This window comes from Vibrio atlanticus (assembly GCF_024347315.1).
Taxonomy (GTDB): domain Bacteria; phylum Pseudomonadota; class Gammaproteobacteria; order Enterobacterales; family Vibrionaceae; genus Vibrio; species Vibrio atlanticus.
Genome location: NZ_AP025460.1, coordinates 2,882,736 through 3,113,421, shown reverse-complemented (window position 1 = coordinate 3,113,421; position 230,686 = coordinate 2,882,736). Strand labels below are relative to the sequence as shown.

Annotated in this window: 225 protein-coding genes, 27 tRNA genes, 7 rRNA genes, 1 other RNA gene and 2 riboswitches (2 of these 262 only partly in view); of the genes, 147 read left to right on the top strand and 113 right to left on the bottom strand. The window is 44.6% G+C overall.

What is annotated here, in order from left to right; genetic code table 11:
• From kefB to OCV30_RS14070, 4 genes are all read left to right on the top strand, one after another.
• On the top strand, positions 1–1,270 hold the 3' portion of the coding sequence (gene kefB / locus OCV30_RS14085) for a glutathione-regulated potassium-efflux system protein KefB (RefSeq protein WP_029225383.1). Its footprint begins 527 nt before the window's first position; the window shows 1,270 of its 1,797 coding nt (coding positions 528–1,797); its start codon lies off the left edge, out of view; the stop codon is at positions 1,268–1,270.
• 146 nt (positions 1,271–1,416) lie between these two features.
• On the top strand, positions 1,417–1,617 hold the full coding sequence (locus OCV30_RS14080) for a YheV family putative zinc ribbon protein (RefSeq protein WP_020477226.1): 201 nt from the start codon (positions 1,417–1,419) through the stop codon (positions 1,615–1,617).
• A 94-nt stretch (positions 1,618–1,711) separates the two neighbouring features.
• Positions 1,712–2,302: a peptidylprolyl isomerase gene (slyD, locus tag OCV30_RS14075; protein ID WP_009848928.1), complete on the top strand. Its 591-nt coding sequence runs from the start codon at positions 1,712–1,714 to the stop codon at positions 2,300–2,302.
• Positions 2,303–2,537: 235 nt separating this feature from the next.
• Complete coding sequence (locus OCV30_RS14070; protein ID WP_065679719.1) at positions 2,538–3,503, top strand: isoaspartyl peptidase/L-asparaginase family protein; 966 nt, start codon at positions 2,538–2,540, stop codon at positions 3,501–3,503.
• Between the two features lie 183 nt (positions 3,504–3,686).
• Here the strand turns inward: OCV30_RS14070 and OCV30_RS14065 are convergent, their stop codons facing one another.
• Both OCV30_RS14065 and OCV30_RS14060 read right to left on the bottom strand, forming a co-directional pair.
• Entirely contained in the window at positions 3,687–3,914 is a 228-nt protein-coding gene (locus tag OCV30_RS14065; RefSeq protein WP_009848930.1) for a SlyX family protein, read from the bottom strand.
• 5 nt (positions 3,915–3,919) lie between these two features.
• Positions 3,920–4,897, bottom strand: a complete 978-nt coding sequence (locus tag OCV30_RS14060) for a WD40 repeat domain-containing protein (RefSeq protein ID WP_009848931.1) — start codon at positions 4,895–4,897, stop codon at positions 3,920–3,922.
• Between the two features lie 131 nt (positions 4,898–5,028).
• On the opposite strand from OCV30_RS14060, the gene fkpA reads away from it, so the two are divergent.
• The 37 genes from fkpA (at position 5,029) to rplQ (ending at position 26,617) form a co-directional block, all read left to right on the top strand.
• The gene (fkpA, locus tag OCV30_RS14055; protein WP_009848932.1) at positions 5,029–5,805 is read left to right on the top strand and encodes an FKBP-type peptidyl-prolyl cis-trans isomerase; all 777 of its coding nucleotides are present in this window, start codon (positions 5,029–5,031) and stop codon (positions 5,803–5,805) included.
• Positions 5,806–6,010: 205 nt separating this feature from the next.
• Positions 6,011–6,736 carry a helix-turn-helix transcriptional regulator gene (locus OCV30_RS14050; protein ID WP_012604921.1) on the top strand — a complete coding sequence of 242 codons (726 nt, stop codon included), beginning with the start codon at positions 6,011–6,013 and terminating at the stop codon, positions 6,734–6,736.
• On the top strand, positions 6,730–7,119 hold the full coding sequence (gene tusD / locus OCV30_RS14045) for a sulfurtransferase complex subunit TusD (RefSeq protein ID WP_017103600.1): 390 nt from the start codon (positions 6,730–6,732) through the stop codon (positions 7,117–7,119). The genes OCV30_RS14050 and tusD overlap by 7 nt, the downstream gene beginning before the upstream one ends.
• Positions 7,116–7,472: a sulfurtransferase complex subunit TusC gene (tusC, locus tag OCV30_RS14040; protein ID WP_065679718.1), complete on the top strand. Its 357-nt coding sequence runs from the start codon at positions 7,116–7,118 to the stop codon at positions 7,470–7,472. The genes tusD and tusC overlap by 4 nt, the downstream gene beginning before the upstream one ends.
• An 8-nt stretch (positions 7,473–7,480) precedes the next feature.
• Positions 7,481–7,756 carry a sulfurtransferase complex subunit TusB gene (gene tusB, locus OCV30_RS14035; RefSeq protein WP_065679717.1) on the top strand — a complete coding sequence of 92 codons (276 nt, stop codon included), beginning with the start codon at positions 7,481–7,483 and terminating at the stop codon, positions 7,754–7,756.
• A 181-nt stretch (positions 7,757–7,937) separates the two neighbouring features.
• On the top strand, positions 7,938–8,312 hold the full coding sequence (gene rpsL, locus OCV30_RS14030) for a 30S ribosomal protein S12 (RefSeq protein ID WP_012604917.1): 375 nt from the start codon (positions 7,938–7,940) through the stop codon (positions 8,310–8,312).
• A 103-nt stretch (positions 8,313–8,415) separates the two neighbouring features.
• Positions 8,416–8,886 carry a 30S ribosomal protein S7 gene (rpsG, locus tag OCV30_RS14025; protein WP_012604916.1) on the top strand — a complete coding sequence of 157 codons (471 nt, stop codon included), beginning with the start codon at positions 8,416–8,418 and terminating at the stop codon, positions 8,884–8,886.
• 166 nt (positions 8,887–9,052) lie between these two features.
• A complete protein-coding gene (gene fusA, locus OCV30_RS14020) occupies positions 9,053–11,149 on the top strand; it encodes an elongation factor G (protein WP_012604915.1) in 2,097 nt (698 codons plus the stop codon).
• A gap of 146 nt (positions 11,150–11,295) precedes the next feature.
• Positions 11,296–12,480: an elongation factor Tu gene (tuf, locus tag OCV30_RS14015; protein ID WP_012604914.1), complete on the top strand. Its 1,185-nt coding sequence runs from the start codon at positions 11,296–11,298 to the stop codon at positions 12,478–12,480.
• 485 nt (positions 12,481–12,965) lie between these two features.
• The gene (rpsJ, locus tag OCV30_RS14010) at positions 12,966–13,277 is read left to right on the top strand and encodes a 30S ribosomal protein S10 (protein WP_004736761.1); all 312 of its coding nucleotides are present in this window, start codon (positions 12,966–12,968) and stop codon (positions 13,275–13,277) included.
• A gap of 14 nt (positions 13,278–13,291) precedes the next feature.
• Complete coding sequence (gene rplC / locus OCV30_RS14005) at positions 13,292–13,921, top strand: 50S ribosomal protein L3 (RefSeq protein WP_004736763.1); 630 nt, start codon at positions 13,292–13,294, stop codon at positions 13,919–13,921.
• Positions 13,922–13,937: 16 nt separating this feature from the next.
• Positions 13,938–14,540: a 50S ribosomal protein L4 gene (gene rplD, locus OCV30_RS14000; RefSeq protein WP_004736764.1), complete on the top strand. Its 603-nt coding sequence runs from the start codon at positions 13,938–13,940 to the stop codon at positions 14,538–14,540.
• The gene (gene rplW, locus OCV30_RS13995) at positions 14,537–14,839 is read left to right on the top strand and encodes a 50S ribosomal protein L23 (RefSeq protein WP_004736765.1); all 303 of its coding nucleotides are present in this window, start codon (positions 14,537–14,539) and stop codon (positions 14,837–14,839) included. Before rplD ends, rplW begins: the two co-directional genes overlap by 4 nt.
• Before the next feature lie 14 nt (positions 14,840–14,853).
• Complete coding sequence (gene rplB, locus OCV30_RS13990) at positions 14,854–15,678, top strand: 50S ribosomal protein L2 (protein ID WP_012604912.1); 825 nt, start codon at positions 14,854–14,856, stop codon at positions 15,676–15,678.
• Between the two features lie 19 nt (positions 15,679–15,697).
• On the top strand, positions 15,698–15,976 hold the full coding sequence (rpsS, locus tag OCV30_RS13985) for a 30S ribosomal protein S19 (RefSeq protein ID WP_004736729.1): 279 nt from the start codon (positions 15,698–15,700) through the stop codon (positions 15,974–15,976).
• A 10-nt stretch (positions 15,977–15,986) separates the two neighbouring features.
• Positions 15,987–16,319, top strand: a complete 333-nt coding sequence (gene rplV, locus OCV30_RS13980; protein WP_004736732.1) for a 50S ribosomal protein L22 — start codon at positions 15,987–15,989, stop codon at positions 16,317–16,319.
• Between the two features lie 18 nt (positions 16,320–16,337).
• Complete coding sequence (gene rpsC / locus OCV30_RS13975) at positions 16,338–17,036, top strand: 30S ribosomal protein S3 (RefSeq protein WP_004736734.1); 699 nt, start codon at positions 16,338–16,340, stop codon at positions 17,034–17,036.
• 11 nt (positions 17,037–17,047) lie between these two features.
• Complete coding sequence (rplP, locus tag OCV30_RS13970) at positions 17,048–17,458, top strand: 50S ribosomal protein L16 (protein ID WP_004736736.1); 411 nt, start codon at positions 17,048–17,050, stop codon at positions 17,456–17,458.
• Positions 17,458–17,649, top strand: coding sequence for a 50S ribosomal protein L29 (gene rpmC, locus OCV30_RS13965; RefSeq protein ID WP_004736737.1), 192 nt, complete (start codon positions 17,458–17,460; stop codon positions 17,647–17,649). The genes rplP and rpmC overlap by 1 nt, the downstream gene beginning before the upstream one ends.
• On the top strand, positions 17,649–17,903 hold the full coding sequence (rpsQ, locus tag OCV30_RS13960; RefSeq protein WP_004736739.1) for a 30S ribosomal protein S17: 255 nt from the start codon (positions 17,649–17,651) through the stop codon (positions 17,901–17,903). Before rpmC ends, rpsQ begins: the two co-directional genes overlap by 1 nt.
• A 162-nt stretch (positions 17,904–18,065) precedes the next feature.
• Positions 18,066–18,437, top strand: coding sequence for a 50S ribosomal protein L14 (gene rplN, locus OCV30_RS13955; RefSeq protein WP_004736740.1), 372 nt, complete (start codon positions 18,066–18,068; stop codon positions 18,435–18,437).
• 11 nt (positions 18,438–18,448) lie between these two features.
• Positions 18,449–18,766 (top strand): 50S ribosomal protein L24, encoded by a 318-nt coding sequence (rplX, locus tag OCV30_RS13950; RefSeq protein ID WP_004736742.1) that lies wholly within the window; start codon positions 18,449–18,451, stop codon positions 18,764–18,766.
• A 24-nt stretch (positions 18,767–18,790) separates the two neighbouring features.
• Complete coding sequence (rplE, locus tag OCV30_RS13945) at positions 18,791–19,330, top strand: 50S ribosomal protein L5 (protein ID WP_004736744.1); 540 nt, start codon at positions 18,791–18,793, stop codon at positions 19,328–19,330.
• A gap of 16 nt (positions 19,331–19,346) precedes the next feature.
• On the top strand, positions 19,347–19,652 hold the full coding sequence (rpsN, locus tag OCV30_RS13940; RefSeq protein ID WP_004736747.1) for a 30S ribosomal protein S14: 306 nt from the start codon (positions 19,347–19,349) through the stop codon (positions 19,650–19,652).
• Positions 19,653–19,681: 29 nt separating this feature from the next.
• The gene (gene rpsH / locus OCV30_RS13935; RefSeq protein WP_009847785.1) at positions 19,682–20,074 is read left to right on the top strand and encodes a 30S ribosomal protein S8; all 393 of its coding nucleotides are present in this window, start codon (positions 19,682–19,684) and stop codon (positions 20,072–20,074) included.
• A gap of 10 nt (positions 20,075–20,084) precedes the next feature.
• Complete coding sequence (rplF, locus tag OCV30_RS13930; RefSeq protein WP_009847784.1) at positions 20,085–20,618, top strand: 50S ribosomal protein L6; 534 nt, start codon at positions 20,085–20,087, stop codon at positions 20,616–20,618.
• A gap of 9 nt (positions 20,619–20,627) precedes the next feature.
• Positions 20,628–20,981, top strand: a complete 354-nt coding sequence (gene rplR, locus OCV30_RS13925) for a 50S ribosomal protein L18 (protein WP_009847783.1) — start codon at positions 20,628–20,630, stop codon at positions 20,979–20,981.
• A 14-nt stretch (positions 20,982–20,995) separates the two neighbouring features.
• Entirely contained in the window at positions 20,996–21,496 is a 501-nt protein-coding gene (gene rpsE / locus OCV30_RS13920) for a 30S ribosomal protein S5 (RefSeq protein ID WP_004736754.1), read from the top strand.
• Positions 21,497–21,503: 7 nt separating this feature from the next.
• Positions 21,504–21,680, top strand: coding sequence for a 50S ribosomal protein L30 (gene rpmD / locus OCV30_RS13915; RefSeq protein ID WP_004736756.1), 177 nt, complete (start codon positions 21,504–21,506; stop codon positions 21,678–21,680).
• Positions 21,681–21,685: 5 nt separating this feature from the next.
• Positions 21,686–22,120, top strand: coding sequence for a 50S ribosomal protein L15 (rplO, locus tag OCV30_RS13910; protein ID WP_004736758.1), 435 nt, complete (start codon positions 21,686–21,688; stop codon positions 22,118–22,120).
• A gap of 20 nt (positions 22,121–22,140) precedes the next feature.
• Positions 22,141–23,475 (top strand): preprotein translocase subunit SecY, encoded by a 1,335-nt coding sequence (gene secY / locus OCV30_RS13905; protein WP_004736759.1) that lies wholly within the window; start codon positions 22,141–22,143, stop codon positions 23,473–23,475.
• A 41-nt stretch (positions 23,476–23,516) separates the two neighbouring features.
• Positions 23,517–23,630, top strand: coding sequence for a 50S ribosomal protein L36 (gene rpmJ, locus OCV30_RS13900; RefSeq protein WP_000868186.1), 114 nt, complete (start codon positions 23,517–23,519; stop codon positions 23,628–23,630).
• A 149-nt stretch (positions 23,631–23,779) separates the two neighbouring features.
• Positions 23,780–24,136 carry a 30S ribosomal protein S13 gene (gene rpsM, locus OCV30_RS13895; RefSeq protein ID WP_004738779.1) on the top strand — a complete coding sequence of 119 codons (357 nt, stop codon included), beginning with the start codon at positions 23,780–23,782 and terminating at the stop codon, positions 24,134–24,136.
• A 19-nt stretch (positions 24,137–24,155) separates the two neighbouring features.
• Positions 24,156–24,545, top strand: coding sequence for a 30S ribosomal protein S11 (gene rpsK, locus OCV30_RS13890; protein ID WP_004738778.1), 390 nt, complete (start codon positions 24,156–24,158; stop codon positions 24,543–24,545).
• Between the two features lie 31 nt (positions 24,546–24,576).
• On the top strand, positions 24,577–25,197 hold the full coding sequence (gene rpsD / locus OCV30_RS13885; protein WP_004738777.1) for a 30S ribosomal protein S4: 621 nt from the start codon (positions 24,577–24,579) through the stop codon (positions 25,195–25,197).
• Between the two features lie 22 nt (positions 25,198–25,219).
• Positions 25,220–26,212, top strand: coding sequence for a DNA-directed RNA polymerase subunit alpha (locus tag OCV30_RS13880; protein WP_004729813.1), 993 nt, complete (start codon positions 25,220–25,222; stop codon positions 26,210–26,212).
• Positions 26,213–26,236: 24 nt separating this feature from the next.
• Positions 26,237–26,617, top strand: coding sequence for a 50S ribosomal protein L17 (gene rplQ / locus OCV30_RS13875; protein ID WP_004729812.1), 381 nt, complete (start codon positions 26,237–26,239; stop codon positions 26,615–26,617).
• Between the two features lie 264 nt (positions 26,618–26,881).
• Here rplQ and OCV30_RS13870 read toward each other — a convergent pair whose 3' ends face one another.
• Both OCV30_RS13870 and OCV30_RS13865 read right to left on the bottom strand, forming a co-directional pair.
• A complete protein-coding gene (locus tag OCV30_RS13870) occupies positions 26,882–27,388 on the bottom strand; it encodes a DUF2780 domain-containing protein (RefSeq protein WP_065679716.1) in 507 nt (168 codons plus the stop codon).
• Between the two features lie 133 nt (positions 27,389–27,521).
• Positions 27,522–28,142 (bottom strand): BamJ family beta-barrel-assembly machinery protein, encoded by a 621-nt coding sequence (locus tag OCV30_RS13865; RefSeq protein WP_008220519.1) that lies wholly within the window; start codon positions 28,140–28,142, stop codon positions 27,522–27,524.
• A gap of 213 nt (positions 28,143–28,355) precedes the next feature.
• On the opposite strand from OCV30_RS13865, the gene OCV30_RS13860 reads away from it, so the two are divergent.
• Positions 28,356–28,934: a LysM-like peptidoglycan-binding domain-containing protein gene (locus tag OCV30_RS13860; protein ID WP_041472926.1), complete on the top strand. Its 579-nt coding sequence runs from the start codon at positions 28,356–28,358 to the stop codon at positions 28,932–28,934.
• Between the two features lie 59 nt (positions 28,935–28,993).
• Here OCV30_RS13860 and OCV30_RS13855 read toward each other — a convergent pair whose 3' ends face one another.
• The 11 genes from OCV30_RS13855 to OCV30_RS13805 form a co-directional block, all read right to left on the bottom strand.
• A complete protein-coding gene (locus tag OCV30_RS13855; protein ID WP_065679715.1) occupies positions 28,994–29,842 on the bottom strand; it encodes a DMT family transporter in 849 nt (282 codons plus the stop codon).
• The gene (locus OCV30_RS13850) at positions 29,842–30,294 is read right to left on the bottom strand and encodes a GNAT family N-acetyltransferase (RefSeq protein ID WP_017110595.1); all 453 of its coding nucleotides are present in this window, start codon (positions 30,292–30,294) and stop codon (positions 29,842–29,844) included. The genes OCV30_RS13855 and OCV30_RS13850 overlap by 1 nt, the downstream gene beginning before the upstream one ends.
• 57 nt (positions 30,295–30,351) lie before the next feature.
• Positions 30,352–30,918, bottom strand: a complete 567-nt coding sequence (locus OCV30_RS13845) for a Crp/Fnr family transcriptional regulator (protein ID WP_061039609.1) — start codon at positions 30,916–30,918, stop codon at positions 30,352–30,354.
• A gap of 71 nt (positions 30,919–30,989) precedes the next feature.
• Positions 30,990–32,744, bottom strand: a complete 1,755-nt coding sequence (locus OCV30_RS13840; RefSeq protein WP_065679714.1) for a lysophospholipid acyltransferase family protein — start codon at positions 32,742–32,744, stop codon at positions 30,990–30,992.
• Positions 32,745–32,756: 12 nt separating this feature from the next.
• Positions 32,757–33,200: a hypothetical protein gene (locus tag OCV30_RS13835; RefSeq protein ID WP_065679713.1), complete on the bottom strand. Its 444-nt coding sequence runs from the start codon at positions 33,198–33,200 to the stop codon at positions 32,757–32,759.
• A gap of 10 nt (positions 33,201–33,210) precedes the next feature.
• Positions 33,211–33,648, bottom strand: coding sequence for a YHS domain-containing (seleno)protein (locus tag OCV30_RS13830; protein WP_012604897.1), 438 nt, complete (start codon positions 33,646–33,648; stop codon positions 33,211–33,213).
• Between the two features lie 12 nt (positions 33,649–33,660).
• Complete coding sequence (locus OCV30_RS13825) at positions 33,661–34,410, bottom strand: NRDE family protein (protein ID WP_065679712.1); 750 nt, start codon at positions 34,408–34,410, stop codon at positions 33,661–33,663.
• Positions 34,411–34,412: 2 nt separating this feature from the next.
• Positions 34,413–34,955, bottom strand: a complete 543-nt coding sequence (locus tag OCV30_RS13820) for a hypothetical protein (protein WP_017107738.1) — start codon at positions 34,953–34,955, stop codon at positions 34,413–34,415.
• A gap of 19 nt (positions 34,956–34,974) precedes the next feature.
• Positions 34,975–36,108: an ATP-grasp domain-containing protein gene (locus OCV30_RS13815; protein ID WP_065679711.1), complete on the bottom strand. Its 1,134-nt coding sequence runs from the start codon at positions 36,106–36,108 to the stop codon at positions 34,975–34,977.
• On the bottom strand, positions 36,105–36,692 hold the full coding sequence (locus OCV30_RS13810; protein ID WP_065679710.1) for a DedA family protein: 588 nt from the start codon (positions 36,690–36,692) through the stop codon (positions 36,105–36,107). Before OCV30_RS13810 ends, OCV30_RS13815 begins: the two co-directional genes overlap by 4 nt.
• A 284-nt stretch (positions 36,693–36,976) precedes the next feature.
• Positions 36,977–38,953, bottom strand: a complete 1,977-nt coding sequence (locus OCV30_RS13805) for a bifunctional 2',3'-cyclic-nucleotide 2'-phosphodiesterase/3'-nucleotidase (RefSeq protein ID WP_017096578.1) — start codon at positions 38,951–38,953, stop codon at positions 36,977–36,979.
• Positions 38,954–39,404: 451 nt separating this feature from the next.
• On the opposite strand from OCV30_RS13805, the gene cysD reads away from it, so the two are divergent.
• From cysD to cysC, 4 genes are all read left to right on the top strand, one after another.
• Positions 39,405–40,313 (top strand): sulfate adenylyltransferase subunit CysD, encoded by a 909-nt coding sequence (cysD, locus tag OCV30_RS13800; protein ID WP_004735271.1) that lies wholly within the window; start codon positions 39,405–39,407, stop codon positions 40,311–40,313.
• 18 nt (positions 40,314–40,331) lie between these two features.
• Complete coding sequence (gene cysN / locus OCV30_RS13795; protein ID WP_017083766.1) at positions 40,332–41,762, top strand: sulfate adenylyltransferase subunit CysN; 1,431 nt, start codon at positions 40,332–40,334, stop codon at positions 41,760–41,762.
• A 64-nt stretch (positions 41,763–41,826) separates the two neighbouring features.
• Positions 41,827–43,551 carry an SLC13 family permease gene (locus OCV30_RS13790; RefSeq protein WP_009847766.1) on the top strand — a complete coding sequence of 575 codons (1,725 nt, stop codon included), beginning with the start codon at positions 41,827–41,829 and terminating at the stop codon, positions 43,549–43,551.
• Positions 43,552–43,575: 24 nt separating this feature from the next.
• Positions 43,576–44,196 (top strand): adenylyl-sulfate kinase, encoded by a 621-nt coding sequence (gene cysC, locus OCV30_RS13785; RefSeq protein ID WP_012604889.1) that lies wholly within the window; start codon positions 43,576–43,578, stop codon positions 44,194–44,196.
• Between the two features lie 167 nt (positions 44,197–44,363).
• On the opposite strand, the gene OCV30_RS13780 is transcribed toward cysC, so the two are convergent.
• From OCV30_RS13780 to OCV30_RS13750, 7 genes are all read right to left on the bottom strand, one after another.
• The gene (locus tag OCV30_RS13780; protein ID WP_065679709.1) at positions 44,364–45,272 is read right to left on the bottom strand and encodes a TIGR03899 family protein; all 909 of its coding nucleotides are present in this window, start codon (positions 45,270–45,272) and stop codon (positions 44,364–44,366) included.
• Positions 45,273–45,799: 527 nt separating this feature from the next.
• Positions 45,800–46,315: a DUF3299 domain-containing protein gene (locus tag OCV30_RS13775; protein ID WP_004735277.1), complete on the bottom strand. Its 516-nt coding sequence runs from the start codon at positions 46,313–46,315 to the stop codon at positions 45,800–45,802.
• A gap of 14 nt (positions 46,316–46,329) precedes the next feature.
• The gene (locus tag OCV30_RS13770) at positions 46,330–47,589 is read right to left on the bottom strand and encodes an ABC transporter permease (protein WP_065679708.1); all 1,260 of its coding nucleotides are present in this window, start codon (positions 47,587–47,589) and stop codon (positions 46,330–46,332) included.
• A complete protein-coding gene (locus OCV30_RS13765; protein ID WP_004735279.1) occupies positions 47,586–48,302 on the bottom strand; it encodes an ABC transporter ATP-binding protein in 717 nt (238 codons plus the stop codon). The genes OCV30_RS13770 and OCV30_RS13765 overlap by 4 nt, the downstream gene beginning before the upstream one ends.
• 139 nt (positions 48,303–48,441) lie before the next feature.
• Entirely contained in the window at positions 48,442–49,257 is an 816-nt protein-coding gene (gene zrgA / locus OCV30_RS13760) for a zinc uptake protein ZrgA (RefSeq protein ID WP_261879031.1), read from the bottom strand.
• A 41-nt stretch (positions 49,258–49,298) separates the two neighbouring features.
• Positions 49,299–49,589: a DUF2607 domain-containing protein gene (locus tag OCV30_RS13755; protein WP_012604884.1), complete on the bottom strand. Its 291-nt coding sequence runs from the start codon at positions 49,587–49,589 to the stop codon at positions 49,299–49,301.
• Positions 49,590–49,680: 91 nt separating this feature from the next.
• On the bottom strand, positions 49,681–50,232 hold the full coding sequence (locus tag OCV30_RS13750; RefSeq protein WP_065679707.1) for a YtfJ family protein: 552 nt from the start codon (positions 50,230–50,232) through the stop codon (positions 49,681–49,683).
• Positions 50,233–50,484: 252 nt separating this feature from the next.
• Between OCV30_RS13750 and OCV30_RS13745 the strand changes: the two genes are divergently transcribed.
• On the top strand, positions 50,485–50,685 hold the full coding sequence (locus tag OCV30_RS13745) for a DUF1107 family protein (protein WP_004735283.1): 201 nt from the start codon (positions 50,485–50,487) through the stop codon (positions 50,683–50,685).
• 271 nt (positions 50,686–50,956) lie between these two features.
• Here OCV30_RS13745 and msrA read toward each other — a convergent pair whose 3' ends face one another.
• On the bottom strand, positions 50,957–51,586 hold the full coding sequence (gene msrA / locus OCV30_RS13740) for a peptide-methionine (S)-S-oxide reductase MsrA (RefSeq protein WP_065679706.1): 630 nt from the start codon (positions 51,584–51,586) through the stop codon (positions 50,957–50,959).
• Between the two features lie 212 nt (positions 51,587–51,798).
• On the opposite strand from msrA, the gene tamA reads away from it, so the two are divergent.
• From tamA to OCV30_RS13725, 3 genes are read left to right on the top strand one after another with little or no spacing between them, the layout of a single operon-like run.
• The gene (gene tamA / locus OCV30_RS13735) at positions 51,799–53,511 is read left to right on the top strand and encodes an autotransporter assembly complex protein TamA (RefSeq protein WP_065679705.1); all 1,713 of its coding nucleotides are present in this window, start codon (positions 51,799–51,801) and stop codon (positions 53,509–53,511) included.
• Positions 53,508–57,266 (top strand): autotransporter assembly complex protein TamB, encoded by a 3,759-nt coding sequence (tamB, locus tag OCV30_RS13730; RefSeq protein WP_065679704.1) that lies wholly within the window; start codon positions 53,508–53,510, stop codon positions 57,264–57,266. The genes tamA and tamB overlap by 4 nt, the downstream gene beginning before the upstream one ends.
• A 48-nt stretch (positions 57,267–57,314) precedes the next feature.
• Positions 57,315–57,668, top strand: coding sequence for a gamma-glutamylcyclotransferase family protein (locus OCV30_RS13725; protein ID WP_065679703.1), 354 nt, complete (start codon positions 57,315–57,317; stop codon positions 57,666–57,668).
• A gap of 89 nt (positions 57,669–57,757) precedes the next feature.
• Here OCV30_RS13725 and fbp read toward each other — a convergent pair whose 3' ends face one another.
• The gene (gene fbp / locus OCV30_RS13720; protein ID WP_009847754.1) at positions 57,758–58,768 is read right to left on the bottom strand and encodes a class 1 fructose-bisphosphatase; all 1,011 of its coding nucleotides are present in this window, start codon (positions 58,766–58,768) and stop codon (positions 57,758–57,760) included.
• A gap of 268 nt (positions 58,769–59,036) precedes the next feature.
• Here fbp and mpl point away from each other — a divergent pair, with 268 nt between their 5' ends.
• From mpl to thiQ, 5 genes are all read left to right on the top strand, one after another.
• A complete protein-coding gene (mpl, locus tag OCV30_RS13715; protein ID WP_065679702.1) occupies positions 59,037–60,395 on the top strand; it encodes a UDP-N-acetylmuramate:L-alanyl-gamma-D-glutamyl-meso-diaminopimelate ligase in 1,359 nt (452 codons plus the stop codon).
• A gap of 37 nt (positions 60,396–60,432) precedes the next feature.
• Positions 60,433–61,056, top strand: a complete 624-nt coding sequence (locus OCV30_RS13710) for a flavin prenyltransferase UbiX (RefSeq protein ID WP_009847752.1) — start codon at positions 60,433–60,435, stop codon at positions 61,054–61,056.
• Positions 61,057–61,099: 43 nt separating this feature from the next.
• A riboswitch (TPP riboswitch) is annotated at positions 61,100–61,219 on the top strand.
• A gap of 53 nt (positions 61,220–61,272) precedes the next feature.
• Complete coding sequence (gene thiB, locus OCV30_RS13705) at positions 61,273–62,265, top strand: thiamine ABC transporter substrate binding subunit (protein WP_009847751.1); 993 nt, start codon at positions 61,273–61,275, stop codon at positions 62,263–62,265.
• Between the two features lie 125 nt (positions 62,266–62,390).
• Entirely contained in the window at positions 62,391–64,004 is a 1,614-nt protein-coding gene (gene thiP / locus OCV30_RS13700) for a thiamine/thiamine pyrophosphate ABC transporter permease ThiP (RefSeq protein ID WP_065679701.1), read from the top strand.
• Positions 64,004–64,708, top strand: a complete 705-nt coding sequence (gene thiQ / locus OCV30_RS13695; protein ID WP_065679700.1) for a thiamine ABC transporter ATP-binding protein — start codon at positions 64,004–64,006, stop codon at positions 64,706–64,708. The genes thiP and thiQ overlap by 1 nt, the downstream gene beginning before the upstream one ends.
• Before the next feature lie 142 nt (positions 64,709–64,850).
• Here the strand turns inward: thiQ and yjgA are convergent, their stop codons facing one another.
• Complete coding sequence (yjgA, locus tag OCV30_RS13690; protein ID WP_017097545.1) at positions 64,851–65,375, bottom strand: ribosome biogenesis factor YjgA; 525 nt, start codon at positions 65,373–65,375, stop codon at positions 64,851–64,853.
• Between the two features lie 118 nt (positions 65,376–65,493).
• Between yjgA and pmbA the strand changes: the two genes are divergently transcribed.
• Positions 65,494–66,837, top strand: coding sequence for a metalloprotease PmbA (gene pmbA / locus OCV30_RS13685; RefSeq protein ID WP_017058910.1), 1,344 nt, complete (start codon positions 65,494–65,496; stop codon positions 66,835–66,837).
• A gap of 97 nt (positions 66,838–66,934) precedes the next feature.
• Here pmbA and mgtE read toward each other — a convergent pair whose 3' ends face one another.
• From mgtE to OCV30_RS13625, 12 genes are all read right to left on the bottom strand, one after another.
• Positions 66,935–68,290 carry a magnesium transporter gene (gene mgtE / locus OCV30_RS13680; protein WP_012604872.1) on the bottom strand — a complete coding sequence of 452 codons (1,356 nt, stop codon included), beginning with the start codon at positions 68,288–68,290 and terminating at the stop codon, positions 66,935–66,937.
• 148 nt (positions 68,291–68,438) lie between these two features.
• Positions 68,439–68,714 (bottom strand): HPr family phosphocarrier protein, encoded by a 276-nt coding sequence (locus OCV30_RS13675; protein WP_009847745.1) that lies wholly within the window; start codon positions 68,712–68,714, stop codon positions 68,439–68,441.
• A 2-nt stretch (positions 68,715–68,716) separates the two neighbouring features.
• Positions 68,717–69,586, bottom strand: coding sequence for an RNase adapter RapZ (gene rapZ, locus OCV30_RS13670; RefSeq protein WP_065679699.1), 870 nt, complete (start codon positions 69,584–69,586; stop codon positions 68,717–68,719).
• Positions 69,587–69,590: 4 nt separating this feature from the next.
• Complete coding sequence (gene ptsN / locus OCV30_RS13665; protein WP_009847743.1) at positions 69,591–70,049, bottom strand: PTS IIA-like nitrogen regulatory protein PtsN; 459 nt, start codon at positions 70,047–70,049, stop codon at positions 69,591–69,593.
• Position 70,050: 1 nt separating this feature from the next.
• Positions 70,051–70,338 (bottom strand): ribosome hibernation promoting factor, encoded by a 288-nt coding sequence (gene hpf, locus OCV30_RS13660; protein ID WP_009847742.1) that lies wholly within the window; start codon positions 70,336–70,338, stop codon positions 70,051–70,053.
• Between the two features lie 90 nt (positions 70,339–70,428).
• Positions 70,429–71,889 (bottom strand): RNA polymerase factor sigma-54, encoded by a 1,461-nt coding sequence (locus tag OCV30_RS13655; RefSeq protein ID WP_009847741.1) that lies wholly within the window; start codon positions 71,887–71,889, stop codon positions 70,429–70,431.
• Between the two features lie 54 nt (positions 71,890–71,943).
• The gene (lptB, locus tag OCV30_RS13650; RefSeq protein WP_009847740.1) at positions 71,944–72,669 is read right to left on the bottom strand and encodes an LPS export ABC transporter ATP-binding protein; all 726 of its coding nucleotides are present in this window, start codon (positions 72,667–72,669) and stop codon (positions 71,944–71,946) included.
• A 2-nt stretch (positions 72,670–72,671) separates the two neighbouring features.
• Entirely contained in the window at positions 72,672–73,166 is a 495-nt protein-coding gene (gene lptA / locus OCV30_RS13645; protein ID WP_009847739.1) for a lipopolysaccharide transport periplasmic protein LptA, read from the bottom strand.
• Positions 73,147–73,710 (bottom strand): LPS export ABC transporter periplasmic protein LptC, encoded by a 564-nt coding sequence (gene lptC, locus OCV30_RS13640; protein ID WP_065679698.1) that lies wholly within the window; start codon positions 73,708–73,710, stop codon positions 73,147–73,149. The genes lptA and lptC overlap by 20 nt, the downstream gene beginning before the upstream one ends.
• Entirely contained in the window at positions 73,707–74,264 is a 558-nt protein-coding gene (kdsC, locus tag OCV30_RS13635) for a 3-deoxy-manno-octulosonate-8-phosphatase KdsC (protein ID WP_009847737.1), read from the bottom strand. Before kdsC ends, lptC begins: the two co-directional genes overlap by 4 nt.
• The gene (gene kdsD, locus OCV30_RS13630) at positions 74,264–75,235 is read right to left on the bottom strand and encodes an arabinose-5-phosphate isomerase KdsD (protein WP_065679697.1); all 972 of its coding nucleotides are present in this window, start codon (positions 75,233–75,235) and stop codon (positions 74,264–74,266) included. The genes kdsC and kdsD overlap by 1 nt, the downstream gene beginning before the upstream one ends.
• Positions 75,236–75,269: 34 nt before the next feature.
• Positions 75,270–76,235 (bottom strand): calcium/sodium antiporter, encoded by a 966-nt coding sequence (locus OCV30_RS13625; RefSeq protein WP_009847735.1) that lies wholly within the window; start codon positions 76,233–76,235, stop codon positions 75,270–75,272.
• A gap of 263 nt (positions 76,236–76,498) precedes the next feature.
• Here OCV30_RS13625 and mlaF point away from each other — a divergent pair, with 263 nt between their 5' ends.
• The 8 genes from mlaF (at position 76,499) to OCV30_RS13585 (ending at position 81,960) form a co-directional block, all read left to right on the top strand.
• Positions 76,499–77,305, top strand: a complete 807-nt coding sequence (mlaF, locus tag OCV30_RS13620; protein ID WP_009847734.1) for a phospholipid ABC transporter ATP-binding protein MlaF — start codon at positions 76,499–76,501, stop codon at positions 77,303–77,305.
• Entirely contained in the window at positions 77,295–78,074 is a 780-nt protein-coding gene (gene mlaE, locus OCV30_RS13615; RefSeq protein WP_009847733.1) for a lipid asymmetry maintenance ABC transporter permease subunit MlaE, read from the top strand. The genes mlaF and mlaE overlap by 11 nt, the downstream gene beginning before the upstream one ends.
• Positions 78,075–78,076: 2 nt before the next feature.
• Complete coding sequence (gene mlaD, locus OCV30_RS13610; protein ID WP_009847732.1) at positions 78,077–78,568, top strand: outer membrane lipid asymmetry maintenance protein MlaD; 492 nt, start codon at positions 78,077–78,079, stop codon at positions 78,566–78,568.
• Between the two features lie 4 nt (positions 78,569–78,572).
• Positions 78,573–79,232, top strand: a complete 660-nt coding sequence (locus tag OCV30_RS13605) for an MlaC/ttg2D family ABC transporter substrate-binding protein (RefSeq protein WP_065679696.1) — start codon at positions 78,573–78,575, stop codon at positions 79,230–79,232.
• The gene (locus tag OCV30_RS13600) at positions 79,232–79,540 is read left to right on the top strand and encodes an STAS domain-containing protein (protein WP_004735315.1); all 309 of its coding nucleotides are present in this window, start codon (positions 79,232–79,234) and stop codon (positions 79,538–79,540) included. Before OCV30_RS13605 ends, OCV30_RS13600 begins: the two co-directional genes overlap by 1 nt.
• Positions 79,541–79,553: 13 nt before the next feature.
• On the top strand, positions 79,554–79,808 hold the full coding sequence (ibaG, locus tag OCV30_RS13595) for a BolA family iron metabolism protein IbaG (RefSeq protein WP_004738686.1): 255 nt from the start codon (positions 79,554–79,556) through the stop codon (positions 79,806–79,808).
• A gap of 8 nt (positions 79,809–79,816) precedes the next feature.
• A complete protein-coding gene (gene murA / locus OCV30_RS13590) occupies positions 79,817–81,082 on the top strand; it encodes a UDP-N-acetylglucosamine 1-carboxyvinyltransferase (protein ID WP_065679695.1) in 1,266 nt (421 codons plus the stop codon).
• A gap of 152 nt (positions 81,083–81,234) precedes the next feature.
• Positions 81,235–81,960 (top strand): 1-acylglycerol-3-phosphate O-acyltransferase, encoded by a 726-nt coding sequence (locus tag OCV30_RS13585; RefSeq protein ID WP_048659263.1) that lies wholly within the window; start codon positions 81,235–81,237, stop codon positions 81,958–81,960.
• A gap of 123 nt (positions 81,961–82,083) precedes the next feature.
• On the opposite strand, the gene OCV30_RS13580 is transcribed toward OCV30_RS13585, so the two are convergent.
• The 5 genes from OCV30_RS13580 to arcA form a co-directional block, all read right to left on the bottom strand.
• Positions 82,084–82,473, bottom strand: a complete 390-nt coding sequence (locus OCV30_RS13580) for a RidA family protein (RefSeq protein WP_009847729.1) — start codon at positions 82,471–82,473, stop codon at positions 82,084–82,086.
• 136 nt (positions 82,474–82,609) lie between these two features.
• Positions 82,610–83,071, bottom strand: coding sequence for an aspartate carbamoyltransferase regulatory subunit (pyrI, locus tag OCV30_RS13575; protein ID WP_004735320.1), 462 nt, complete (start codon positions 83,069–83,071; stop codon positions 82,610–82,612).
• Positions 83,072–83,083: 12 nt separating this feature from the next.
• Positions 83,084–84,013, bottom strand: a complete 930-nt coding sequence (gene pyrB, locus OCV30_RS13570) for an aspartate carbamoyltransferase (RefSeq protein ID WP_009847728.1) — start codon at positions 84,011–84,013, stop codon at positions 83,084–83,086.
• A gap of 287 nt (positions 84,014–84,300) precedes the next feature.
• A complete protein-coding gene (locus tag OCV30_RS13565) occupies positions 84,301–85,305 on the bottom strand; it encodes an ornithine carbamoyltransferase (protein ID WP_065679694.1) in 1,005 nt (334 codons plus the stop codon).
• Between the two features lie 156 nt (positions 85,306–85,461).
• On the bottom strand, positions 85,462–86,682 hold the full coding sequence (gene arcA, locus OCV30_RS13560; protein WP_009847726.1) for an arginine deiminase: 1,221 nt from the start codon (positions 86,680–86,682) through the stop codon (positions 85,462–85,464).
• Between the two features lie 577 nt (positions 86,683–87,259).
• Between arcA and rraB the strand changes: the two genes are divergently transcribed.
• Positions 87,260–87,676, top strand: a complete 417-nt coding sequence (gene rraB / locus OCV30_RS13555; RefSeq protein ID WP_004735324.1) for a ribonuclease E inhibitor RraB — start codon at positions 87,260–87,262, stop codon at positions 87,674–87,676.
• 124 nt (positions 87,677–87,800) lie between these two features.
• Positions 87,801–88,598 carry a glycosyl hydrolase 2 galactose-binding domain-containing protein gene (locus tag OCV30_RS13550; RefSeq protein ID WP_065679693.1) on the top strand — a complete coding sequence of 266 codons (798 nt, stop codon included), beginning with the start codon at positions 87,801–87,803 and terminating at the stop codon, positions 88,596–88,598.
• Between the two features lie 94 nt (positions 88,599–88,692).
• Here OCV30_RS13550 and OCV30_RS13545 read toward each other — a convergent pair whose 3' ends face one another.
• The 5 genes from OCV30_RS13545 to pepA all read right to left on the bottom strand — a co-directional run bounded on the left by OCV30_RS13545 (position 88,693) and on the right by pepA (position 94,922).
• Entirely contained in the window at positions 88,693–89,187 is a 495-nt protein-coding gene (locus tag OCV30_RS13545; RefSeq protein ID WP_065679692.1) for a GNAT family N-acetyltransferase, read from the bottom strand.
• Between the two features lie 48 nt (positions 89,188–89,235).
• The gene (locus tag OCV30_RS13540) at positions 89,236–89,640 is read right to left on the bottom strand and encodes a DUF2061 domain-containing protein (protein ID WP_065679691.1); all 405 of its coding nucleotides are present in this window, start codon (positions 89,638–89,640) and stop codon (positions 89,236–89,238) included.
• A gap of 220 nt (positions 89,641–89,860) precedes the next feature.
• Positions 89,861–92,749 carry a valine--tRNA ligase gene (locus OCV30_RS13535; RefSeq protein ID WP_065679690.1) on the bottom strand — a complete coding sequence of 963 codons (2,889 nt, stop codon included), beginning with the start codon at positions 92,747–92,749 and terminating at the stop codon, positions 89,861–89,863.
• Between the two features lie 103 nt (positions 92,750–92,852).
• On the bottom strand, positions 92,853–93,302 hold the full coding sequence (locus OCV30_RS13530; RefSeq protein ID WP_065679689.1) for a DNA polymerase III subunit chi: 450 nt from the start codon (positions 93,300–93,302) through the stop codon (positions 92,853–92,855).
• A gap of 99 nt (positions 93,303–93,401) precedes the next feature.
• Positions 93,402–94,922, bottom strand: a complete 1,521-nt coding sequence (pepA, locus tag OCV30_RS13525) for a leucyl aminopeptidase (protein ID WP_017097529.1) — start codon at positions 94,920–94,922, stop codon at positions 93,402–93,404.
• Positions 94,923–95,113: 191 nt separating this feature from the next.
• Here pepA and lptF point away from each other — a divergent pair, with 191 nt between their 5' ends.
• Positions 95,114–96,214, top strand: a complete 1,101-nt coding sequence (lptF, locus tag OCV30_RS13520) for an LPS export ABC transporter permease LptF (RefSeq protein WP_009847716.1) — start codon at positions 95,114–95,116, stop codon at positions 96,212–96,214.
• A gap of 3 nt (positions 96,215–96,217) precedes the next feature.
• On the top strand, positions 96,218–97,288 hold the full coding sequence (lptG, locus tag OCV30_RS13515; protein ID WP_012604850.1) for an LPS export ABC transporter permease LptG: 1,071 nt from the start codon (positions 96,218–96,220) through the stop codon (positions 97,286–97,288).
• Positions 97,289–97,350: 62 nt separating this feature from the next.
• On the opposite strand, the gene OCV30_RS13510 is transcribed toward lptG, so the two are convergent.
• Entirely contained in the window at positions 97,351–97,827 is a 477-nt protein-coding gene (locus OCV30_RS13510; RefSeq protein WP_017083738.1) for an RDD family protein, read from the bottom strand.
• 195 nt (positions 97,828–98,022) lie between these two features.
• Between OCV30_RS13510 and OCV30_RS13505 the strand changes: the two genes are divergently transcribed.
• The 15 genes from OCV30_RS13505 (at position 98,023) to OCV30_RS13435 (ending at position 113,480) form a co-directional block, all read left to right on the top strand.
• A tRNA-Leu gene (locus OCV30_RS13505) sits at positions 98,023–98,107 on the top strand.
• Between the two features lie 357 nt (positions 98,108–98,464).
• The gene (locus OCV30_RS13500; protein ID WP_065679688.1) at positions 98,465–98,872 is read left to right on the top strand and encodes a VOC family protein; all 408 of its coding nucleotides are present in this window, start codon (positions 98,465–98,467) and stop codon (positions 98,870–98,872) included.
• A gap of 81 nt (positions 98,873–98,953) precedes the next feature.
• Positions 98,954–100,207, top strand: a complete 1,254-nt coding sequence (locus OCV30_RS13495; RefSeq protein WP_065679687.1) for a cyclic di-GMP phosphodiesterase — start codon at positions 98,954–98,956, stop codon at positions 100,205–100,207.
• A gap of 614 nt (positions 100,208–100,821) precedes the next feature.
• A 16S ribosomal RNA gene (locus tag OCV30_RS13490) occupies positions 100,822–102,376 on the top strand.
• A gap of 354 nt (positions 102,377–102,730) precedes the next feature.
• Positions 102,731–105,623, top strand: a 23S ribosomal RNA gene (locus tag OCV30_RS13485).
• Positions 105,624–105,716: 93 nt separating this feature from the next.
• Positions 105,717–105,832, top strand: a 5S ribosomal RNA gene (gene rrf, locus OCV30_RS13480).
• A gap of 458 nt (positions 105,833–106,290) precedes the next feature.
• Positions 106,291–107,845 (top strand): 16S ribosomal RNA (locus OCV30_RS13475).
• 67 nt (positions 107,846–107,912) lie between these two features.
• Positions 107,913–107,989, top strand: a tRNA-Ile gene (locus OCV30_RS13470).
• Positions 107,990–108,010: 21 nt separating this feature from the next.
• Positions 108,011–108,086, top strand: a tRNA-Ala gene (locus OCV30_RS13465).
• A 326-nt stretch (positions 108,087–108,412) separates the two neighbouring features.
• Positions 108,413–111,305 (top strand): 23S ribosomal RNA (locus tag OCV30_RS13460).
• Between the two features lie 131 nt (positions 111,306–111,436).
• A 5S ribosomal RNA gene (gene rrf / locus OCV30_RS13455) occupies positions 111,437–111,552 on the top strand.
• A gap of 39 nt (positions 111,553–111,591) precedes the next feature.
• A tRNA-Thr gene (locus OCV30_RS13450) sits at positions 111,592–111,668 on the top strand.
• Positions 111,669–111,710: 42 nt separating this feature from the next.
• Positions 111,711–111,826, top strand: a 5S ribosomal RNA gene (gene rrf, locus OCV30_RS13445).
• Together the 16S, 23S and 5S rRNA genes with 4 tRNA genes alongside form the textbook arrangement of a ribosomal RNA operon.
• Before the next feature lie 30 nt (positions 111,827–111,856).
• A tRNA-Asp gene (locus OCV30_RS13440) sits at positions 111,857–111,933 on the top strand.
• Positions 111,934–113,084: 1,151 nt separating this feature from the next.
• The gene (locus OCV30_RS13435; RefSeq protein ID WP_009847710.1) at positions 113,085–113,480 is read left to right on the top strand and encodes a DUF2391 family protein; all 396 of its coding nucleotides are present in this window, start codon (positions 113,085–113,087) and stop codon (positions 113,478–113,480) included.
• A 276-nt stretch (positions 113,481–113,756) separates the two neighbouring features.
• Here the strand turns inward: OCV30_RS13435 and OCV30_RS13430 are convergent.
• The 16 genes from OCV30_RS13430 to mutY all read right to left on the bottom strand — a co-directional run bounded on the left by OCV30_RS13430 (position 113,757) and on the right by mutY (position 119,929).
• A tRNA-Asn gene (locus OCV30_RS13430) sits at positions 113,757–113,832 on the bottom strand.
• 29 nt (positions 113,833–113,861) lie between these two features.
• A tRNA-Thr gene (locus tag OCV30_RS13425) sits at positions 113,862–113,937 on the bottom strand.
• A 36-nt stretch (positions 113,938–113,973) separates the two neighbouring features.
• Positions 113,974–114,049 (bottom strand) — tRNA-Asn (locus tag OCV30_RS13420).
• 24 nt (positions 114,050–114,073) lie between these two features.
• Positions 114,074–114,149 (bottom strand) — tRNA-Thr (locus tag OCV30_RS13415).
• A 56-nt stretch (positions 114,150–114,205) separates the two neighbouring features.
• Positions 114,206–114,281, bottom strand: a tRNA-Phe gene (locus OCV30_RS13410).
• Between the two features lie 235 nt (positions 114,282–114,516).
• A complete protein-coding gene (locus tag OCV30_RS13405; protein WP_017101452.1) occupies positions 114,517–116,142 on the bottom strand; it encodes a methyl-accepting chemotaxis protein in 1,626 nt (541 codons plus the stop codon).
• A gap of 318 nt (positions 116,143–116,460) precedes the next feature.
• A tRNA-Asn gene (locus tag OCV30_RS13400) sits at positions 116,461–116,536 on the bottom strand.
• Positions 116,537–116,592: 56 nt separating this feature from the next.
• Positions 116,593–116,668 (bottom strand) — tRNA-Phe (locus tag OCV30_RS13395).
• A gap of 7 nt (positions 116,669–116,675) precedes the next feature.
• Positions 116,676–116,751, bottom strand: a tRNA-Thr gene (locus tag OCV30_RS13390).
• A gap of 71 nt (positions 116,752–116,822) precedes the next feature.
• Positions 116,823–116,898: transfer RNA gene (locus OCV30_RS13385), tRNA-Asn, on the bottom strand.
• A gap of 56 nt (positions 116,899–116,954) precedes the next feature.
• A tRNA-Phe gene (locus OCV30_RS13380) sits at positions 116,955–117,030 on the bottom strand.
• Positions 117,031–117,037: 7 nt separating this feature from the next.
• Positions 117,038–117,113: transfer RNA gene (locus OCV30_RS13375), tRNA-Thr, on the bottom strand.
• A gap of 74 nt (positions 117,114–117,187) precedes the next feature.
• Positions 117,188–117,263: transfer RNA gene (locus OCV30_RS13370), tRNA-Phe, on the bottom strand.
• 103 nt (positions 117,264–117,366) lie between these two features.
• Positions 117,367–118,500 (bottom strand): membrane-bound lytic murein transglycosylase MltC, encoded by a 1,134-nt coding sequence (mltC, locus tag OCV30_RS13365; RefSeq protein WP_065679498.1) that lies wholly within the window; start codon positions 118,498–118,500, stop codon positions 117,367–117,369.
• 69 nt (positions 118,501–118,569) lie between these two features.
• Positions 118,570–118,842, bottom strand: coding sequence for an oxidative damage protection protein (locus OCV30_RS13360; RefSeq protein WP_010435637.1), 273 nt, complete (start codon positions 118,840–118,842; stop codon positions 118,570–118,572).
• Between the two features lie 28 nt (positions 118,843–118,870).
• Positions 118,871–119,929: an A/G-specific adenine glycosylase gene (gene mutY / locus OCV30_RS13355; protein ID WP_065679497.1), complete on the bottom strand. Its 1,059-nt coding sequence runs from the start codon at positions 119,927–119,929 to the stop codon at positions 118,871–118,873.
• A 165-nt stretch (positions 119,930–120,094) separates the two neighbouring features.
• On the opposite strand from mutY, the gene trmB reads away from it, so the two are divergent.
• Positions 120,095–120,814: a tRNA (guanosine(46)-N7)-methyltransferase TrmB gene (gene trmB / locus OCV30_RS13350; RefSeq protein WP_029222028.1), complete on the top strand. Its 720-nt coding sequence runs from the start codon at positions 120,095–120,097 to the stop codon at positions 120,812–120,814.
• A 185-nt stretch (positions 120,815–120,999) separates the two neighbouring features.
• A complete protein-coding gene (gene glsB, locus OCV30_RS13345) occupies positions 121,000–121,920 on the top strand; it encodes a glutaminase B (RefSeq protein WP_004735469.1) in 921 nt (306 codons plus the stop codon).
• Positions 121,921–121,995: 75 nt separating this feature from the next.
• On the opposite strand, the gene hemW is transcribed toward glsB, so the two are convergent.
• From hemW to OCV30_RS13310, 7 genes are all read right to left on the bottom strand, one after another.
• On the bottom strand, positions 121,996–123,183 hold the full coding sequence (gene hemW, locus OCV30_RS13340; protein ID WP_065679496.1) for a radical SAM family heme chaperone HemW: 1,188 nt from the start codon (positions 123,181–123,183) through the stop codon (positions 121,996–121,998).
• The gene (locus OCV30_RS13335; RefSeq protein ID WP_065679495.1) at positions 123,183–123,782 is read right to left on the bottom strand and encodes an XTP/dITP diphosphatase; all 600 of its coding nucleotides are present in this window, start codon (positions 123,780–123,782) and stop codon (positions 123,183–123,185) included. The genes hemW and OCV30_RS13335 overlap by 1 nt, the downstream gene beginning before the upstream one ends.
• A 48-nt stretch (positions 123,783–123,830) precedes the next feature.
• Positions 123,831–124,262: a DUF4426 domain-containing protein gene (locus tag OCV30_RS13330; RefSeq protein WP_017101446.1), complete on the bottom strand. Its 432-nt coding sequence runs from the start codon at positions 124,260–124,262 to the stop codon at positions 123,831–123,833.
• Positions 124,263–124,290: 28 nt separating this feature from the next.
• Positions 124,291–124,581 (bottom strand): DUF167 family protein YggU, encoded by a 291-nt coding sequence (yggU, locus tag OCV30_RS13325; protein WP_017101445.1) that lies wholly within the window; start codon positions 124,579–124,581, stop codon positions 124,291–124,293.
• 29 nt (positions 124,582–124,610) lie between these two features.
• Complete coding sequence (locus tag OCV30_RS13320) at positions 124,611–125,168, bottom strand: YggT family protein (RefSeq protein ID WP_012604836.1); 558 nt, start codon at positions 125,166–125,168, stop codon at positions 124,611–124,613.
• Positions 125,169–125,260: 92 nt separating this feature from the next.
• Complete coding sequence (gene proC / locus OCV30_RS13315) at positions 125,261–126,079, bottom strand: pyrroline-5-carboxylate reductase (protein ID WP_065679494.1); 819 nt, start codon at positions 126,077–126,079, stop codon at positions 125,261–125,263.
• Between the two features lie 63 nt (positions 126,080–126,142).
• On the bottom strand, positions 126,143–126,859 hold the full coding sequence (locus OCV30_RS13310; RefSeq protein WP_065679493.1) for a YggS family pyridoxal phosphate-dependent enzyme: 717 nt from the start codon (positions 126,857–126,859) through the stop codon (positions 126,143–126,145).
• Between the two features lie 26 nt (positions 126,860–126,885).
• Here OCV30_RS13310 and OCV30_RS13305 point away from each other — a divergent pair, with 26 nt between their 5' ends.
• Positions 126,886–127,923, top strand: a complete 1,038-nt coding sequence (locus OCV30_RS13305; protein ID WP_004735478.1) for a type IV pilus twitching motility protein PilT — start codon at positions 126,886–126,888, stop codon at positions 127,921–127,923.
• Positions 127,924–127,937: 14 nt separating this feature from the next.
• On the top strand, positions 127,938–129,047 hold the full coding sequence (locus OCV30_RS13300) for a PilT/PilU family type 4a pilus ATPase (RefSeq protein WP_041472921.1): 1,110 nt from the start codon (positions 127,938–127,940) through the stop codon (positions 129,045–129,047).
• Between the two features lie 337 nt (positions 129,048–129,384).
• On the opposite strand, the gene ruvX is transcribed toward OCV30_RS13300, so the two are convergent.
• The 23 genes from ruvX to metK all read right to left on the bottom strand — a co-directional run bounded on the left by ruvX (position 129,385) and on the right by metK (position 151,444).
• The gene (gene ruvX / locus OCV30_RS13295) at positions 129,385–129,807 is read right to left on the bottom strand and encodes a Holliday junction resolvase RuvX (RefSeq protein WP_009847698.1); all 423 of its coding nucleotides are present in this window, start codon (positions 129,805–129,807) and stop codon (positions 129,385–129,387) included.
• Positions 129,808–129,867: 60 nt separating this feature from the next.
• A complete protein-coding gene (locus OCV30_RS13290) occupies positions 129,868–130,431 on the bottom strand; it encodes a YqgE/AlgH family protein (RefSeq protein ID WP_065679492.1) in 564 nt (187 codons plus the stop codon).
• 108 nt (positions 130,432–130,539) lie between these two features.
• Complete coding sequence (gene gshB / locus OCV30_RS13285; protein WP_004735482.1) at positions 130,540–131,490, bottom strand: glutathione synthase; 951 nt, start codon at positions 131,488–131,490, stop codon at positions 130,540–130,542.
• A gap of 9 nt (positions 131,491–131,499) precedes the next feature.
• Positions 131,500–132,231 carry a 16S rRNA (uracil(1498)-N(3))-methyltransferase gene (rsmE, locus tag OCV30_RS13280; RefSeq protein ID WP_065679491.1) on the bottom strand — a complete coding sequence of 244 codons (732 nt, stop codon included), beginning with the start codon at positions 132,229–132,231 and terminating at the stop codon, positions 131,500–131,502.
• 159 nt (positions 132,232–132,390) lie between these two features.
• Complete coding sequence (locus OCV30_RS13275) at positions 132,391–133,122, bottom strand: endonuclease (protein WP_065679490.1); 732 nt, start codon at positions 133,120–133,122, stop codon at positions 132,391–132,393.
• 97 nt (positions 133,123–133,219) lie between these two features.
• Positions 133,220–133,720 carry a SprT family zinc-dependent metalloprotease gene (locus OCV30_RS13270; protein ID WP_065679489.1) on the bottom strand — a complete coding sequence of 167 codons (501 nt, stop codon included), beginning with the start codon at positions 133,718–133,720 and terminating at the stop codon, positions 133,220–133,222.
• A gap of 78 nt (positions 133,721–133,798) precedes the next feature.
• Positions 133,799–134,596 carry a DUF2189 domain-containing protein gene (locus tag OCV30_RS13265; protein ID WP_065679488.1) on the bottom strand — a complete coding sequence of 266 codons (798 nt, stop codon included), beginning with the start codon at positions 134,594–134,596 and terminating at the stop codon, positions 133,799–133,801.
• Between the two features lie 240 nt (positions 134,597–134,836).
• Positions 134,837–136,141 carry a cobyrinic acid a,c-diamide synthase CobB gene (locus OCV30_RS13260; protein WP_065679487.1) on the bottom strand — a complete coding sequence of 435 codons (1,305 nt, stop codon included), beginning with the start codon at positions 136,139–136,141 and terminating at the stop codon, positions 134,837–134,839.
• 2 nt (positions 136,142–136,143) lie between these two features.
• Entirely contained in the window at positions 136,144–137,214 is a 1,071-nt protein-coding gene (locus OCV30_RS13255) for a threonine-phosphate decarboxylase (RefSeq protein ID WP_065679486.1), read from the bottom strand.
• 37 nt (positions 137,215–137,251) lie between these two features.
• Positions 137,252–138,214, bottom strand: coding sequence for an adenosylcobinamide-phosphate synthase CbiB (gene cbiB / locus OCV30_RS13250; protein ID WP_244499042.1), 963 nt, complete (start codon positions 138,212–138,214; stop codon positions 137,252–137,254).
• 79 nt (positions 138,215–138,293) lie between these two features.
• Positions 138,294–139,106: a precorrin-4 C(11)-methyltransferase gene (gene cobM, locus OCV30_RS13245; RefSeq protein WP_065679485.1), complete on the bottom strand. Its 813-nt coding sequence runs from the start codon at positions 139,104–139,106 to the stop codon at positions 138,294–138,296.
• 1 nt (position 139,107) lies between these two features.
• Complete coding sequence (cobJ, locus tag OCV30_RS13240; RefSeq protein ID WP_009847687.1) at positions 139,108–139,947, bottom strand: precorrin-3B C(17)-methyltransferase; 840 nt, start codon at positions 139,945–139,947, stop codon at positions 139,108–139,110.
• Positions 139,948–139,949: 2 nt separating this feature from the next.
• Positions 139,950–140,792 carry a sirohydrochlorin cobaltochelatase gene (locus tag OCV30_RS13235; RefSeq protein ID WP_065679484.1) on the bottom strand — a complete coding sequence of 281 codons (843 nt, stop codon included), beginning with the start codon at positions 140,790–140,792 and terminating at the stop codon, positions 139,950–139,952.
• 143 nt (positions 140,793–140,935) lie between these two features.
• A complete protein-coding gene (locus tag OCV30_RS13230) occupies positions 140,936–142,540 on the bottom strand; it encodes a cobalamin biosynthesis protein (RefSeq protein WP_065679483.1) in 1,605 nt (534 codons plus the stop codon).
• Positions 142,540–143,370 carry a precorrin-2 C(20)-methyltransferase gene (gene cobI / locus OCV30_RS13225; protein WP_065679482.1) on the bottom strand — a complete coding sequence of 277 codons (831 nt, stop codon included), beginning with the start codon at positions 143,368–143,370 and terminating at the stop codon, positions 142,540–142,542. The genes OCV30_RS13230 and cobI overlap by 1 nt, the downstream gene beginning before the upstream one ends.
• Before the next feature lie 66 nt (positions 143,371–143,436).
• Complete coding sequence (locus OCV30_RS13220) at positions 143,437–144,753, bottom strand: bifunctional cobalt-precorrin-7 (C(5))-methyltransferase/cobalt-precorrin-6B (C(15))-methyltransferase (protein WP_065679481.1); 1,317 nt, start codon at positions 144,751–144,753, stop codon at positions 143,437–143,439.
• Positions 144,750–145,409 carry a precorrin-8X methylmutase gene (locus OCV30_RS13215; RefSeq protein WP_065679480.1) on the bottom strand — a complete coding sequence of 220 codons (660 nt, stop codon included), beginning with the start codon at positions 145,407–145,409 and terminating at the stop codon, positions 144,750–144,752. Before OCV30_RS13215 ends, OCV30_RS13220 begins: the two co-directional genes overlap by 4 nt.
• Positions 145,410–145,429: 20 nt before the next feature.
• Complete coding sequence (locus OCV30_RS13210; RefSeq protein WP_065679479.1) at positions 145,430–146,614, bottom strand: cobalt-precorrin-5B (C(1))-methyltransferase; 1,185 nt, start codon at positions 146,612–146,614, stop codon at positions 145,430–145,432.
• Between the two features lie 93 nt (positions 146,615–146,707).
• Positions 146,708–146,838, bottom strand: a riboswitch (cobalamin riboswitch).
• 9 nt (positions 146,839–146,847) lie between these two features.
• Entirely contained in the window at positions 146,848–147,312 is a 465-nt protein-coding gene (locus OCV30_RS13205; protein WP_065679478.1) for a phosphoglycerate mutase family protein, read from the bottom strand.
• Entirely contained in the window at positions 147,302–148,327 is a 1,026-nt protein-coding gene (locus tag OCV30_RS13200) for a FecCD family ABC transporter permease (RefSeq protein ID WP_065679477.1), read from the bottom strand. The genes OCV30_RS13205 and OCV30_RS13200 overlap by 11 nt, the downstream gene beginning before the upstream one ends.
• Positions 148,314–149,258: an ABC transporter substrate-binding protein gene (locus OCV30_RS13195; RefSeq protein ID WP_017097280.1), complete on the bottom strand. Its 945-nt coding sequence runs from the start codon at positions 149,256–149,258 to the stop codon at positions 148,314–148,316. The genes OCV30_RS13200 and OCV30_RS13195 overlap by 14 nt, the downstream gene beginning before the upstream one ends.
• Complete coding sequence (locus OCV30_RS13190; RefSeq protein WP_065679476.1) at positions 149,255–150,013, bottom strand: ABC transporter ATP-binding protein; 759 nt, start codon at positions 150,011–150,013, stop codon at positions 149,255–149,257. Before OCV30_RS13190 ends, OCV30_RS13195 begins: the two co-directional genes overlap by 4 nt.
• Before the next feature lie 279 nt (positions 150,014–150,292).
• Entirely contained in the window at positions 150,293–151,444 is a 1,152-nt protein-coding gene (gene metK / locus OCV30_RS13185) for a methionine adenosyltransferase (protein WP_009847676.1), read from the bottom strand.
• Between the two features lie 377 nt (positions 151,445–151,821).
• On the opposite strand from metK, the gene tkt reads away from it, so the two are divergent.
• Positions 151,822–153,816: a transketolase gene (gene tkt, locus OCV30_RS13180; protein WP_065679475.1), complete on the top strand. Its 1,995-nt coding sequence runs from the start codon at positions 151,822–151,824 to the stop codon at positions 153,814–153,816.
• 74 nt (positions 153,817–153,890) lie between these two features.
• Here tkt and OCV30_RS13175 read toward each other — a convergent pair whose 3' ends face one another.
• Positions 153,891–154,127: a hypothetical protein gene (locus OCV30_RS13175; RefSeq protein WP_012604808.1), complete on the bottom strand. Its 237-nt coding sequence runs from the start codon at positions 154,125–154,127 to the stop codon at positions 153,891–153,893.
• Between the two features lie 200 nt (positions 154,128–154,327).
• On the opposite strand from OCV30_RS13175, the gene epd reads away from it, so the two are divergent.
• The 4 genes from epd (at position 154,328) to mscS (ending at position 159,181) form a co-directional block, all read left to right on the top strand.
• Complete coding sequence (gene epd, locus OCV30_RS13170; RefSeq protein WP_065679474.1) at positions 154,328–155,377, top strand: erythrose-4-phosphate dehydrogenase; 1,050 nt, start codon at positions 154,328–154,330, stop codon at positions 155,375–155,377.
• Positions 155,378–155,543: 166 nt separating this feature from the next.
• A complete protein-coding gene (locus tag OCV30_RS13165) occupies positions 155,544–156,707 on the top strand; it encodes a phosphoglycerate kinase (protein ID WP_009847672.1) in 1,164 nt (387 codons plus the stop codon).
• A 155-nt stretch (positions 156,708–156,862) separates the two neighbouring features.
• On the top strand, positions 156,863–157,939 hold the full coding sequence (gene fbaA / locus OCV30_RS13160) for a class II fructose-bisphosphate aldolase (RefSeq protein ID WP_009847671.1): 1,077 nt from the start codon (positions 156,863–156,865) through the stop codon (positions 157,937–157,939).
• A gap of 375 nt (positions 157,940–158,314) precedes the next feature.
• A complete protein-coding gene (gene mscS / locus OCV30_RS13155; protein WP_029405993.1) occupies positions 158,315–159,181 on the top strand; it encodes a small-conductance mechanosensitive channel MscS in 867 nt (288 codons plus the stop codon).
• Between the two features lie 111 nt (positions 159,182–159,292).
• Here mscS and OCV30_RS13150 read toward each other — a convergent pair whose 3' ends face one another.
• A complete protein-coding gene (locus OCV30_RS13150; protein ID WP_065679473.1) occupies positions 159,293–159,922 on the bottom strand; it encodes a LysE/ArgO family amino acid transporter in 630 nt (209 codons plus the stop codon).
• Positions 159,923–160,064: 142 nt separating this feature from the next.
• On the opposite strand from OCV30_RS13150, the gene OCV30_RS13145 reads away from it, so the two are divergent.
• The 3 genes from OCV30_RS13145 (at position 160,065) to OCV30_RS13135 (ending at position 163,346) form a co-directional block, all read left to right on the top strand.
• Positions 160,065–160,961: a LysR family transcriptional regulator ArgP gene (locus OCV30_RS13145; protein WP_009847668.1), complete on the top strand. Its 897-nt coding sequence runs from the start codon at positions 160,065–160,067 to the stop codon at positions 160,959–160,961.
• Between the two features lie 110 nt (positions 160,962–161,071).
• A complete protein-coding gene (locus tag OCV30_RS13140) occupies positions 161,072–161,785 on the top strand; it encodes an oxidative stress defense protein (protein ID WP_065679472.1) in 714 nt (237 codons plus the stop codon).
• Between the two features lie 184 nt (positions 161,786–161,969).
• On the top strand, positions 161,970–163,346 hold the full coding sequence (locus OCV30_RS13135) for an IS4 family transposase (RefSeq protein WP_102305277.1): 1,377 nt from the start codon (positions 161,970–161,972) through the stop codon (positions 163,344–163,346).
• 70 nt (positions 163,347–163,416) lie between these two features.
• Here OCV30_RS13135 and serA read toward each other — a convergent pair whose 3' ends face one another.
• The 5 genes from serA to zapA all read right to left on the bottom strand — a co-directional run bounded on the left by serA (position 163,417) and on the right by zapA (position 166,797).
• Positions 163,417–164,646: a phosphoglycerate dehydrogenase gene (gene serA / locus OCV30_RS13130; protein ID WP_017097288.1), complete on the bottom strand. Its 1,230-nt coding sequence runs from the start codon at positions 164,644–164,646 to the stop codon at positions 163,417–163,419.
• A 261-nt stretch (positions 164,647–164,907) separates the two neighbouring features.
• Positions 164,908–165,564 (bottom strand): ribose-5-phosphate isomerase RpiA, encoded by a 657-nt coding sequence (rpiA, locus tag OCV30_RS13125; protein WP_009847664.1) that lies wholly within the window; start codon positions 165,562–165,564, stop codon positions 164,908–164,910.
• A 124-nt stretch (positions 165,565–165,688) separates the two neighbouring features.
• Positions 165,689–166,288 carry a 5-formyltetrahydrofolate cyclo-ligase gene (locus OCV30_RS13120; RefSeq protein ID WP_065678035.1) on the bottom strand — a complete coding sequence of 200 codons (600 nt, stop codon included), beginning with the start codon at positions 166,286–166,288 and terminating at the stop codon, positions 165,689–165,691.
• 6 nt (positions 166,289–166,294) lie between these two features.
• Positions 166,295–166,477, bottom strand: a non-coding RNA gene (gene ssrS, locus OCV30_RS13115) — 6S RNA.
• An 11-nt stretch (positions 166,478–166,488) separates the two neighbouring features.
• On the bottom strand, positions 166,489–166,797 hold the full coding sequence (gene zapA / locus OCV30_RS13110) for a cell division protein ZapA (RefSeq protein ID WP_004735366.1): 309 nt from the start codon (positions 166,795–166,797) through the stop codon (positions 166,489–166,491).
• Positions 166,798–167,104: 307 nt separating this feature from the next.
• Here zapA and OCV30_RS13105 point away from each other — a divergent pair, with 307 nt between their 5' ends.
• The 3 genes from OCV30_RS13105 to OCV30_RS13095 are packed head-to-tail and all read left to right on the top strand — an operon-like array spanning position 167,105 to position 170,118.
• Positions 167,105–167,680: a YecA/YgfB family protein gene (locus OCV30_RS13105; RefSeq protein ID WP_004735367.1), complete on the top strand. Its 576-nt coding sequence runs from the start codon at positions 167,105–167,107 to the stop codon at positions 167,678–167,680.
• Between the two features lie 24 nt (positions 167,681–167,704).
• Complete coding sequence (ubiH, locus tag OCV30_RS13100) at positions 167,705–168,883, top strand: 2-octaprenyl-6-methoxyphenyl hydroxylase (protein ID WP_065678036.1); 1,179 nt, start codon at positions 167,705–167,707, stop codon at positions 168,881–168,883.
• Positions 168,884–168,894: 11 nt separating this feature from the next.
• Positions 168,895–170,118, top strand: a complete 1,224-nt coding sequence (locus tag OCV30_RS13095) for an FAD-dependent 2-octaprenylphenol hydroxylase (protein ID WP_065678037.1) — start codon at positions 168,895–168,897, stop codon at positions 170,116–170,118.
• Between the two features lie 127 nt (positions 170,119–170,245).
• Here the strand turns inward: OCV30_RS13095 and OCV30_RS13090 are convergent, their stop codons facing one another.
• The 3 genes from OCV30_RS13090 to ygfZ all read right to left on the bottom strand — a co-directional run bounded on the left by OCV30_RS13090 (position 170,246) and on the right by ygfZ (position 172,452).
• Positions 170,246–170,452 (bottom strand): DUF1107 domain-containing protein, encoded by a 207-nt coding sequence (locus tag OCV30_RS13090; protein ID WP_009847660.1) that lies wholly within the window; start codon positions 170,450–170,452, stop codon positions 170,246–170,248.
• A gap of 562 nt (positions 170,453–171,014) precedes the next feature.
• Complete coding sequence (locus OCV30_RS13085) at positions 171,015–171,476, bottom strand: aminoacyl-tRNA deacylase (RefSeq protein WP_009847659.1); 462 nt, start codon at positions 171,474–171,476, stop codon at positions 171,015–171,017.
• Positions 171,477–171,480: 4 nt separating this feature from the next.
• Positions 171,481–172,452, bottom strand: coding sequence for a tRNA-modifying protein YgfZ (gene ygfZ, locus OCV30_RS13080; RefSeq protein WP_065678038.1), 972 nt, complete (start codon positions 172,450–172,452; stop codon positions 171,481–171,483).
• Positions 172,453–172,619: 167 nt separating this feature from the next.
• Here ygfZ and OCV30_RS13075 point away from each other — a divergent pair, with 167 nt between their 5' ends.
• Positions 172,620–172,880 carry an FAD assembly factor SdhE gene (locus OCV30_RS13075; protein ID WP_004735374.1) on the top strand — a complete coding sequence of 87 codons (261 nt, stop codon included), beginning with the start codon at positions 172,620–172,622 and terminating at the stop codon, positions 172,878–172,880.
• Positions 172,828–173,268 carry a protein YgfX gene (locus OCV30_RS13070; RefSeq protein WP_012604792.1) on the top strand — a complete coding sequence of 147 codons (441 nt, stop codon included), beginning with the start codon at positions 172,828–172,830 and terminating at the stop codon, positions 173,266–173,268. Before OCV30_RS13075 ends, OCV30_RS13070 begins: the two co-directional genes overlap by 53 nt.
• Before the next feature lie 65 nt (positions 173,269–173,333).
• On the opposite strand, the gene nadB is transcribed toward OCV30_RS13070, so the two are convergent.
• The gene (gene nadB / locus OCV30_RS13065; protein ID WP_065678039.1) at positions 173,334–174,950 is read right to left on the bottom strand and encodes an L-aspartate oxidase; all 1,617 of its coding nucleotides are present in this window, start codon (positions 174,948–174,950) and stop codon (positions 173,334–173,336) included.
• Positions 174,951–175,339: 389 nt separating this feature from the next.
• On the opposite strand from nadB, the gene rpoE reads away from it, so the two are divergent.
• From rpoE to acpS, 11 genes are all read left to right on the top strand, one after another.
• Positions 175,340–175,918, top strand: coding sequence for an RNA polymerase sigma factor RpoE (gene rpoE / locus OCV30_RS13060; RefSeq protein ID WP_004735377.1), 579 nt, complete (start codon positions 175,340–175,342; stop codon positions 175,916–175,918).
• Between the two features lie 26 nt (positions 175,919–175,944).
• Positions 175,945–176,568 (top strand): sigma-E factor negative regulatory protein, encoded by a 624-nt coding sequence (locus tag OCV30_RS13055; RefSeq protein ID WP_029223850.1) that lies wholly within the window; start codon positions 175,945–175,947, stop codon positions 176,566–176,568.
• Positions 176,565–177,527, top strand: coding sequence for a sigma-E factor regulatory protein RseB (gene rseB, locus OCV30_RS13050; RefSeq protein ID WP_009847655.1), 963 nt, complete (start codon positions 176,565–176,567; stop codon positions 177,525–177,527). Before OCV30_RS13055 ends, rseB begins: the two co-directional genes overlap by 4 nt.
• Positions 177,524–177,994, top strand: coding sequence for a SoxR reducing system RseC family protein (locus OCV30_RS13045; protein ID WP_009847654.1), 471 nt, complete (start codon positions 177,524–177,526; stop codon positions 177,992–177,994). Before rseB ends, OCV30_RS13045 begins: the two co-directional genes overlap by 4 nt.
• Positions 177,995–178,131: 137 nt before the next feature.
• Complete coding sequence (lepA, locus tag OCV30_RS13040) at positions 178,132–179,925, top strand: translation elongation factor 4 (RefSeq protein ID WP_009847653.1); 1,794 nt, start codon at positions 178,132–178,134, stop codon at positions 179,923–179,925.
• Between the two features lie 245 nt (positions 179,926–180,170).
• A complete protein-coding gene (lepB, locus tag OCV30_RS13035; protein WP_065678040.1) occupies positions 180,171–181,067 on the top strand; it encodes a signal peptidase I in 897 nt (298 codons plus the stop codon).
• A 26-nt stretch (positions 181,068–181,093) separates the two neighbouring features.
• On the top strand, positions 181,094–181,771 hold the full coding sequence (gene rnc, locus OCV30_RS13030) for a ribonuclease III (RefSeq protein ID WP_004735383.1): 678 nt from the start codon (positions 181,094–181,096) through the stop codon (positions 181,769–181,771).
• Entirely contained in the window at positions 181,764–182,735 is a 972-nt protein-coding gene (era, locus tag OCV30_RS13025) for a GTPase Era (protein ID WP_004735384.1), read from the top strand. The genes rnc and era overlap by 8 nt, the downstream gene beginning before the upstream one ends.
• Before the next feature lie 102 nt (positions 182,736–182,837).
• Positions 182,838–183,566 carry a DNA repair protein RecO gene (gene recO, locus OCV30_RS13020; protein ID WP_012604785.1) on the top strand — a complete coding sequence of 243 codons (729 nt, stop codon included), beginning with the start codon at positions 182,838–182,840 and terminating at the stop codon, positions 183,564–183,566.
• Entirely contained in the window at positions 183,563–184,300 is a 738-nt protein-coding gene (pdxJ, locus tag OCV30_RS13015; RefSeq protein ID WP_009847651.1) for a pyridoxine 5'-phosphate synthase, read from the top strand. Before recO ends, pdxJ begins: the two co-directional genes overlap by 4 nt.
• Positions 184,301–184,393: 93 nt before the next feature.
• Positions 184,394–184,774 (top strand): holo-ACP synthase, encoded by a 381-nt coding sequence (gene acpS, locus OCV30_RS13010; protein ID WP_009847650.1) that lies wholly within the window; start codon positions 184,394–184,396, stop codon positions 184,772–184,774.
• 292 nt (positions 184,775–185,066) lie between these two features.
• Here the strand turns inward: acpS and barA are convergent, their stop codons facing one another.
• Complete coding sequence (gene barA, locus OCV30_RS13005) at positions 185,067–187,880, bottom strand: two-component sensor histidine kinase BarA (protein ID WP_065678041.1); 2,814 nt, start codon at positions 187,878–187,880, stop codon at positions 185,067–185,069.
• Between the two features lie 165 nt (positions 187,881–188,045).
• Between barA and rlmD the strand changes: the two genes are divergently transcribed.
• From rlmD to rpoS, 13 genes are all read left to right on the top strand, one after another.
• A complete protein-coding gene (gene rlmD / locus OCV30_RS13000) occupies positions 188,046–189,365 on the top strand; it encodes a 23S rRNA (uracil(1939)-C(5))-methyltransferase RlmD (protein ID WP_065678042.1) in 1,320 nt (439 codons plus the stop codon).
• Positions 189,366–189,501: 136 nt separating this feature from the next.
• On the top strand, positions 189,502–191,727 hold the full coding sequence (gene relA, locus OCV30_RS12995; RefSeq protein WP_065678043.1) for a GTP diphosphokinase: 2,226 nt from the start codon (positions 189,502–189,504) through the stop codon (positions 191,725–191,727).
• Between the two features lie 331 nt (positions 191,728–192,058).
• Positions 192,059–192,874 carry a nucleoside triphosphate pyrophosphohydrolase gene (gene mazG / locus OCV30_RS12990; RefSeq protein WP_029223900.1) on the top strand — a complete coding sequence of 272 codons (816 nt, stop codon included), beginning with the start codon at positions 192,059–192,061 and terminating at the stop codon, positions 192,872–192,874.
• 132 nt (positions 192,875–193,006) lie between these two features.
• Positions 193,007–194,647, top strand: coding sequence for a CTP synthase (locus OCV30_RS12985; RefSeq protein ID WP_012604779.1), 1,641 nt, complete (start codon positions 193,007–193,009; stop codon positions 194,645–194,647).
• Positions 194,648–194,728: 81 nt separating this feature from the next.
• Positions 194,729–196,027 carry a phosphopyruvate hydratase gene (gene eno / locus OCV30_RS12980; protein ID WP_009847644.1) on the top strand — a complete coding sequence of 433 codons (1,299 nt, stop codon included), beginning with the start codon at positions 194,729–194,731 and terminating at the stop codon, positions 196,025–196,027.
• A gap of 464 nt (positions 196,028–196,491) precedes the next feature.
• The gene (gene ftsB, locus OCV30_RS12975; RefSeq protein WP_012604777.1) at positions 196,492–196,773 is read left to right on the top strand and encodes a cell division protein FtsB; all 282 of its coding nucleotides are present in this window, start codon (positions 196,492–196,494) and stop codon (positions 196,771–196,773) included.
• A complete protein-coding gene (gene ispD, locus OCV30_RS12970; protein WP_009847642.1) occupies positions 196,773–197,474 on the top strand; it encodes a 2-C-methyl-D-erythritol 4-phosphate cytidylyltransferase in 702 nt (233 codons plus the stop codon). The genes ftsB and ispD overlap by 1 nt, the downstream gene beginning before the upstream one ends.
• A 2-nt stretch (positions 197,475–197,476) precedes the next feature.
• Entirely contained in the window at positions 197,477–197,956 is a 480-nt protein-coding gene (gene ispF, locus OCV30_RS12965; protein ID WP_029223073.1) for a 2-C-methyl-D-erythritol 2,4-cyclodiphosphate synthase, read from the top strand.
• 22 nt (positions 197,957–197,978) lie between these two features.
• Entirely contained in the window at positions 197,979–199,025 is a 1,047-nt protein-coding gene (truD, locus tag OCV30_RS12960; RefSeq protein ID WP_029223074.1) for a tRNA pseudouridine(13) synthase TruD, read from the top strand.
• A gap of 98 nt (positions 199,026–199,123) precedes the next feature.
• Positions 199,124–199,867: a 5'/3'-nucleotidase SurE gene (gene surE / locus OCV30_RS12955; RefSeq protein ID WP_065678044.1), complete on the top strand. Its 744-nt coding sequence runs from the start codon at positions 199,124–199,126 to the stop codon at positions 199,865–199,867.
• Complete coding sequence (locus OCV30_RS12950) at positions 199,868–200,494, top strand: protein-L-isoaspartate(D-aspartate) O-methyltransferase (RefSeq protein WP_009847638.1); 627 nt, start codon at positions 199,868–199,870, stop codon at positions 200,492–200,494.
• 35 nt (positions 200,495–200,529) lie between these two features.
• Positions 200,530–201,444 (top strand): murein hydrolase activator NlpD, encoded by a 915-nt coding sequence (gene nlpD, locus OCV30_RS12945; protein WP_029225456.1) that lies wholly within the window; start codon positions 200,530–200,532, stop codon positions 201,442–201,444.
• 98 nt (positions 201,445–201,542) lie between these two features.
• On the top strand, positions 201,543–202,523 hold the full coding sequence (gene rpoS / locus OCV30_RS12940; protein WP_065678045.1) for an RNA polymerase sigma factor RpoS: 981 nt from the start codon (positions 201,543–201,545) through the stop codon (positions 202,521–202,523).
• A gap of 139 nt (positions 202,524–202,662) precedes the next feature.
• Here rpoS and mutS read toward each other — a convergent pair whose 3' ends face one another.
• Positions 202,663–205,224 carry a DNA mismatch repair protein MutS gene (gene mutS / locus OCV30_RS12935; RefSeq protein ID WP_065678046.1) on the bottom strand — a complete coding sequence of 854 codons (2,562 nt, stop codon included), beginning with the start codon at positions 205,222–205,224 and terminating at the stop codon, positions 202,663–202,665.
• A 124-nt stretch (positions 205,225–205,348) separates the two neighbouring features.
• On the opposite strand from mutS, the gene OCV30_RS12930 reads away from it, so the two are divergent.
• On the top strand, positions 205,349–205,843 hold the full coding sequence (locus OCV30_RS12930; protein WP_029225457.1) for a CinA family protein: 495 nt from the start codon (positions 205,349–205,351) through the stop codon (positions 205,841–205,843).
• A gap of 139 nt (positions 205,844–205,982) precedes the next feature.
• Complete coding sequence (gene recA / locus OCV30_RS12925; protein ID WP_009847633.1) at positions 205,983–207,023, top strand: recombinase RecA; 1,041 nt, start codon at positions 205,983–205,985, stop codon at positions 207,021–207,023.
• Positions 207,024–207,318: 295 nt separating this feature from the next.
• On the opposite strand, the gene OCV30_RS12920 is transcribed toward recA, so the two are convergent.
• From OCV30_RS12920 to OCV30_RS12895, 6 genes are all read right to left on the bottom strand, one after another.
• The gene (locus OCV30_RS12920) at positions 207,319–208,119 is read right to left on the bottom strand and encodes a TrmB family transcriptional regulator (RefSeq protein ID WP_009847632.1); all 801 of its coding nucleotides are present in this window, start codon (positions 208,117–208,119) and stop codon (positions 207,319–207,321) included.
• A gap of 54 nt (positions 208,120–208,173) precedes the next feature.
• Positions 208,174–209,235, bottom strand: coding sequence for an ROK family protein (locus OCV30_RS12915; protein ID WP_240798326.1), 1,062 nt, complete (start codon positions 209,233–209,235; stop codon positions 208,174–208,176).
• The gene (locus OCV30_RS12910; protein WP_065678047.1) at positions 209,219–211,057 is read right to left on the bottom strand and encodes a glycoside hydrolase family 13 protein; all 1,839 of its coding nucleotides are present in this window, start codon (positions 211,055–211,057) and stop codon (positions 209,219–209,221) included. Before OCV30_RS12910 ends, OCV30_RS12915 begins: the two co-directional genes overlap by 17 nt.
• Positions 211,058–211,066: 9 nt before the next feature.
• The gene (locus OCV30_RS12905; RefSeq protein WP_065678115.1) at positions 211,067–211,900 is read right to left on the bottom strand and encodes a sugar ABC transporter permease; all 834 of its coding nucleotides are present in this window, start codon (positions 211,898–211,900) and stop codon (positions 211,067–211,069) included.
• A gap of 37 nt (positions 211,901–211,937) precedes the next feature.
• A complete protein-coding gene (locus tag OCV30_RS12900; protein ID WP_065678048.1) occupies positions 211,938–213,221 on the bottom strand; it encodes a carbohydrate ABC transporter permease in 1,284 nt (427 codons plus the stop codon).
• A 127-nt stretch (positions 213,222–213,348) separates the two neighbouring features.
• Positions 213,349–214,593 carry a sugar ABC transporter substrate-binding protein gene (locus tag OCV30_RS12895; protein WP_065678049.1) on the bottom strand — a complete coding sequence of 415 codons (1,245 nt, stop codon included), beginning with the start codon at positions 214,591–214,593 and terminating at the stop codon, positions 213,349–213,351.
• Positions 214,594–215,094: 501 nt separating this feature from the next.
• Here OCV30_RS12895 and OCV30_RS12890 point away from each other — a divergent pair.
• The 21 genes from OCV30_RS12890 to OCV30_RS12790 all read left to right on the top strand — a co-directional run.
• Entirely contained in the window at positions 215,095–216,126 is a 1,032-nt protein-coding gene (locus OCV30_RS12890) for a porin (RefSeq protein WP_083994555.1), read from the top strand.
• 37 nt (positions 216,127–216,163) lie between these two features.
• The gene (lpxD, locus tag OCV30_RS12885; protein WP_065678051.1) at positions 216,164–217,204 is read left to right on the top strand and encodes a UDP-3-O-(3-hydroxymyristoyl)glucosamine N-acyltransferase; all 1,041 of its coding nucleotides are present in this window, start codon (positions 216,164–216,166) and stop codon (positions 217,202–217,204) included.
• A 97-nt stretch (positions 217,205–217,301) separates the two neighbouring features.
• Positions 217,302–217,784, top strand: a complete 483-nt coding sequence (locus tag OCV30_RS12880) for a glycosidase (protein ID WP_029223079.1) — start codon at positions 217,302–217,304, stop codon at positions 217,782–217,784.
• Between the two features lie 258 nt (positions 217,785–218,042).
• The gene (locus OCV30_RS12875) at positions 218,043–219,164 is read left to right on the top strand and encodes an ABC transporter ATP-binding protein (RefSeq protein ID WP_012604763.1); all 1,122 of its coding nucleotides are present in this window, start codon (positions 218,043–218,045) and stop codon (positions 219,162–219,164) included.
• A 310-nt stretch (positions 219,165–219,474) separates the two neighbouring features.
• Positions 219,475–221,346 (top strand): alpha-amylase family glycosyl hydrolase, encoded by a 1,872-nt coding sequence (locus tag OCV30_RS12870; protein WP_065678052.1) that lies wholly within the window; start codon positions 219,475–219,477, stop codon positions 221,344–221,346.
• 249 nt (positions 221,347–221,595) lie between these two features.
• Positions 221,596–224,178 (top strand): alanine--tRNA ligase, encoded by a 2,583-nt coding sequence (gene alaS / locus OCV30_RS12865; protein ID WP_065678053.1) that lies wholly within the window; start codon positions 221,596–221,598, stop codon positions 224,176–224,178.
• 220 nt (positions 224,179–224,398) lie between these two features.
• Positions 224,399–225,580, top strand: coding sequence for an aspartate kinase (locus OCV30_RS12860; RefSeq protein WP_083994556.1), 1,182 nt, complete (start codon positions 224,399–224,401; stop codon positions 225,578–225,580).
• 92 nt (positions 225,581–225,672) lie between these two features.
• Positions 225,673–225,870: a carbon storage regulator CsrA gene (gene csrA, locus OCV30_RS12855; RefSeq protein ID WP_009847619.1), complete on the top strand. Its 198-nt coding sequence runs from the start codon at positions 225,673–225,675 to the stop codon at positions 225,868–225,870.
• 474 nt (positions 225,871–226,344) lie between these two features.
• A tRNA-Ser gene (locus tag OCV30_RS12850) sits at positions 226,345–226,437 on the top strand.
• A 46-nt stretch (positions 226,438–226,483) separates the two neighbouring features.
• A tRNA-Arg gene (locus tag OCV30_RS12845) sits at positions 226,484–226,560 on the top strand.
• Positions 226,561–226,604: 44 nt separating this feature from the next.
• Positions 226,605–226,697, top strand: a tRNA-Ser gene (locus tag OCV30_RS12840).
• 84 nt (positions 226,698–226,781) lie between these two features.
• Positions 226,782–226,858: transfer RNA gene (locus OCV30_RS12835), tRNA-Arg, on the top strand.
• 88 nt (positions 226,859–226,946) lie between these two features.
• A tRNA-Arg gene (locus OCV30_RS12830) sits at positions 226,947–227,023 on the top strand.
• A gap of 71 nt (positions 227,024–227,094) precedes the next feature.
• Positions 227,095–227,171 (top strand) — tRNA-Arg (locus OCV30_RS12825).
• A gap of 71 nt (positions 227,172–227,242) precedes the next feature.
• Positions 227,243–227,319 (top strand) — tRNA-Arg (locus OCV30_RS12820).
• Between the two features lie 71 nt (positions 227,320–227,390).
• Positions 227,391–227,467: transfer RNA gene (locus tag OCV30_RS12815), tRNA-Arg, on the top strand.
• Positions 227,468–227,538: 71 nt separating this feature from the next.
• Positions 227,539–227,615 (top strand) — tRNA-Arg (locus OCV30_RS12810).
• Between the two features lie 88 nt (positions 227,616–227,703).
• Positions 227,704–227,780 (top strand) — tRNA-Arg (locus tag OCV30_RS12805).
• Positions 227,781–228,155: 375 nt separating this feature from the next.
• Positions 228,156–228,413 (top strand): oxaloacetate decarboxylase subunit gamma, encoded by a 258-nt coding sequence (locus OCV30_RS12800; protein WP_004741884.1) that lies wholly within the window; start codon positions 228,156–228,158, stop codon positions 228,411–228,413.
• 31 nt (positions 228,414–228,444) lie between these two features.
• Complete coding sequence (oadA, locus tag OCV30_RS12795; RefSeq protein ID WP_065678055.1) at positions 228,445–230,229, top strand: sodium-extruding oxaloacetate decarboxylase subunit alpha; 1,785 nt, start codon at positions 228,445–228,447, stop codon at positions 230,227–230,229.
• Between the two features lie 9 nt (positions 230,230–230,238).
• Positions 230,239–230,686 carry the 5' portion of a sodium ion-translocating decarboxylase subunit beta gene (locus OCV30_RS12790; protein ID WP_009847617.1) on the top strand. Its footprint extends 683 nt past the window's final position, so the window shows 448 of its 1,131 coding nt (coding positions 1–448); its start codon is at positions 230,239–230,241; the stop codon falls past the right edge of the window.

Here is a 230,686-nt window from a genome sequence, read left to right as displayed (position 1 = left end):
CGGCAGTTGGGCTGACATGTTGTGGATGCTAGGCGGTGTGATTGGCTTGCTTGTCGGTGGTCACTTCTTGTTGAGACCACTATTCCGATATGTAGTCATGAGCGGTGTGCGTGAGTTGTTCACGGTAGCAGCGCTATTATTGGTGATTGGTATTGCCGTCATCATGCAGCAGATTGGTTTGTCGATGGCATTAGGTACTTTCTTGGCGGGCGTACTTCTGGCTGAAAGTGAATATCGACACGAGCTTGAAATCGCGATTGACCCATTCAAAGGGTTACTGCTTGGCTTGTTCTTTATTTCGGTTGGTATGGCGGTGAACTTAGGTTTACTGGCAGAAAGCCCATTCGCAATACTTATCGCAGTGTCGTCTCTGGTCGTATTGAAAGGTTTGGTGCTGTATGCGCTGGCTCGTATCTTCGGCACTCAAGCTAAAGCGCGCAGCCGAATGGCGATGATCCTTAGCCAAGGTGGTGAGTTCGCCTTCGTTATTTTTACCGCGGCGAGCGCACAAGGCATCTTAAGCGGCGACCAAGTGTCGTTCTTACTGGTTGTTGTGAGCCTGTCTATGGTGACCACACCATTGATGCTTAAGCTGCAAGACCGATTTTTTGCTCGCCAACTTAATCAAATCAGTGAAAGCGCGATGTCTTCGGATGTGGTTGATCGTAGCCCTCGAGTGATCATTGCAGGCTTTGGTCGTTTCGGTCAGATCATTGGTCGCTTGATGTACGCCAATAAGATTCGTATCACCGTCCTTGAAAGTGATGCCAGCCAAATACACATCCTTAGAAAGTTCGGCTACAAGGTGTTCTACGGTGACTCGACTCATCTTGAATTATTACGCGCAGCCGGAGCTGATAAAGCGGAAGCGATCGTGTTGTGTACCGACTCTCCAGACGAAATCATGAAAACTGTCGACTTGTGTAAGCAGCATTTCCCACAGTTAAAGATTTTAGCGCGCGCTCGAAGCCGTGTTGAAGCGTATCAATTACTTAACCATGGTGTGAGTAACTACTCGCGTGAAACCTTCCTTGGGGCATTAGATTTAGGTCGTCAAACATTGACCGAACTTGGCATGCATCCATATAAAGCGAAGCGAGCAGAAGCACACTTTAGGAAATTGGATAATGGTATGCTGAAAGAGTTACTTCCTCAGCATAACGAAGATGCCGAGTTAGCCCAGCGAGCGAAAGAGGCTCGTAAAGAGCTTGAAGAGATTTTTGGACACGAGATGGAAAACGATCACCAGTCTCGAAATTATTGGCAATAGTCTGGAGTGAATTGCTCTTCAGAACTTATAACCAAGATTTTATAACTAACAACAATACACCCTAATAATAAACGCGGTCTCTACAGAGCCTTTAACTCAGAGATGAATAGAAGAACTGCGAATCCAGAGTAGTAAAGGATATGAACGTGAAACAGAAAAAACGCTTTATCGCTGGGGCGAGCTGCCCAAGCTGTAGTACTCAAGACACACTCCGCTGGTGGGTTGAAAATAATATCGAGCTGGTGGAATGCGTCGATTGTGACTTCACCGAGCAGCGTAAACCGAAAACTGTAGAGAAATCTGAACACGCAAATCAAGAAATGATCGGTATTTTTAAGCCTGAATGATTGAGTTTCGTCAATTGATCCCCATAATATCCGGGTACAGAATTTTTCCTAAGCTCAACTGTTCGAGCTTAGTCCAAACCTCCTTGGAGCTCTCATGAAAATTGAAAAGAACGTAGTAGTTAGTGTTGCATATCAAGTGAAACTTGAAGATGGCGTAGTAGTTGACCAATCAACTGCAGAAGCTCCACTAGATTACCTTCACGGTCACAACAACCTAATTACAGGTCTTGAAAAAGAGCTTGAAGGCAAAGTCGCTGGCGACAAGTTCTCAGCAACTGTTACTCCAGAAGACGCTTACGGCGAGCACAACGATGACCTAGTTCAACGTGTTCCTGCTGACGTGTTCCAAGGTGTTGAGCAAATCGAAGTTGGCATGCGTTTCCTAGCGGATACTGACCAAGGTCCAATCCCAGTTGAAGTTACTGAAGTAGATGGCGACGAAGTTGTTGTTGACGGCAACCACATGCTAGCTGGCCAAACTCTAACGTTTGACGTTGAAGTTGTAGCGGTTCGTGAAGCGACTGAAGAAGAAGTTCAACACGGTCACGTACACCAAGAAGGCGGCTGTGGCGGTCACGACCACGATCATGATCACGAAGGTGGCTGCTGTGGTGGCGAAGGCCATGACCATGCTGAAGAGAAAAAAGACGGCTGCTGCGGCGGCGGTAGCTGTGGTTCTCACTAATATCGAATTAACGGTTTAGTTTAAGAATATTGAAAGCCTCCCTTGTGGAGGTTTTTTTCGTTTAGGGTGCTAGCTTTTTGAGTTGGCTTTTCGTCTACCAAACTAAATGTCAGTAAATCTTAGTGTCCGCAAATCTAAGCGTTCGTAAATAGTTTGGTTTTCGCTATCAGACATCAAACCATGGATGTGGTATTGATAGCACAACATTATAAGACGACGTCAGTGGAGAGTTCGCATGTCACAGCCTTTTTCAATTGCCATTCATGGTGGTGCAGGCACCATCTTACGAGAGCAAATGAGCGATGAATTAAAAACGGGTATTACCGAGGCTTTGGAAAAGTCTGTTTTAGCCGGCTATCAAGTGTTGCAATCGGGTGGTGACGCTCTGGATGCAGTGGTTGCATCGGTTAAAGTGATGGAAGACAGTCCGCATTTTAATGCAGGTAAAGGTTCGGTTCTGACTCATGATGAATTTGTTGAGATGGATGCTTCTGTGATGCACGGTCGTGAAATGGATGCGGGTGCTATTGCCGGTGTTCGTCATATCAAAAACCCGGTAGAGCTGGCTCGTGATGTGATGCTTAAAAGCGACCACGTACTGCTGATTGGTGAAGGCGCAGAGAGGTTTGCGTTTGAGCATGAGTATACCTTCACCGAGCAAGACTACTTCTTTACTGAGCGTCGTTATGATCAACTTCAGTCGATGAAAGAGAAAGGCATCTTTGCTTTGTCTGAAGCAAAATACGATGAAGAGCAAGCTCAAAAATACCCCGACGATAAAAAGTACGGCACAGTTGGTGCGGTGGCGTTAGATCAAGCAGGTAATTTGGCTGCCGCAACCAGCACTGGTGGCGTAACCAATAAAAAATACGGTCGTGTGGGAGATTCTCCAATCATCGGTGCAGGCACTGTTGCTGAGAATGGCAACGTGGCCGTTTCAACAACAGGCATGGGTGAATTCTTCCTTAGAAAGATGGTCGCCAGCGATGTGGCGGCAAGAATGCGTTATCTCAAGGAAGATGTGCATACGGCTTGTGAACACATCATTCAAGGTGAACTGAAAACCATCGGTGGCGAAGGCGGCTTGATTGCTATCGATAGCCAAGGTGATATTCACTTCGCCATGAACAGTTCAGGAATGTATCGCGCGAGTGTTGATACGAAAGGCTGCGTGGAAGTGAAGATTTATGCCGATGACTAAGCTTGTATTGGCTTAACTGGCTTTGGTTAAATTAGCGCAGATTAAACAAACAAAAAGGGCGACAGATAAGCATCTGTCGCCCTTTTAGTTTTCTATGTCCCGTCCTGAAATGTGTTTACACATTGAGGACGAGAAACTAACGATATGCGTCGCTAGAATTAATTCGTTATCTTTAAACCGCACTTAATAGTGTGGGGGTGGCGTCTCTTCTGATGCGTCAGCGAGGTTTGAGCCATCCATATTTTTTACTTTGCCAACCACGAACTTCATCTGGTCTTGCATTCTCGTGATCAACATCTGTTGTTGGCTAAGCGCTTCATTAAGTTCTTCAATGGTTTGCTCTTGGAAAGCCAACTGACATTCTAGGTCATTCACGCGGCTTTCTAATTGTTCAACTCGCTTTTCTGTCATCGTTCTTAATCCACATTCCAAGCTTGGGCAATGCCCGCAGAGGTGCCCGATATCACACGGTTCTTATCATCAAAGGCTGCATCATACACTACCGCACGAGGAGGGCGAGCATCTTTTAATGGCTCGGCGTCGTGGCGAGAAATGCGTTTACCATCTTGAGTATTCCACACGCTCACTTGGCTAGATGGCGTACCTGTTACCAACATACTGCCGTCATCAGAAAAGCGAGCACTGGAGAAAATTAGCTGTCGAGACCAGCTCTGCAATTGAGCTTGAGGTTCACCTGTCTCAAGATCCCAGATCATCGCTTGATTCCCTCCATCGGAGGTAAAAGCTAGCTCTCCATCTCGTTGTAAGGCAACTCGTACGACTCTTTGTTCATGCTCGAATGTACGCAATACCAAGCCTGATTCGGTATCCCAAAGGTAAGCTTTATAGTCGTTACCGCCTGATAATGCGTAGCGCCCATTCGAAGATAGGGAGACGGAATTAACTTTTTCTCGGTGAGCGAGGAACTCCAGACGGCGTCCGGTGACTAAGTCCACATAGATAGCTTTGCCATTAGATAGGCCCAGCAGGACTTTTTCACCGTTGCTAGAGATATCAACATCGCGAATTAAGCCATCGGAAATCGACCATAGCCCTTCAGCTTGTGTCCAAGATAAGTCCCAAACGGCGAAATTCATCTGACTGGCGGTAATGGCAAAGCGACCATTGTCAGAGATGCGAATACGCGATACTTGATTTTCGGATTGATCTTGTGGACCAAGTTGAGCCAGTTCTTTGTTTTGGGCAAGATCCCAAAGGAGCAGCTGTTTTTGCTGCGAGTAGAGCAGCGCGAAGCGACCATCTCTACTTAGGGCAAAGCTGGTGGCGCCGTTGGGTTCAATTTCCCAGCGTTGGTCATCATCTTGGAAGAAAAAGCAGCCATTTAACAAGGTGATGACAATCGTACATAGCAATGAGTGGAAAAATATTCGCATCACATCCAATAATCCGGTTTGTGTCGAAAGACATATGACTAGTATATTGTTATAACTAACGTATTCACACCAATCTAATCATTAGATTTGTGCACAATAACCAATGGCTTGGCCATTAATTGGAGAATTCAATGAAATCAGTTTTAAAAGTATCACTGCTTGCCGCAACGGTTATGCTAGCAGTTGGTTGTCAGAAAGAAGAACCAAAGGCAGAAGCTCCACAGGTAGAAGAAGTTAAAGTTGCAGCAGTAAACTTTAAAACAGAAGATGACAAAGCGGCATACGCAATCGGTGTATCTTTCGCTAACTACTTAAGCACAAGCATTGATAAGCCAAGCGAGCTAGGTATTAACCTAGACAAAGCGATGGTTCTTCAAGGTATCGAAGACGTATTCGCAGAGAAGACGGCACTTAACGAAGAAGAGACTCGTGCAGCTCTTGAAGCTCTAGACAAGCGTGTTGCTGAAACGATGCAAGCACAAGCGGCAGAAAAGTCTGCAGAAGTGAAGAAAGCGGGTGATGACTTCCGCGCTGAGTTCGCTAAAACTGAAGGCGTTAAGCAAACTGAATCTGGTCTACTTTACCAAGTAATGACGGCTGGTGAAGGCGCTTCTCCAAAAGATACTGATACGGTTCAAGTACACTACAAAGGTACGCTAACAGACGGCACTCAGTTCGACAGCTCTTACGATCGTGGCGAACCAGCAACATTCCCACTAAACCGCGTAATCCCAGGCTGGACTGAAGGCGTACAATTGATGCAAGTGGGTTCTAAGTACAAGTTCGTTATCCCGCCAGAGCTAGCATACGGTGAGCAAGATACACCGACTATCCCAGCTAACTCAACGCTAGTATTCGAAGTAGAACTACTAAATATCGATAACGCTGAAGCAGCTCCTGCACAATAATATCGGTTAAAAGCCTCGTACTAAAATACGTTGATTGAATAAAAAGCCTAACTTTAAGTTAGGCTTTTTTTATGACTTGAATATGAGTATTTGATTTTTAAACTTGTTCTAAATCACTAGTTGCAATGTTAGCTAGGTGTGCAATTAAAATTTTCTGATAAACTTACATAAATTTGTTGATTTTTCACACGAAGGTAAGGAATAAGTGACTACTACAGAAACAGTCAATGCGGACATGTTACTCGAAATGGAATCAGTCCATGTCATGCCATTCAGTGAACACGATAAAATTATCTTAAGATCTTACGAGGCCGTAGTTGATGGTATTGCGAGTCTGATCGGTCCGTTTTGTGAAATCGTTTTACACTCTTTAGAAGACCTCAATACTTCAGCGATTAAAATTGCCAATGGTGAAAATACAGGCCGTCAGGTTGGTTCGCCAATCACCGATCTTGCATTGAAGATGCTGAAAGATATTGAAGGTTCTAAGCGTAACTTCTCTCGTTCATATTTTACTCGCGCTAAAGGCGGGGTACTAATGAAGTCGATCACGGTTGCTATCCGCAATGGTGAAGACCGAGTGATTGGCTTATTGTGTATTAACGTGAACTTAGATGCGCCATTCTCACAAGTTCTGCAATCTTTCATGCCTACGCAAGACGCGGACGAAGCAGCGTCATCTGTTAACTTTGCTAGTGACGTTGAAGAACTTGTCGACCAAACGGTTGAACGCACGATTGAAGAAATCAATGCAGACAAATCTGTATCGAACAACACCAAAAATCGCCAAATCGTGATGGAGCTATACGACAAAGGTATTTTCGACATCAAAGACGCGATTAACCGCGTTGCTGAGCGATTGAATATCTCTAAGCACACAGTGTACTTGTACATCCGTCAACGTAAAACAGAGGATGAAGAGGGTTGTTAAGCTATACACTCTTAGTTAATGGACCCGTTTACGGCTCACAATCCGCAAGAAGTGCTTATCAGTTTGCTGTGGCTCTATTGAAACAGGGCCACAAACTTCACAGTGTGTTCTTCTATCAAGACGGCGTCAGTAATGGCTCTGGCATTACTGTGCCTGCTAATGATGAATTTGATTTAGCTGCCGCTTGGCAAAAACTGGCGGACGAGCACAATGTTAGCTTAGAGACATGTGTTGCTGCTGCGCTAAGGCGTGGAGTTATCAGCACGGAAGAAGCGGCGCAACATCAATTAAGTGCATCTAACTTGGCGACAGGGTTTACCCAAGCTGGCTTAGGGAGTTTATCTGAAGCACTTCTGACGCAAGATAGGGTTGTCCAGTTTTGAGCACATTAGCATTTATATTTAACAGCTTTCCTCATACAACGGCTGCAGGTAGGGAAGGGCTAGACGCATTGTTAGCGGCTTCAGCTTACAGTGAAGACATCAGCGTATTCTTTGTCGGTGATGGCGTTACACAGCTTCTCAAAGCGCAACAGCCTGATGAATCCTTATCACGCGACTATATTTCCGCATTCAAGCTTATGGACCTTTACGACATCGAGCAGGTTTACGTGTGTCAACATAGCCTCAATCAGTTTGGTCTCTCGACTGATAGCTTACTGATCGATGTGACTGCGCTAGAAGTGAATGAGTTGACGCAGAAGTTAGCTCAGAGCAAAAAAATACTGACTTTCTAGGGAACGTTATGCTTCATATTGTAAAATCAGTAGACAAACTCAAGCTTGCATTAGCGTACTCGCAACAACAGGATTACATCCTTTTGGTTGAAGATGCGGTGTATGTTTGCCTTCCAAATCATGAGTTATTCAATCAAATCTCAACCGTTAAACATGTGTCGGTATTAAAAACAGATCTTTATAGTCGAGGTCTACAACAACTTGCTTCAAGCTCTCTGGATCAAGTGGACTTCGATGGATTCGTAAAACTGACTGTTTTGAACGACAAATCAGTCACTTGGTAGCGGTATTTTATCAGTGTGGTTAAAAAAAGACCATCCTGAGCTCTAGACGGCTAAAAAAGATCTGTATATTTCTTGACACACATCCCACTGCTGAATAGAATTTTGCGTCCCTATTTACACTATGTGTAATAGGGCTAGATTTTTCATCAAGCTTACTTTCAAGTAAATCAGGAGCTAGTTAATGGCAACTATTAACCAGTTGGTACGTACTCCTCGTGTAAAGCAGGTTGTTAAAAGCAACGTGCCTGCACTAGAAGCGTGCCCACAAAAACGTGGTGTATGTACTCGCGTATATACTACTACTCCAAAAAAACCGAACTCAGCACTACGTAAAGTATGTCGTGTTCGTCTAACTAACGGCTTTGAAGTTACTTCATACATCGGCGGCGAAGGTCATAACCTTCAAGAACACAGTGTTGTTCTTATCCGTGGTGGTCGTGTTAAAGATTTACCAGGTGTGCGTTACCACACTGTTCGCGGTGCACTTGACTGTGCAGGCGTTAACGACCGTAAGAAAGGTCGTTCTAAGTATGGTGTGAAACGTCCTAAGTCTTAATGCGTCTTTTTTTAAAAGAAAGCGTTAAGTAAGGCCAAACACTATTTATTTATTATTCTGAAAAGTTTTGGAAAAAACCTGAAGAAGACAACGGAGAAATTCCATGCCACGTCGTCGCGTAATAGGCCAGCGTAAGATCCTTCCAGATCCTAAGTTCAAATCTGAGCTGCTGGCAAAATTCGTTAACATCCTTATGGTTGACGGAAAAAAATCTACTGCAGAGAAGATTGTTTACACTGCACTAGAAGTTATGGCTGAGAAATCTGGTAAAGATCACTTAGCTGTATTTGAAGAAGCTCTTGAAAATGTTCGTCCAGCGGTAGAAGTTAAATCTCGCCGTGTGGGTGGTTCAACTTACCAAGTACCTGTAGAAGTTCGTCCGGTTCGCCGTAACGCTCTTGCTATGCGTTGGGTAGTTGAAGCTGCGCGTAAGCGTGGTGAAAAATCTATGGCTCAACGCCTAGCTGCTGAAATGCTAGACGCGTCTGAGAACAAAGGTACTTCGGTTAAGAAACGTGAAGACGTTCACCGTATGGCTGACGCAAACAAAGCGTTCGCACATTACCGCTGGTAATACCTTTTTAGTGCTGCAAGTTTCCTTGCAGCACTTCTTTAGTTCCTATGCTTATGCTAGGAACTATTGCTATTTCTAGGGCAAGCACTTTTTAGCGAAGTATCGCTTTTAACGCATAATCTAGACATAGCAATAGTCCCTAAGTCTCTAATAAGAGGATTCAACCGTGGCTCGTAAAACTCCTATTGAGCAATACCGTAATATCGGTATCGTTGCTCACGTAGATGCAGGTAAAACAACCACAAGTGAACGTATTCTGTTCTATACCGGTCTTTCTCACAAAATCGGCGAAGTTCACGATGGTGCAGCAACCATGGATTGGATGGAGCAAGAGCAAGAGCGCGGTATTACGATCACTTCAGCAGCAACTACTACGTTTTGGCGTGGTATGGAAGCTCAGTACTCTGACCACCGTATTAATATCATCGACACTCCGGGGCACGTTGACTTCACAATCGAAGTAGAACGTTCTCTGCGTGTGCTTGATGGTGCAGTTGTTGTGTTCTGTGGCTCATCTGGTGTTGAACCTCAGTCAGAGACTGTATGGCGTCAAGCTGATAAGTACCAAGTTCCACGTATGGTTTTCGTTAATAAAATGGACCGTACAGGCGCAGACTTCTTGCGTGTAGTTGAACAGATCAAGGATCGCCTAGGCGCAACTCCTGTTCCAATTCAACTGAACATTGGTGCTGAAGAAAACTTCCAAGGCGTTGTCGATCTTATCAAGATGAAGGCGATTAACTGGAACGAAGCTGACCAAGGCATGACTTTCACGTACGAAGATATTCCTGCAGACATGCAAGAAATGGCTGAAGAATATCGTACAGAACTTGTTGAAGCTGCTGCAGAAGCAAATGAAGAGCTGATGGATAAGTACCTTGAAGAAGGTGAACTAACAGAAGCTGAAATCAAACAAGGTCTTCGTACTCGTACCCTTAATAATGAAATCGTACTTGCTACATGTGGTAGTGCATTCAAAAACAAAGGTGTACAAGCTGTTCTAGATGCAGTTGTTGACTTCCTTCCTTCTCCTGTCGATGTACCTGCAATTAAAGGTATCGATGAAGACGAGAACGAAGCAGAGCGTCATGCAGACGACAAAGAACCGTTCTCAGCGCTAGCATTTAAAATTGCAACAGACCCATTTGTTGGTACTTTAACTTTCATCCGTGTTTACTCTGGTGTTGTTGAAAGCGGTAAAACAGCTTACAACTCTGTGAAGAAACAACGTGAACGTTTAGGGCGCATTGTTCAAATGCACTCAAACAAGCGTGAAGAAGTAAAAGAAGTACGAGCAGGTGACATCGCAGCCATTATCGGCCTTAAAGATGTTACTACTGGTGAAACTCTATGTGATCAGAACCATAAAATTGTTCTTGAACGTATGGAATTCCCAGATCCAGTTATTCAGATCGTTGTAGAGCCTCGCTCTCAAGCTGATCAAGATAAAATGACTATCGCGTTAGGTAAGCTAGCGGCAGAAGATCCATCGTTCCGTGTTGAAACGGATGACGAGACTGGCCAGACACTAATCTCTGGTATGGGTGAACTGCACTTAGATATCATCGTTGACCGCATGAAGCGTGAATTCAGCGTGAACTGCAACGTTGGTAATCCGCAAGTTGCTTATCGTGAAACCATTCGTGGTACAGCGAAAGCTGAAGGTAAATTTATCCGCGAACATGGTGGTAAAGGACAGTACGGTCACGTGTGGCTGAAACTGGAACCATCAGAAGCCGGTGAAGGCTTTGTCTTCGTAGATGAAATTGCCAATGGTATCGTACCAAAAGAGTTCATTACCTCTGTCGCTAAAGGCGTTGAAGAGCAAATGAACAATGGTGTATTAGCGGGCTATCCAGTTTTGGATATCAAAGCTACACTATATGATGGTTCTTACCATGAAGTAGATTCAAGTGAGATGGCGTTTACAATCGCTGCCTCTATGGCTTTCAGAACGGGTGCACTAGAAGCGCAACCAGTTTTGCTTGAGCCTATGATGAAAGTTGAAGTAACTACTCCAGAAGACTGGATGGGTGACGTTGTTGGCGATATTAACCGTCGTCGCGGCATCATCGAAGGTATGGACGAGGGGACAGCTGGCCTGAAGATAATTCGTGCACAAGTTCCGTTGTCTGTCATGTTCGGTTACGCAACTGATTTACGTTCTGCGACACAAGGTCGTGCTTCTTACTCTATGGAGTTTAGTGAGTACGCTGAAGTGCCAAAAAATGTTGCTAATGCAATCATTGCAGAGCGTGGTTAAACAAAAGGGACGCATTTTTTTCATTTTTTGAAAGAACAATGCGTCCAAATATTGCGCTAACGAGAGTTGGCGCATAAAATAGCAATTTCTGGCGCGTCTCGCTCAATAATGAACGTGGCGAATCATAACTAGGAAGGAACACGATTGTGTCTAAAGAAAAATTTGAACGTACGAAACCGCACGTAAACGTTGGTACTATCGGCCACGTTGACCACGGTAAAACAACTCTAACTGCTGCTATCTGTACTACACTTGCAAAAGTGTACGGCGGTGTTGCTAAAGATTTCGCATCTATCGATAACGCTCCAGAAGAGCGCGAGCGCGGTATCACAATCGCAACTTCTCACGTTGAGTACGATACTCCTGAACGTCACTACGCACACGTAGACTGTCCTGGACACGCCGATTATGTTAAAAACATGATCACTGGTGCTGCTCAAATGGACGGCGGTATCCTAGTTGTTGCTGCTACAGATGGCCCTATGCCACAAACTCGTGAGCACATCCTACTTGGTCGTCAAGTTGGTATCCCTTACATCATCGTATTCATGAACAAATGTGACATGGTTGATGACGAAGAGCTACTTGAGCTAGTAGAAATGGAAGTTCGTGAACTTCTTTCTGAGTACGAGTACCCAGGAGACGACCTACCAGTAATTCAAGGTTCTGCACTTGGCGCTCTAAACGGCGAAAAGCAGTGGGAAGACAAGATCGTTGAGCTTGCAGAAGCACTAGATTCTTACATTCCACTTCCAGAGCGTGCTGTTGATCTACCGTTCCTACTTCCTATTGAAGATGTATTCTCAATCCAAGGTCGTGGTACTGTAGTTACTGGTCGTATCGAGCGCGGTATCCTACGTGTAGGTGACGAAGTAGAAATCGTTGGTATCAAAGAGACTACTCTTACTACTTGTACTGGTGTTGAAATGTTCCGTAAACTGCTTGACGAAGGTCGTGCAGGTGAGAACGTTGGTGCACTTCTACGTGGTACTAAGCGTGATGACGTTGAACGTGGCCAAGTACTTTCTGCTAAAGGTTCAATCAACCCACACACTAAGTTTGAGTCTGAAGTATACGTACTTTCTAAAGACGAAGGCGGCCGTCACACTCCTTTCTTCAAGGGTTACCGTCCACAGTTCTACTTCCGTACAACTGACGTAACAGGCGATATCACTCTACCTGAAGGCGTAGAAATGGTAATGCCAGGTGACAACGTTCAAATGACTGTTGAGCTAATCGCTCCAATCGCAATGGACGAAGGTCTACGTTTCGCAATCCGCGAAGGTGGCCGTACAGTTGGTGCTGGTGTTGTAGCTAAAATCTTCGCTTAATAGCATTTAGATTTTTGCACACTCTTCATTAGAAGAACTGCATAAGAAAAGGGAGGCTTCGGCTTCCCTTTTATTTTTCCACTTTCCCACCACTTCTTTTTGCTTTCCCTTAGTATCATCCCCGTTCCTTGTCGTTCTACTTTTGTCACACACTTTTCTTCGAATGCTCTGCACAAATATATTCCGATTATTTTTCCAACACCACTTGCATACTAAAACGTGATCTGTATAATGCATCGCACTGGCTAACGCCGGTTTGTGAACCAATGAGCACTGAGGAGTAGGTCTTACCTAGTAATGTATACTCAGCTTATGTTCGCGGTTAATAAAAATAGTAAACCTTGTGTTTACTTCAAAAGTTAACTGACAATGCGTCCTAATCTTGGATGCTACGGTTTCACATAAATCAATCGGCATTCTCTCGTTCTTTCGAGCTTGAGTGGCGATATTGTTTGTGTAATTTTTAATAATTGGAGCTCTGTCTCATGCAGAACCAACGTATTCGTATCCGCCTTAAAGCGTTTGATTACAAGCTAATCGATGCTTCAACTGCGGAAATCGTTGAAACAGCAAAACGTACTGGCGCACAGGTTCGTGGTCCTATTCCACTTCCTACTCGTAAAGAGCGTTTCACTGTTCTTACCTCTCCACACGTCAACAAAGATGCACGTGATCAGTACGAAATTCGTACTCACAAGCGTTTGATCGACATCGTTGAGCCAACAGATAAAACTGTTGATGCTCTAATGCGTCTTGATCTTGCAGCTGGCGTTGATGTTCAAATCAGCCTAGGTTAAGGGAGATAAGAATAATGATTGGTCTAGTCGGACGTAAAGTGGGTATGACCCGCGTATTTACTGAAGAAGGCGTTTCTATCCCAGTAACTGTTGTTGAGGTTGAAGCGAACCGTATTTCTCAAGTTAAAACTCTTGAGACAGACGGCTACGCAGCAATCCAAGTAACTACTGGTGCTAAGAAAGCTAACCGTGTAACTAAACCTGAAGCTGGTCACTTCGCGAAAGCGGGTGTTGAAGCAGGTCGCGGTCTTTGGGAATTCCGTTTAGAAAACGGCGAAGAGTTTGAAGTTGGCGCTGAGCTAAACGTAGAACTTTTCAACGAAATTAAAAAAGTAGACGTTACTGGTACATCTAAAGGTAAAGGCTTCCAAGGCGCTATCAAGCGTTGGAACTTCTCTACTCAAGATATGACTCACGGTAACTCTTTGTCTCACCGCGCACCGGGTTCAATTGGCCAATGTCAAACTCCAGGCCGCGTGTTTAAAGGCAAGAAAATGGCAGGTCACATGGGTGCTGAGCGTGTAACGACTCAAAACCTAGAGATCGTACGTGTTGACGCTGAGCGCAATCTACTCCTTATTAAAGGTGCAGTACCAGGCTCAACAGGCGGTAACGTGATCGTAAAACCTGCTGTTAAAGCATAACGTCTAGGAGTAAGTAATGGAATTGATGGTTAAAGGTGCTGATGCACTAACTGTTTCCGAGACTACTTTCGGACGTGACTTTAACGAAGCTCTAGTACACCAAGTAGTTGTTGCGTATGCAGCAGGTGCTCGTCAAGGTACTCGTGCTCAAAAGACTCGTTCTGAAGTATCAGGCGGCGGTGCTAAGCCATGGCGCCAAAAAGGTACTGGCCGTGCACGTGCTGGTACAATTCGTAGCCCAATCTGGCGTACAGGTGGTGTTACTTTTGCTGCGAAACCACAAGATCACAGCCAAAAAGTTAACAAGAAAATGTACCGCGGTGCTATGAAAAGCATTCTTTCTGAGTTGATTCGTCAAGAGCGTCTAATCGTTGTTGATAACTTCTCTGTAGAAGCACCAAAAACAAAAGAACTTGTAGCTAAGCTTAAAGAGCTTGAGCTAAACGACGTTCTGATTGTGACTGGCGAAGTAGATGAAAATCTATTCTTAGCTGCTCGTAACCTATACAAAGTAGATGCACGTGATGTTGCTGGTGTTGATCCAGTATCACTAATCGCTTTCGACAAGGTTCTGATGACTGCTGACGCAGTTAAGCAAGTTGAGGAGATGCTAGCATGATCACTGAAGAGCGTATCTTAAAAGTTCTACGTGCTCCGCACATCTCTGAAAAAGCAACTATGGCAGCTGAGAAAGCGAACACTATCGTTTTCAAAGTAGCTAAAGATGCAACTAAGAAAGAGATCAAAGCAGCTGTAGAAAAGCTATTTGAAGTTGAAGTTAAGTCTGTAAATACTCTTGTATTAAAGGGTAAGACCAAACGTCAAGGTATGCGTGAAGGCCGTCGTTCAGACGTTAAGAAAGCCTACGTTACTTTGAAAGAAGGTCAAGATCTTGACTTCGTTGGCGGCGCGGAATAACAGGAGTAGTAAAAATGGCTATTGTTAAATGTAAGCCGACTTCCCCTGGTCGTCGTCACGTCGTTAAAGTTGTTAACGCTGACCTGCACAAGGGTAAGCCATACGCACCACTTCTAGAGAAAAACTCTAAGAACGGTGGTCGTAACAACAACGGTCGTATTACAGTACGTCACATCGGTGGTGGTCATAAACACCATTACCGTCTGGTTGACTTCAAACGTACTAAAGATGGCATCCCAGCGAAAGTTGAGCGTCTAGAATACGATCCAAACCGTAGTGCTAACATCGCTCTAGTTCTGTACGCAGACGGTGAGCGTCGTTACATCATTGCACCTAAAGGTGTTAACGCAGGCGACCAGATTCAATCTGGCGTAGATGCTGCAATCAAAGCAGGTAACACTCTGCCGATGCGCAACATCCCAGTAGGTTCTACTGTACACTGTGTTGAACTTAAGCCTGGTAAAGGTGCTCAACTAGCTCGTTCGGCTGGTGCTTATGCTCAAATCATCGCTCGCGATGGTGCATACGTAACTATCCGTCTACGTTCTGGTGAAATGCGCAAAGTTCTTTCTGAAGGTCGTGCAACGATCGGTGAAGTTGGTAACTCTGAGCATATGCTACGTGAACTTGGTAAAGCTGGTGCTTCACGCTGGCGCGGCGTACGTCCAACCGTACGTGGTGTAGTAATGAACCCGGTGGATCACCCACATGGTGGTGGTGAAGGCCGCACATCTGGTGGTCGTCACCCAGTATCTCCTTGGGGCGTTCCTACTAAGGGCTTCAAGACTCGTAAGAATAAGCGCACTGACAAGTACATCGTACGTCGTCGCACTAAATAATTTATAAAGAGGAATCGCCATGCCACGTTCTCTCAAGAAAGGTCCTTTTATTGACCTACACTTGCTGAAGAAGGTAGAGAAAGCGGTGGAAAGCGGAGACAAAAAGCCTATTAAGACTTGGTCCCGTCGCTCAATGATCATCCCAACAATGATTGGTTTGACCATCGCTGTCCATAATGGTCGTCAGCACGTCCCAGTTTTCGTTACCGAAGAAATGATCGGTCACAAACTAGGCGAATTTGCACCAACTCGTACTTATCGCGGTCATGCTGCAGATAAGAAAGCTAAGAAGAAATAAGGAGTAGATGATGGAAGCTTTAGCTAAACATAACTTTGCTCGTATTTCTCCACAGAAAGCTCGCTTAGTTGCAGACCAAATTCGCGGTAAGTCGGTAGACCAGGCTCTAGAAATTCTAACTTTCAGCAACAAAAAAGCTGCTGTTTTAGTTAAGAAAGTTCTTGAGTCAGCTATCGCTAACGCGGAACATAACGAAGGTGCAGATATCGACGATCTAAATGTCGCTAAAATCTTCGTAGATGAGGGCCCTATCATGAAGCGTATTATGCCTCGTGCTAAAGGTCGTGCGGATCGTATCTTGAAGCGTTCAAGCCACATCACTATTGTTGTAGCAGATCGCTAAAGACTAGGAGAGTAAGCAATGGGTCAGAAAGTACATCCTAATGGTATTCGTCTTGGCATCGTCAAGCCTTGGAATGCTACATGGTTTGCTAATACCAACGAATTCGCTGACAACCTAGACGGCGACTTCAAGGTACGTCAGTTCCTTACCAAGGAACTACAAAAAGCATCATTATCTCGTATCGTTATCGAGCGTCCAGCGAAGAGCATCCGTGTGACTATTCACACAGCTCGTCCTGGCGTTGTTATCGGTAAGAAAGGTGAAGACGTAGAGAAGCTACGCGCAGCTGTAGCTAAAATCGCAGGTGTACCAGCGCAAATTAACATCGCTGAAGTACGTAAGCCTGAGCTAGATGGTCAGCTTGTAGCTGATAGCATCGCGTCTCAACTAGAGCGTCGTGTTATGTTCCGTCGTGCAATGAAGCGTGCGGTACAAAATGCTATGCGTCTAGGCGCTAAAGGCATCAAAGTACAAGTAGGCGGCCGTCTTGGCGGTGCTGAAATCGCACGTTCAGAGTGGTACCGTGAAGGCCGAGTGCCTCTACACACTCTACGTGCAGACATTGATTACGCAACTTCTTCGGCTCACACTCAATACGGTGTGATCGGCATTAAAGTTTGGATCTTCAAAGGTGAGATTCTAGGCGGTATGCCAGCTGCTAACGCAGTAGAGCCAAAAGGCGATAAGCCTAAGAAGCAGCGTAAAGGCCGTAAGTAAGGAGTCGAACGATGCTACAACCAAAACGTACTAAGTTCCGCAAGGTTATGACTGGTCGTAACCGTGGTCTAGCTAAAGGTACTGAAGTAAGCTTCGGCGAATTCGGTCTTAAAGCTGTTGGCCGTGGTCGCCTGACTGCACGTCAAATCGAAGCGGCACGTCGTGCTATGACACGTCACATTAAGCGTCAAGGTCAAATCTGGATCCGTGTGTTCCCAGACAAACCTATTACTGAAAAGCCTCTTGAAGTTCGTCAAGGTAAAGGTAAAGGTTCAGTTGCGTACTGGGTTGCTCAAATCCAACCAGGCAAAGTTATGTACGAGATGAATGGCGTACCTGAAGAGTTGGCACGTGAAGCGTTCCGCCTAGCGGCACGTAAACTGCCTGTTAAAACTACTTTTGTAACTAAGCAGGTGATGTGATGAAAGCACAAGATCTACGCGAAAAGAACGTTGAAGAGCTTAACGCTGAGCTATTGAATTTGCTACGTGAACAGTTCAACTTGCGCATGCAAGCTGCAACTGGTCAACTACAGCAAACTCATACTCTAAAAGCTGTACGCCGTGACATCGCACGTGTGAAAACTGTTTTGACTGAAAAGGCAGGCGCATAATGAGCGAAACTAACCGCATCCAGCAAGGCCGTGTAGTAAGTGACAAGATGGACAAGTCTATCGTTGTTGCTATTGAGCGTACTGTAAAACACCCGATTTACGGTAAGTTCATCAAACGCACGACTAAAGTACACGCACACGACGAAGACAACACTTGTGGCCTAGGCGACAAAGTTGAAATCGCTGAGTGTCGTCCTCTGTCTAAGACTAAGTCTTGGACATTGGTTAAAGTTCTAGAAAAAGCGAAGATTTAATCTTTGTAATTCTATAACTTATAAGCGGCTCCAAATAATTTTTTGGAGCCGCTTGTTTTTTGTCTACCCAATTTAAAAAAAGGGTGGTACAATTCGCGTCCCTTTTAAAGAGGCAGCCCGACCCGAGAGGGTCTAGTTTTAATATTTAGCGGAGCACTAACAATGATCCAGATGCAAAGTACACTTGACGCAGCAGATAACTCTGGCGCGCGCAAGGTAATGTGTATTAAGGTTCTGGGTGGCTCTCACCGCCGTTATGCACATATCGGTGACGTCATCAAGGTTACAGTGAAGGAAGCGATTCCTCGCGGTAAAGTAAAGAAAGGTGATGTTCTGAAGGCGGTAGTAGTGCGCACCCGTAAAGGCGTTCGTCGCCCAGACGGTTCTGTCATTCGCTTCGACAGTAATGCTTGTGTATTGTTAAATGACACTACTGAGCAACCAGTCGGCACACGTATCTTTGGTCCTGTGACTCGTGAACTTCGTAACGCGAAATTCATGAAGATTGTATCACTTGCACCTGAAGTTCTGTAAGGAGCGGCAACATGGCAGCTAAAATCCGTCGTAATGACGAAGTAATCATTCTTGCTGGTAAAGATAAAGGCAAGAAAGGTAAAGTAACTAAGGTTCTGACAACTGGTAAAGTTGTTGTTGAAGGCATCAATCTTGTTAAAAAACACCAAAAGCCGGTTCCGGCTCTAGGTCAACAAGGTGGCATCGTTGAACAAGAAGCAGCTATTGATGCTTCTAACGTTGCAGTCTTTAACGCGGCTACTGGTAAAGCAGACCGTATCGGTTTCCGTATCGAAGATGGCAAGAAAGTTCGTTTCTTCAAATCTAACGGCGAAACTGTTTCTAACTAATTAGAAGTAATTTGGAGTTCTACTATGGCGAAACTGCATGATTACTACAAGTCGTCTGTAGTCGCTGAGCTTACCAAAGAGTTCAGCTACACAAGCGTCATGCAAGTCCCTAGGATTGAGAAAATCACCCTAAACATGGGCGTTGGTGAAGCAATCAACGATAAGAAACTGCTAGAAAACGCAGCATCTGATATGGCAACGATCTCTGGTCAAAAGCCTCTTATCACGAAAGCGCGTAAATCTGTAGCTGGTTTCAAAATTCGTGAAGGCTACCCAATTGGTTGTAAAGTAACCTTGCGTGGTGAGCGCATGTGGGAATTTTTAGAGCGTTTAATCTCTATCGCACTTCCACGTGTACGTGATTTCCGTGGTGTTAGCGCTAAGTCTTTTGACGGACGCGGTAACTACAGCATGGGCGTTCGCGAGCAAATCATCTTTCCGGAAATCGACTACGATAAAGTCGATCGTGTCCGCGGTCTTGATATTACTATCACGACATCTGCGGGATCCGATGAGGAAGGCCGAGCTCTGCTGGCTGCCTTTAACTTCCCATTCCGTAAGTAAGGGTAGGGTTACTGTTATGGCTAAACAATCAATGAAAGCACGTGAAGCTAAACGTGCAAAACTAGTAGTTAAGTTCGCTGAAAAGCGTTCTGCGCTAAAAGTTATCATTAGCGATGTAAACGCATCTGAAGAAGATCGTTGGAATGCGGTTCTTAAACTGCAATCTCTTCCACGTGATTCAAGTGCATCACGTCAGCGCAACCGTTGCAACCAAACTGGTCGTCCACACGGTTACCTACGTAAATTCGGTCTAAGCCGTATTAAGGTTCGCGAAGCTTGCATGAAAGGCGAGATTCCGGGTCTTCGTAAGGCTAGCTGGTAATTGCCACTTAATCATTTGGAGTAAATCTTATGAGCATGCAAGATCCGATTTCGGATATGCTGACCCGCGTTCGTAACGGTCAGGCAGCAAATAAAGTTGCTGTAAAAATGCCTTCTTCAAAGCTTAAAGTTGCAATTGCTGCATTACTTAAAGCTGAAGGTTACATCGTAGACTTCGCTGTTGACAGCGAAGCAAAACCTGAGCTAGAAGTTACTCTTAAGTACTTCCAAGCTAAACCTGTAATCGAGCAAATCAAGCGCGTATCACGTCCTGGTCTAAGAGTTTATAAAAATAAAGACTCTTTACCTACAGTGATGGGTGGTCTTGGTATTGCAGTTGTTTCTACTTCCAAGGGTCTGATGTCTGACCGTGCTGCTCGTAAAGCAGGTCTTGGCGGTGAAATCATCTGTTACGTAGCTTAAGGAGTAGATTATGTCTCGTGTTGCTAAAGCACCTGTCGCTATTCCAGCTGGCGTAGAGGTGAAACTAAACGGCCAAGAAGTTACTGTAAAAGGTAGCAAAGGTGAGCTTACTCGCGTTCTTAACAGCGCCGTAGTTATTGCACAGGAAGAAAACAACCTAACTTTCGGTCCGAAAGAAGGTGTTACTAACGCATGGGCACAAGCTGGTACAGCTCGCGCTCTAGTTAATAACATGGTTGTGGGTGTTACTGAGGGCTTCACTAAGAAGCTAACTCTTAAGGGTGTTGGTTACCGTGCTGCTATGAAAGGCAACGCTGTAGGTCTAACTCTTGGTTTTTCTCACCCAGTAGAGCACGCTCTACCTGAAGGTATTAAAGCTGAGTGCCCTAGCCAAACTGAGATCGTTATTACTGGTTGCGATAAGCAAGTAGTAGGTCAAGTTGCGGCTGACATTCGTTCTTACCGTGCTCCTGAGCCTTACAAAGGCAAAGGTGTTCGTTACGCAGATGAAAATGTGCGTACTAAAGAAGCTAAGAAGAAGTAAGGTATCACTATGGATAAGAAAGCATCTCGCATCCGTCGTGCTACACGTGCACGTCGTAAGATTGCAGAACTTGGTGCAACTCGCCTGGTAGTACATCGTACTCCTCGCCATGTTTACGCTCAAGTTATCTCGGCAAACGGCTCTGAGGTTATCGCAGCTGCTTCTACTGTAGAAAAAGCGATCCGTGAGCAAGTTAAGAACACTGGTAACGTCGATGCAGCTAAAGCAGTTGGTAAAGCTGTTGCTGAGCGCGCTCTTGAAAAAGGCGTAGCTTCAGTTGCATTTGACCGTTCTGGTTTCCAATACCACGGTCGAGTAGCGGCGCTAGCAGAATCTGCTCGCGAAGCTGGTCTGAAATTCTAAGGTAGGGTTGGAAGATGGCTAAAGAACAACAACAAGCTAATGATTTGCAAGAAAAGCTGATCGCTGTTAACCGTGTATCTAAGACGGTTAAAGGTGGTCGAATCATGAGCTTCACTGCACTAACAGTAGTTGGTGACGGTAATGGTCGCGTAGGTTTCGGTTACGGCAAAGCTCGTGAAGTACCTGCAGCGATTCAAAAAGCAATGGAAAAAGCGCGTCGTAACATGGTTACTGTTGCGCTTAACGAAGGCACTCTTCACCACCCGGTGAAAGGTCGTCATTCGGGCTCTAAAGTTTACATGCAGCCAGCTGCTGAAGGTACAGGTGTTATTGCCGGTGGTGCAATGCGTGCCGTACTTGAAGTTGCAGGCGTACATAACGTTCTTTCTAAAGCATACGGTTCAACGAACCCAATCAACGTTGTTCGCGCAACGATTGGTGCTCTAGTAGACGTTAAGTCACCAGAAATGGTTGCTGCTAAACGTGGTCTAACTGTTGAATCTATTTCGGAGTAAGCACACGATGGCAACTATTAAAGTAACTCAAACTAAAAGCTCAATTGGTCGCCTACCTAAGCACAAAGCGTGTCTTAAAGGTCTAGGTCTTCGTCGCATCAACCATACAGTAGAACTTGAAGATACTCCGTGCGTACGCGGTATGATCAACAAGGTTTACTACATGGTTAAGATTGAGGAGTAATCAGAATGCGTTTGAATACTCTATCACCGGCTGCTGGCTCTAAACCTTCTAAGAAGCGTGTAGGTCGTGGTATCGGTTCTGGCCTTGGTAAAACAGGTGGCCGCGGTCACAAAGGTCAAAAGTCACGTTCTGGCGGCTCTGTTCGTCCAGGTTTTGAAGGCGGTCAAATGCCTCTAAAACAACGTCTACCTAAATTCGGTTTCACTTCTCGTAAGAGCCTAGTGTCTGCTGAAGTTCGTCTAGCTGAGCTAGCGAAAGTAACAGGTGACGTAGTTGATCTTAACAGCCTTAAAGCTGCTAACGTTATCACTAAGAACATCGAGTTTGTTAAGATCGTTCTTTCTGGTGACCTAAGCAAAGCTGTGACTGTTAAAGGTCTACGCGTGACTAAAGGCGCTAAAGCTGCAATCGAAGCTGCAGGCGGTAAAATCGAGGAATAATCTCGAGGAACGAGGTACAGATGGCTAAGAAACCAGGAAAAGATTTTCGTAGTGCTCAGAGCGGCTTAAGTGAACTAAAGTCGCGCTTATTATTCGTAATTGGTGCACTTTTAGTATTCCGAGCCGGCTCTTTTGTGCCGATCCCTGGTATTGACGCAGCTGTACTTGCCGATTTGTTCGATCAGCAAAAAGGTACCATCGTAGAAATGTTTAACATGTTCTCCGGTGGTGCTCTTGAGCGTGCATCTATATTAGCATTGGGTATCATGCCGTACATTTCGGCATCGATCGTAGTCCAATTGCTAACTGTAGTTCATCCAGCGTTAGCGGAACTCAAAAAAGAGGGTGAAGCAGGCCGTCGTAAGATAAGCCAATATACACGCTACGGCACGCTTGTACTTGCAACATTCCAAGCTATTGGTATCGCAACAGGCTTACCAAACATGGTCGACAATCTGGTTGTTATCAACCAAACCATGTTTACGCTTATTGCTACCGTGAGTTTAGTAACTGGTACCATGTTTTTGATGTGGTTAGGTGAACAAATCACTGAGCGAGGAATCGGTAATGGTATTTCCATTCTGATTTTTGCAGGTATTGTTGCTGGATTGCCTTCTGCAATCGGTCAAACAATCGAGCAAGCGCGTCAAGGTGAATTGCATGTGCTTCTTCTGTTGTTTATCGCGGTATTGTCTTTTGCTGTAATTTACTTCGTAGTTTTCATGGAACGTGGTCAACGTCGTATCGTCGTTAACTATGCGAAGCGTCAACAAGGTCGTAAAGTTTTTGCAGCTCAAAGCTCTCACTTGCCTCTTAAGATTAATATGGCAGGTGTTATTCCAGCGATTTTTGCATCAAGTATTATTTTGTTCCCAGGAACATTAGCACAATGGTTTGGTCAAAATGGTGAAAGCAGCGCGTTCGGTTGGTTAACTGACGTGTCATTAGCTCTTAGCCCTGGTCAACCTTTGTATGTAATGCTTTATGCAGCAGCTATAATCTTCTTCTGTTTCTTCTATACAGCGTTGGTGTTTAACCCGCGTGAAACAGCTGATAATTTGAAGAAGTCTGGTGCATTCGTACCCGGTATCCGCCCAGGTGAGCAGACAGCGAAATATATCGATAAAGTGATGACTAGACTAACCCTTGCGGGCGCTCTATACATTACTTTTATATGTCTGATTCCTGAATTCATGATGGTCGCGTGGAACGTTCGTTTCTACTTCGGCGGCACATCACTACTAATCGTAGTGGTAGTTATCATGGATTTCATGGCACAGGTACAGACTCATCTGATGTCACAACAGTATGATTCTGTGTTAAAGAAAGCGAATCTGAAAGGTTACGGCCGTTAATTCGGTAGTAATTATTTCGATTCCATTTACGGAGTTTAGCAATGAAAGTTCGTGCTTCCGTTAAAAAAATCTGCCGTAACTGTAAAGTTATCAAGCGTAACGGTGTCGTTCGCGTGATTTGCAGTGAGCCAAAGCATAAGCAACGCCAAGGCTAATCAGCAGAAATTTTTACTTGAAATACTAGGTAGAGTCGAGTATATTCCTCGGCCTACCTTTTGCGTGCAAAAGAAGTAGTATGCCGCAGCGTATCCATAACGGGCTTTGCTGCGGATAATTCTTTTATGAACCCCCTTAGGAGTGAATAATGGCCCGTATAGCCGGCATTAACATTCCTGATCATAAGCATTCTGTAATTGCACTTACTGCAATCTACGGTATTGGCAAAACTCGCTCTCAAGCTATTCTAGCTGAAGTGGGTATTGCTGAAGATGCTAAGATCAGTGAACTAACTGAAGAGCAGATCGATCAACTGCGTGATGGTGTAGCTAAATACACTGTAGAAGGTGATCTACGTCGTGAAGTATCGATGAACATCAAGCGTCTTATGGACCTTGGCTGTTACCGCGGTCTTCGTCATCGTCGCAGTCTACCACTACGTGGACAGCGTACTAAAACCAACGCTCGCACCCGTAAGGGTCCGCGCAAGCCGATCAAGAAATAGTCGGATAAGGTAGAGTACAATGGCAAAACAACCAACTCGCGCGCGTAAGCGCGTACGCAAGCAAGTAGCTGATGGCGTAGCGCACATTCATGCTTCTTTCAACAACACAATCGTAACTATCACTGACCGTCAAGGCAACGCTCTTGCATGGGCTACAGCAGGTGGTTCAGGTTTCCGTGGTTCTCGTAAATCTACTCCGTTCGCAGCACAAGTTGCAGCTGAGCGTTGTGGTGAAATGGCTAAAGAATATGGCCTAAAGAACTTGGAAGTTATGGTTAAGGGTCCAGGTCCAGGTCGCGAATCTACTGTTCGTGCACTGAACGCTGCTGGTTTCCGTATCACTAACATTGTTGATGCGACACCAATCCCTCATAACGGTTGTCGTCCACCTAAGAAACGTCGCGTTTAAGTTTCGTTTCTAGGAATATTGGAGAAAGATCATGGCAAGATATTTGGGTCCTAAGCTGAAGCTTAGCCGTCGCGAAGGTACTGACTTATTCCTTAAGTCTGGTGTCCGTGCGATCGATACCAAGTGTAAAATTGATAACGCACCAGGTGTACACGGCGCTCGTCGCGGTCGTCTATCTGAGTATGGCGTTCAGCTTCGTGAGAAGCAAAAAGTTCGTCGTATTTACGGCGTTCTAGAAAAACAATTCCGCAACTACTACAAAGAAGCTGCACGTCTTAAAGGCAACACAGGTGCAAACCTGCTTCAGCTTCTTGAAGGTCGTCTTGATAACGTAGTTTACCGTATGGGCTTTGGCGCTACTCGTGCTGAATCTCGTCAACTAGTTAGCCACAAGTCTATTCTAGTTAACGGTAAAGTTGTAAACGTTCCTTCTTTCAAAGTAGCGGCAAACGACGTTGTTTCTATCCGCGAGAAAGCTAAACAGCAATCTCGTATTAAAGCGGCTCTAGAAGTTGCTGAACAACGTGAAAAGCCAACTTGGATTGAAGTAGATGCTGGCAAAATGGAAGGTACATTCAAGCGTATGCCTGAGCGTTCTGACCTATCAGCTGACATCAATGAACACTTGATCGTCGAACTTTACTCTAAGTAAGGTTAAAAAAAGAGAGGACACAATGCAGGGTTCTGTAACAGAATTTCTTAAGCCGCGTCTTGTTGACATTGAACAGATCAATACGACACACGCGAAAGTAACTCTTGAGCCATTAGAGCGCGGTTTCGGCCATACTCTAGGTAATGCTCTTCGCCGCATTCTTCTATCTTCTATGCCGGGTTGTGCCGTAACAGAAGTTGAAATCGAAGGTGTGCTACACGAATACAGCACTAAAGAAGGCGTTCAGGAAGATATCCTGGAAATCCTTCTAAACCTTAAAGGTTTAGCTGTACGCGTTGCTGAAGGCAAAGATGAAGTGTTTATTACACTGAACAAATCAGGCTCAGGCCCTGTTGTTGCAGGTGACATCACCCACGATGGTGATGTAGAGATCGCTAACCCTGAGCACGTAATTTGTCACCTAACGGATGACAACGCTGAGATCGCTATGCGTATCAAAGTAGAACGTGGTCGTGGTTACGTTCCAGCTTCAGCTCGTATCCATACTGAAGAAGATGAGCGTCCAATCGGTCGTCTACTTGTTGACGCTACTTACAGCCCGGTCGATAAAATCGCCTATGCTGTTGAAGCGGCACGTGTAGAACAACGTACTGACTTAGACAAGCTTGTTATCGATATGGAAACGAACGGTACTCTAGAACCTGAGGAAGCAATCCGTCGTGCAGCTACTATTTTAGCTGAACAACTGGATGCGTTCGTAGATCTTCGTGATGTACGTGTACCTGAGGAGAAGGAAGAGAAGCCAGAATTCGATCCTATCCTACTACGTCCTGTAGACGATCTTGAACTAACAGTTCGCTCTGCTAACTGTTTGAAAGCAGAAGCGATTCACTACATCGGTGATCTTGTACAGCGCACTGAGGTTGAGCTACTTAAAACGCCAAACCTTGGTAAGAAATCTCTTACAGAGATTAAAGATGTGCTTGCTTCACGTGGTCTTTCTCTAGGCATGCGCCTAGAAAACTGGCCACCAGCGTCAATCGCTGAAGATTAATCGAAAAGTTAGAAGGATTAGGTCATGCGCCATCGTAAAAGTGGTCGTCAACTCAACCGCAACAGCAGTCATCGCAAAGCGATGTTCAGCAACATGGCTAGCTCTCTTGTTCGTCACGAAGTTATTAAAACTACCGTGCCTAAAGCAAAAGAACTACGTCGCGTAATTGAGCCATTGATTACCCTAGCTAAGACAGACAGTGTTGCTAACCGTCGTCTTGCATTTGCTCGCACTCGTGATAACGAAGTTGTGGCAAAACTATTTAATGAACTAGGCCCGCGTTTCGCGGCTCGCCAAGGTGGTTACACTCGCATTCTTAAATGTGGTTTCCGTACTGGTGATAAAGCTCCAATGGCTTACATTGAGCTTGTAGACCGCCCAGCTGCTGAAGAAGCTGCTGAGTAATCTATACTAGATTCTTAATACAAAAGCCGAGCATTAGCTCGGCTTTTTTGTATCTGTAGAGTTAGGAGACCGACATAAGAATTGCACCACGATATTTGGCACTTTTCTTTACCTTCTCTGCTCCATTTCTCAATAATATCTCGTATCTCGTATCTCGTATCTCGTATCTCGTATCTCGTATCTCGTATCTCTTTTGTTCAGCGCACAAAAAAGAGCACCGAAGCGCCCTTTAAGTATTTTAAATCAATTATTAATCACTGGTTATTACAACCAAATAGCTTCGAGTGAATCAACGAGACCGCTTGTTGCGCCTTGTGACTCTAGCCCTTGAATAATGATTGGTGCAAACGCCGCAACCATTGATGAATCCATACCTAATCCTGAAAATGCATTTTCAACAGATGTTTTTGAGTCCAATACTGACGTTAAACCGGTAGAATCAAGCGTCGACATTCCAGGGAAAAGCATTTCGAGCTCTTGGTTGTCAAAGTTATCAAGGGTATTTTGGGCAAGAGCTAGCATGGAGCCTACTCCACCTATAGCTTGCTCATTTGTTACAGATGCTTTGTCACTTAGGGAATTAGCAAGGGTGCTCGTAAATGGTGTTGCTTCATTTTTTTGAGACCACATGTCTACAGCGGTCATAAGGGCTGTTTGTGATAGTTGGGAATAGTTAATATCAGAAGTTGAACTAACTTGTTCTGACTCGCTAGTACTAGCGCAAGATACCACAGCAAGGCTGCTTAAAACGGTGATGAGTACTTTCTTCATTATTCGTCCTTAAGTAATAAAGTAATTTACTCTTTCACTATAAACGAAAAACGGCGATGTAGTCACATCGCCGTTGAGCTAATTCAGTCTAATTTACCTATAGTTTTTTGTTTTACTAAGGTTTTTATAGAAATTAAAGAATTGCTAGAAGTTCTACTTCGAATACTAGAGCAGCAAATGGTGGGATTGCAGCACCTGCGCCACGCTCACCGTATGCTAGATCTTGAGGGATGTATAGCTTCCACTTAGAGCCAACAGGCATCATTTGTAGAGCTTGTACCCAACCTTGAATTACGCCAGTTACTGGGAATTCAGCAGGTTGACCGCGAGATACAGAGCTATCGAAAACTGTACCGTCAGTTAGCTCGCCGTGGTAGTGAACGCGTACTTGCTTGTCTGCAGTTGGGATTTCACCAGTACCTTCAGTTAGTACTTCGTACTGAAGACCAGACTCAAGAACTGTAACTTCTGAACGAAGAGCGTTGTCAGCTAGGAAAGCTTCGCCGTCAGCAGCAGCAGCTTTAGCTAGTTCTTGACGTGCAGCTTCACCACGAGTGTGTAGCTCTTGTAGTGCGTTGTTGATTTCGTCAACTTCGATAGCTGGCATGTCGCCAACTAGAGCTGTTGCGATACCAGCAGCGATTGCATCAACGTTTAGGCCTTCAAGACCAGAACCAGCAAGTTGTTGGCCCATTTGTAGACCGATACCGTAGCTAGCTTTTTGCTCTACAGTTTCAAATTTTACTTCAGACATGAAAAGTCACTCTTTTTGTCAGTACGAAAAGGGTAAGAATACCAGTATTAGCAGCCTGAATAAACGGCTAGCCTCTGATCACTTACGCTTTACCGTGTCCAAATCACAGCTATGTCAATTTTCTTGCTTTGCTCTCTGTTGTCGCGGAAAGATCTATACTGTTGGTACTTTGGTTTTTATACTGTAGTTATTCAATGTATAGGACGCAGTGGCATGAATCGTCGTCAAAAGAAAAAACAGAAAGTAGACCACTTAGCAGAGTTCAAGGACCGACTGAATCAGGTCAAAGAGAAACTAAGCTCGATCGATCTAAAGAAAATGAAAACCTCATCAGTGCAAACTTGGGGATCATTGCCGAAATTACACCAGAAATTATTGATGGTGATTTCGCCGATCATATTAATCTTATTGTTTGCACCGCTACCAGAGCCTAAAGTAGACAACGCACCAGCAACATCTCGTGTTGAGCTTGAGATAAATACTGTTGGCTTAAGCGAGCAGAAAAATGCTAAAAGTAATTCTTCTGAGCCAACCAGTTGGCAAGAGTATCTTGTTAAGCAAGGAGATACGTTAGCTCAAGTGTTCCGAAATAATGATCTACCGCTGTCTGATCTTAACGCTTTGGTTCGTATTGAAGGTGCAGACAAGCCGCTTAGCCAGATTCGTAAAGGCCAACTGGTTCGATTCAAACTAGCCGAGACAGGGCAACTAGATATTCTTCAGCTTGAGAAAGGCAATACTTCGGTGATGTTTTTCCGTTTATCAGATGGTGGCTTTGGTCGCAGTAAATAGATGAATAGTGAACCTGAGTCAAAGCACTTCACCAGACACATATAAACGATAGAAAAGAGCTAAGCATTAGCTCTTTTTTTTGGTCGCTTGAAAGGGGCGAGTGGCAAGATGATGAGCATAATACCGATAAAGGTTAACGTATCTGGTATCTCATCAAACCATATTGCACCTATTAACGCGACAAACACCAGTCCTGAATACTCAGCCAAGGCAATTTGGCTAGAGTGTGCTTTTTGGTAGGCAGTAACCGCAAAGCCGTTATAGCTCAAGATGAGTGTTGCGCTGAGTGCTATGTATCCTAAGTGCTCGATAGATACCGGTTGCCAGTATAGGAAGCACAATATCAATGAAGCCGGAATTGAGAATAACGTTGTCCACCACAGTGTAGTGACCACCGATTGCTCACTAGGGAGCTTTCGCACCAAAACATTGAACAATGCGAGCGTCAGCGCCGTGCCTAATGCAAACAATGCAGCCCAATGGAATTGTGATGGCCTCAAGACAATCAGTACGCCAATGAAGCCGATGGTTGTTGCAATCACCTTACCCAGTGCGGGTTGCTCTTTGAGTAGAAACATAGATAGAGGTAACATCAACAGGGGTGCTACGTAAAATACAGCGTTAGCGGTGGCCAAAGATAGATGGGTAATTGCGACGACCATACATCCACTGCCAATTAATATCAGCTGTCCGCGTATGATGGTCACTTTGGCTTGCTGTAAGCGTCGTTGTTCCTTTTTCTGCTGTAGCCACAAAGGGGTGATGATGAGTAGAGATATCAACTGTCGGAAAAAAATATACTGAAGAGGTGGCACTTCGCCATTCAACAGTTTTACCGCTACGTCGGAAAGCGAGGCAAACAAGTTACCTGCAATCAACAATAGGATACCGACAGTGATATTCGACATTACTTCTCTAATCTCATATCGACGTGCGGAATATCGTCTTCCAAGTACATCTCAGAGATCGTTTTGAAGCCGTGGCTCGCATAGAAGTTTTCTAGGTGTTGTTGCGCACCAATATCGATAGTTGTGCTCGGCCAAAGAGCCTCACAGCATGTTAACGCTTCTGTTATCAATTGATGGCCTAAACCATCACCTCTTGCCGATTGCTTAGTCGCCACTCGGCCGATGCTTGTGTTGTCGTAAGAAGTTCCTGGTGGTAACAAGCGTGCACACGCTACTAACTCTTCATCAGCATAGCCAAGCAAGTGTTCAACACCTGCGAGTGTATCTTTACCATCGAGCTCTGGATAAGGGCAATTTTGCTCAACGACGAACACATCTACTCGTAATTTAAGTAGTTGATAAAGCTGTTGTGTTGAAAGTTCAGAGAAGGGGATTGAGTGCCAAGTGATCATGTTTACATCCAGAGGTTATCGATGCCCTGAATGTACTATGTGCGATGATTGTTGGCATTAACTATTGTTAATTCGACCTTTAATTCTGCTCAGACTGATCGCGGTTATTCCTAGGTAAGCGGCAATCTGGTTGTCGTTCAAGCGCTGCTCAAGGTCGGGATAATGTTCGCAGAAAAGTTGATAGCGTTGCTCTGGAGTATAGAGCAACATAAAGCGTTCTTTGTTTTCTTTATGCATTAGCTGAGTTTCTAACAACTTTAAATACAAAGGGTTGTTTGATGCGCGCCACTCGATAACCGCGTTCATAGGCAGTTCTAACATTGTGATGGGTGTGAGTGTTTCTAACAGGTAAGGGGACGCTTGGCTTTTTATCAAACTCTCAAAGCCGATGATCCAATCTTGTTCCCAGTAGAACTCTTTGCTGTATTGCTTACCGTCATTAGTGAGATAACAAGCGTGGCACAAGCCTTCAAGTACAAAATAGATTGAACTCGCCATCTCACCTTGATTGATCAGGATGTGTCTGGTTGGTAGCTCAAGCGGTTTCGCGACGGCTAATAGAGATTCAATCTGACTTTCAGAGAAGTCGAAGCTTTGTAGTTGTTCGATAAAAGAGGTGTGCATGGAAATAACCTAACCCAAATAAGTGTCGAAATCATCGCACTTATTTGAGTATAGGTACAGAGCAGGCTAAATCAGCGTCGAGCGTGCTGTTCTAGATAATCTTGAGCAAGTTCTCTACCCATGTATTTACCAAGAGTTTTCAGTGGTACTTTCTTAAGGTTAACCACAATCAAGCCATCCAGAGCATCATTAAATGATGGGTCGACGTTAAAGCACACCAACTTACCGTTCATCCCTAGATACTGGCGCAGTAGTACTGGTAGGCCTTTTCCTTGCTCCATACGTGCTAACACTTTAGAGAGCAGAGGAACACTCGCCAATGACGATAACAGGTGGTTTTGCCAGAACACGTGATTACTGGTATTGAGTGGTGACGAAGGAGAAACTAGATTCGCCTTTTCCTCATCGTAGTGGTGAATCGATAAGGTTGTCGCAATCAACAGGCGCGCATTATGGCTGTAATCATTACTGATACTGACTGGGCCGAATAGGTGGGTGTATTTAGGGTGACGATACACGAAGGCCGCGATACCTTTCCACAATAGTAATAGTGAGTTAAGGCTCTTTTGATAAGGTTTACTCACTACAGAACGCCCAAGCTCGATACTGTTGTCTAAGGTATCGATGAATTCTTGATTGTAGTTAAACAGACTGCGGGAATAGAGTTGATCAAGCCCGTGCTCAGCGATTAACTTGTCGACCATACCAAGTCTGTATGCACCCACTAATTCAGCCTTGGTTTTATTCCAAACAAACAGTTGGTGGTAGTAAAGGTCATACTCATCTAAATCACAGGCAAGCCCGCAGCCTTCTCCGACTTCTCGGAAACTCTCTTCTCTAACTCGACCAATTTCGCGCATTAAGTTAGGAATAGATTGGCTTGGCGTACAGTAGACCTCGAAGTCCCCTTGCTCAAGTAACTTCATCTCTTCAGGAAGAGAATCGACCTCTATTGCCAACACTTCTGGTGGAATAGGCGCAATCACTTGAGTGTCAAAAGAGGGCGCGTGGATTGGCGTATTCGGGCTATCTTGTTGACTCATTAGGTAGGTATTGAGTCGTAGGTAGTTGACGATATCCATCTCTTTTTCAAACGATTTGATCTCTGAATACGGAATCGAAGAGCCAATCGAGATAGAGATAGTCGTCGCCTGTTTATTAAGAAGTTCACGGCCAAGTAAAGCCGTTCTCAGTAGTGGGTGAACACGGCCAGCTTGATAGAAAAGCTCGCTGTTTTTACCATTGATGAAGATAGGAACCGTAGTGGCTTGATGACGTTTGACGAACTTGGCAACCGATTTGCTCCATTCGATGTCTGTCAGTGTTTTTGCCCCTTTACGGTAACTCGATACTTCGCCAGCAGGGAACACAATCAAGAGTCCACCGTCTGCTAAATGACGATTAGCATCTCGAATGGCTTTGGCGTTGGTGCGTTTCGATTCTTTACTGTTAAAGACATCGACGCCGATGAAAAGATCGTCCAGTTCAGGCAGTCGCTTGAGCAGTTCATTAGCTAACACCTTTACATCCTTCCTTACCGATCCTACGAGATCAGCAAGGATCACACCTTCAATCGCGCCAAGCGGGTGGTTAGCTACAATGACTACGGGTCCTTCCTCAGGAATATTATCAGTGGCGCCTGCGGAAACAGAATAGTCGATATTCAAAGCCGATAGGGTGTGATGCATGAATTCGAAACTAGACAACTCATCAGGTCTATCTTGATAGAGTTTATCTAGCTTAGATAGCCCAGTTGCCCACTCGACAACAGACTCACCTAAACCAAAAGGCGTGTAACGTGGTAAACGAAAAGGACTATCAATCATAATGAAGCTACCTTATTGACTAAAGTTGTTTAGGAAACCGTCTTGATTCTTGAAATCTTTCACACTTAAAAATGCACCGCACAGCCACACTAGGCATGCCATACCAAACAGTAATCCACCGTCATAACCAGCAATTTCACCCGCTGCATTAAACTCAGGCATTTGAATACCGAGCGGCGTAAACAGATGGAAGAAAATCGCGCCACTCATGATCCCTACGCTCATGATGGCACCCAGGCCATGCCAACGAGTAAACAGCAAAATGGCAGCAATCAATTCAGCAAACCCAATCAAGTAGCCGCCAAATGAACCGAACCAACTCAAGCCAGACCATGTCGCCAAGGTGCCAAAGATATGCTCAGTTTCGTATGAGCCGGTGAACTTGAAAAACAGCGACTGAATGAACACAAACGCGATAAATGCCGCAGGGATATGTTTAGCTGGAGTGAATGTCATGGTTATTCCCTTATTTGATCAGTTGCGGCCAAATGGTGTCGGCTTTTTGAATATGTTGTGCTCGGTCTTGTTCCCAACGCTGTTTAATCTCTTGGTCGTAGTTGAGGTAAAGCTTGTTATCAACAATCGTCCATTGATTCGGGTCTCCGGGTGCAAAATCACTTTTTGCTGAAACAGCCCAAGCGCAATAACCACCATATTGAGGGGCGTATTTTTCAGGATTATTAACAAATAAAGTCAGATTCTTTTCAGAAGAGAAATACCAGTCCGCGCCTTTGTACTCGGTGCTGAATTTTTTACTGCCTTCAATAGGTTTACCTGAAGTGAAATAAGCCACAGTGTCGTAGCCATCGAGCGCCTTACTGCTAAAGAACCCTGTGTAGATTTCATCGGCGGCAAATACATATGGGCTAACAAGTAGCATGACCATGGTTAATAGTTTTCTCATGATGGACTCCATCTATAGATTGATTGCTGGTGATAAATCGAAGGTAAAACGCTGTTGATTTATCTGGCATGGTTTAATGGGCTCACAAGGCGAGCCGGGTGCGTAAAACATCGAGGCTTGGCCGTGTAGATTGCGTAAATGTGTAAAGCTCACGGTGTGCGCGTCTTCACGATGCATACAGGTCGCTAAATGAGGCTGTTCGCTATGATGGTGAGAGTGAAACCTAAGCAAGTTCTGCTGATTCTTACCTGTCTCCATAAGCTGGTCGTACTTAGCTTGTCGGTAGGCTTGCACTCGCAATAGTTCAACACCGGATGAGAATAACGGTGAATCGGTGTCGACTATTTTTTGTTGAATACCATCCCACATGTAGGCGATAACCAAACCATTGTTCTGAGTTAAATTCGGCGCGAAAGCCAACAAGGTAAATGGAGCAAAAGAGTGCAGGTCGAGCTGATGAAATGCTTCAGAGAGCTGACTGATGTTACGACTCGATGATAGATTCTTGAGTAACAAACCACGGCTGACTAAAGGTCCAACAGGTACTATGCCTTGATAGTTATTGAGTAGGCATAGTGAAAGCCCGAACTCATTGATACTGATCCAGCTACCACCGCCAGTTGGGTCGAGTGGCATTATGATATCGACGCCGTTAACTCGATACTGTTTAGGCGGCATTGCTAGTGCTCGCGTCTTTTGTTCGTCACGGTTAAAAAAGACCTGATAACCATTTTCTTCAAGCAGCCAAGATACTGAACACATGATTATTGCTCCCTCAGATAGCTGCTGGTGGTTGGGGCATAACCAAAGGTATTGCATGTTTCGACATCAAGAAAGGTCGTGATCACCTTGATCATCGCATAGTGATGATTGGCATGCAGAGCAGCAAAGGTGACCTCTCTTTCTAACGTAGAAGGCAGGCTGGCGAATACTTGTGTATCCATTGAAACTTCGGTTTGGATCATGATAGGCGCTTCGAGATCTCTGCGGTCTAGTCGTTCAAGCCAGTTGATCACATAATGGATCTCTTTTACTGCCATTGAGCGGTCGTATTCGACGGGATGACCACGACGGCGAGTGTTGTAATCAACGGTCGCATTCTCTTTTAAAATTAAAGCGTGAAAAAGATCGAGCGTGTGACGAGTATGCTCACCAATAGAGCTTGTGACGTGCGGCTTTGCTCGTGTCAGATAGTCGCTGTCAGATATCGCTAACAAAAACTCTAGACCCTGATTCAATATCTCTACCGCTCCTTTGATACTAGGAGAGAAAGAAGTGAGGGCGCTCGGTTGGGCTATGGGGTTCATTCATGGTCCTCGTACAAAGTTAGTCAGTGGTCGGATATTGTTGAACAAGACGTCGCTCTTCTTGCCACGCAGCGAATAAGCTCTTGAAAGAGGGAGTCTTATGGCCTCGTTGTTTTTGCTGAGCGCCAATATCAAAAAGAATGCGGTATTGCAGGAGTAGCGTAGAAAATATCTCTCGCAGCGGTGTGTTGCGATCCCAGATATGCCCAGCCTCACTGCTTGCGCCATTGACCTCAAGGATCGTGAAACCCTCGCCGTTCATTAGGCTGTGCATGTCTTTAAACTTGACGTCGAGTCGGCCAAAATGAAAACCATCGAAGTCATCGAATATCTCGTCTAAACGTTCAGTTAAAGTCTGAGTAATGTATTGATTGCCATCGCGGAAGATGCAGCCACGGCTATGGCTACCTGCGAACGCGAGTTGGAACTCTTCGCCCTCTGCGAGCACGTGATCCAATTTATCTTCATGCCTTGGTAGATACAGGTGGCTGAGTTGCCCAGCACGCGGGCTATTTTCAATTAACTGCTTGAGTGTCGACTTGCCATCACCCATCACCATTGGCGCATATTTGAGTGTGATCGAGATGATCTTGCCTTGCTTTTTGTTTGGGTAACGAACATAGAAAACGCCAGCTTCTGCCTGATAAGGCGCCTTTTCTTGCAGTAGAAAGCGAGCGTTATTTGGGAAAGATTCAACATATTGCTCAAGTTGATCTTGTGTGTTGATCAGCTTGACGCCTACGCCTCGACAGCCAAGATCTGGTTTAGCGACAATCGGGAAATCAAGATCGGATTGTATGAGTGCGCTGCGTGCATCTTCAGCTTGTTTCTTACCGCTGAGATCCGTTTTGGTGAGGGTGATAAACGGAGAGATCCAACGCTGACTTGAAGATCCGGCAAGGCTTAATATCTCGTGTTTTGATTCGCCTACCATTCCGCTTAACTTGATGCTTGGGTTGGCGATGAGCGGCAGCGCCCAGTCAAAGTGCCGTAACCCTTGCATCAGGCTTTGAATCACCACTGGCGTGTAGAAGAACCAAGTTGGAAGAAACTCATAAGGAGAGACACTGCGCACGGTATCTTTTTCAAGCAAGGGCATGCCTGCATTGATTTGATGTGCTGGAATGATGCGAATATCTTGCGGTGAACTCATGATAATCCTCTAGAGTAGGTTTTATTCATTAATCGATTGCCGATAAACAGCAAAGCGATGGCACACGGGATGATGATCCATTGATATTCAGAGGCTTGCAGCCACGCTGATGTCCCTAAATAGTAGATGGCAGAGAAGACAATGCCAGTCCAGAGCGCAGTGGCACTAATAACGGCAAACAAGAAAGTAGGCAGTGGGATTGTGAAAAAGCCACTTAAGATAAAACCGACGGTACGAAGCCCGGGAATAAAGCGGATGACAAAAAGACTGCTGAAAGCGTTTTGACGTAATTTAGTGCGAAGTGCACGAAAGTATCGGTTGGTGAGGGCTTTGTAACGAACGCCTCGGAAATAACGTCCTGATTTACCTAGGTAGTAGAGGCCGATATCTCCTGTGGCAATGCCGATGAAAATGGCAAGCAACGCATATTGAGGAAGCATGAGTCCTTGAGTTGCTAAACCTGCCGCTGTAACAATCGCCAGATCTTCAAGCAAGTAAGAAAGCGCGATAATGCCAAGCATCAGCCATAGCAGCGATTCCTCTCCCGTATTTAACCATGCTTGAATGCTCTCGACGGTGCTCATCAAATGTCCTTATCTATCCCATAGATGAATGGCTTAATGACCATTCATTGAGTGTAGTAAATTAAATAGACAGGAGGAGCGGAGAAAAACTTACAGGCGATTGCTGCTTTTTTATATTTGATTGATTTTATTGGCGGTTTGAGTCGCGCTGTTTGGTTATTGAATTAGCGGGCGTTTACGGTGAGAAAAGTAGGGCAGTGGATTTGGTTTATAAATAACAAAAGAAAAAGGCTGAGTCGTTAAACTCAGCCTTTCAGAACGTTAACTATGGATTACAGGGTAATCTATTTAGTTAGGTCAATCTGGTAAACAGCAAAACCAACATCGTCAGTCGCAACACGTTTCATCGGGTATTGACCCTTTTCTTTGATGAACTCTGCCGCTTTGTCGCTTGGAGATGTTTCAAAGCGGATATCTAGCTTTTTATCCGTTTTGATTGGCGCAAATGACCAGTTGTTATCAGCCGTTGGGCTCACTTGACCTTGCTCTTTGCTCACTCGAGAGATGTAGTTCGCTAGAACAGTACGGTTCTCATCTGGTGCATCAAATGCGATGAAGTCTTCACCCGTACCTGGGAACTTATTGCTGTATGCTCGGTAGTTGTTGGTTGCGATCAGGAAGTCTTGCTTCACGTCGATTGGCTTACCTTGGTAAGTTAGACCTACGATACGCTCAGAGCCTTCATTAATAACTTTACAGTTACCATCGTATTTTGCTGGTTGTGTAACATCGATTTGGTACTCAACGCCATCGATGACATCAAAGTTGTAAGTGCGGAAGCCGTCCCATTCAACCAACTGCTGTGGTGCGGTCGAATTAACATCTATTTGTTGGAATTGACCAGCAGAACACTCAAGCCACTCTTTTACTTCGTGGCCTGTTACCTTCATTGCAACTAGCGTGTTCGGGTAAAGGTATAAGTCAGCCGCGTTACGGAATGTCAGTTGACCAGATTCAACTTCAGTGAAGTTCGCTGGGTCATTCTTACGGCCGCCGGCCTTGAATGGTGCAGCCGCTGAAAGTACTGGCGTACCATCTAGGTCTGGGTCACCTTGGATGAACTGTTCAACGTAATCTTTCTGTGCAAGGTTAACGATTTGAACTGTTGGATCGTCTTGTACTAGAGACAAGAAGCTGTACATCACATCGTCTGCTTTACCAATCGGTTGGTTAACAAACTCACGAGTACCTGCGTGGTCTTTTTCTAGTGCAGAAACGATGCCTTCATCAGCAGCAGCAAGAGATTTCTTTTCTACCTTGTCGTAGATTGGGCGTGCTTCTGATTGGCCTTTAACGACTTCCCACTTACCGTCTTTTTGTGCAAGTGTTAGATCCATAACACCAACGTGGCTACCCCAGCGGCCTGGCATTACTGCCGCAACGCCGTTCATTGTGCCCGTTTCGTTGTTGATGCCTTGAATGTCATCAAAACCTTTTCCTGGGAATACTGCGTGAGAGTGACCAAATGCGATTGCATCAATGCCGTCTACTTCAGATAGGTAGAACGTTGAGTTCTCTTCGCCATTTTTGTACGGGTCAGTTGATACGCCTGAGTGAGGGATAGCAACGATTACTTCAGCGCCTTCCGCTTTCATTTGAGGCACTAACTCGTTAGCTGTCTCAATGATATCGCGAGCGATCACTTTGCCTTCAAGGTTCTTCTTATCCCACGTCATGATTTGTGGTGGAACAAAACCGATGTAACCCACTTTTACTTCATGTTCTACGCCAGCAGTATCTTCAAACGTGTGCGTCTTGATGATGTAAGGCGTGAAGTAGTGTTCTTTGGTTTCTGCATCGTAAACGTTAGCACTGATGTATGGGAAGTCAGCGTCGTTGATTGACTCTTCTAGGAACTCAAGACCGTAGTTGAATTCGTGGTTACCTAGGTTTGCAGCGTCATAGCTTAGTTGGTTCATTGCTTTGTATGCAGGGTGAACTTCGCCCGCTTCGATGCCTTTGTCTGCCATGTAGTCACCCATCGGGCTACCTTGCAGCAAGTCACCGTTATCAACTAATACGCTGTTGGTTACTTCGCTTTGAGCTTCTTTTACTAGAGTTGCAGTACGTGCTAAGCCGATTTTTTTCGACGGCTTGTCTTTGTAGTAGTCGTAATCCATTAGGTTGGTATGGATATCCGTCGTTTCTACGACACGTAATTTAATCACTTCATCGGTATCTGGTGTTGTTGTGCAGCCTGCTAAAGTCAGACCAAGACCAGCAAGTACAGCCAATGACAAAGGTTTCATTGCAACTTTCATTTTGGAGCTCCAAAGTGGATTAGTAGAAAATTCGTTGCGTAATGTAACAAAATGGAATGAAACAATGATTACAACGAATGTTAATTCGTGACTTAGATCGATTACTTTATAGTGTTCTGCAAGGCGCCTCCCAAAGCTGCTCAATCGATGCGCAACTGATATCGATAATATTAGCCCATTCATTTCACCTATTTATCGATGAATCTCATCCCTTATCAGCTTTTCGAATAAAAAATGAAATTTTAGAATTTCCAGTAATATGAGAGGCTCGTCATAATGCCTATATCAAGGACGTATCAGGCAGATGAATAGCAAGGATAGCTCAAAACGAAGCTTCTGTTTTCTTCTAGTGCCAATACTCCCATTCACTCAAGTGGATGAGTTAAATCCCTTGCTTGGCAAGACCAAGTAATGAATTGCTCGTACTGCGAGCCTTAAAGGAAGCACTGAAATGGACCAAGAACGTTTAACCCACCTAAAACAGCTTGAAGCGGAAAGTATTCATATTATCCGTGAAGTTGCTGCTGAGTTTGATAACCCAGTGATGATGTACTCCATCGGTAAAGATTCTTCTGTGATGCTTCATTTAGCTCGCAAAGCGTTTTATCCAGGCAAGATTCCATTCCCACTATTGCATGTAGATACGGATTGGAAATTCCGCGAGATGATTGAGTTTCGTGATCGTACGGCTAAAAAGTACGGCTTCGACCTTTTAGTACATAAGAACCCAGAAGGTATTGAGATGGGGTGTAGCCCATTCGTACATGGCTCTTCTAAGCACACTGACATCATGAAAACTCAAGGCCTTAAGCAGGCGTTAAACAAGTATGGGTTCGATGCGGCTTTTGGTGGTGCGCGTCGTGATGAAGAAAAATCTCGAGCAAAAGAGCGTGTTTATTCTTTCCGCGATAAGAACCATACATGGGATCCAAAAAACCAGCGTCCAGAGCTTTGGCACACCTACAACGGTCAGGTTAATAAGGGCGAAAGCATTCGTGTCTTCCCGCTCTCTAACTGGACTGAGCTTGATATCTGGCAATACATCTACCTAGAGAGCATCGATATTGTTCCGCTTTACCTATCTGATAAACGTCCTGTGGTTGAGCGTGATGGCATGCTGATCATGGTTGATGATGACCGTATGGAACTGCAAGAAGGTGAAGTGATTGAAGAGAAAAGCGTTCGCTTCCGTACTTTGGGATGTTACCCACTAACCGGAGCCGTTGAATCTGAGGCGAATACGCTAACAGGCATTATTGAAGAGATGCTGGTGGCGACGTCCAGTGAGCGTCAAGGTCGAGCGATTGACCATGATCAGTCGGGCTCTATGGAGCTGAAAAAGCGCCAAGGTTATTTCTAAGAATCTAAGGAAAGAAAAATGAATAGTGCAGTAGAAGCCGAATTGGCTGAACTAGGGATTGAAGGTTATCTAAGTCAGCATCAGCATAAATCTATGCTTAGATTTTTAACTTGTGGCTCGGTAGATGATGGTAAAAGTACCTTAATCGGTCGCTTGCTCCATGATACGAAACAGATTTATGAAGATCAGCTAGCAGCAGTTCACTCGGATAGCCAACGAGTGGGTACTACAGGTGAGAAGCCTGACTTGGCACTGCTTGTTGATGGCTTGCAAGCTGAACGTGAGCAAGGCATCACGATCGATGTGGCTTATCGCTACTTCTCGACTCAAAAGCGTAAATTCATTATTGCTGATACCCCAGGGCATGAGCAGTACACGCGCAACATGGCAACAGGCGCTTCAACGTGTGATCTGGCTGTGATCTTGATTGATGCTCGTAAGGGTGTACTGGATCAAACACGTCGTCACTCGTTTATTTCTAACCTGCTTGGTTTGAAGCATTTCATCGTCGCAGTCAACAAAATGGATCTCGTCGAGTACTCGCAAGATCGTTTTGAGGAGATTCGCGATCAGTACCTAGAGTTTGCTGAAAACCTAGAGGGCGAAACTAATATTCAGATTCTGCCAGTTTCGGCACTTGAAGGCATTAACGTTGCTGCGCCAAGCAAAGAGCTTGCATGGTTCGAAGGTCCGTCTCTATTAGAAGTGTTAGAGAACGTCGACATTGACCAAAAACGTTCTGCGGGCGAATTCCGTTTCCCTGTGCAGTATGTCAATCGTCCTAACTTAGATTTCCGTGGCTTTGCCGGCACCGTGGCTTCTGGTCGTGTCAGCGTCGGTGATGAAATCAAGGCGTTGCCTTCAGGTAAAACCTCTAAGGTGGCAAGCATTGTGACCTTTGATGGTGAACTTGAATCAGCACAAGCGGGTTTGGCGGTAACACTGACTCTTGAAGATGAAATCGATATCAGCCGTGGTGATTTGATTGTGTTGGAAAACGCGCAAATTGAATCCACTAACCACGTATTGGCAGACATCGTGTGGATGACAGAGCAACCACTGCAACCGGGTAAAGCTTACGACATCAAAATCGCAGGCAAGAAAACCGTCGGTCAGGTTGAAACGGTTCGTCACCAATATGACATCAACAACTTGTCGACTTACGCAGTTGATGAGTTACCACTGAATGGTATTGGCTTGTGTGAATGGTCATTGAACGAGACTGTCGCGCTGGATAAATACCGTGAGAGTGCGGACACCGGTGGTTTCATCGTTATCGACCGCCTGACTAACGTGACGGTGGGTGCTGGTTTGATTCGAGACCGTTTGGACTCTGTTGAACAGCAAGTCGGTAACTTCTCTGCATTTGAACTTGAGTTCAACGCATTGGTACGCAAGCACTTCCCTCATTGGGATGCCAAAGACCTAAGCCAATTACTGAAGTCATAAACGACTAAGTAACAGCTTATTGAATCAGGCGGAAACCCTCGTTTCCGCCATAAAGGACGGGTATATGTGGCAACAAGGATTTGTATTAGCGATTTTGCTCGGCATCATTACTTGCCTGCTCGTTACCCGTATTAAGCCAAGCTTTATCTTTGCTGGCGCGGCGTTTATTGCTTTTATGGCTGGCATGATCGATTTGTCGAGCTTAGCCAATAATTTCACTAACTCCTCGTTACTGACTTTAATTCTTCTTATCCTCGCATCAAGTGCGTTGGAGAAAACTCGCTTAATCAGTTGGGTTAGCCGTAATATCTCTGAAGGTAGGCTAGGTACCGTGGTTGCGAAGTTGGGTATCTCCACTGCGTTACTTTCTTCTTTTACTAATAACACGGCGGTTGTTGTTTCTTTGATCGGGGCGATCAAACGTAATCAACAGCATGCGCCATCTAAACTGCTAATCCCTTTGTCATACGCTGCCATCTTAGGTGGAACCCTGACATTGATCGGCACCTCTACCAACTTGATCATCAATAGTTTCGTTGAAGATGCGGGTTTGCCGAGTTTAAACTTTTTTACACCAACTTTGATCGGTTTAGCGGTCTTGGTCGGTGGTGTGTTGATCCTTATCCCTCTGAGTTACTTCCTACCCAGCTACGATGATGGTTCCCAAGATGATTTGCCTTACTTTTTAGAAGCAAGAGTGGAACCTGGCTCACCGTTAGTTGGTCGTAGCGTCAGCGAGAATAACCTCAGAGCATTGAGAAAACTGTTCTTAGCGGAAGTGATTCGAGACGGTAAAACAACCGCGTCTATTGACCCTGACTTCATACTCCAAGCTCGTGATCGACTGCTGTTTTGTGGTGATGTCGAGAGTGTTGCGACACTGCAAGAGATCCAAGGGCTAACTCTGTTTGGCCAGCACCACTTAAACGGCCAGAGCTTTGTTGAGGTTGTAGTGAGTTCGTCTGCAAGCTTCTGTAACAAAACCCTGAAAACCAGCCAGTTTAGAGATCGTTTCGATGCGGTGGTGGTTGCTATTCGTCGTGGCCATGAGCGCCTTGAAGGTGGACTAGGGAATATCACATTGACCGCTGGTGATACCTTGATTTTGGTTCCAGGAAAACGTTTTGAAGAACAGCGTCAACAACACAATAAAGAGTTTGTGTTGATGAATGACTTGGACTCGAGTGCCAAGCTTGATGCCGATAAATCGACGTTTGTATTGCTCGGTTTTGCCAGTGTGATTGGTCTAGCCCTTGCTGAAGTCGTGCCGATTATCAAAGGGCTGGCTGGTTTCTTACTGTTGCTGGTGGCCTTTGGTGTGGTGCAACTGGGTGAACTCCGTCGCCGTTTTCCGGTTGATATTGTGGTGATCGTTGGCTCCGCTCTGTCTATTGCTCAACTGATGATTTCATCTGGGCTGTCTGAGCGTATGGGGCTGATGTTTATGGAAGCCTTTAATGGCTGGGGCGTGTTTGGTGCGTTAGTCGCGACCTATTTTATGACCTTGGTTCTGACAGAACTTGTTACCAATAATGCGGCCGCAGCACTCTCTTTCCCAATCGGCTATAGCATGGCTATCGGCTATGGCGTTGACCCTATGCCATTCATTATGGCGGTTCTATTTGGTGCCAGTGCCAGTTTTATTTCGCCATACGGCTACCAAACTAATTTACTTGTTTATAGCGTAGGTAATTACCATCTCACGGATTATCTACGTATCGGCATCCCAATCTCGATTGTCTATTCGGGCTTGGTGCTGACCCTGATTCCTTACTTTTTCCCATTTTAATGCTGTTTATTTAAAGGACTAATTATGACCGCAGTACTCAAACCAAAAGATGAGAATGTTGTGTGGCATCAACACTCGATTGATAAAACATTTCGTGCGGATCTGAAATCACAGAAACCAGCTGTGCTCTGGTTCACTGGATTATCTGGTTCAGGGAAATCGACAGTTGCTGGAGCATTAGAAAACCGCTTAGCCCAACTTGGTTACCATACTTACTTATTGGATGGCGACAATGTCCGTCATGGGTTATGTAGCGACCTTGGCTTCTCAGAGCAAGACCGTCGAGAGAATATTCGTCGTATTGGTGAGCTCGCTAAATTGATGGCGGATGCGGGTTTGATCGTCTTGTCAGCGTTTATTTCCCCACATCAAGCTGAAAGACAGTTGGTGCGAGACTTATTGCCGGAAGGTGAGTTTCTTGAGGTGTTTGTGAACACACCACTTGAGGTGTGTGAGCAGCGTGACCCGAAAGGTCTGTATAAGAAAGCACGCGCTGGAGAAATCCCGAACTTCACGGGTATTAGCTCAGTGTACGAAGCGCCTCAGAGCCCTGAGATAGCTCTACCCGCGGGCGAAAAGACACTCGATGAACTGGTCGAATTGTGTATTGAGGCTTTAGAGAAGCGTAATATTTTATCCAATTGAGATCGATGGTATGACTAAGGCTACTCTCCTGTTTATCTGCTTAATTCACTGCGGATAAATAGTGCAGCCTTGGTTTTCCGAGACAAGAACCTTATCCTCTAGATTCTCTTCACTCTTATCAATACTCTTCACAGCGTACACCGTCTATTTTTTACAGTATCGATTGTCTAGACGGTGTAGTTCACACTGCTTTTAACTTCTGTTTGAACCGTAAATTTTTGGCTCAATAGCGCAATCAGCTGGTCGTAATACTGCGTGTTAGGCTTGTTGCCAAGTAAGTTGCAAAGCTCATTGCCTGTTGGACTGAATCGGTAGTAAATCAGCTTCACCCCTTTTGATAATGGTGCCAGTGACATGCCCTTACCTTGATAAGTTAAGTGCAGAGCAGGATCGAAATCAATCTCTCCAGATTCTAGTTCTGTGCCCAGAATAATCCCGAGTTCAATCAAGTGGAGCAAGCTAGAGTAGGGCAGGTTGTGTCCACCAAGATTGATGGTGTTGGTGGTGTCCCTTTTACCAAAGCTGAAGATTCCAGCATGGGATTTAAAGCCGAGTAACAGTTTTCTGCTGTTATCACTACCAAAGCTACAACCCAGTGACGCGGCTCTTTGCAGGGTGAGCGCTTCTTTTGGTGTCATGTCTTTTAAGATCTGAAGTGCCTTCATCGACGTCGAGCCTGGGTTGGTGACTTCTCGTTTCAGTACTTGAGCCCATAGCCTCTGCATCGATGTATTGTGGATCTCTTGTGCCATATCGAAGAAACGGTATAGCCAGTCCTGATCAGGGTCTCCAGCTGCTTCATCCTTACATGAAGAGTGTGCCAACTTTAGAATCTGTTCTAGGTTCTTTTGGCGAAGCTCTCTACGTTTTTTCTCTCGTAATAGTGCCCGTTCGATAAGCGTACTCTCAGCTTTATCGTTTGGCTTTGTACTATGACTAATTAAGGAATCGAGGCCGAAGCTTTGTGCGATGTGCAGCATTCTGCTTGCACTGTCGGCAATATGAGGCTTTTTCTCATGCTTTTGCTGTGTATCGCTAGCATGCTCAATGATCACTGGCTGTTTAGTTTCTGACATAAGAGTACCGTAAGGAGACGACCCAACACCAATCGTAGTAATTAATTGCTCGCCCTAGCTTGTTAAAACGCTCGATAACAGCGTTAGAATTTTTGATTGTAGAATAACTACTTATCAAAACTATTTATTGAAAAGAGCTTCCTTGTTCTCAAGCCTTTTTCCTACGCTATTTCTGAACACTTACTTATTGTGATTGGTATAACTGTCTAAAATGTAACTCTTTATCTTATTGGTGGCTAGATTTTGCGTGCAGAGTTGAAGGTTTCAACAAAATTTTACTTTTGCTAATGATAATAAAATGTTAAATTTGTTGTAATTCTCAAGGAGGAGTTATGAATCAAGTCAATGATAACAAGCTGAAGAAGCAGCTTAGTATAGGGTTATTACTCGCTACTTATGTCGCTGTTCTAGCGTACTTATCTAATTACATCGCGTAATTTAGAATAAAATAATCGTTATTAAACTGTTATTGAATGATCTCACTCGTTCAGTGACGGCAGCTCATCCTTGAGCCACCCTTCTAATGACTACATGTCGTCATATTCTTCAATCGCAGTACCTTCAATAAGATAACCGGTTTGCGCCAAGTCATGGCTTATTGACTCAGTTTTCAGCGTACCCACTAAATAGATCACATCCCATAACTGCTGGATTGGTGCACCTTTAGGGAACTTCACGTAGATGATTTGGTTTGGTGGTGGCGGTGGCACGTGGATACATGCGCCAAAGTACGGTACCAGCAGAAACTCAGTGATCATGTTCTCATCGCCTTCCAATGGAATCACAAAGCCAGGAATCTTGACTGTGCTGCCATTCAGCTCTGGGCGAACAGCGCCAAGTGTCGATTGTTGAGGTTTGTCCATACTGTCGTGGTTAACCATCGGCATGCCAAATGAGTCGAGTTGTGCTCGCTCTGACTCTGGAATCAAGTCAATCCAATCGAGTGTTAATACCGATTCGTCAGTCTGAGTGGTTTCAGCGTGAGCTGTGCTGATAAATGGGAACATAAGTAACCCAAGTATCAGTAGGAATTTGCGTTGCATCGTAGGTTCCTATTTTAGATTCGAATAGTCATGCCATCAGACAATGACTGACGGTAAGCTCTGAAAGCGGGAATAAAGCCAATAATGATTCCGGCAACTTGCACCAACATAAGCAGTTTCCACTCATGAGGTGTGATTGCGGATATCGATATGTTGATACCATAACTTTGTTGCACAATAGGAGCAACTGCTGCGATTAGCGCAAACAACACGGCAACACCCAATGTGATACCGAGGAAGGTTAGGGCACTTGCTTCACTGATCAGTAAACCGAACACATGACGAGGCCTTGCTCCCATCGCGCGCAGAATGGCCATCTCTCGACGTCTTTCTTGCAAGCTAGTGAGTAGACTACTCAGCATCCCTAACAGTCCCGCGATTACCACAAACCCTGAAACAATCAGTAGTGCTTGCTCTGCTACGGCCATCATTCCCCACAATTCGTGAAGCGCAATACCTGGCATAATGGCGCTCAACGGTTCTTGGCGGTAGTTATTGATTTCTCGTTGCAGTGCAAAGGTTTGGATCTTCGATTTAAGGCCAACCATCATCGCGGTAATCTGCTTTGGTTGGAAGTCACGTTGCTTTAGCGCTTCAGCATTCGGTGTGTGGCCTAGGTTAGCCCCCGATTCCCAACCAACGTGAATCGCTTCAATGGCCTCTAACGAAACATGCACCGTTTTATCTACTGGTGTGCCGGTTGGCGCGAGTATTCCGACAATGGTGAAGGGCAGGTTGTCGTGGCGACTGAAGGCGACATCACTGATACCGTGCGCCAGAATGATGTGATCACCAATCTTGTAATCTAACTTCTTCGCGACATCGGCACCAATCACGACATCAAATAGCTGATTGAACTCTTTGCCTTGTTGAAAAGTAAGTGGTTGCTTACTTCCATAGCGATAATTATCAAAGTAACTATGGTTAGTGCCCATTACACGAAAGCCTTTATGTGAATCTCCCAATGAGATGGGTATCGCCCACTTTACTGCATTGTGCTGGCTAAATTCTTGATAGCTTTTCCAGTCGATGTTGTTGGTTGCATTACCAATCCTAAATACCGAATAAAGCAGTAGGTTTACCTGACCAGAGCGGCCACCAACAATAAGGTCGGTACCTGAAATCGTATTAGCAAAACTGCTCTTTGCTTCGGTTCTTACACGTTCAACACCGAGTAATAGAATCACTGACACTGCCACGGTGAGAATCGTCAGAATAGCGGTGGCTTTACGGTTGAGTACGCTTTTTAGGGCTAAGTGAGTAATTACTTTCATACGACAACCTTAGCTTGGTTAACGGTTTTTAAATCTATGGTTCGGGTGAACAGCTTTTCTAATGTTGGATCGTGACTGACAAATATCAGAGTAGACCCGGCTTGATTTGCTTGCTCTAGTAACAATTCGATGAAGGCTTCTCGGTTGTCATGATCCAAAGCCGAGGTTGGCTCGTCGGCAATAATGATTTTCGGTTGGCCGATCAAAGCGCGAGCGGCAGCAACACGTTGTTGTTGACCAATGCTCAACTCGGTAACAGGCTTGTCCATTAGAGCTTGAGGTAGCTTTAATCTGAGCAACAACTCTTGAGCGGTTGCTTGCAGGCTGTTCTGACTTTCAGTGACTTGCTGCTTACGAATCTTAGAAAACTGACAAGGAAGCGTCACGTTGTCGATCACTGACAAGTAAGGAAGCAGATTAAATTGTTGGAATATATAGCCAATATGATCGGCTCTGAACTTGTCCCTCTGACGAGGTGTTAGCTGTGTGAGGTCTTGGCCAAGGATAGATACTTCGCCTTGTTCAGCTTGGTTGATTCCGGTCAGTAACCCTAACAATGTTGATTTCCCGCAACCACTAGGCCCTTTGATGAAAAGGTGCTCTTGGGCTTGGATATGCAGTGAGGGGATCTCTAGCGTTGGGGGTAATTCAGGCTTCCAACGAAAGCTGATATTTTCGAGTTTGACCACAAGTGATGAACTGTCAAAAGACATATTAGCTCCAATGATTAAAGCGGTGTATTTACTGGACAGCTATTAGAAAAATAAATTCCCAGAACACACCGATTTGCACAACCAAGTAAGTGGCTACTTACTTGGCTGCGTATCTACGTTTAATTCAATCTAATACGGATTAGAATCGAAAACTAATACGATCTGCGTTAAGCACTTCTTGAATTTGAGCGCTGTCAGTTAGAAGGTTTACCGTCATTGATTTTGTGTTGCTGAACTTAGAGAACCATTGAGTGCTCACGGTATCTAGCTTCGCAATATCTGAACATTGGTAATGGTACTCGACAGTGAATTCGCCGTGCCCACCTTCTGAATGGTCATGGCCTTCATGGTCATCATGATCGTGTTCTGCATGGTCATGGCCTTTGTGGTCATCATGGTCGTGTTCTGCATGGTCATGGCCTTTGTGGTCATCATGGTCGTGTTCTGCGTGATCATGGCCTTTGTGGTCGTCATGATCGTGTTCAGCGTGGTCATGGCCTTTGTGGTCATCATGATCGTGTTCAGCGTGGTCATGGCCTTTGTGGTCATCATGGTCGTGTTCAGCGTGGTCATGGCCTTTGTGGTCGTCATGATCGTGCTCTGCGTGGTCATGGCCTTCATGGTCATCATGATCGCCTTCCAAGGTGTTCGTCACCGACTTGAACTTCAGAGTACAGCTTGCATTTTTGAAACCAAATAGTTCATCTGGCTTGTTTAATTGCGCAATCGCTTGTTCAAATACTTTCTTTTGCTCAGCAGTTTCTGGAGCATGTTCAAAGCCAACCACATCAGCGCCGGGAGCTGTTACTTCAACAAGTAGTTCTTGCCCATCTTGAGCGATGTTCACCTCAACTTTACCGTGCACGTGTGCTTCGTGAGAGCGGAATTCTTCGTTAGCTAGAACATTAGTAGAGACAGTCATACCGATAACAACGGCTAGAATAGTAGGTTTCATGTTTTTTTCCTGAATAAAGGTTAATTAAAAAGTAGTGGTAATTAAGAAATCTTTACAGGAGGTGAACGTGCTAAATAAGCGAAATACAGGCGCTGTAACGAAACGACTGACTCTGTGATTGCGACAGTAAATTCCGAATGGAACTCTGGGATCTGTGGAAGTGAATGCGCCGTTATGAACTGATTTATCGAAAACAGCTCACAGTGATGTGAAGAGTGATGATGTGGGTCGATATCCACAATATGTGTCGCTGCTAACACGCTCAACATGAGCATCAGCCCAAGCAAGAAGCCTGTTTTACGTTTCACATTATTAGGTGTGTTTTTCCACATCAGGATGATTAACCACAGAATTAAAAAAAGGATACTGTTATAATATAACAATATCCTTTGGTCAGGTCTCGAAAAAGACGCGAATATCTTATTAAAGGCTCGCTTTAATCAACTCAATAACTTGAGTGACTTCTGAGTCGTTTAATGCCCCTTCTTTAACAAACAATATTTTACCTTGCTTGTCTTGAACGATAATCGCTGAGCTCTCTTCTTTTAAAGCCCATGATGACGCTACGATTCCGTCTTCATCTAGCACCATAGAAGACCATGGAAATTCTTCTTTGCTACTTTCTGCTGACGATTTAACAAAAGATCCAGTTCCCCAAATCGCATCATCTTGGTTGATGATGGTAGTGGTTTGGTAGCTGTCTTCTGCGAATTTCGATGCTGTAATGGCTGCCATCAGTTGTGCGTTGAGCTCTTTCGAGCTGCTACGGCCAGCAATAGCTTGAACGACGCGAACTTTACCTAGAAGATCATTGGTTGCCCAAGCTTGATATCCAGTATTTCCGTCGTTTAGTACGATTTCACCATAGTTGCTAACATCGACAGCAGGCAGAGTTGCACCGACTGATAGATTATGAGCATTGGCGAAAAGTGGAGAGGCTGCGGCTAAAAAAGCCAGTAGAGTTTTGTTTTTCATTATATTTTTGTTCCGCTTATTGGTTTGCTCTGGAAGTATAATATGAAATTTGAAAAATGCCTCTTTAACTTTTTTATCGTACGGCGTGGAAATAAGTTGCAGGCTTGTTACCAAAAGGTATAATGCATCAATATCGAGATGAACAATAGATTATCTTGCTGTTTGCTAAAGGAATTAGCGATTTAATGTGCTTTGAATACGTTGGTGTTCAGGTACGTGGCTGTAGTACTCAAATGGAATTGAGGTTGTATTATGTTAAGAAAATTTTCTACTTATCGTCCACATCAGGTGGCGCGTTTCGTTAAAGTCCTGTTCAAAGGCCAGTTTGCTATAGAGGGTATCGGAGAGTTTCGCTTCGACCAAGGCAAGGTGCTTCTTCCTGAAGTTTCAGACAAACAAAAGCTCACTATTTTTAAAGAGGTTAACGGCACCATTGCTGCGCTGCCGGTGTAACTGACTATTATAGATTTGCATTGCGTCAAATAGATTTCCATTAAAAAAGGGCTTCCTAGCGGAAGCCCTTTTTTAATGGATGTTGTTCTAGTTTGTATGACTAATACCAATCGTAGTAAATAACTGTTCATCCTAGCTGGTTAAAACACTCGATAACATCGTTAGAAATTTTGATTGTAGAATAACTACTTATCGAAAATTTCTGCCTTGTTCTCAAGCATTTTTCCTGCGCTATTTATGATCACTTACTTACTGTGATTGGTATAACACATTATTGCGGAGGGAAGCACACACCTGTTCCACCCAATCCACAATAACCATTCGGATTTTTAGCTAGGTATTGCTGGTGGTAGGTTTCTGCGAAAAAATATTTTCCAGCTGGCAGAACTTCCGTTGTGATTTCGTTGCCTAATGATTCAGTCATTGCTCGTTGGTATTCACGTTTAGAATGCTCAGCGATAGTCTGTTGTTCTTCGCTGAAGGTGTATATCGCAGAACGGTATTGAGTCCCTAAATCGTTGCCTTGGCGCATCCCTTGAGTTGGGTCATGACGCTCCCAAAAGGTTTCAAGTACTTGAGCGAGAGATGTTTGTTCGCTATCAAAAATGACACGAACGACTTCGGTATGGCCAGTTTGTCCGCTACATACCTGCTCATAAGTGGGGTTGATCGTGTATCCACCAGAGTAGCCAACAGATGTTGAAATAACGCTGTTCAACTGCCAGAACAAACGCTCAGCTCCCCAGAAGCATCCCATACCAAGTAGGACTTCTTGTTGAGAACCCGTAGGAGCATTGAGCAAGTCAGTTTGATTGACGAAATGGCGCTCAGTGATTCGGATTGGGTCAGCATTTCCCGGTAATGCGGTTGCTGCGGAAACCAGTTGTTGTTTGTTTAGCATGTTATATTCCTTTTCGCATACGCTTACCGCGTTAGTTAACATTAGATCTAGGTTTATATTAACTGGAGGCTCATATTAACGGCCGGTTAATATTGATTAAGTCTTTACATTAGACCGTGTTATTGCCGGATTTATTGCAGACTCAATGTCGTTTTAGCGGTATGATTTCTTTTCACTTATTAACGTATTGATAACTTCTTCACCAATTAAACATGATAAGAAAAACTTTACCAGTTCTGATTGGCACTCTACTGTCATCGACGCTCGCTTTTGCTGACGTTTCCCTTGAAACTAAAGGGTTGGACGGCGCGCTTGCAGATAATGTGGATGCTTATCTGAGTGCGATTCCTGAAGAAGAGTATTCGGTTTCATTGAGGTTCCAATCTCGCTTGGAGTCGATGATCAAAGAAGCGTTGAATGCATTAGGCTACTACCAACCTAATATCACATTTACTCATTCTGAAGATGATACCGAATTGACTGTTACGGTTGAGCCGGGAGAGCCAGTTGTTATTTATGCTTCAGATATTGTTCTGACTGGTGAAGCCAAAGATGATCCTGATTTTTTGGCCTTGATAGCTAAGAGCAAGTTGTCTAAAGGTTCGATTTTGAATCATGGTAATTATGACTCTTTAAAATCATCGATCCGCAACCTTGGATTAGCGAAAGGTTACTTCGATGGGGCGTATGATCTTAGCAAACTAGAAGTCGCTCCTGAATTAAACCGCGCTTATGTCCGCCTTCATTATAACAGTGGTATTCGTTATCACTTTGGCTCTACTCAGGTTACTGGTAGCCAAATAGAAGAAGAAAAGGTGCAGTCACTTAAACCATTTGAAGATGGCGAACCTTACTCGATAACCAAAGTTGGCGAATACAACCAAAACCTTTCCAATACGGATTGGTTCTCTTCAGTCTTTGTTGAGCCTGATTTAAGTCAATTGGGTGAAGGTCGAGAAATTCCGATGAAGGTAAGCCTTGCTCCGCAAGCGCGGAACCAAATTGAAACGGGTATCGGTGTATCAACAGACTTGGGTGTAAAAGGTACCCTTAAATGGAAGAAACCTTGGGTTAATGAGAAAGGTCATAGTTTTAATAGTAGTTTATCGATCTCCAAGCCTGAGCAGACGATTACGGCGGCTTATAAAATCCCATTGGATGACGTGCTTAATGACTACTATCAAATTAAGTATGGAATGAAGAATCTGGATAACCGTGATACCAAGAGTTTGGAGTCAAACTTAGCCTTAGAAAGGTACTGGCGTCTAGATAATGGTTGGCAACGCACGGTATTCATTCGATACCTAGTCGAAAACTATAAACAAGGTTTACAAGACGATTTGGCGCAGTTTGTGTTGCCAGGTGTCTCTTTCTCACGCACTCGAACCCGAGGCGGTTCAATGCCGATGTGGGGCGATAAACAAACCATCATGGTTGAAGCGGCTGATGATACCTTGTTATCTGAAACCCAAGTCGTACGTTTTCAAGGGCAAACCGCATGGATTCGAAGCATTGGTAATAACCACCGAGGTTTAACCCGCCTTCAATTCGGCGGAAACTTTGCGGACGAATTTGATAAGTTATCTCCTTCTTTAAGATTTTTTGCGGGTGGTGATAATAGCATCCGTGGTTATGGCTATGAGTCTATCTCTCCTCGAGATGAAAGTGGTGCACTAACGGGTGCGAAATTCATTGCAACCAGTTCGTTTGAATACCAATATCGCTTAGTTGGGAATTGGTGGGGAGCGGCTTTCTACGATATTGGTGATGCATTCAATGACACGCCAGAGTGGAAACATGGTACTGGTGTAGGGATTCGCTGGGCGTCCCCCGTCGGTCCTGTGAGTTTAGATTTTGCTTGGGGTCTAGATGCGAAAAAAGGTGATGAGTTCCAACTGCACTTTAGTTTAGGGCCAGAATTATGATCAAAGTGGTGGGTAAGTGTATAAAGTGGGCGTCGATTTCATTGACGTCGATTTTGCTATTGTTAATCGCCCTACTAGGTTTTGTTTTGTTCACCAATTCGGGGTTGAATACTGTGTTGTGGGGCGCCGAAAAAGCATTGCCACAACTGAAAGTGGAAAGTACTAAAGGCGCTCTTTTCCCAAGCTTTACGCTTAACAATGTTCAGTTTAAAGATGATAGTCTACATATCGATACCAAGGTTGAAAATTTGGCATTGGCTATCAATCCGCGCTGTCTGCTCGACCCTAAAGTTTGTGTTGACCGCTTAGCGATTCAAGGGCTGGACTTTGCACTTACTGAATTGCCTCCAGCTTCTACAGAAGAGGCAGAACCTACTCCGCCCGTAACATCGGTAAAAACACCACTACCAATCGTCATTAATCGAATCGCTTTATCTGATATCAAACTGAATATCTTAGGTCATGAAATTGAATGGGGTTTGTTCTCTACTGCCCTGAGTATGCAGGGGGAAAAGCTGACAGTATCTCCAACCTTATTCAATGATCTTAAGGTTAAACTTGCAGAGTCTACTGAAGACCCACAATCAGAAATCGTCGAGCCAGATACTGCAGCTAAGACAGCTATCGAGTTGCCTGAAGTTTGGATTCCTTTGCAGGTTGTACTTGAGCGTTTTGATCTCAACCGTTTTACCTTAGAACAAGAAACGCCAATTGTGGTGAACCATCTTGGACTCGAAGCGCAAGCTGGTGGGCACTCTGTGAACGTTTCATCTCTCGAGATCGACATGCCACAAGCAAGCGCGAATCTAACGACTAAGGTTGAGCTCAAGGGCGGCTATCCGCTAGAGCTTTCTTTAGATGCATTGGTGAAAGAAACCGACCTTGCTGGTCAGAAACTGTCCCTGAAAGCACAAGGCAGCGTGGCTAAGCTAAGCCTAGATTCCCAGTTTTCTGAATTGATTGAGGCAACGTTGTCCGGGGATATTCAACCCTTAGAACCGACTCTGCCATTTGACCTTCTTTTAGAGGGCGGCCAAGCGCAATGGCCTTTGACAGGTAAAAGCGATTACCAAGCGGCGATTAAAAAGTTCAAAGCAGATGGCTCATTAGATGGCTTTAATGTGCAGCTTAAAGGTGAAGCGGATGGTAAGGAAATTCCTGCGTTAGCCATCGACTTACAGGGAAAAGGTACGACTGAACAAATTGAGCTCGAGCGTCTAAAACTTAAGACATTAGGTGGTGAGCTTAATGGTGTGGTCAAAGCGAATTGGAAGAAGCTTGTTAACTGGCAAGCTGAGGTTTCGATACAAAATATTCAACCGGGACTACAGTGGCCAGAAGCGGAAGGCAATATTAGCGGAAGCATTGTTACCACTGGTGAGCTGACCGAAGCTGGTGGTTGGGCGATTGAACTACCTAAGCTCGATATCGAGGGGATCCTACGAGAATACCCTCTGGATATCAAAGGGCAGTTGTCAGCGTCAGATCGCAGCGCGAGCGGTGAACCTAAACTGAAAACCAGTGGTTTGAGCTTGGCTCACGGTGTTAATTCGATTAAGGCTCAAGGGCAACTGGATAAGCAATGGGGTATGGGCGTTGCGATTAATTTTCCACAGTTAGATAAGAGTGTTCCAGAGCTGACGGGTAAAGTGATGGGTAATATCCAGCTTAGTGGCCCAACGAAAGAGCCAAAGGTCGATCTCGCGCTTAATGTTGATAAGGTCGATTGGAATAACGAAGCAACACTAGAATCCTTATCGCTTAATGGCTCAGTGGTTCCTCTACCATTGCCTGAAGCTCAAGCCGATCTTGTATTAAAAGCTAAGAACTTAACCTATCAAGATCAAAGCGTGGAAAGCATTGGTCTAACAGTGAGTGGTGGCGAGAAGAAACACACTGTGACACTTGATGTGATATCCGACATCGTGTCGACCAGTTTGGCTATCTCTGGTGAATTGATTCAGAAGCCTTCTCTTATTTGGGATGGGTCGTTAGACAGAGTCAAAATTACCACTCAGCAGGGGCCTTGGGTATTAGACAAGCCTGTCGCGATAAAGGCGGATGTCGATAAGCAGTTTGCCGACGTTCAAGCGCACTGTTGGAAACAAGCTAGTTCGAGTGTGTGTCTGGATGAGGATATCCGCGCCGGAAAATCAGGTGAGGCTAAGATTGCAATCAATCAGTTCGATTTCGATCAGATCAAAACCTTTGTTCCTAAAGAGACGGAACTGCAAGGTTTAGTGAATGTTAAAGCTCATGCCAAGTGGTCTGAACAAGGTGAGCCTGAGGTTACGGTAAGCGTTGATATGCCGAAAGGTCAGGTTATTCAACAAGTTGGCGAGCCAATTACACTGGGTTGGGAAAGCGTTGCATTGAATGCCCAGCTAAAAGACAACAAACTGGATGCCGATTTTAAGTTGGATGTTTCCGACAATGGTGATCTGTCTGGAACTGTGTCGCTACCGGATATTCTTGTCGAAGACAAAATGGTCGATGCTGCAATTAAGCTGACCACCTTCCACCTTGATTTCTTACAGCCAATCCTAGGTGAATATAGTTTATTAAAAGCCGACCTTGAGAGTGATCTTCAAGTTAAAGGCTCTTTGATGCACCCTCAAGTCTTTGGTCAATTCTCTGTTGATGGTATTCAAGTCAAAGGTGATGTTACGCCTGTTGATGTGAAAGATGGCCGTATCGCTCTCGACTTTGATGGTTATAGTGCAAAATTGGATGCGAATATTGAAACGCCCGATGGTCACCTTGATATCGAGGGAGGCGGGGATTGGCAAGATCTTAAAGCATGGCACTCTAACGTCAGAGTGTTTGCTGATGAGTTGATGGTTGATATTCCGCCGATGGTCAAGGTGAAGGTCGTGCCTGATATGACCATTGATGTCACCCCAGAATTGGCGAAAATCACCGGTGATATTGCATTACCATGGGGACGAATTGTTGTAGAAGACTTGCCACCGTCAGCGGTTGGTGTCTCTTCTGATCAAGTTATCTTGAATAAAGATCTAGAGCCAGAAAACGAAGATACGATCCCGTTCAATGTGATGACTAATATTAATATTTCTATTGGTGATGACTTTAAATTGTCTGCCTTTGGTCTTGAAGGTGATTTGGTCGGTAAGCTTAACGTGGCTCAAAAAGATCAAGGTCCTTTTATTACAGGCGAAGTAAACATCGTCGATGGTACTTACCAATCATTCGGGCAAGACCTGTTGATCGAAGAAGGTAAGATTCTAATGAACGGACCTCCGGACCAGCCATACGTCGCGATAAATGCGGTACGTAACCCTGATAATACTCAGGACGATGTGACAGCAGGTATTCGAGTGACTGGCCCAGCGACAGAGCCGACGATTGAGATTTATTCTGACCCTGCAATGCCGCAAGCCAATGCGCTGTCTTATATTTTGCGTGGCCAAGATATTGATGGTGAGTCGAATGGTTCGATGACGACGACCTTAATTGGTTTGAGTTTAGCGAAGAGCGGCAAGGTTGTCGGCGAAATTGGTGAAGCTTTTGGCGTACAGGACTTGCAATTGGATACTGCAGGCTCTGGAGATGATTCCCAGGTTACGGTCAGCGGCTACATTCTCCCTGGTTTACAGGTGAAGTATGGCGTAGGTATCTTTAACTCGTTAGGTGAGTTTACTGTTCGTTATCGATTGATGCAGGATCTCTATGTTGAAGCCGTATCGGGGCTAGACAGTGCCGTGGATCTTCTCTATCAATTTGAATTCGAGTAACACTTGAGTCGTGATTGATTAGCGGATGACGAATGCTGAGGAGGGGTTATGCAGCAACTTGTTTTTGTTTATGGAACCTTGAGGCAAGGTCAGTCCAACCACCACTATTTGCAGCAGTGTGAGTGCTTAGGAAGGTTTGACACCCCTGAGGAGTATGCTCTTTTTGATTTAGGTGTCTATCCGGCGATGATTTCTGGAAAGAAAAATGTCGTTGGCGAGGTCTATATCATTAACGATGAAGTTTTGGCTTCGCTCGATCGGCTAGAAGATGTTCCTGTTGAGTATCGTCGCGAACAAATAGAGACTATATTTGGACTAGCATGGGTATATTTGTATCAGCTTGATCTAACGGCTAATAAAGAAATACTTTCGGGTGACTGGTGTAAGCGGGACAACCCGTAACATCTATGTATTCTGAGTTGTCGAACAAAAAGCCAGCATGTAAATGCTGGCTTTTTTAATGGCGTTAATTTGAAAAATAAGCGAGATGATTAGTCTCGGTTAAGTTCAAGGAACTCTTCTACTTTTTTCACCATGTTCTTAGAACCGACAAAGAAAGGCACACGTTGGTGCAGTTCTGTTGGTTTTATATCCATGATTCGTTGGGCGCCATCGGAGGCAATACCGCCAGCTTGCTCCATGATGAAGGCTATTGGGTTGCACTCGTACAGCAGACGCAGTTTACCCTGAGGGTGGCTTTGCGTACTCGGGTATAAGTAGATACCGCCTTTCAGAAGATTACGGTGGAAATCTGATACTAGAGAACCGATGTAACGTGATGTGTAAGGGCGATTGTCGCTTGGCTCATTTTCTTGGCAGTACTTGATGTACTTCTTAACACCCGTAGGGAAGCGAATGTAGTTACCTTCGTTGATGGAATAAATCTTACCTTCATCAGGGATCATCATGTTTTCATGAGACAGACAGAAGGTGCCCAGAGATGGGTCGTAGGTGAAGCCATTTACACCTGCACCAGTTGTGTAAACAAGCATAGTTGAAGAGCCGTAAATTACGTACCCCGCGGCTACTTGCTTGTGTCCTGGCTGTAGGAAGTCTTCTTGTGTTGGTGGGGTACCAACAGGCGATACTCGACGATAGATAGAGAAGATTGTACCAACAGATACATTGACATCGATGTTTGAAGAACCATCAAGTGGGTCCATCAGAACGACGTATTTTGCGTTTTTGTTGAGCTCTTTATTGAAGGCGACAGCTTCGTCTTCTTCTTCACTTGCAACACCACAAACTTGATCACGAGCTTCTAGAGCCGCTTTAAACTTGTCGTTCGCGTAAAGGTCTAGCTTTTGCTGTTCTTCACCTTGAACGTTGTCTGTACCAACAGCGCCAGTGATGTCGACTAGACCAGCCTTGTTGATCTCACGGTTAACAATTTTTGCAGCAAGTCGAATAGACGACAAAAGGGATGATAGATCACCGCTTGCATGGGGGAAGTCACTCTGTTTCTCAACAATGAACTCACCAAGGGTGCGCATCTCAGACATGTTATTTCCTTAAACTTCTCTCAATATTAGGGGGATTTGAGCACTATAGAATTTGCCTCTTACTCGGGCTTTATTCACCTAGACGCCTACTTAAATTCTAAAGGTTAGATCTTTTTAATGGTAATGAACTAAGCGACGCAGATCTCACTTACTATGTCGACTAAATTTGTTTTGCATTGCTACTCGCTTTTAATCGTCATTTAATGATAATGAGTGCAGTAGTTTGATTTAGACATGGCTCATTTAGCCAAGCGTTTGGAAGCAATTTATGCATATTCATATCTTAGGAATTTGTGGCACCTTCATGGGAGGTGCTGCGGTATTGGTTCGTCAATTAGGTCACAAGGTTACCGGTAGTGACGCGAATGTTTACCCACCAATGAGCACTTTGTTGGAGTCTCAAGGGATTGAAATTATTGAAGGGTTTAACCCAAGCCAGTTAGAACCAAGGCCTGACTTAGTGGTCATTGGCAATGCGATGAGTCGTGGTAACCCGTGTGTTGAGTATGTATTGGATAACAACCTTAGATACACTTCTGGGCCGCAGTGGTTGCAAGAGTTCTTGTTGCATGATCGTTGGGTATTAGCGGTATCGGGAACGCATGGCAAGACAACAACATCGAGCATGCTGGCTTGGATCCTTGAAGACTGCGGTTACGCACCGGGTTTTCTTGTCGGTGGTGTGTTGGGTAATTTTGGTATCTCAGCTCGCCTTGGTGAAAGCATGTTCTTCGTGGTTGAAGCTGACGAATACGACAGTGCTTTCTTTGATAAACGATCTAAGTTTGTTCACTACCACCCAAGAACCTTGGTAATGAATAACCTCGAGTTCGATCATGCTGACATCTTCGATGATCTTGAGGCGATTAAGCGTCAGTTCCATCATTTGGTTCGCACAGTGCCAAGTAATGGCCGTATTTTCTCACCGAAGCAAGATACCGCGATCCAAGATGTGTTATCTCGTGGCTGCTGGAGTGAAACTGAGTCGAGTGGTGAACTCGGTGATTGGGATGCCAAGAAGCTGGTTAAAGACGGCTCTAAATTTGAGGTGTACTTCCAAGGCGAATGTGTTGGAACCGTCGACTGGGATTTGGTTGGCGACCATAACGTCAATAATGCTTTGATGGCGATTGCAGCTGCACGACATGTAGGGGTGACACCTGATTTAGCGTGTGAATCGTTGGCGAAGTTCATCAACACCAAACGTCGTCTAGAGTTTAAAGGCGAAGTGGCAGGCGTTTCTGTCTATGACGATTTTGCTCATCACCCAACGGCAATTGAACTTACGCTAGGCGGTTTACGTAATAAGGTCGACACGAAAAAAATAATTGCCGTTTTAGAGCCTCGTTCTGCCACAATGAAACGTGGAGTGCACAAAGAAACGTTGGCTGATTCGTTGAAGCAAGCGGATTCTACTTACTTATTCCAACCCAATAACATTGATTGGTCGGTACAAGACGTCGCCGATGCGTGTCACCAACCCGCGCACGTGTGTGATGACATGGATGCATTCGTTGCTAAAATTGTCTCTGAGGCACAAGCGGGTGACCAAATCTTGGTAATGAGTAATGGTGGCTTTGGTGGTATTCATCAGAAACTGTTGGATGGATTGGCACTAAAAGGCTAACGCATCCACGACCTTATAATTTGAAGTAATTGAGAACATGACAAAACACGATAAAGCGATAACTCTTGCTTTCACTGGCGCATCCGGTGCGCCTTATGGCCTGCGTTTACTTGAATGCCTTTTGGCCGCCGATTATCAGGTCTACTTGCTGATATCATCGGCAGCGCGAGTGGTGTTGGCGACCGAGCATGAACTTAAGTTACCTGCTGGACCAGATGCTGCGAAACAAGCTTTGGTTAAGCATTTAGATTGCGACCCAGAAAAGCTGGTGGTGTGTGGCAAAGATGATTGGTTCTCACCGGTTGCCTCTGGTTCAGCAGCACCGAAGCAGATGGTGGTGTGTCCATGCTCTGCGGGAAGCTTGGCATCGATTGCTCATGGCCTATCAGATAACTTGATCGAGCGTGCAGCAGACGTGGTTATGAAAGAGCGAGGACAGTTGTTGTTGGTGGTTCGTGAGACGCCATTTTCTACGTTGCATTTAGAGAATATGCATAAGCTATCGACCATGGGCGTGACGATTATGCCTGCAGCTCCGGGTTTTTATCATCAACCTAAGTCGATTGAAGACCTAGTCGACTTTATGGTGGCACGCATTCTAGACCATCTTGGTATCGAGCAAGGTTTAGTGCCACGTTGGGGTTACGATCAACGTAATTGATCCAAACTTGATGGCTTATTGTTCAAAATCAAATTACAATCCTGAACACTCATCGGGGAGCGAACCATTCAAATAATGAATGCGAGCTGAGATCAAGCAGACACTTGGGACCCGTAAACCTGAACCAGATAATGCTGGCGTAGGAATTGAGTTAGGAACAACCTCTACCGTTCTCCTCCCTCAAACCTGTGCCGCTCAGACCATGGAGAGCGTCCAGTGAAATTAACATTAACAACTCTTGCTGTTACTACAGCCATCTCTTTTTCTGCCTTCGCAGCAGACAACACTTTAACTGTTTACACTTACGACTCTTTTGCTGCGGATTGGGGCCCTCGTCCTGCCGTTGAAAAAGCATTCGAAGAAAAGTGTGGTTGTGATGTGAATTTTGTCGCGTTAGAAGATGGTGTGTCTATTCTAAACCGCTTACGTCTTGAAGGTGGCAACAGCAAAGCTGACATCATTTTAGGCCTAGATAATAATCTCATGGCTGAAGCGAAATCTACAGGCTTATTGGCTGAGCACAGTGTTGATACATCATCTGTGACGCTTCCTAACGGTTGGAACGACAGTACCTTTGTTCCTTATGATTTTGGTTACTTTGCGTTTATCTATAACAAAGAGAAGCTAGCAAACCCGCCAAAGAGCCTGAAAGAACTGGTTGAGCAACGTGACGATCTTAAGGTTATCTATCAAGATCCACGTACATCAACACCAGGCCAAGGCATGATGCTATGGATGAAGTCGGTTTACGGTGATGAAGCAACTGCAGCATGGAAGAAGCTTGCTCAGAAAACGGTGACTGTGACTAAAGGCTGGTCTGAAGCTTACTCTATGTTCCTAGAAGGCGAGTCTGATTTAGTGTTGTCTTACACAACTTCTCCTGCTTATCACATCATTGCAGAAAGTGATTCTAAGTACGCAGCTGCAAGCTTTGAAGAAGGTCATTACACTCAAGTGGAAGTGGCAGCGAAGGTTAAAGGAAGCAAGAACGAAAAGCTTGCCGATGAGTTTATGGCATTTATCTTAAGTGATGAGTTCCAATCGGCGATGCCTACTGGCAACTGGATGTACCCAGTGACCGATGTTGAGCTACCAAAAGGGTTCGAGCAACTTACGGTTCCTCAGAAAGCGCTAAGCTTCACACCAGAAGAGATCGCCGAGAAGCGTAAGCCTTGGATTCGTGAATGGCAGAGTGCACTTACTTTTTAACTTACTATTTAACTTATTATTTAAGAAAATGAGTTTTCTAACGTACTTTTAAAAAACTAGCTTTCTGTATTTAAAGGTTCATTCGTTATGTTTGGAGTGAACCATTTACGGTAAAAAATCAATTTATGATAAAGAAAACACCTAAGGTCGGGGTTTGGGTTGCGATACTCATTACCGCCTTCGTGGTTTCGGCAGTTGGGGCATTGCTAAGCAATGCCCCTTCTCTTGATATCAGCCAAGTATGGTCCGATCCTTACTATTGGCATGTAACGAAATTCAGTTTCTATCAAGCGACACTCTCAACGGTGCTGAGTGTTGGCTTTGCTATACCTATTGCTCATGCTCTGTGTCGCAGACAATTTTTTGGACGGGCCTTGTTGTTAAGGCTGTTTGCTTCGACCTTGGTTTTGCCCGTATTAGTTGGCGTATTTGGTTTGCTAGCTATTTATGGTAACAGTGGTTGGTTAGCTAAATTTCTGGCGAACTTCGATATTAAACTGCCATTCTCGATCTATGGGTTGAATGGTATTTTGCTCGCACATGTCTTCTTTAACCTGCCTTATGCTAGCCGTTTACTTTTACAAGCTTTAGATACCGTGCCTGCCGAGCAATATAAACTGTGTGCTCATTTGGGTATGAGTCATTGGAATAAATTCAGATGGGTTGAATGGCCTCGTTTAAGACAGCAACTGCCACATGTGTGTGGTTTGGTCTTCATGCTGTGTTTTACCAGCTTTGCTACCGTAATGGCACTAGGCGGTGGACCTAAATCAACCACTATCGAACTCGCTATTTATCAGGCGATTAAATTCGACTTTGACCTGCAGGCTGGTGCCTTACTCGCGATATGGCAAATGCTGCTGTGTAGTGTGTTAGCTGTGAGCATTCAACGCCTATCGAAACCTATTTCAGTGACAGCCAGTCAATTGTCGGAAGAGAAATATTTGGTTGAGGACAGCTGGTGGTCAAAAGCTTGGGATAGCTTTTGGATCATCACCGTCTCAATGCTGGTATTGCCGCCATTAGCCATGGTTATCGTCAGTGGCATTAACTCGCAGGCATTAATCGTACTGAGCAGCGAGCCGTTTTGGGCTGCGTTAATGACCTCGGTTAAAGTCGCGTCATTAGCAAGTGTTATCGCAGTTGGTATTGGTATCGCAATACTGCTGACTAGTCGAGCATGGCGCTTACAGAATAAGAATTTTCGAGCAGATAAAATCGAGCTGATTGGCACTATTATCTTAGTTACTCCTGGGCTTGTGATCAGTACGGGGCTCTTCTTATTACTGCGTTCATTCACCGATGTTTTCAGCTTAGCTTTCTTTATCGTGATTGCAGTAAACAGTTTAATGGCGCTTCCTTACGTAATTAAAACCTTGGCTCAACCTATGCTGCATTTGTCTCAGCAGTATCAGTATGTGTGCGCAAGTTTGGGAATGACTGGTTTCACGCGTTTTAGGCTAGTGGAGTGGCGTGCATTGCGAACACCGATGGCACAAGCTTTCTCGATCAGCTTTATGTTAGTAATGGGTGACTTAAGTGCGATTGCTTTGTTTGGTAGCCAAGATTTTAGAACTCTGCCTTTGTACCTATTCCAATTATTAGGCAGCTATCAAATGGAAGCCGCAGCTGTGGTTTCCGTGAGCTTACTGTTACTGAGTGTTGGCAGCTTTAGCCTGATTGAATTTTTATTTACTCGAAGATCTAAGCTCGATGCTAAAGAGTTGAGGAACCGATGATGTTAGTGATGAAAGATGTGGACTACCACTATCACAGAGAGTTGTTTTGCTTTGATTTTCAAGCTGAGCAGGGCGATATTGTTGCGCTGATGGGGCCAAGTGGCGCAGGTAAATCAACGCTGTTGGCACTGGTTGCTGGGTTTATTGAGCCCACTTCGGGTGAGATCTCTGTAGCGGGACAATCACTGATTGGCAAAGAAGCACATCAGCGTCCATTAGCGATGTTGTTTCAAGAGCATAATTTGTTTGCCCATCTCACCGTACGTGAAAATATTGGCTTAGGCTTGCATCCAGGGTTAAAGCTTACGGCAACCCAAAAGCACGAAGTCGAACAGGCCGCTGTACAAGTGGGTGTCGCTGAGTATTTAGATAGATTGCCAGAGCACTTATCGGGCGGTCAACGTCAGCGTGTCGCGTTAGCTCGTTGTTTTGTTCAGCCTCATGATATTTGGTTGCTTGATGAGCCTTTCTCTGCGCTTGACCCTTTGCTTCGTGAGGAAATGCTTAACCTTGTTAGGCGATTAGCCGCCGAGCGAAACATTACGGTACTGATGGTGACACACCACTTAGGTGATGCGCGCAGTATCGCAAATAAGTTCGTTTTTGTAGCGCTAGGTAAGGTGTTGGTTGCAGACTCGATAGAGACACTGACGGCTGAACATCCACAGCAAGAGCTAAGCTCGTTTGTTAAAGCGGGTGAATGATGATTTTTCACTCCTGTGAGTACTTCTTAATATTGAGTACTTATTGATATTGAGAGCTTCTTGATATCGAGTGCGTCAAAAACAAAAAGACCTAGCATGCGCTAGGTCTTTTATTATCTTTCTGATTAAAGGGCAGCGAAGATTAGTCGCCTAGCTTTAGCTCTTTTAAGATTTGGAATATTTCACGAGAAGACTTAGCCGGTTTGTTTGCCGCTTTCTCTTTGTTAGCTTGACGAGCGAGCTGACGAAGACGTTGACGGTCAGCTTCCGGGTACATTTCCATAACGTCTGAAATGGCCGCATCGCCTTCTGCAACAACACGATCACGCAGTTGTTCTAGTTTGTGCAGTTCAACTGTTGCTTGAGAGTGTTTGTTGCGAATCTTATCTAAAGCCGCTTGAATTGGCTCTGGATCGACACTGCGCATTACTTTACCAATGTATTGAAGTTGACGGCGCTTTGCTTCATTTTTAAAGCGTTGTGCATCTTTAATCGCTTGTGCCAAATCTTCAGACAGCGGAAATTTGTCTAATACAGAAGGCTTTAATTCAACAAGCTCTTCTCCCAGCTTTTGCAGGGCGTCCATGTCCGTTTTCATTTCTGTCTTACTTACCCAGATGATTTCTTCTTCTGGTTCCCATGGGGCTTTTTGGTTTTTGCGAGCCATCTTTTCTGCCTATGTCACTATCTCAAACGAATATATTGCCTATTTTAGCAAGAATCTTGGGGAGAAAGCGAAATTCTTGTTATCCTACGTAATATTGACCTAAAAAATTAGAATAGATATGGATGTAAAACAGCAAGTCGCCCAACAACGAGTTGAGCTAGAAGCCGCAGTAGCTAAAGCGTTGGATATGGCATCAGTGAGTGCAGACGCCGCTGAGGTTGCTATTACTAAGTCAACGGGTTTAAGTGTTTCAACACGTATGTGTGAAGTGGAAAACGTTGAATTTAATAGTGATGGTGCTCTAGGTATTACTGTTTACCGCGGTCAGAAAAAAGGCAGCGCATCTACATCAGATCTGAGTGAGAAGGCAATTGCTCAAACAGTCGCGGCTGCGCTTGATATCGCTCAGTACACTTCTGAAGACCCGTTTGCTGGTCCTGCAGCAAAAGAATACATGGTAAAAGAAATTCCAGACTTGGATCTTTTCCACCCTGATGAACCAAACCCTGACTATGCCGCTGAGATTGCGATTGCAGCTGAGAAGCAAGCGCTAGCTTATAGCGATAAGATCAAGCAAAGTGATGGTGCAAGCTACGACAGCCATTATGGCGTTAAAGTTTATGGTAACAGCCATGGCTTACTAGCTAGCTACGCATCAAGCCGCCATAGCACGAGCTGCTGTGTGATTGGACAAGGCGCTAACGGTGAGATGGAGCGAGACTACAGCTATACCGTTGCACGTCACCGTGATGAGCTATGGACGCCTGAGCGCGTAGGTCAGGAAGCAGCAGAAAAGACAATTAGCCGTTTGGATGCGAAAAAGCTACCAACAGGCCAATACCCAATCATGTTTGCTAACGATGTCGCGACTGGCTTGATTGGCCACCTTGTGATGGCGATCAGTGGTGGTAACCTATACCGTAAGTCATCGTTCTTATTGGATCACCTAGGTCAGAAAATTCTACCTGATTGGTTTAACATTTCTGAGCGTCCTCATATCTTACGTGGTTTGGCTTCAAGCCCATTCGATAGTGAAGGTGTGTTCACTCAAGATCGTGAAATCATCACAGATGGTGTGTTAGCAACTTACCTGCTAACCAGTTATGCCGCACGTAAAATGGATATGACACCAACAGGTCATGCTGGTGGTATTCATAACTGGTTCGTTAAATCAACGGGTCAAAACTTTGAGCAGATGCTAAAAGAGCTAGGCACCGGCTTCCTTGTGACTGAAGTAATGGGTCAAGGCGTTAATACCGTGACCGGTGATTATTCACGTGGCGCAGCAGGTTTCTGGGTTGAGAATGGAGAAATCCAATACCCAGTATCTGAAGTGACGATCGCGGGTAACCTAAAAGACATGTTCACTCAGATTGTTGCGGTTGGTAACGATGTTGAAACGCGTTCACAAATTCAAACGGGTTCTATCTTGCTTGAGTCGATGAAAGTCGCGGGTGAGTAATTAAGTTAGCGCCAATATGATGAATTAAAAAAGGGAGCCGATGGCTCACTTTTTGTTTTCTGTATTTCGCCAAAAATTGGCTAGCTGCTTATGATAACTAGATCAGTATGGTTGCTAAGCCTAAAAACACAGATAGGCCAATAACATCGGTTACTGTGGTCAGAGCCATACCGCCCGCTAGTGCTGGATCGATATTCATCTTTTTCAGCATTACTGGGATGGTTACACCGGCGATACCAGCGACAATCAAGTTGGTCATCATTGCAGCTGAGATGATGCCTCCCAGTATCCAGTTACCTTTCCAAGCAACCACTATACCGCCAATGATAACAGCCCATAACACGCCGTTTAGGAAGCCGATGGCCGCCTCTTTGAGTAGTAGTTCGCGTTTGTTACTGTCACCGATATGACCGAGTGCTAAACCACGAATCACAAGTGCAACGGTTTGGTTACCAGCAACCCCGCCCATTGAAGGTACGATAGTCATTAGAACCGCAATCGCTGCCATTTGGTCGAGTGTTGCTTCAAACATATTGGATACAGATGCAGCAGCAAGTGCTGCGAGTACGTTAGCACCCAACCAGACACTACGACGACGAGCAGATTTTACGACTGGAGCGAAGGTATCTTCGTCATCGTCCATACCCGCCATGCTCATCATTGAGTGCTCGGCGTCTTCACGGATAACATCAACCACGTCATCGATAGTGATACGGCCAACAAGATGCTGGTTACTATCAACAACGGGTGCAGAAACCCAATTACGACGTTCGAACAGACTGGCGATATCGGAAGCACTGGTTTCAACCGCGATCGCTTCGTCAGCATCTTCCATCACTTCGGAAACCGGAACATCGGGCTGAGTTGTTACTAGTGTGGTAAGCGATAGGTTACCGATCAGACGTTCTTCTTCATCAATAACATACAGAGCATCGGTTGCGTCGGGCAATTCGCCACGCATACGCATATAGCGCAATACAACGTCGACATCGACGTCGCCACGAATCGTGATTACGTCGGTATTCATGATCGCACCCGCTGAATCTTCTGGGTACGAAAGGGCGGTTTCTACTAATGCACGATCGACGGAGTCCATTTGAGAAAGGACTTCGCGAGAAACATCGTCGGGTAGGCTTCGAAGTACGTACGCGACGTCATCGGTTTCCATACCTTCTGTTGCTTCTGCTAAGGTCTCCGGTGCCATTTTCGACACAAGCGCATCTTTGACGTCTTCGTTTAGTTCATCAAGAATTTCACCGTAGTCTTCTGGATCGGTGAGTTGCCAGAGTACGTCACGACTTTTGCGAGGGGAGGCTTCTAAAAGGTGTGCAATATCTTCAGGTTCCATGTCCTGAAGTTGTCGACGTACGTGAACAAATCGGCCGTTTTCTAGGGCTTCGCTGACTTCTTGGAGGGTTTGGTGAGCTTGGTCGAATTCTAATTGCTCTGCCATATTTTCCTCCTATTTCATTATTCTAACAATGCTTGGAATAGTAACTTAATTCTGGGGCTTATTTAAATCATAAACTTAGCTAGAACTAAGATTTAATACTGGTTGGTTCGAAGTTTGAGTCTTCAGTGTTGTGAGTGACTCGTTTTCGCTACTCACCCTCATCAAACTTGTCTTCAATGAGGTGGCAAACAGCATCCAGTGCTTGTTGTGAATCGGTGCCTGTAGCTTGGATCGTGATGTGTTGCCCTTGCGCTGATTCCAGCATAAGCAAACCCATCACACTGTCTGCAGTTGCGATTTTATCTTCTTCGCTATGGATAGTGATAGTTGCATCAAAACTTTGGGCAAGCTCAACCAATTTTACGGCTGCTCTAGCGTGAAGACCCAAGCGATTTTGGATCAGTACAGTTCGAGTTAATTCCATGGTTAGCCCTGTTGGTGCTTCTCTAGGGAGGCATGTCTGATTTGAACTTGATGACCGAGTTGTTCGAAGTATTCACCAATTTTCTGAGTTAGATAAACTGAGCGGTGTTTGCCGCCAGTGCAACCAATCGCGACCGTTAGGTAACTGCGATTATTCTTCTCTAACATGGGTAACCACTGCTCAACAAAGCCTTGAATTTGTTGCTTGAGTTCAAGAACTTCAGCGTGTTTCTCTAGGAAAGAGTGAATTGGAGCTTCAAGCCCCGTCAATGGTCGTAGTGCCGGTTCCCAGTGAGGGTTTGGCAGAAATCGAACATCAAACACATAATCGGCATCACTTGGTAGGCCGAACTTAAAGCCGAAAGACTGAAAAACGATAATGAGTTCTTGTTTTTCTTTGCCCTCTACTTTGAAACGAACCTGTTCACTCAATTCGTAGAGGTTACAGTCACTGCTATCAATCACAATGCTGGCTTGCTCTACAAGAGGAGTCAGAAGTGTTTTTTCTAAATCAATAGCTTGTTCAAGAGAGAGTTTTTCTTGGCCGATCGATAAAGGATGAATTCTGCGTGTTTCGCTGTAGCGCTTGAGTAGCGTCTGTTTACTCGCATCTAGAAATAAGACGTTTAGGTCTATATCTGTGGCGGCTTCTAGCTGGTCTAGCGTTTCTGTAACTAACTGAGGCTCTTTTGGTAGGTTACGAATATCAATGCTAACAGCGACGTTTTGATTGATCTCGCGTACCGATTCGACGAAGTCGTTGAGCAGGTTTACTGGTAGGTTATCAACACAGTAATACCCCAAGTCTTCAAGAACTCGTAGCGCAACACTTTTCCCGGCTCCTGACTGGCCACTAACAACGATTAATCGCATGTTATTACTCGCAAGTTGGCACTTGAATCATGATGTCGTAAAGCTCTTGATCGCTTTGAGCATTACGCAACTGTTTAAGAGTCTGCTTGTCGTTAAGTCGCTCTGCCATACAAGAAAGGGTTTTCAGATGCTCTTTACATTGTTCACTAGGAACAAGTAGAGCAAACAGTAGATCAACTGGGCGGTTATCGATAGCATCAAATTCGATTGGGTCTTGGCATTGTATTAATACAGCAATCGCTTTATCACTGACATTCATGCGTGCATGGGGAATCGCGATACCGTTACCGATACCTGTACTGCCCATTTTTTCACGGCTCAGCATGCACTCAAACAGTTCTGTTGAATCTTGACCGCAGCTTTCTGCTGCGATTTGACTGATCAGCTCAAGGGCTCTTTTTTTGCTTGTGCATTGGACTGCACTTTTAGTGCAGTCCAATGAAAGTACTTCGCTTAATTGCATGTTAGTGACTACTTAGTTTTTCTTTGTGCTTGTTGAGTTGGCGAACAAGTTTATCAACCAATGAATCAATTGCGGCATACATGCTTTCATCTGTTGCTGTCGCATGAATTTCCCCTTGATTTATATGCAGGGTAGCTTCTGCGATTTGATTGATTTTCTCAACTTTTAAAACAACTTGAACACTATTGATATGATCAAAGAAGCGCTCAAGTTTGTCGAATTTGGTGTGAACATAGTCTTGCATTGAATCGGTAAGATCAACGTGATGGCCTTGAATATTGATTTGCATAGACTTTCCTTTTCAGTTGGTTGCCAGGTTACAACTAAATTAATAGTTAACTAATCAATCGTTAATGAATAAAGAGCTAACTACTTTAGTTTATAACAGGCGTTTACGCTGACTCGATGGGGCAATGCCCAGAGATTCACGGTATTTCGCTATGGTACGTCTAGCTACCTGAATTCCTTGGTCAGCCAGTAAAGCAGCAATCTTACTATCACTTAGAGGCTTTGCGGTATTTTCCGCTGCGACAAGCTTCTTAATGAGTGCGCGAATTGCTGTAGATGAACATTCACCGCCATTGTCAGTGCTGACATGGCTTGAGAAAAAGTACTTGAGTTCGAAGATGCCACGCGGTGTGTGCATGAATTTTTGAGTCGTCACACGAGAGATCGTGGATTCGTGCATATCAACAGCTAAAGCCACATCATTCAGTACCATCGGCTTCATGGCTTCTGCGCCATGTTCGAAGAAACCGCGTTGATGTTCAACAATACACCGAGCGACTTTTAGTAGTGTTTCATTTCGGCTCTCTAGACTTTTAATTAGCCATTTTGCTTCTTGCAAATTTGAGCGGATAAATTGGTTGTCAGCACTACTGCCTTTGCTACTAAGGGCCGCGTATTGTTGATTTACTTTTAGTTTTGGCACGCTATCTGGATTAATGGTGACCAACCATTTCCCAAGCTCTTTGAAGACGGATACGTCAGGAACCACATACTCAGTTTCGTCTGGCGTGATCTTACTGCCAGGGCGAGGGTCCAGCTGTTGGATTAATTGCAAAACTTCGCGTAATTCCGCTTCTTTCAACTTGGTCTCTTTGATAACCAGTTTGTAATCGCGATTGCCGAGTTGGTCGATATGGCTAGTAAGTACTAACTTAGCTTCGTTAAGCCAAGGGGTATCTTGTGGGAAGGTCGCCAATTGCAGTAACAAGCAATCTTGCAGATTCACAGAACCGACACCTAGCGGATCAAACTGCTGAATTCGTTTACGAACGGCTTCAATTTCATCAAGCTCGATCTCTTCGTTGTCGAAGTTCTCAAGGATGTCTTCACAAGATACGGTCAGGTAACCGCGGTCATCGATAGCATCAATTAGCGCAAAAGCTATGCTGCGGTCAGTTTCTGTGAATGGTGTTAAATCGAGTTGCCAGAGCAGGTAATCGTATAGACTTTGTGTGGTTTCGCCTTGATAAACGGGCATGTCGTCATCAATCGCAATGCCAGTGTTACCTGTGTTTGCGCTGTAAACGTCTTCCCAAGTTGTATCGATTTCTAGTTCGTTGCCGATCTCTGATTTTTCGATCAAATCGGAGCTATCAGGTAAGTCTTGTTCTACTGTTTCAACTGTTTCTTTCTCGTCACTGCTAGGTTTTTCTTCCGATGTTGGCGTATCTTCATTGCCATCTTCGACATCGAGTAGTGGGTTCGATTCAAGTGCTTCTTGAATCTCTTGTTGCAAATCCAAAGTAGACAATTGCAACAAACGAATCGCTTGTTGCAATTGAGGAGTCATTGCTAACTGTTGGCCTAGCTTAAGTTGTAATGAGGGTTTCATTCAGTGTTACTTACCTAGTTATTATTCTAAGAACTCTCGATACTCTCTATCTAATCATAGACGGAATTGTTCGCCTAGATAAACTTGTTTAACTTGTTCGTTATTGAGAACATCTTCAGGAGTTCCCTCAGCTATTAGATGCCCTTGACTTACGATGTAAGCTTTTTCACACACGTCTAATGTTTCGCGAACGTTGTGGTCGGTAATCAAAACGCCTAAGCCGCGATCGCGTAAGTGAACAATGATTTTTTTGATATCGATAACCGATATAGGGTCAACACCAGCAAAAGGTTCGTCCAGAAGAATGAACTGAGGGTTTGCTGCTAGCGCACGAGCAATCTCAACACGGCGACGCTCACCACCTGACAAAGCCATACCATTACTCGCTCGAATATGTTGGATGTGGAACTCTTCGAGAAGATCTTCCAGCTTATCTTGACGTTGCGCGTTAGTCATCTCATCGCGCGTTTGCAAAACAGCCATGATGTTGTCTTCAACTGACAATTTACGAAAAATGGATGCTTCTTGAGGAAGGTAACCGATACCAAGACGAGAACGACTGTGCATTGGTAAGATACTGATGTCTCGGTCATCAATGCTGATAGTACCTTCATCACGCGCAACCAGGCCCACTATCATATAGAAAGAGGTGGTTTTACCTGCACCGTTTGGGCCAAGTAGCCCGACGATCTGACCTGACTCTACTTGCAAGCTTACGTCTGTTACAACTTTACGTTTTCCGTAGGTCTTCGCTAGGTTCTTTGCTGTAAGGACTGCCATGATTACTTATTCACTTCCGCTGGTTGTAAAACCGTTGATACTCGCTCACTGCTATCACTATCGGCAACCAATTTTTGAGAGGTGATCTGATAGGTAATCTTAGAGCCACGAATGATACTGCCATCTTGAGATAGCATCGCGTTCTTAGTCATGATCAATCTATCGGCAATCAGCTGGTAATGTAAATCGTCAGCTTCACCATAGAGTGTTTTCCCATCGTCAGTAAGTTGAGAAAAGGTTGCGGGCTTTCCGAAACCTTGTATTTCTTCAATTTCACCGTTGACGGCATTACGTGTAACAATGACCTTATCGGCATTGATATTGATGCTACCTTGTTTAAGGTTCACATCGCCAAGAAAGGTTACTTGATTGCTTTTCATATCTAATTGCTGACTGTCTGAATCAATATAGACAGGCTGCTCGCTATCCGAAGATAGAGCATAGACATTAGACGCCGCAAGGGTCAAAGCCAATAAACTAAGGTGTGAGAGTTTCATATCTACCCTGAACAGAATTAAAGAGAGTCGCATTGTTGGTACCGAAGTTCCCTTTCATTGCTTGCCCCTCATTTTCAAAAAATGTACCGATCATATGGACCGGAGTGTCTGAATAAAAATCTCGGCTAGTCAGTTCAACAACCATCTTATCTGTGGTCATTGTATCGAAACTAGCATCTGGCAACAGGTTCTTCGCCACAACGTTGTCATAAAAAGTGATGACTTGATTTTCATCCATAATTGCGCGATCAGCGGTCACTCGCCATTCTATCGTATGCCCTTCACGGAATACTGAAAGAACAGGGTCTTGAAAGTGCGTATCGCCAACGACGGAGTAGTGCTCTAGATTGGTCGATTCAACTTGATAGCTACGAATACCGCTTTCGTCATAGCTAATATTATCAAGATTCTTGCCACTAAACGCGGGCAGTTCTAAATTTGGATCTACTTGTATCGTCGAAGTTTGCTCTTTGTCGTACAAGTAATAGGCGGACCAAGAGGCAATAAAGATGAGTATTAAGTAGATAATACGATTAAAACTCATATGCTTAAACCTTTGTGCACGTCGAGTTCGTTTCTTGCTTGTAAAATAAGGTCGCAGACTTCACGTACTGCACCGTAACCGCCGTTAATGGTTGTTACGTAGTTGGCTCTTTGTGCAAGCAATGGGTGACCGTCTGCCACACATACCTTCAAGCCAACCTTTGCCATTACAGGCCAGTCGATTAAATCGTCTCCGATATAACCTGTGTTTTCAGGATTAACTGAAAGTTTATCGCAAATGTCTTGATATGCTTTAACTTTATCATCCTGACCTTGATAAATTAGCTTAATACCGAGAGCGGTCATTCGATTCTCAACAATTTGAGATTTACGGCCAGTGATGATTGCGATTTCAACGCCCGCGTTCATCAACGATTTAATGCCGTAACCGTCGCGCGTATGGAAAGTTTTTAACTCTTCACCATTATTACCCATGTAGATGCGACCATCTGAGAATACGCCATCGACATCGCAAATCAGCAGTTTGATCTCTTTTGCTATCGCAAATACACGTGAATCCACTGTGCCGTAAAGGGTTTCAATTGCCTGTGACATTACATTACTCCTGCTTTCAGTAAGTCATGCATATTTAAAGCGCCTACTAATTTGCCATTATCACACAACATCAGGCCATTGATGCTCTTAGCTTGCATCAAATTTAAGCCCTCAACTGCGAGCATATTTGGTTCTGCTACCGTTGGGTTCAGTGTCATTACATCGCCGATCTGCGTGCTATGAATATCAATACGTTTATCTAAGATACGGCGTAAATCACCATCGGTAAAAATGCCCTTCATTTGGCCATCTTCATCGACGATTGCCGTCATACCCAAGCCTTTTTGAGATATCTCTAACAGGGCATCTCGAACTAGTGCATCCGGAGCAACAATTGGGAGTGAATCACCGGTGTGCATGATGTCGTCTAGTTTCAACAGCAGTTGACGGCCCAAAGCACCACCAGGATGAGACAGTGCAAAATCTTGAGCGGTAAAACCTCTTGCCTGTAAAAGTGCAACGGCTAATGCATCACCCATAACCAAAGTAGCGGTAGTACTGGTTGTTGGTGCTAAACCTAGGGGACACGCTTCTTCGGGTACTGAAATCTGTAAATGAATATCAGATAAAGTCGCCATGTTTGATGCCGGCTTGCCAGTCATGCTGATAATCTTAATGTTTAAACGCTTTAATACTGGGAATAGGCTGAGGATTTCTCCTGATTCACCTGAGTTGGATATTGCTATCACAATATCGCCAGGTTCGATCATTCCCAAATCACCATGCGCTGCTTCACCTGGGTGTACAAAGAAAGCCGATGTACCAGTGCTTGCCAGTGTAGCTGCTATTTTGTTACCAATGTGGCCTGATTTGCCCATGCCCATCACTACGACTTTGCCTTTGTTGTTCAGGATTAGGTCGCAAGCTTTGCTAAAATCATCATTAAAATATTGGTCTAATTGCGTGAGACCTGCAACTTCGGTTTCCAAAACTTGTTTTGCAACGCTGCAATAATCAAATGGCTGAGACATCAAATACTCCAAGTACGGGAAGTTAAATCAACAATTAAGCTGACATGTTCATTAGTAGGTAACTTTGATATGCCACAAACGTCACGATTAACACGCCGCCTTCGATACGATTCACGCTACGAGATTTTCCTAGTGCCATGATAACAAGGAGTAGTGATACGCCTAGCATCACCCAGAAGTCACGACCCATTGCAAACTCGCTCAAGATGGAAGGGTTTAGGATGCCTGGGATACCCATTACGGCAAGGATGTTGAATACGTTTGAGCCAATGATATTACCCACAGCCATATCATCTTCACCTTTCATAACACCGGCTAGTGATGCTGCAAGTTCAGGTAAACTTGTGCCAACGGCAATAATGGTTAAACCAATCACAAGGTCACTCATACCAAAGAACTTCGCGATAACAACCGCGTTATCAACCAACATGTTGGCCGCTAGAGGTAGAATAATCAGACCAACCACTACCCACATTGCGGCTTTGGGGTTGCTCACGCCTTCAGGAACTTCAGATTCTTGTTCGTCAAGAAAGGCATCACCGTTCTTTTTCTCACTACGGCTGATTTGCAGCATCGCAAATAAGAAAGCGGCAAAAAGAACAAACAACAACACACCTTCATAGAAACCTAAGTGATTATCCCAAAGCAGTGCGCCCGCTAATAGAGTGACACCTATCATTAAAGGTAGTTCACGACGAATCACACCAGAGCTAATCGATAATGGCTTGATAAGGGCTGTAATACCTAAAATCAGCGCGATGTTAGCGATGTTTGAGCCTAATACGTTACCTACCGCCGTATCTGTTTTACCATCAAGGGCAGCTGTCGCAGAAACCATCATTTCAGGAGCTGAAGATCCCATTGCTAAGATTGTCATACCGATAACTAGTGGTGAAATACCGAAGTTGCGAGCAAGAGCAGCGGCACCGTAGACCAGCTTATCTGCACTCCACACCAAAAAACCTAGACCGATAATAAGAAACGCAATCGCTTCAAGCATGATGATTCCTAAAAATTAATAAAAAACGGAGAATTAACCGCTAATTTTGACTTGTTGCTAGATAAAAGGGAAGTCACTCGACAAATTAATTGCTAGTTAGTGGTAAAGAAATGTTGTTGAGGAATGAATTTCTCAATGCTTTCAAATCCCTGCCTTTGTTTTCTGTTTTTAATAATTAATTGAACAGCGCTTTTAATTCTAAAGTAGACTCATTATTATTGCAGCTATAATTGGCGTTTTTAAAGCAAGGAAACAACAAAAGTATGTTGAACACTGAGCTTGTGAAAGTTAAGAATCTCAGCTTCTCACGCGGTGAACGAATTATCTTTGATGACATCAGTTTAGAAGTTCCTCAAGGAAAAATAACCGCGATCATGGGGCCGTCAGGGATCGGTAAAACAACCTTATTACGTCTGATTGGTGGACAATTACCACCAGATGAAGGTGAAATTTGGTTTGATGGCGACAACATCCCTGCATTGCCACGTCGAAAGCTATATCAAGCACGTAAGAAAATGAGCATGCTTTTCCAATCGGGGGCACTTTTCACGGATCTAAATGTCTTTGATAATGTGGCGTTTCCTTTGCGAGAGCACACTGAACTTAACGAAAAATTCATTCGTACCATTGTATTGCTTAAGCTTGAGGCGGTAGGGTTGCGAGGCGCGGCGCAATTAATGCCGAGTGAGTTGTCTGGTGGTATGGCGAGACGAGCGGCGTTGGCCCGTGCGATCGCATTGGACCCAGAACTTATTATGTATGATGAGCCTTTTGTTGGCCAAGATCCAATCACCATGGGTGTTTTGGTTGAGTTGATTCGTAACCTCAATCAAGCCTTGGGTTTAACCTCTATTGTCGTTTCTCATGATGTCCCTGAGGTGATGAGCATTGCTGATTGGGTTTATTTGATGGCTGATGGGAAAATTATTGCTGCAGGTTCTCCTGATGAGTTGTACAACAACAGCGACCCAAGAGTGCAGCAATTTTTGCAAGGTGAATCGGATGGCCCTGTGCCATTTAGGTTTCCTGCAAATAGCTTAGAAAAGGATTTGTTTGAATATGATTGCTAAAACTATTGCGGGTGTCGGTAAGCGCGCACTTGCGATCTGTGAGTCATTTGGTCGAGCAAGCCTAATGCTATTTGGGGCTTTGTTTGGCATCCCGAAACTAAAAAATTTCCCTCTATTAGTTAAACAATTTTATAGCGTTGGCGTTCAGTCATTGGCTATCATTTTAGTTTCGGGCTTGTTTATTGGCATGGTACTCAGTCTGCAGGGCTATGTCGTATTAATCGACTATGGCGCAGAGGGTAACCTTGGGCAAATGGTCGCGCTCTCGTTGTTACGGGAATTGGGCCCTGTGGTGACAGCACTTCTGTTTGCTGGCCGTGCGGGTTCAGCATTAACGGCTGAGATCGGCTTAATGAAAGCAACGGAACAGATCTCTAGCCTTGAGATGATGGCGGTTGATCCTCTTAAACGCATTATTGCGCCACGTCTCTGGGCCGGCCTTATTTCTATGCCACTGCTCGCTATGATTTTTATGGCGGTCGGGATTTGGGGTGCTCAGTTAGTCGGTGTGGATTGGAAGGGTATTGACCACGGCAGTTTCTGGTCTGCGATGCAGTCTTCCGTTGAGCTTGGCCGTGATATTGGTAACAGTATGATCAAATGCATGGTCTTCGCTATCACCGTAACTTGGATCGCACTTTTTAATGGTTATGATGCAGTACCGACATCCGAAGGTATTAGTCAGGCAACCACACGCACAGTAGTACACTCTTCTCTAGCGGTATTAGGGCTAGATTTTGTTCTTACCGCATTGATGTTTGGGAATTAATCATGCAACAAACTCGAAAATTAGAATTATGGGTCGGCACCTTTGTTATTGCCGGAATTTGCGCAATCTTAATCATGATCTTTCAAGTCGCTGACGTAAAAGGCATAGGTTCAAACCATACTTATAACCTAAAAGCGACCTTTGACAATATTGGCAGCCTAAAGGTTCGTTCACCGGTGAAGGTGGGTGGCGTGGTTGTTGGTCGAGTTCAAAGTATTGAACTTGATACTGAGAGCTACCTTCCTGTGGTTGAACTGTCTATTGATGCGAAGTACTCACAATTTCCTGATACCTCTAGTGCTCAAATCTTAACGTCGGGCTTGATCGGTGAGCAGTACATCAGCTTAGTTCCAGGCTTCATCTTTGAAGATGAAGAGATGTTGGTTGATGGTGATTCTATCGAAGACACCAAGTCGGCATTAGTATTAGAAGATTTGATTGGTCAAGTGCTGTATAGCGTCGGTGGCTCTGATAATAGCGAAGCTAAGGAGTAGGCTCATGTTAAAGACGAATAGCCTATTGAAAAAATGGTTTATAACTGCGGTTGCTTTGCTGATGTCGACTCAAGTTCTTGCTTCAGAATCGATTGATCGCACTCAGCCTTATCAGATGATGACGCAAGTTGCTGAAGTGGCATTTGATCGTTTGAAGAGTGAGCAAGAGAATATCCAGCAAGATCCTGAGTTATTGAAGGTCATTGTGGAAGAAGAGTTGATGCCCTATGTTAATGCTCAATATGCGGCTCTTAAACTGCTAGGTCCAAACTTGAAAGGTGCTGATAGAGGAGACGTGCGCGTATTTATTGATGCATTTCGTAAATATCTCGTTTCTTCTTATGCTCAAGTGTTAACTCAATATACAGAGCAGACGATTAAATTTGGTCCAGAACCAACAATTAAAACAGATAGCCGTATTACCAGTATTAAGGTTGATATCATTGATACGCCTCGACCAAACATTAACCTTGAGTTTAAACTGCGCAAAGATAAGAAGTCAGGTGAGTGGAAGGCATTTGATATGGTTGCCGAAGGTATAAGCCTGCTATCAAGTAAGAAGTCTGAGTGGAACACTAAGATTCGTCAAGAAGGCATCTTACAAGTAGCTGACGAACTCGAGAAACTGGCTTCTCAACCGATTCGTTTTGAGAGTAATAAATAATGAGCCATTCTCAATGGCAAGCGCTAAGCTCTAAAGAATATCAACTTCTTGGTGATATAGATCGAGATAGTGTACCTGCAATCTGGCGTATATTGGAAAAGTGGCAAACGACGGAATCGAGCGTTGAAATTGACCTTAGCCATATAAATCGAGTCGATTCAGCCGGAATGGTGATGCTAATTCACTTATTAGAGCATGCAAAAAATCAAAACTGTCATATAATGCTCAGTTTCGTGCCAGAACAATTACGAACGTTGTTCCAATTGAGCAATATCCAGCCAATGATGGCAGAACACATAAAAAATTAGGCAGGAGCTATTTGTGGACAGCACAAAAGTACAAGAATTATTAGCAGAGGCTCTGAACCTTCAGGAAATTATCGTGAAGGGTGAAGGCAGTCATTACGAAGTTGTTGCGGTTGATCCATGTTTTGACGGCATGAATCGAGTTAAGAAGCAGCAACTAATCTACGGCCCACTAATGGAATACATTCAACGCAATGATATCCATGCTCTTTCTATTAAGGCTTTCACGCCGGAAGAGTGGGAACGTGATAAGAAACTGATGTCACTTTAAGGTTTATGATGGAAAAGTTTCGAGTTATTGGATCGGATAAGCCGCTAAGCGGTGAAGTGACGATCTCAGGCGCAAAAAATGCAGCCCTACCAATCCTATTTGCTTCAATTCTAGCTGAAGAGCCGGTTGAAGTGAGTAATGTTCCTCACCTACGTGACATCGATACTACGATGGAATTGCTTAAGCGTTTAGGCGCAAAAGTATCACGCAACGGTAGTGTTCATGTTGATGGCAGCGAAATTAATGAATTTTGTGCACCTTACGATTTAGTAAAAACAATGCGCGCTTCTATCTGGGCTTTAGGTCCTTTAGTCGCTCGTTTTGGTGAAGGCCAAGTGTCACTTCCGGGCGGTTGTGCAATTGGTGCTCGACCTGTTGATTTACATATCCATGGCCTAGAGCAACTAGGTGCGACTATTAAGTTGGAAGATGGTTATGTAAAAGCAAGTGTTGACGGCCGTTTGAAAGGCGCGCACATCGTGATGGATAAAGTAAGTGTGGGTGCCACCATTACTATCATGTGTGCAGCAACGCTAGCGGAAGGTACAACTGTGTTAGATAACTCAGCGCGTGAGCCTGAGATTGTTGATACGGCTGATTTCCTAAACAAACTAGGTGCTAAAATTTCTGGCGCAGGTACAGATACGATTACTATCGAAGGCGTTGAACGTCTTGGTGGTGGCCAACACTCTGTGGTTGCAGACCGTATTGAAACGGGCACCTTCCTGGTTGCTGCTGCGGTTTCTGGCGGTAAAGTGGTTTGTCGCAACACCAACGCTCATCTTCTTGAAGCTGCATTAGCGAAGCTTGAAGAAGCGGGAGCGAAGGTTGAAACGGGCGAAGGTTGGATCAGCCTTGATATGACTGATCGTGATTTGAAAGCGGTGAAAATCGTAACGGCACCTCACCCAGGCTTCCCAACCGACATGCAAGCACAGTTTACCCTGCTTAACATGATGGCGAAGGGCAGTGGTGTTATCACTGAGACTATCTTTGAAAACCGCTTTATGCACATTCCTGAACTACAGCGAATGGGAGCAAAAGCCGAGATCGAAGGTAACACGGCTATCTGTGGTGACACGGATAAATTGAGTGGTGCTCAAGTAATGGCAACGGATCTTCGTGCATCTGCGAGCCTTGTTATTGCTGGTTGTATCGCTCAAGGTGAAACCATCGTTGACCGTATTTATCACATCGATCGTGGCTACGATAAGATTGAAGATAAACTGTCAGCCTTAGGCGCAAACATTACACGATTTAGTGAGTCGAACTAACTTAGGTTAGTGGATTCATGAATCAGTAAGATGAAAACATAAAAGTCGGAACCTTGGTTTCGGCTTTTTTATAGTTGTATTTACCGCAAGTGAGTCTATTGCCCATTGTTGTGCGAATAGATGGATGAGCTTTGCGGTTGGTGAGGAACAAAATGATAGCAATATTACGTATTTTCGCGGTAGCGATATTTGCGATTCTTATGTTTGTATTTGGTTGTGGTTACTGTCTATTGAGTCCACGTAACCCGAAACACGTATTTACCTTTGGCCGTTATTTCGGTCGCATGTCGAAAATCTTTGGCATGAAGTTAGAGCTTCGTATCCCAGAAGATGCCTACTCTCGCGGCCAACATGTTTATGTGGCAAACCACCAAAACAGCTGGGATCTATTTACGATTTCATCAGCAGTAACGCCAAAAGTTGTGACGGTTGGTAAGAAAAGCCTAGTGTGGATGCCTCTTTTTGGTCAGCTGTATTGGCTGACGGGTAATATCCTAATCGACCGTGCTAACCGCAGCAAAGCAGTAGGTACGATTGATCAGGTCGTGACTAGTCTAAAAGAGAGTGATGTTTCAGTATGGATGTTCCCTGAGGGGACTCGCTCTCGTGGTCGTGGTTTGTTGCCATTCAAAACGGGTGCGTTCCATGCTGCGATTGGCGCTGGCTTACCTATTATTCCTATCGTGTGTAGCTCAACAGGTGGCGTGAAGCTGAACCGTTGGAACAATGGTCATGTGATTGTTGAAATGCTGCCACCAATCAGTACTGAAGATTACGATAAGTCTAATGTTCGTCAACTGGCTAACCTAGCTCGTGAGCAGATGGCTGCGAAGCTTGAAGAGTTAGACAAAGAAGTAGTTGAGCTTAATAAGAAGTAATCATCTAAGCGAAACGATGAACAATAAAAAGGTTGCCGACAGGGCAACCTTTTTTGTATCTGATAAACGCTCAGCTTTATGCCAACTTGTTTACTAGAAACCGTTTATTCTAGAGATTAAAATCTATTTGCGAACTGCAATAGCTTCGATCTCGATACCTACATCTTTTGGCAGACGCGCTACTTCAACACATGAGCGTGCAGGGTAGTTTGCAACACCGTGCTCATCAAAGAACTTACCGTAAACTTCGTTTACTGTGCCGAAGTCGTTTAGGTCTTTAACGAATACCGTTAGCTTTACGATGTCTTTTACAGTCAGGCCAGAAGCTTCAACAACCGCTTGAACGTTGTCTAGAGACTGGCGAGCTTGCACTGCGATATCAGCAGATACTTCACCAGTTGCTGGGTTTACTGGGATTTGACCAGAAGTCAGTACCATGTTGCCAAGGTCAACGCCTTGTACGTATGGGCCGATTGCAGCTGGAGCAGATTCTGTGTGAAGTACTTTAGTCATTGGTTTATTCCATCAGTTATTGGATAAAAATCAATTTTCAGTGTGCCTTCAAACTTTGGATAGGTAAAGATCAAAATACCCCGCACAGGCGAGGTATTGAATAGTTTTTGCGTTCGATCGGTGTTGCCGTATGACGTTATCTTTCTGTCACGATCTCACGAGAGAAGACTTTTTCGCAGTATTTACACTTCAATCGAATATCTTCTTTCTTTTCAAAGATCTTAAAGCTGCTTTCAACGGGTTCATTGTGAGTAATACAGTTGGTGTTTGGACACTCGAACACATCGTTGATTTGCTCAGGAAGTTCTAGTGGTAGCTTCTTAACCACTTCGTAATCTTCGATTTGGTTTACGGTCGCATGAGGCGCGTAAAGTGCTAACTTGCTCGCCTGTTCTTCAGTGATAAACACATTCTCTATCTTGAGTAAGTCTTTACCGCCTAGAGCAGAAGATGGCAGGTTTAGGCCAATCGTTACTCGCTGATTAGAGTTATGCATGTCGAACAGTTTGAGCACCTTGATCCCGATGTTGGCTGGGATATGGTCGATAACCGTTCCGTTCTTGATTGCTTCAACTTTTAATTGAGTCTCTTTAGACATGATATCTCTCCTCTACAGCGTTTCGTTAAGAACAAGGGCTAGCAATGCTTCACGCGCGTAAACACCGTTCTCAGCTTGCTGGAAGTAGTAAGCGTAAGGCGTTTTATCGACATCAATCGTAATTTCATCAACACGAGGAAGAGGGTGAAGAACCTTTAGGTTATCACGTGCATTTTCCAACATCGGAGCCGTCAGGATGTACGCTGATTTGATGTGCGCGTATTCCGATTCATCAAAACGTTCTTTTTGAACTCGAGTCATGTACAGAACATCCAACTCTGGAATCACATCTTCCATGTCTGTCAGCAGTTGGTACTTAATACCCGCTTCATCAAGCTCTTCACAAATGTAGTCAGGCATCGCCAGTGCTTCTGGAGCAACGAAGTAGAAACAGATGTTGTCGAATTTAGCTAGTGCTTGAGTCAACGAGTGAACTGTACGGCCGTACTTAAGGTCACCAACGAATGCAACGTTAAGGTTGTCGAGGCGGCCTTGAGTTTCGGCGATAGAGAACAGGTCTAATAACGTTTGTGTTGGGTGTTGGTTTGCTCCGTCGCCCGCGTTAATAACAGGTACACCGTTAGAGAACTCAGAAGCTAGACGCGCTGCGCCTTCTTGAGGGTGGCGCATTACGTAAGCATCAACGTATGAAGAAATAACCTGCACTGAGTCTGCTAGCGTTTCGCCTTTCTTCGCCAGTGACGTGTTACCACCGCTATCGAAACCAATCACATCACCACCGATGCGCTGAATAGCCGTTTCAAAAGAGAGACGAGTTCGCGTTGAAGGTTCGAAGAAGCAGCTTGCAACAACTTTGTTCTTGATGAGTTCTGGGTTTGGTTCAGCTTTAAGTTGACCTGCCGTTTGAACAATTAATTCTAGCTCTTCACGAGAAAGCTCTGGAATTGAGATGATGTGCTTTTGATAGAGCGAATTCGCCATGATCTTCTTCCCCACAATAATGTATTGGCCATAAAAAAGCCCCCTATAATGGGAGGCTTTAAAAAAGTGCTGAAAAGCAGAATAGACGGCCTGGCAAGCATGCTAGCTTGCGAGCAATATTTGGTGTCTTCACAATTTTATTATGTGTTTTCACAATATCATTATGTTTTATCACAACATTGCTTGGCGTCATTTTCACTACTCTCAGACAAATTGCCGAGAATTATACGCTTTCAATTTGTGAGCGCAAGCGATTACATCAAGCTTTTGTTTACTTTCATTATTCTCTATTGGCCAAGTGTCGCGACCATGATTGCTTTGATGGTGTGCATGCGATTCTCTGCTTCATCAAACACAATTGAGTAGTCGGACTCAAATACTTCGTCTGTTACTTCCAAACCGTTCATTCCATATTTGTCTGCGACTTGCTGGCCGATCACGGTTTCATTGTTGTGGAAAGCTGGTAGGCAATGCATGAACTTCACTTGAGGGTTACCTGTGAGCTTAATGACATCCATATTCACTTGGTAAGGCGTCATTACAGCCACACGTTCGTCCCAAGCTTCGGGCGCTTCACCCATAGAAACCCAAACATCGGTGTAAAGGAAATCACAACCTTTAACACCTTCAGCAACGTCTTCTGTTAGCGTGATCTTTGCACCTGTATTTTGCGCAATAGTTTGGCACTCTTCGACAAGGTGCTCTTCTGGCCAAAATGCTTTTGGCGCAACAAGGCGGATATCCATGCCCATTTTCGCGGCACCCACTAACAGAGAGTTCCCCATGTTATTACGTGCATCACCAAGATAAGCAAAGCTGATTTGGTGCAGATGTTTACCGCGACCATGCTCAAGCATAGTGAGGAAATCAGCCAAGATCTGAGTTGGATGGAACTCATCGGTTAGGCCATTCCAAACCGGAACACCGGCATAAGCGCCTAGATCTTCGACAATACTTTGGCCAAACCCTCGGTATTCAATGCCATCGTACATACGACCTAATACACGCGCCGTATCTTTCATTGATTCTTTCTGACCAATCTGAGAACCAGAAGGGCCTAAATAAGAGACTTGAGCGCCTTGATCAAAAGCAGCTACCTCAAAGGCACATCGAGTTCGAGTTGATGCTTTTTCAAAGATCAAAGCGATGTTTTTACCGCTAAGCTTTTTCTGCTCTGTACCTGCATACTTAGCTTTTTTAAGGTCGGCAGACAGGTCGAGTAAAAACTGAATCTCTTTAGGAGTAAAGTCGAGAAGTTTTAGAAAGTTACGATTGCGAAGATTAAAGGCCATCTCTCGCTCCTTGCGTATATAGAATCAATGAAGAACTCAGTTAAACATAAAAATGCTGTATTTGTGAATATTTATTTTATTAATTTGATAAAAAAGGCCAGTACAATGGTACTGGCCTAGATAAGTTAGTGTATTCGCTTTATTGAGTTTTGTGGCTTAGATACCGTCTCTTTCGATAGGACAACTCATACAGCGAGCGCCACCTCGGCCACGACCTAGCTCATTGCCCGGAATCGTCAGAACTTCGATACCTGCTTTGTCGTATTTTTCATTGGTGTAAACATTACGCTCATAACCGATAACCGTACCCGGTTTCACCGTCAGTACGTTGTTAGCGTCATTCCACTGCTCACGTTCAGCTTCGTAGTTATCACCACCGGTTGTGATGATCTTCAGTTGATCGAGATCCAGTGCGCCTTCAATCGCTGTTAGGTAGTTTTCAGCTTTCTCTACTCGCATTTCGCCATTTTCTTTTGGCGTTAAGCGCCAAGTATCTAGGTCTTTACGAACGATCTCTGGATAGACTGAGAATGTGTCGATATCCATGTGTGTCATTACCGTATCAAGGTGCATACAAGAGCGGTGCTTCGGTAAATCAATCGCAATCACTTCTTTAGCTTGACCTGACTTGAATAAACTCGCAGCTAGGTTTTCGACACCTTGTGGCTTGGTACGCTCTGAAATACCGATAAGAACAGCGCCTTTACCGATTACCAGTACATCACCACCTTCAATATTGGCGTTGTCGTAATGAAGATCTTCATCACCGAAGTACTTAATGAAATCTTGCCCCGCGAATACAGGGTGCCAGCGATATATTGCTCGCAAGTGATTCGTTTCTCGTTGACGAGCAGGCATCATCATAGGGTTAAGAGAGACACCGCCATAAACCCAGCAAGAAGTATCACGGGTAAATAGATGGTTAGGCAGCGGCTCAATAACGAAATCAAGTGGGCGGTGCATCTTCGGTAGCATTGAAGAAGATTTAATAGGAAGCTCAGAGTAGGCTAAACCACCAAGTAGGATCGTAGCCAAGTGCTCATTGTCCATTTGAGCAAGGTACTCTCTTAAATCACGTGCGAATGTAGGGCCGTAACGGAAATCAGAGATTTGAGTATTAAGCAGCCACTCACGAGCTTGTGCTACAGCGAGTGTCTCAACCAGTAGGTCATGCAGTAATAACACTTCAACGTCTTGGTTACGAAGTGTTGTCGCAAAGGCATCGTGTTCTTCACCTGCTGCTTCTACTGCAAGTACATCATCAAAGAGTAGCTCATGACAGTTAGAAGGGGTGAGGTGGGTGAGTGCCCTTTCAGGCCTATTTAGGAGAACTCGTCTTAATTGACCGACTTCGGAGCCAACGTACAGCTTACTCATTTTGCATCCTTACTATTAATCCAGCGTCTATTTATGACAAGCTTGTTCGTAATATGCAAGTTTTGAAACTTGTGTAAAGGTTATGTTATTTTGATATTTTTGGTTTTAAATGCTGAGTTGTTTGGGATTGTCGATATTAAAATCCAACTGAAAGGCTGAGTTCTGGAACAAACTTTTTGCGGATCTATGCTCTAATTTCAGTGATTTGATAATCCACTTTGCTTGGTGAACGTGATTTTTCATTCAAAATTTATGCAGTTACTTACTTATAAGTGAGGTTTTATGCATCGATGAAGTGATCGGCAGTATGCATCTGATATGACTAACCACTCAATTTTGAAGGAGTAAGGCTAAAAGTAACAATAAAAATGAAATGCTAAAACACACGGTAGTTAATAATATGTTGAAAATTTGTTTCTGTGATTTTGATTTCACTTTTTAATTGATATCCCTTCTGTTATCTAGCGATAAACTTGCTCTTCTACACCTGATCTAGGTGGCTTTTCTAGACGATCCGTGCCATATTTCGTGGCAATCAAATTTGATCTTTTCATAGTCAACACTCTGGAGCAGACACATGTCTCACGAAGATGAATATCTATCAGTAGCGGAATTAATTGAATTTCAAAAAGGCGAGACTCGCGATATCATTGAAGCACTAATCGAAGATGGTAGCGATCCTGAAGCTCTATACGATATCGAGCATCACCTATTCGCTGAAGATTTCGCAGTACTTGAGAAAGCCGTTGTTGAAGCATTCAAAATGGGCTTTGAAGTGCTTGAAGCTGAAGAGACAGAAGACGAAGATGGCAACAAGCTACTTTGTTGTGATGCAACGATGCAGTGTACTCTGAACGCAGAAGCGATTGATGAGCAAGTTGAAAAGCTTGTAAATCTTGCAGAGAAGTTTGACATTATCTACGACGGTTGGGGCACTTACTACGAAGGTGAAGATGCTATCTACCCTGACGAAGATGATGAAGACGAAGAGTAATCTCTCCCAGTTTTAAAGAATGCCAGCCTTGAGCTGGCATTTTTTTGTCCTCAGAAAAATAAATGTCTTTATATGCATTCATTCATTATAATGCGGTCAAAATTGATCTAGCTCAAGGAATGACATGCAGCTACCTCTCGATGGTCTTTGGCAAATTTCGCCACTGACGGATCTCTCTATCCCACAAGATGACATTACCTTTCCTGCTCCATTAAGCTCAAAGCTCCCTAATAGCTTGAGTGAAGAGGAAATCGCAGAGCAAGAATGGCACCTGATGCATGACATCGAAGTGGATGATGCCATGTTGGCATGCCCATTTGTTGAGCTAGTCGTCGCAGGCGTTGACTACTTTGCAGAAGTGCGACTCAATGGCGTTGCCGTATTTGACTGTGATGGCAGCGAAGCTGAATATCGCAAAGACATCCGTCCTTATATGCAGCCTGGTCGAAATCGTTTTGAGATCCTTTTCCTTGAAGAAGAGGAGAGCCTGTTGCTTGAAGAGGATATGGATGACTCTGTATCTTCACAGGTTGTCGCTAAATCTGATTCTCGGATCGGAATCTGGCAAGCGCCATATCTGCAGTTCGTTCGTAACGTCAAGCTTGAGCAAGTTGTCACCGAGCAAATCTGGCATCACGGTGGTGGGTGTGAGTTTAAAGTAGATGTTATCTATCAAACGCTAAAGCCGGGGTTAATATCTGCATCAATCAAGTTTAATGGTATGACTCTCGTGATGCCGATTGATGTGCGAGCAGAACATACGGGTGTTGTGTTTCAGGTTGAGGCTCCACTGGTATTTAACCTTGAGAAGCCCAATCCTAAGCATTTATATCAGTTAGAAGTGGAACTCGATGGGCAAAAAGAGAGTTCTTTTGTAGCCTTGAATCCAGCCTCTTGCGTGAGTAACTTTTTGCGTAACTAGCGGTTATTCAATTAGCCCGTTACGTAATGAATCAATTTGCTCACTCGCTTGCCATCTAATGAACTGCCAACGCTAACCCTATTTCAAAAACACATTATAGCGTTTTGGCCATGACAACCTCACAAGCGTCATGGCCTGTTTCTCCCCAAGCTGAATCAAGGTGTTCAAAGCCCAATTTTTCGTAAAGTTTAACGGCTGCATTAAGGCATTCGGTCGTTTCTAGATACATATGTTGATAACCCAGTTCCTTAGCTTTCTCCATCGACATATTAACCAACTTCTTCGCTAAGCCTTTGCCTCTGGTTTCTGGCAAGAAGTACATCTTTTGCAGTTCACAGACTTCTGGCATACCTGCTAGTGGTGCAAATCCACCACCACCAACAACCTTTCCATCAAGTTCAATCACCCAATATTGAGATCTTTCATTGTTATAAACACTGAACATGTCTTCTAAGGTGGGATCAGCCACACCATAACCTTTATCTTCAGTTAGCCCGTTTTCATAAGAGACTTGGCGAATCACGTTAACAATGCTTGGATTATCTTCTAATTCAATTGAGCGAATGGTGATGTTAGCAATCTGTTCCATGTTCTGCCTATAAAATGGGTTACTCATCAGTGACCCAATATATTGTGATTAAGCATGTTGGTGCAAACAAAACAGTGGTTGTGCTGCTTTGCTTTCTGCTTTTCGTAACCACACCTTCTCATGGAAATAGTAAGCCACAGTATTCAAAGCGGGTTCTAACGTTGCCATCACACCACCAACAAAGGCGTCGCCCGTCAATAAATAGATAACGGTAAAGGCAACACTAAAGTGGATAGTAGCGAAGCTTGCTGTTTTTAACTTTGTCATCCACTGACGAGCTTTAAGCGCTGGAACTTGAGCCCACGCCTTTTCATGAAAATAGAAGGCGACGGTATTCACAGAAGGCTCAATCATAGCGATTAAGCTACCAATTAAGATGTCGCCAGTTAGTATGTAAGCGACACTAAATGCGATAGTAAAATGTAATGCAGCAAAGGTTAGTGTCTTTTTCATGATAATTACTCAGTCGTTGTGTTGTTTCGATAGAACTATTATTGAGAATTATTATCATTAAATCTAATGGGAAGTTAAGATTGTTTTGATAGGCAAAAGCTATCAATAAGCTGGAGTGAGGCTGATTGGACTGGAACTTAGGGCACAAAAAAAGGCTGACCATGAAGGCCAACCTTTTTGTCTAGAGCGGAAGGTTCGAAACCTCCTCGTTCATTCAGTTTTAAAGAGCAGCGATTGTCGCTTTTTGCTCTTCAAGCTTAACAAGAGTTTCTTGGTAGCCTTCAAGCTTTTCACGCTCTTTCGCGATAACCGCTTCAGGTGCTTTAGCAACGAAGCCTTCGTTACCTAGTTTACCTTCGATACGCTTAATCTCACCGTGAGTCTTCGCTACTTCTTTATCTAGACGAGCAAGCTCAGCATCTTTGTCGATAAGACCCGCCATTGGGATCATCAGCTCAGATTTGCCAACCAGTTTGGTTGCACAAGCTGGAGTCGCTTCGCCGTCTGCTAGAACTTTAATATCGTCTAGCTTAGCTAGAGAAGTAAGAACGATCTTGTTTGCTTCGATACGAGCTGCATCTTTCTCATCAGCGACTTTGATCATTACTTCTAAGCCTTGGCTTGGGGCGATGTCGTATTCCGCACGTAGGTTACGGATAGCAGTGATGAAAGTTTTAACCCACTCGATATCGTCAACGATCTCAGCATTGAAGTTAGCTTCATTAAACTGAGGAAGCGCTTGAGTCATGATTGTTCTTTCTTCTGCATCAGGGCCTTCAACGCCGTCGATCAGCGGAATAACGCTTTGCCAGATAGATTCAGTGATGTAAGGAAGAACAGGGTGTGCAAGACGCAGAGTCTTCTCTAGAACCGTGATAAGCGTGTAACGAGTCGCTTGTTGTTGAGCTTCAGTACCCTTCCAAAGAACAGGTTTAGTTAGCTCTAGGTACCAGTCACAGAATTGGTTCCAGATGAATTCGTAAAGCGTGTTTGCTGCCATGTCTAGACGGTAGTTGTCTAGATGAGCGTTAAATTCTTTCGCTGCAACTTCAAACTGAGATTCAATCCACTTGTCTGCTAGAGAGAATTCCATGTTTGCACGGTCTTCAACAGACAGTGACATGCCACAATCGTGCTCTTCTGTGTTCATCAGTACGTAACGGCTTGCGTTCCATAGCTTGTTACAGAAGTTACGGTAACCTTCAAGACGCTTCATGTCCCAGTTGATGTCACGGCCAGTTGAAGCCATAGCAGCAAGAGTGAAACGCAGTGCATCAGTACCGTATGGTTCGATACCATCTTCGAAAGTCTTACGTGTTGCTTTTTCGATCTTAGCAGCCAGTTTAGGTTGCATCATGTTGCCACAACGCTTTTCTACTAGCTCTTCAAGGCCGATGCCGTCAATCATATCGATAGGGTCAAGTACGTTACCTTTCGATTTAGACATCTTGTCGCCGTTTTCATCACGGATAAGGCCCGTCATGTAAACTGTTTTGAAAGGTACTTGAGCCTTGCCGTCTTCGTCTTTCACGAAGTGCATGGTCATCATGATCATACGAGCAACCCAGAAGAAGATAATATCAAAACCAGATACTAGTACTTCTGATGGGTGGAATGTTTTCATTGCTTCAGTATCTTCAGGCCAGCCTTGTGTGCCGAACGTCCAAAGTGCAGAAGAGAACCATGTATCAAGAACGTCGTTGTCTTGCTTAAGAACAATTACCGGTGAAAGGTTGTTCTTTTCACGAACTTCTTCTTCAGTGCGACCTACGTAAACTTTACCATCGTTGTCGTACCATGCTGGGATACGGTGGCCCCACCAAAGTTGACGAGAGATACACCAGTCTTGCACGTCACGCATCCACGCGAAGTACATGTTTTCGTATTGCTTAGGTACGAATTGGATCTCACCATCTTCAACGGCTTTAACAGCAGGAGCAGCAAGAGGCGCTGTACGCACGTACCATTGGTCAGTCAGCATTGGTTCGATAACCACACCACCACGGTCACCGTAAGGAACGGTTAGATCGTGATCTTTGATCTCTTCAAGTAGGCCTAGCTCTTCAAATTCAGCAACCGTTGCACGACGAGCTGCAAAGCGCTCCATACCTTGGTATTTTTCTGGAAGCTCTGTTGAGTACACATCGCTTTCTTCACCGTTCGTTGTGAAGATTTCAGCCGCATCACGGATATCACCGTTGAACGTTAGGATGTTGATCATTGGTAGGCTATGGCGCTTGCCCACTTCGTAATCGTTAAAGTCATGAGCTGGCGTGATTTTCACACAACCCGTGCCTTTATCCATGTCAGCGTGCTCATCACCTACGATAGGGATAAGACGATTTACGATAGGAAGCAGGATTTCTTTGCCGATAAGATCTTTGTAGCGAGGATCTTCAGGGTTAACTGCAACGCCTGTATCACCAAGCATGGTTTCAGGACGTGTAGTTGCAACGACAATGTAGTCTTTGCCATCAGCGGTTTTAACACCATTCGCTAGTGGGTAGCGGAAGTGCCACATGAAACCTTTTTTGTCTTTGTTTTCAACTTCAAGATCAGAAATTGCAGTGTGCAGTTTAGGATCCCAGTTTACTAGACGCTTACCACGATAGATTAGGTCTTCTTCGTATAGGCGAACAAATACTTCTTGAGTCGCAGCTGATAGGCCGTCATCCATAGTGAATCGCTCACGATCCCAGTCTACAGATGCACCAAGACGACGAAGTTGTTGAGTGATCGTGCCACCTGATTCGCCTTTCCATTCCCAGATCTTGTCGATGAAAGCTTCACGGCCGTAGTCGTGTTTTGTTTTGCCTTCTTCAGCAGCGATCTTACGCTCAACAACCATTTGAGTTGCGATACCAGCGTGGTCAGTACCCACTTGCCAAAGCGTGTTTTTGCCTTTCATACGTTGAGCACGGATAAGTGTATCCATGATCGTATCTTGGAACGCGTGACCCATGTGTAGGCTACCAGTGACGTTCGGTGGCGGGATCATGATGCTGTAAGCTTCTTTTGATGTGTCACCGTGTGGCTTAAAGTAGCCTTTCTCTTCCCAAGTCTTATACAGAGCTTGTTCGATTGATGTTGGGTTGTATGTCTTTTCCATAGTGCTCTTATAACGGATACTGTGAATGGTTAATCGTGGTCAAACTTCATAAGTGAAGCTTCTTGAATCTAAATCCAAAGATAGCTTTAACTATGAGGTTTGACTATGGATGTTGAATCTCGATAGTTTGTAGCTGATATCCAGCCTGACGGTAAATTTTATACCTTTCTCGAGCGAGTTGCTTAGCTTTTTCTTCGCAAGGAACGAAGTCTATCACCTGAGCAAAGGCGTTCGCAAAGGTTGTATGATTATCGGCCAGATTTATTACCAATTGGCGGTTCCAATTAGGTTTGACTCCTTGATGGCCTATCTCAATATTCGTTGAATATTTTGGACCTTCGCCAACCAAGTTGTGCGCGATAAATCCAGTAGGCTCTACCTGCCAAAAAACTTCAGCGATACGCTCAGCATGAACTTTATCGTTACAGTTGAGATAAAGTTTAGCGCCTTGTTTTGCAAAATGCTGAGCAAGAAACAACACGTAGTGAGCAAAACCCTCTTCGCCGGCTTGTGGGCTGTCTGAAGACACAATGTAAAATGTGGCAGTCTGCATACTGAATACTCGAACTTGGAATCGTGGAAACCAATCATACTTGGTCAACAGGAGCTAGCAAATAACGCTTATTAAAAAAGGGCCCGTAGGCCCTTTCTATTATTTTGAAGATTGCTCTTCAGTCTCATGGCCGCTGCGGTTCAATAAGAATTGGACTAGCATTGAGACAGGACGACCTGTCGAGCCTTTCGCTGCGCCTGACTTCCAAGCTGTGCCGGCACTGTCAATGTGTGCCCAGTGGTACTTTTTAGCAAATTTAGATAAGAAACATGCTGCTGTGATTGTACCAGCAGGTCGGCCACCGATATTTGCCATATCTGCAAATGGACTCGTTAGTTGCTCATGGTATTCATCGGCCATTGGCATGCGCCATGCTCTGTCACTTGCTTGCTCAGAAGCATTCACTAACTCGTGAGATAGTGGGTTGTGATTAGACAGTACAGCACTGATGTGGTGACCTAACGCCATCACACACGCGCCAGTGAGTGTTGCTACATCGACAACACAGTCTGGTTCAAAGCGTTCAACGTAAGTAAGCGCATCACATAGAACCAAGCGACCTTCAGCATCCGTGTTTAACACTTCAACTGTTTGGCCTGACATGGTCGTTAGGATATCACCTGGACGGTAAGCATTGCTGCCTGGCATGTTTTCACAACCTGCTAGGATACCAACTACATTAATCGGTAGGTTCAGTTTAGCTAGTGCCTTCATTGTACCGAATACAGAAGCCGCACCACACATGTCGTACTTCATCTCATCCATACCTTCACCAGGCTTAAGCGAAATACCGCCTGAATCGAAAGTAAGACCTTTACCGACTAGAACAATCGGTTTTGCATCTGGGTCAGCAGCACCTTTATATTCCATGATAGACATCATAGATTCGTTCTTAGAACCACGGCCTACCGCTAAGTATGAAGTCATACCCAGCTTTTCCATCTCTTCTTCGCCAATGATCTTAGTTTTCACTGTCTCGTAATCATCGGCCAAGCGACGAGCTTGAGAAGCAAGGTAAGCAGGATTTGCGATGTTAGGTGGCATGTTGCCTAGATCTTTAGACGCTTTCACACCTGAAGCTATCGCAAGACCGTGAGAGATTGCTTTCTCACCAAGGCTCAATTCACGACGAGTTGGTACGTTGAATACCAGTTTACGTAGTGGACGACGAGTCTCTGGTTTATTACTCTTGAATTGATCAAAAGTGTAAAGGCCATCTTTAGTCGCTTCTACTGCTTGGCGAACTTTCCAGTAAGTATCACGACCTTTAACGTGCAGTTCAGTCAGGAAACATACTGCTTCCATAGAACCCGTTTCGTTTAGTGTGCTGATGGTTTTTTGGATAATTTCTTTATATTGACGCTCGCCTAGCTCACGTTCTTTACCGCAGCCTACAAGCAGAACACGTTCTGAAAGTACACCAGGTACTTGATGCAGTAGTAGCATCTGGCCAGGTTTACCCTCTAGATCACCGCGACGAAGCAGTGAACTAATATAGCCATCGCTAATCTTATCTAACTGCTCGGCTACTGGAGAAAGGCGGCGCGGTTCGAATACACCGACAACGATACATGCGCTGCGCTGTTTCTCTGGGCTGCCACTTTTTACACTGAACTCCATGCGTACTCCTACATCCTGAAGACAAATCGAACTAAATGTTGGATAATGGGTTCTTACTTGTTGGATCCTATAATGGAACTGACCTTAAAGAAGAACGTTAACACTTAGCTAAAAATTTAAAAAATAAAAGGTTCAACGGGAAATTATAGTGATTCAATCAAAAAAACAAGTTTTGTATAGGTAATTTGAGCGTGATTATTGTTAGATATTTGATCCGAGAGACAATCAAGAGCCAATTTGCGATATTTTTTGTTCTCTTTCTCGTGTTTCTCAGCCAAAAGTTCATCAGTGTTTTAGCCGACGCCTCTGATGGTGATATTCCAGCAAGCCTTGTATTATCGATCGTGGGTCTAAATATGCCAGCGATGGGGCTCTTGATGCTTCCACTTAGTATCTATATTGGCATTTTGCTGACTTTTGGCCGCCTTTATGCCGAAAGTGAGATTGTGGTGATGAATGCTACGGGTATTGGCAATAAATTCCTCATCCAATCAGCACTTTATCTGGCGTTGATTACCGCAACTGTCGCTGCTTTTAACTCCTTTTGGCTGTCTCCGTGGTCACAAGATAAAGTAGAACAAATGTATGAGGAAGTAGCTGCAGAGAACAGCGTCGATTTACTACCCAAAGGCAAATTTGCAAGGACTCCCGATGGTTCTTCAGTTGTGTTTATAGAGGGTATCGATGGTAATCAATTAGACAATGTGTTCGTTTCTCAAATGCGACCTCGTGACTCAGTGCTTCCTAGTGTGATGTTCTCTAAGTCGGGAGACGTAAAAGAATTGAGCGATGGCCGCCAAGTTATTGTGATGTACGATGGTACTCGTCATGAAGGAGTGCCTTCTCGCCTTGATTATAGAGTGACGCACTTTGAAGAGTATGAAGGCTTAATTGGTCAGCGTGAAGTAGAGAAGAAAGGTCGAGAGTGGGAAGCGATTCCAACTATTGATCTTATTGGAAATCAAGATAATCGTGCCAAGGCTGAATTGCAGTGGCGCATGTCACTGGTGTTGTGTATCCCATTGTTGACTATGCTCGTTGTACCGCTGTCAGCCGTTAATCCACGACAAGGTCGTTTTGCAAAAATAGGTCCGGCAATCCTGATTTATTTGACTTACTTCTTGGCAATCAGTGCAACCAAATCTTCAATTGAAGAAGGGGACATTCCTGCTGCAATAGGCATGTGGCCAATCAATGCATTATTATTGTTTGTCGCGATTGGTGCCAACTTTATGGATAGTGTGCCTGTTAGGCGTTTGAAAGAAAAATTCAAGAATAAGAGGTTGGCTTAAGCCGTGTTTAAGATTCTCGATTTATATATAGGCAGAACCATCATCGCGACCACGTCACTGGTATTGGTGACGTTTGTCGGTCTCTCTGGAATTATCAAGTACGTTGAGCAATTGCGGAAGGTCGGTCGTGGTACATACGATCTATTACAAGCGTTGTATTTCGTTTTATTGAGTATTCCTCGTGATATCGAAATGTTCTTCCCAATGGCGGCATTGCTTGGTGCATTGATTGGGCTTGGTATGCTTGCTGCGAGTTCTGAGCTTGTGGTTATGCAAGCCGCGGGTTTCTCTAAGTTAGATATTGGTTTATCGGTACTTAAGACTGCGATTCCGTTAATGGTGATAGTGACATTACTTGGGCAGTGGGGAGCTCCGCAAGCGCAGAAGATGGCTCGTGACTTAAGAACCATCTCGGTTGCTGGTGGTAGTATTATCTCTACTCAAAGCGGTGTTTGGGCTCGAGATGCCAATGACTTCATTTTCATTGTTAAAATAGACGATGATAAGCTCTATGGTTTGAACATGTGGCGCTATGATGAGAACAAGGCTCTGAAAACGGCCATATACTCAAAAGAAGTCGATTACGTTGGAGACAACGTTTGGACAATGCGCGATGTTGAGGTCACCTCTTTTGAGAATGAAATTCAGGTCACTAAAGAGAGTTTACCGACTTTCTCTTGGGAAACATCGTTAGCTCCAGACAAACTCGCGATAGTGACGGTGAAACCGGAAGAGCTTTCGTTAAGTGGCTTGTATGATTATGTTTCTTATCTCAAAGCATCAGAGCAAGATGCAGCACGTTATGAGCTAGCTTTGTGGAGGAAGATTACTCAACCTATTTCGATAGCGGTGATGATGTTGATGGCATTGTCGTTTATCTTTGGTCCTTTACGTAGCGTGACCATGGGAGCAAGGATTCTCTCTGGTGTGATTGCTGGCTTTACTTTCTATATATCCAGTGAGTTCTTTGGGCCAATCAGCTTGGTTTATCAAATACCACCTGCCTTTGGTGCGATAGCCCCTAGCGTGGTGTTCTTCGGAATTGCCATCATGCTCTTGAGGCGGAAACTGTAAATAGAAAAAGGAAGGCATAACGCCTTCCTTTTTTGATCTTGACTGTAGCAAGTTTAATCGCGTTATCGTGCTTGTGGTAGCACTACTACTTCGGTCTTCGCCCAGATGTCGTGAAAGCCACGCTTCTGAGGATCGAATGGAACACATAAGTTTGCTAATCCAAATCCTGAAGTTCCTAAGCGAATTAGCGCTTGGGTTACCGTAATAGCGGAGCCATCTTTGTTTTGAATGCGCAATTTCCAAGCTCGCATTCCTAGCGTTTGACCTGCTCTTGTCCAAAAGAACACAAAGAAGTACACCCAAACTACAACTAAGTAAAAGGTATATGCAGGGCTCCAAATAGGGTGGTTGCTCAAGAAGTCACTAACATCGGCATAACCGCTATGGTTAAAAACGCCAAGTGCCATGAGCGCATGCAGCAGAGCGACAATGACGCCAGCCGCCAGCATCTCAATAGCGATTACGATAAGGGCGTCATAGAACAAGGCACCAAATCGGCGCATTACTCCTGCTGGTGGCATTGTGTTTGTTGATGTCATGGTGTTATTACTTCTTCAAAAATTTAGGCGTCAGAATATAGTCTAAGGCTTGGCGTGAAAAGAGACATGACGCACAGCTTATGACTTAGTGGCGAAATTATCGGCAAACACACATAAATTCAAGTTTTTATACTTGCCACATCAGTTCGCATACGTATAATGCCAAACATCGAAAGGGCAATGCCCCAAGATAATGCCGGTATGGTGAAATTGGTATACACGACGGATTCAAAATCCGTTGCCTTCGGGCGTGGCGGTTCAAGTCCGCCTACCGGTACCAAACATAGAAAGGTCGCTTTTATAGCGACCTTTCGTCGTTTTGGGCGTTTGTGAATTCCTAACCCAGCGTGTCGGCTTGGATGCAAGCCCAGTCAAGTCGCCTACCGGTACCATATTTAAATGACAAAGCCTCGACTCAAGTCGGGGCTTTGTTGTATCTGGAGAATAGAAAGCGTTGCCTTCGTAGTAGCGGCAGGAACGCCTGTCCAATCAGTCAGTTCTTATTGTGCCATTCCAAAATATTACCGTTTACGTTCGTAATGCGATTCCTTAGTAAATTAATTATCTTAAATCAGAATGTTATCTGTCATTCTCACGTCTATTGTCTATGTTTAAAGGACTAATAGAGGAGAAACATATGCTGACAGTAACCCCTTACTTGTTTTTTGATGGTCGTTGTAGTGAAGCGTTAGATTTTTATCATAAATGCTTTGGTGGTGTTGTTTTATCGAAGCAACTCTTTAGTGATGCTCCTCAGGTAATAGAGGGGGCACAACCTAGTTGGGTTATGCACGCTGAATTCGAAGCATTTGGTATGAAGCTCATGATGTCTGATGGCGTTAAAGCTAAAGAACTTGAAGGGAACAATCTGGCACTTTCCTTGGTTACAGAGGATACCGCGACTCAAGAGAAAATTTTTGAGAAGCTTAAACAAGGGGGGCGAATAATGACGCCACTCGCAGATACGTTTTGGGGCGCTAGATTTGGTAAAGTGGAAGATAAGTTCGGTATTCGTTGGATGGTACATTGTGATTCTTTTAGTTGAACCTGTGAAATTGGATAGTGAAATTCCCGTGTGGTTTTATTAGAATTATAAATATAGATTATTAATCAATATTATATAAATATGGGCAGCATAAAGATTACTGTAGATCGCATCCAGCCCGGCCTACATATACGACTCCCCCTAAAATGGAATGAACACCCATTTTTATTCAACAGCTTCAAAATAAAAGATGACGCTCAAGTGAAAATAATTCGGCATCTTGGGATTAAGCATGTCTATATAAATCTAAGTCAAAGCGATACTGCACCTTTACCTTCTAATCACGAGATAGAGAAAGGGGCCGATTCAGATCTACAGATAAGCCTTGAAACTGAAAGGATGTGGAAAGATAAGCATGAACGTATCGAAACCCTAAGCTCTTACCGTCGTAGAGTCAGTCATTGTGAGAAAGAGTTCGAGCGCTCGCTTGCTCGAATGCGTTCAGTAATGACAAAAATTCGTAACCGACCTATAGATGCGGTAGGAGAGGTTAAAAGTCTAGTTGATGATATTGTTGAAATACTGGCAAGTGACGATAGCGTAACCTTACATCTTATGAATGCTAAAGCTGATTTTGAAGACATTTACTTTCATACATTAAATGTCTCTGTCGTTGCGTTAATGATAGGTAAAGCTAAAGGCTACAATACTCAACAATTGAAAGCGCTTTCTTTTGCTGCGTTGTTCCATGATGTAGGAAAGATCAAAATACCAGCTGCAATACTTAGAAAGCAGAGTACGCTGACAGCACCGGAAGAGAATTACCTAAAACTTCATACGAAATATGGTGCTGATATTGTCTCTGGAATTGATGACTTTCCTGAAAGTGCCAAAAAAGTCATCGTTCAACATCATGAAATGAATGATGGCTCTGGTTATCCTGAAGGCTTAAAAGAAGAAGAGATAGATGAACTTACCAAAATAGTTTCAGTGGCTAACGCATTCGATAATCTTTGTCATGGTAAAGCGCAATCTCAACAAATGATCCCATACTTGGCATTGTCCCACTTATATAAGAACTGCAAACATCTATATAGTCAGGATAATTTGAGTCTATTGGTTAAGTTCATGGGAGTCTATCCGCCGGGTACTGTCGTGCAGCTTTCCAATGAATCAATTGGAATCGTGATTTCGGTTAATGCCAAACATATGCTTTATCCGAACGTACTGATCTATGATCCTAGCGTTCCAAGAACCCAAGCCCCGATCATTGACCTATTTACTAAAGAGATAAAAATTGTCAATGCAGTACATCCAAGCAAGTTACCGGAGCAAGTTAGAGAATATCTAAACCCTAGGGCTCGTTTATCTTACTTTTTTGATAATGGTGAGTAGTTATCCACAGGCTGTTGTGGGTAGTTTGTTCGAAACTTGGGTTGAAAGTTGTATAAATAAGCCCTTGGTTGAAATGTCTTCACTTAACCTCTTTTTTTAATAAAAAACGCATTTAATGCTTGCCAATAAAAGCTGCGTCTCTATAATGCCGCCTCACTGACACGGTAGACGCCATAAGGCTTCAGCGCAGAATGTTGGTAAGGCAACTAGCTTGAAGCGTTTAAACGCTCCTACTTTTAAAAAGTAGAAATTAATTCCCAATAAGTGTTTGACACCAAGAATTAAGGCGCTAGAATGGCCGCCTCTTCCGAAGTGATATAAGTCACAACGAAGAGAAGCTCTTTAACAATTTAAACCTATCAATCTGTGTGGGCACTCGTTGATGAATATCAAAACGTTTTATCGTTAGATAAAACAGATTCTTCGGAATCAAAATTGATTTCAATGAACTGAGTGACCAATACGTTTAACTACTTGTAGTTATTCGGCACAGTCAATTCATTATCATTCTGTTGGAATGGTAATAGCTTTAGAATTACATGTTCATCAATCTTTTTCGAAAGAGCGAATGAATATTAGTTTTGAAGTCAGTATTCGTTGAGTCACAAAATCTTAAATTGAAGAGTTTGATCATGGCTCAGATTGAACGCTGGCGGCAGGCCTAACACATGCAAGTCGAGCGGAAACGACACTAACAATCCTTCGGGTGCGTTAATGGGCGTCGAGCGGCGGACGGGTGAGTAATGCCTAGGAAATTGCCTTGATGTGGGGGATAACCATTGGAAACGATGGCTAATACCGCATAATGCCTACGGGCCAAAGAGGGGGACCTTCGGGCCTCTCGCGTCAAGATATGCCTAGGTGGGATTAGCTAGTTGGTGAGGTAATGGCTCACCAAGGCGACGATCCCTAGCTGGTCTGAGAGGATGATCAGCCACACTGGAACTGAGACACGGTCCAGACTCCTACGGGAGGCAGCAGTGGGGAATATTGCACAATGGGCGAAAGCCTGATGCAGCCATGCCGCGTGTATGAAGAAGGCCTTCGGGTTGTAAAGTACTTTCAGTTGTGAGGAAGGGTGTGTAGTTAATAGCTGCACATCTTGACGTTAGCAACAGAAGAAGCACCGGCTAACTCCGTGCCAGCAGCCGCGGTAATACGGAGGGTGCGAGCGTTAATCGGAATTACTGGGCGTAAAGCGCATGCAGGTGGTTCATTAAGTCAGATGTGAAAGCCCGGGGCTCAACCTCGGAACTGCATTTGAAACTGGTGAACTAGAGTGCTGTAGAGGGGGGTAGAATTTCAGGTGTAGCGGTGAAATGCGTAGAGATCTGAAGGAATACCAGTGGCGAAGGCGGCCCCCTGGACAGACACTGACACTCAGATGCGAAAGCGTGGGGAGCAAACAGGATTAGATACCCTGGTAGTCCACGCCGTAAACGATGTCTACTTGGAGGTTGTGGCCTTGAGCCGTGGCTTTCGGAGCTAACGCGTTAAGTAGACCGCCTGGGGAGTACGGTCGCAAGATTAAAACTCAAATGAATTGACGGGGGCCCGCACAAGCGGTGGAGCATGTGGTTTAATTCGATGCAACGCGAAGAACCTTACCTACTCTTGACATCCAGAGAAGCCAGCGGAGACGCAGGTGTGCCTTCGGGAGCTCTGAGACAGGTGCTGCATGGCTGTCGTCAGCTCGTGTTGTGAAATGTTGGGTTAAGTCCCGCAACGAGCGCAACCCTTATCCTTGTTTGCCAGCGAGTAATGTCGGGAACTCCAGGGAGACTGCCGGTGATAAACCGGAGGAAGGTGGGGACGACGTCAAGTCATCATGGCCCTTACGAGTAGGGCTACACACGTGCTACAATGGCGCATACAGAGGGCAGCAAGCTAGCGATAGTGAGCGAATCCCAAAAAGTGCGTCGTAGTCCGGATTGGAGTCTGCAACTCGACTCCATGAAGTCGGAATCGCTAGTAATCGTGAATCAGAATGTCACGGTGAATACGTTCCCGGGCCTTGTACACACCGCCCGTCACACCATGGGAGTGGGCTGCAAAAGAAGTGGGTAGTTTAACCTTTCGGGGAGGACGCTCACCACTTTGTGGTTCATGACTGGGGTGAAGTCGTAACAAGGTAGCCCTAGGGGAACCTGGGGCTGGATCACCTCCTTATACGAAGATACTTACGATGAGTGTCCACACAGATTGATGGTTTAGATTTAGTTAAAGCCAGAGCTTTAATTAATAACGTAAGTTATTGATTAAAGCTTTTTGCTTTATGCTCTTTAACAATTTGGAAAGCTGACTGATTGATTTACTTACGAGTAATTCAATCAAATTTAAAAGTTCTCAATGTTTATCTTTCATTAGATAAACACAACAAACACATTCAAGTGTCTTGTATTCGAATCAAATTTATTTGATTCACAATTGAGTCCGGCAAACAGTTATCAGGAATTAACCCTTCTTGATGACAACCAAAAACCTTGGTTAGTTGCCATACGCTAAGACCCTTTCGGGTTGTATGGTTAAGTGACTAAGCGTACACGGTGGATGCCTTGGCAGTCAGAGGCGATGAAAGGCGTAATAACTTGCGATAAGCCCAGATTAGGTAGTAATAACCTTTTGAGTCTGGGATTCCTGAATGGGGAAACCCACTTACATAAGTAAGTATCCTGTTGTGAATACATAGCAACAGGAGGCAAACCGGGGGAACTGAAACATCTAAGTACCCCGAGGAAGAGAAATCAACCGAGATTCCGAAAGTAGCGGCGAGCGAAATTGGATTAGCCCTTAAGCTTTTAATGATGCAGGTGAAGAGTCTGGAAAGTCTCGCAATAAAGGGTGATAGCCCCGTAACCGACACATCATAATCAGTGAAAACGAGTAGGGCGGGACACGTGATATCCTGTCTGAATATGGGGGGACCATCCTCCAAGGCTAAATACTACTGACTGACCGATAGTGAACCAGTACCGTGAGGGAAAGGCGAAAAGAACCCCTGTGAGGGGAGTGAAATAGAACCTGAAACCGTGTACGTACAAGCAGTAGGAGCACCTTCGTGGTGTGACTGCGTACCTTTTGTATAATGGGTCAGCGACTTAATTTTAGTAGCAAGGTTAACCGTTTAGGGGAGCCGTAGGGAAACCGAGTCTTAACTGGGCGTACAGTTGCTAGGATTAGACCCGAAACCAGGTGATCTAGCCATGGGCAGGTTGAAGGTTGAGTAACATCAACTGGAGGACCGAACCGACTAATGTTGAAAAATTAGCGGATGACTTGTGGCTAGGGGTGAAAGGCCAATCAAACCTGGAGATAGCTGGTTCTCCCCGAAAGCTATTTAGGTAGCGCCTCGGACGAATACTACTGGGGGTAGAGCACTGTTAAGGCTAGGGGGTCATCCCGACTTACCAACCCTTTGCAAACTCCGAATACCAGTAAGTACTATCCGGGAGACACACGGCGGGTGCTAACGTCCGTCGTGGAGAGGGAAACAACCCAGACCGCCAGCTAAGGTCCCAAAGTATAGCTAAGTGGGAAACGATGTGGGAAGGCTCAGACAGCCAGGATGTTGGCTTAGAAGCAGCCATCATTTAAAGAAAGCGTAATAGCTCACTGGTCGAGTCGGCCTGCGCGGAAGATGTAACGGGGCTAAGCTATACACCGAAGCTGCGGCTACGTACCTTAGGGTATGTGGGGTAGGGGAGCGTTCTGTAAGCCGTTGAAGGTGGTCTGTAAGGGCTGCTGGAGGTATCAGAAGTGCGAATGCTGACATGAGTAACGATAAAGGGAGTGAAAAACTCCCTCGCCGGAAGACCAAGGGTTCCTGTCCAACGTTAATCGGGGCAGGGTAAGTCGACTCCTAAGGCGAGGCCGAAAGGCGTAGTCGATGGGAAACGGGTTAATATTCCCGTACTTCTTACAATTGCGATGGGGGGACGGAGAAGGCTAGGTGGGCCTGGCGACGGTTGTCCAGGTTCAAGTACGTAGGCGGAAAGTTTAGGTAAATCCGGACTTTCTTAACGCTGAGATACGATGTCGAGCTACTACGGTAGTGAAGTCATTGATGCCATGCTTCCAGGAAAAGCCTCTAAGCTTCAGATTGTAAGGAATCGTACCCCAAACCGACACAGGTGGTCGGGTAGAGAATACCAAGGCGCTTGAGAGAACTCGGGTGAAGGAACTAGGCAAAATGGTACCGTAACTTCGGGAGAAGGTACGCTCTTATCAGTGAAGTCCCTTGCGGATGGAGCAGACGAGAGTCGCAGATACCAGGTGGCTGCAACTGTTTATTAAAAACACAGCACTGTGCAAAATCGTAAGATGACGTATACGGTGTGACGCCTGCCCGGTGCCGGAAGGTTAATTGATGGGGTTAGACTTCGGTCGAAGCTCTTGATCGAAGCCCCGGTAAACGGCGGCCGTAACTATAACGGTCCTAAGGTAGCGAAATTCCTTGTCGGGTAAGTTCCGACCTGCACGAATGGCGTAATGATGGCCACGCTGTCTCCACCCGAGACTCAGTGAAATTGAAATCGCTGTGAAGATGCAGTGTACCCGCGGCTAGACGGAAAGACCCCGTGAACCTTTACTACAGCTTGGCACTGAACATTGAACCTACATGTGTAGGATAGGTGGGAGACTATGAAATTGCGTCGCTAGATGTGATGGAGTCGTCCTTGAAATACCACCCTTGTAGTTTTGATGTTCTAACGTTGGTCCCTGAATCGGGATTACGGACAGTGCCTGGTGGGTAGTTTGACTGGGGCGGTCTCCTCCCAAAGAGTAACGGAGGAGCACGAAGGTGGGCTAAACACGGTTGGACATCGTGTGGTTAGTGCAATGGCATAAGCCCGCTTGACTGCGAGAATGACAATTCGAGCAGGTGCGAAAGCAGGTCATAGTGATCCGGTGGTTCTGAATGGAAGGGCCATCGCTCAACGGATAAAAGGTACTCCGGGGATAACAGGCTGATACCGCCCAAGAGTTCATATCGACGGCGGTGTTTGGCACCTCGATGTCGGCTCATCACATCCTGGGGCTGAAGTCGGTCCCAAGGGTATGGCTGTTCGCCATTTAAAGTGGTACGCGAGCTGGGTTTAGAACGTCGTGAGACAGTTCGGTCCCTATCTGCCGTGGGCGTTGGAAAATTGAAAGGGGCTGCTCCTAGTACGAGAGGACCGGAGTGGACGAACCTCTGGTGTTCGGGTTGTCATGCCAATGGCATTGCCCGGTAGCTAAGTTCGGAATCGATAACCGCTGAAAGCATCTAAGCGGGAAGCGAGCCTTGAGATGAGTTTTCCCTGACACTATAAGTGTCCTAAAGGGTTGTCGTAGACTACGACGTTGATAGGCAGGGTGTGTAAGTGCTGCGAGGCATTGAGCTAACCTGTACTAATTGCCCGTGAGGCTTAACCATACAACACCCAAGGGGTTTTGTGGACTCAAAGAAATACCAAACGCTTGAATGAGTTTGATGAGAATTTAACAGCTTTCCGAATTTTAAAATTTGCTTGGCGACCATAGCATTGTGGACCCACCTGATTCCATGCCGAACTCAGAAGTGAAACACAATAGCGCCGATGGTAGTGTGGGGCTTCCCCATGTGAGAGTAGGACATCGCCAGGCTTTAAATTTATTTTCACTTTTTTAAAAGTGAAGACAAAAGCTCGACTTTGTCTATTTAATAGACAAGTCACCATAGAGTTCTAAGTTTTCTTAGAGTTTTATGTTGACTTTCAAAGTGGAAAGCGTATTATACGCGTCCTGCTTAAGTGCTAAGGCACTGAAAGCGTTCTCTTTTTAGAGAACACGCTCTTTAACAATTTAAACCTATCAATCTGTGTGGGCACTCGTTGATGAATATCAAAACGTTATTGGTTCTTTTTCGAAAGAGCGTAATAGCAGTTACTTCGGTAACAAACTTGATTTCAATGAACTGAGTGACCAATACGTTTAACTACTTGTAGTTATTCGGCACAGTCAATTCATTACCATTCTGTTGGAATGGTAATAGCTTTAGAATTACATGTTTACTTCGGTAAATATTAGTTTTGAAGTCAGTATTCGTTGAGTCACAAAATCTTAAATTGAAGAGTTTGATCATGGCTCAGATTGAACGCTGGCGGCAGGCCTAACACATGCAAGTCGAGCGGAAACGACACTAACAATCCTTCGGGTGCGTTAATGGGCGTCGAGCGGCGGACGGGTGAGTAATGCCTAGGAAATTGCCTTGATGTGGGGGATAACCATTGGAAACGATGGCTAATACCGCATAATGCCTACGGGCCAAAGAGGGGGACCTTCGGGCCTCTCGCGTCAAGATATGCCTAGGTGGGATTAGCTAGTTGGTGAGGTAATGGCTCACCAAGGCGACGATCCCTAGCTGGTCTGAGAGGATGATCAGCCACACTGGAACTGAGACACGGTCCAGACTCCTACGGGAGGCAGCAGTGGGGAATATTGCACAATGGGCGAAAGCCTGATGCAGCCATGCCGCGTGTATGAAGAAGGCCTTCGGGTTGTAAAGTACTTTCAGTTGTGAGGAAGGGTGTGTAGTTAATAGCTGCACATCTTGACGTTAGCAACAGAAGAAGCACCGGCTAACTCCGTGCCAGCAGCCGCGGTAATACGGAGGGTGCGAGCGTTAATCGGAATTACTGGGCGTAAAGCGCATGCAGGTGGTTCATTAAGTCAGATGTGAAAGCCCGGGGCTCAACCTCGGAACTGCATTTGAAACTGGTGAACTAGAGTGCTGTAGAGGGGGGTAGAATTTCAGGTGTAGCGGTGAAATGCGTAGAGATCTGAAGGAATACCAGTGGCGAAGGCGGCCCCCTGGACAGACACTGACACTCAGATGCGAAAGCGTGGGGAGCAAACAGGATTAGATACCCTGGTAGTCCACGCCGTAAACGATGTCTACTTGGAGGTTGTGGCCTTGAGCCGTGGCTTTCGGAGCTAACGCGTTAAGTAGACCGCCTGGGGAGTACGGTCGCAAGATTAAAACTCAAATGAATTGACGGGGGCCCGCACAAGCGGTGGAGCATGTGGTTTAATTCGATGCAACGCGAAGAACCTTACCTACTCTTGACATCCAGAGAAGCCAGCGGAGACGCAGGTGTGCCTTCGGGAGCTCTGAGACAGGTGCTGCATGGCTGTCGTCAGCTCGTGTTGTGAAATGTTGGGTTAAGTCCCGCAACGAGCGCAACCCTTATCCTTGTTTGCCAGCGAGTAATGTCGGGAACTCCAGGGAGACTGCCGGTGATAAACCGGAGGAAGGTGGGGACGACGTCAAGTCATCATGGCCCTTACGAGTAGGGCTACACACGTGCTACAATGGCGCATACAGAGGGCAGCAAGCTAGCGATAGTGAGCGAATCCCAAAAAGTGCGTCGTAGTCCGGATTGGAGTCTGCAACTCGACTCCATGAAGTCGGAATCGCTAGTAATCGTGAATCAGAATGTCACGGTGAATACGTTCCCGGGCCTTGTACACACCGCCCGTCACACCATGGGAGTGGGCTGCAAAAGAAGTGGGTAGTTTAACCTTTCGGGGAGGACGCTCACCACTTTGTGGTTCATGACTGGGGTGAAGTCGTAACAAGGTAGCCCTAGGGGAACCTGGGGCTGGATCACCTCCTTATACGAAGATATTTACGATGAGTGTCCACACAGATTGATTAGGTTTAGAAAGTAAAAGAGACGATATTGGGTCTGTAGCTCAGCTGGTTAGAGCGCTCGCCTGATAAGCGGGAGGTCGGTGGTTCGAGTCCACTCAGACCCACCAATATCGATTAGAAACAAAGATGGGGCTATAGCTCAGCTGGGAGAGCGCCTGCCTTGCACGCAGGAGGTCTGCGGTTCGATCCCGCATAGCTCCACCATCTTTAAGTGTTTTTATCTGAAAATATTTAAAAATGGTTTCGAAAGCTTTATTGCTAACGAAAGCAAGCTCTTTAACAATTTGGAAAGCTGACTGATTGATTACTTACGAGTAATTCAATCAAATTTAAAAGTTCTCAATGTTTATCTGCTCTTATTTAATAAGAACGGTATAAACACAACAAACACATTCAAGTGTCTTGTATTCGAATCAAATTTATTTGATTCACAATTGAGTCCGGCAAACAGTTATCAAGAATTAACCCTTCTTGATGACAACCAAAAACCTTGGTTAGTTGCCATACACTAAGACCCTTTCGGGTTGTATGGTTAAGTGACTAAGCGTACACGGTGGATGCCTTGGCAGTCAGAGGCGATGAAAGGCGTAATAACTTGCGATAAGCCCAGATTAGGTAGTAATAACCTTTTGAGTCTGGGATTCCTGAATGGGGAAACCCACTTGCATAAGCAAGTATCCTGTTGTGAATACATAGCAACAGGAGGCAAACCGGGGGAACTGAAACATCTAAGTACCCTGAGGAAGAGAAATCAACCGAGATTCCGAAAGTAGCGGCGAGCGAAATTGGATTAGCCCTTAAGCTTTTAATGATGCAGGTGAAGAGTCTGGAAAGTCTCGCAATAAAGGGTGATAGCCCCGTAACCGACACATCATAATCAGTGAAAACGAGTAGGGCGGGACACGTGATATCCTGTCTGAATATGGGGGGACCATCCTCCAAGGCTAAATACTACTGACTGACCGATAGTGAACCAGTACCGTGAGGGAAAGGCGAAAAGAACCCCTGTGAGGGGAGTGAAATAGAACCTGAAACCGTGTACGTACAAGCAGTAGGAGCACCTTCGTGGTGTGACTGCGTACCTTTTGTATAATGGGTCAGCGACTTAATTTTAGTAGCAAGGTTAACCGTTTAGGGGAGCCGTAGGGAAACCGAGTCTTAACTGGGCGTACAGTTGCTAGGATTAGACCCGAAACCAGGTGATCTAGCCATGGGCAGGTTGAAGGTTGAGTAACATCAACTGGAGGACCGAACCGACTAATGTTGAAAAATTAGCGGATGACTTGTGGCTAGGGGTGAAAGGCCAATCAAACCTGGAGATAGCTGGTTCTCCCCGAAAGCTATTTAGGTAGCGCCTCGGACGAATACTACTGGGGGTAGAGCACTGTTAAGGCTAGGGGGTCATCCCGACTTACCAACCCTTTGCAAACTCCGAATACCAGTAAGTACTATCCGGGAGACACACGGCGGGTGCTAACGTCCGTCGTGGAGAGGGAAACAACCCAGACCGCCAGCTAAGGTCCCAAAGTATAGCTAAGTGGGAAACGATGTGGGAAGGCTCAGACAGCCAGGATGTTGGCTTAGAAGCAGCCATCATTTAAAGAAAGCGTAATAGCTCACTGGTCGAGTCGGCCTGCGCGGAAGATGTAACGGGGCTAAGCTATACACCGAAGCTGCGGCTACGTACCTTAGGGTATGTGGGGTAGGGGAGCGTTCTGTAAGCCGTTGAAGGTGGTCTGTAAGGGCTGCTGGAGGTATCAGAAGTGCGAATGCTGACATGAGTAACGATAAAGGGAGTGAAAAACTCCCTCGCCGGAAGACCAAGGGTTCCTGTCCAACGTTAATCGGGGCAGGGTAAGTCGACTCCTAAGGCGAGGCCGAAAGGCGTAGTCGATGGGAAACGGGTTAATATTCCCGTACTTCTTACAATTGCGATGGGGGGACGGAGAAGGCTAGGTGGGCCTGGCGACGGTTGTCCAGGTTCAAGTACGTAGGCGGAAAGTTTAGGTAAATCCGGACTTTCTTAACGCTGAGATACGATGTCGAGCTACTACGGTAGTGAAGTCATTGATGCCATGCTTCCAGGAAAAGCCTCTAAGCTTCAGATTGTAAGGAATCGTACCCCAAACCGACACAGGTGGTCGGGTAGAGAATACCAAGGCGCTTGAGAGAACTCGGGTGAAGGAACTAGGCAAAATGGTACCGTAACTTCGGGAGAAGGTACGCTCTTATCAGTGAAGTCCCTTGCGGATGGAGCAGACGAGAGTCGCAGATACCAGGTGGCTGCAACTGTTTATTAAAAACACAGCACTGTGCAAAATCGTAAGATGACGTATACGGTGTGACGCCTGCCCGGTGCCGGAAGGTTAATTGATGGGGTTAGACTTCGGTCGAAGCTCTTGATCGAAGCCCCGGTAAACGGCGGCCGTAACTATAACGGTCCTAAGGTAGCGAAATTCCTTGTCGGGTAAGTTCCGACCTGCACGAATGGCGTAATGATGGCCACGCTGTCTCCACCCGAGACTCAGTGAAATTGAAATCGCTGTGAAGATGCAGTGTACCCGCGGCTAGACGGAAAGACCCCGTGAACCTTTACTACAGCTTGGCACTGAACATTGAACCTACATGTGTAGGATAGGTGGGAGACTATGAAATTGCGTCGCTAGATGTGATGGAGTCGTCCTTGAAATACCACCCTTGTAGTTTTGATGTTCTAACGTTGGTCCCTGAATCGGGATTACGGACAGTGCCTGGTGGGTAGTTTGACTGGGGCGGTCTCCTCCCAAAGAGTAACGGAGGAGCACGAAGGTGGGCTAAACACGGTTGGACATCGTGTGGTTAGTGCAATGGCATAAGCCCGCTTGACTGCGAGAATGACAATTCGAGCAGGTGCGAAAGCAGGTCATAGTGATCCGGTGGTTCTGAATGGAAGGGCCATCGCTCAACGGATAAAAGGTACTCCGGGGATAACAGGCTGATACCGCCCAAGAGTTCATATCGACGGCGGTGTTTGGCACCTCGATGTCGGCTCATCACATCCTGGGGCTGAAGTCGGTCCCAAGGGTATGGCTGTTCGCCATTTAAAGTGGTACGCGAGCTGGGTTTAGAACGTCGTGAGACAGTTCGGTCCCTATCTGCCGTGGGCGTTGGAAAATTGAAAGGGGCTGCTCCTAGTACGAGAGGACCGGAGTGGACGAACCTCTGGTGTTCGGGTTGTCATGCCAATGGCATTGCCCGGTAGCTAAGTTCGGAATCGATAACCGCTGAAAGCATCTAAGCGGGAAGCGAGCCTTGAGATGAGTTTTCCCTGGCACTATAAGTGTCCTAAAGGGTTGTCGTAGACTACGACGTTGATAGGCAGGGTGTGTAAGTGCTGTGAGGCATTGAGCTAACCTGTACTAATTGCCCGTGAGGCTTAACCATACAACACCCAAGGGGTTTTGTGGACTCAATAGAAAGACCAAACGCTTGAATGAGTTTGAAGAGACTTTTAAATCAGTTTTCCAGATTATTTTGCCTTCAGTTTTTAAAACTGGAAGTAAAAGCAAAATTTGCTTGGCGACCATAGCATTGTGGACCCACCTGATTCCATGCCGAACTCAGAAGTGAAACACAATAGCGCCGATGGTAGTGTGGGGCTTCCCCATGTGAGAGTAGGACATCGCCAGGCTTTAAATTTTTAGAGTCGTTTTTAAACGGTTCTAGAACTGCTGATATAGCTCAGCCCGGTAGAGCGCACCCTTGGTAAGGGTGAGGTCCCCAGTTCGAGTCTGGGTATCAGCACCACTATTTAGTTGATTTGATTCATCAAGTTAACAACAGAATTTGTTTGACGACCATAGCATTGTGGACCCACCTGATTCCATGCCGAACTCAGAAGTGAAACACAATAGCGCCGATGGTAGTGTGGGGCTTCCCCATGTGAGAGTAGGACATCGTCAGGCTTAAATTGCATTATGCTGAATAGACACTGCGGAGTGGTAGTTCAGTTGGTTAGAATACCGGCCTGTCACGCCGGGGGTCGCGGGTTCGAGTCCCGTCCACTCCGCCACTTATTAGAAAGCCTAGTCTTATGACTAGGCTTTCGTCGTTTCTGGATACGATAATTTTGTCTTCGAGCAACGAGTCCCGGTCGCCTGCGACCCCAAGCACTCCACCATTTATAATAAGTCTCGCTAGAAATCGCGGGGCTTTTTGCATCTAAATTATAGTGTTCGCCCTTCCATTGAATGACTTTTACACAAGGTTTGCGCGTAACCCATGACTCCTAGTTAACGTGTCCCATTATTCTATTATTTATTAGAAAGTCTAACTCTACGATTAAAGTCTTTTTATTTGTATTTTCTACACCAGTTGTTATTTGGAACGAGCATGCGTTTCACAAACGCATATAGCTTAAGCTTAGCACTCAAATACTCAAGCCATGCGACGTTGTAAGTCAGGTTAATGAGACTGTTCTGACTCAGCTGTCTCGATTCAATATCGAAGTTATATAAGCCTTACAACTCATCCTATGTGCCCTGCGTTTGCAGATGTTTGCTTTATCAAGCGAGTGCACTTTAGTATTAGTTAACAGCCCTTCGTCTACGATACCTGACTTCTGTTTTTATCTGTGAATCTAGAGGGTACTTCTGATGTGTCATTAGGAATCGATCATGGATATTTCTGCTAAGAGCGCTATAGCCCTTAATGAGGTGACTTCATCCTCTTGTTATGCATTAAGCTTAAACCACTCTTAATTGTATTGAGCACCCTGTTTGAAAAGTATCTCAAAGGGGAAGTGGACTATATTTCAGGTTGAAGGAGAGAGTCGCTAGATTAAGGGCCCAAATTGGTGCCAGTGGGATACATATGCTAAGAAATAGAGAATTCTTCGTATTCGTGCAGTGATATTTATCATCCAATCAGAGCGAGACTCTCTGGCTCTAGGTTCAGGTATCTTAGGAGATGTTTACCAGTCTCTTTTCTACTCTGATGTGTTTGTTGACTCGATATGAATTAGTTATGTTGACCACTATACTCTGAACATATTGATTTCTTGCTGGTTAGTTCAAGCTATGTTTTGGCTATTGCGACTAATATGAAGCTAGAAGGGCATTATTGTTCACTTGGTAAGAATAGACTCAAAAAAAGATCATCGGGTGGTATTTTAGTGATTATTTTTACAAATAGATAAAGTCTTAAAAGCTAATGGGGCGAACTATGAAATTAAGCTTTAACTTTGAAGATGCCAGTCAGATTTTTGTAGGATCTTTTGCTTTGGCTGTACCGATTTCTTTTTCCGAAGAAGCCTGGAAGTTAGGGGAGACTTTGCCTACTGCTAATCTGTTGCTGCTATTTTTATTATCAGCTGTGTTCCTAGGCTTTTATACTTATGAAAGTGTCTTTCAAAAAAATGTTGTTGCACGCATGCCGGTGTTTATTTTCAGAATTGTTATTGCTTATGCTATGACGGCGTTGGTAGTTGCTTTGGTACTGACATGTTTGGATAAGTTGCCTCTATTAAGTGATCCAATAGTCTCGTTTAAACGTGTCATTGTTATATCAATGCCCGCGTCTATGGGGGCTATTATAGTGGATAGTTTCGATAAAGAGTGAAACTGTATATCACCCAGGTTAAGTCATCAACAGAGCGATTCTGGCGCTTATTTGGTTCACTCTTAGATAACACAAGTAGCAAGCTCGCTAGAAAGGTTTCGACATGTCGTTGGGTGATTAAAGCTAAATCAAAAGAGTAAAGCCTAATTGTTTGACAAGAAAATTAAGACTGAGAGTTTCTGTACTGAATGAGCGATTAGAAAGGTGAGGGAGATGGAGGCACGCTAGGATCTTTAGATGCAAAAAAGCCGCATCAATGATGCGGCTTTCTTTAATTGGCTCCCCTTGCAAGACTTGAACTTGCGACATACGGATTAACAGTCCGCCGTTCTACCAACTGAACTAAAGGGGAATTGATTGTTTTATCTCTAATCAAGAGAATGGTGCCGACTACCGGAATCGAACTGGTGACCTACTGATTACAAGTCAGTTGCTCTACCTACTGAGCTAAGTCGGCATCATGTATCAAGAAGCTTACGCTTAATGATTAACTTGGCTCCCCTTGCAAGACTTGAACTTGCGACATACGGATTAACAGTCCGCCGTTCTACCAACTGAACTAAAGGGGAATTATTCTTAAAGCTTTAAAGAAATGGTGCCGACTACCGGAGTCGAACTGGTGACCTACTGATTACAAGTCAGTTGCTCTACCTACTGAGCTAAGTCGGCACATGATATTTCTTTGTGCTTTACTGTTGTTGTCAAGGACACCAACAAATAAATTGTGGTGCCCGGAGGCGGAATCGAACCACCGACACGAGGATTTTCAATCCTCTGCTCTACCGACTGAGCTATCCGGGCGACGAGGTGTATTAAACGTGTTTTCGCGTTCTGGGTCAACATTAAATTGCAAAAAAAGTATTGTTTGATGTTTTTCTATACTTAGTGGGTTGTTTTTGTTCGTTTGGGTAGAAAAACCTAGGTCTAGCATGCCTTAAAAGATGGCAAAACTACGGTTAACTGCTTTGAATGAGCGCTGAAATAAAAAAAGCACGTATGAAAACGTGCTTTTATATTAAAGGTTTTTCTCGAGAGTTTAGTGTTTTACTTCAAACCTATTTACCCAAGTCTCTAATTCGTTAGAAAGAGAAGCTAAAGTTTGAGTACTGTTATGGCTTTCCGTTACGACATCGCTCAGTTGGTTGCCACTTTCTTCAATCATATTGATACGCTTCGATATATCATCGCTTACCTGGGTCTGTTCAGCGGCTGCTGTTGCGATTTGATGGCTCATTGATGATATAGACTCTAATGCAATCACAATCTGTTGTAGCGCTTCAGAGGCATTCTGAGACTCTGCTACAGTACTTTCACTCGTTGCCGCACACACATTCATTGTTTGAATGGCGTTACGGGAACCTTCTTGAAGATTATTGATCATTAACTGAATCTCTTTGGTGCTCGATTGCGTTCGACCAGCAAGATTACGTACCTCATCCGCCACTACTGCAAATCCACGACCTTGTTCACCCGCTCGCGCAGCCTCAATAGCAGCGTTAAGTGCTAACAGGTTAGTTTGCTCTGCAATATCGCCTATAACGTCCAATACCTTAACAATATTGTTTACGTCGTTATCTAGGTTAGCAACAGCTTCACTGGCTGTACCTAATTGTCCAGCTAGGCCTTGAATATTATCTACTGTGTTGTGGATTAGGAGCTGAGTATGTTGGCTTTGTTTGTCTGCCTCGTCGGTGTTACGAGCTGTATCGCCAGCTGAATCGGCAACATTATTTGCTGAAGACGCCATCTCAGTCATTGCTGTTGCGATCATTTCAGTTGATTGTTGCTGAGTTTCAGTAAGTTGAGCGATAGAACCTGCACGATCTTCCACGCGCTGTAATTCGCCTCTTAACGCTAGCATTGAAGAGTTGAGGTTTGATACTAACTCTGCCAGTGATTGACTCATTTGTTGTACAGCGTGATAGATACTGCCTTGCTCAGCTTGAGTCTCAAACGATGTTTGGATTTTTCCTTCTGCGACAGCTTGTACTGCTTCTCTTACGTCTTTGGGTTCACCGCCAAGTAGCGATAGCATACGTTTAATTGAGATAATCAAGCTTGAAAGAATGACACCAGCAATAGCTAAACATAAAATCAGTTGCCATTGTGCTGTTGACCAAAACCTTGCGTTGACTTCATTGAAGCCGATACCTGTACCTACAACCCAACCCCAATGAGGTGTTTTTTCTGCGATGGACAGTTTTTCCTCAATGCTTCCGTCGGGGAGTTTTTGTGTCCAGGTGTACTCGACTATTTGTCCTGTTCTATTGCCAAGTGCTCGCTGAATAAGTTGGCCAACGCTATTTCCATCGCCATCTTTAAAATCATTAAAGCTGGTTCCGTGTAGTTGCGGATCTAAAGGTGTTGCGACAAAAGTCATATCTTCATCAGCAACATATACATATTCATTGTCTTTATAGATATTGTTGCGCAGTAGGCGAGTGGCAAGCTGTTTGGCTTGTTGTTCTTCTAGAGTGCCATCAATAGCCATTTTTTCGACTTCAGTAAGAATGCTGTATGCACTTTTAAATAGCTCTGTCACGCGAGCTTTGTTGTCTATGTTGCTAGCAACTCTTAAGGTCCATAAACCTGTAGCCGTAAGTGCGAGCAAGGCAATCAAAATGATGCCTGATAATAAATAAGCTTGCGTTTTTAATTTCATATTTCCCCGTGCAGCGATCTAATAATAAGTATGGTGTATCATTCACGAATCTTAAGCTAAGTCGTGTAGTGCAGGTATCAGAAAGGTATCAAAACATGATGAAGATTAAATTTACGAAGAAAAAAAAGTCCCCAAAAGAACATTTTTCGCTGTCAAATGAATAAACAGAGGTAAGAGCAATTACTCTATTGAGGGTGGTGAATGTAGTCTATTTACTCGAAGATCAAGATTTAATGTTGAACTGATGTGTTATTGAATGGCGTTAACTTTTATTCAAACGAAAAAAAGCCAAGTCTCTCGACTTGGCTTTCTTGAATGTGGCTCCCCTTGCAAGACTTGAACTTGCGACATACGGATTAACAGTCCGCCGTTCTACCAACTGAACTAAAGGGGAATTACTTGTCTCAACATCAGGTCTATAAAGACCACTATTTGTTAAGAAGCAAATAATGGTGCCTCGAGGCGGAATCGAACCACCGACACGCGGATTTTCAATCCGCTGCTCTACCGACTGAGCTATCGAGGCAAAAGAATGGTGCCGACTACCGGAGTCGAACTGGTGACCTACTGATTACAAGTCAGTTGCTCTACCTACTGAGCTAAGTCGGCACACTAAATTCTTTGCTTTAGAGAGTGAACTCTCTAATTTAAAACCTCATATAAAATGAAGTTCTTGAAAATGGCTCCCCTTGCAAGACTTGAACTTGCGACATACGGATTAACAGTCCGCCGTTCTACCAACTGAACTAAAGGGGAATTACTTGTCTCAACATCAGGTCTCTAAAGACCATTATTTGTTAAGTACCAAATAATGGTGCCTCGAGGCGGAATCGAACCACCGACACGCGGATTTTCAATCCGCTGCTCTACCGACTGAGCTATCGAGGCAAAAGAATGGTGCCGACTACCGGAGTCGAACTGGTGACCTACTGATTACAAGTCAGTTGCTCTACCTACTGAGCTAAGTCGGCACACTAAATTCTTTATGCTTTTGTCCGTGTTGCTACTCCCTGTTAAAGAGTGTTGACACCAACAAATCAAATTGTGGTGCCCGGAGGCGGAATCGAACCACCGACACGAGGATTTTCAATCCTCTGCTCTACCGACTGAGCTATCCGGGCAACGGAGCGCTATTAAACGGATTTTCTGCATAACCGTCAACACCTTTTTTGAAAATAACTAAAAAAAACGTTCGTTAGTTGTTTTTTTATTCAAAAGTGAGGCTTACGTTTTACCTTGGTTAAAATCTTTCTTGAATTTTGTTACTTTCTCTAAGTATCGGCGCGACTCTTTATTGGGATGTTTCTTTGTTAGTGCCCAGTAAGCTTGACTCGGTTGCAATGAATTTAAGTCACGCATTGCTCGCTTTCTATCCTTACTGAAAGTATTGAGCACGCCACCAGTGCCGCCGTTGTATGCAGAGATCATACTGTACTCAAGCGTGGTTGGGTGTTTTACGTCTTTTAAATAACGATTTTTAAGGATGTAAAAGTATGCGGTGCCTGCATCAATGTTGTTTTCTGGATTGAATAAGTACTCAGGACTTGGTTCTCCAGGTTTCTTTTTAACGAGCTTAAAGACATCTCGGCCAGCGGTTTTAGGTACCACCTGCATAAGACCATAAGCATTTGCCCAGCTCACCGCGTAAGGATTGAAACTGCTTTCTGTCTTGATGATTGCATAGATCAAGTCTTCAGGGATGTCATAGCGTTGAGATGCTCGTTGTACTATGTCGGCATACTTATAACTACGTTTGCTCGCATGATCTGCCACCATTGGGATTTCGACGTAGTAGGCTTTTTTAAAGTCTACCTCTTTGGTTTTTAGGTTATTGGCGATCAGGTAATCAGCAAATTTGTTAGCACGCCATGTCCATTGGATAGGCTTTTTATCCTGATCAACGACTTGGTTATAGAGGAAAGGTTGACCTTCTAACTTGATGCTTTTGGAAGAGAATAGATCGACATTCGCAGGATCATCTGGCGTTAAAAGTGTCGTCATGATTGCATTTTTGAGGTGCTTTTTAGGGTCCGTTGAGGAGACGGTTTCAACTGTGATCAGGCCTTGGCTAAAGTTTACTTCTGAACGGCTCAAGTAATTATCTATGTATTTCACATAGTTACTCTTGCCCGCCATCTTTACTTCACTGCTGCCCCAACGTTTTTGGATATTGCCAGAAAAGCTATTAATTAAAGAATCTAACGCACCAGTATCTTTTTCAAATTGCCCTGGTAGTTCTGCCAAATTACTTACAAACCGGTTGGTTGGTTCGTAGTTAACATCATAAATGCTCTCGACAAATTCACGACTGCACCCTGTTAACAACATGGCTGTTAGGAAGTAACTTAGCTTTTTCATAGTTCCTCATACAAAAATGACATCGCGGCGTAAACCATGATGTCATTAAAATTTATTTAAATAAATGTCTTATTCGCTAGGCGGGGTATAGCCATCAATAACGACATCTTTACCTTCGAAAAGGAAGTTAACCATCTCAGTTTCAAGAAGTTTACGATGCTCAGGATCCATCATGTTCAGCTTCTTTTCATTGATAAGCATAGTTTGCTTACTTTGCCATTGTCCCCAAGCTTCTTTAGATACGTTGTCAAAGATACGCTTACCTAGGTCACCCGGGTAAAGTTGAAAATCTAGGCCTTCAGCATCTTTTTGAAGGCGAGCACAAAATACAGTGCGGCTCATAGTGGTTCCTCTTATCGCGTTCGTTGATTCAAACGTCGTTCAGTTCAAAGGGTAGGCTCTCAATAAGCTGCTTTACAGGAGCTGCTAGGCCAATTTCTTCCGGTTTTGATAAGTTATACCAGAGACCTTTAGTCCCTTCCATTATCAAATCTGGTTGTTTATCTAATTTTACTAATACAGGCGTGATATCTAAGTGGTAGTGGCTGAAAGTATGTCGAAACGCAATCATGGTCTTGATCGAATCGGTTTCATTGTCTTTGATCGAACGAAGGTCTAACTGATGTTCGATCTCTGCGTTTTCATTTTGAGGGAAACAGAATAGTCCTCCCCAGATACCAGATTGAGGGCGTTGTTCGAGCCATACTTGATTGTTGTGGTACAGAATCACAAACCATGTTTCTTTTATCGGCTTTTCTTTCTTAGGCTTCTTACCTGGGAAATCGAGCTGTTTATCGATCTTCTTAGCTTCACACATGCTTTCAATCGGGCATAAGGTACATTTAGGCTTGCTACGAGTACAAACCATCGCACCCATGTCCATCATGGCTTGATTGTACTTATCAACATCTTGATTGGGAGTGTGTGCTTCTGCGTGTTCCCAAAGCTGGTTCTCGACTTTCTTTTGCCCCGGCCAACCTTCTACTGCAAAGCTTCTCGCTAAGGTGCGTTTGACGTTGCCATCAAGAATCGCATGAGGGAGTTTATGCACAGAGGACAACACTGCAGCGGCAGTAGAGCGTCCAATACCCGGTAGCGCATTCATTTCTTCGATAGAAAGCGGAAATTCACCACCGTATTGCTCGGTAACAATCTTGGCAGCCTTATGTAAGTTACGAGCTCGCGCGTAATAGCCAAGCCCTGTCCATAAGTGCAGCACCTCATCTTGTTCGGCGTTCGCTAGGTCAATAACCGTTGGAAAGCGTTCTAAAAAGCGCTGGTAGTATGGAATCACCGTGGCCACTTGAGTCTGCTGAAGCATGATTTCAGATAGCCAAACGGTGTAGGCGGTTTTGTTTTGTTGCCAAGGTAATTCTTTGCGCCCAAAGGCGTCATACCACTTTAATATGGCGGTTGCGAAAGGAGTCACGACATGCTCTATGCTTTGCTATTATTAGGAGTGAAATTGCACCACACTTACGGTTGGATGTAAAACAGACAAATTGTGTGGGAATTTATCCACGGAAAGACTTGCACCGGAGGCAATTCTTTGGATAATCCCCGCTTTGATTAATCAATGTGCAGGCAAAAATCAATGAGTGAAGTGACCACTAACGAATATACTGAAGACGGCAAACTGGTTCGTAAGATCCGTAGTTTTGTTCGCCGCGAAGGCCGCTTAACAAAAGGCCAAGAAAACGCGATGAACGAATGTTGGCCAACAATGGGTATCGACTACAACCCAGAACTTCTTAATTGGAAAGAAGTGTTTGGCAACGACAACCCTGTTGTACTAGAAATTGGCTTCGGTATGGGTGCATCACTGGTTGAAATGGCAAAGAATGCGCCTGAGAAAAACTTCTTAGGTATTGAAGTTCACAGCCCAGGTGTTGGTGCGTGTTTAGGTACAGCTCGCGATGCTGGCGTAACTAACTTGCGTGTAATGTGTCACGATGCAGTTGAAGTATTTGAACACATGATCCCAGACAGCAGCCTGCATACACTGCAACTGTTCTTCCCTGACCCATGGCACAAAGCTCGTCATCATAAGCGTCGTATCGTTAAGGCTGAGTTTGCAGAGATGGTTCGCGGTAAGCTTCAACTTGATACTGGTATTTTCCACATGGCAACAGACTGGGAAAACTACGCAGAACATATGATTGAAGTGATGAACGTCGCTCCAGGCTTCAAGAATATCGCTGAAGATGGTGATTACATTCCTCGTCCAGACGAGCGTCCGCTAACTAAGTTTGAAGCGCGTGGCCACCGTTTAGGTCATGGTGTTTGGGACATTAAGTTTAAGCGTACTAAGTAATTCTGAATCAAATTAAGTGAAGGTGAATCCGACTTAGGATTAAACCCTACACTTTATGGGATTGATTAAAGCCAACATTATTGTAATGTTGGCTTTTTTGTCCTTAGGCTTTTATTGCGATAAAGGTTTAAGGACAGAAAGTAATGTCACACCCCCTACAAAAATAACAATAAAGAAGTAAGCACATGAAACCAACTCAAGCTATTTTGGCCGAGATTTTAGATGAAGTTCGCCCTTTAATTGGTCAGGGAAAGGTCGCTGATTATATTCCTGCATTGGCTCGCGTATCGAACCAAAAACTGGCGATTGCGGTATACACCAATGAAGGTGAAGTTATTCAAGCTGGCGATGCTGATGAGGCTTTTTCTGTGCAATCAATCTCTAAAGCTTTAAGCCTGACGTTAGCGATGGTGTTGTATAAGCCGGAAGAGATTTGGCAACGAGTAGGGAAGGAGCCTTCAGGACAAGCCTTTAACTCGATGATTCAGCTTGAGATGGAACACGGCATCCCTCGTAACCCGTTTATTAACGCAGGTGCGATTATCGTTGCTGACTTATTGCAAAGCCGTCTATCTGCACCAAGGCACCGTTTATTAGAATTTGTACGTCAGCTATCAGGTGATACTCATATTGTGTATGACAAAGTTGTGGCGGCTTCTGAAATGATGCACAGCGATCGCAATGCTGCCATCGCTTATTTGATGCGTTCATTTGGTAACTTTGAGAACGATGTTATTCCCGTACTCAACAATTACTTCCATGCTTGTGCGCTTAAAATGACCTGTGTTGACTTGGCGAAGACCTTTAGCTATTTGGCAAACAAAGGTGTGTCAGTTCAGACCAAGAAAGAGATCATCACGCCAGTTCAAACCAAACAGCTGAATGCTTTGCTTGCGACATGTGGTTTGTACGATGGAGCGGGAGAGTTTGCTTATCGTGTTGGTATGCCAGGAAAGTCTGGTGTCGGTGGCGGGATTATTGCGATTGTTCCTGGCGAAATGACGATCGCGGTGTGGTCTCCGGAACTAGACGCGTCGGGTAATTCACTGGCGGGAACTCAGGCTTTAGAATTGCTCTCTGAGCGTATTGGTCGCTCTATTTTCTAAGTTCTAAGTTCTAAGTTCTAAGTTCGACAAAAAAGCCTCTCGTGATGAGAGGCTTTTTGTATTCTAGCGTTCGAACTATTCGTCTTCTTCTGCCATAAAGGCTTCAAGCAAATCGTTTAAGAACAGCTTCCCTTTTTCAGTTATCTGCCAATGGCTGTCGGTTTCATTAAGATAACCGAGATCTTTGGCCCACTCTATCGTTGGCTGAATCGAATCAAACTCTAACCCAGTCGTATCTATGAAGTCTTGTTTTGGACACGCTTCCATTAGTCTGAAGCGGTTCATGAAGAACTCGAAAGGGCGGTCCTCATTAGGTACTTCAAGTCCATCCGACAGATAGGGCTTCACCAGATTCTGATACGCGGCTAGGTAGCCTCTAGGGTGTTTAACCTTAGTGGTGCGAACAATACGTCCATCTGCAAAGCTCAGCTTGCCATGAGAGCCACAGCCAATACCTAGGTAGTCACCAAAGCGCCAGTAGTTGAGATTATGCTGACACTGATATCCCGGCTTGCTGTAGCCTGAAATTTCGTACTGTACATAACCTGCGTCTGCGAGCTTCTTATGGCCTAAGTCGAAAATATCCCAAAGGTCATCATCGTCAGGCAGCTTTGGCGTTTTGTAATAGAACATGGTGTTAGGTTCTATTGTTAGCTGATACCAAGATAAATGTGGAGGGTTGAGCTCGATCGCTTTGTCCAAATCAGCCAAGGCCTGATCAATGCTTTGATCGGGTAAGCCGTGCATTAGATCTAGGTTAAAGCTATTTAGTCCGATTTTATGTGCTAAATGAGCGGCGTTAACCGCTTCGTCTTGACCGTGAATACGCCCAAGCCTTTCCAGTTTCTCTTGTTCAAAACTTTGCACACCCACCGAGATTCGAGTTATGCCTGCTTTTTGGTAACCAGCAAAACGCTCAGCTTCGATAGTTCCCGGATTAGCTTCCATGGTGATTTCTATTTCAGGTTTGAACGGGATGCGTTGTTCAATGCCTTGCAGCAATCGACCTATTCCTTCTGGAGAAAATAGACTCGGCGTGCCGCCACCAATAAAGATCGAATGCAATGGGCGAGGTGCGCCATTGAGTTGGTATTTTTCGATATCAGTATCGAGATCCTCAAGCAGAGCATCTATATACTCTTTTTCAGGAATCTCGGCTTTTAGAGCGTGAGAGTTAAAATCACAATACGGACACTTCTGTACACACCATGGGATGTGGACATAAAGGCTAAGTGCGGGTGGTAAAAGCGCTGCATTGTGCATTACAGAGCTTGCTCCTTGAGAGTCTTGAATAATGACGCGAGGGCTTTACCACGGTGTGACAGTTGCTTCTTACGTGACGATTCAAGTTCTGCTGAGGCGCAGTTATCTTCTGGTACAAAGAATACAGGATCGTAGCCAAAGCCATTCTCACCGTGTTCTTCAGTCAGAATGCGACCTTCCCATTTACCGTGACAAACTAATGGAGTTGGATCGTTTTCGTGACGCATTAGCACCAATACACAGTGAAAACGAGCGGTACGCTTTTCAACATCGACACCTTGCATAGCATATAACAGCTTTTCGATGTTTTGCTTATCAGTAGCTCCTTCACCTGAGTAACGCGCTGAGTAGATACCGGGTGCACCATTAAGGTAATCAACTTCTAAGCCAGAATCGTCAGCAATGGCTGGTAGCCCCGTCTCTTTCGCAGCGTGGCGAGCTTTGATGATGGCATTTTCAATGAAAGTCGTTCCTGTTTCTGCGACTTCTGAAACGTTAAATTCACTTTGCGCGACAACGTCGAAACCAAACTCAGACAGAATATCTGCCATCTCGCGAACTTTGCCTTGGTTGCCTGTTGCTAAAACAATCTTACTCATGGGGATGTGGCTCTAATAAGTTAATGACTAGAAATGTGAGCTTTGAAGCTACTCTTCTATATAGAATTTTTGTGTGAAACGCAGTGGACCTGTGCCTTTCAAACCGGCGTTAACATCGATATTAAAAGTGATGTTCTCTTCGTGAGTGATAGGGAACTCAGCAAGGTAATAAATTGCATCACCTTCCTTTATTTCACGGAAGTTAAGCGTGCGAGTGTTACCTACTAGGTTTCGGGCTGTTCCAGTAATTTTAGCCGTTGTTGCAGGCTTGCCTAGAGAAGCGTTGTCTAGCACGCTGATGTTTAGAATCGCTGAGTATCCGTTTCGTTTCAGCTTATATTGCTTAGCGACCTGCGCAGTTAAAAACGTGGAATTGAAAGCCGAATAATGAACCTCGACATCCTTGATACTTTTAAACTGTCCTGCCGAACTTGGTAAGGCAACAAGAGCGGTGAGTAGTGCTGTTATCCATAAACGCATAATGACTCCAATAAATAGCAAAAAGCCATCATAGGATGGCTTTGACTTCAGTTGGGATTTGGCTTGGCGAGCATATTCGAACTTGCTTGTGCCTACCTAGCTCTCCCTTTTCTATCGTAATTTGCCCTTTAGCGACCTTAAATTGTTTCGCAAGGTATTTCGCTAAGTGAGCATTGGCTTTGCCATCAACCGGTGGTGCAGTAATGGCAATTTTCAGTTCCTCGCCGTGTAAGCCGACAATTTTATCTCGGCTTGCTTTGGGTTGGATATAGAGCCTAAGAAGAATATCGTCTTCCTCGGCCCAAACCGCTTTTGGCATCGTCAAAGTACCTGATGTTCGTACTTGAATTATAGCTGATACCAAATCGGGCCAATTAGGTCACCCATTAAGAAGTTCGCGAATTGCAGAACAATAAACAGTACCAGTACGCTTAAATCAAAACCGCCCATTGCTGGAAGAATACGACGAATTGGAGCCAGCATTGGTTCAGTCAGTTGATGGAACACGTATTCAATTGGGCTACGACCTTGGCTAACCCAGCTCAGGATTGCACGGATTAGCAGAACCCAGAAGATCAAACCACCAGCCGCTTTAAGCAGAGATAGCGCTCCAAATATCAGGAAGCTGATGTCAAATACAGCCGCACCGCCAGAGATAATCAGATTTAGAGCGACGAACTTAAGTACACATAGCACATAAGCGAAAACAACCGTCGCAAGATCAAGGCTTCCTATTGATGGAATCACTCGGCGTAGCGGGGCAACAACCGGTTGTGTCGCTTTTACGATAAATTGTGAGAATGGGTTGTAGAAATCTGCACGTGATGCTTGTAGCCAGATACGCAAGATCACAACCATGATGTAAAGATCAAAAACGGTTGAGATCAGAAAGCTCATCGAATTCATATTGTTTCCTTTTTCGGATTTACTTGCCGCTTAGGTATCACCTGAACGACACAATGCATTTGTACTGTAACTTGTATTAAAACATTAAAGCATTAAAACAGTTTTTCCATCTCTTCAGCTCGAGCAACCGCCGCTTGCATGGCTTTTGCTACGATATCTGAAAGTTGATGGTCGTTAAACGTGCGCAGTGCTTCTGCGGTTGTGCCGCCTTTTGAAGTCACTTGTTCACGCAGTGTAGATAATTCTGTGTCTGGATTTGCAACCACCATCTCTGCCGCACCTAATGCCGACTGCTGCACTAATTTACGAGCGGTTTCTTGGTCGAAGCCTTGGTTGATTGCTTCGGCTTGCATCGCTTCCATAAATAGGAAGAAGTAAGCCGGAGCACTGCCCGCCGCCGCAATGATGTTATTAATCCCAGACTCTTGCTCAACCCAGCTAACTTCACCTACAGCTTGCATCAGCTGAGAAGCAAAGTCTTTATCATTTTGGCTGACCGTTGAATCGGCATAAAGACCGCTCATCCCTTTACCAAGCAGCGATGGCGTGTTTGGCATCACACGAACAAGGTTCAGCTGGCAGTTTAACATCTCATTGAGTCGATTCGCATTAATACCCGCTGCAATTGAGATAACTAGTTTGTTGCTGAAGTCGATATCTTGTAAAGGCTTACATACATCAGCCATCATTTGTGGCTTCACGGATAACACAACAACGTCTGCTTGCTCTGTTGCTGCAATATTATCGCTGGTGGTATTGATGCCGTATGCTTGTTCTAACGGCAGCCTTCTGGTTTCTGAAGGTGCTGTTGCAGTAATCTTTTGCGCTGGGTAACCACTCGCGACTAAGCCCGCTACAATTGAGCGAACCATGTTTCCCGCCCCAATAAAGGCGATGTTCTTATGTTCCATATATAAAATCCTGAGCGTGTCGCTGCGCGGTTCAAGCGAAGCTGTATCAATACTTGTACTTGGTTACTTACTACGGTTATTCGCGTAATCACGAGCACCAAAGATGGCCGTTCCAATACGAACCATTGTGCTACCAGCCTCAACTGCTGCATCCATATCACCACTCATACCCATTGAAAGGGTATCGATGTCTGGATACTTTGCTGCGAGCTTTTGTTGAAGCTCTGCCAGTTGAGAAAATGCCTTAAGCTGAGATTGATAGTCAGATACGTTAGCGGGAATCGACATCAATCCTCTTAAAGTGAGGTTGGGGAGCGACGAAATCAACTCTGCGAGCGCAAAAACTGTCTCTTCTGACGTTCCTGATTTCGAATCTTCACCACTGGTGTTCACTTGAATGAGCACTTGTAGAGGTGGAAGTTCGTTTGGTCGCTGATCATGAAGCCTTTGTGCGATCTTATCGCGTTCAACAGAATGTACCCATTGGAAGCTTTCTGCGATTGGGCGGGTTTTATTGGATTGAATTGGGCCAATAAAATGCCACTCTAAATTTAGGTTAGAATGTTGTTCTGAAAAGTGTTTTACTTTATCAACACCTTCTTGAACATAGTTTTCACCAAAGGCAACTTGGCCTCCGAGTGCGGCTTCTAGAATCGCATCAATAGGTTTAGTTTTGCTGACGGCTAAAAGTTGCACGGACTCTGGAGCTCGTCCGCACTTTTGCTCAGCACTACGTATCTGTGAGGTGATTTGTTCGATATTTTGTTGAATACTACTCATAGCTGACTTTACTTAAGGGAAAATAAATGGATATCACTGAGTTACTAGATTTTAGTGTAAAGCATAACGCGTCAGATCTACATCTTTCTGCGGGTGTATCTCCAATGGTACGTATAGATGGTGAAGTAAGGAAGCTTGGAATACCAGCTTTGAGCCATGCTGATGTGCATCGTTTGGTTTTTGAGATCATGAGTGATTCACAACGCGGTGAGTTCGAAGAAAAACTGGAAGTCGACTTCTCTTTTGAATTACCCAACGTTGGTCGCTTCCGTGTTAATGCTTTTAACCAATCTCGTGGCTGCTCTGCTGTGTTCCGTACCATTCCAGTAGAGATTCCCACCCTTGAACAGCTAGGGGCTCCTGAGATATTTGAAAGAATATCTAATTATGAAAAAGGGCTAGTATTGGTTACTGGGCCGACTGGTTCAGGTAAGTCGACAACTTTGGCTGCTATGGTAGATTACGTTAACCGTAACCATAATAAACATATATTGACGATTGAAGACCCGATCGAATTTGTTCATACCAACAACAAATGCCTAATCAACCAACGAGAAGTGCACCGCGATACTCACAGCTTTAAAGCGGCGTTGCGCAGTGCGTTACGTGAAGATCCAGACGTAATCCTTGTCGGCGAACTTCGTGACCAAGAGACGATTAGCTTAGCGCTAACCGCAGCAGAAACTGGCCACTTAGTTTTTGGTACCTTGCATACTAGCTCTGCGGCAAAAACCATAGACCGTATTATCGATGTATTCCCGGGTAGCGACAAAGACATGGTGCGTTCAATGTTGTCTGAATCGTTACGTTCGGTGATTGCCCAGAAGCTGTTAAAGCGTGTTGGTGGCGGTCGTGTGGCTTGTCATGAAATCATGATGGCGACACCTGCGATTAGAAACTTGATCCGTGAAGACAAGGTCGCGCAGATGTATTCGATCATTCAAACGGGCGCGGCACACGGTATGCAGACCATGGAGCAAAATGCGAAGCAGCTGATGGCGCAAGGCTTAGTTGATTCAGAAGAGGTCGAGAAAAAGATCGAAATTGAAACCTCAATGTTTTAATCAAGGTGAACAAAATGGAATTGAATCAAATCCTTGAAGGGATGCTCTCTCAAAAGGCGTCGGATCTTTACATCACAGTCGATGCGCCAATTCTATTTCGTGTGGATGGTGAACTACGACCTCAGGGAGAGAAGTTGAATGCTGATCAAGTATCTCAGTTACTTGATGCAATGATGGATCAAGATCGACGCGATGAATACAAGCAAACGCGTGAGGCTAATTTTGCCATCGTGCGTGATTTTGGTCGTTTTCGTGTGAGTGCATTCTTTCAGCGAGAGCTACCTGGAGCGGTAATTCGTCGCATCGAGACTAACATCCCAACCTTTGAGCAATTAAAGCTTCCTGACGTACTACAAGACCTTTCAATCGCTAAGCGCGGGCTTGTGCTGGTGGTTGGTGCGACTGGCTCTGGTAAATCGACCTCGATGGCTGCGATGACAGGCTATCGCAATACCAATCGTTCAGGTCATATCTTGACGGTTGAAGACCCGATTGAATTCGTACACGAACATAAAAAGTGCATCGTGACTCAACGAGAGGTTGGACTCGACACCGAAAGCTATGAAGTCGCGCTTAAAAACTCGTTACGCCAAGCCCCTGATATGATTTTGATTGGCGAAATCCGTAGTCGTGAAACCATGGAATACGCGATGACCTTTGCTGAAACGGGTCACTTGTGTATGGCAACCCTGCATGCCAATAACGCTAACCAAGCGCTAGAGCGTATTCTTCACTTGGTGCCGAAAGAGCAGAAAGAGCAGTTCTTGTTTGATCTGTCGATGAATCTGCGTGGTGTGGTCGCTCAGCAGTTAATACGCGATAAAAATGGCAATGGTCGTCATGGTGTCTTCGAAATTCTTCTAAATAGCCCTCGTATATCTGACTTGATTCGTCGTGGTGAGTTGCATGAGTTAAAAGCGACCATGGCCAAATCGAAAGAGATTGGTATGCAGACTTTTGACCAAGCTTTGTATGATTTAGTAGTTGCGGACAAGATTAGCGAGGATGATGCATTCCATAGTGCAGATTCTGCCAATGACTTGCGTTTAATGCTTAAGACCAAACGTGGCGATGATGACTACGGAACTGGTGCGTTGGCTGGCGTTAAGATTGATATGGGCTAAGTCACGGCTTTGTTGATAAACACAAAACCCGCTTCTGTGGCGGGTTTTATTCGTTTATAGCTTAATGCATGTTAGATGAGTGCATGTTGGAGCGATGGGTATCATATGAGTAACCGCGCTCCTTTTCTAATTTGATTTTTGACGGGTACTGTTGACCGTCGTAACCCGCGGAACCGCTTCCCATTGAGCTGCATGCCGTTATAGATAACGCTATGAATATTGCTAGAAAAATTTTCATATGAACTCCCAAGTTCTTTTCCTTTATCGCTCCTTCATTACGCAGTTAAAATGGCAAGGGATCATAAGCTTGCTCGAGTTTGCTAAATAAATAAATAACTTAGCCATATTGTGCTTCAAACCAGCTCTCTAGAATTACAACGGCTGATTGATTATCGACGTTACCTTTACTTAGCGCTTTATAGCCGCCCATTTCAAAAAGGTCGGCCCTTGCTTCTGTCGTAGAAAGTCTTTCATCATGCAGTTCAACATCCACACCAAAGCGTCCTTTAAGACGGTTAGCGAATTTCTTTGCTCTGGGTGTAATAGCTGCTAGATCTTTACCATGAAGGTCGGTCGGAAGGCCAACCACGATAAGATTTGGCTGCCATTCCTTAATTTGCTTCTCGATATCGTCCCAGTTAGGGATGCCATCTTTGGCTTTAAAAGCTTTTAGAGGGCTTGCGGTGCCCGTGATTTCTTGCCCTATCGCACTGCCGATACTTTTTGTACCGTAGTCAAATGCCATAATTGTTCGTGACATGGGGTTTCCAAATTTATCTGTGTTTGAGAGTGTTTATTTATTTTATGGAGCTAATTTGAGCTAGGCGTGTCCTGCGTCTGCTGAAAGCTGAGCCGCGTTAATACCTAACATTTGCACGGCAACTTTCCAGCGATCCGAAATTGGCGTGTCGAAGATAACCTTTGGATCGGCCTCAACGGTTAGCCATGAGTTTTCAGTCAGCTCGATTTCCAGTTGTCCTGGTTCCCATCCTGCATAACCAAGCGCGACCAGATAATGCATAGGTTCATCTTCTGTACCTAAGACCATCAGAATATCTTTCGAGGTTGTTACTGAGATTTGATCTGTCATGTTGATACTGGATTGATAGCTGCCTTTAGGTTTGTGCAAAATAAACCCACGGTCTTCTGCGACCGGTCCACCGTTCAATACTGGCTTATCAAGGCTTGCTTGGTTGGATTTCGGCTGCTCAGAATCAACCTCAACTTGTTTAAGCATGCTTCCGACAGTGACATCAATAGGGGCGTTGATCATTAAGCCCATCGCGCCTTCGTCGTTGTGCTCACAAAGGTAGATCACCGAGTTTTGAAAATAGGGATCTTTCATTCCGGGCATAGCAACCAGAAAGTGGTTCGTTAAATTCATAGAGCCTCCTGCCAGTGTGTTCCCAGTAAAGGAAAAAGAGCGGCGTGAAGCCGCTCATTGATTCAGTGTCTAAATGTTTGCAACAGCTAAGACTTTCTTAAGTCTAGGCTATTTAGCGTTAACGCGACGCTCGATTGCGTCCATTAATTTTCCTGTTACAGAAATATCAAAAGCAGCTTCAATTTCACGGATACAAGTAGGGCTGGTCACGTTAATTTCAGTCAGCTTGTCGCCGATAACATCAAGCCCAACAAAGATTAAGCCTTTCTCTTTCAGTGCAGGAGCAACTGCTCTTGCGATAGCCCAGTCTGTTTCACTTAGAGGACGAGCTTCACCTGTACCGCCAGCAGCAAGGTTACCTCGAGTTTCCCCTTTTGCAGGAATACGCGCTAGACAGTAAGGCATTGGTTCACCGTCAACTACAAGAATACGCTTATCACCATTGCTGATGTCCGGAACAAAGGTTTGTGCCATTGCGTAGTTTTGGCCGTGGTTAGTCAGTGTTTCAATGATCACTGATACGTTTGGATCGCCCTCTTTCACTCGGAAGATAGACGCGCCGCCCATACCATCAAGTGGTTTTAGAATCACGTCACCGTGTTCTTCTCGGAACGCTTTAATTTTTTCAGCTTTACGAGTCACGATGGTGGTTGGTGTCAGTTCAGGGAACCAAGCCGTGAATAGCTTCTCGTTACAGTCACGTAAGCTTTGTGGCTTGTTTACGATCAGTGCGCCGTTCTCTTCAGCACGCTCAAGAATGTAAGTTGCGTAGATGTACTCTGTATCAAACGGAGGATCTTTACGCATCAGTACCGCATCTAAATCAGAGAGAGCGATAGTCTGTTCTGATTTGAATTCGTACCAGCCGTTTGGATCTTCTTTTAGTTCAACAACCTTAGTGTCAGCAATGGCTACGCCTTGATCTAAATGTAGATCATCCATTTCCATGTAATGGATTTCGTAACCACGACGCTGAGCTTCAAGCATCATGGCAAAGCTAGAGTCTTTTTTGATGTTAATGGATGAAATTGGATCCATTACGATGCCAAGTTTGATCATTTTTTTCTCCTAGCCTAGATCGCCAAAACGGACTTGTAAGGCAGTAATTGCGGTTAGAGCTGCTGTCTCGGTACGAAGTACACGTGGGCCGAGTAGCGTCTCTTCAAATTTGTATTGTTCTGTCATGCCGATTTCTTCAGCTGACAGTCCGCCTTCCGGACCGATCAATAGGCGCACCTTACTGACGGGTTCTGGAAGGGTATTGATTGAGTATTTTGCACGAGGATGCAGGTTTAGCTTCAACGCTTCACTCGGTTCGCTGCACCACTCTTCAAGTTGCATGATTGGGCGTATAACCGGAACCGTATTGCGACCAGATTGTTCACATGCTGCGATAGCAATCTTTTGCCACTGCGCGAGCTTTTTCTCGAAGCGTTTAGTATCCAGTTTAACGCCACAGCGCTCTGAAATCAGCGGGGTAATGGTGTTGACACCAAGCTCAACCGATTTCTGAATCGTGAATTCCATTTTGTCGCCACGTGAAATCACTTGGCCTAAATGTAAGTCTAACGGAGATTCGCTGCTACGTTCGATACGTTCAGTAACATTAACTGTGACGTTCTTTTTTGATACTTCAGCAATTGTCGCAGGGAATTCAGCGCCACTGCCATCAAATAGAAGAACATCTTGACCTTCTTTCATACGAAGGACTCGACCAACATGACCCGCGGCATCTTCGCCTAAAGCGAGTGAACCTAACTGATGAATGCGTTCTGGGTGATGGATGCGAGGGATTCTCATGCTGGTAAACCTATAAATAGTGTCATTTGGGTATTTTGTCTCTGCCTAACATGGATGCTTTTAGTTGAAAAAACAAGGGTAGAACAAGAGTTTCAGGGGCAATTCTGAAACTCTTGTTTGAGATGGAGGCAATTGGAGATGTAGGTTGACTGAGTCGTGTTATCTGCAAGCAGGGAAAACAAATGGGTTGTGATTCCCCTGGATGGCATAGATTCGCTCATCACGAGTACATTCCCACTTATCGACAGGAAACTGATTGTTCCACGCCATCATCAGGTTAGTCTGCTGCTTAGAGAGCTTGAAATCATACTCTTGGCTCATGTAAAGATAAGTACGCGCGATAGAACCTTTTGCTCTGTCTGGCGGCATAACCTTACGCTGTTTGAAGTTGACCTGCATTTCACACTGACCATAGCTCACGCCATCCATTCCATTCCACTGACTGAAATTGTAATTGGATCGATCACCGTTAACCTCGCCAATTGCCGGAGTCAGGTTGTGAAGATCGGCTTCCATCGATTTAAATATTTTGTCATTGCGAGTGCAGTTCTTACGTCCGCCATCTTGCCAGCACTGACGCTGGTGGCCGAATTGCCAAGCTGGAACCACGTGTTCCCATTCTATACGGGAAGCGCGCTTTTGCTGTTTTCTCACTTGATAACCACAGCCGTCGAGGTCGGGGATACCTTTCTTTTTGTCTTTCCAAGTGATGTCACAACCACAATAAAATGAAGTCGGGTGATCGAGATAAATCTTCACGGCTTCTTTTTTGGCTTTGGAGAACGAACTTGGTGGAGCGGCGAAAACGCTTTGGGTTACCAGTAGGCCAAATACTATTGATAAGTAGAAAGACACCGATAGGCCAAATGCTTTTTGAGTGGTTTTTTGCATGGAAAAAGACTGATGAAAGTATGATAAACAACAGTCTAGCACTCAAATGTTAGTTCTCTCTATTACATTTATTCGCGTTAACTTGTGAGATCAAGACTTAGCTCAATTGAAGGCCGGTAAAAGCTAAGATTTGCTGGCATTGTTGGCAACGATAAGTTGATTGGTTGCGGATGACTTTATTGTGTCGTCTTATCGACAGGGGATAAGTGGTGCAATCACAGCGATACTCAAAAGTTTTGCCCTGCACTGAGGTGATTTCTAAGCTGTGAGTCGTTCTGGCCGGTACATTGAATACCTTTTCCATCACGTATTTCCACTCATTCCCGTGAGGCCTAACTCGTCCGAATACCTGATGTGTGATCAGATGTGCGAGTTCATGAGGTACGACTTCGTTAATAAAGGCGTCTTCATTTTCGCTGAATAGCACTTGGTTGAGTTTAATCTCGTTTAACTGAAGGTAGGCTTTTCCCGCTGCCTTTCCTCTTAACTTGTAAGTGACGGTTGGGCATGGAAATTCACGAGAAAAATGTTGATTAGCGATAGCTAGGCATTCGCCCAGTTTCTTATTTACTCGATGTTGTTGCGGGGTGTAAGACAAGCGTTGTTAACTCCAAAAAAAGCCTCAGCGTTTAAGCTAAGGCCTCATCATAACATTGCTCATCGATCGTGAAACGATTTAAACGTGGTGTTTCTTCTTGATGATTTCGTGGTAAGCATGCCATGTTCCGTAACCAAGCAATGGCATCGTTACAATCATACCGACACCGTAGGTCGCGAAGCCGACTAAGATACCTGTACCAATGATACCAGCCCAAACGACCATCGCAGGGATGTTTGATTTAACAGCGTTGAAGCTAGTAAAAATGGCACTCATTACATCTACACGCCTTTCCATCATCAATGGAATCGAAAATGCTGAGATGCTAAATATCAGACTCGCGATAACCAATCCAATCACCGAACCCGTAATCAGGAATGGTGCAAACTCGCTTAATGGTGCTCCTTGTACGGAAGGGTAGAGCGCATGCAATAACGCAGCAATCCGCATCCAAAAGATCATTGCAACCATTAACACAATCGCAAACGCCCATTGATGGGTGGAGTTGCGAGTAATTGCTTTCATCGAGTGCAGTAGGCTAGCGTTGTGTCCCTTTTCTCTTTCCCAGGCTGCATCATACAAACCTAGAGCAAGAAACGGCCCTATTAGCATGTACACGATTAAACTTGGCATAACGACCAAATGTGTCCCTTGCCATTGGACAAGTTGAACGATGGCAATCGCGGCACCCATAAAGCACAAACCGTAAAATGCGCTGATTAATGGCATTCTTACCAAGTCGTGTAAAGCAAGAGACAACCAATGAAAGGGAGCGGAAATGCTCACCTGATTACATGGTATTGTACGAGCGTATTCTGAGTCTTTGATTTCTTTTTGTTTATCGTCAAAGTCTTGTGTATTCAATGTACGAGGCATAGATCCTCCTTGATCGGTTTTCTACCTACGCTGCAGTAAGATTGCAGCGAACGAAACTCGATGCCCGACTTGGCGACGTCTTTGATGTAAGCGTGCATCAGCTAAATTGTTTACGAAGCAAAGTCTGACACTGACTTGCTTGTTAACATTATTTTAACTATTGACCGTGAAGCGACAAATATCAACTTTTGACAGACTGTTCTTCGTGAAAGTGTTCAAGGCGTATTCTTTCGACCATGCTTAATCGAGCTCTCCTTTGAATATTTTTACTACTAAATCAGGGTTATATGGGAAGTACCAATGCACGTAAGAAGCGATGGTGCTGTGCTTTGTCCAAACAGGGTCGGTTGGTCTTCCATATTGAGAGACAGGTTGAGTGAGTACCGCTTCTTTGCTGTCAGTCTTTGAATAATGGAAAGTATGACCACGCAGCATTTGGCCATTGAAGTCGGCTTCTAGGATCCCTAGCGCGGCTAGCTTCTTCTGCATAGTCGCTTTGGCATTTAACGCTCCGACCATATTTTCTGTTTGGCTTTCGGTGTCAGTCAGTGCTTTATTGAGATAAAGCATGCCACCACATTCAGCTAAACAAGGCTTACCTTGTTCAATATGAGCGATGATTTGCTGTTTCAACGCATTATTGAGCGCCAGCTTATCCATGTGTAATTCAGGATAACCTCCCGGTAAATACAAAGCGTCACACTCTGGTAAATCATCATGTGCCAGTGGTGAGAAGAATGATAATGTAGCGCCTAATTCAACCAGCAGATCAAGGTTGGCTTGATACAAAAAAGCAAAACTCTTGTCTCGAGCAACTGCAATAGTGTGACCTGATAAAGATTCACTTCTGACCGGAAGTGCATGTTCTGGTTTTTCAAATGCTTGTGCAGCAGGAAGTGGGATATCACCATGCTTTAGCAGTAATTGAGCTGCATGGTTGAGGCGCTCTTCAATGTCATCTAACTCTTGTGCTTGTACTAAACCTAAATGACGTTCTGGTAGTGATAAATCCATGTCTTTTGGTAACCAACCACAAAAGGTTGTCTCTGGTTTGAGACTTTCTTTTAGCATTTCAGCGTGACGTTCTGACCCTACGCGGTTGGCTACTACACCAAAAACATCTACGTCATCACGGAATGTCGATAAGCCATTCACAATCGCGCCAAAGGTTTGTGCCATTGCGCCAGCATCAACAACAGCTAACATCGGAAGGTTAAACTTAGCGGCAATATCAGCACTCGAGCATTTGCCATCAAACATGCCCATGACACCTTCAATTAGAATCACATCCGCTTCTAACGCTGCTTGATAAATTAAGTGTTGGCACTCCGCTTCACCACACATCCACAAATCCAATTGATAAGTAGGCGTATCTGATGCAATAGATAGAAATTGTGGATCAATAAAATCAGGCCCGGTTTTGAATACTCGAACTTTCTTTCCTTGTTGAACCAAAGCTCTTGCTAGAGCGGCGACCACGGTTGTTTTTCCGCTTCCAGAAGAGGGGGCGCCTACCACTAGGGCAGAACAGTAAGCTGTAGACATAATTATTCCTTGAGTTGTTCGAGTGCGCGAGTGAGCGCTTGCCATTGTGATTCGTTAGCGGGTAACCCGAAACGGAGTGCATCGTTTTCATCACAATGACGAGTAAAAATACCTAACTGGGCGAGCTGATGATGCCATGATGCCGAGTCCGAAATTTCAACTCGGTGAAAGAGTATCTGTGAAGTTATATTTGCCGAATCCGTCATTTGACCAAAATGTTGTTGTAAGAGTAGGTTCATACGCTCAGCCTCTTTATGTAGTCGTTGGCGGTTTTCCTTTTGCCAATGGGAATTGAGCAAGGCATGTGTGGTGACATAGCGAGTTGGGCCACTGAGTGTCCAAGGGCCAAGGTGTTGTTTAAGAATTTGTAAACGTAATGATGAGGCAAAGCAAAAGCCTGCACGAATACCCGCTAGCCCAAAAAATTTACCCACTGAGCGCAGGACTATTAGGTTATCTGGAACTCCTATTGGGAAGCTCGATAACACTGAAAGCTCTGGAGTGCAGTCTACAAACGCCTCATCAATCACGATCGTTGAATGATCTTGGGTATGTTCTAGCCAAGTCAGTACTTCACTTGGTGGCACATTCAGTGCGGTTGGATTATTGGGATTAATCACTACGACCACGTCTGCCGTTTTCAGCTGTTCGATTGTCGGTTTATGTCGGTAAAAGTCGAATATGACGGCTTGTATGCTTTGTTCTGCGTACTGCTGCCACGCATGTTGATGTTCTTTGTAACCCGTATGAGGCAATAGGATGTACGTCAATGTTGGCTGTGTTTTTGCAATCATATGAGGTAGTGATTGAATGGCTGCCTGACTGCCAGCTACGGGTAACAAGGCATCACTTTGATAGTAGGTTTGCGCTGCTGTGATTAAGCCATCATCGTCTTCTGGTAGCCGATTCCATACCGATGCAGGGATTTCAGGTATAGGGTAGTGGTGCGGGCTTACTCCAGTTGAAAGGTCGACCCATTGTTCGATTGGCCTTTGATAGCGCAATGAAAACTCGATTAACTTACCACCGTGATGCGGAAGTTCGTTTGAGGTTGAGTGTTGTTTAATCGTCATTAGCGTACTTAAAGTAAAGGGTTGGAATAGATACAAACTAGAATAAAAAAATGGTTAAAGTGGAGAGTGTTAGCATCACGACTATCCACAGTAGACTGGTTTTTTGAACCAAAGAGATGGCTCGTGGAATATCTTCTAAAGTCGCAATATTACCTTTTCCCATCGGACGCTTTCTCACAAGTTTTCCGTGGTAATAAGTATCGCCACCTATAATGATTTGTAGTGCGCCGGCACCTGATGTCATTACGGGGCCACCGTTTGGACTCGAGCAATGTTTAGCCTGTTCTTTCCAGCATTTCAGAGCCAACTTAGTGTTGCCTAAAAGGCTGTAGCTAAGTGCGGTTAAGCGCGCAGGTGCCCAGCCCATCACATCATCGACTTTTGCTGCCACATAGCCAAATTCTAGCCAACGTTCATTTTTGTAGCCCCACATCGCATCAAGTGTGTTCACTAATCGGAACAGTAATGCCCCTGGAGCCCCAAGCAGTGCAAACCAAAATAGAGTGCCGAAGATCGCATCGTTACCATTCTCTAATACCGACTCAATCGTCGATGACGTGATCTGGCGTTGATCCATGGTTTCAGTATTACGGCTAACGATCCAACCTACTTTCTCTCGCGCTAAATTAAGATCACCTTGGCTTAGTGGCTGGTGGATCCACTGGGCGTGCTCAAGCAGGCTACGTTGACCTATCGCGATATACAGAACCCCGATATTAAATAGCCAAACGCCTAATGTGTTCCCCATGCTTAGTAGAGTATGTTGCAGCCAAAAGCTGAGTAAGCACAATGGAAGGGTCGCGGTTAACCACGCGATCAAACCTGAGAGTTTAGTGGCTCGGTTTAACAGCTTCTCGATTTTCTGAACCGCATTGCCAAAACCGATCAAAGGGTGAAATCGTTTAGGCTCACCTAGTAAGTGATCAAGCATCAAAGCGGCGATCATCATTAGCGAGATCGCTAAACTTGAATAACCAAAATTTAAATCAAAAAAGATCATTATGTCTGCCAAATAATGCTGCTGACTGGATAGTAAAAATGAATAAACGCACAAACCAATCAACAGCTAATGAGCGAGGTTAGTCTGCGCTCTTATCGTCTTCTAATGTTCCACTTTCAGCTACACCCTCTTCAACGACACGTGCTTTTCGGCAAGCGTGTGAGAAGGTCGGATCGTAGAGTTTAGAGTCAATAAAGTCATTATCGCCCAACACTTTACTGACGATTATCATCGCGGTAGAACGTATATTTTCATCATGCATAATTTGGGCGATTGTACCTAATGTAGCACGGAATATTCGCTGTTCAGGGTGGCTGGCTTTTTCAACGACAGCCACTGGCCAATCTTGCGGGTAAACATCCGATAATTCACGAACCACTTTACGAATCAATGTTGCACTAAGAAATAAACACAGTGTTGCTTCGTGAGAGGCAAGGGCGCGTAGATTCTCTTTTTCAGGAACAGGCGTTCGACCTGATGCTCGGCTAAGAATAATGGTCTGGCACTTTTCAGGTAGCGTCAGTTCTTGGCCAAGAGCTGCGGCACTCGCTTGGAAAGAGGACACGCCCGGAACCACTTTCCAATCAATGCCAAGTTCGTTCAAGCGACGTGTTTGTTCTGCAAGAGACGAGTAAATCGAAAGATCGCCAGTTTGAACGCGTGCAACGTTTTGACCTTTTTCGTGTGCGGTTAGGTACACATTGGTTAGATCATCAAGATCCATGTCAGCGGAGTTATAGACCAGTGCATCAGGGTGAGCGCGATCGATGACGGCTTTTGGCACTAAACTGCCTGCGTAAACAATCACAGGGCACTCTTCAACTAAGCGTGCGCCTTTCACTGTGATTAAATCTGGGTCACCCGGCCCTGCGCCGATAAAAAATACCGTCATACTAGTTTGCCTCTTCCGTCACTGATTCTGTTTTAGGTTCCACTTTTAATGAATGGCCACGTTTTTGACCTTCTAGTACCTTGCCGTCTTTCAGTTGATATTTATTGGTGTAGCCACGCGGTGTTACGATCCAATCACCAAATCGGTAGCTGTTGCTGTTACCTATCACGACCGCGGCGTTCATACCAAATTCCACTTTGGTAAATTCAGCCAGTGTTGTCAGTGTGACTTTTTGCTCATCACGATACGCAGCATTCACGATAGCAACGGGAGTATTTGGGTCACGATGTTCCAAAAGGATTTCACGTGCAGTTTCAATGTGCTGAGTTCGCTTTTTAGAGCGAGGGTTGTAGAAGGTAATCGCAAAATCAGCCATTGCCGCGGCTTCAATCCGCTTGGTAATCACTTCCCAAGGCGTTAATAAGTCAGACAGAGAAATGGTACAACTATCGTGGCCAAGAGGTGCACCAACTAAAGAAGCACAGGCGTTAGCAGCGGTGATGCCCGGAATAATATCCAGTTCAACTTGTGCGTTTAATTCTGCGTTTTGCTCCAATAATTCAAGCACTAAAGGCGCCATCGCGTACATGCCAGAATCCCCAGAACATACCAATACGACTTCTCGACCTTTTGCTGCTTCTTCTACTGCGGCTTGAGCGCGGTCCCATTCGCGAGTCATACCACTTTGAATGACTTCTTGAGTGTCGATTAGTGTGCTGATTGATTCTACATACGGCTTGTAGCCTGCAACGACATCTGCATTCTTTACGGCTTGTTGCGCTGCGGGGGTTACTAGATCAATAGCGCCAGGCCCTAAGCCTACCAGTGTTAGTTTTGCCATGATTATTTCTCTTCCTCTGGTGCACCTAAACGAATTAAGCCTTCTTTAATTTGCTTATCGATAATCTGTAACAGTTCTGGCATATCGAGCATGCAGAACTTGTCACCTTGGATTGGCTCTGCCACTTGAACGTCAGCGTCTTCTGCCAGCATCTCTTTAATTTCTTTAAGATCGTTGATGAAGTGGTTACCCGACACAAGCAGTAGTGGAACTAGATTAAGAAGCGGTCTGCCTTGGCCTGTATGTTGCTCTTTAATGCGGCGAACCATTTCATCTTTCACTAACTTAAATGGCCATGCGCCTTCGAGCGAGCAAGTGAAGTTGCGTTGCGATAATTTGCCGAGTAGATCATCACAGTAATAGATCGATTGGTGGCCCGGGTTATCTAACATAGGCGCACCGTGGTGAACAAATACGTTGAAATGATCTTGTGGAGCAAAACGATCATGGAGGGCTGAAAGCAAGTTGGTCGTCAATTGACTGTGATGCATAATCGCTGGTGTTTGTTCGATACGTGCAAATGAGAACTGCTTGAAGCCATCGACAATCGATGTCATGTAGCGATGTTCATCGGTAGGGAATAGGTACACTGAAACAATCAAAATACGTTCGTAACCTTGAGTGTCTAGATCGGCGAGTACCTGAGGTAGGCTGAAACATGGCGTGTCTTTACGAGCTAGCTTCTTGATCACCATCTTTGAGCTGGTGGCGATACGCACTGGCACATCTGGGTAACTTTGACGTACGCGCTCTGCGAGAGTTTCATAACGTTGTTGTTCTACAACGCTACCAAAGCAGCTCAGTACAATGGCTGTGCCTTGGTTATAATGACGAAGTCGTTTCATAATTGTCGCTGTCCTTATCAAATCTATATCACAAGATAAACGGGTTATCTCATGTTGGTAATGAGGTTAAAGTGAGCTTTGAAATATCATGTTCATAGCTTGCAAAGTATTTGGCCTACTATGTTCCTAAAGCTCAGTGATACCTAAAGTTCAGTGGTGCCGTCTGCATTTTCAATTGGTGCGATAAACTTAGGATCTAAATAAGCTTTTAATGATTTCCGCTCGACTAAATTTGTGAAAAAATCTTTCCAGTCTTGCTCGGTAAATTCTTCGATACCTCGAACCCAAAGCCCGTTGTTAACAGGTGTTTCATGTTCTAGTAAACGTTCGTAAATCACCATTGCGGCGCGGTTTCTGCAGGTGCCCGCACAGTGTGTGCGGCTTATCTTGATGCGCTGTTCACCGTCGGAAAAATTGAGCGCTTTAAGTACCTGTCTAAGATCGTGTGCAAGGTTTTTACTGCCTTCTTTCGCGCAGCGGCCACCTTCACATAGCAATACGTGATGGCGGTGGTAGAGCATTGGGCGGTTTAAATCGACATGCTTAGGCTTACACTGAAAACCATCTACCACTTCATTACCGTGAAGGTTGATTTTGACGTTTTCATCTAGCCAGTTTTTCCACTTCTTCTTGGCGAGGGGTTCATCGTATTCGATGCGAGTACAAGACAAAGTCATGTTGAAACCGTCTTGTTTGAACTTCCACTTAGGGACCAATAGTAGATCTCGCTGACCGTGCTTTAGCGCGGCCGCTTCAGAAACCGATGATACCCCTGTGATTTTTTTTACGTATTCTGATGGGTTTTCAATCCCTTCAACGCCGTCGAGTTGCTCGGCTGAATAAGTGTGGAAAGGAATTTGGCTTTCAGACGAGAGTTCTAAAATACCTTTTTCATCTGCTTTTAAAGCGATACTGGCGAAAGCTGAAACACTGGCCTTTGCTAGGTTATATTCAGTCAGGAAAACATCGATACCTGCTTTCAATACATGCAAAGGAGTATTGCGGTCACAGCCTATTCCAAGCACAAGCGATTTTGGTCGCCACAGTACGGTTTTATTTTTAAAGTCGGCGTAACCTTTTGGTTGTGCTTCATCTGAAATCAGAACTAAACCATCCCAATCATCAGTACTGATTTGAGAAAGGTCTGTATCGCTTAGTGCTGGGTGGGTAATGATGTGTCTTGGCATGGAACGTTTGTTCTGCCACCAGTTCTGTTCGCCAGCGTGCTGCACGATTAGAATGCGTTTTTCATTTACAACTGCTGCGCTGGTGGCGGTGATCGCGGGTTCGCATTGTGGATCAAGTGTCCAACCAAATGGCGATCCGAGCATATCCACCGACAAACTGCCGGCAGCGTCAGAAGCGGTGGTGATTACAGGAGTCGCGTTGAGTGCTTGTGATACTTGTAACGCGATCCCATTTGCGCCACCGCGATGTCCAGATAACATAGGGATCACGAATTGGCCGTGATCGTCAATGCAGATCACGCTGGGGTCGGTGCGTTTGTCTTCTAGCAAAGGGCCGATCATTCGGCTGACAATGCCCGCAGCAAAAAAGCAGATATGGTGATCATATTGCTTAAATTGAGGAGGAAGAAAACCAGAAAGCGGCAGCGTTAACTCATCGGCTTCTGGGTATTCTTCTTGTCCAACTGGTGCAATAAAGACATCAGCAAACGGAAACGTTTTAGCTAAGCGTTTGGCTTGCCTTGCTCCGTGTAGCGTGATGGCATAAATGGCGATTTTCATTACGCTTTACCGCCAATAGTTTTATCGATGCCATCTTTACCACTATCAGCTTTACCACCATCAAGAACGGCACATTTCTTTGATTCATTAGTACCACGTAGTACGCCACGACGAGCGCGAACTGAAAGCTGAACCATAGAGAAGTAACGGTTTTCATTCGGTACATCACGTAGGTCAGAGTAAAGCTCTTGTTTCTCTGTGGTGGCATGCGACACGTAGGTTGCACAATCCAACATATTCATCGACTCAAGTTGAGTGATCAGCTTAGGGATAACGCGACCTGCTTTGATTAACATGATGGTGTCAAAATCTTCGACTAGCTTTTCTAAACACTCGATACCCCATGTCGCAGGTACAACACAAAAACGCTCCTGACCGTCAGCAAGTGGAATTTTTGTTTGTGATGGAATAGCGGTAACTGAAGTGATACCCGGAATGATCACCGGATCAAGTTCAGGAAGTAGCTCTGTCAGTTCTTCTTGGATGTATGCCCATGTGCTGTAAACCGATGGATCACCTTCGGTTGCAAATGCCACGTCTTTACCTTGCTTTAATAGTTCAACAATTGTGACGGCGGCTTTACGCCATGCAGGGACGTTGATGCTTGGGTCACGCGTCATTGGGAAATGCAAAAATAGGTATTCGCCTTTCATGCTTTCAGGGCTAATAGAACCTGCTGCAATTTGTTGAGCAAAAGAGTGGTTACTGCCCGCGTCTTTTTCTGGAAACGCGACAATGTCGACGGTGCTGAGTAGTCGGTGAGCTTTAAGTGTTAATAATTCTGGGTCTCCAGTGCCGACACCAATCGCGTACATAGTTCCTAATTTCATCTGTGCTTTCTCTAATTATGTTTTTATTTAATATGTTGAGTGGCGCTTAATTAAAAAATTAAGCGCTTATTTCTGAATAAACGGCTTGGTAAAAATAAATAAGTGAATCGGATTTTCTGATTGATAACGGGTGTAGTGAGCGAGTGGTACGCCTGTTGATATTGAGACCAGTTGAACCTGTGTCGGAGCATTGCTGTCTTTACTCCATTGATGAAGTTCGCAAACTGAATCTACCGTTACCGCTGAACCAATGACCACGCCACCGGGTTTTAATGCGGACCAACAGAAATCTAAAATGCTGTGCATGTTGCCGCGGCTTCCACCAATAAAAATACTGTCGGGCTGAGGCAAGGTGTCGGGCTGAGGCAAGGTGTCGGGCTGTATTGGGGCTTTATCTCGAATCAGTTGTACGTTGTCGGTACCGTGCGCTCTAAAGTTAGCCTCGGCCGACTCATAACATTCTTGGTTTGATTCAATGGTGAAGACTTGTCCTTGATAGCACTGTTTAGCGGCTTCTATCGCAATAGAACCTGAGCCTGTGCCTATATCCCACACCACAGATCTTGGCTGAATACGCATACTTGCTAACGCTAAGTGACGAACGGGCTGTTTGGTAATTAAGCCGCGCTTAGGCATGCGCTTCATGAAGTCATCATCGTTGGCGTATTGGCCCAATTCACCCCACGCATGAGGTAGCGTTCGGTGCAGTACCATTACATTGAGCGTAGAGAAGTCGTCGGAACTTTTTAGTGCGAGGTCTTCGAGAGTCCACTGGCTTATCTTTTCGTCGGTGCCACCTAAGTTCTCACATACCCAAGCCGTCCAACCTTGTTGATTAAATTCGACTAAGTGTTTCGCAATACGAGCTGGGTTGTTTTGAACATCGGTTAGCAAGCAGTAGCTAGTTCCCCATTGCATTTGGCTTGCGATACCTTTAATGCCATCGTAATGCTGCTTTCTTCCATGTAGTGAAATTGCTTTGGTTTCTTGCCATGCAATGCCGACTCGGCTGCAAGCGAGTTGCATTGAACAAGGGGAGGGAATAAAGCGCACTTCATCATTAGGCAGTTTTTTTAACAACGATTCGCCGATGCCAAAGAACAATGGGTCGCCAGAAGCTAATACGACGACGCCGCCTTCCTCGCATTCATCAAGTAACTTAGCGAACCAAGATTTATAGCCTTCTTTCATTGATAAACGCTGACCTTTGAATTGGGGAAACCAATCCAATAGTCGGTCGTTACCTGCAACAACGCGTGCAGATTCAACTGCATTAACAGCTCGACTGGTTAGGCTTAAACACCCATCTTCGGGTACTCCGACTACCGTGATAGCCGATTGATAGCAATCGATAAGCTGAGAGTGAGTACTTACATTATTCATTTTACTGACTCAGCAAGTAGGGCGTGAATAGTCGATACCACTAACGGGCTGCCACCTTTACGGCCTAGGCTGGCAATGTAAGGCACTGTGTTTTGTTCGGTTAATGCTTGCTTCGATTCATCTGCTTTTACGAAACCAACAGGAATGCCAATGATCAATGCAGGTTTTGCTTCGCCTGCTTCTATCATGCGCAATAGCTCAAGTAATGCGGTAGGCGCATTGCCTACACCTATGATAGAGCCGTCGAGTAGGCCGTTATCGCGGGCATAACGTATTGAGTGAATAGCACGTGTTTCTCCTGTCTCTTTGGCCGTGCTAATGACGTCTGGATGACTAATGAAGCACTGTGCTTTATTGCCGTAAGCGTTGAGGCGAGTTTGGTTTAAACCTGTCACGATCATGCTGACATCGGTAATGATGTTGGCACCGTTTTTTAAAGCGGTAATGGCAGACTCAATCGCGTTGTCGCTGAATTGATATAATTTAGCGTATTCAAAATCACCCGTAGTATGAATGGCACGACGAACCACATTCCATTCACCTTGATTGAAGTTATGTCCCCCATGGAGAGTTTCTATTTCTTCATCGATGATAGAGAAAGAGTCACTTTCAATTTGACGGCCTTGCTTGGTCATTTGACGCATATCGTTAGTCATGGAGTTTTCCTTGTTCATGCTTATTCATCATGAAAGTGAGTATTGGTATCACTTCCTTTTGAGCAGAGATGTTCTGCTAATAGATCGCCGTTAAAATCGATCAATTTGAATTCAATGCTGACGTGATGTTTGACATACACAGCAGCGTGCTCTGCAGCTTGTTTGCAGAGCAAGGTAAGAAAGTCGTAATTGGGAATCTCTTGGCCCGATTGGGTTTCTTTCCATGTGTCGAGTACGTGGCGGCCTGTGTTGGCTTGGCTAACAGCTTCGGCAAATTCACTCGATGCACCCGATTGAATGGCGAGGTCGGCCAGTAATGAAAAGTCGATAGCTTTACCGGATACGTGAGTCATCATGTGCCCAGCGACCATCTTGCCGAGTTTGCCTATCATGGCGACGACGGTGATTTTGCTCACTTGATAACGTTTTGCTGCGCGCAGTCCGACCCCAACAAAATCACCCGCTTGGATAAAACACATCGAGTCATAACTTGGTAGCATGGCCATCGCTGACTTTTCGGTTCGAGATCCTGTCGTGAGAACCAAGTGGTTTTGGCCATTTTGTTTCGCTATTTGTACCGATTGACGCACAGATGCTGAAAACGCTGAAGTGGAGTAGGGTTTTACCGTTCCGCGTGTCCCGAGAATGGAAATACCACCGATTAAACCGAGTCTTGGCCCTATAGTTTCCTTGGCTCTCTCTTCTCCATCAGGGACGCAAATTTCCAGTGATATACCGACGTGTTTTTTCTGTTGACTGGTCGCTTGGTTCCATTCCAAAGTCACCATATCGAGAATGTTTTTTCGAGGAACGGGATTAATCGCCGCCTGACCGACGGGAAGTTCTAATCCGGGTAGAGTCACACGAGCTACGCCAACACCCCCATCGATGTGAAAACCGGGCTCTGAATGCCAGCGGGCAATACTCTGAATATGGGCTTCGTGGGTACAATCAGGATCGTCCCCTGCATCTTTAACAATGCTGGCGGTCACCGCATCGTTGGATGTTTGGATAAACGCGACCTTAAACGTAGCGGGCTCACCATTAGGTAGAGTGATGGAGATATAGTCAGGCTTTTGTCCGGTTAATAGTGTTTGAACTGCCGCTCTGCTTGCTGCAGCTGCGCACGCTCCGGTGGTAAACCCACAGCGGAGATCGGACTTATTTTTGGATCGTTTAACTTTTGTGACCACAGTATTCTTCATCTACGTTTTAGGTATTGACGAATACAGAGCGTTCCCTTGTTAGACAAGGTATGGATGGTGTTGAGTTTTCCCGCTCGATATTCATGTGTGTCCAGGTATTCTGACTTACGATGTTGAGGTTCTCATTGCGCTTTACTCCTTCCCAAGTCGTGTGACTCAGTGGCTTGTAAAGGGCTCATCGCTTACAGCTGCGGGTACAGTTCAGGAGTTACACCTGATTCCCTGATGTGACGTTATACTTCGATATCTATCCTGAGGATTTCTCCGTTGTTTGGTGTTTCTATTATTTGCTTTGGTGTCCCTAAACTGGCTAATGTTTTTATCCAGTCACCATGTCCGAGCAGCAAAATAGGGTTCTCATTGTTGTGGTGACGAGAAACTCGTTGGATCCACTGAATCGCCATTGTTCTTCGTTGCTGTTCTGAATCGAACTCACTGAGCTCCATTTGAGAAATGACGGGCACTTTCAGGTAGCGTGCGATGGTTTTAGCACTGGAAATAGCACGGCCTAATTGACTGGTGTAAATAGTATTGAGGGTCAATGATTTTTGAGTTGCAAGATAACGACCGACGTTATGCATCTGTCGTTTGCCTTTCATTGTCAGAGGGCTATCCAGTTGATTCTGTGCTTTGCCTATTCGATTCCATTCGGTTTCGCCATGACGAATCGCAATGATGGTGAAGCGTTCAGCTTTCATTACTTTTCTCCATCAAAATGAAAACAATGAATAGTGCGCCAAACGCGGTGGTGACAACACCAAGAGGCAGTTCTTGAGGAGCAACTAAGGTTCTCGCCAAAATATCACTTAATAGCATAAGCAAAGCCCCAGTCAGCCCTGAAGTGATGAGTAACTTTTTGTGTAATGGGCCGATGATTTTCTTCGCGATATGAGGAACCATCAAGCCAATAAATCCGACAACTCCGATGATAGAAACAAAACATGCAGTTGCAAAAGCGCAGACAATAAAGACACCGCTTTGCAGGCGTTTTGTGTCTACGCCCATGGTTTGTGCTACGTCGTCTCCTGCAAGTAAACAATCTAACTGGCGATGTTTTAATATACCTAGGACTATCAAGGCGATAAGTCCAGCAAGCACAATTAGCACATTGTCCCAGCGTGCGTTTCCTAGGCCTCCTAGCGACCAAAATAGAATTGAGTGGGCAGCTCGTTGATCACCATGGAAGACCAAGAAGTTAGTCAAGGCTGTAAATAAAAATGAAATAGCCAACCCGGCTAAAACAATTTGAGAAGACGCTTGTCCATCTACTTTTCTGACTAGAAATAGCACTGCCGAAGCCGAGATTATTCCACCGATAAAAGCGGCGAGTGGAAGTGTCCAAATGCCGATAGCGCTGCCGATGACTGTAATCACAAAGACTGCTCCAGTTGCGGCACCGGATGACAGTCCAAAAATGAAAGGGTCGGCAAGATCGTTTTTTGTCACGGTTTGTAATAACGCCCCAACAATACCTAACCCAGCACCGCAAATAATAGCGATGATTGTTCTAGGTAAGCGCAGGTGCAGTACCACTTGATCTATCGGTGAGTCGATCTGTTGACTCATCGCCGCTGAAAAAATCGTAGCGACTTGTGCAAAAGATAGCTGAACGCTGCCTAAACTCAGAGAAAACATCGCTAAGAGGGCAAAAACAGAACTGAATACGCAGGTGTTCAGTGCGGTTCGGTTTAGGTTAGTACTAAGATTTGTCATGGATTTCTTGGATGCGCTGTGCCAATTTTTCAATTGCAGCTATGTTTGCTGGCCCGGGAGTAATTTCCTCATAACGCAGAGGAAGATATTGAGTGGTCTTTACCGCTGTGGTCAGCTTCATCGCTGGGTGCTGTTCCAAAAAGGCTTGCATGCCTTTAGCGCCTGTCCCATTTTGATAATCGAGAAGAATAATGACATCAGGGTTATGCATCGCAACTGACTCCCATGATGTGGTTCCCCAGCTGATATCCAGATCTTTCATTACATTGGCGCCACCCGCTGCTTCTATCATGGCGCTCACTGTCGCGTACTTTCCTGCTGTGAATGGTTTCTCTTCCCCTGAATCATACAGAAAGACTTTAAGCGGGGTTTGATTCTGGGTTTGTTGTTGAATCAATATTAATTGCTCTCTCCAAGTGGAGATAAGAGTTTGAGCTCTGTCTTGCTGACCGAATAAAGTCGCAAGGCGTGTCACGTCATCGAACATCTGTTCCATGTTAGCTGGCTGCTTATCTTTACGGATATGGCTGCAACTCTCATTAAGAATCAGAGTATTGATGCCAAACTCTTTCAGAGAATCAGGCGTGACTGAGCCGCCTAATCGCATACCGTAATTCCATCCTGCAAAGAAAACATCAGGGTTGGCATTAACTAACACTTCCAGAGAAGGATATTTCGGTGCGAGCTCTGGAATGCTGCCCTGGAGGCGATTAAATTCAGGGGTCGTTTTGTAGTACCCGCTAATACCGGTCACTCCGATCATATTCTCTTCAAGCCCGAGAGAAAATGCCATCTCAGACATATTGATATCGTGAGTGATTAAGGTTTTCGGCGCTTTATCTAAGGTAAGTGTAGAGTCGCAGTTTTCTACCGTAATTTGGGCTTGTGCGGACACGGTAAGTAATAAAGTTAATGCTGATAGTTTTTTCATGAAAGCTCCTGTCCTTGGTCGAGTTCAATGTCGAAAAATTTGCTTGTTTTCTGTGTGCGCTTATTGGTCGTGCTGATTAAATCGACTTCAAAGATCGGCTTAAGTTGATTGTGAGTTAGTAGTTCTTCTACCTTTCCTTTCGCGACTACCTGGCCGTGTTCCAAAATCGCAATGTGCGTCGCGAACTTGGCCGCAAGGGAAATATCATGCAGTGAGCAAATCAGTGTTTTTTCTTGCTCTTTCAATAGTGATAAAACTTCCCCTTGAGCACATGGATCTAGATGGTTTAGAGGCTCATCCAACACCAGAAACTCGGCGTTCTGACATAAAGATCGTGCAATATGTGCTCGCTGCCTCTGGCCACCTGAGAGCTGTCCCATTCTTCGTTCGAGGAAAGTATCGATCTTTAGTGCTTTACTCATTTGGTCAAGTGAAAAGCTAGAAGTGGCTTGATTGGAAGCGGTTAGTTGAATGTACTCTCTTAGTGTTAAACGACCATCCACTTGACTGTGTTGTGGAAGGTAACTGATTTGTTTTGCTCTTTGCTGGCAAGTTAACTTACGTAGCGGCAATTGGTTTATGACGACTTCGCCTTTGAAGGGAAGCAAATTAACCAGTGCTTTTAATAACGTGGTTTTTCCGGAACCATTGCGTCCAATGACTACCCAGCGCTCACCTTGATTAATTTTCAGATCGAGTGGGTGCAGTCGTTGAGTGTTTTGTTGTTGAACTGAAAGTTTGTGGCAAAGAAGCATGAGTTACTGAGAATGGTTTGTTTTTAACAAGTGCTATTACATTAAAATTTAAACGTTTGCGTAACATTGATCTCAGCACGTAAAATCCCCACTATTATCAAAATAATCTATAAGTTAACGCTTGTGCTACGTGAAAGGGTTAGGATTGATTAGTGAAAGAATAGAAGAATAGAAGAATAGAAGAATAGAAGAATAGAAGAATAGAAGAATAGAAAGAAAAAAGCCTCTGAGAACAGAGGCTTTTAAAATTACGTTTCAGCTAAGCGTGTTACGTAATGCTTACAGGCCTGCGAAGTCCGCAAGGATAGCTGCTTTGTCAGTTGCTTCCCAAGGGAACTCTTCGCGACCGAAGTGGCCGTATGCAGCAGTCTGCTTGTAGATAGGTTGAAGAAGGTTCAGCATCTCTTGAAGACCGTATGGACGTAGGTCGAAGTTTTGACGAACCGCTTCAATGATGATTTCGTGCGCTACTTTCTCAGTACCAAACGTTTCAACCATGATAGATGTTGGATCTGCAACACCGATAGCGTAAGACAGTTGAATCTCACAACGGTCAGCCATGCCAGCAGCCACGATGTTTTTCGCAACGTAACGCGCTGCGTAAGCTGCAGAACGGTCAACTTTTGATGGATCTTTACCAGAGAATGCACCGCCACCGTGACGAGCTGCGCCGCCGTACGTATCAACGATGATCTTACGACCTGTTAGACCACAGTCACCCATTGGACCACCGATTACAAAACGGCCGGTTGGGTTGATGAAGAAGTTAGTGTCTTTATTGATCCACTCAGCAGGAAGTACTGGCTTGATGATCTCTTCCATTACCGCTTCGCGTAGGTCAGGCGTTGTTACTGAATCACAGTGTTGAGTCGAAAGAACAACAGCATCGATACCAACGATCTTACCTTGGTCGTATTGGAACGTTACTTGAGATTTCGCATCTGGGCGAAGGAAGTCAAGCTTGCCGCTCTTACGTACTTCAGCTTGCTTCTTAACAAGAAGGTGAGAGTAAGTAATTGGAGCTGGCATTAGGATTGGTGTTTCGTTAGTCGCGTAACCAAACATGATACCTTGGTCGCCTGCGCCTTGATCTTTAGGATCGGCTTTATCAACACCTTGGTTGATGTCTGGAGACTGCTTACCAATTGTGTTTAGTACTGCACAAGAGTCAGCGTCAAAGCCCATATCAGAATGAACGTAACCAATTTCACGAACTGTTTCACGAGTGATTTCTTCGATATCAACCCATGCAGACGTGGTTACTTCACCGCCAACCATAACCATGCCGGTTTTTACGTAAGTCTCACAAGCAACACGTGCTTTTGGATCTTGTTCAATGATGGCATCAAGAACAGCATCTGAGATTTGGTCTGCAATTTTATCTGGATGGCCTTCTGAAACAGATTCAGAAGTGAATAGGTGCTTAGCCATGAGAGCTCCACTTTTAGTTTAGTTTTTAGTTGCAAATAGTTAAATGCAAATAATTTATGCCGTCGCAATCGAGGAAGCGCCGCCATTCAATACAGTATATTTTGTAGGTGTTTCTACATCTAGACGGCTATTTTAAATTCCAACGGTCGAATTACAAGCTCTTTTTTAGGATATGTCATAACTAAACGTTTGCGTGTTGATAGGGGGAAGCCATTGTTAAGTGGTGTAAATGATCGAAAATTGCGGAAAATGACCGTTAAAGTACCAGTAAAACGTTTGCAGTCGCTATAGTCGTTTGAGAGAATACCCGCGCTAATAAAAATGAAAACTTTAGCATCTATCTCTTTTTTAAATCGCTTATGTATCCAGGAGCAGACATGCCTTCTCGTAAAGATCTAGCCAATGCAATCCGCGCACTTAGCATGGACGGTGTTCAACAAGCAAACTCAGGCCACCCAGGCGCACCTATGGGTATGGCTGACATCGCTGAAGTTCTTTGGCGTGGCCACTTGAACCATAACCCAGCAAACCCAGAGTGGGCTGACCGTGACCGTTTTATCCTGTCTAACGGTCATGGTTCTATGCTGATTTACTCTCTGCTTCACTTAGCAGGTTACGAGCTTTCAATTGAAGACCTAAAAAACTTCCGTCAACTGCACTCTAAGACTCCAGGTCACCCAGAGTACGGTTACGCTCCTGGTATCGAGACAACGACTGGTCCTCTGGGTCAAGGCATCACCAACGCTGTTGGTATGGCGATGGCTGAAAAAGCATTGGCTGCACAGTTCAACAAAGAAGGCCACGACATCGTCGATCACTTCACTTATGCGTTCATGGGTGATGGTTGTTTGATGGAAGGTATTTCTCACGAAGCATGTTCTCTAGCGGGTACGCTAGGTCTTGGTAAGCTGGTTGCTTTCTGGGATGACAACGGCATCTCTATCGATGGCGAAGTTGAAGGTTGGTTCTCTGACGATACACCTAAGCGTTTTGAAGCATACGGCTGGCACGTAATCCCAGCCGTTGATGGTCACGATGCTGACGCAATCAATGCGGCTATCGAAGCGGCTAAAGCGGATCCTCGTCCAACACTTATCTGTACTAAGACTATTATCGGTTTTGGTTCACCAAATAAAGCGGGTACGCACGACTGTCACGGTGCTCCACTAGGTGCTGATGAAATCACAGCAACTAAAGCGGCACTTGGTTGGGAACACGGTCCTTTCGAAATTCCAGCTGATATCGCAGCTGAGTGGAATGCGAAAGAAGCAGGCGCAGCGAAAGAAGCAGCGTGGAATGCTAAGTTTGACGCATACGCAGCGGCTCACCCTGAGCTAGCAGCTGAATTCAAACGTCGTACTAACGGCGATCTTCCAGCTGAGTGGGAAGAGAAAGCAAACGCAATCATTGCTGATCTTCAAGCTAACCCAGCAAACATCGCATCACGTAAAGCATCTCAAAACGCACTAGAAGCGTTTGGTGCTATGCTACCTGAATTCATGGGCGGCTCTGCTGACCTTGCGCCTTCTAACCTGACTATGTGGTCTGGTTCTAAGTCGCTTGAAGCGAACGACTTCTCAGGTAACTACATCCACTACGGTGTACGTGAATTCGGTATGACGGCGATCATGAACGGTATCGCTCTGCACGGTGGTTTCGTACCATACGGCGCAACATTCCTAATGTTCATGGAATACGCTCGTAACGCGATGCGTATGGCTGCTCTGATGAAAGTTCAGAACATTCAAGTTTACACGCATGACTCTATCGGTCTTGGCGAAGATGGTCCTACTCACCAACCGGTTGAGCAGATCGCTTCTCTACGTCTGACTCCAAACATGAGCACATGGCGCCCATGTGACCAAGTTGAGTCTGCTGTTGCTTGGAAACTGGCAATCGAACGCAAAGATGGTCCTTCTGCACTTATCTTCTCTCGTCAGAACCTTGCACAGCAAGACCGTGACGCTGAGCAAGTAGCTAACATCGCCAAGGGTGGTTACATCCTGAAAGATTGTGCTGGTAAGCCAGAGCTAATCATCATCGCTACAGGTTCTGAAGTTGAGCTAGCGGTTAGCGCTGCTGCTGAACTAACAGCTGAAGGCAAGAAAGTACGCGTAGTATCTATGCCTGCAACTGACGCGTTCGATAAGCAAGACGCTGAGTACCGTGAGTCTGTACTGCCATCTGACGTTACAGCGCGTATCGCAGTAGAAGCTGGTATCGCTGACTTCTGGTACAAATACGTTGGTTTCGGTGGCAAGATCATCGGCATGACAACGTTCGGCGAATCTGCACCAGCAGGCGAGCTATTCAAGATGTTCGGTTTCACTACTGAAAACGTAGTAAACACTGCAAAAGAGCTTCTTGCTTAATCATTCGTTGTAACGCGAATAGAAAAAAACCGAGCCACTGGCTCGGTTTTTTATTTGGCTTTCAGAAACATGAGTTACTCGAATTCATTTCCCCAATTATCAAGTTCTCTAGTCCCACAGACCTTACATTCAACGTAACGATCCATGTTGTAGTAATGACCACCATTGATAATTGAATTAGCAAACAGCTTTATTCTTCCTAACAAAGTTTTGTCGGTATCATAGCTGCTTGTTTGGCGAACAAGAACTTCACTATGTGGCGTTTCTTTATTGCACGTTTTACAAAAATGAGTCGCTGGAAATCCAGACATAACCTTTTCCTTTGGTTGAGAAAACTAGGTTAGAAATAGCAGTAGGATTAGGTAAAACTCATTTTTTATGATTACATTGAAATGGCTGATATGCCATGTTAATGGATTGTTTTTGTCGAGTTATACCACTCAATTAATGCGCTTTGAATAGGATTCAGTTATCATCTGTTGCACGAAATTTTGGTTAGATGTACGGAACTATGCTAAAAGTCGCGATAAATGGATTTGGACGAATAGGGCGCAATGTATTGCGCGCTGTCTATGAAAGTGGCAAAAGCCAACAAATCAAAGTAGTAGCGGTCAATGAGCTTGCTCAACCTGACGCTATGGCTCACCTATTGCAGTACGACACCAGTCACGGCCGCTTCGGCAAGAAAATCTCTAATGATCAAGAGCACATTTATGTTCATCATGGCATTGGTGCTGAAGATAAAGGCGAGTTTGATACCATTCGTATCTTGCATCTGGCTGATATTGAACTGTTGCCTTGGCGTGATCTTGAAGTCGATATTGTTCTCGATTGTACCGGTGTTTACGGTTGCCGAGATGATGGCCTAGCGCACATCGCTGCTGGAGCTAAAAAGGTACTGTTTTCACACCCTGGTGCTAACGACCTTGATAACACCATTATCTATGGTGTGAATCACGATACTATCGAAGCTGACCACCGAATCGTTTCCAATGGTTCATGCACCACTAACTGTATTGTCCCTATCATTAAAGTTCTTGATGATGCCTTTGGTATTGAGTCCGGCACCATTACGACCATTCACTCTTCAATGAATGATCAGCAAGTTATTGATGCATACCATAGCGACTTGCGTCGTACTCGAGCGGCAAGCCAATCTATCATTCCTGTCAACACCAAATTACATAAAGGCATTGAAAGAATCTTCCCGAAATTTTCTAACAAGTTCGAAGCGATATCTGTGCGTGTGCCGACGGTAAACGTCACTGCGATGGATTTAAGTGTCACAATTAATACAAATGTGAAAGTTAATGACGTAAATCAAACCATTGTTAATGCTTCCCAGTGTACATTACACAATATAGTTGACTATACTGAAGCGCCGCTCGTTTCCATCGACTTTAATCACGATCCCCATAGCGCAATCGTTGATGGTTCACAAACTCGAGTGAGCAATGGCACCTTAGTGAAAATGCTGGTGTGGTGTGACAATGAATGGGGCTTTGCGAACCGAATGCTGGATACGGTTCTTGCAATGCAAGCTTCAGAAGGCAAGAAGTAAGACCTAGAAGCAAATGTGTGGATTATTTATTTTTTAGCTTGAAATAAATGCTAAGTGTCCACATATTATTAGCAGTTAAAGTATTACCAGTTGAATAATTTATAGGCTTAGCAGGGTTGCTGAGTTTCCAAAACTTTATTTTTATTTAAATTTGAGAGGACAAATCATGTCTGTGATCAAGATGACTGACCTGGAACTTGCAGGTAAACGCGTATTCATCCGTGCTGACCTAAACGTACCAGTAAAAGACGGTAAAGTAACTTCAGATGCACGTATCCTTGCATCTCTACCAACTATCAAACTTTGCCTAGAAGCTGGCGCAAAAGTTATGGTTACTTCTCACCTTGGTCGTCCTACTGAAGGCGAGTACAACGAAGAGTTCTCTCTAGCTCCTGTAGTTAACTACCTAAACGACGCACTAGACTGTGACGTTAAACTAGCGAAAGATTACGTAAATGGTCTTGAGCTAAACGCTGGTGAACTAACTGTTCTTGAAAACGTTCGCTTTAACAAAGGCGAGAAGAAGAACGAAGAAGCTCTTTCTAAGCAATACGCTGCACTATGTGACATCTTCGTAATGGATGCATTCGGTACAGCTCACCGTGCTCAAGCGTCTACACACGGTGTGGGTACTTACGCTCCTGTAGCATGTGCTGGTCCTCTTCTAGCTGCTGAGCTTGAAGCGCTTGGTAAAGCAATGGACAACCCAGCTCGCCCGCTAGTGGCTATCGTTGGTGGTTCTAAAGTTTCTACTAAACTAACCGTTCTAGAGTCTCTTTCTAAAATCGCTGACCAACTTGTTGTTGGCGGTGGTATCGCGAACACGTTCATCGCTGCTGAAGGCCACAACGTAGGTAAGTCTCTATACGAAGCTGACCTAGTTGAAACAGCTCAGAAGCTAATGAAAGAGTGTGCTATCCCAGTAGCGACTGACGTTGCATGTGCTAAAGCATTCGACGAAAACGCAGAAGCTGAAATCAAGCACGTTTCTGAAGTTCAAGACGACGATATGATCTTCGACCTTGGCCCTGATTCAACTGCAGCTCTAGCTGAAATCATCGGCAACGCGAAAACTATTCTTTGGAACGGCCCTGTAGGTGTATTCGAATTCAAGAACTTCGAAGCGGGTACAGCTGGTATTTCTAAAGCAATCGCTGACTCTGAAGGTTTCTCAGTAGCGGGCGGTGGTGACACGCTAGCAGCTATCGACAAGTTCGGTATCAAAGCAGATGTTTCTTACATCTCTACTGGTGGCGGTGCTTTCCTTGAGTTTGTTGAAGGCAAAGTACTTCCTGCAGTAGCTATGCTTGAAGAGCGTGCTAAAGCGTAATTGATTTAGAAAGGCGAGATACGAATCTCGCCTTTTAACGTTTGCTGCATATCACACTTATTTGCTAGAATAGCGGAAGTTGTGAGCAAACGATTGCAAATTTTTAAACTTAAGTTTTTTATCTTAAAACGAATAGAATAAATAGGACTATTTCCATGTCTAAGATCTTCGATTTTGTAAAACCTGGTGTAATTTCTGGCGATGACGTACAGAAAGTATTTGAAGTAGCAAAAGAAAACAAATTTGCTCTTCCTGCAGTAAACGTTGTTGGTACTGACTCTATTAACGCAGTACTAGAAGCGGCTGCTAAAGTTAAGTCTCCAGTTGTTGTTCAGTTCTCTAACGGCGGCGCTGCATTCTTCGCAGGTAAAGGCGTTAAACTTGAAGGTCAAGGCGCACAAGTTCTTGGTGCTGTAGCTGGTGCAAAATACGTACACGCTGTCGCTGAGTCTTACGGTGTTCCAGTTATCCTGCATACTGACCACGCAGCTAAGAAACTTCTACCATGGATCGACGGTCTACTAGACGCTGGTGAAGAGTTCTTCGCACAAACTGGTAAGCCTCTATTCTCTTCTCACATGCTAGACCTTTCTGAAGAGTCTCTAGAAGAGAACATCGAAACATGTGCTACTTACCTAGCTCGCATGGCTAAAATGGACATGACAATCGAGATCGAACTTGGTTGTACTGGTGGTGAAGAAGATGGCGTTGATAACTCTGATATGGACGCATCTGAGCTTTACACTTCTCCAGAAGACGTAGCATACGCATACGAGAAGCTAATGGCTGTTAGCCCACGTTTCACTATCGCTGCATCTTTCGGTAACGTACACGGTGTTTACCAAGCTGGTAACGTTGTACTTACTCCAACTATCCTACGTGACTCTCAAGCATACTGTGCAGAGAAGTTCGGTATTGCACCTAACGCTCTAAACTTCGTCTTCCACGGTGGTTCTGGTTCTTCTGAAGCAGAAATCCAAGAGTCTATTGGCTACGGTGTTATCAAAATGAACATCGATACTGATACACAGTGGGCAACTTGGGATGGTATCCGTCAGTACTCTGCTGATAACTTCGATTTCCTACAAGGTCAAATCGGTAACCCAACTGGCGAAGCTGCGCCAAACAAGAAGTACTACGATCCACGCGTATGGCTACGTGCTGCTCAGTCTTCAATGGTTACTCGTCTTGAGAAAGCATTCGCTGACCTTAATGCTGTAGACGTACTATAATTCTTTGAATTAAGTACTCTTTAAGTTTTAAAAACCCGCTCATTGAGCGGGTTTTTTTATGTCTGATAAAAACTTGTATTAAATATGTGAAAAACCTAGCCTACGGTGAATAAATTTCGTAGTCTTTTAGTTATCGGTATTTGCGTTTATTGGTAAGTTTTATTAATTCAAAAGCTTACATAAATATGACTTTGCAATCTGTCAAAGATAGGATATCGTGCCGAAAAATTGGACTTGGTTCAGTTTATAAAAAGGACTTAGCTTTAATTTACTTTTAACACAATGACTTAACAGGCTTTGAACTGTTTCTTATTGTTAAGTGATTTTGGCTTAAGACAGTTTAGCTCATAGCATATTATATAGAGGATGCACATTATGGCTGATAGTTCGACAGCGCTTGAGACTCCAATTGTGGATGGTTTGTCTCACGCAGAGCAGTGGTTAACAAATAACTCAGATCTGTTTATTCAATACGGTGTAAACATTATCTCAGCACTGATAATTCTATTTATTGGTAATCTTATTGTTAAAGCAGTAGCGAATAGCGTGTCTAAGGTTCTTCAGAAGAAGAAAATGGACCGAGCAGTTGTGGAATTCGTCCATGGTTTAGTTCGTTACTTGTTGTTTGTTATTGTTTTAATTGCTGCACTTGGTCGTTTAGGCGTTCAAACTGCATCTGTAGTCGCTGTTATTGGTGCGGCTGGTTTAGCGGTAGGCTTAGCGTTACAAGGCTCACTATCTAACTTCGCTGCGGGTGTACTTATCGTTGCATTCCGTCCATTCAAGTCTGGTGACTACGTGGAAATTGGTGGTGTAGCAGGTTCAGTTGATTCAATTCAGATCTTCCAAACCGTTCTAACAACACCAGACAACAAAATGGTTGTAGTACCTAACGGCAGCGTTATTGGTAGCCCAATTACTAACTACTCTCGTCATGATACGCGCCGTATTGATCTAATGATTGGTGTTTCTTACAACGCCGATCTTCAAAAGACAAAAGCGCTACTGACTAAGATCTGTGAATCTGATGAGCGTGTACTGAAAGAGCCAGGTGTTCAAGTTGGTGTTCACACACTAGCGGATTCTTCAGTTAACTTTGTTGTTCGTCCTTGGGTCAGCACTGCTGATTACTGGAATGTTTACTTCGACCTGATGCAAGCAATCAAAGAAGGCTTGGATAACGAAGGTATCGAAATCCCATTCCCGCAAATGGATGTACACATGAATAAAGTAGAAGCTTAATCTCTAGTTAGTTTTTTTAGCTATAAGCTTTTATAAGGAAAGGCGGATAACTTAGGTTATCCGCCTTTTTTTTGATGAGTTAAGTTTGTGGATGACTCAATATGAACGGATTTAGCCGTACTGCTCAATGAGTCCATTGGCGAGCACAAGGGCAATAGCGAACATCATGGTTGCTACCGCGATATCGATGCCTTTCTTAACTTTGGGTTTCGATAGCGTTGGGCCTAGCTTTGCAGCGCCCAGTGACAAGGAGTAAAACCAGACGAACGAAGCCAATATAGTCCCCATAGCAAACGCAATTCTGTCGTTACCTTCAAACTGTCCGCCAATCGAACCAAGAATTACCACGGTATCCAAATAGAGGTGTGGGTTTAATACTGTTACTGCCAATGCTCCTAAAATAACGGTGCGCTTGCCACGCGCCAATATCTCACCTTTCGATTCATCACTGGTGCGCACTTTGAATGCACTGCGTAGCGACAACAAACCATACACAGTCAGAAAAGCGATGCCACCTAATGTCACGGAGGTAAGTAGTAATTCATTTTGCGACAAGATCGCTCCGCCGCCAAAAATACCTAATGAGATAAACAGAGTATCGAGCAGGCTACAAATCGTTGCTGTCGTTAAATGATGATTGCGTTTTATCCCTTGATTTAGGACGTACGCATTCTGAGCGCCAATAGGGATGATCATGCTCGCCCCTAGACCAAAACCTTGTAATAAAACCCAAAAACTCATTTTAACCTCCACTTAATTAACGATATTTACGTGCTATGTGGCGAAGATACTCCGACCCTTTAAATAAGTATAATTAATGATTTTAATCTATTATTAGAGTTGCTAATGTGGTGTTGGGTTAGCTTAAAAAGGAAGCAAATTGATGCGTGGATTGGATTATAAATGGATTGAAGCACTGGATGCCGTTGTGAAACAACGTAGCTTTGAGAGAGCCGCTGAGCAGTTATACATCTCCCAATCAGCGGTGTCCCAACGTATCAAGCAGCTAGAAAAGTGGTTAGCCCAGCCTGCGCTGGTGAGAGAAAACCCACCAAGGCCTACACCAGCAGGAAAAAAGCTGTTGGGTTTGTATCGTCGTGTTCGCTTGTTAGAGCACGAGCTTGTGCCTGAGTTAATGAATGAAGAGGGTACTCAACCACTATCGATATCCATAGCCACCAACGCTGATAGTTTGGCGACATGGTTGTTACCTGCACTGTCGGATGTGATGAAGTCTCGTCAAGTCGAGTTGAACCTCGCGATTCATGGTGAGTCTAGAACCATTGAAAAAATAAAAAGCGGTGAGGTTGCCGGTGCGATCAGTTTAGAGCCCCAAGCGATTCCTGGATGCAGTGCTGACTACCTCGGTCGTATGGACTATGTGTGTGTGGCGAGTCCTGATTTTCATCAGCGTTACTTTTCAGAGGGCGTAAACTACGCCACCTTAAGCAAAGCACCTGCGGTTTCCTATGATCAATACGATGATCTGCATAAGAAATTTCTGCATGATCATTTTAACGTACCGAGAGACAGTGTGATCAATCATACGGTCGGCAGTTCAGAAGCATTTGTGCGCTTGGCATTATCGGGTGTTGCCTATTGCTTGATTCCTCGATTGCAGATTATCGAGGAACTAGAGTCTGGTGCTTTGATTGATATTACCCCTGGCTTTCTGCTGTCTTATCGCATCTATTGGCACCATTGGCAGCTTGAGAGTGGGGTGCTAAAAGAGGTATCCCAGGCGATATTAAGTTTTGCTCACAATCATTTACCTCAGTAAGTTGTTGGTTTTTTCAGCGTCAAAGTTCTGTTAGATGTGCACAATCAGGATTGGCTAAACGATAAATTACTCTATGATGGAAGGACATTTGTTTAGCATAGGTCTACCTAATGAAGTTTGTACCAAAGATGTTAGCAACGTCTCTTACTCTTACTGCTGCGTTGAGTGCTGTGAGCTTTCCATCACTGGCTGACTCTCCATCCTTTCCGCATATTTCAACAACAGGTTATGGTGAAGTCATCGCGACACCAGATATGGCGACATTCTCAGTGAGAGTGGTAGAGTCAACGATGACGGCTGAACAGGCTAAAAGTACTGTTGATAAAGTGGTAACGGGCTTTCTAAATAAGCTGCATCAAGCAGGTGTTGATGAGGCGAGTGTTCACAGCTCGAACCTGTATTTATCTCCTCAATATCATTACCCGAAAGATGGCAAACCGGAACTGGTTGGCTACCGAGCCTCACGTAATGTGACTGTTCAGGTCAATGAGCTCGCTAATCTGAACGAGTACATGGATATTGCTATCGGGCAGGGCATTAATCAGATCGACAACATCCAGCTGCAAGTTCGCGACCAAGCTAAGTATCAAGAGCAAGCGCGCTTAGAAGCAATTAAAGATGCGACATCAAAAGCTAAATCATTAGCGAGTGGTTTTGAGCGTGAGCTAGGTGATGTTTGGCGTGTTGATTACAATGCACAATCTTCTCAGCCTGTACTAATGCGTTCAATGGCGATGGATGCAAGAACAGAATCGAACTCTTATGAAGACTCAACGATCACCATTCGTGATCGTGTCAATGTGATCTATCAGATCGAAGAATAAGATAGCGCTATAGGGGCTTTTGGATCATGGTGATCTAATTACCTACGATAGGCCAAATACTAAAAAGGCTCTCATTGCGAGCTGTCTCTTATACACAAATCCCTAAGCCACGCTTGGGGATTTTTTTTGAACTATTTTTAGGTTTCATGATCTGATCATCTAAGCAATGACAAGGATGATTATCATGACCTATATAGAGCCAACCCTTTGGGCACAAAAACAGTTCGGTCAAGCCCACCTTAATGACCCTAGACGCACTCAAAGACTCGTTGCTCTCGCAGCCTCACTGGCCGAGCAACCTGGCGTACCCGTCTCGAAACTCATTATCTCCCCTGCTGAAATGGAAGGGGCTTATCGCTTCATCCGTAATGAGCAAATCAAAGCAGAAGATATCGCAGAGGCGGGTTTTTATGTCACTGCACAAGAAGCATTAGAGCAACAGACACTTCTTGCCTTAGAAGACACCACTTCTCTCAGTTACTCCCATCGCAGCATTCGAGATGAACTCGGGCACTCCAATCAAGGCAATCGACATCGCGCCATGTTCGTACACTCAACCTTACTTTTTGCTCCCGACACTCAATCTGTTATTGGTTTAATTGAACAACAGCGCTGGACTCGTGATATAGAAAAGCGAGGTCAAAGGCACCAGCATGCGACTCGACCATACAAAGAGAAAGAAAGTTATAAGTGGGAACAAGCCTCTCGCCATGTCGCTGAGCGACTTGGCGATAAAATTTCGGATGTCATTTCTGTGTGCGATAGAGAAGCCGACCTATTTGAATACCTCACTTACAAGCGAGAGCAACAACAAAGGTTCCTCGTTCGCTCAATGCAAAGCCGCTGTATTGAAGAGCATGATAATCGTCTTTATAGCTATGCCTCTACCCTGTTATCAGCCGGAGAGAAAGTGCTCGAAATACCGCAAAAAGGCGGTCGTAAAGCTCGCAAGGCTCATTTAGATATCAAATATGCCCCCGTGACACTCAAGTCTCCTGCTAACAAGAAAGAGTTCGATAACATTCCGCTTTACTACGTGGGATGTATAGAACAAGGAGAGAGTGGTAATAAGCTCGCATGGCACTTACTGACTTCAGAGCCGATAACGAGCAAGGAAGAGGCACTCAAAATCGTCAGTTATTATGAGCGGCGCTGGCTAATAGAAGATTTTCATAAAGTCTGGAAAAGTGAAGGGACTGAAGTTGAGCAACTGAGAATGCAAAGTAAGGATAACTTAGAAAGGCTCAGCGTCGTTTTGGCTTTTATCGCGACTCGGTTACTCCAATTGAGGTTTATGAATGAATCAGACGAGTTATCTAAGACCAGTTGTGAGCAGGTATTAAAAGGCAAAGCGTGGAAGTTAATGTGGCTCAAGTTGGAGAGCAAAAAACTACCGAAAGAAGCGCCTAATATATCATGGGCTTACAACGGTATTGCTCGGTTAGGTGGTTGGAAGAATACCAAGCGAACAGGTCGTGCTTCTATAAAGACGTTATGGCAAGGATGGTTTAGGTTACAAACCATCCTTGAAGGGTATGAACTCGCTAAGTCTCTTGATTAACCAGACTTGTGATCAAGAGACAGCTCATTGCGAGAGCCTTTCTGTTTTTACTTATGGTCTAACTCGATGATTAGTGAAGAAGACGAGCACGGATTGTGCCTTCGATCTCTTTCAGTTTAAGCAGTGCTTCTTCTGAACGATCCGCTTCTACATCGATAACTACATAACCCATATCAGCCGCAGTCTGTAGGTACTGACCCGCGATGTTGATGCCTTCTTCAGCGAAGATGGTGTTGATCTGAGTTAGGATACCTGGGCGGTTTTCGTGAATGTGTAGCAAGCGAGATGTGCCAGTGTGTAGCGGTAGAGATACCTCAGGGAAGTTAACACTTGATAGTGTAGAGCCATTATCAGAGTACTTAGCAAGCTTACCTGCAACTTCTACACCGATGTTCTCTTGTGCTTCCTGTGTTGAACCACCAACGTGAGGGGTAAGAATCACGTTATCGAACTGCATTAATGGAGACTCAAACGGGTCTGCATTGGTTTTTGGTTCTGTTGGGAAAACATCAATAGCCGCACCAGAAAGGTGACCAGAATCCAGAGCGCCACACAGAGCCGGGATGTCAACTACCGTGCCACGAGCTGCATTGATAAAGATAGAGCCAGGCTTCATGCGCTCGAACTCTTCTTTACCCATCATGTCTTTAGTTTCATTGGTTTCAGGTACGTGTAAAGAGATCACGTCACACTTATTCAGCAACTCGGTCATAGTATGAACTTGAGTGGCATTACCTAGAGACAGCTTGTTTTCGATATCGTAAAAGTAAACACGCATACCAAGGTTTTCAGCAATAATACCCAGCTGAGTACCGATGTGACCGTAGCCAATAATACCTAAACGCTTACCACGAGCTTCGTAAGAGTTGTCTGCACTCTTTTTCCAGATGCCACGGTGAGCAAGAGCGTTCTTTTCAGGGATACCACGCAGTAGCAATAGAACCTGACCAAGAACCAGTTCAGCAACACTTCGAGTGTTTGAGAACGGTGCGTTGAACACAGGGATACCGCGCTTTGCTGCCGCTTGAAGGTTGACTTGGTTAGTACCAATACAGAAACAACCAACTGCAACCAACTTTTCAGCCGCATCAATAACTTCTTGGGAGATGTTGGTGCGAGAACGGATACCAATGAAGTGAGCATCTTTAACTGCTTCAAGAAGTTCATCTTCAGGTAGCGAGCCTTTGTGGTACTCAATATTTGTGTAACCAGCGGCTTGCAGTACTTCTACAGAAGAAGGGTGAAGACCTTCTAGAAGTAGAATTTTTATTTTTTCTTTTTCCAGTGAAACTTTGGCCATTGTTCTCGTCCTTAAAATGGAAAGGTTGGGCAAATGCGGCGCACGTGCTACAAAATGGCTGAAAGGGGAACAAATTCACCACTTTGTTAGGAGACAAACGTTTTCCCTGTGCGTCTTCTGAACAATAAAGTAACAAAAAAAAAATGTTTTGGGTAAGAAAATTACGGAATAAGACATAATTTTACAGCAATAAAGCAAAAAAAACGGCGCCCTAGGGCACCGTCTGTAATGAAGTAACAGAAAAACTCAATCTTCTATTATTTATTCTTCGATTTTTGCACCTTCAGGCGTGCCAGTGATAACTACATCAGCACCACGGTGAGCGAACAGACCAACCGTTACCACGCCAGCGATACCATTGATGATATCTTCTAGCTGTTTTGGGTTTTCGATCGCCATGCCGTACACATCTAGGATCACGTTGCCGTTATCGGTTGTGCAGCCTTCGCGGTAAACTGGGTCACCACCAAGTTTTACGAGTTCACGTGCTACGTATGAACGCGCCATTGGGATAACTTCAACAGGCAGTGGGAATTTACCCAACACATCAACTGCTTTGGTACCATCAACGATACAAATAAACTTATCAGAGATAGCTGCTACGATTTTTTCACGAGTCAAAGCAGCGCCGCCGCCTTTGATCATATCGCGAGAGCCGTTAATCTCGTCAGCGCCATCAACATAGATGTCTAGCTTGAATACGTCGTTGCATTCGAATACTTTGATTTCTAGCGCTTCTAGTTTTTCAGTAGAGGCTACAGAGCTTGAAACCGCACCCTTGATTTTGTCTTTCATTGTGCCAAGTGCGTCGATGAAGTGATTTACTGTTGAGCCAGTACCTACACCTACAATGCTGCCTTCTTCAACATATTGAAGTGCTGCCCAGCCCGCTGCTTTTTTCATTTCATCTTGAGTCATGCCATTCTCCTGAATAAGGTCTTGCGCTTTGAATTAATCGTTTGCGTAATGATGAAGTTAACGTTTAGATATTGGGGTAACTTTTGGATATCGAGGTTAACGTTTGCGGCGCGATTATAGCGCTTTAATGGTTGTTTTCCCATTGCCAAGTTTTACTCGGAGTCACGATTTTAGGTAACGGAATGTCCCAACCTTCAATTGGTAAACGATCGACATGTTGGCAATCGTGAGCAAGGCCAATAGGTGTTGCGCCATTGCCCGTCTCGAACCATCGAGCCAAGGTGCGATCGTAATATCCACCGCCCATGCCTAAGCGATGCCCTTGAGAGTCAAAGCCCACCAATGGTGTGAGAATAAGATCGAGTTGTTGGCATGGTTTGACGAGCAATTGATTGAGCTGAGGTTCAACGATTCCGTACTTATTCAAAACCGTCGGTGTGCTTGGCGAGTAGTGCAGAAACAGCAGATGTCCGGCCGAGAAGGGGTGCAATACTGGTAAATAAGTTTGCTTACCTTGCGCCCATAACCATTCAATTAAAGGCTGGGTATCGAGTTCGCCATCGATGGATATATAGAGTGCAATATGCTGAGCAGATTGAACTTCATTAAGCTGAGCACACTGCTGGACTAAATCTAAACCGGATTGAGTTTGTTGTTCGCTAGATAGGGAGTTACGTTTGATGCGGATCTGTTTGCGAAATTCGCTGCGTGTGAGCGTCTTCATAAGAAGGGATACCCCAAAGTGCCGTTGAGAATAGATGGCCCTTGAACCAGCGAGTTCAAGGCGGATCAGCAATGATTACCGTAGGCTTCTCGGCGGACCGAGCATGCTCAATAGCACTCAAGTACTAACCCTTAGGGATTGCTTATCGGCTCGGGGACGTGAATCCTCTGACAAACACTCCAGGGTAAATTTTGTGTACGCTATTGCTGTCCGTGCTTAACTTTACTGAGGACATCTGAAAGTGATGTCGTGAGCTGTTCCATTCGCTCGGTCAGTGCGTTTTGTTCATCATTTGCTTCAAACTTCTTGGTTTGTAATTCATAGCAAATGTTCAGAGCTGCGATCGTTAGCAGCTTCACTTCATTGGTTACCTTAGTACGTTCAGCCATCTCTTTCAATCGATTATCAAGATCGGCCGCCGCTGCAATCAATGACTCTTCTTGCCCTGGGGGACAATTCACTCGAGTCAGTTTTCCTAATATTTCAACGTCTACCGCTTGATTACTCATGATGGATGAACTCTTTAACGCACTATTTAAGGCTGTTGCTCTTTATCATTTTTTGAGAAAGAAAAAGTGCAAGTACCGATGAGGAAGCAATCTCCTCTGAGGGAGAAACTATAGGTAAACCGCTATTAAGATTCAAGCTTTTCAGAGTGACTGTTTGTAAATGAGAGCTTGAGCACACAGTAATTCAGCAAATTGAACAATTGGTAGTCAGTCATCCTTCAATTGCTCAGGATCGATGCTTACCAGAATTGGGGTGAAGTGGTACGATTATACTATCGATATAAAGAATAACTGAGCGAGCTATCTGATGAGCGAAACTACTTTACCTGACTACCTAACGGTTGCGACTGAACTTCAATCGGCAAGCCTAGCCGTAAACCCTGCTGAGATGCATGGTTTATTAACGGGTATGTTGAGCGGAGGCTTAAACCTAGCAGATAAAAGCTGGCAACCACTTATCTTTGATTACACCAATGAAGGCATGGGGTGGCCAGATCGCGCATTAACGTTAGCGGAAGCGACATTAAAGGTGACGACTAGCGAAATTACAGGTTCAGGCATGGAACTGTCTATGTTGTTGCCTGATGAAGACGCAAGCGCAAGCTTGTTTGATTTGGCTGATGGTGTGTCAGATTGGATTAACCACTTTATTTCTGGTTTAGGCTTGGTTGGCGCTCAATTAAATAAAGCGTCTGACGGTACCAAAGAAGCATTAGCTGATCTTGAAGAGATGGCAAAGCTAGGCATTGACGAAGACGATGATATGGAAGAGCAAGCGCAGCTTCTAGAGCACGTTATTGAACACGTAAAAGCGTGTGCACTAACGATTCATGCTGAATTCGGTGCTCGCCCATCTGAAGATGCGGCTCCAACCATTCATTAATCCGCTTGTCGGTTTGAGGTTATAATGGCTCAGTATGATGTTGTAATTGCTGGTGGCGCAATGGCGGGGGCGACCTTAGCCCTTGCTCTGAATCACCTCAGTCAAGGTTCTCTATCGATTGCGGTAGTAGAGCCTTATCAGGTTGATCATCAAGCTCATCCAGGCTTTGATTCTCGTTCGATTGCTTTGTCTTATGGCACGGTGCAGATCCTCGACTCTTTGCAGTTGTGGCAATCTATTGCTCCCGTTGCAACCCCGATCAAAGATATTCATGTATCAGATCGAGGTCATGCTGGGATGACAGACATCTACAGTGAAGATCTTGCTGTTGATGCGCTTGGCTACGTGGTGGAGTTGGCGGATGTGGGGCGAATCTATCAGCAGAAGCTTGAATCAGAAGCTGCAATTACGATGCTTTGCCCTGAGTCTGTTAGAACCGTTGAACGTGATGAATCGTTAACGACGATTGAGCTGACAAGTGGGCAAACCGTCACGACTAAGTTATTGGTTGCAGCTGACGGTGCTATCTCAACCTGTTGTCAGCAACTGAATATCCCATTGAGTGAACATGACTTTGAACAAGTCGCTGTGATTGCCAATATTGTTGCTAGTGAGCCCCATCAAGGTCGAGCCTTTGAGCGTTTTACTCATCATGGGCCAGTTGCTCTGTTACCGATGAGCGACAACCGTTTATCGCTAGTTTGGTGTCTGCCACCAGAGCAAGCACAGCAAGTCACCGCTTTAAGCGATGATGAATTTCTTGAGCAGCTACAGAAAGATTTTGGTTGGCGATTAGGTCGATTAGAAAAAGTCGGCAAGCGTGCGAGCTACCCACTGATTCTTCGCCACCGACAGCAAAATATCTCTCATCGATTTGCCATTGTTGGCAATGCTGCTCAAACACTTCACCCTATTGCGGGGCAAGGTTTTAATCTTGGCATTCGTGATGTGGCTTCCTTGGCGGAAGAGTTGTGTACTCAATTGGATGATGTGGGTCGTTACACTGGTCTTGTTAACTTTAGAAAGCGCAGAGAACAAGACAGAGACACGACGATTACGCTGACATCAAGCCTTGTTCATCTGTTCTCAAACGATTTTTTGACCGCTCGTATTGGGCGAAACCTTGGGTTAGCCGTAATTGATAACCTTCCACCACTTAAAGGTCCACTTTTGCGTCATACGCTTGGCCTAGTAGAAAGATAAGGTAATAAATAATGATGCAAAGTGTTGATATCGCGATTGTAGGAGGAGGCATGGTTGGCCTAGCGCTTGCCGCTGCACTGAAAGACAGCGATCTAAGAATTGCGGTCATTGAAGGCAGAGCGCCTAGCGAAGGGCTTAGCGAATTGCCTGATGTGCGTGTGTCGGCACTGAGCCGTTCGAGTGAAGTCATCCTACGTAACCTAGGCGCATGGCAAGGCATCGAACAACGACGTGCTGCGCCCTACCAAGCGATGGAGGTGTGGGAACAAGACAGCTTCGCTCGCATCGAGTTTGACTCGACACGCTTAGCACAGCCTAACCTAGGTCATATTGTAGAGAACCGCGTAATTCAATTAGCGCTGCTTGATCAGGTTAAGAAACAAGACAATGTCAGCCTATACATGCCAGCTACGTGTAAAACGATGGCGATTGGTGAGAGCGAAGCATGGCTAACGTTAGACAACGGCCAAGCGCTGACCGCTAAGTTAGTTGTTGGAGCTGACGGTGCAAACTCTTGGGTTCGCAAGCAACAAGATATCCCATTAACTCATTGGGATTACGGCCACAGTGCGATTGTCGCGAACATCAAAACCTCAGAGCCGCACCATAGCGTTGCTCGTCAAATATTTACACCGCAAGGGCCGTTGGCGTTCCTGCCAATGCAGCCAAGCAAAATGAGCTCGATAGTTTGGTCTACGGAGCCTAATCGTGCCGAGAAGCTTGTATCAATGTCGGATGCTGATTTTAATAAGCAGCTAACGGCAGAGTTCGACTCAAAGCTTGGATTATGCGAAGTGGTTGGTGACCGTTTTGCCTTCCCACTGCGCATGCGTTATGCACGTGACTTTGCTGTAGAGCGTGTCGCTTTGGTGGGTGATGCTGCTCATACTATTCACCCATTAGCAGGGCAAGGTGTGAACCTTGGTCTATTAGACGCAGCAAGCTTAGCGCAAGAGCTGTTAACGCTATGGGCTTCTGGTGAGGATATTGGCACCAAGCGCAACCTTCGTGGCTATGAGCGCTGGAGAAAAGCTGAGGCGGCGAAAATGATTGCTTCAATGCAGGGCTTTAAAGATCTGTTTGAAGGCGATAATCCGGCTAAGAAGCTGATTCGTGGTATCGGTATGAAGCTTGCTGGTCAATTACCGGGTGCGAAAGATGAGATAATGAAGCGAGCGCTGGGGTTGTCGGGCAATCTTCCGGATTTAGCTAAGCGCCCCGTAGCACACCGATAGTCGCGTGAGATGGATTGCTGTTGATGGTCAGTAGCTAAAGTTGATAGCAATTGACGACATCAAGAACACGAAAAAAGGGTTGGCATAATGCCAACCCTTTTTGTTTTTAATTCTTTAGACTATCAGATCATGCGTACGCGCAGCGCAGTTTCATGATTTCACTATTTATTTCTTTCACGGTTTGGAAGTGACGCTTCTCTGCTCGGTCTGGTAGTACGAGTTTACCGTTATCAAACTCAAATTTACCTACGCCGTAAATGTAGATTCGTCCTTTGAAAAGTCGACTTACATGTTTAGCAATCATACTCGGTGTATAGCGCTTAAACAGTCTCATTTTTAATTATCCTTATATTTACCTAGCCTGCATATTATAGAAAAACTCCGAGATAATTATTGTGATAAGCATGGAGTAATATGCAGTAGAGTTGACGTTAATTAGATATTTGTGCTGTTCTAAGCACTTTCTTCAGTAAATATCTATTTTTACGTGAGCTCCTCCCCAAAATAGTACTGAGTAGTGAACTGCTACGAACTTTCCTGTCCGGTATTAAGCAGTGCTAATGTTACAAGTATAAGAATAGGCGGGATTTTTTTGTTTGTGTAATCAAATTGTAAATTTTTAACGAAAAAAAGCCCGTCTAAAACGGGCGAATAGTCACAGATGCATTACACAAAAGTGGATACTGATGTTACTCAGTGGATTCACTTGTACTGATTTGCTTAAAGGCTAGTCAGTAAAATTACAATAACGCAAATTCAACCCTGTGACTACTTATGCTTTTATTTTGAGTAACTATTTAAGGTGGGTGTGTTTTTCTTATGACGAAGTTCACACTAACAATGTACTCAATGAAATATTTAAATGAAGTTTGCGAAGCATGATCTGTTCGAAACGTTCATCGACTGATGTCAGCGACGATCGGTGCACATAGTGCTATGAGATCATTGGGATCCAACGCAACGCCAGCCATTCGATCACCCGAGCTAATGGTAACGGTCGAGTTGCTCTGAATAGAAGGATCAAAAATGATCGGCATGTATCTCTTTAGAGCAATAGGCCCAACACATCCAGCTTTAAAGCCGGTGATGGCTTCAACATCAGCGAGTGATACGCAGGTCATTCGACGGCAATTCAGTACCGAGCGTACTTTCTTTGGATCGATAGAGCGATCGCCAGGAGTACAGGCCAACGCATACTGGTTTCCCATATCCTTAAGCAGGATGCACTTGACCATTTGAGAGGCATTAATGCCTCGTTCTTGCGCGGTCTCTTCGATGCTGGTGGTTGGCTTGCTTTGCACCAACAGGCGATAGTCCACCTGCTGTTGATCTAACCATTGTGTAATCAGTGTTTCCACGTGGCTACTCTTCGTCAAGGCTGTAAGGCAGTGGCAGAATGTTCCATACTTGCTCAGGTTGCGCAGTCAATCGAAGCTGAACATCGTCATCAAGGTTGTTTGGCAACACCATCAAACCAATCGCCTGATTATCAGCAAATTGATAGACGTTTAATAGTCGGCCTGCACCGCGCCAGTTCTCACCTACGCTGCGCTCTAGTTCAATCGTATTCTCTAGATACAATACATCTGAACTCGTTCCTGAAACAATGCGCATTTCACGCTTGTTCATGCCACGGTATTTAGCACGAGCAACTGTTTCTTGACCTGTGTAACAGCCTTTTGAAAAGCTGATACCGCCAATCGCTTGCAGGTTGAGTGCTTGAGGGATGTGTTCGTTTTGCTCTGCTTTCGATAGGTTCGGCTGAGCATCAAGAATTTCATGATACTGCCAAAGCGCTTCTGATACTTTTTCTGCAGTGCTGCTTGATACCAAGGCTTCTGCTGCTTCTTGCGTAACAAGTAGAGCCCAACGGTTGTCAGAGACTTGAACAGCGGTACCACCAGAGATAATACGTACGTTGCCTTGGCTTTCTGAAATTGAGTCAATGTATTGATCAGCTGACGCGCCCATGACACCGATAACAACGTCAGACGTTTGCTCGATATCAACCTTAGAGAATACGGCGTATTTTTTAATTTCAACTAATTCGATTTCAATCGCAGACTTAGGCTGCATAAGAGCGTAGCCACCATTGTGGTGGAACAAACGAAAGATACTCCAAACCTTTCCTTTCGCATCACAATGCGCGCCTAGCGTGGATTCATCATTAGGAAGAGTGACGACATCGCACGTTACTTGACCTTGCAGGTACGACTTTTTGTCATCGCCTATCATGGTGATTGCACTCCAGTCTGACACGTGTGTCATCATCAGATCTGGAAGCGATTCATTTTGCGTATGAGCGAGCGGCTGAAATGTGTTTTTCCAATCCATTTTATCTTTCCTAAGAATTTTATTTGGCTCTATGTTAATCCGGTTCTGTTTCTTTGTCAGCTTAGGTTTTTTTGTGAGCTTAGATAGGGACTGTGACTCACATAGTAGTTGCAGAGCGTATGACTTGTTACACTCCGAGAAAGAAAAATTATAGGTGAGGATAGCCAATGTACACTGCAGAGCAGAAAGCACGAATTAAATGGGGTTGCCGTCGTGGCATGTTGGAACTTGACGTAGTTATCATGCCATTTTTCGAAGAGTGTTTTGATTCATTGCAAGAGCAGGAGCAGCGTGAGTTTGTTTCTCTATTAGAGTGTGATGACCCAGACCTGTTTACTTGGGTAATGGGACACGGACGCAGTGAAAACCTAGGCCATGCTTCAATGGTTGATAAAATTGTCGCGCATAACCTCAGCAAGGTTCGTTAAGCTTCAGCTTAACCCTTCGTATTCCGCATTATTTGCAAAAGGCACTGTTTTTGGGTGCCTTTTGTTTTTCATCGTTTTCTCTTCTATTCCACTCGCTGTTGCCCTCTATTGTTTAGCTTTAGTGTTCAGTTTGTTTAAAGCCAATCATGTAATCTTGAATACAGCACATGGGTGCTTTGACTATAAAGAAGATGGCGAGATCCGACTCAATGAACAAGCCTACACACTTAAGTCCGTTGATAAGATCTGGGCGCAGTTCTTCGTTAAATTGCAGTTTGAGTGCGGATATTCAGTCTTGTTGTGGCGAGATAGTTGCAATGAACGTGAATATCGACACTTCTTGGCGCATTTACAACGAGTCCGTTTGATAAACGAAAGCATTGGATAAACAAGAACCAAAGATAAAAGAAAGGGAGCGCTAGGCTCCCTGTCGTCTTTTTCCATGACCAAAAATTAAGACTGGTTTTTCTCTGGTGTCAGAATGGTTGGGCCGCTGTCTTCAGCAAGTTCTGGGTAATCCAGCGTGTAGTGTAGGCCGCGGCTCTCTTTACGTTGCATTGCACAGCGAACCATCAACTCAGCCACTTGTAGTAAGTTACGCAGTTCTAATAGGTTATTTGAAACCTTAAAGTAGCTGTAGTACTCATGAGTTTCCTGCTGCAACATCTGAATGCGGCGCATTGCACGTTCAAGGCGTTTGTCCGTTCGAACAATACCCATGTAATCCCACATGAACAGTCTTAGCTCGTGCCAGTTGTGTTGAATGATCACTTCTTCATCACTGTTGGTGACTTGGCTTTCATCCCATGCCGGAAGTTCAGCGCACAGTTGAGATTGGTCGATGTTTTCAACGATATCTTTTGCGGCTGCCCACGCGTATACCACACACTCAAGCAGTGAGTTTGAAGCCATACGGTTTGCACCGTGCAAGCCGGTATAACTCACTTCGCCAATTGCATATAGGTTAGTTAAGTCGGTTTGACCTTGCTTATTCACCATGACACCACCACAAGTGTAGTGAGCTGCCGGTACGATTGGAATCGGTTCTTTGGTCATATCAATCCCCAAATCCATCAAGCGAGTATGGATCATTGGGAAATGCGTTGTGATGAACTCTTCAGGCTTGTGGCTGATATCAACATACATGCAGTCAGCACCTAAGCGCTTCATTTCAAAGTCAATCGCACGAGCAACCACATCGCGTGGAGCCAATTCACCGCGCTCATCGAAGTCCTTCATAAAGCGAGAGCCATCTGGGCGACGCAAATAGGCACCTTCACCACGCAATGCTTCCGTTAGTAGGAAGTTACGCGCTTCTGGGTGGAATAAGCAAGTCGGGTGGAACTGGTTGAACTCAAGGTTTGCCACACGACAACCCGCACGCCAAGCGATAGCAATACCATCACCTGAAGAGACATCTGGGTTAGAGGTGTATTGGTAAACCTTTGAAGCGCCGCCTGTTGCTAATACAACAAATTTAGCGCGCACGGTTTCAACGTGTTCTTGGTTACGGTTCCAAATATAGGCACCGATAACCTTGTCTTTCGAACCACCTATCTTATCTTCGGTGATTAAATCCAGCGCATTGTGACGCTCGAAGATCTCGATGTTTGGGTGATTCTTGACGTTATCTTGCAGTGAGGTTTGCATCGCCATGCCAGTTGCATCGGCAGCGTGCAGAATTCTGCGGTGACTGTGGCCGCCCTCACGAGTGAGGTGATACTTTGGTTGGCCTTCTGTGCTGCTCTCATCTTTATCAAATGGAACACCACCATCAATCAGCCATTGCACACACTCTTTAGCATTTTCAGCAATGAATTGAACTGTATCTTCTTCGCATAACCCAGCCCCAGCAATTTGAGTATCTTCTACATGAGACTCAATACTGTCCGATTCATCGAACACCGCCGCAATACCACCTTGTGCGTAATACGTCGATCCTTCGCTGCGTGGTCCTTTGCTTAATACAATTACTTTTGCATGTTCTGCTACGCGTAAGGCTAATGACAAGCCTGCCGCACCACTTCCTACCACTAATACATCACACTGATGTTCACGGTTTGCGTTCATAAAACTTATTAAATCCCGGGCTATAGTCGAGTTGTCCATGCTCAATTGACTTCGTCTTGTTTTAGGAGTTTGGTTAAGACTGTTATAATCTTTCCCTAGTCATCCTAAAACACGACACAAAATCAATATATAGACAGCTATCTAGAAATATTTAATTGCTCAATACCATTGCTTTTGCTCAAGTTTCCCCAAATTGATAGGGATAACTATTTTTATTACATCACATTGTGAAACAATAATGGCAAATAATTTTAGGAAAGTTGGAACTTTCGGTATTTGGCTTAGTCACAATAGTGCTCTTGTAGACGGTGGTGTCAATACTACATTTCGCATAATTAGTACCCATATCTGTGAAGGTAAGGGTTATAACAATAGGAGTACCCGCTCGAATGAACGAGCAGCTAACCGATCAAGTGTTGATTGAGCGAGTTCAGAGTGGAGATAAGCAGGCATTTAACTTATTAGTGGTTAAGTATCAAAACAAAGTTTGTAATCTTATCTCTCGATACGTGAATAATTCCGGTGATGTACCTGATGTAGCACAAGAAGCTTTTATTAAAGCTTACCGCGCGATACCTAACTTTCGTGGTGAGAGTGCTTTCTATACATGGTTGTACCGAATTGCCGTGAACACCGCTAAAAATCATATCGTTGCCCAGAGCCGCAGGCCGCCAGCAACAGATGTCGATGCAGAAGATGCAGAATATTACGAAACAGGCAGCGCGTTAAAAGAAATATCGAACCCTGAGAACTTAACGCTGTCAAACGAATTGAAACAAGTTGTTTTTGGAGCGATTGAAGCGCTACCCGAAGACTTAAAAACTGCAATGACGTTGCGTGAGCTCGAAGGTTTGAGCTACGAAGAGATTGCAGAAGTAATGGATTGCCCTGTAGGAACGGTACGTTCGCGTATTTTCCGAGCTCGTGAAGCGGTAGAAAAGAAAATTAAACCTCTTTTACAACGCTAGAACTTGTAATAATTATGGTGAAAATAATGGCTGATAAAGAAAAGCTTTCGGCACTCATGGATGGTGAAACGATCGATAAAGCTCTCATAGTAGATCTCGAATCTGATCAAGAAAGCATGGATACCTGGCAGAGTTACCATTTAATTGGTGATGTTATGCGTGGGGATGCGCCAGAAACTCCAGAGTGGAACATTGCTAACAGTGTAGCGGCAGCGCTTGATGATGAGCCTGCACATGGTTCAATGTCGAACCTGCACCAAGTGAATGTTGAACCTATTGTTGCTCCGATAGAAGAGCAGCCTAAACCTCAGCAAGCGAAGCGTCAGCTTCCTGCGTGGTTACAACAGTTTGGACAAGTTGCCGTGGCAGCGTGTGTTTCATTAGCAGTTGTATTGGGTGTTCAGCAATATGGTGGCAGCGATCCCGCAGCTCCAGAGCAGTTGCCTGTACTCCAGACGATTCCATTTGCAGGTTCTGCGGAACCAGTAAGCTTAACGCGTGACTCTGTTGAGAGACCTGCATCTGAAGCTAACATGCAAGAGCAACGCAAACGCGTTCATGCATTGTTAGAAGATTATGAGCTACAACTAAGATTAAACAGTGATGCATCGCCAATGGAAGATGCACACCTAGAATCGGATATTGAATGAAGAAAATCCTGGTCAGTGCACTGACACTGTTCAGCTTGATGTCCCCAACAGCCTTTGCAGAGGAAACCACTGCAAAGGCCTTGTTACATCAAATGAACGAGGCCAGTCAGCATCTAAATTACGAACTCTCCTACATATTGATAAAGAAGAGCAGTATTGAACCTCTGCTTTATCGTCATGCAGTTAACGACGACCAACAACTTGCACACCTTGTTTATCTAAGCGGCCCTGTTCGTGAGGTTATTCGACGTGGCAATGAAGTCAGTTATATTGAACCGGGTACAGAGCCATTTACTATTCAGTCTGGCAGCATGGTTGCACCTGTCATTCCGATGATTAATCGAGATATCGATTCTCTCAACCAATACTACGATTTTGTAAAAGTTGGGCGTTCTCGTGAGGCGGGCAGTACCACGCAAGTATTACGCGTCGTGCCGAAAGACGGCCTTCGATACTCTTATGTGGTTTGGGTCGACGAGAAAACCAACCTTCCTTTGCGTGCCGATCTTTTGGATCGTGATGGCGAAGTGCTTGAGCAGTACCGCACTATCTCTTATGTCGTGAACGATAAAATTGCAGAAGCAATGGGCGGCTTGAATCAAGCTAAATTGCCGAAGGTTTTGTCATTGCCAGAAGGCTTGGTGAGTGAGACCGACTGGCAAGCCTCGTGGGTGCCTGAAGGATTTAAATCGAAAGAACTCAGCCGTTACCAAATGGCTGCGACCGAAAAAATGGTTGAAAGCCAGCTTTTCAGTGATGGATTATTTAGCTTTTCGGTTTATATCGCCGATAAAGACGAACATTCATTGAAAGGACAGCTGGTACGCCAAGGGCGAAGAACCTTGCACAGCTTAGTGATTGGCGACAAAGAAATCTCTGTGGTGGGTGATATTCCGCCAGCAACAGCCAAGCGTATCGCTCAATCCGTCACGTTCAATAAACCGGCACCAGCGCAATGATGACTGCGTTGGCAACCGTTAGCTCAGTCGAACAAAAAGGTAAGCAATATTTTGTTCAACTGAGTTGCGAACAACAAACCAGTTGCAGCAGCTGCTCATCTCAAAAAAGCTGCGGAACGGGTATTGTGACCAAGGCTGTTGGCAATAAATCTTTGTTTTGGCAGCTTAAAACCCAAAGCTTAGTTAAAGCAGGCCAGATCGTAGAAATTGGCTTTCCAGAAAAAAGCCTACTTCAGTCTGCGGCTATTGTTTATCTTATCCCGCTTTTCATGTTGATGGTTGGTGCTGGTTTTGGACAACTCTTGTTACAACCCTTACTCCAAGGGGGCGAGGGCATTGTTATCTTAACTGCAGCGCTGTTTACTGCTGGTGGTATTGGTTTGGCGAAGCGCTTAGCTAAACCAATGGAAGACAAATCCAAGCAAGAAGTTGTCTTGATTAGAATCCTAGGCAAGTCTCTCATCTAATTTATGATGCTTATTGCCCTTAAATTGGGTAGAATCTGCCAACTTGATTGAAATGCCGCCACCAATGCTGACTGTAGATTGGACGCGTTGCGGCTTTCTTATTATCCCTATTCAAAGAGTTTAGTCACACCAAGCCTATGAAGCACATTCGTAATTTTTCGATTATCGCCCACATCGACCACGGTAAGTCGACCCTTTCTGACCGCTTAATCCAAGTTTGTGGAGGGTTAAGTGAACGTGAGATGGCAGCTCAAGTCCTCGATTCTATGGATATAGAACGCGAGCGTGGTATTACAATTAAAGCGCAGAGTGTGACTTTAGATTACAAAGCGAAAGATGGTGAAACTTACCAACTTAACTTTATCGATACCCCTGGACACGTAGACTTCTCTTACGAAGTATCTCGCTCTCTAGCCGCTTGTGAAGGCGCGCTTCTTGTAGTGGATGCCGGCCAAGGTGTTGAAGCTCAAACTCTAGCAAACTGTTACACCGCGATCGAAATGGAATTGGAAGTAGTGCCAATCTTGAACAAGATTGACTTACCTGCTGCTGAACCTGAACGAGTTGCTGAAGAAATCGAAGAGATCGTTGGTATCGATGCGATGGAAGCGACGCGTTGTTCTGCAAAAACCGGTATCGGTGTTGATGACGTTCTTGAAAACATCGTAACGGCTATCCCGCCACCGGAAGGTGATCCAGAAGCGCCACTACAAGCTCTGATCATTGACTCTTGGTTCGATAACTACTTAGGCGTTGTTTCTTTGGTTCGTATCAAGAACGGTAAGCTGAAGAAGAACGACAAGATTAAAGTAATGTCGACAGACCAAGTTTGGGGTGTTGACCGTCTAGGTATCTTCACACCTAAGCAAATCGACACAACTGAGCTAAATACTGGCGAAGTTGGCTGGGTTGTTTGTGGTATTAAAGACATCCTTGGCGCACCTGTTGGTGATACGTTGACGCTTGCAAAAGGCGGCAGCACAGAACGTCTACCTGGTTTCCAAAAAGTGAAGCCTCAGGTATACGCAGGTCTATTCCCAGTATCGTCTGATGACTACGAAAACTTCCGTGACGCACTAGGTAAACTAAGCCTGAACGATGCATCACTATTTTACGAACCAGAAAGTTCAGCAGCACTTGGCTTTGGTTTCCGTTGTGGCTTCTTAGGAATGCTTCACATGGAGATCATCCAAGAGCGTTTAGAGCGTGAATACGACCTAGACCTAATCACAACGGCACCAACCGTAGTGTACGAAGTTGTAAAAACGGATGGCACAATTCTCTATGTTGATAGCCCGGCTAAACTGCCTGCTATTAATGACTTAGAAGAAATTCGTGAACCGATTGCTCGCTGTAATATTCTGGTACCTTCGGATTACCTAGGCAACGTGATCACACTGTGTGTTGAGAAGCGTGGCGTGCAAGTCGACATGGTTTATCACGGTAATCAAGTTGCTGTGACGTACGATCTTCCTATGGCAGAGGTGGTTCTAGACTTCTTCGACCGTCTGAAGTCAACGTCTCGCGGGTACGCATCATTGGATTACAACTTCCAACGTTACGAAGCATCAAACATGGTACGCGTAGATGTATTGTTGAATGGTGAAACGGTTGATGCACTGGCGATCATTACACACAAAGATATTGCCCAGTCTCGTGGTCGTCTACTGGTTGAGAAGATGAAAGAATTCATCCCTCGCCAGATGTTTGATATCGCGATTCAAGCCGCGATTGGTAACCACATTATTGCTCGTTCTACAGTGAAACAACTGCGTAAGAACGTAATCGCAAAATGTTACGGTGGTGATATCAGTCGTAAGAAGAAACTTCTTAAGAAACAAAAAGAAGGTAAGAAGCGTATGAAGCAGATCGGTAACGTTGAACTGCCTCAAGAAGCATTCTTAGCAATTCTTCATGTTGGCAAAGACTAGGTATCAATCGCACTAACTATCTGCTGAACATTACTGGTTAAAATCGTTTATTTCTTTGTTGCAAAGATTGCAATTAGGCCCACTAGTCACTGCACTTTGCGCCTCGAACTAAACGATTTTTCCTGCGTAATCTTCCCAGCATTTAGTCAGCATGATTGATACAAATTAGAAATATTAAGCAGAGTGAAAGAGTTATGCTCTTTCACTTTCGTTATTTTTAAAGAAATGAAATTTAAGGGATATCAATGGCTAATACATTTTCGCTTATCTTAGTGATCGTAACTCTAGTGACCGGCATTGTATGGGCGTTGGAAAAGTTTGTGTGGGCGAAGAAGCGCCAACACAAACTGGCTGACGTTGAAGCACAGTCGAATGGCCTAGATGCTGCAACCAGCGCAAAAGTTACGGCTCAGCCTTGGTGGGTTGAGAACAGTGTGTCCATTTTCCCTGTAATTGCATTTGTTTTGGTTTTGCGTTCATTTATTTATGAACCGTTTCAAATTCCATCTGGCTCGATGATGCCAACACTATTAGTTGGTGATTTCATCTTGGTAGAAAAGTACGCTTATGGTCTAAAAGATCCTGTATGGCGCACTCAATTGGTAGAAACAGGCAAACCAGAACGTGGTGATTCAATCGTATTCAAATACCCACCTCAGCCGAATATCGACTATATCAAGCGTGTTATTGGTATGCCGGGTGATACCATTCGCTACAGCAGCAATAAAGAAATCTGCATTCAAGCGAAGGGTGGCAGTAGCTGTAAACCAGTGAAGTTGAGTAACGTTGAAGAAAGCCAATTTATTCAAGATGGTGTGCCTCTAATTCAGTTGAATGAACAACTGGGTGACGTGGAGCACCAAATCTTAGTTAACCCATTACGCCGTGATCGTGTGCAAGCATATCAACCTCGCAATGGTGTTAACGAGTGGATCGTTCCAGAAGGCCAATACTTTGTTATGGGTGATAACCGTGACAACAGTGCTGACAGCCGTTACTGGGGCTTTGTCCCTGAAGCAAACCTTGTTGGTAAGGCCGTTGCTATTTGGATCAGCTTCGAATTCGAACGCGGTTCAGACAGTGTACTTCCAACATGGATTCCTACTGGTGTGCGTTTTAATCGCATCGGTGGGATTCACTAATCGATCACATAACACATCGAGAGAGCATGAATTCTCCAATTGATAAACTAGAGAGAAAGATTGGCTATCAGTTTAATGATGCCGATCTTATCCATTTGGCGCTGACTCACCGCAGTGCCGCAGGTAAACATAACGAACGTCTTGAGTTTCTGGGCGATTCAATTTTAAGTTTTGTTATCGCTGATGATCTTTACCACCGTTTCCCTAAGGTAAACGAAGGTGATATGAGCCGCATGCGCGCAACATTAGTACGTGGTCATACATTGGCAGAACTAGGTCGTGAATTCGAACTAGGAGATTACTTAAAATTAGGTCCAGGTGAGTTGAAGAGTGGCGGTTTCCGTCGTGATTCTATTCTAGCGGATGCAGTTGAAGCGATCATCGGCGCTGTCTATTTAGATAGTGATACCGAGGTTGTTCGCCGTATTATTTTAAGCTGGTACCAATCTCGCCTAGAGTCTATTCAGCCTGGTGTATCTCAAAAAGATCCAAAAACTCGCTTACAAGAGTTTTTACAAGGTCGAAGAAATCCCCTACCTGTCTACACAGTGACTAATATTAAAGGTGAAGCACACAACCAAGAGTTTACGGTTGAGTGTGAAGTGGCAGGTGTGGATAAACCTGTTATCGGTAAAGGCACTAGCCGCCGCAAGGCAGAACAAGCGGCTGCTGAAACAGCATTAGAGCAACTAAGCAATGTCTGATAACAATCAAGATTTCGATATCGATGCATTCTTTTCATCTGATAGCAAAAAAACGGGCCTACCGGAAAACCAACACTGTGGCTTCATCGCTATCGTGGGTCGACCAAACGTAGGTAAATCGACGCTTCTGAACCATATTTTGGGTCAGAAAATCTCGATCACATCACGTAAACCTCAGACGACACGCCACCGTATTATGGGCGTAGAAACTGAAGGCGATTACCAAGCGATCTACGTTGATACTCCTGGACTTCACATCGAAGAAAAGCGTGCAATCAACCGTTTGATGAACCGTGCGGCGAATAGCTCACTGAGCGATGTGAACCTAGTATTTTTCCTTGTTGACGGTACTCACTGGACTGACGACGATGAAATGGTACTGAACAAGCTGAGAAAAACAGATTTCCCAGTTGTCCTTTGCATTAACAAAGTAGACAACGTTCAAGACCGTACAGACGTGATGCAACACATGATGGAAGTGTCTAAGAAGATGGACTTCCTTGATGTTGTGCCAATCTCGGCGAAGCAAGGTAAGAATATCGATGTACTGCGTAAGCACGTTCGTAATTCTTTACCAAAAGCGACGCACCACTTCCCTGAAGAGTACGTAACGGATCGCTCACAGCGCTTTATGGCCTCTGAAATCATCCGTGAAAAACTGATGCGATTCACAGGCGAAGAGCTACCTTACTCAGTAACGGTTGAAATCGAGCGTTTTGATTACAACCCAGATAACGATGGTTTCCACATCAATGCTTTGATTCTTGTTGAACGTACTGGTCAGAAGAAGATGGTGATTGGTAAAGCGGGCGAGAAGATCAAAACGATTGGTCGTGAAGCTCGTATCGACATGGAAGAACTGTTCGGTCGTAAGGTTTACCTAGAGACTTGGGTTAAAGTTAAGTCTGGTTGGGCTGACGATGAGCGTGCACTTCGCTCGTTAGGCTACATCGACGATCTATAATATATTGAACGTCACTTTCTGATATTAAGAAAGTTGAAATGAATATAAATACAAGAGAGAGTGCGAACTCTCTCTTTTTGTATCTGTAAGAAGGGTAAGTGATTGAGCGAAGGGTTACAGCGATGCTTTGTGTTGCACCGTCGACCATACAGTGAGTCGAGCCTGATTCTGGACGTCTTCAGCGAAGAGTATGGTCGGGTGACGTTGATGTCTAAAGGTGCGCGGAGTAAGCGTTCTAATTTGAAAGGAGCATTGCAACCTTTTACGCCGCTACTGCTTAAGTGGTCTGGCAATGGTTCAATGAAAACGTTGCGCCAAGCTGAACCGATCAGCTTGGGGCTTCCTCTTGCTGGCATTAATCTGTATTCAGCAATGTACGTTAATGAATTAGTTGGGCGAGTGTTGATGGCCGAAGTGGCCATGCCCGCATTTTTTCATGACTATCTTCATGCCTTAACAGAACTCGCTCATAATGAGAACCCTGAGCCAGCACTGCGTCGTTTTGAATTGGCTCTACTTTCCGCTATGGGGTATGGCGTCGACTTTTTACACTGCGCGGGCACTGGCGAAGCGATTGATCCGAGCATGACTTATCGCTATCGAGAGCAGAAAGGCTTCATCGCTTCGGTGCGTCGAGATAACCTGACTTTTATGGGCGATGAACTTATCGCAATCAGTGAGCGTAGGTTTATCACTAAAGAGCAGTTAAAAGCGGCAAAACGCTTTACACGCATAGCCTTAAAGCCGTATCTTGGCGGCAAACCATTAAAAAGTAGAGAGCTATTTATGCCAACAATAGCCCTCTCTAGAGCACGGAGTATTGGAAAATGAGCTCAATCCTTTTAGGCGTTAATATCGACCATATTGCAACTCTACGTAATGCACGTGGTACTAAATATCCAGACCCAGTACACGCAGCTGAAATTGCTGAACGTGCGGGTGCTGACGGCATTACGATTCACTTGCGTGAAGATCGCCGTCATATTGTTGATCGCGATGTACGAATTCTTGCTGAGACAATCCAGACTCGCATGAACTTAGAGATGGCCGTAACGGACGAGATGGTTCAAATTGCACTCGATACTAATCCTGAGTTCGTTTGCCTGGTTCCAGAAAAGCGTGAAGAGCTGACGACGGAAGGCGGCTTGGACGTGGTTGGTCAACTTGAAAAAATCAAAGCGGCGACCGAAAAATTGTCGGCTGCTGGTATCAAAGTATCTCTGTTTATCGATGCCGATCGTGAGCAAATCGATGCTGCGAAAGCGTGTGGCGCACCGTTCATTGAACTACACACTGGCCACTATGCTGATGCTAAAACTGAAGAAGACCAACAAGACGAGCTTAAAAAGATTGCTGCAGGCGCAAGCTACGCAGACGACCTTGGTATTACAGTGAATGCGGGTCACGGTCTGACTTACCATAACGTAGCGCCGATTGCGGCACTTCCTGAGATTTACGAGTTGAACATCGGTCACTCGATCATGGGCCGCGCAGTCTTTGATGGTTTGAATAAAGCCGTTGCAGACATGAAAGCCGTGATGGAAACAGCGCGCAACAACGCTTAGTTCTTTAACTCGGCATTCGTTTAGTTGTAAGCGTTAAGCGGTTAATCAGTAGAATCGAAAAGTTAATAGATAGAAGTTGGTAATAGGGTAAACATGGCTGTTGTTGGATTAGGTACAGATATCGCAGAAATTGAACGTGTTGAAAAGGCATTATCACGAAGTGGTGAGGCTTTCGCTCAGCGTATTTTGACCGATTCTGAATTTGAAGTATTCCAGCAACTTAAGCAAAAAGGGCGTTACCTTGCAAAGCGTTTTGCTGCAAAAGAGGCGGCGTCTAAGGCATTAGGCACAGGCATCGCTCTTGGTGTGACCTTCCACGATTTCGAGATTTCAAACGATGAGCATGGCAAGCCAGTTCTAAGCCTGCATAAAAAAGCGCGCGAAATCGCAGATGCGAGTGGTACAAAGTCGATTCACCTGACTATCTCTGATGAGCGCCATTATGCGGTGGCGACGGTACTACTCGAGTCGTAAATAGATTACCGCTACTTTATACCAATCGTAGTAAATAACTGTTCACCCTAGCTTGTTAAAAAACTCGATAACTTCGTTAGAATTTTTGATTGTAGAATAACTACTTATCGAAACTATTTATTGAAAAGAGCTGCCTTGTTCTCAAGCTTTTTTCCTACGCTATTTTTGATCACTTACTTACTGTGATTGGTATTATATCTAGCACCCTAGGTTCTAGACAGAAAAAAGCAGAGCTCATGAGCTCTGCTTTTTTATTGGCTGGTAAACTTGTGAGTAAGATAAGAAATATTCGCTAGGTCTTGGCTGGTTTCAAATAATGAATCGCGGTTGCTTGAACCTTATCTAATTCATCCTGAAGTTCAAAAAGCTCCGGTTCAATGTCTTCAACAGAAGTGCCTGAACGAAGTTCTTTCTCTATCGTTGCACATACCGACTTAAGCCTTGGTACCCCACTGTATGAGCTGCTGCCATGCATCTTGTGGATGATGTGTGTCAGCGCTTCAACGGGGTAGTCACTGTCTTCGATCGCTTTTTCCGCGGCTTCATAAACTTCAGGAATAAAATCTACGAGCATTTGCAGCATATCGCGTGCGAGGTCTTCTTTATTGGCGGCTTGTTTCAAAGCAGCTTGCCAATCAATGATGATGTTCTTGTGCTCGCTGGCTTCAACTTCTGAAACAGAGTTGTGGTCGATTTCAGCAGAGACCGCCGGGTGAGCTGGGTCTATTTTATCAATGTGCTCAATCTCAGAGGTAGGGCTCCAATGAATAAGAACCTGTTGTAACACATGCTCTTCGATAGGCTTGGTTAGGTAGTCATCCATACCTGCTTCAAGTAGTCGGTCACGCTCTCCCATCATTGCATGCGCAGTAACAGCAATCACAGGCGTGTTTGCATTGTTCGCCAACGCCTTAATTTTTTGGCAAGCGGTCACGCCGTCCATCTGCGGCATTTGAATATCCATGAAAATGACATCAAATGGAGTCTCTGTCGCTTTGTCGAGAGCTTTCTGACCACTAGTACAACTGATGACTGTCTCTACGCGCTCTTTTAGCAGCGCAGTAATCAGTTTAAGGTTGGCAGGGTTGTCGTCGACCGCCAAAACCGTAAGCGGTAGTTTCTCTTCTGAATGTGTTTCAATAGCGGGTGCAATTAAGGTTGGCGCTTGGTTCGATACCAAAGTTTGCAGCAACTTCTTGCGAGAGAGAGGCTTAGTAATGCACTGAACATCGACTTCTTTCATCAATTGCTCACCCAACGCTAGCTCGGTACTTGGTGTACCAATAATCACGTTCTGAGCGATCTTCTTCGCGCCAATCGCCCAACCACTCACGGTATCAAATTGATACTCTTGGTTCGCGGCTAAGTTAAGTAGAACGTAGTCATACGAGGTAGATTCGTCAGGCATAACCGAACGGTACGTTACCACCAAGCCTTCTTGGGTTAGGAGCTGCTGAGTAATTGATGCCGCTTGCATGTTTGGTTCGATAAGCAGCAGTTGCTTGTCTTGCAGGCACTGAGTCTCTATTAGTTCTGTCATCGGCATATCGGTAGTCGATAGTCTCAGGGTGAACCAGAAGGTGGAGCCTTGGTGAAGACGACTGGTTAGGCTGATCTCTCCGCCCATTTGGCTGACCAGTTTTTGGGTGATTACCAGACCTAAGCCTGTACCACCATAACGACGAGAGATGCTCGCATCGGCTTGGCTGAAGGCTTGGAAAAGTTGTGCTTGTTGGCGCTCTGAGATACCAATGCCCGTATCTCGAACCATAAACTGCAGCTCAATGCTGTCTTCGCTTTGTGAACGAAGTTCAACGCTGATGTCAATGTTGCCACGCTCGGTAAACTTGATCGAGTTACCCACAAGGTTAGTCAGGATCTGCTGGATACGCAGTGGATCACCAACAACGCCTGGTGGTACTTTCGGGTCGATCTTAAGTGTAAGCTCAAGACCTTTTTCATGAGCATTAGTGGCTTGAAGGTTAACCACCTCTTCTAGGCTCGCTTGGAACTCAAATGGAATGTTTTCTAGAGCGAGTTTGCCGGCTTCAAGTTTCGAGAAGTCCAAGATATCGTTGATGATGCTGAGTAGGTTGTTGGCCGAACGCTCAATGGTCTGTAAGTAGTCGGTTTGGCTGTTCGATAGGTGTGTCTTGAGCATCTGACGAGTAAAGCCAATCACACCATTGAGTGGTGTTCTAAGCTCATGAGACATATTCGCCAAGAACTCGGATTTAACACGAGCGGCTTCTTGAGCTCGTTTTTTCGCAATGTCTAACTCAACGTTTTGAATCTCTAATTGCTCTAGGGTTTCACGCAGGTCAGATGTTGCTTGGTCGATGCTGTGCTGCATCTCGACGTGATATTCTGATAGCGAGACCGCCATCGCGTTGATACCGTTTTTCAGTGAATCAAGCTCACCATGCATTTTGCCTTCGATACGCACATCTAAGTGGCCACGACGAATTCGGTCGACCATGTTTTTCATGTGTGTGATCGGTTGGGTTACATCGTGCATCAAGCGGAAGGCAAATACCCCAGAAAGTCCAAGACCGAGGATCAGCACCAAGAAGGCAGAGAACACTTCTTGATATTGCTGCAATCGAAGTGACGACAAGTCTAACTCTATCGCAATATAGCCGATCGCTTGATTCGCTTGAGACTGGCCATTAGCTGAGTTGATGTATTGTCCCTCAGCGATGATAGGTGTCCTAAGAATCAGCGTGTTATCGAGCAGGTTCGATGAGCTTAAATGCGGAATCGGTTTATCTTTCGGATAGGTCAGGCTTTCAAAATCAGGATGGAAGTTTGACGTTACAAACAACTCATGACGTTCATCAAACACCGCAATACTGCGCACCAGCTTAGAATTTTTTCGATGAGCATAGCTAATCAGCTGACGAACAGACTCTCGACTTTCGAGCTTCATGCCAGACTCACTCGCAATCGCTAGTGGTTCAATGATGCTAGTACCAGTGTTAACCACTTGACCTTCAAGGTCTTGATAGCGGTTAAATGAGAAAAATGCACTCAATAGCAGCCCAATAATTAGGGTTGGAGCTAGAGTTAAGGTAATTACACGGGCTCTTAAGCCATATCTGGTCATGTTCTTTAATTACATCGAGGTCTGGATATGGGAAAATAACGCACACAATGGCGGTTAAGTGAACGGTAAGCTTAATCAAAGCCGTGACGTTCGACAATGATTCCAAGACAGAATAGTGAGTCCTGGATACCAATTACTTATTAAAAGATACATTAGGCACAAGCAATGGCACGTTTTTTCCAACCAAAAAAGAAAACTCAACTCGAGACCAAGCATCAATCGGTTTTGGTTGAACGAATGGATCACAATGGCGCTGGCATCGCTTATCAGAAGAACAAACCCGTTTTCATTGATGGCGCATTGCCCGGTGAGAAGGTGGTTATTCAACTTACTGAGAGCAAAAGTAAGTTTTCTCGAGCAAAACTCATCAAATTACTTCAACCGAGTGAGCTGCGTTTAAAGCCATTTTGTAAGCACTTTAATCAGTGTGGTGGCTGTCATCTTCAACATCTCGGTTACTCATCTCAGGTTGAGCATAAATCACAATCTTTGACGCACCTGATGAGCAAATACCAAACGGCTAACACCGAAGTCGCCCAGCCGATTGTCGGTGATGAAACCGGTTATCGTCGTCGCGCGCGTATCAGTCTATTTGTTGATAAGAAGACACAGCAGCTTCAGTTTGGTTTCCGTAAGAAACAAAGTAAACAGATTGAAAACATCACCGACTGCGCGGTGCTTGACCCTCGCCTTAATGTATTGCTGCCAAAACTGAAAAGTTTACTGAACACTTTCAGTAGCCTTACGTCTTTAGGACATGTTGAATTGGTGTTGGGTGATACTGGCCCTGTTATGGTGCTGCGTCACCTTAAACTTTTGGTTGAAAAAGATGAGCAAGCGTTGATGACGCTCGCGAAAGAAGAAGGTGCAACGCTGTACTCGATGCCTGAAACCGATAAGTTGGTTCGCTTAGTCGGCGATGCACCTTCTTATAGTGAAACTGGCGTGACGTTACCTTTTGAGCCAAACCACTTTATCCAAGTCAATCAGAAAGTGAATCAGCAGATGGTGGCTCAAGCGATTGAGTGGTTAGAGCTTCAAGCGGATGAGCGTGTGCTTGACCTGTTTTGTGGTTTAGGCAACTTCAGTCTGCCTATCGCACAACAATCGGCGTTTGTCGTTGGTGTGGAAGGCGTTGATGAAATGGTTCAACAGGCAACGGCTAATGCGGCGTTAAACCAGTTAAGCAATACGGAGTTTTATCAAGCGAACCTCGAAGAAGATTTATCTTCACAGCTTTGGGCAAAAGAGAAATTCGATAAAGTATTACTTGACCCTGCACGTGCTGGAGCGAGTGGGATCGTTGATCAAATTTCAGCGTTAGGAGCGAAGCGTGTGGTTTATGTTTCGTGTAATCCTGCTACTCTAGCGAGAGATTCTGAGAGTTTAGAAAAACAAGGCTATCAATTAGCCAAACTTGGTATGTTGGATATGTTTCCCCATACCAGTCATCTAGAATCGATGGCTCTCTTTATCAAGGCTTAGAAGCCCTTAAATAAGGCTTAAAAATGAATCACAAAGGCGCAGGGAAGCCTGCGCTGATATCAATATGAGTCGAACTAACTTGGAATCAGTTAGTCATATTGAATTGGGTATAAAACATAATAACTAGGAAGGCATGATGGTTGCGGTACGAAGCGCACATTTAAACCCAAGCGAACAGTTTGAGCTAGAAAGTTGGATTGCGTCACTGAATCAAGACGTAAAAACCTCGAATAAACTGACCAAAGTTTATCGTCACTGTGAAGAGCTATTAAAAGATCACGAGCAAGCGTCGCTCCTGCTTTGGCGTGGGCGTGAGATGATCGAAATCTTGGTTACGTTGTCTATGGATCGCGCAACTTTAGTGGCAGCGCAACTCTTCCCTGTCGTATCAAGCGGTGTTTTTGAGCGTGAAGCGTTTGAAGAAAGTTACGGTAAAGAAACCGTAAAGTTAATTGATGGCGTTGAAGAAATGGCAGCTTTGGGCCAGCTCAACGTTACCCTTGAAGGCAGTGCTGCCTCGGGACAAGTGGATAACGTTCGTCGAATGTTACTGGCCATGGTCGATGATTTCCGCTGTGTCGTCATCAAGCTAGCAGAACGAATTTGCAACCTCATCGAGGTAAAAAAGGCCCCTGATGCTGTTCGCCGTGCGGCAGCAAAAGAGTGTGCTAACATCTATGCGCCTCTTGCAAACCGTTTGGGCATTGGTCAGCTAAAGTGGGAAATTGAAGATTACGCTTTCCGCTATCAACAACCAGATACCTACAAGCAGATTGCCAAACAGCTGTCAGAGCGTCGTATCGTGCGCGAACAATACATCACTGACTTTGTTGATGACCTAACATCAGAAATGAACCGTTCAAGCATCAATGCTGAAGTCAGCGGTCGTCCCAAACACATCTACAGCATCTGGCGTAAAATGCAGAAAAAGGGCTTAGAGTTTGATGAGCTTTTTGACGTGCGTGCGGTACGTATTATTGCCGACCAACTGCAAGACTGTTATGCCGGTCTAGGTGTGGTTCACACCAAATATAAACATCTTCCAAGTGAATTTGATGACTATGTGGCGAATCCTAAGCCCAATGGTTACCAATCAATTCATACCGTAGTTCTTGGCCCTGAAGGCAAGACCATCGAAATTCAGATCCGTACCAAGCAAATGCACGAAGACTCTGAGTTAGGTGTGGCTGCGCACTGGAAGTATAAAGAAGGTGCTTCTAGCGGTGTACGCAGTGGCTACGATGAGAAAATCACGTGGTTGCGTAAGCTTATCGACTGGCAAGAAGAGATGTCAGATTCTGGCGAAATGCTGGATGAAGTACGTAGCCAAGTCTTTGATGACCGAGTCTATGCCTTTACACCACGCGGTGATGTGGTCGATTTACCAATGGGTGCAACGCCGTTGGATTTTGCTTACCACATTCACTCGATGGTTGGACACCGTTGTATCGGTGCCAAAGTCGCAGGTCGAATCGTTCCGTTTACTCATAAGTTGGCGATGGGCGATCAAGTTGAGATCATTACTCAAAAAGAACCGAATCCATCACGTGATTGGTTAAATCCGACCACAGGTTTTGTTCATTCAAGTCGAGCTCGAGCAAAAATTAACGCTTGGTTCCGCGCTCAGAGTCGTGAGAAAAACCTCGAAGCTGGACGAGACATCCTAGAAGTCGAGCTAGGCAGAGTCGGCGCAACACTGAAAGATGCTGAACAATATGCGCTGAAACGATTCAACGTCAATACACCTGATGAATTGTATGCAGGTATTGGTAGCGGTGATTTGCGTATTAACCAAGTGGTTAATCACATCAATGCTCTGGTCAATAAGCCGACGGCTGAAGAAGAAGATAAGAAAGCACTCGAGAAGTTGCTTGAGTCTGACAATAAGCCAGCACATCAGAGCCGTCCGAAAAAGGATGCTGTCGTTGTTGAAGGTGTTGATAACCTAATGACCCACTTGGCTCGTTGTTGTCAGCCTATCCCGGGGGATGTGATCAAAGGTTACATTACTCAAGGGCGTGGTATCTCAGTACACCGCAGCGATTGTGAGCAGTTAAGTGAACTTAACCTACATGCCCCTGAACGTATCATCGATACGGTGTGGGGAGATGGTTTTGTAGGCTCGTATATCTTAACACTGCGTGTAGAGGCGCTAGAACGTACCGGCTTGTTGAAAGACATAACATCCCTGTTCTTGAACGAAAAAGTCAGTGTGACGACAATGAAGAGCCGTATTGACTATAAACGTCAGCTGTCAGTGATGGATTTCGATTTGGAAGTGACCAACATTGAGATTCTGAGTCGCGTGACAAGCCGAGTAGAACAGATCAAAGATGTTATGAGCGTAAAACGCCTAGGCTAGTTTTTACGTCGTACTTGGCCTTCTAACTGTGTTAACTGCACTATACTCGCTTCATCACATAGGCAAGCTATGCTCAGAAGTCTCGTAAGTTTGTTGCCTTGTTAGAAGAGCCAATTACTTAGTAAAACAAAGATAGTCGTCATCCCCTACAGTGAGGGACGAACGTTATAGGGAATCTCGCCAAGCGATTTGAGATCCCCAACTCGCTCATTCTTCGCTCTTGAGGATGACTGAAAAAATAGAAAGGTGAGTGGTTTTGGCTACTCACCTTTTTTAGTTTTAGAAGACGTTATAAATTTAAAAATCAAAGACAGTGAATAGGAATAAAACGATGAATCACCCGATTGAACAACTTGAACAGATCATGACTAAGCTGCGCGATCCTGAAGGTGGCTGTCCTTGGGATTTGAAACAAAATTTTGAAACCATTGTGCCGCATACGATCGAAGAGACCTACGAGGTGGTGGACGCGATTCACAACAAAGATTGGCCAAACCTGCAAGAAGAGTTGGGTGACCTGTTGTTTCAGGTGATCTTCTACAGTCAATTAGCAAAAGAGCAGGGCTTATTTGAGTTCTCTGATGTGGTTGACGGTATCAATGAGAAGCTAACGCGCCGTCATCCACACGTATTTTCTGATACAGAGTTTGCTAGTGATGACGAAATTAATGCCAACTGGGAAGCTGAAAAAGCCAAAGAGAAAGCACAGGCAGGCAAAACTCAAGAAAGTATTCTAGACTCAATACCAAACTCTCTACCTGCACTTTCGCGTGCTACAAAAATTCAAAAGCAAGTCGCGAAATTTGGCTTTGATTGGGACTCTATTGGTCCAGTCGCCGACAAGGTTTTAGAGGAAGTTGATGAGGTGCTAGAAGAAGCGCTTCAAGTAACGCCAAACGAAGATTTAGTTGAAGAAGAACTGGGTGATTTGTTGTTTGCTACCGTCAATTTAGTGCGACATTTGGGTAAAAATCCAGAAACGGCTCTCAATAAAGCCAATCTGAAATTTTCACGCCGCTTTAAAGGTGTGGAACAAAAAGTTCGTCAGCAAGATAAAATTTTGACCGACTTTTCTCTACAACAGCTTGATTCCATATGGGATGAAGTCAAAGTGGCGGAGAAAAGATCATCAAAGCTTTTATCATGAATTGATTTGAAGCAAAAAATAAAAAATAGCAGTGTGATAGATTTCACGTTGTGGCGATAAGGGGCTTCTGGTATATTTTCATCCCGTCCAGAAGTAATCCATTTCCCTCATTCAACCAATTTCAGGTTAAACATGACGACAAATTACATTTTTGTTACTGGCGGGGTTGTATCCTCTCTAGGTAAAGGTATTGCAGCAGCATCTCTTGCGGCTATTTTAGAAGCTCGTGGTCTTAAAGTGACTATGATGAAGCTTGACCCTTACATCAACGTTGATCCAGGCACAATGAGCCCGACTCAACACGGTGAAGTGTTCGTTACGGAAGATGGCGCTGAAACTGACCTTGACCTTGGTCACTACGAGCGATTCATTCGCACCAAGATGACTAAGCGTAACAACTTCACTGCAGGTCGTGTTTACTCAGACGTACTCGCTAAAGAGCGTCGCGGTGATTACCTAGGTGCAACTATTCAGGTTATCCCGCACATCACTAACTCTATCAAAGAACGTGTAATTTCTGGCGCAGCTGGCCACGATATCGCGCTTGTTGAAGTTGGTGGTACGGTTGGTGATATCGAATCTCTACCATTCATGGAAGCGATTCGTCAGCTAGCAGTAGAGCTAGGCCGTGAACGCGCAATGTTCATGCACCTTACTCTAGTGCCATACCTAGCAGCTGCGGGCGAAGTGAAAACTAAGCCAACGCAACACTCTGTAAAAGAGCTGCTGTCTATTGGTATTCAGCCAGACATTCTAGTTTGTCGTTCAGACCGCAACATTCCTTCGAACGAGCGTAAGAAAATTGCTCTGTTCTGTAATGTGCAAGAAAATGCAGTTATTTCTATGCGCGATGTTGACTCTATCTACAAGATCCCTCAGCTTATTAAAGCTCAAGGCACTGATGAACTTGTATGTAAGCGTTTCGGCATCACAGCTCCAGAAGCAGACCTGTCTGAATGGGAACAAGTAATTTACGAAGAAGCTAACCCAACGGGTGAAGTGACGATTGGTATGGTTGGTAAGTACATTGAACTACCAGACGCATACAAATCAGTAAATGAAGCGCTAAAACACGCGGGCTTGAAAAATCGCCTAAGCGTTAATATTAAATACGTAGATTCACAAGACGTTGAGTCTCGTGGCGTAGAAGTTTTAGAAGGCCTAGATGCAATCCTAGTTCCTGGTGGCTTTGGTGATCGTGGTGTTGAAGGTAAGATTCTTGCTGCTCAATACGCTCGTGAAAACAAAGTACCTTACTTAGGTATCTGTTTAGGTATGCAAGTAGCACTTATCGAGTACGCTCGTAACGTTGCGAAAATGGAAGGGGCACACTCTTCTGAATTCTGTACTGAAACTAAGTACCCAGTTGTTGGTCTTATCACTGAGTGGACTGACGGCGAAGGTAAAGTTGAAGAGCGTACAGAAACATCTGACCTTGGCGGCACAATGCGTCTTGGTTCACAGCTTTGTCACCTAGCGAAAGGGACAAAAGCTTACGAATTATACGGTAGCGCGACGATCCATGAACGTCATCGTCACCGTTACGAAGTGAACAACAATCTTCGTCCACAAATTGAAAAAGCGGGCCTAAAAGTATCGGGTCTATCTGCGGACAAGAAACTGGTTGAAGTTATTGAGAACCCGAACCATCCATGGTTCGTTGCTGCTCAATTCCACCCAGAGTTCACTTCAACACCTCGCGATGGTCACCCATTGTTTGCAGGTTTCGTTAAAGCAGCTGGCGAGTTCCAGCGCGGCGAATTAGAGAAGTAAAAAGGAATACAGGTAGCTGCGTAAGTTGTGCTGCTACCTTTAAATTTGACATTTATATATTCAACGAGAAGGAAACATTCAATGTCTAAGATCGTTAAAGTTCTAGGTCGTGAAATCATCGATTCACGTGGTAACCCAACTGTAGAAGCTGAAGTACACCTAGAAGGCGGTTTCGTAGGTATGGCTGCTGCTCCATCTGGCGCATCTACTGGTTCACGCGAAGCTCTTGAGCTACGTGACGGCGACAAATCACGTTTCCTAGGTAAAGGTGTTCTTAAAGCTATTGAAGCTGTAAACGGCCCAATCGCTGAAGCTCTAGTAGGTTCTGACGCTAAAGCACAAGCTGACGTTGACCAAATCATGCTTGACCTAGACGGTACTGAAAACAAGTCTAAGTTCGGTGCGAACGCTATCCTAGCTGTATCTCTAGCTAACGCAAAAGCTGCTGCTGCTGCGAAAGGCATGCCTCTATACGAGCACATTGCTGAGCTAAACGGTACTGCTGGTCAATTCTCTATGCCTCTACCAATGATGAACATCATCAACGGTGGTGAGCACGCAGATAACAACGTTGACATCCAAGAGTTCATGATCCAACCAGTTGGCGCTAAGACTCTTAAAGAAGGTCTACGTATCGGCGCTGAAGTATTCCACAACCTAGCTAAAGTTCTTAAGTCTAAAGGCTACAGCACTGCAGTTGGTGATGAAGGTGGTTTCGCTCCTAACCTTAAGTCTAACGCTGAAGCTCTAGAAGTTATCGCAGAAGCTGTTGCAGCTGCTGGTTACGAACTAGGTAAAGACGTTACTCTTGCTATGGACTGTGCAGCATCTGAGTTCTTTGACAAAGAAGCTGGTATCTACAACATGAAGGGCGAAGGTAAAACTTTCACTTCTGTAGAGTTCAACCACTACCTAGCTGAGCTAGCGAACAACTTCCCAATCGTTTCTATCGAAGACGGTCTTGACGAGTCTGATTGGGATGGCTTCAAGCACCAAACTGAACTTCTAGGCGACAAGCTTCAAATAGTTGGTGACGATCTGTTCGTTACAAACACTAAGATTCTTGCTGAAGGTATCGAGAAAGGCGTAGCTAACTCTATCCTTATCAAGTTCAACCAAATCGGTTCTCTAACAGAGACTCTAGCTGCTATCAAGATGGCTAAAGACGCTGGCTACACTGCAGTAATCTCTCACCGTTCTGGCGAAACTGAAGATGCAACTATCGCTGATCTAGCGGTAGGTACAGCTGCAGGTCAAATCAAAACTGGTTCTATGAGCCGTTCTGACCGTGTTGCTAAGTACAACCAACTTATCCGTATCGAAGAAGCTCTAGGTTCTAAAGCTCCTTACAACGGTCTTAAAGAAGTTAAAGGTCAATAATTCCTAGCGAATTATTAATCTAAGCTTTTTAAATGCCTCGCTTATGCGGGGCATTTTTTTGTCTGTAGAAAATGACGGGAAGAAGCTCTAGGTTCTAAAACTCCTCCTTTTTACAACGAAAGCGGTCTTAAAGACGTTAAAGGTCAGCACTTTCTTCAAGACTTAAAGCCTCGTGAATTGTTAGCTTAAAGCTTTTGAAAACGCTCTACTTCGGTAGGGCGTTTTTTTTTGCTTGTAGGAAAGTGAGATCTAATTTCTAAAGCTCCTCCTCGTTACATCTAAAGTTCGTCATTCCCTAGACTGACGAAGGAAGGAGTCGGGAATCTCATTGTTACCATACTTATCCCGACAATAATTCTCCGACTTATTGATTCCCTAACACCACATATCTCGCACCAATAAGCTCATTATGGTATATATGTGCCTTATTCTAGTTCCTTCTTTTTCAACCGGCGAAAGGTGTTATGCGAATTTTTGCTTTAGTACTGCTCATAGTGTTTGGCTGGCTACAACACACACTGTGGCTCGGTAAAAATGGTATTTCTGATTACTACGGTGTGAACAACGAAATCCAAGTTCAACAGCAAGTAAACGAAAAGCTTCATCTTCGTAACGCAGAGATGTTTGCGGAAATCGATGATCTACGCCAAGGCTTAGACGCGATAGAAGAGCGCGCACGTCATGAGCTTGGAATGGTAAAAGAAGGCGAAACGTTTTTCCGCATCATTGGTGAGGAATCCCATTAATGTCGACTCAACTTCAAAGTGTGATTGCCGTTGTACCTGCAGCGGGCGTCGGTAGCCGAATGAAAGCAGACCGCCCTAAGCAATATCTTAAGATTAACGGCAAAACGATTTTAGAGCACACCATTGAGAAATTACTGTCTCATCCACAAGTCTCTCAAATTGTCGTTGCGATCAGCGATGATGACCCCTATTACCCGGAGTTAGCACTCAACCAGAATCCAAAAGTGGTCAGAGTGTCTGGCGGAAGCGAACGAGCGGACTCGGTACTCTCTGCGCTAAACTGTATCGCTGAGCAGCAGCTTAGCGATTGGGTAATGGTTCACGATGCGGCAAGGCCTTGTGTTCAACTCAGTGATATCGACAAGCTAATTTCCGGCGCGATGAGCCATGATGTAGGGGCTATTTTAGCGGCGCCAGTTCGTGACACGATGAAGCGAGGTGCCCAAGGGCAGATCGAACATACCGTTGAGCGAGCCGATCTATGGCATGCACTTACGCCGCAAATGTTCAGAGCAAAGCCTCTGTGGAATGCATTAAGCGAGGCGTTGCAACAAGGCGTTTCGATTACCGATGAAGCCTCAGCCTTTGAATGGAAAGGTTTATCGCCAGCTTTAGTGGCAGGGCGTTCAGATAATTTTAAGATTACTCAGCCTGAAGATTTAGCACTTGCTGAGTTCTATTTAAGTCAGAATAAGGAATAATGATGATTCGTATTGGCCATGGCTTTGATGTACATAAGTTTGGTGGTGAAGGTCCGGTAATTATAGGTGGCGTTAGAGTCCCTTATGAGCAGGGTCTTATCGCACACTCAGATGGTGATGTTGCCCTTCATGCGTTGTGTGACGCTTTATTAGGTGCGATTGCTGCCGGTGATATTGGTCGTCATTTCCCCGATACTGATGATGAGTGGAAAGGCGCGGATAGCCGTGAACTGCTAAAAGATGTTTATCGTCGAGTAAAAGAACAAGGCTACGTGATTGGTAATGCCGATATTACTATCATGGCGCAAGCTCCAAAGATGGCGCCTCATATAGACTCTATGTGCCACGCTATCGCACAAGATTTAGAAACCAGCATTAGCAATGTGAATGTAAAAGCGACGACCACTGAGCGTTTAGGTTTTACAGGTCGCAAAGAGGGCATCGCATGTGAAGCGGTGGTCCTAATTACTAAAAGTGCGTAAGCACCAACACGAAAAGAACAGCATGTCAGATATTTTATCTTCATTGGCTTATCTAAACGGTAAACCAACTGCGAAAGCAAAACTAAAAGCAAAAGCCGAACACTTTGTCGTTAATGAAGACTTAGGTTTTGAGTTCACTGGTGAAGGCGAACACCTTATGGTTCGTATTCGTAAAACGGGTGAGAACACGAGCTTTGTAGCAAACGAGCTGGCTAAAGCGTGTGGTGTTAAGTCGAAAGACGTGAGTTGGGCTGGTTTGAAAGACCGTCATGCTGTGACAGAACAGTGGTTGAGCGTGCATCTACCAAAAGGTGAACCTGACTTTTCTGCTTTTCTTGCACAATACCCAAGCATTGAGATCTTGGCGACAGCACGCCACAACAAAAAGTTACGTCCAGGCGATTTAGTTGGCAACCAATTCGAGCTAACTTTGTCTGAAGTAACGGACTGCGATGATGTAGTCAAACGTTTGGAAAAAGTCGCTCAAGTGGGCGTGCCAAATTACTTTGGTGCTCAGAGGTTTGGCAATGAAGGTAACAACTTATCTGAAGCTCGTCGTTGGGGGCGTGAAAACGTTCGTACACGTAATCAAAATAAGCGCAGCTTGTACCTCTCTGCAGCTCGTTCTTGGATCTACAACTTAATTCTTTCTGACCGTATTGAGCACGATGCGTTTGCTTCGGCATTGGTCGGCGATATTGTAGTTAAAAACGATGCTCAACTTGCTGTGACAGCCGCTAATATCGAAGCTGTAAACCAAGATATCGCCAATGGTTCTGCGTTTATTACCGTTGCTTTAGCTGGAGATAATGCGTTACCGACGACGGATGCGTCTCAAGCTCTAGAGCAGAAACACCTTGATGCTGAACCGGATCTAATGGCGCTTATTTGTGGCAACCGTATGCGCCATGATCGCCGTGAAGCCTCGTTGAAGCCGATGGGTTTAGTGTGGGAAGTAAACGAAGACAATGTCACTCTTAAATTCTCTCTGGACGCAGGCTGCTTCGCAACCGCTATCGTTCGTGAGTTAGTTGAAGAAGTACACGTAGAAAGAACCTACGAGCAATAATGATTCTGCTTGGGTCTAAGTCACTTTATATTGATATTTAAGTGACTTTATATCGGTATTTAAGTGACTTGGCATTGGTACAAAAGAAAGGATACAAGATGAAGATTTTACTCAGCAACGATGATGGTGTGCATGCTCAAGGTATTCATGAGCTGGCAAATGAATTACGTGATCTTGCTGAAGTTATCATTGTGGCACCTGACCGTAATCGCTCTGGTGCTTCAAATTCATTAACTTTGGAACAGCCTTTGCGTGTTCAAGAGATTGCTAGAAATACCTATTCGGTACAAGGAACACCGACCGACTGTGTACATTTCGCATTGAACGAACTCCTAAAGAGTGACATGCCTGATCTGGTTTTAACGGGTATTAATCACGGAGCTAACCTTGGTGATGACGTGCTTTATTCAGGTACAGTCGCAGCAGCAATGGAAGGCCACTTTCTAGGTGTTCAATCGGTGGCATTTTCTCTGGTTGGAAAACAACATTTTAAGACAGCAGCAGCGGTTGCTCGCCGTATTGTCGAACAACATTTAGCAAACCCAATCCCGACCAATCGCCTGTTAAACGTGAACGTCCCTGACTTAGCATTAGACCAAATATCGGGTACTCAGGTGACACGTCTAGGTGCTCGTCACCATGCTGAAGATATGATTAAGCAGAAAGACCCACGTGGTCATGATATCTATTGGCTTGGCCCTCCTGGTAAGGAGCAAGATGCTGGTGAGGGTACTGATTTTTACGCCATTGAACATGGTTTTGTGTCGGTAACACCACTACAAGTTGATCTGACGGCACATGAGTCGTTGGGTGCGATGACTACATGGTTAGGGGATAAATAAGTGAGTAATCCACAAGCTGAGCGCTTAGTTACTTTTCTGATAGAAAATGGTATTCAGGATCAAAAGGTTCTTGATGCTATTTACTTACTACCGAGAGAGAGCTTTTTATCACAGGCTATGCATCACCAGGCCTATGATAATAATGCGCTGCCTATCGGGCAGGGGCAGACAATTTCTCAGCCTTACATTGTTGCTAAAATGACCGAGCTGCTTGAGTTACAACAAGACAGCCGCGTTTTGGAGATCGGAACGGGTTCTGGTTATCAAACGGCTGTTTTGGCTCAGTTGGTTGATCACGTGTATTCGGTTGAAAGAATAAAGTCGCTACAATGGGATGCTAAGCGTAGGTTGAAGCAACTCGATTTCTACAACATCTCAACCAAGCACGGTGATGGTTGGCAAGGTTGGTCTTCTAAGGCGCCTTTTGATGCGATTATTGTCACTGCTGCTGCAGAGTCGATCCCTCAAGCGCTTTTGCAGCAGTTGAAAGATGGAGGGCGCTTATTAATTCCGGTCGGAGATGATGAACAACAACTGTTGAAGATTGTTCGCCACGGTGATGAGTTCTTATCGAGTGTTATCGAGATGGTGCGATTTGTACCTCTTGTACCTGGTGAGTTAGCTTAATAAAATTATTAATGGTGTAGGTGGATAGAAAGTCGATGCGTTCGAAGGTTTTTAAAGGAAGTTCTCTACTGCTTAGCTGTGCACTTGTTGGGTGTGCTGCGAATTCGCCTGCGCCAGTTTCAAGCTTAAACAAGAATTACTCATCGATTGATCGTGGTAGTTATCGTGGTAGTTACTATGAAGTGAAAAAAGGCGATACCCTTTATTTTATTGCTTACGTAACAAATAAAGATGTTAAAGAGCTGATTCGCTATAACAATCTGTCTGCACCTTATACCATCCATCCCGGACAGAGCCTTAAGTTATGGCGTCCTAGCTACAACGCTCCAGCGTATGGTAAATCAACGGTAGCGGTTGCAGCCGTCGCTGCGCCTGTTGCCGCATCCACAACTTTGTTGGCCTCAAGCAAACCTAAAACAACACCTCAAAAGAGTAAAAACTCTAAACCTGCGCCCGCTCAAACAACCACCAAAGTGGCGAAAAAAGATCCACAAAAGAAGGTTGTACAATCCAAATCAAAGGAGTATGTTGGTTCTAAAGGTAAACAGAATGTTACACCGCCAACAAAACCAACGAGTAACAAAGTATCCAAATGGTTATGGCCAACGAAAGGGAGAGTAATTAAGAATTTCTCTGTAGGCGAACAAGGAAATAAAGGCATAGACATAGCAGGACAGCGAGGTCAGCCAATAGTATCTACTGCAGGGGGAACGGTTGTTTATTCGGGTAATGCATTACGAGGCTACGGCAATCTAGTGATTGTGAAGCACAATGATAATTACTTAAGTGCATACGCGCATAACGACCGACTATTAGTATCTGAAGGGCAAAGTGTGAAACCAGGGCAGAAAATTGCAACAATGGGAAGCTCTGGAGCCAGCAGTGTCAGGCTGCACTTTGAGATTCGTTACCAAGGTAAATCAGTTAATCCAAAACGGTATTTACCTTAAATACAATATGCAAAAATTACGTATTGTATGGAGTGACATAGTCATTTAGCGACATATGAAGTTGTAATGTCATGCTAATTTCGCCAGGGGGAGGCGTTATGAGTATAAGCAATGCAGTAACCAAAAAAGAGTTCGATCTTAACCAAGCAACCACGGAACAGGAAGCTCTTGGAAAAGCAAAACGAACAGTCACTAAGAAAACCGAAGCGAAAGAAGATACTGAAGTTACGTCTAAAAGCTTAGATGCGACTCAACTCTACTTAGGCGAAATCGGTTTCTCACCACTATTAACCGCTGAAGAAGAAGTGCTTTATGCACGTCGAGCTCTACGCGGTGATGAAGCAGCACGCAAACGCATGATCGAAAGTAACCTGCGTTTGGTGGTAAAAATTTCTCGTCGTTATAGCAACCGTGGTCTTGCACTTCTCGATCTTATTGAAGAAGGCAACCTAGGTTTGATTCGCGCCGTAGAGAAGTTTGACCCAGAGCGTGGCTTCCGTTTCTCAACTTACGCAACATGGTGGATTCGTCAAACCATTGAACGTGCGCTAATGAATCAGACTCGCACTATCCGTTTGCCTATCCATGTTGTGAAAGAGCTGAACATCTACCTACGTACCGCAAGAGAACTTTCACAAAAACTTGACCATGAACCAACGGCAGAAGAAATTGCTTCTAAGCTAGACAAACCTGTTGGTGATGTGAGTAAGATGCTTCGTCTAAACGAACGAGTGAGCTCTGTTGATACGCCAATTGGTGGTGATGGTGAGAAAGCGCTGTTGGATATTATTCCAGACATCAACAATTCAGATCCTGAGGTTTCAACTCAAGATAGCGATATCAAGAATTCGTTGATCTTCTGGCTTGATGAGCTGAATCCTAAGCAGAAAGAGGTGCTTGCGCGTCGCTTTGGATTACTTGGCTATGAACCATCAACACTAGAAGAAGTAGGCCGTGAAATTAGCCTGACTCGTGAACGTGTTCGCCAAATCCAAGTTGAAGGTCTTCGTCGTTTACGTGAAATTCTAATCAAGCAAGGCTTGAACATGGAAAATCTGTTCAACGTAGAAAACGACTAAATGAACGGATGATGTTTCTTTGAATAGAAGACAAATAAAAACGCTGACTTTAAGTCAGCGTTTTTTTGTTTGTGGCTTTGGTATTTGATGCCGTCTAATCAAAATCACGGACGGCAATAACAAGCTACTTGGAAAGAGACTAAAGCAACTTCTTCAAACGGTAGAGCTCTTCTAGTGCTTGGCGAGGAGTTAGATCATCAGGATCAACATTCGCTAGTGCTTGTTCTACTTCACTTGGTTCAGGTATCAGGCTCAGTTGGTTTGCGATATCAACGCCACTTGGTTTTGATGTTGGTGACTCCATGCTTAACGCTTCTAGTTGAGTCAACTTCGCTCGAGCATTCTTGATTACCGCTTTCGGTACACCAGCCAATCCTGCAACCGCTAGACCGTAAGATTTACTTGCAGCTCCTTCTTGAACTGCGTGCATAAAGGCAATGTTGTCACCATGCTCAACCGCATCCAAGTGCACGTTGGCCAGTGTTGGAAGTTGGTTAGGCAGCTCAGTTAGCTCAAAGTAGTGCGTTGCAAATAGTGTCATCGCATTGATTTGATTAGCTAGCCATTCCGCACTTGCCCAAGCCAGAGACAGACCATCGTAAGTACTGGTACCACGACCGATTTCATCCATTAACACAAGGCTATTTGGTGTTGCATTGTGCAGGATATTCGCGGTCTCTGTCATCTCAACCATGAAGGTTGAACGACCCGAAGCCAAGTCATCGGATGCGCCAATACGCGTAAAGATACGGTCGATAGAACCAATCGTCGCGCTTTCTGCAGGAACATAACAACCGATATGAGCCATCAGCGCAATGAGTGCAGTCTGACGCATGTAGGTCGACTTACCACCCATGTTTGGACCTGTGATGATCAGCATCTTACGTTGATCATTGAGGTCGATAGGGTTAGCAATAAAGGGTTCGTCCATCACTTGTTCAACAACGGGGTGACGACCGGCCTGAATTTGTACGCCAGCAGACTCTGTCATGGTTGGACGACAGTAATCAAGGGTGTCTGCACGTTCAGCTAAGTTTTGTAGAACATCCAGTTGAGACACTGAAGAAGCAATGTTTTGTAGTCGCTCTAGATAAGGCAGTAACAAATCAAACAACTCATCCCACAACTTCTTCTCGATAGCTAGGGCTTTCGATTTAGAGCTAAGCACTTTGTCTTCGTGCTCTTTTAGCTCAGGAATGATGTAACGCTCTGCATTTTTCAGCGTTTGACGGCGAACATAGTGTGGTGGCACAAGGTGGCTTTGTCCGCGGCTTACTTGAATGAAGAAACCGTGTACGTTGTTGTAGCCCACTTTAAGTGTATCGATACCATGACGTTCGCGCTCTTCTTGCTCAAGTTTATCAAGAAATTCGGTTGCGCCAGCTGCAAGGTCGCGCCATTCGTCTAACTCGGCATTGTAGCCTTCTGCAATTACACCACCGTCACGGATAACCACGGGAGGGTTCTCTTTGATCGCTCGCTCAAGTAGTTCAGAAACCTCATCCACAGGCGAGGCATATTGAGCAAGTTGAGTTAGGTATGGGTGCTTCAATTGCGTCAGTGTTTCTGCAAGTTCTGGCAAATATTCCATCGCTTGGCGAAGTCGTGCCATATCACGAGGACGAGCTGAGCGAAGTGCTAGTCGAGCAAGAATACGTTCGATATCCCCGATCTGTTTCAAGGTTGGCTGTAGCTCTGTAAAGAGAGCCAAATCTTTCATTTCACCAATAGCATCTAGGCGCTGATCGAGTGCAGAGATATTGCGCATTGGTTGATGTAACCAGCGCTTAAGCATACGGCTACCCATAGCCGTCGCGGTGTGATCAAGTACTTCGGCAAGGGTGTTATCAGTACCACCACCAAGATTTTGCGTGATCTCCAAATTACGGCGAGTCGCTGCATCGAGGATCACCGAGTGATCTTGCTTATCCATCGTCAGTGAACGGATATGTGGAAGGGCAGTACGTTGGGTATCTTTCACGTATTGGATCAAACAACCAGCCGCACATAAGCCTAGTTTCGCGCCTTCTACGCCAAAGCCAACCAGATCGCGAGTACCAAACTGCTTATTCAATTGCTGCTTCGCGGTATCTAATTCAAATTCCCATACCGGGCGGCGGCGATTGCCATTACGGCTTGCCATTAGATTTACAGGTTCGAAATCTTCAGGGAACAGTAGCTCACGAGGTGAGGTTCTCTGCAGTTCTGCCGCCATTGCTTCTTCGGTTTCCGGCTCACATAGCTGGAATCGGCCAGAAGTAATATCAAGCGTCGCGTAGCCAAATTTACCATTGTGGTGGTAAATAGAGGCAATCAGGTTATCAACACGCTCAGAAAGCAAAGCCTCGTCGGTCACGGTACCGGGTGTAACGATACGTACGACAGCACGCTCAACAGGGCCTTTTGAAGTTGCTGGATTACCAATCTGTTCACAAATTGCTACGGATTCACCAAGTTGCACTAACTTTGCAAGGTACCCTTCAACGGCATGGTAAGGAACACCTGCCATAGGAATCGGCTCACCATTTGAAGAGCCACGCTTGGTCAGTGAAATATCGAGGAGTTGAGAAGCTTTTTTAGCATCATCATAGAAAAGCTCGTAGAAATCGCCCATGCGGTAGAACAGCAGAATTTCTGGATTTTCTGCTTTTAGCTTTAGGTACTGCTGCATCATGGGAGTATGTTTTTGATCGGCTTTCACAGTTAACTTCTTTCGTTTATTTCTATTGCGGCTTAGGATACGTGAAAGCGTTTCGTGCGAAAAGCGACACATGCGAAAAGATGCGAATCCGAATGATATGACAGTAGATAAAGGGAAGTTGATGATGCAGATGACTCAAGATCTTAGTGAACAGCTTGGATACTTACTCGCTAAACATAAACACGTTTTAGTGACGGCTGAATCTTGTACTGGCGGTGGGGTTGCTAGCGCGGTGACGGATATCGCAGGGAGCTCTGGTTGGTTTGATCGTGCATTTGTTACTTATAGCAATGAAGCGAAGCAAGAGATGATCGGCGTACAGCTTAAAACCTTAGTTGAGTTCGGTGCGGTGAGTGAGCCTGTCGTAATAGAAATGGCGAGCGGGGCATTGCAACATTCAAATGGGACTATCTCTGTATCGATCAGTGGTATTGCTGGCCCAGGTGGCGCGACCGAAGATAAGCCTGTTGGAACGGTATGTTTCGCTTGGAAAGCACTAAACGGTTGGGATAAAGTAGAAACGCATGTATTTACAGGCGACAGATCACAAGTACGCCAACAAGCCACGCACCATGCCCTACAAGTTATTTATGATTACCTATCAATGGAAGGTAAGTAACATTTGTACAAATTATTTTCATACAGGTATAGACACTGTATGAATCAACAGTATAATAAAAGCCAATTAGTCACCCCTATGTGGGTTAGAAATAGATTCTAGATCGCTTGTTAAGACAACCGATTATGTGGAGATAGTAATGGACGAGAATAAACAAAAAGCGTTAGCCGCAGCCCTTGGTCAGATTGAAAAGCAATTTGGTAAAGGTTCAATCATGCGTCTTGGTGATAACCGCACAATGGACGTAGAAACTATTTCTACAGGTTCTCTATCTCTAGATATCGCACTAGGTGCTGGTGGCCTACCGATGGGACGTATCGTAGAAGTTTACGGTCCAGAATCATCAGGTAAAACAACGTTAACGCTTGAGCTTATTGCTGCAGCACAGAAAGTGGGCAAAACGTGTGCATTCGTCGATGCCGAGCACGCACTAGACCCTATCTACGCTCAAAAGTTGGGTGTTGATATCGACGCTTTGCTTGTGTCTCAACCAGATACAGGCGAACAAGCGCTTGAAATCTGTGATGCACTGGCTCGTTCAGGTGCTATCGATGTTCTTGTTATTGACTCAGTAGCAGCACTAACACCTAAAGCAGAAATCGAAGGCGAAATGGGCGATAGCCACATGGGTCTTCAAGCACGTATGCTTTCTCAAGCAATGCGTAAGCTAACAGGTAACCTTAAGCAGTCTAACTGTATGGCTATCTTCATTAACCAAATTCGTATGAAAATTGGTGTGATGTTTGGTAACCCTGAAACAACAACAGGTGGTAACGCACTTAAGTTCTACGCATCTGTTCGTCTTGATATTCGCCGTACTGGCGCGATTAAAGATGGTGATGAAGTTGTTGGTAACGAAACTCGTATCAAGGTTGTTAAGAACAAGATTGCTGCACCATTCAAACAAGCTGAAACTCAAATCCTTTACGGCAAGGGCTTCAACCGCGAAGGTGAGCTTATCGACTTAGGTGTTAAGAATAAGCTAGTAGAAAAAGCAGGCGCTTGGTACAGCTACAAAGGCGACAAGATCGGCCAAGGTAAAGCTAACGCTGGTAAATACCTGCGTGAAAACCCAGAAGTTGCTCTAGAAATTGATACTAAACTTCGTGAGTTACTGCTAACTCCTGCTGTGCTTGAAGAGAAAGGTGCAGAGAAGGAAGAAGAAAACGAAGAGCTATAAGCTAACGTTTTGTTAAGTCATCTTCATAAGAATGCATGACTTTGAAAGATTTTAAAGCCTCGAATTTTCGAGGCTTTATTGTTTCAGTCGTAAAAATGTAAGGTATTTGAATGTTTAGAGGAAAGTGACGGTGGTTGCTCTAGATTACTTACAGTCATGCACTCATAGGTCTATTCTTTATCAAATAATCAAAGAAACCCTTTGGGTTAAATCGATTACCGTCAAAAGTTCTTGCCCCTAAAGGCCTATTACTAGACCTTTGTTCGTATCTTATTATTGAATTCGATCTGCTGAACTAGTGCTTCTTAAGCTCGTCGAGTACCATAGCATTGTGCTGTTCGTGAATCGTATTTACTCTGACGTGTTGGTGCTGATTAGGAGCCAGGCGCTCGTATTCTGTTAGGTAAATATCGCTGTGAATATGCTCTGCTATCATTTTTACAATTAAGCGATTATTGGCATACAAACCTAAGGTTTCTTCACGGTGTGAGAACATGAGGGCGAGCTTCATATCGGCTACACACATAAAGCGGTGTGAAGGGTATTCGGTTTCTTCATTTTCAGAACGCGAATGTAATTCTATTTTTTCATGTGGGCTCGCCATTTTGTTGAATGAAAAGCCAATCACTCGTACTCCACGTTCCACGGCATCGCATAATTCTTTGCCAAACAACTCAAGGTTAAAATCGGTATTCAGGTAAATTTCTAGATTTGCCTGATTAATGATTTCCTTGGCCTTTTGAAGTAAGTTGTCGAACCCCGATACGTTGTAAACGAACTCTTTTTCCTCTTTCAGCATCATCTTAGATAATTCTGATTTAAGGAAATTAATATTAGTGACGGTCTTTTTTTCTATCTGGCTGAAAATCAAGTCTGGTGATTTAGCTTCGTACTCTTTAGTGTCGCCATCAGACATGAAAATGTAGCCATTGGCGTAAAGGTTATCGATAGACGAGTAAACAGAAGAGCGGGAGATAGAGATCTCTTTCGCGATTTTATATCCGCTGGATTGGCCATTTTTGAGTAAATTAATATAAACAAGCGCATCGGTTTTGGTAAACCCAAAATCCATTAATTTGGTGACTAGCTCTGACACGGGTTGTCCTCTGAAACTATTCAATATCTTCTCCTTCTAAGGTTACCATTCTTGTCACGACGAGCGTAAATGATTGTTGTGATTTTTTTCAGCGATGAGAAACGCTCCGCGAGCAAAGGTGAATTCATCTTGTTTTGGGTGAATAATCACTGGAATTTCATTAACGTGAATGTAGCGAGACAATGCGACTTTTAAATCTGCCGTTAATGTAGGATAGGTCGTTGCTTCGCCTGATAATACGAGTCGTGTAGGCAGTAATTGTTGAATGGGATTAACTAAACTGCGCGCCAATTGGTCGATATAAGTACGATATATGCGCGATGCATGCGGTTCACTTAGGTCTACGCCTGAAAAAATTTGCGCTAAAGTTTGGTCTTTTAGCACGACTTGATGATATTGCCGCTCAATACTTGGTGCGGATAAAAACTGTTCAATGCACGCCTCATTTCCACAGCGACATACAGGAGTTAAGCCATCAACGAGCCATTGAAAATTAGGCAACCTTGAATGTGCCCAATGTGAGCTTAATGGGTGGTGCACTTGCTCGTTATTTTGATAAAAACTTATGCCACAACCATCGCCCAAAAATACGCTGAGTATGGCCTCTTTGTATAAATCTCTAGCCCTCTTATTTAGACTTGAACCTGCCGAGAGTGGTTGTTCAATTGAGTCAGCGCTTTTCATGGCGTTACTAATAGCGTCGCACGCAATGGCCGCACTGTGTGAATGCATCACAAGCGAGCAGTCGACCTTGAAATGCTGATTCAGGTTTCGTGTTAATTGGGTGATTTCTGTCGAGTGAGTAGGACTTGATTTTGCAACTTCATGTACGGATTGGCGATGAGATAAAAAAAACTCAGATACACTTATGCCTATCGCGGCGATACGTCCATAGCGGTAGCTGACGCTTGATATTCGGCTTATCAAATGTTGAGTCAAGTGGGCAAGGTCGCCAGGAGTGCGCTGCACCATTCTATACACCTCTTGTCCGTTAGAGGTGCTGGCGACCGAGTAAATAGAGTGGGAATCAATCGCGATTCCCATCACTATATTTGGTTCTGCTTTAATGAGCATGATTTGATTAATGACACACTTGGATTTAGTTCGCTTGCTCAATCACGTAGCCATAAGCGCTAATGGTCAGTGATTTTCCATCGAGCATGATCTGTTTATCTTTATCGCTGTTGTTTAGAACAAACATTAAATTGCCACGGAGGTAAGCGATACACTCTTTGTCTGCCGTCCCTTTTTCATCCTCCACGTTTAACCAGTCAATGCAAGGCTGATTAAAATCGGGATTGGCTTTACGCAAAGCGATCATTTCTTGAATGAAGTTTTTGAATTCTAAGTCTTGCTCTGATTCTTCCCATATCATGCATTTTCGGTTGTCTTCGCTGCCCATGCCGCGGCCGCCATCCATACCAATTTCGCCACCATAATAAATGCATGGAGCACCGACTTGAGTGAACATAAATAAATAAGCTAATTTAGCTTTACGTTTGTCACCCTGGCATAAAGAGATAATGCGAGTGGTGTCATGGCTATCTAATAAGTTAAACATCGCTTCGTTTACGTTGCGTGGGTATGCCATGTACGACGCGTTCACTGCATTTACAAAGCTCTCTTTATCAACGTCGCCAAGACCAAAGTAGTCGGTAATGGCTTGTGTCAGCGGATAATTCATCAACGAATCGTATTGGTCGCCGCGTAGCCAAGGCATACCTTCGTGCCAAATCTCACCAAGAATGTAGCAGTCTGGGTTGGCATCTTTTACGACTTTACGGAAGTCACGCCAAAACGCGTGGTCCACTTCGTTGGCTACGTCTAAACGCCATCCATCAATGTTGAACTCTTCTACCCAGTGGCGCGCCACGTCTAATAAGTATGCGCGGCACTCTTCATTTTCAGTATTCAGCTTCGGCATTTCGACGACGTTGGCGAAAGTTTCGTAGTTTAAGTTCCAGAAATCCCATTCTTCTTTTGGTGTGGCTGGGTATACAGGGAACTGATTGATCCAAAACCAGTCGGCGTATTTGGACTTTGCCCCGTTATTCACAACGTCTAGCCATAGTGGTGATTGAGATCCAATGTGGTTGAACACCGCGTCGAGCATAATTTTCATGCCGCGTTTATGGGCTTCATCGACGAGTGCTTTAAAGGCTTCATTGCCGCCGAAGTGCGGGTCTACGTTGTAGTAGTCGACAGTGTCGTATTTATGGTTGGCGTTGGCCGTGAAAATAGGGCACAAGTACAAACCATTCACGCCAAGATCTTGCAGGTAATCGAGCTTATCGATCACACCCCATAAATCGCCCCCCATAAAGTTGTCGGATACAGGTCTGGTACCCCAAGGCTGCACATTAGTCGGTGATATTTCCGGGCGTCCATTTGCAAAGCGTTCTGGGAATATTTGATACCAAATGGTGTCTTTTATCCACGAAGGTGTTTTTAGTACGTCACGTGGGTTTATGTAAGGAAAACAGAAAAAATTACTTAAGTTGCTCAGCTCGATTTCTGCACTTTCAGGCGTTGAAATGTCGGCGCAGCGTTTTTCTCCAAATAGAATCTTTTCGCCACCTTTTCCGTACAAAATAAAACCATAGCGGCTACGACGTTTCGGTGGAGTAAACTCGGCAAACCAGTGGTCGTGGTACTCGGTTTCCCCTTCATGAATCATGGTCACTTCATTGCCACCCACCCAACCGTGTGCATCACTGCCACCTAGGTTGCCACCATCTAGGCCACCTTCTGCCCAGTGGTACGGGTCGCCTATCCAAAGTGAAACCTTGTCTAGTTCGCCTTTTGCGCTTCGTAGTCGAAGGTGAAGTGTTTCATTGTTATAAGCATAGCTGTCTGCGCTTTTTGCTGAGTGAGTCAGCGAGCTGCGCGTAATGAAGCTTGTTGTAAGTGAATCTGTAATAGCCATAGCGGAAATCATCCCTAATTATTATTCTTTAACTGCACCGCTGACGAGGCCGGTAGTAATGTGTTTCTGAGTCGCAACAAATAGCAAAGTGATGGGCACTGCAACCAATAATGAACCCGCGGCAAACAGCGTGAAATTCTCCGCTGAGTTAGATGAAATCCAACTGAAAATACCGATGGCTAGCGTCATTTTTTCTTCGCTGCGTAAGATCAGCGTAGGTAAAATGAAGTCCATCCAAGGTGCGGTGAAAGACACTAAACCAACAAACACTAAGATAGGCTTCGCGAGAGGGAGAATGATCTCGAGGAAAATCGTCATGTGGCCTGCACCATCAATTTTTGCGGCTTCATCTAATGAAGTGGGAATGGCATCGAAATAACCTTTCACCAACCAAATCATGAATGGTAATGAGCCCGTTACATACACAAATAACAAGCCAGCATAGGTATCAATCAATCCCATTTTTGATAGCAAAATGTAGATAGCCGTCATCGAAAGAAAGGCCGGGAACATCTGCAATACAAGAATGCTCATCATAATGTTGCGCTTACCATTGAAGCGGTAGCGAGAGAACACAAACGCTGAAATAGTCACGACAACCAGTGAGATAACCATATTCGCTGTAGCGAGAAGAAAGGTGTTTTTATACCAGTCTAAATAGGGTGTGTCCGTGAACAATGCGCGGTAGTGGTCGAGCGTAAAGTCAATACTTGTGAAAGAAGAACTGAATAAGTTATTCCCTGTTTTGAATGAAGCTAGCACTGTCCAAATCACTGGGCCAAGTACTAATAATGCGTTGGCAATGAGAAATAAGTACACGACTAGGGTGCCTACTTTGCCAATGTATTTGTCCATGTTAATTAACTTATCCGTACTATTTAAATTAGCCATGTTACATACCTACATCGTCTTTGAATGACTTCATGCGGCTGAATTGCCATATCGCAATACCAGACAAGAACAAGAAGATAATGATTGAGATAACCGAAGCGATTTGATACTGCTGGAAGTCGAGCGTGAGCTTGTAAATCCAAGTGATCAGAATGTCGGTGTGCCCTGCAAATCGATATTCAGGGTTGATAGGCCCCCCTTCGGTTAACAGGTAAATCGCCCCAAAGTTATTGAAGTTATGGGCAAAGGTCATGACCAACGATGGAGCCACTTGGTGCAACACCATAGGCAGGGTGATTTCTTTAAATTGCTGGAACTTGCTTGCACCATCGACTTCACTGGCTTCATAAAGTTCGCTTGAAATGTTAGTCAGTGCTCCTGCAATAAGCAGCATAAAGTAAGGTGCGCCAACCCAAACACTCACCGCGATAACGGTAATTTTTGCGGTGAAAGGGTCTGATAAGAAGGCAATCGAATCAAAGCCCCACGAGTTTAACGTTGCGTTGACTGGTCCAATACCATTTAGTAGTAAGCGGAACATCAATAAGGTCACGAAAGCCGGAATGGCATAAGGGAGAATAAAGATAAAGCGCCATGCTTTTTTTGCTTTAATGTTTCTATTTTGTAGCGCAAGCGCCAGTAAAAAACCAAACCCACAAGTACATATGGTGGCAAAAAATGCCCACAGAACCGTCCAAGAAGCGACACCGAAGAAAGTGCTCGACCATATTTTCAGTTCAAATAGTGAAACAAAGTTTTTAAACCCCACCCAATCTACAAGGTTTCTTGGTGGGATATGATGAGGTGCCGAATAGTTAGTGAAAGAGACGAGTACCGTAATTATGATTGGTAAAATAATGAATGCGATACTGGCAAAAAAAGCTGGCGATAGCATGATGAACGCGAACTTTTGGTCGTAAATGTCTTTAAATTGTTCTCGAAGGTTCAGTCGTGACTTAAGGCTGACTTTTGCATCTTGGACATTAGCGATGTACAGACAGATGAATAAGAAGCTGTAGAGTAGGGCTATGACCCCTTCGACCAACATAAAGACCGAGTTATCGCCCTGTAATATTTTAAAGCCTTCACGAACTTGAGCGACATCTCCTAAAGTGACTAAGCCTTTTAGCGAGGCCAACAGCTCCGGGAGAATCAACAATGTGATTAGCTGCATGGCTAAAAATACACCGCCTTTTATCCAATGACCTTTTACGATCTGTGTACTCCCCATAATAAGGAGTGAAGCGGGCATTCGTGATGCCGGCTGATTCTCTGTTAACAACATTGTTTATCTCTATTGTTTAGGTTGTCGTTATGTATTCGTTTTCTGGTCACGCCCTGAACTAGCGCTGTGGCTTTATGACACAGCGCATGAGCTAAGTCGCTTGTGAGTCGCGACGGGAGTTCAGAGGTTATTCTTGTAATGCTATTTGTTCTTCAATGATCGAAAGCGCACGGTCAAGAACAGCACTCGCAGGTTTATCGTTTACCCAGTAGTCTGTAATAGCACTGGCCATTGGCGACCAAATGAAGCCCATTTCAGGAATCGATGGCATTGCGTCTGAGTAGAAACCTTGCGTAATAATGGCGTAAGTGGCTTCATCGGCATCAACAATGATCTCTTCCATAACTGACTGGATCGGAGGGAGTGCTCTTGACATCTCATAGCGTTTTTTCAGCATCGCGTCGGAAGTAAGGTAGTCAGCAAATAATTGTGCGGCTTTCGGATACTCAGTGTAAGAAGACACAACCGCAAGACGAACAGTTGCAAAAGTGCGTGGTTGTTGGCCTGCTAATTTAGGCATAGGTACAACACCAAGATTTATCCCTGATTCTTGATACCCTTCGATTGCCCAAGGGCCGTCGATAATAGCGGCGACTTTTCCTTCATTAAATAAGCCACGACGTACTTGCGGGTTGCGCATATCAACTGGATTTGAATTGTTGGCCACTTGCAGGGTTTTCATTGCTTCTAAGCCTTGTTGGGCTTTTTCAGAATTGATGCCGATGTCTTTTGCATCGGTACCGTTATTACCAAATTCGTATGCGCCGTAAAGCGTGACAAACATACGAGACTCGTAATAGTTCTGTATGTCCCAAAGCAGTGCGTATTTATGTTCTTGCTTATTGTTGAAAGTTTTTGAAAATTCAATAATTTCTTCAAAAGTTTCAGGTGCTTTAGTCAGTAAATCTTTATTGTAGAACAGAGCGGTAGTGGCGAAGCTAACTGGGAAGCCATAGCTCACCCCTTCAGCTTGAGACGCATTAATCGCATTTGGCATAAAAGTATTCGAGATACGTTCGGCAGATACCAGATTCTCCATCGCCCCACCTGCCACGACTAATCGCCCCAATAAGTCATGTTCAATCTCGACTACATCTGCCACGCGAGCAGAGCCGCCATCCTGAATCAAACGAGAAGCGGCATCGATAGGCGCTAACCCACGGAATGAAAAATCAATATCGTATCCTAACTCCTTATTAAAGGACTGAGCGGCGTACTCCATGTAGTCGACTGTTGTTTTGTCGGTCCAGATTAACAACTCAGCCCCATTTTCTGGCTGAATTGTGTCTGCGTTTGCATCGGCTGCAGCCGTTAATGTACTGGTCGTTAACGTTGCCGCCATTAAGGCTGCCGCGAATAGATTCTTTTTCATTCCTGAATTTTTCATACTGACACCGCGCTATTTAAATTCTTAGTAGTCGTTCGTTAGGTACTACTATGTTATGTCTCACCGACAATATGTCAACATTACCTGGTTAATATGTCAGCGTATTTGTGATGCTTGTCACCTTCTGTTTGTGCTTTTTACATCTAGTAGCTATAGGGTTTTATGTCTTGTTTATTGGGGGTTTTGAACGGTGCTTTGTTCGTTTTGATACTTAGATTAATGAAAAGCCTACCGTTTGTGATGGTGATCAATAATCTCCGCAGTCAAGGGTGATTGATCTCTCATTTCTAAATTCAATAGGAAGCAAAACATTTATAATTCTAGAACAATAAATAGGCGTTCATTACGGACGACTATGTTTTTCTGGTTAAATGTTGCGAAATCAGCAAGCCTATCAAGAGACACAGTGGATAGAGAAAGAGAAACAGTAAACAAAAATAACCCTACAAATAACAACAAATGATTCAGTTGAAGAATCAATAAGGAATGACCGTGAAAAAAACATTATTGTCTGTAGTGATCACCAACACTTTACTTATTAGTGCTGGCGCTTCGGCTGCTGATAACCGAACTATGTCTCCAAGTGATATCTTTTTTTATGACGCTTTAAAATTTGGTGGGCATGTTGGAACATCGATTGAAGTCGAAGAGAAAAACATCACTGATTTTGCATCATGGGGTGGCGGTAAGTCTAAAGAGCGTACAACGACTCATGAAGTGTTTAACGTCTTCTATAACAACGCTGCGTGGAATGCGACCGCACTTTACGCGTTCAAACTTGAAAATCGTAAGAAAAAGAAAGGCGCATACGCAGAAACAGAAAATGGATATAAGCACTTATTATCATTAAATAAAAGTTTTCAACTAGGAAATGGTTGGGGAACGGGCTTGATCTATGAGTTGGAATATACAAAGGGTGATATTGTTACCTCTAATAAAGTAGACGGCTTGAAAACCACGAAAGCTGAGCACAGTATTCGTCCATACCTTACGTACTGGAATAATGAATATTCAGCGGGTTTCTATTCAAACCTAGAGTATCTATACAACGATTCAGATAAGAGTGCTTGGGGTTCTCGTGAAGAGGAAGGTTACAGTTTCTTATTTAAACCTTACAAGCGCTTTGGTCAGTGGGAAGTTGCAGCTGAGCTTTACTATCAAGTTAAAGAAAATAAAGCGAAAACCGGAAATGGTTCAATCAATGAAGCCAGCGATTTCACCGAGATGTACATTGAGCCAATCGTTCAGTACAGCTTTGAAGAAGCCGGCACTATGTACGTTCGTGCTCGTATTGGTGAAAACGAAACGAAACATACAGACGGTTGGGCAAAGAACGAAACTTTCTTCAAAGATATTCGTAAGGCAACTTTAGGCTATGAGCAAGCAATTGGCGACGATTGGTTGGTAAAAGGCGAACTTGAGTGGGCTAAAGACACAGAGACCTTCTCTAAGCTGAAAGGCGACGAGAAAACTGTAGAACAAGAAACAATGTACCTACAAGCGCTTTACCGCTTCTAAGTGGTATTAATCACAACTCAAATGACAGAGTAATATTATGATCAAAGTTTCAGATGTCGCCCAAATCGTTGGTGGAAAAATTGAAGGTGACAACACGGTAGAAATATCGAAGATTCGCCCAGTTTCCAGCGGAGAAGAGGGCGGCTTAGCCATTGTCTTTGCTAAAGCCGATTTAAAAGGGCTATCTGAAACTTTGGCTGATGTCATTGTTGGGCCAGAAGCCATTTTACAGACCAAAGCAAAAACAAAAATCGTGATTGAGAAGCTCGAAGCTGAGAAGCTCAATCAACTAATGCGTCATTATAAAGTTCAAAAATATCAATTATTTGACCAAGGGAATACATCAGATACTCCCGATGTTTATATCGGAAAGCATTGTCAAATAGGAGAAGGTTGCCATTTCATGCCCGGTGTTAAAATCATGAACGGTGTAACAATCGGCAATAACGTTGCAATTCATGCCAATACAGTCATCAAAGAAGGCACTGTGATTGGTAACAATGTCACCATCGACTCTAACAACTCCATTGGTAATTACAGTTTCGAATACATGACCGGCCAGAATACCCGCTACGAACGCGTAGAAAGTGTAGGGCGAGTCATCATTGGTGATGATGTTGAAATTGGCTGTAATAACACCATTGACCGAGGCACGCTCGGCGACACCACCATTGGTCGCGGAACCAAGATAGATAACCTAGTGCAGATAGGCCACGACTGTAAAATTGGTCAACATTGTTTACTGGTATCACAAGCGGGTTTTGCAGGGCATACCACCCTAGAAGATCATGTCATTGTGCACGGACAAGTAGGCACAGCAGGCCATCTGACTATCGGGAAAAACTCCGTTATTAAAGCCAAATCTGGTGTGAGCCACTCTTTCCCTGCCAATAGTGATCTGTTCGGTTATCCGGCGAAAGATGCACGTTCTTATTATAAAAACTTAGCCGTATTGAACAAATTAACTCATCAAAAAAACAGTAACCCCCGTCCAAACTCTAAATCGTTAGAACTTGATACAGACAAAAGAGCGGTGGTACCGAAAAAGAGCTTAATAGCGAGACTATTTCGTTTATAGATTGCCGAAGCGAGAGCTTTAAAAATTAAAGCCCTAACTTGCGATGACTAAGACGGAATAGAACCCTACATATATAAAAAATAATAAGGAAATGACAATGAAACGTACTCTACTTGTAGCCGCACTTTTATCTTCAGCGTTAATGGGTTGTGCGAGCACAGCTGACACGCCAGCAGCTGATCAAATGAAAGCAACAGGTCCTTTCGCCGATTGTAATCTCGCCACGGTGGAAGATCGCGGGCCAATTCGTCCTTCACTTTATGTTATAGGCACTTTCCCTGATGGCCAGTGGATCCACATGGAAAACCGTCAAATGTCGCATAAAGGCAAAGGTATTTACCAAGTGGTAAGCGAAGAAAAAGCGGGCAACGTAAGTTTGCAGTTCGCAACGATGGGCTGGTCTCCACAATTTACCGCAGCTGGCATGTCGATGACGGCAGGTTATGAGAAAACGCTAAAACGCGGTGGCTTTGCAAAAAACACAACCGTTAATATTCCAGAAGATGGCAAATATTTATGGAGTGTTGAAATTAGCGAAGATAAGAAGCCAGTTCGTGCATTGGTTAAAGCGTGTAAATAAGCGATGTAGCCAACCGACATAACCCACTCTATATCACCATTTATAACCACGCTGTATAACACCGTTTATAAACTTGTGGTTGAACGCAGTGATACAGAAGAAAGGTGCTCTGAATATCAGAGTGCCTATGTTTTAAACATAAACTTTAAATGTTCAATGATTAACGTTTACGTCTTTTTAGCCAGTAATTTGAGAGCTCCAGTCACTGGCTAAAAAGATTTTTACCTATCAAGATTTAACCCGTATTCGGAGTTTCAAATGGCAACAGTTAGCCTGCGTAAAGTAGAAAAACAGTACGATAATGGTTTTAAAGCCGTACACGGAATTGACTTAGATATTCACGAAGGTGAGTTCATGGTATTTGTGGGGCCGTCTGGTTGCGCCAAATCTACCACATTGCGAATGATTGCTGGCTTAGAAGATATCTCGGCAGGTGAAGTGCGTATTGGCGATAGAGTGGTGAATGATTTAGCGCCTAAAGAGCGTGGTATTGCCATGGTATTCCAAAACTATGCGTTGTACCCACACAAAACGGTCTTCGATAACATGGCCTTTGGTTTGAAAATGCAAAAACGACCAAAAGAAGAGATCAAACAACGCGTAGAAGATGCCGCTGAAAAACTAGAAATTACCGATCTCCTGTATCGTAAACCTAAAGAAATGTCGGGTGGTCAGCGTCAGCGTGTCGCGGTGGGGCGAGCTATTGTTCGTAAACCGGACGTGTTCTTATTTGATGAGCCTCTATCCAACCTTGATGCCAAACTGCGTGTTTCGATGCGTGTGAAAATCGCACAATTGCACAAGTCTCTTAAAGATGAAGGTAACCCTGCGACCATGATTTATGTCACGCACGATCAAACGGAAGCTTTAACTTTAGGCGACCGAATTTGTGTATTAAATCAAGGTAACATTATGCAGGTGGACACGCCGACCAACTTGTACAACGCACCACAGAACAAGTTTGTGGCGGGTTTTATCGGCTCCCCAGCCATGAATCTAGTGAATACAACCCTACGAAAGTTAGGTGATGATATTTACGTGGAACTTGCCCCTAACGCCCAAATTATTATTCCTAAACGTTTGCAAGAAAAGCTTGTGGATCATATTGATAAGCCTGTGTGTCTAGGCATTCGACCTGAACACATAAATATTGCCGCTGATGATGAGATGGTGAACGTACACCCTGGTGAGCTAACCGTGGTTGAAAACTTAGGGAATGAAAAATACCTGTATTTCAAATTGGGTGATAACGAAATTGTTGCGCGAGTGAATAACCAAAGCATAAGTACATCAGATATTGGCAGCCAAGTACGCTTTAATTTTGATTCTGCTTTTTGCCATATTTTTGATGGTGAAACCGAACAGAACCTGACGTTGTAAGTTTATTTTTAAAACGAAAATGCTTCACAGCAAAAAGTGTCAATAAGATCAAAATAGTAAAGGCTATTACTCTACAAAACTTACCTTAACAACATACCCTGAGCCGGCCTGCTAGGTTCAGGGCATTACCCGAATTCTAATAAATATAAATGATCCTGAGAATTATTTCTTAAGGCTTTGTCGTACCTGAAATTTACTGTTGCTGATAGACCTCATTATGGTGATTTAACGTAACAGCTATAGAGCGCGGCATTAATAAAAAGCAAAAACAAAATAAAACGAAACCCATAACGTGAATAAAGGACGACACATGAAGAATAAGCTTATTGTGCTATCAGCATTACTGGCTTCCCTACCTGCTATGGCAGATTGGAACCAGGCCTATTTCCGTGGTACCGCCAATAACTGGCAAGCTGAATCTATGGTTAAAGTGAAAGCAAACCACTGGCAAATAGTGAAAAAATTTAACACCGGTGATGGAACGAACTCTCCTAGTTTTAAGGTTGATCGCTTTGGTGATTGGTCTGAAAACTATCCTCTATCAAATTTCTCTGTTGACCCTAATAAAACCTACGAAATTAATTTCTATGACGACACGAATAAAGTGGTGGTCCATGAAAAACTGCCCTTTGATATGCGTGATGAAACCATGTATTTCGTGTTTCTTGACCGTTTCTATGATGGCGATTCAGCCAATAATACAGCGACGGGTGCCGACATGTATTCGGCAGACAAATCGGATTTCAAAAAATACTTTGGTGGTGACTTAAAAGGTTTAACTGCAAAGCTAGATTACTTGCATGATATGGGGATCACGGCCATTTGGATAACGCCTCCAGCTGATAACATTAACGTACCTGACAGTCGGGGTGGAGCGGGTTACCACGGCTACTGGGGACGTGACTTTTTTAAAGTTGATGAGCACCTAGGTACCGTTGAAGATTTTAAAGCATTAAAGACGAAAATGGATAGCTACGGCATGAAACTCGTGCTGGACTATGCGCCTAATCACTCTAACCCTGATGATGAAGGGGAATACGGTGCACTTTATAAAAAGGGTGTCCGAGTTACCGACTACAAAAATGATAATGCAGGGTATTACCATCATAATGGAGCGATCGCTGAAAACGGTAAAGATTGGGAATGGAACGACGCATGGGCGGTTCGTAATAAAACCTTGTTTAACTTAACCGATTTTGACCAACGTAAAGATGGCCCTGCGCGTCAGTACTTGATTGATGGCGCGAAATTCTGGGTTGATTTAGGTGTGGATGCGATTCGTATTGATGCGGTGAAACATATGGATAAAGAGTTTATCCAAGATTTTACTGGCCAAATAAACGCGTACGCGAAGAAAAGCCAAGGTAAAGATTTCTATTTCTTTGGTGAGTGGATGGATTCAGGTGCTGACGCAACGGGATCAAACTTTGCCTCTATCGATTTTGCCAATACATCAGGCTCTGCATTGCTTGATTTTGGTTTGAGAAACACCATCGAAAACGCCTTGCTACAACACAATGGCACTGGCATGTATGCCATTAATAACTACATGAAGCTGAGAGACCAAAAATTCACAAGCAGTGATTGGCAAGTGGTGTTCTTAGATAACCACGATGCGTCACGTATCTCTACCGTTTTACGCTCAGACGCGAAGAACTTTGGCGCAGGTAAAGACAAGTGGGGTGGTCGTCAAAGTGTTGCATTTGCACAAGACAGAGTGGAGCTGGGTTTAGCGCTTATTATGACCTCTCGTGGCATTCCTTGTATTTATTACGGAACAGAGCACTACGCGGCTAACTTCACTACCAATGGTTTTGGCCAGCAAGGTAATGATCCTTACAACCGTGAAATGATGCCAAGCTTTGATAAAACGACCAATGCTTACAAGATGATTAAAACGTTGAGTAAGTTACGTAAAGAAAGCTATGCGGTGCAGCAAGGTGATTATATCGAGCGTTGGATAAGCAATGATGTATTGGTATATGAACGTAACGCAGGCGATGACGTAGTTGTGGTTGCAATGAACCTCGGTCAAGGTACATCGGTTAACGCTGTGAATTTAGGATTGGCAAACGGAACTTACGACAGTGTACTAGGAACTGACCAAGTGGTTGTTTCTAATGGCAGCGGTACATTTAATCTAGACCAAAATGAAGTGGTTATCTTACGCACTAAGCACTAACAGATAATGCAGGCTATTGATAACGGTTTTACTGGTTTTCGATTGAGTCTCAACAACATAAACCTCGCACATAGTGTGCGAGTTTTTTTTGTTTTTCTTCGCCTGAGCTAGTGGAATATTCTTCATTTTATCGAATTCCCACTAAAATCCTGCCCAAGGGTGTCTTTTCTACAAGAAAACTAGTCGAAGCCTTAACCATGATCTACAATACGGCAAAATTCTAACTCGACTATTTTCAGGAAGAGCTGCATGTACATGAGCACTGATGAGGTTCGCAACGCGTTCCTTAAGTTCTTTGAGAGCAAAGAACACCAAATCGTAGACAGTTCATCGTTAGTTCCACATAACGATCCAACCCTGCTATTTACTAATGCAGGCATGAACCAATTCAAAGATTGCTTCTTAGGCGCCGAAAAACGTGCCTACACTCGAGCAACTACGGCTCAGCGTTGTGTACGTGCGGGTGGTAAACACAATGACCTTGAAAACGTAGGTTTCACGGCTCGTCACCACACGTTCTTCGAAATGTTAGGCAACTTCAGCTTTGGCGACTACTTCAAAGAAGAAGCGATTGGCTTTGCTTGGGAATTCCTGACTGAAACACTCGGTCTGCCAAAAGATCGCCTGTTAGTAACGGTTTACGAGACAGATGACGAAGCATTCGAAATCTGGAACAAGAAAGTGGGCATCCCAGCTGACAAGATTGTTCGCATCGGCGACAAAGAAGGTGGCAAGAAGTTTGAATCTGATAACTTCTGGACAATGGGTGACACAGGTCCTTGTGGTCCATGTACTGAAATCTTCTACGATCACGGTGAGCACATTTGGGGCGGCCGCCCTGGTACACCTGAAGAAGATGGTGACCGTTTCATCGAGATTTGGAACAACGTATTCATGCAGTTCAACCGTCACGCTGACGGCACTATGGAACCGCTACCTAAGCCAGCTGTAGATACTGGTATGGGTATTGAGCGTATCTCTGCAATCATGCAGGGTGTTCACTCTAACTACGAAATTGATGTATTCCAAAAGCTAATCAAAGCGACAGCAGAAGTAGTCGGTCACGACGACCTATCGAACCAATCGCTGCGCGTTATCGCTGACCACATCCGTTCTTGTTCATTCCTAATCGCTGATGGCGTAATGCCTTCAAACGAAGGTCGTGGCTACGTTCTACGTCGTATTATTCGTCGTGCAGTGCGTCACGGTAACAAGATTGGTGCACAAGGCGTGTTCTTCCACAAACTTGTGGGTGTACTGGCTGAAGTGATGGGTTCTGCAGCTGAAGAGCTTAAGAAACAGCAAGAGCTTGTTGAAAAAGTACTTCGCATAGAAGAAGAGAACTTTGGTCGCACGCTAGAGCGCGGCATGGTTATCCTTAACGACGCATTAGACGCACTTGAAGGCAAAGAGCTTGACGGTGAAACAGTATTTAAACTTTACGACACATACGGCTTCCCAGCTGACCTTACTAACGATGTAGCTCGCGAACGCGACTTTACTATCGATGAAGAAGGCTTTGAGAAGGCGATGGAAGCACAGCGTAAGCGTGCACGTGAAGCGGGTCAGTTCGGTACTGATTACAACGCAACGATCAAAGTAGACACTAACACTGAGTTCTGTGGTTACACAGGTACTGAAGGTGCGGGTGAAATTTCTGCGTTATTCGTTGACGGCGAAGAAGTATCTTCACTATCGGCTGGCGACAAAGCAATCATCATCCTTGAAGAGACACCATTCTACGCTGAGTCAGGTGGTCAATGTGGTGACGCGGGTACGCTAAGCACTGCGTCGGGTCTATTCAAAGTACAAGATACTCAGAAGCTAGGTAATGCATTTGCACACCACGGTGAGCTCGTTGAAGGCGTATTTGCTCAAGGTGATAAAGTAGAAGCGCGCGTTGATGCTGAGCGTCGTGCTGCTATCTCACTAAACCACTCTGCAACTCACTTACTTCACTCTGCATTGCGCGAAGTGCTAGGTGAGCACGTTGCTCAGAAAGGTTCTTTAGTTAAGCCAGATAACCTACGTTTTGACTTCTCTAACCTTGAAGCGGTAACACCAGCACAGATTAAAGAAGTAGAGCGTCTAGTTAACGCACAAGTTCGTAAGAACCATGTGATTGAAACTAACATCATGGACATCGAGTCAGCGAAAGAAAAAGGTGCTATGGCACTGTTTGGCGAGAAGTACGATGATGAAGTTCGCGTTCTGTCTATGGGCGATTTCTCTACTGAGCTTTGTGGTGGTATCCACGCAAGCAACACGGGTGATATCGGTCTATTCAAGATCATTTCAGAAGGTGGTATCGCTGCTGGTATTCGTCGTATTGAAGCGGTAACGGGTGAAGCAGCTCTAGATGCAGTAGAAGCTCAGGCTAACGCTTACGAAGAGAAGCTTGCTGAATCAGCTAAGAAAGCGAAATCGCTAGAGAAAGAAATCCAACTACTTAAAGAAAAGATGGCTGCAGCTGAAGGTGCAAACATCATGGGTAAAGTAGAAGAGATCTCTGGTACTAAGGTACTGGTTGCTGCCATTGAAGGCGCAGACAACAAGAACCTACGTACTATGGTTGATAATGCTAAAAACCAAGTGGGTAGCGGCATCATCCTGATTGCGAACGTAGCAGACGGTAAAGTTGGCTTAATTGCTGGCGTAACCAAAGACCTTATCGGCAAAGTTAAAGCGGGTGACCTCGTTAAGATGGTTGCTGAGCAAGTTGGCGGTAAAGGCGGCGGTCGTCCAGATATGGCTCAAGCGGGTGGTACTGACGTTGAAGCACTACCTGAAGCGCTTAAATCAGTACGTATTTGGCTTGAAGAGCGTCTTTAAGCTTAAGTAATTGATACAAAGATGCCCAATCAACTGATTGGGCATCTTTTATTTTGCCCATTGGAAGAACCTTTGAAAAAGGTTTGATTGAGATTAACCAAGAAGGCTAATGGTAACGTTAGACTCCTTGGTTAATTTTTTATTGCTTCGCCATGACGCGGAGTATGTGTTTTTTTGTCATATATAGACATTGGTCTTGGGAAGGTGAGGAAGGGTGAAAATGCCTCTTATCGTGCAGAAATTTGGTGGAACGTCGGTGGGTTCAATTGAACGAATCCATCATGTAGCAGAAAAAATCATTGAAGCGAAAAATGAAGGGAACCAGATCCTGGTTGTCGTTTCTGCTATGTCAGGTGAAACAAATCGGTTAGTTAACTTAGCTTCACAAGTTGATAGCGTACCAAACGCTAGAGAGTTGGATGTACTGTTAACGGCTGGAGAACAAGTTTCCATGGCTTTGTTGGCGATGACGTTGCACAAGTTGGGTTATGAAGCGACATCGATGACTGGCTATCAAGCCAAAATACACACCGATTCTAATCATAATAATGCGACGATTGAGCGTATTGATACCGCTCCTATTAAAGCGCTGTTAGATGATGACCAGATTGTCATTGTTGCAGGTTTTCAAGGCGTTAATGCAAAAGGTGATATCACAACCTTAGGGCGAGGTGGTTCAGACACCACGGCCGTTGCGTTGGCAGGCGCCCTTCAAGCGAAAGAGTGTCAGATATATACCGATGTTGATGGTGTATATTCCTGCGACCCTAGAGTGGTTAAGCAATCTAAGAAATTAGATACCTTAGACTTTCCCTCTATGGAAGAAATGGCTCGTAGAGGCGCTAAGGTTTTACACCTTCCATGTGTTCAACATGCGTGGCGACACAATGTACCATTGAGAGTGCTTTCGAGCTTTGAAGAAGGCGAGGGAACACTTATCGCGGGTAATGACTGTTTGAATGATATTGCCGGGATAGCCATTCAAAGAGATATGGTTCGCGTCGAGTGTTTGAATCAAGATTTACCGTCCCTCATGTCGCATTGCCATTTATTAGGGATTGAAGTCTGTAGTGTGATCGAGGAAACAGAACGGGCAGCACTCATTATCAAACCGGACATAAGTGTTAAATTAAAACTAGTTTTTGACGAGAAAATCCGTAATAGTGAACAGGTTAGTTTGTTAACTGTGGTAGGAAGCCGAACACAAGAAATTGTGGTCAGTTCACATGGATTGTTGTCTGAAGGCGAAATTGATGTACAGCATCACTTATTGCAGCAGCAGTCTTTAACTTTGGTGATATCACCAACGCAAGTCGATATGGCTGCTAACATATTACACAATGCATACATCGTAGCGCGTGAAACACAGGGTTATCCTAAAAAAGAAGTGCATTTTGGTTAAATAAACTCAATCGATAGTTTACGAAAATATAACTTTTGTTGGATAATGCTCGCGTAGCTAGATAAATTTAGAGATTACTCAAGGAGCAAAGAATGCTAATTTTGACTCGCCGCGTTGGCGAAACACTGATGATTGGTGACGAAGTAACAGTTACTGTACTAGGCGTTAAAGGTAACCAAGTACGTATTGGTGTTAACGCACCTAAAGAAGTATCTGTTCACCGTGAAGAGATCTACATGCGCATTCAAGCTGAAAAAGGTAATGGTAACGTTGCACCTGGCAACTACTAATACTTTTGCGTAGAGAAGAGGCTAGCACTGTTGCTAGCCTTTTTTGATCTTGGGGGAATGGAAATACGCATTTGAACATCGATGGGGTGGTAACGGGTTAGTCTTAACGCGGTGAAGTGAGAGCTTTATGACGTTATGAAATACAAATAGGATCGATCATCGCTATTACACGGTATTTTGTCTGCGCAAACTCAAGATTTGTTAGCTTCCCCTATGGCGCAAATACGCATCCCGTAGTATTGTGCAAACAGCGGTAGCACTTGCTGCTGGATAAATTAGATAATTGTTTTCGGCTGTTTATTATTACCAATCTTTCACCTTAATTTTTAAGGGAAAAAGCGCGATTTGAAGCTTATAAGTTCAATTTGCAAGCGCTTTGATTAAATAGCAAACGGTTGAGTGTTTTTGTCCAATTTTTTTCAATAAAGTGTTTGACATATTTTCGGTAAAACGTAATATGTGCCTCCGCAAGACGGTGAGGTGGCCGAGAGGCCGAAGGCGCTCCCCTGCTAAGGGAGTATGTGGTTTGTAGCCGCATCGAGGGTTCGAATCCCTCCCTCACCGCCATTTCTTGCACGTTTGAATTTGCAAGCAAACACAGAAGTAACAATGTGCGCCCTTAGCTCAGCTGGATAGAGTACCTGGCTACGAACCAGGCGGTCGGAGGTTCGAATCCTCCAGGGCGCACCATTCTCTTTACTCTTACTTGTAAGTGTTTCGAGAATAATGAATAAGGTGAGGTGGCCGAGTGGCCGAAGGCGCTCCCCTGCTAAGGGAGTATGTGGTTTGTAGCCGCATCGAGGGTTCGAATCCCTCCCTCACCGCCATTCATTACAGGCCTATGGCCTTTTTTTTGTTTCGTAGAAACAGAATGTGATATATTTCACAACTTCTTCTCTTGAAGATACCGTGCGCCCTTAGCTCAGCTGGATAGAGTACCTGGCTACGAACCAGGCGGTCGGAGGTTCGAATCCTCCAGGGCGCACCACTATTTAGGGTTTTCATTAATCCTGATGTTGAATTTTTAGTTTTAACTGCTTTATTGCCTTAACTAACAGCTCAATATCGAAACCGTTGCGCCCTTAGCTCAGCTGGATAGAGTACCTGGCTACGAACCAGGCGGTCGGAGGTTCGAATCCTCCAGGGCGCACCACTATTTAGGGTTTTTACTAATCCTGATGTTGAACGTTTAGTTTTAACTTTATGCTTAATATCGAAACCGTTGCGCCCTTAGCTCAGCTGGATAGAGTACCTGGCTACGAACCAGGCGGTCGGAGGTTCGAATCCTCCAGGGCGCACCACTATTTAGGGTTTTCATTAATCCTGATGTTGAATGTTTAGTTTTAACTTCATGCTCAATATCAAAACCGTTGCGCCCTTAGCTCAGCTGGATAGAGTACCTGGCTACGAACCAGGCGGTCGGAGGTTCGAATCCTCCAGGGCGCACCACTATTTAGGGTTTTTACTAATCCTGATGTTGAACGTTTAGTTTTAACTTTATGCTTAATATCGAAACCGTTGCGCCCTTAGCTCAGCTGGATAGAGTACCTGGCTACGAACCAGGCGGTCGGAGGTTCGAATCCTCCAGGGCGCACCACTATTTAGGGTTTTTACTAATCCTGATGTTGAACGTTTAGTTTTAACTTTATGCTTAATATCGAAACCGTTGCGCCCTTAGCTCAGCTGGATAGAGTACCTGGCTACGAACCAGGCGGTCGGAGGTTCGAATCCTCCAGGGCGCACCACTATTTAGGGTTTTCATTAATCCTGATGTTGAATGTTTAGTTTTAACTGCTTTATTGCCTTAACTAACAGCTCAATATCAAAACCGTTGCGCCCTTAGCTCAGCTGGATAGAGTACCTGGCTACGAACCAGGCGGTCGGAGGTTCGAATCCTCCAGGGCGCACCACATTATTAGAGAAAGCCTCGTTTTTACGAGGCTTTTTTTATGTCTGCTATAAATTTGTTGCAACAATGTTAAATTTAAGGTGTTTTTAACTTGTTGTATTTAAAGTAATTCTTGATTGCTTCTTTGTTATTCTACCTTTCTCATATCAATTCTCAGAAAAGCCCCATTTAAGTCACAGTTTAAATATCTAAAAATGACTCATTTGACAGATTTATGTGATCTGATAGGCGAATAATTAACCTTATGTGTGCGTTATCCGTAACAGAACCTTAAACAAAATTGACAAACTTTTACCAATCGAGATAATCCATGGGTCGGGATCACTATTCGCTGAAATCCTGTACGTATGTCAGGATGACGAAGAAAGGAAGCAACATGACTAATATTGGAAGCCTGCTAGGAGATGCGGCGACTCTAATGATAACGGGGATGTCCGTTGTCTTTATTTTCTTAACTATTCTAGTTTACCTCGTTCGGTTGATGTCAAAACTGGTACCAGAAGAAGTACCGGAGCCGATCGCAGCACCTAAAAAAATTCAAAAATCACAATCAAACCCTTCAGCTGTTAGTCCACAGGTAGTGGCAGCAATTTCGGCCGCGGTTCATCAATACCGTGCGTCTACTGCTAAGTAGCATTTAAAGGATTAAAAAGGAGTTTATGAGCATGTCTAAACCACTAGCTATCACAGATGTGGTACTTCGTGACGCGCACCAGTCACTATTTGCTACTCGTATGCGTATCGAAGATATGCTGCCAATTGCGGCAGAACTGGATAAAGTCGGTTACTGGTCACTTGAGACTTGGGGCGGCGCAACGTTTGATTCGTGCATCCGTTTTCTTGGAGAAGATCCGTGGGAACGTTTACGAGAGCTGAAAAAAGCGATGCCCAACACACCAATGCAGATGCTACTGCGTGGTCAAAATTTATTGGGTTACCGTCACTACGCGGATGATGTAGTAGAAAAGTTTGTTGAACGTGCCCATAGTAACGGCATGGACGTATTCCGTATTTTTGATGCGATGAATGACGTACGTAACTTTGAAACCGCAGTGAAAGCAACGATTGATGTTGGCGGCCACGCTCAAGGTACGTTGTCTTACACAACCAGTCCGGTTCACAACTCAGATACGTGGGTTGATTTGGCTAAGCGCCTAGAGGATCTAGGTTGTCATTCACTATGCATCAAAGATATGTCAGGTTTATTAAAGCCTTATGAAGCGGAAGAGCTAATCACTCGCATCAAAGCGTCTTGTGATGTGCCTCTAGCGCTGCATAGCCACGCGACAACGGGTCTATCAACCGCTACAGCCGTTAAAGCTGTTGAAGCGGGTATTGATATTCTAGACACCGCAATCTCTTCTATGAGCTGTACTTACGGCCATACACCAACCGAAACGGTTGTTGCTATGCTAGAAGGCACAGAGCGCGACACGAATCTCAAACTAGACCAAATCGAACCAATCGCGGCTTACTTCCGTGATGTACGTAAAAAGTATGCGAAATGGGAAGGCCAGCTAAAAGGTGTCGATTCTCGAATCTTGATCGCTCAAGTTCCTGGCGGCATGTTAACCAACATGGAAGGCCAGCTTAAAGAGCAAGGCGCAGCCGACCGTATGGACGAAGTGCTCGAAGAGATCCCACGCGTACGTAAAGAATTGGGTTACATTCCTTTGGTAACACCTACTTCTCAGATTGTCGGTACTCAAGCGGTTATCAACGTTCTAACGGGTGAGCGCTACAAGAGCATAACTAAAGAGACTGCGGGTCTACTGAAAGGCGAATACGGTCAAGCTCCTGCTGAGGTTGATGCTGAACTGCAAGCGAAAGTGTTAGATGGTGCTGAGCCAATCACGTGTCGTCCTGCTGATTTACTTAAGTCTGAAATGGATACATTAACGACTGACCTTTTAGAAAAAGCGAAATCAGATGGTATTTCACTCGCTGAAGATACCGTTGATGATGTACTGACGTACGCACTATTCCCACAAGTGGGTCTTAAGTTCCTTAAAAACCGTCACAACCCTGAAGCGTTTGAACCTGTACCAACGGCTGAAGCTGCAACTCCTGTTACGGCTGCACCACAACCTGCTGCAAGCGGCATTGAGAGCTACAGCGTGAAGGTTGATGGTCAAGTTTATGATGTTGAAGTTGGCCCACAAGGTGAACTGACATCGGTATCTCCATCAGCAAAACCTGCACAAGCGGCTCAAGCAGCACCTGCTGCGGCTTCTGATGCAGAAGCAGTTCCAGCTCCATTAGCAGGCAACATCTTTAAAGTCATCGTTCAGGCGGGGGCAGAGGTTGCCGAAGGTGATGTTCTGCTGATCCTAGAAGCGATGAAAATGGAAACGGAAGTACGAGCTGCTCGCAGTGGTATCGTTCAAGAATTGAATGTTAAAGAAGGCGATGCAGTTACTGTAGGCGCTCCACTACTAAGCTTAGCGTAAGGGAGTACCATGGAAGGATTGATGACCTTATGGTCTGAAACAGGGATTGCTAACTTTGAGTTCGGCCAGATCTGTATGATGTTGGTTGGTTGCTCACTGTTGTTTTTGGCGATTCGCAAAGGGTTTGAACCTTTACTGCTGTTACCTATTGGTTTTGGTGCCGTATTAGCCAATATTCCAAATGCTGGATTCACGGATCCCGGCGGTTTACTTTACTACGTTTACTACATTGGTATTGAAACTGGCATTTTCCCACTGCTGATCTTTATGGGTGTTGGAGCGATGACGGACTTTGGTGCGTTGATTGCTAACCCTAAAACACTGTGGCTCGGGGCTGCTGCTCAGTTTGGTATATTCGCAACGCTATTTGGCGCGATCTTGCTGAACTATGTACCAGGAATGGAGTTCTCAATGGCAGATGCTTCGTCAATTGCGATCATTGGTGGTGCCGATGGCC

Excerpts from the sequence above, each read along its gene's own strand:
- slyD (WP_009848928.1), top strand. The coding sequence starts at position 1,712 with ATGAAAATTGAAAAGAACGTAGTAGTTAGTGTTGCATATCAAGTGAAA.
- OCV30_RS14070 (WP_065679719.1), top strand. The coding sequence starts at position 2,538 with ATGTCACAGCCTTTTTCAATTGCCATTCATGGTGGTGCAGGCACCATC.
- OCV30_RS14065 (WP_009848930.1), bottom strand. The coding sequence starts at position 3,914 with ATGACAGAAAAGCGAGTTGAACAATTAGAAAGCCGCGTGAATGACCTA.
- OCV30_RS14060 (WP_009848931.1), bottom strand. The coding sequence starts at position 4,897 with ATGCGAATATTTTTCCACTCATTGCTATGTACGATTGTCATCACCTTG.
- fkpA (WP_009848932.1), top strand. The coding sequence starts at position 5,029 with ATGAAATCAGTTTTAAAAGTATCACTGCTTGCCGCAACGGTTATGCTA.
- tusB (WP_065679717.1), top strand. The coding sequence starts at position 7,481 with ATGCTTCATATTGTAAAATCAGTAGACAAACTCAAGCTTGCATTAGCG.
- rpsL (WP_012604917.1), top strand. The coding sequence starts at position 7,938 with ATGGCAACTATTAACCAGTTGGTACGTACTCCTCGTGTAAAGCAGGTT.
- rpsG (WP_012604916.1), top strand. The coding sequence starts at position 8,416 with ATGCCACGTCGTCGCGTAATAGGCCAGCGTAAGATCCTTCCAGATCCT.
- rpsJ (WP_004736761.1), top strand. The coding sequence starts at position 12,966 with ATGCAGAACCAACGTATTCGTATCCGCCTTAAAGCGTTTGATTACAAG.
- rplC (WP_004736763.1), top strand. The coding sequence starts at position 13,292 with ATGATTGGTCTAGTCGGACGTAAAGTGGGTATGACCCGCGTATTTACT.
- rplD (WP_004736764.1), top strand. The coding sequence starts at position 13,938 with ATGGAATTGATGGTTAAAGGTGCTGATGCACTAACTGTTTCCGAGACT.
- rplW (WP_004736765.1), top strand. The coding sequence starts at position 14,537 with ATGATCACTGAAGAGCGTATCTTAAAAGTTCTACGTGCTCCGCACATC.
- rplB (WP_012604912.1), top strand. The coding sequence starts at position 14,854 with ATGGCTATTGTTAAATGTAAGCCGACTTCCCCTGGTCGTCGTCACGTC.
- rpsS (WP_004736729.1), top strand. The coding sequence starts at position 15,698 with ATGCCACGTTCTCTCAAGAAAGGTCCTTTTATTGACCTACACTTGCTG.
- rplV (WP_004736732.1), top strand. The coding sequence starts at position 15,987 with ATGGAAGCTTTAGCTAAACATAACTTTGCTCGTATTTCTCCACAGAAA.
- rpsC (WP_004736734.1), top strand. The coding sequence starts at position 16,338 with ATGGGTCAGAAAGTACATCCTAATGGTATTCGTCTTGGCATCGTCAAG.
- rplP (WP_004736736.1), top strand. The coding sequence starts at position 17,048 with ATGCTACAACCAAAACGTACTAAGTTCCGCAAGGTTATGACTGGTCGT.
- rpmC (WP_004736737.1), top strand. The coding sequence starts at position 17,458 with ATGAAAGCACAAGATCTACGCGAAAAGAACGTTGAAGAGCTTAACGCT.
- rpsQ (WP_004736739.1), top strand. The coding sequence starts at position 17,649 with ATGAGCGAAACTAACCGCATCCAGCAAGGCCGTGTAGTAAGTGACAAG.
- rplN (WP_004736740.1), top strand. The coding sequence starts at position 18,066 with ATGATCCAGATGCAAAGTACACTTGACGCAGCAGATAACTCTGGCGCG.
- rplX (WP_004736742.1), top strand. The coding sequence starts at position 18,449 with ATGGCAGCTAAAATCCGTCGTAATGACGAAGTAATCATTCTTGCTGGT.
- rplE (WP_004736744.1), top strand. The coding sequence starts at position 18,791 with ATGGCGAAACTGCATGATTACTACAAGTCGTCTGTAGTCGCTGAGCTT.
- rpsN (WP_004736747.1), top strand. The coding sequence starts at position 19,347 with ATGGCTAAACAATCAATGAAAGCACGTGAAGCTAAACGTGCAAAACTA.
- rpsH (WP_009847785.1), top strand. The coding sequence starts at position 19,682 with ATGAGCATGCAAGATCCGATTTCGGATATGCTGACCCGCGTTCGTAAC.
- rplF (WP_009847784.1), top strand. The coding sequence starts at position 20,085 with ATGTCTCGTGTTGCTAAAGCACCTGTCGCTATTCCAGCTGGCGTAGAG.
- rplR (WP_009847783.1), top strand. The coding sequence starts at position 20,628 with ATGGATAAGAAAGCATCTCGCATCCGTCGTGCTACACGTGCACGTCGT.
- rpsE (WP_004736754.1), top strand. The coding sequence starts at position 20,996 with ATGGCTAAAGAACAACAACAAGCTAATGATTTGCAAGAAAAGCTGATC.
- rpmD (WP_004736756.1), top strand. The coding sequence starts at position 21,504 with ATGGCAACTATTAAAGTAACTCAAACTAAAAGCTCAATTGGTCGCCTA.
- rplO (WP_004736758.1), top strand. The coding sequence starts at position 21,686 with ATGCGTTTGAATACTCTATCACCGGCTGCTGGCTCTAAACCTTCTAAG.
- secY (WP_004736759.1), top strand. The coding sequence starts at position 22,141 with ATGGCTAAGAAACCAGGAAAAGATTTTCGTAGTGCTCAGAGCGGCTTA.
- rpmJ (WP_000868186.1), top strand. The coding sequence starts at position 23,517 with ATGAAAGTTCGTGCTTCCGTTAAAAAAATCTGCCGTAACTGTAAAGTT.
- rpsM (WP_004738779.1), top strand. The coding sequence starts at position 23,780 with ATGGCCCGTATAGCCGGCATTAACATTCCTGATCATAAGCATTCTGTA.
- rpsK (WP_004738778.1), top strand. The coding sequence starts at position 24,156 with ATGGCAAAACAACCAACTCGCGCGCGTAAGCGCGTACGCAAGCAAGTA.
- rpsD (WP_004738777.1), top strand. The coding sequence starts at position 24,577 with ATGGCAAGATATTTGGGTCCTAAGCTGAAGCTTAGCCGTCGCGAAGGT.
- OCV30_RS13880 (WP_004729813.1), top strand. The coding sequence starts at position 25,220 with ATGCAGGGTTCTGTAACAGAATTTCTTAAGCCGCGTCTTGTTGACATT.
- rplQ (WP_004729812.1), top strand. The coding sequence starts at position 26,237 with ATGCGCCATCGTAAAAGTGGTCGTCAACTCAACCGCAACAGCAGTCAT.
- OCV30_RS13870 (WP_065679716.1), bottom strand. The coding sequence starts at position 27,388 with ATGAAGAAAGTACTCATCACCGTTTTAAGCAGCCTTGCTGTGGTATCT.
- OCV30_RS13865 (WP_008220519.1), bottom strand. The coding sequence starts at position 28,142 with ATGTCTGAAGTAAAATTTGAAACTGTAGAGCAAAAAGCTAGCTACGGT.
- OCV30_RS13860 (WP_041472926.1), top strand. The coding sequence starts at position 28,356 with ATGAATCGTCGTCAAAAGAAAAAACAGAAAGTAGACCACTTAGCAGAG.
- OCV30_RS13855 (WP_065679715.1), bottom strand. The coding sequence starts at position 29,842 with ATGTCGAATATCACTGTCGGTATCCTATTGTTGATTGCAGGTAACTTG.
- OCV30_RS13850 (WP_017110595.1), bottom strand. The coding sequence starts at position 30,294 with ATGATCACTTGGCACTCAATCCCCTTCTCTGAACTTTCAACACAACAG.
- OCV30_RS13845 (WP_061039609.1), bottom strand. The coding sequence starts at position 30,918 with ATGCACACCTCTTTTATCGAACAACTACAAAGCTTCGACTTCTCTGAA.
- OCV30_RS13840 (WP_065679714.1), bottom strand. The coding sequence starts at position 32,744 with ATGATTGATAGTCCTTTTCGTTTACCACGTTACACGCCTTTTGGTTTA.
- OCV30_RS13835 (WP_065679713.1), bottom strand. The coding sequence starts at position 33,200 with ATGACATTCACTCCAGCTAAACATATCCCTGCGGCATTTATCGCGTTT.
- OCV30_RS13830 (WP_012604897.1), bottom strand. The coding sequence starts at position 33,648 with ATGAGAAAACTATTAACCATGGTCATGCTACTTGTTAGCCCATATGTA.
- OCV30_RS13825 (WP_065679712.1), bottom strand. The coding sequence starts at position 34,410 with ATGTGTTCAGTATCTTGGCTGCTTGAAGAAAATGGTTATCAGGTCTTT.
- OCV30_RS13820 (WP_017107738.1), bottom strand. The coding sequence starts at position 34,955 with ATGAACCCCATAGCCCAACCGAGCGCCCTCACTTCTTTCTCTCCTAGT.
- OCV30_RS13815 (WP_065679711.1), bottom strand. The coding sequence starts at position 36,108 with ATGAGTTCACCGCAAGATATTCGCATCATTCCAGCACATCAAATCAAT.
- OCV30_RS13810 (WP_065679710.1), bottom strand. The coding sequence starts at position 36,692 with ATGAGCACCGTCGAGAGCATTCAAGCATGGTTAAATACGGGAGAGGAA.
- OCV30_RS13805 (WP_017096578.1), bottom strand. The coding sequence starts at position 38,953 with ATGAAAGTTGCAATGAAACCTTTGTCATTGGCTGTACTTGCTGGTCTT.
- cysD (WP_004735271.1), top strand. The coding sequence starts at position 39,405 with ATGGACCAAGAACGTTTAACCCACCTAAAACAGCTTGAAGCGGAAAGT.
- cysN (WP_017083766.1), top strand. The coding sequence starts at position 40,332 with ATGAATAGTGCAGTAGAAGCCGAATTGGCTGAACTAGGGATTGAAGGT.
- OCV30_RS13790 (WP_009847766.1), top strand. The coding sequence starts at position 41,827 with ATGTGGCAACAAGGATTTGTATTAGCGATTTTGCTCGGCATCATTACT.
- cysC (WP_012604889.1), top strand. The coding sequence starts at position 43,576 with ATGACCGCAGTACTCAAACCAAAAGATGAGAATGTTGTGTGGCATCAA.
- OCV30_RS13780 (WP_065679709.1), bottom strand. The coding sequence starts at position 45,272 with ATGTCAGAAACTAAACAGCCAGTGATCATTGAGCATGCTAGCGATACA.
- OCV30_RS13775 (WP_004735277.1), bottom strand. The coding sequence starts at position 46,315 with ATGCAACGCAAATTCCTACTGATACTTGGGTTACTTATGTTCCCATTT.
- OCV30_RS13770 (WP_065679708.1), bottom strand. The coding sequence starts at position 47,589 with ATGAAAGTAATTACTCACTTAGCCCTAAAAAGCGTACTCAACCGTAAA.
- OCV30_RS13765 (WP_004735279.1), bottom strand. The coding sequence starts at position 48,302 with ATGTCTTTTGACAGTTCATCACTTGTGGTCAAACTCGAAAATATCAGC.
- zrgA (WP_261879031.1), bottom strand. The coding sequence starts at position 49,257 with ATGAAACCTACTATTCTAGCCGTTGTTATCGGTATGACTGTCTCTACT.
- OCV30_RS13755 (WP_012604884.1), bottom strand. The coding sequence starts at position 49,589 with ATGTGGAAAAACACACCTAATAATGTGAAACGTAAAACAGGCTTCTTG.
- OCV30_RS13750 (WP_065679707.1), bottom strand. The coding sequence starts at position 50,232 with ATGAAAAACAAAACTCTACTGGCTTTTTTAGCCGCAGCCTCTCCACTT.
- OCV30_RS13745 (WP_004735283.1), top strand. The coding sequence starts at position 50,485 with ATGTTAAGAAAATTTTCTACTTATCGTCCACATCAGGTGGCGCGTTTC.
- msrA (WP_065679706.1), bottom strand. The coding sequence starts at position 51,586 with ATGCTAAACAAACAACAACTGGTTTCCGCAGCAACCGCATTACCGGGA.
- tamA (WP_065679705.1), top strand. The coding sequence starts at position 51,799 with ATGATAAGAAAAACTTTACCAGTTCTGATTGGCACTCTACTGTCATCG.
- tamB (WP_065679704.1), top strand. The coding sequence starts at position 53,508 with ATGATCAAAGTGGTGGGTAAGTGTATAAAGTGGGCGTCGATTTCATTG.
- OCV30_RS13725 (WP_065679703.1), top strand. The coding sequence starts at position 57,315 with ATGCAGCAACTTGTTTTTGTTTATGGAACCTTGAGGCAAGGTCAGTCC.
- fbp (WP_009847754.1), bottom strand. The coding sequence starts at position 58,768 with ATGTCTGAGATGCGCACCCTTGGTGAGTTCATTGTTGAGAAACAGAGT.
- mpl (WP_065679702.1), top strand. The coding sequence starts at position 59,037 with ATGCATATTCATATCTTAGGAATTTGTGGCACCTTCATGGGAGGTGCT.
- OCV30_RS13710 (WP_009847752.1), top strand. The coding sequence starts at position 60,433 with ATGACAAAACACGATAAAGCGATAACTCTTGCTTTCACTGGCGCATCC.
- thiP (WP_065679701.1), top strand. The coding sequence starts at position 62,391 with ATGATAAAGAAAACACCTAAGGTCGGGGTTTGGGTTGCGATACTCATT.
- thiQ (WP_065679700.1), top strand. The coding sequence starts at position 64,004 with ATGTTAGTGATGAAAGATGTGGACTACCACTATCACAGAGAGTTGTTT.
- yjgA (WP_017097545.1), bottom strand. The coding sequence starts at position 65,375 with ATGGCTCGCAAAAACCAAAAAGCCCCATGGGAACCAGAAGAAGAAATC.
- pmbA (WP_017058910.1), top strand. The coding sequence starts at position 65,494 with ATGGATGTAAAACAGCAAGTCGCCCAACAACGAGTTGAGCTAGAAGCC.
- mgtE (WP_012604872.1), bottom strand. The coding sequence starts at position 68,290 with ATGGCAGAGCAATTAGAATTCGACCAAGCTCACCAAACCCTCCAAGAA.
- OCV30_RS13675 (WP_009847745.1), bottom strand. The coding sequence starts at position 68,714 with ATGGAATTAACTCGAACTGTACTGATCCAAAATCGCTTGGGTCTTCAC.
- rapZ (WP_065679699.1), bottom strand. The coding sequence starts at position 69,586 with ATGCGATTAATCGTTGTTAGTGGCCAGTCAGGAGCCGGGAAAAGTGTT.
- ptsN (WP_009847743.1), bottom strand. The coding sequence starts at position 70,049 with ATGCAATTAAGCGAAGTACTTTCATTGGACTGCACTAAAAGTGCAGTC.
- hpf (WP_009847742.1), bottom strand. The coding sequence starts at position 70,338 with ATGCAAATCAATATTCAAGGCCATCACGTTGATCTTACCGATTCAATG.
- OCV30_RS13655 (WP_009847741.1), bottom strand. The coding sequence starts at position 71,889 with ATGAAACCCTCATTACAACTTAAGCTAGGCCAACAGTTAGCAATGACT.
- lptB (WP_009847740.1), bottom strand. The coding sequence starts at position 72,669 with ATGGCAGTCCTTACAGCAAAGAACCTAGCGAAGACCTACGGAAAACGT.
- lptA (WP_009847739.1), bottom strand. The coding sequence starts at position 73,166 with ATGAAACTCTCACACCTTAGTTTATTGGCTTTGACCCTTGCGGCGTCT.
- lptC (WP_065679698.1), bottom strand. The coding sequence starts at position 73,710 with ATGAGTTTTAATCGTATTATCTACTTAATACTCATCTTTATTGCCTCT.
- kdsC (WP_009847737.1), bottom strand. The coding sequence starts at position 74,264 with ATGTCACAGGCAATTGAAACCCTTTACGGCACAGTGGATTCACGTGTA.
- kdsD (WP_065679697.1), bottom strand. The coding sequence starts at position 75,235 with ATGTCTCAGCCATTTGATTATTGCAGCGTTGCAAAACAAGTTTTGGAA.
- OCV30_RS13625 (WP_009847735.1), bottom strand. The coding sequence starts at position 76,235 with ATGCTTGAAGCGATTGCGTTTCTTATTATCGGTCTAGGTTTTTTGGTG.
- mlaF (WP_009847734.1), top strand. The coding sequence starts at position 76,499 with ATGTTGAACACTGAGCTTGTGAAAGTTAAGAATCTCAGCTTCTCACGC.
- mlaE (WP_009847733.1), top strand. The coding sequence starts at position 77,295 with ATGATTGCTAAAACTATTGCGGGTGTCGGTAAGCGCGCACTTGCGATC.
- mlaD (WP_009847732.1), top strand. The coding sequence starts at position 78,077 with ATGCAACAAACTCGAAAATTAGAATTATGGGTCGGCACCTTTGTTATT.
- OCV30_RS13605 (WP_065679696.1), top strand. The coding sequence starts at position 78,573 with ATGTTAAAGACGAATAGCCTATTGAAAAAATGGTTTATAACTGCGGTT.
- OCV30_RS13600 (WP_004735315.1), top strand. The coding sequence starts at position 79,232 with ATGAGCCATTCTCAATGGCAAGCGCTAAGCTCTAAAGAATATCAACTT.
- murA (WP_065679695.1), top strand. The coding sequence starts at position 79,817 with ATGGAAAAGTTTCGAGTTATTGGATCGGATAAGCCGCTAAGCGGTGAA.
- OCV30_RS13585 (WP_048659263.1), top strand. The coding sequence starts at position 81,235 with ATGATAGCAATATTACGTATTTTCGCGGTAGCGATATTTGCGATTCTT.
- OCV30_RS13580 (WP_009847729.1), bottom strand. The coding sequence starts at position 82,473 with ATGACTAAAGTACTTCACACAGAATCTGCTCCAGCTGCAATCGGCCCA.
- pyrI (WP_004735320.1), bottom strand. The coding sequence starts at position 83,071 with ATGTCTAAAGAGACTCAATTAAAAGTTGAAGCAATCAAGAACGGAACG.
- pyrB (WP_009847728.1), bottom strand. The coding sequence starts at position 84,013 with ATGGCGAATTCGCTCTATCAAAAGCACATCATCTCAATTCCAGAGCTT.
- OCV30_RS13565 (WP_065679694.1), bottom strand. The coding sequence starts at position 85,305 with ATGGCCTTTAATCTTCGCAATCGTAACTTTCTAAAACTTCTCGACTTT.
- arcA (WP_009847726.1), bottom strand. The coding sequence starts at position 86,682 with ATGAGTAAGCTGTACGTTGGCTCCGAAGTCGGTCAATTAAGACGAGTT.
- rraB (WP_004735324.1), top strand. The coding sequence starts at position 87,260 with ATGTCTCACGAAGATGAATATCTATCAGTAGCGGAATTAATTGAATTT.
- OCV30_RS13550 (WP_065679693.1), top strand. The coding sequence starts at position 87,801 with ATGCAGCTACCTCTCGATGGTCTTTGGCAAATTTCGCCACTGACGGAT.
- OCV30_RS13545 (WP_065679692.1), bottom strand. The coding sequence starts at position 89,187 with ATGGAACAGATTGCTAACATCACCATTCGCTCAATTGAATTAGAAGAT.
- OCV30_RS13540 (WP_065679691.1), bottom strand. The coding sequence starts at position 89,640 with ATGAAAAAGACACTAACCTTTGCTGCATTACATTTTACTATCGCATTT.
- OCV30_RS13535 (WP_065679690.1), bottom strand. The coding sequence starts at position 92,749 with ATGGAAAAGACATACAACCCAACATCAATCGAACAAGCTCTGTATAAG.
- OCV30_RS13530 (WP_065679689.1), bottom strand. The coding sequence starts at position 93,302 with ATGCAGACTGCCACATTTTACATTGTGTCTTCAGACAGCCCACAAGCC.
- pepA (WP_017097529.1), bottom strand. The coding sequence starts at position 94,922 with ATGGAGTTCAGTGTAAAAAGTGGCAGCCCAGAGAAACAGCGCAGCGCA.
- OCV30_RS13510 (WP_017083738.1), bottom strand. The coding sequence starts at position 97,827 with ATGACATCAACAAACACAATGCCACCAGCAGGAGTAATGCGCCGATTT.
- OCV30_RS13500 (WP_065679688.1), top strand. The coding sequence starts at position 98,465 with ATGCTGACAGTAACCCCTTACTTGTTTTTTGATGGTCGTTGTAGTGAA.
- OCV30_RS13495 (WP_065679687.1), top strand. The coding sequence starts at position 98,954 with ATGGGCAGCATAAAGATTACTGTAGATCGCATCCAGCCCGGCCTACAT.
- OCV30_RS13435 (WP_009847710.1), top strand. The coding sequence starts at position 113,085 with ATGAAATTAAGCTTTAACTTTGAAGATGCCAGTCAGATTTTTGTAGGA.
- OCV30_RS13405 (WP_017101452.1), bottom strand. The coding sequence starts at position 116,142 with ATGAAATTAAAAACGCAAGCTTATTTATTATCAGGCATCATTTTGATT.
- mltC (WP_065679498.1), bottom strand. The coding sequence starts at position 118,500 with ATGAAAAAGCTAAGTTACTTCCTAACAGCCATGTTGTTAACAGGGTGC.
- OCV30_RS13360 (WP_010435637.1), bottom strand. The coding sequence starts at position 118,842 with ATGAGCCGCACTGTATTTTGTGCTCGCCTTCAAAAAGATGCTGAAGGC.
- trmB (WP_029222028.1), top strand. The coding sequence starts at position 120,095 with ATGAGTGAAGTGACCACTAACGAATATACTGAAGACGGCAAACTGGTT.
- glsB (WP_004735469.1), top strand. The coding sequence starts at position 121,000 with ATGAAACCAACTCAAGCTATTTTGGCCGAGATTTTAGATGAAGTTCGC.
- hemW (WP_065679496.1), bottom strand. The coding sequence starts at position 123,183 with ATGCACAATGCAGCGCTTTTACCACCCGCACTTAGCCTTTATGTCCAC.
- OCV30_RS13335 (WP_065679495.1), bottom strand. The coding sequence starts at position 123,782 with ATGAGTAAGATTGTTTTAGCAACAGGCAACCAAGGCAAAGTTCGCGAG.
- OCV30_RS13330 (WP_017101446.1), bottom strand. The coding sequence starts at position 124,262 with ATGCGTTTATGGATAACAGCACTACTCACCGCTCTTGTTGCCTTACCA.
- yggU (WP_017101445.1), bottom strand. The coding sequence starts at position 124,581 with ATGCCAAAAGCGGTTTGGGCCGAGGAAGACGATATTCTTCTTAGGCTC.
- OCV30_RS13320 (WP_012604836.1), bottom strand. The coding sequence starts at position 125,168 with ATGAATTCGATGAGCTTTCTGATCTCAACCGTTTTTGATCTTTACATC.
- proC (WP_065679494.1), bottom strand. The coding sequence starts at position 126,079 with ATGGAACATAAGAACATCGCCTTTATTGGGGCGGGAAACATGGTTCGC.
- OCV30_RS13310 (WP_065679493.1), bottom strand. The coding sequence starts at position 126,859 with ATGAGTAGTATTCAACAAAATATCGAACAAATCACCTCACAGATACGT.
- OCV30_RS13305 (WP_004735478.1), top strand. The coding sequence starts at position 126,886 with ATGGATATCACTGAGTTACTAGATTTTAGTGTAAAGCATAACGCGTCA.
- OCV30_RS13300 (WP_041472921.1), top strand. The coding sequence starts at position 127,938 with ATGGAATTGAATCAAATCCTTGAAGGGATGCTCTCTCAAAAGGCGTCG.
- ruvX (WP_009847698.1), bottom strand. The coding sequence starts at position 129,807 with ATGTCACGAACAATTATGGCATTTGACTACGGTACAAAAAGTATCGGC.
- OCV30_RS13290 (WP_065679492.1), bottom strand. The coding sequence starts at position 130,431 with ATGAATTTAACGAACCACTTTCTGGTTGCTATGCCCGGAATGAAAGAT.
- gshB (WP_004735482.1), bottom strand. The coding sequence starts at position 131,490 with ATGATCAAACTTGGCATCGTAATGGATCCAATTTCATCCATTAACATC.
- rsmE (WP_065679491.1), bottom strand. The coding sequence starts at position 132,231 with ATGAGAATCCCTCGCATCCATCACCCAGAACGCATTCATCAGTTAGGT.
- OCV30_RS13275 (WP_065679490.1), bottom strand. The coding sequence starts at position 133,122 with ATGCAAAAAACCACTCAAAAAGCATTTGGCCTATCGGTGTCTTTCTAC.
- OCV30_RS13265 (WP_065679488.1), bottom strand. The coding sequence starts at position 134,596 with ATGCCTCGTACATTGAATACACAAGACTTTGACGATAAACAAAAAGAA.
- OCV30_RS13260 (WP_065679487.1), bottom strand. The coding sequence starts at position 136,141 with ATGTCTACAGCTTACTGTTCTGCCCTAGTGGTAGGCGCCCCCTCTTCT.
- OCV30_RS13255 (WP_065679486.1), bottom strand. The coding sequence starts at position 137,214 with ATGACGATTAAACAACACTCAACCTCAAACGAACTTCCGCATCACGGT.
- cbiB (WP_244499042.1), bottom strand. The coding sequence starts at position 138,214 with ATGATCTTTTTTGATTTAAATTTTGGTTATTCAAGTTTAGCGATCTCG.
- cobM (WP_065679485.1), bottom strand. The coding sequence starts at position 139,106 with ATGACGGTATTTTTTATCGGCGCAGGGCCGGGTGACCCAGATTTAATC.
- cobJ (WP_009847687.1), bottom strand. The coding sequence starts at position 139,947 with ATGGCAAAACTAACACTGGTAGGCTTAGGGCCTGGCGCTATTGATCTA.
- OCV30_RS13235 (WP_065679484.1), bottom strand. The coding sequence starts at position 140,792 with ATGAAACGACTTCGTCATTATAACCAAGGCACAGCCATTGTACTGAGC.
- OCV30_RS13230 (WP_065679483.1), bottom strand. The coding sequence starts at position 142,540 with ATGAAAATCGCCATTTATGCCATCACGCTACACGGAGCAAGGCAAGCC.
- cobI (WP_065679482.1), bottom strand. The coding sequence starts at position 143,370 with ATGAAATTAGGAACTATGTACGCGATTGGTGTCGGCACTGGAGACCCA.
- OCV30_RS13220 (WP_065679481.1), bottom strand. The coding sequence starts at position 144,753 with ATGAATAATGTAAGTACTCACTCTCAGCTTATCGATTGCTATCAATCG.
- OCV30_RS13215 (WP_065679480.1), bottom strand. The coding sequence starts at position 145,409 with ATGACTAACGATATGCGTCAAATGACCAAGCAAGGCCGTCAAATTGAA.
- OCV30_RS13210 (WP_065679479.1), bottom strand. The coding sequence starts at position 146,614 with ATGAAGAATACTGTGGTCACAAAAGTTAAACGATCCAAAAATAAGTCC.
- OCV30_RS13205 (WP_065679478.1), bottom strand. The coding sequence starts at position 147,312 with ATGAAAGCTGAACGCTTCACCATCATTGCGATTCGTCATGGCGAAACC.
- OCV30_RS13200 (WP_065679477.1), bottom strand. The coding sequence starts at position 148,327 with ATGACAAATCTTAGTACTAACCTAAACCGAACCGCACTGAACACCTGC.
- OCV30_RS13195 (WP_017097280.1), bottom strand. The coding sequence starts at position 149,258 with ATGAAAAAACTATCAGCATTAACTTTATTACTTACCGTGTCCGCACAA.
- OCV30_RS13190 (WP_065679476.1), bottom strand. The coding sequence starts at position 150,013 with ATGCTTCTTTGCCACAAACTTTCAGTTCAACAACAAAACACTCAACGA.
- metK (WP_009847676.1), bottom strand. The coding sequence starts at position 151,444 with ATGGCTAAGCACCTATTCACTTCTGAATCTGTTTCAGAAGGCCATCCA.
- tkt (WP_065679475.1), top strand. The coding sequence starts at position 151,822 with ATGCCTTCTCGTAAAGATCTAGCCAATGCAATCCGCGCACTTAGCATG.
- OCV30_RS13175 (WP_012604808.1), bottom strand. The coding sequence starts at position 154,127 with ATGTCTGGATTTCCAGCGACTCATTTTTGTAAAACGTGCAATAAAGAA.
- epd (WP_065679474.1), top strand. The coding sequence starts at position 154,328 with ATGCTAAAAGTCGCGATAAATGGATTTGGACGAATAGGGCGCAATGTA.
- OCV30_RS13165 (WP_009847672.1), top strand. The coding sequence starts at position 155,544 with ATGTCTGTGATCAAGATGACTGACCTGGAACTTGCAGGTAAACGCGTA.
- fbaA (WP_009847671.1), top strand. The coding sequence starts at position 156,863 with ATGTCTAAGATCTTCGATTTTGTAAAACCTGGTGTAATTTCTGGCGAT.
- mscS (WP_029405993.1), top strand. The coding sequence starts at position 158,315 with ATGGCTGATAGTTCGACAGCGCTTGAGACTCCAATTGTGGATGGTTTG.
- OCV30_RS13150 (WP_065679473.1), bottom strand. The coding sequence starts at position 159,922 with ATGAGTTTTTGGGTTTTATTACAAGGTTTTGGTCTAGGGGCGAGCATG.
- OCV30_RS13145 (WP_009847668.1), top strand. The coding sequence starts at position 160,065 with ATGCGTGGATTGGATTATAAATGGATTGAAGCACTGGATGCCGTTGTG.
- OCV30_RS13140 (WP_065679472.1), top strand. The coding sequence starts at position 161,072 with ATGAAGTTTGTACCAAAGATGTTAGCAACGTCTCTTACTCTTACTGCT.
- OCV30_RS13135 (WP_102305277.1), top strand. The coding sequence starts at position 161,970 with ATGACCTATATAGAGCCAACCCTTTGGGCACAAAAACAGTTCGGTCAA.
- serA (WP_017097288.1), bottom strand. The coding sequence starts at position 164,646 with ATGGCCAAAGTTTCACTGGAAAAAGAAAAAATAAAAATTCTACTTCTA.
- rpiA (WP_009847664.1), bottom strand. The coding sequence starts at position 165,564 with ATGACTCAAGATGAAATGAAAAAAGCAGCGGGCTGGGCAGCACTTCAA.
- OCV30_RS13120 (WP_065678035.1), bottom strand. The coding sequence starts at position 166,288 with ATGAAGACGCTCACACGCAGCGAATTTCGCAAACAGATCCGCATCAAA.
- zapA (WP_004735366.1), bottom strand. The coding sequence starts at position 166,797 with ATGAGTAATCAAGCGGTAGACGTTGAAATATTAGGAAAACTGACTCGA.
- OCV30_RS13105 (WP_004735367.1), top strand. The coding sequence starts at position 167,105 with ATGAGCGAAACTACTTTACCTGACTACCTAACGGTTGCGACTGAACTT.
- ubiH (WP_065678036.1), top strand. The coding sequence starts at position 167,705 with ATGGCTCAGTATGATGTTGTAATTGCTGGTGGCGCAATGGCGGGGGCG.
- OCV30_RS13095 (WP_065678037.1), top strand. The coding sequence starts at position 168,895 with ATGATGCAAAGTGTTGATATCGCGATTGTAGGAGGAGGCATGGTTGGC.
- OCV30_RS13090 (WP_009847660.1), bottom strand. The coding sequence starts at position 170,452 with ATGAGACTGTTTAAGCGCTATACACCGAGTATGATTGCTAAACATGTA.
- ygfZ (WP_065678038.1), bottom strand. The coding sequence starts at position 172,452 with ATGGATTGGAAAAACACATTTCAGCCGCTCGCTCATACGCAAAATGAA.
- OCV30_RS13075 (WP_004735374.1), top strand. The coding sequence starts at position 172,620 with ATGTACACTGCAGAGCAGAAAGCACGAATTAAATGGGGTTGCCGTCGT.
- OCV30_RS13070 (WP_012604792.1), top strand. The coding sequence starts at position 172,828 with ATGCTTCAATGGTTGATAAAATTGTCGCGCATAACCTCAGCAAGGTTC.
- nadB (WP_065678039.1), bottom strand. The coding sequence starts at position 174,950 with ATGAACGCAAACCGTGAACATCAGTGTGATGTATTAGTGGTAGGAAGT.
- rpoE (WP_004735377.1), top strand. The coding sequence starts at position 175,340 with ATGAACGAGCAGCTAACCGATCAAGTGTTGATTGAGCGAGTTCAGAGT.
- OCV30_RS13055 (WP_029223850.1), top strand. The coding sequence starts at position 175,945 with ATGGCTGATAAAGAAAAGCTTTCGGCACTCATGGATGGTGAAACGATC.
- rseB (WP_009847655.1), top strand. The coding sequence starts at position 176,565 with ATGAAGAAAATCCTGGTCAGTGCACTGACACTGTTCAGCTTGATGTCC.
- OCV30_RS13045 (WP_009847654.1), top strand. The coding sequence starts at position 177,524 with ATGATGACTGCGTTGGCAACCGTTAGCTCAGTCGAACAAAAAGGTAAG.
- lepA (WP_009847653.1), top strand. The coding sequence starts at position 178,132 with ATGAAGCACATTCGTAATTTTTCGATTATCGCCCACATCGACCACGGT.
- lepB (WP_065678040.1), top strand. The coding sequence starts at position 180,171 with ATGGCTAATACATTTTCGCTTATCTTAGTGATCGTAACTCTAGTGACC.
- rnc (WP_004735383.1), top strand. The coding sequence starts at position 181,094 with ATGAATTCTCCAATTGATAAACTAGAGAGAAAGATTGGCTATCAGTTT.
- era (WP_004735384.1), top strand. The coding sequence starts at position 181,764 with ATGTCTGATAACAATCAAGATTTCGATATCGATGCATTCTTTTCATCT.
- pdxJ (WP_009847651.1), top strand. The coding sequence starts at position 183,563 with ATGAGCTCAATCCTTTTAGGCGTTAATATCGACCATATTGCAACTCTA.
- acpS (WP_009847650.1), top strand. The coding sequence starts at position 184,394 with ATGGCTGTTGTTGGATTAGGTACAGATATCGCAGAAATTGAACGTGTT.
- barA (WP_065678041.1), bottom strand. The coding sequence starts at position 187,880 with ATGACCAGATATGGCTTAAGAGCCCGTGTAATTACCTTAACTCTAGCT.
- rlmD (WP_065678042.1), top strand. The coding sequence starts at position 188,046 with ATGGCACGTTTTTTCCAACCAAAAAAGAAAACTCAACTCGAGACCAAG.
- relA (WP_065678043.1), top strand. The coding sequence starts at position 189,502 with ATGGTTGCGGTACGAAGCGCACATTTAAACCCAAGCGAACAGTTTGAG.
- mazG (WP_029223900.1), top strand. The coding sequence starts at position 192,059 with ATGAATCACCCGATTGAACAACTTGAACAGATCATGACTAAGCTGCGC.
- OCV30_RS12985 (WP_012604779.1), top strand. The coding sequence starts at position 193,007 with ATGACGACAAATTACATTTTTGTTACTGGCGGGGTTGTATCCTCTCTA.
- eno (WP_009847644.1), top strand. The coding sequence starts at position 194,729 with ATGTCTAAGATCGTTAAAGTTCTAGGTCGTGAAATCATCGATTCACGT.
- ftsB (WP_012604777.1), top strand. The coding sequence starts at position 196,492 with ATGCGAATTTTTGCTTTAGTACTGCTCATAGTGTTTGGCTGGCTACAA.
- ispD (WP_009847642.1), top strand. The coding sequence starts at position 196,773 with ATGTCGACTCAACTTCAAAGTGTGATTGCCGTTGTACCTGCAGCGGGC.
- ispF (WP_029223073.1), top strand. The coding sequence starts at position 197,477 with ATGATTCGTATTGGCCATGGCTTTGATGTACATAAGTTTGGTGGTGAA.
- truD (WP_029223074.1), top strand. The coding sequence starts at position 197,979 with ATGTCAGATATTTTATCTTCATTGGCTTATCTAAACGGTAAACCAACT.
- surE (WP_065678044.1), top strand. The coding sequence starts at position 199,124 with ATGAAGATTTTACTCAGCAACGATGATGGTGTGCATGCTCAAGGTATT.
- nlpD (WP_029225456.1), top strand. The coding sequence starts at position 200,530 with ATGCGTTCGAAGGTTTTTAAAGGAAGTTCTCTACTGCTTAGCTGTGCA.
- rpoS (WP_065678045.1), top strand. The coding sequence starts at position 201,543 with ATGAGTATAAGCAATGCAGTAACCAAAAAAGAGTTCGATCTTAACCAA.
- OCV30_RS12930 (WP_029225457.1), top strand. The coding sequence starts at position 205,349 with ATGCAGATGACTCAAGATCTTAGTGAACAGCTTGGATACTTACTCGCT.
- recA (WP_009847633.1), top strand. The coding sequence starts at position 205,983 with ATGGACGAGAATAAACAAAAAGCGTTAGCCGCAGCCCTTGGTCAGATT.
- OCV30_RS12910 (WP_065678047.1), bottom strand. The coding sequence starts at position 211,057 with ATGATTTCCGCTATGGCTATTACAGATTCACTTACAACAAGCTTCATT.
- OCV30_RS12905 (WP_065678115.1), bottom strand. The coding sequence starts at position 211,900 with ATGGACAAATACATTGGCAAAGTAGGCACCCTAGTCGTGTACTTATTT.
- OCV30_RS12900 (WP_065678048.1), bottom strand. The coding sequence starts at position 213,221 with ATGTTGTTAACAGAGAATCAGCCGGCATCACGAATGCCCGCTTCACTC.
- OCV30_RS12895 (WP_065678049.1), bottom strand. The coding sequence starts at position 214,593 with ATGAAAAAGAATCTATTCGCGGCAGCCTTAATGGCGGCAACGTTAACG.
- OCV30_RS12890 (WP_083994555.1), top strand. The coding sequence starts at position 215,095 with ATGACCGTGAAAAAAACATTATTGTCTGTAGTGATCACCAACACTTTA.
- lpxD (WP_065678051.1), top strand. The coding sequence starts at position 216,164 with ATGATCAAAGTTTCAGATGTCGCCCAAATCGTTGGTGGAAAAATTGAA.
- OCV30_RS12880 (WP_029223079.1), top strand. The coding sequence starts at position 217,302 with ATGAAACGTACTCTACTTGTAGCCGCACTTTTATCTTCAGCGTTAATG.
- OCV30_RS12875 (WP_012604763.1), top strand. The coding sequence starts at position 218,043 with ATGGCAACAGTTAGCCTGCGTAAAGTAGAAAAACAGTACGATAATGGT.
- OCV30_RS12870 (WP_065678052.1), top strand. The coding sequence starts at position 219,475 with ATGAAGAATAAGCTTATTGTGCTATCAGCATTACTGGCTTCCCTACCT.
- alaS (WP_065678053.1), top strand. The coding sequence starts at position 221,596 with ATGTACATGAGCACTGATGAGGTTCGCAACGCGTTCCTTAAGTTCTTT.
- OCV30_RS12860 (WP_083994556.1), top strand. The coding sequence starts at position 224,399 with ATGCCTCTTATCGTGCAGAAATTTGGTGGAACGTCGGTGGGTTCAATT.
- csrA (WP_009847619.1), top strand. The coding sequence starts at position 225,673 with ATGCTAATTTTGACTCGCCGCGTTGGCGAAACACTGATGATTGGTGAC.
- OCV30_RS12800 (WP_004741884.1), top strand. The coding sequence starts at position 228,156 with ATGACTAATATTGGAAGCCTGCTAGGAGATGCGGCGACTCTAATGATA.
- oadA (WP_065678055.1), top strand. The coding sequence starts at position 228,445 with ATGTCTAAACCACTAGCTATCACAGATGTGGTACTTCGTGACGCGCAC.